Source organism: Flagellimonas sp. L-11 (assembly GCF_056857735.1).
Map to the genome: position 1 here is coordinate 1 of NZ_JBSXNR010000059.1, position 166,974 is coordinate 166,974.

The window sequence follows — 166,974 nt, forward strand, 5'->3', positions numbered from 1 at the left end:
GTAATAGTTCGCGTACTTCTCTCATACCTATCGGATTGTTGGCCATTATCCCTTCCTTTAAAAGTTAATGGCTCTAAGATGGGAAAAGTGTCCGTTTTGCCCCGGAACAGCTGTCCGCTTTGAAACGGAATCACTGTCCGCTTTGCCGCGGAACGGGTGTCCGTTTTATTCCGGAATCACTGTCCGCTTTCCAGCGGAATGGGTGTCCGTTTTCACCGGATTGTGCAGTGTGCTCCATAAATATTAATATTTAAGCCACCGGCCTTAAAACGGACCGATGGCAGTTAGTACTATTCTTTTGTTTTTTTATTTGACAGCAGTCTTTGGTAATCCTGGATATCGCTTTTATTGGGGATGATCCTGGCATTGTTGGGAGCCTCTCCACTGAGCGGGTTTAAGCGTACCACTTTCTCCTGTGGTGTTTCCTGCTGTGATGGCAGATCCAGGATGCTTCTGAAGTCCGTAGCCCGGGAGATGCTATGCTCCATGCAATAGTCCAGTGCCCTTTCTACTTGTTGGGGCTCCTTTTCCTTAATAGCATTTCTAATGATAAGCAATTGGTCCCGGATGTACCGGGGCTTATCCAACCGGATCATTTGAAGCCACTGTAAAGCTTTTTCCCGATCATGGAAGAGCGCTGCCACCTGCTCCAGCATTTGCTTTATAGCCTCCGATTTATCTCGCTTATGATTGTTATTAAGGACTTTATTTCCTTTGCCCGCCGGAATCTGGTGACGGCATATCTCCTTATCATCTTTCGGATCGGCAATGATCAAAAGAGTATCTTTAATGTGCACGCCCACTTGTGTGGATTTACCTTTAAAGGTGCCCAGGGGAAGGGAATAAAAATTTCCTTTATAGGAGATGGTATTATCCTTTCTCACTGCATAGGTCACTGGTGTGGGCCTTATCGTCTGGGGAACATAAGGATTTAGAAAAGCTTGTTCTATGGTCTTTTCCAGAAAGGGTTCTTTTTTAGTGATTCCGTGGGGCATCATATTGGCCGTTCTGCCCAGCCATCCAAGAACTTCATCGTTCAGGGTCTCTATGTTATGATAGGTCCTATTGTAAAGAAAATTCTGCTTTACATACTTTACTACATTCTCGACCTTGCCCTTGCTCTGGGGATCTGCTTTACGACAAAAGTGAAGTGTAAAGGACTGGTTCCTGGTGTAGCTACGGAAGCCATCGGTGAGTATAATATCCCCACCGTTCTCACTTACTATGAATACTTTGTCCTGATCATAAACAATTTCATCGGGAACTCCCCCTATATATTCAAAAGCCTTTTCATGGGCCGTGATGGCCAGTTCCGAGGTGAAATACCTGTCGGTAAACCATACATATTTAAACCGGGAACGTGAAAGGATCATGGTGAAAAAAAATACCTTCACCCGATAACCGGTACTACTGCGCATATTGTATTCCCCAAAATCCACCTGTGCCTGTTTCCCGTAAGGCAGCTCTTCGACCATCCCGTACTGCCGGTGTAGCTCAATGTGGGGCAGGTTATGTTTGGTCCTGACCCATTGCATAAAGTTGAATACCGTCTTCGGTGATACCTTGGGAAAGTCTGCATCATATTCTTTTAGCCAATCATGCATCTGCGCTGCAGGGGTATCCCGGTAAATCTCTAATTTAGATCTGACAAAATCTTCATAGGGAGAAAGGAGTTTCTTTTTCTGGGAGCCTGTAATGAGGAATTCCTCATACTCCTGCTCGCCCATCGAAAGATACTTCTTCACCGTCCTCCAATTAAGGGCTAAATGATTGCTGATCTGGGTGACCGAATGTCCCTCGAGGGACATTCGGTGAATCTCGTAATAAGTCATAAATTTGTTTAAATAATAGTTCATATTTTACTGGTTGTGATTAGCCAGTAATTTAGCTCATCGGGGCATGCCCCGATGAGCTTTAACTATGTACTATTGTTGCCAAATTCTATGTATTCTTATTTACCAAATTCTATGTATTTGTAATTACCGTTTACACCAGAGTACGAACTTCGTGTTATGGTCTTCTTTTAGGGATTTTTTGAACCAATGTTGATGGTCTCTACACAACGGAGCGTTATAATTCGATATACTATACTCTTCTACATCAAATTCTAAAGGAACATTACAAAAGGAACAGGTCATGGTGTTTGGTTAGGTCTGCTACTAACAACGGAAAAATCTTACACCTATTATATTTTCTAATGACAAGTATTTTTTTGGATTAAAACAGTGAACCTTGCTCATTGAGGTCAGGGTAATCAACCTTTGAAACAGCCAATTCATTGTTGGTATCCACTCCCCTTTTGTACAAATCCCTAGATATAGGGTAAGCCTCTATTTCTTTTGAGGTAAAACCTGTCTTCATCAAGTCCTTAACAGCTAATTCCGATAGGTCTTCTAACCAGTCATCCTCATAGTTTTCATCCAATACTATAGGCATTCTTTTCTTTTGGTTGTGGATGTACTCAAATTGTTCATTAGCCGCGGTGGTCAATATAGTACATGTATACAAATCTTCATCCTCATCAATTGAAGAATACAGACCTGCAAAACAAAAGATTGAATCATCTGGATAGTGACAGAAAAAGGGATAAGACACTTTGTTTTGATGATGAGGCTCATGGAAGCCATCTGCAATAATTAAACACCTCTGGTCATATATTGAATGCTTAAAGGTATTTGACTTAAATACAGTCTCTGATTTGGCATTTAAAGTATTATACTTTTTGTAAAAACCATCTATATCATTCATCCCGAAAGGTGGCACAAGCCCCCACCTTGCAGGTACAATTACATCAGGTTCTTCTTGTCTTATGATATAAAGGTTCGGATGGGCAAAACCATTTGCTCTAAAGTATGGCTGATATACCTCTGGAAGCTTTAAACGTTGCCTTATACGTCCTTCTATTCGATTGTCATGTTTGTCCTTGCGAAGACTGGTTGAGTAGCACATACCTGTTGATTTTACGAGTACTACAAAATAGTGAATTTACTGAAGATAAAATTAAGAAGAAAAGAGCAGGATTCTTGTGTAAATTTTGCGCAAATACCTTATAAACACCTGTATATCAACGTAAAAACAAAGCACCCCATGCGCGTACGCTACCAGACTGCGCCACATCCCGAAATCAGCAAAATGCTGATAAAATTCAAAAAAACAATACCCAAATTACAATTCCGCCTACCGCTAAGCAGTCTGGGCAACATACGGAGTCTATCCTGAGCGTAGCCATAGGGCCACATTCCGAAAACGGACTGCAAAAATATAAATTTTGGTGACATTTCAACCCTAAAATTACTTTTTTACAAAAACTACATAAAGGATACTCGGATTTGTCAATTCAATGTTCTAAATAATAGTTTCTGTTCTTACAAAAATTCTCTTTATCTTACATAAAACGGACTAATAAATGTGCTGTTTATCTATTATATCAAATTATGCAAAAACAACTCTTATTCCCATATTTTTTTATTTTACTGCTCAGTACATCCTGTGCCCAAAAATCCGATACGGGCATACATCTTCCAACGACCAATGATTTTACACCTAAACTTGTGGTAGGTGGAGTCCAAAACCCTTGGGGCATGGTATTTTTGCCCAACAATAGTATCTTGGCATCAGAGAAATCCGGAAAGCTACTTCTCCACAAATCCGGAAAAACCATTGAAGTGGACAATGCTCCTGAAGTATACAACCGTGGACAAGGTGGTTTAATGGATATTGAACTGCATCCCGATTACGACAATAATGGTTGGATTTATTTTTCCTACGCTTCTACCGAAGGCAATGAAAAAGGTGGCAATACGGCCATTATACGCGCCAAGTTATCCAACAACAAGCTCGTAAACATTGAAAAATTGTATAAAGCATCGCCAAACTCCACACGCGGACAACATTTTGGATCTAGAATTGAGTTTGACAATGATGGCTACCTGTTCTTCTCGATTGGTGAAAGAGGGAACAGGGATGTAAATCCACAGGATATTACACGCGATGGCGGTAAAATTTATCGTTTGCACGATGATGGCCGTATTCCTGAAGACAATCCATTTGTGGATAAAAGTGGGGCGAAAAAAGCAATCTACAGCTATGGGCATAGAAACCCTCAAGGCTTGTCCCTTCATCCTAAAACCGGAGTGCTTTGGGAACACGAGCACGGCCCAAGGGGCGGGGATGAAATCAATGTCATACAAAAAGGTAAAAACTATGGGTGGCCCGTAATCACCTACGGCATCAATTATAGTGGCACCGAAATTACCGATGAAACCTCAAGGCCTGGCATGGAACAGCCATTATACCAGTGGACACCATCCATTGCACCATCTGGTATGACGTTTGTTACTTCTGGGAAATACCCCAAATGGAAAGACAATTTATTGGTCGGCTCCCTGGCTTTTCAATATTTGGAGCGGTTGGAACTAAAAGAAAACAAAGTTGTATACCGCGAAAAATTACTGGATGGCATGGGCCGTGTTCGTAATGTCCGCCAAGCACCAGATGGTTTCATTTATGTAGCTATTGAAGGTAAAGGGATTTACAGATTGGAGCCAAAATAATCTGGGCTTACTTATTTCAAGGCATCAATGGCCAACTTGACCGAACCATATTTTTTGAGCGCTTTTTCGGCTTCCTCATAACTCAGGTCCAGTTCTTCCATAATATAACGCGTTCCCCTATCCACTAATTTGGTGTTGCTCAATTGCATGTTCACCATTTTGTTGCCTTTCACCCTACCTACGCGAATCATCAAAGCCGTGGAAATCATGTTCAGGACCATTTTTTGACTGGTTCCACTTTTCATTCGGGTACTCCCTGTTAAAAATTCCGGGCCAACGTTCACTTCAATCGGTATATCGGTTGATTGAGCCAGAGGAGACCCTGGATTATTGGTAATCCCCACTGTTAGAATACCATTGGACTTTGCATCTTCAATCCCTCCCAAAACGTAAGGAGTGGTGCCCGAAGCGGCAATGCCCACCAAAACATCATTATCATTAATATTATGTTCCTGAAGGTCTTTCCAAGCTTGCTTCGCGTCATCTTCAGCATTCTCGACCGCCTTGCGAATGGCCTGGTCTCCCCCTGCAATCAATCCAATTACCCGATTATGTGGCATCCCAAACGTAGGTGGAATTTCCGAAGCATCCAATATGCCCAATCTACCACTGGTTCCGGCCCCTATATAAAAAAGTCTACCCCCTTTTTCAAAACGTTTGGCCGTTTCATCGACTACTTTGACCACCTGGGGCAATACCTGCTTGACAGCTTCTGCCACTTTCTTGTCCTCATTGTTGATATTGGCTACAATCTCCAACGTATCCATTTCATCCAACCCATCATAGTTGGATGGCTCCTCGGTAATCTTTATGTGTTTTTTCACCACTACTTTATAGTATTTGTATGTTCAAATTTTTGAATGCGTCCAGTTTTGAATCCCAAGGTTCCAATTCCGTTATCATGGTATTGATTACGTTCAAATCACACGTTTTAAAGCGATGTTGGGAATTCAACTTCTCCGAAATACATAAAAGTACGGCTTTCTTGGAAGCATTGATTACGGCTTTTTTCGTCTGCACCACATCCCAATCAAACTCGGTCAATCCAAATTCCGTGTCAACATAGCCCGTACCTATAAAGCTATAATCCACTTTAATCTGTGACAGTGCATTGATTGTACTGGATCCCATTGCTATTTGCGACCCTTTTGAGAGTGTACCCCCAATAAATATGGTTTCCACATTAGGTTTGCGCAGCAACTCCTTGGCTACAGGCAGACTCAAGGTGAAACAAGTAAGTTTTAGGTTTACGGGCAACAATTTGGCCAACTCAAGGCAGGTTGTCCCCCCATCAATCAAAATGACACTATTGTTTTTAAGAAGGCCCAACGCCTTTTTTGCGATAGTTATTTTCTTGTCTTGGGCATAAACATTGCCCTGATGGGGACTGTGATTGGCAAACCCCAGAGAAACAGCACCTCCATGCACTTTGACCAAGAGGTTTTCATCATCAAGCTCTTTGACATCCCTTCTTACGGTATCTACGGAAACATTGAGCTTGTCCGCCAAATCTGTCAGCAATACCCTATTATGCAACTCCACCTCATTAAGTATGGAATGCTGTCTTTCTTCTTTAAGCATGTAATATCCTTTTCATATGAATTCAAAAGTAGAAAACAATTACAGAAAATATCTTTTATGAGAACAGAATGTTCACCTTGTCTAAAACTTGCAAACAATTGCAAATATAATGCAGTTTTTTGCCATTTAATGCTTTTTTGATTATATTTGCAGCATCAAAAGGTCAAAATCAATAAAACCATGCAAGAATTAGCCGATAACTTATTAAAAAAAGAACCTCTGGACACCGAATCCATGAAGTTCGAAAAAATCAACACCCATATTTATCAGGACGCCCAAAGCGCATCGTGGTACGTTGCCAACGAAATAGCAAGTCTGATAAAACAAAGACAAGACGAAGGCAAAAAGGCGGTTCTTGGATTGGCAACAGGTTCTACGCCTACCAAGGTATACGACTATTTGGTTCAGTTCTATAAAGAGGGGCGACTAAGCTTCAAAAATGTTGTCACGTTCAATTTGGATGAATACTTCCCAATGGATCCAGATTCCATCCATAGTTATGTCCGCTTTATGAACGAACATTTGTTTGACCATATTGATATTGAACCTCATAACGTCCATATTCCAGATGGGAGTTTGCCCAAGGATGCAATAAGAAAGTATTGCTTGGATTATGAAGAGAAAATAAAAAATGTCGGAGGTATAGACATACAGATTCTAGGAATCGGTAGAACCGGGCATATCGGGTTCAACGAACCTGGCTCGTCACTGAACAGTAAAACCCGTTTGGTTCGTTTGGACCGTGTTACACGCCTTGATGCCGCAAGTGATTTCTTCGGCGAGGAAAATGTACCGAGAAGAGCGGTTACAATGGGGGTCGGCACCATTATGGATGCCAAAAGAATCATAATCATGGCATGGGGCGAAGGAAAAGCGCCCATTGTCCAACAAGCGGTTGAGGGCGAAATAAAGGAATCCGTCCCAGCAACTTTCCTACAGCATCATAAAAACTGTGATTTTGTTCTTGACGGAGCGGCATCCTCCTATTTGTCAAGAATAAAAACACCTTGGTTGGTTACCGAATGCGATTGGGACGACAAACTCATCAAAACCGCATCAATTTGGCTTTCAGAAAAACTGGGCAAGGCCATATTAAAGTTGACCAACGAAGATTATAATGAATATGGTATGGGTAGCCTAATTGCCGATGTGGGTTCCGCAGAGCAAATCAACCTTTCAGTATTCAATCAATTACAACGCACAATTACCGGATGGCCCGGAGGCAAGCCCAATGCCGATGACAGTCAAAGACCGGAAAGAGCACAACCCCACCCAAAAACATCTTTGATTTTTAGTCCCCACCCCGATGATGACGTAATTTCGATGGGAGGCACTTTGCTGCGTTTGGTGGACCAAGGACATAATGTCCACGTAGCGTATCAAACCTCGGGCAATATTGCGGTTTTTGATGATGAAGTGATACGTTTCCTCGATTTTGCCACCGACGTGCAAAAAGACAACAAGGAACTTAAAAAGAAATTCAAACAGGTCCGTGAGTTTTTGGCCAACAAAAAACCGGGAGAATTGGATAGTCCCGAAGTACAGGATTATAAAGGGTTAATTAGAAAAGGGGAAGCCTTGGCCGCGTGCCGCTATTGTGGCGTGAAGGAAGAAAATGCGCATTTTCAGAACCTGCCATTTTACGAAACGGGTGCCGTGAGAAAGAAACCCCTTTCTGACGAAGATGTTCAAATAACCTATGATTTGCTGAACAAGCTAAAACCACATCAAATTTTTGCCGCAGGAGACCTTTCCGACCCACATGGAACACACAGGGTTTGTCTGGATGTAATCTTTAAAGCCATTCAGCGGTTGGTCGACGAAGGCTCGGACTGGATAAGAAACTGCTACGTTTGGTTGTATAGGGGAGCTTGGCAGGAATGGGACATTGCGGATATGGAAATGGCAGTCCCAATTGGGCCAAAAGATATGGATAGAAAAATCAATGCCATATTTAAACACCAGTCCCAAAAGGATAGTGCCATGTTTCCAGGGAACGACGAAAGGGAATTCTGGCAACGTGCAGAACAAAGAAACAAGGATACCGCAAATAGATATAATGCACTTGGAATGGCAGAGTACGAAGCCATGGAAGGTTTTGTACGATACCATTTCTAAAAAAAACAACATTTCATTTTAAGTTGTTAGTTGTTTAATTAATCCTGAAAAGGCCTACATTTAGTGCATAAGTAGGCCTTTTTCTTTTATGCATCATCGTTAAAACAACATAAAAACCAGACCGTTCACTAAAGTTATACTACCAAATTAGCCTGAACTTCCCGATATTCCAACAAATAAAAGCCAATACTATAAATTAAAACCACCACCAATGAATGTAGCTCCGAAAGATAAAAACGCATGGCTGTGGATTCCCTTTTTATATTTCACCCAAGGGATTCCCTACATTTTGGTGGTAACGGTTTCCGTGATCATGTACAAGCGTTTGGGCATTGGCAATGCGGAAATAGGCTTGTACACAAGTTGGCTATACCTCCCTTGGGTCATCAAACCCTTGTGGAGTCCCATTGTTGACCTGAATGGCACGAAAAGAAAATGGTTTTTGGGCATGCAATTGGCGGTTTCCCTGGCATTTTTGGGGATTGGTCTCTTTTTACCCTCAAATTCGTTCCTTATCATAACGCTAGCGTTCTTTTGGATGGCCGCCTTCGCCTCTGCCACCAACGATATTGCCTCGGATGGGTATTATATGATTGGCCTCACCCAGAAAAAACAATCCTTCTTTATTGGCCTTCGCAGTACATTCTACCGTTTGGCCATGGTTACGGGACAGGGACTTTTAGTGATTTTTGCAGGTTTTTTGGAAAATCAATACGGGGACAATACCAAAGCATGGTCCGTAACCATGATCAGTGCAGCTATTTTAATGCTTGCTTTAACGGTATCCAACTTTTTTACGGCCCCCAAGTTTGAAGGATCAACAACCGAACCCAAGGATAAACCAGCAGGATTCTTCGAGGTATTTACCACTTTTTTCAAAAAACATCAAATTGGAGTAGCCTTATTGTTCATATTAACGTACCGTCTGGGCGAATCACAATTGGTGAAAATGGCATCCCCTTTTTTACTGGATGAGTTACAAGTTGGCGGATTGGCCTACTCTACCGAAGCCGTGGGCACCATTTATGGTACTGTGGGCGTAATTATGTTGTCGCTCGGAGGAATTCTGGGTGGTATCTTGATTTCCCGGGACGGACTTAAAAAGTGGATGCTGCCCATGTTGCTTGCACTCAACCTGCCCAATGCGCTTTATGCGATATTGGCCATAACTCAAACTACCAGCATTTATGCTGTGGCCGGTACCGTAGTGCTTGAACAATTTGGCTACGGTTTCGGTTTTGCCGCTTTTATGATGTACCTTATTTATGTGGCCGAAGGAGCCTCCAAAACATCGCACTACGCCATTGCCACCGGGTTTATGGCCTTGGGCATGATGCTGCCCGGAATGCTGAGCGGATACATTCAAGAATGGTTGGGCTACGACGGCTTCTTTATCTGGGTGGTAATTGCAGCCTTGCCTGCTTTTCTGGTGCTTCGCTTTTTAAAATACCCCGCAGATTACGGTAAAAAAACAGTAGAATCCAATGACTAAAACCCAACAAGCCTACACACTTCCAAAAAACACACTGACTTTAAAACAAAAAGTGGGGCAATTGTTTATGCCCGCTGTTTTTATCAACGATACCGAAGATGGGGTACGAAAAATGGAGAAGCTCATCAAGGAACATCATATCGGTTCTATCTGTTTTTTCCACAGCAGGGCCAGTGCGGCCACCAATTTTGAAGGAAAGAAAAAGGTGGCTCATAACGCAAAAAGCTACGACCGTTTGTTGGAGCTTATTGCACGGTATCAAAAAGCTGCCAGCGTACCTTTGCTTGTTGCCATTGATGCCGAGTGGGGACTTGCGATGCGTATTGAAAACACACCACAATACCCTTATGCCATTACTTTGGGAGCTTTAACCAGTAATAATGACCTAATTCATAAAGTAGGCGAAGCTATTGGAAACGATTGCAGACGAGCGGGAATACAATGGAATTTGTCCCCCGTTTTGGATATCAACAACAATCCTGAAAATCCCGTAATCGGTTATCGTTCCTTTGGGGATGATAGAAAAGATGTGTCCCACAAAGCAGAAGCATTCCTAAAAGGAATGGCCAAGAGTGGAACCCTAAATTCCATCAAGCATTTTCCAGGGCATGGTGATACGGCAACAGATTCACATTTGGATCTACCTGTAATCGACAAATCCTTGGAGGAACTTATGGAAAATGAGCTTTATCCCTTCAAAAAAGGAATTGAATCCGGGGTGGACTCTGTGATGGTAGGTCATTTGCTCCTACCTCAGTTGGATGTTGAAAATCCATCTACTACTTCTTCCAAAATCATATCGGATCTGCTCAGAAAACAGTTGGGTTTTGATGGTGTTGTAATTTCTGATGCTTTGAACATGCATGCAGTGTCCAAAAAATTTCCTCAAAAAGGGGCCTTGGAAAAAGCTGCTTTTAATGCAGGTATGGACGTGCTTTGTTTTAGTGAAAATGTGGCTGAGGGTATTGATGGGATATTGGCAAGTGCTTCAGAAGAACAAATCCAAGAAAGTTTTGAAAGAGTCTGGAACTTAAAACACAAAGTGTTTTCTGTAAAAACGCAATCCAGTGATTCCGGTCTTGATGTAAACTTCAAATTAAACCGTAAAATTGCAGAACAGAGCATAACGGAATTGTATGGTAATGCATCAACCGTAGAAGAAATAAAATCCTCAAACTTCTTGAATGTTTCCGTGAATTCCGGCAAGGAAAATAGCTTTTCGGAACAAATTTCATACAATTTTGGATCAAAAGTGGTTGATTTGGATACGGCCCTGAATTCCAAAGAACAGAATGTATTGTTGAGCATTTTCCCTCCAGCTGTAAAACCCAAAAACCAATTTGGTTTTGATGAAAGTACGTTGACCACTATCCATAAATTGGTGGAGAAGAAAAATACCTTGATCTATCTTTTTGGAAATCCGTACGTCCTGGATATTTTAAAATTGAAGCCATCATCCAATACCGTATTGGTGTATCAGGATTTTCCGGAGTTTCAAGAAGTTGCTTTTGAGCACTTTTCCGATAAAATTGAAGCTAAAGGGAGACTCCCCATCCAACTAAAAACCTTTCAACCATGAATGTTTATAAAGTCTTGGGATTGATGTCCGGCACCTCTCTCGATGGATTGGACATTGCCTATTGCCATATTTGGAAAGAAGATGGAAAATGGAGCTTTTCCATAAAAGAAACTGCTGAAATCGATTATTCCGATGAAATGAGGGAGTACCTCAAAAAAGCGATTCATCTTTCCAAAGAAGAACACGAGCAACTGCACAAGGATTATGGTATTTGGCTGGGACAACAATCCAAGTTGTTTATGGATGAATTGGGCGAAGAGGTCGATTTTATTGCCAGTCATGGGCACACTTCGCACCACCGACCAGAAGATGGAGTTACGTTTCAATTGGGCGATGGACAGTTATTGGCTAATACATCTGGTAAACAAGTTGTCTGCGATTTCAGAACCAAGGATGTGTCCCTAAAGGGACAAGGTGCTCCCTTGGTGCCCATTGGCGATAAATTGCTGTTCCATGAATACGATTTTTGTTTGAACCTGGGCGGCATCAGCAATATTTCTTTTGATAAAGATGGCGAACGCATTGCCTACGACATTGGATTGGCCAACATGCCCCTGAATTACATTACCCATAAAATGGGACTGGCCTATGATGAAAATGGAAAACTGGCCCGTTCCGGTAAATTGGACCACTCCCTGCTACAAAAACTGAACAACCTTAAATATTATGACCTGCCCTACCCCAAATCCACAGGGTATGAGTGGTTCGTTTCCGAAATTGTACCATTGATCGAGGCTTCCGAGATTTCCAACGAGGATTTATTGCATACATTCATCCATCATAATTGCGAACAGATTGCATTTGCTGCCCTCAAGCACAAGAGCAATGGCAAATCCAACAGTAAACTGTTGGCTACGGGAGGAGGTGCGCTCAATCAATTCTTTATGGATACGCTCCAAATTAAACTGGGTGCCGGTATTGAGGTTGTAGTTCCCAACAAAACCTTGATTGCCTATAAAGAAGCCTTGGCTTTTGCGTTAATGGGCGTACTCCGCTTGGAAGGAAAAACCAACGTGCTGAAATCAGTTACAGGTGCCACTTCCGATTCGTGCAGTGGCGAGGTATTTTTTCCCAAAGAAAGCTAAGTCGTTGCCAAACGTTTTCTTTTGGGTTTGTTCACCAAAAGAAAAATAGTCAAAGCACACAGTCCACAAATGGCCAAACCTGCAAAAAGGGGCCAAACGGAATCTTTTACAAATTCTCCGATAAAGGTTGCAATGGGAATGGATAGCAATGTCGACACAAACCCATTAATGGCTGCTCCAATTCCGGCAATATGACCGATAGGCTCCATGGCGATGGAACGGAAATTTCCCCACATAAATCCTAAACAGAAAAACTGAACGGATAAAAATCCGACCAAGACATAAATGCTTGGATTAGGGGTGTCGAGAAAAGCAATCGCGTAGGTCAGCGCTACAACGCAAAATACAATGGTTGCCATTAAGGACAACCTTCGCATACCAAAACGCATTACCAAGGTTCCATTCAAAAATGTGGAAAGTCCAATAGAAACTGCAAGGCCTGCAAAAATGTACGGGAATATTTCTTTTAAGGCATATTGATCTTCGAATATATGCTGGGCAGAACTCAAATACACCAAAAATGCTCCCGTTACCAAACCAGATGTCAAGGTAAAGGCAACAGTCTCTTTGTATTTTATAAACTCCTTTACACCATCAATAAAAACGTGCCTCGTAAAGGGGATTTTATATTCTGGGTGCAGGGTCTCTTTTTGTCGTTTCCAAAACCATACGGCAATCACAAGTACAAAAAACATTTGCACATAAAAAATGGCTTGCCAACCCGCAGCGTCCAAAATCAGTTTACCCACTGCGGGGGCCACAACTGGCACCAAAATGAAAAAAGCGGTGACAAAGGACATTATTTTGGCCATATAATCGCCCTCGTATGTATCCCGAATAATGGAGATGGAGATGGTTCGGGGTGCGGACAATCCAATTCCCTGCAAAATCCTTCCTACGACCATTACTTCCAAGGATGGGGCATACAAACAGATGATACTAGCAATCAAAAAGATGGAAAAACCCATATAAACCACTGGCTTACGTCCAAAACTGTCGGATATAGGGCCAAAGAACAATTGCCCCACGCCTAGTCCCAAGAAAATCATGGTGACCAACAATTGATTATCCGTAGGGTCGGTGCTATTAATGGCAGTCCCAATGTTGGAAATTGCAGGCAGTATGGCGTCAATGGCCAAGGCTACAATAGACATCAAAGCGGCCATCATGGCCACAAACTCAAAGTTGGGTTTTTGATTTAACTTTTGCATCTGGCAAAATTAGGCATACCCAACGGACCAGTAAAGCTTTTAAGAAAGGTTTAATGATAAGAAAACATATCCAACGTTGTAGTTTGAGATTATTGATGGTCTAAGGGAATATCTCCTTACAAATCTGTTCAAAAAAAACAGATAACCTTATCTTTAAAGCTAAATTAACTAGGCAATGAAACAATTAAAAACCTTAGTGGTCGGATGCGGCAATATGGGAACTTCACATGCCCGTGCTTACCACCAGTTAGATGGATTTGAAATAGTGGGATTGGTAAGTCGTGGCGCCAAAAGTAGGGAACGCCTTTCCGAAGAATTGGATGGAGCACCTACTTTTTCGGATTATGCCGAAGCATTAAAAACGACCCGACCCGATGTGGTTTCCATTAACACATACCCGGACACGCATTACAATTATGTAAAAATGGCCCTTGAGGCCAATGCCCATGTTTTCGTAGAAAAACCGTTGGCTTTGACCGTGGAAGAAGCACAAACACTGGTTGATCTTTCCCAAAAGCAGGATCGCAAAATGGTTGTGGGCTATATTTTGCGAGTGCACCCTACGTGGGCCAAGTTTACAGAAATGGCACAGACCTTGGGCAAACCCTTGGTGATGCGAATGAACCTGAACCAACAAAGCTCGGGGGAACAATGGTACACCCACAAACAGTTGATGCAATCCATGTCCCCCATTGTGGACTGTGGCGTACATTATGTGGATGTCATGTGTTCCATGACGCGCTCCAAACCCATTAGCGTTTCTGCCATTGGTGCCCATTTGTCTGATGAAGTGGATTCCGATATGTACAATTATGGACAGCTACAGGTACGATTTGAAGATGGTTCCGTAGGCTGGTACGAAGCAGGCTGGGGGCCCATGATGAGCGAAACAGCATTTTTTATCAAGGATGTTATCGGCCCAAAAGGTTGTGTATCTATTAGTGATACGGACAAAGGGGCATCTGAAGATATTGAAGGACATACCAAAACAGGAAGTCTAAAATTACACCATAGTGAGCTCGATGCCAATGGTAATTTTACCAAAAAGGACGAAATCATTAGTACAGCGGATGAACCCGACCATGACGGACTATGTTTATTGGAACAAAAATACCTATTGGACGCCATTGTAAATAACCGCAACCTCACTGACCACTTATATGATGCCGTCAACAGTCTTAAGATTGTGCTGGCTGCGGATGAATCCGTTAAAACTGGGAAGACAGTAATGTTATAAGCTAAATTGTCAGGTCGAGCGCCCGCCTGCTAGACGGGCAGGCAGTCGAGACCCATTTTAAAATACTTTGCTATGTTTGGTGTCAGATCGAGCGCAGTCGAGACCCGCCAAATCATGAACCTATACTTTGTTTACATACTAAAGTGTGCCGACGGACTAACTTATACTGGAATCACGGATAATATAGACCGAAGGTTGTCAGAGCATCAAAACGGAACTGATAAAACAGCTTTCACTTACCGAAGAAGACCTGTTTAGCTTATCTTTCAACAAGAATTCAATGATGTTTTGCAAGCCATCTATTTTGAAAAGAAAATCAAGAAGTGGAGTGCTAAAAAGAAGTTTGCCCTTGCAGCCGGTGATTTAGACCTTTTACAAAGATTGTCAGAGTGAAGAAATGCTACGCACCACAAGTTTAATCCAAACCAAGATTGAGGTCTCGACTGCGCTCGACCTGACATTACAGAACTAGTTCAGATTTAGGTTTTTGTGAAAATTGGTGGAATTCGTGTCAAGCCTTTGACCTTTAACCCTTCACCTTTCCAACCTTACAACGGAATATTTCCATGCTTCTTCCAAGGGGTTTGCACGGCTTTCTTCTCCAACATGGCAAAAGTCTTCAATAATTTGCTTCGGGTATCTTTTGGCAGAATTACCTCATCAATAAATCCACGCTTAGCGGCTCGATAAGGATTGGCAAACTTATCGGCATACTCTGCTTCTTTCTCCTTTAATTTGGCCTCTGGGTCATCGGCGGCGGCAATTTCTCGCCTAAAAATAATCTCACTGGCACCCTTAGCCCCCATCACGGCAATTTCCGCACTCGGCCAAGCAAAGTTAAAATCGGCACCAATATGCTTGGAGTTCATTACATCGTAAGCACCGCCATAGGCTTTACGGGTAATTACGGTAACTCGTGGCACGGTCGATTCACTCAGGGCATAGAGTAATTTTGCCCCGTGCATAATAATGCCGCTCCACTCTTGGTCAGTTCCTGGCAAAAATCCAGGAACATCCACCAACACCAACAATGGAATATTGAAAGAATCACAAAAACGGGTAAAACGGGCTGCCTTTGTGGAGCTGTTCACATCCAAAACCCCTGCCAAAAACATAGGTTGATTGGCAATAATCCCAATACTCCGACCTCCTAATCTAGCAAAACCGGTAATAATGTTTTCCGCATAATCCTTGTGAATTTCATAAAACGAATCGGCATCAATGATTCCGCCTATAACATCATGCATATCGTAGGGCTTGTTGGGATTGTCGGGCACAATACCAGACAATTCATCCCTCGTTTCATCACCAAGTTCATAAGGCAACAATGGCGTAGTTTCCTTATTGTTTTGAGGTAGATAGTCCAACAAGTTTCGAATATCATCCAAGCAAGTAGCATCGTTATTGGAAGTTTTATGGGCTACTCCTGATTTTACCGCGTGGGTACTGGCTCCTCCCAGTTCTTCCGAGGTCACGGTTTCATTGGTAACGGTTTTTACCACGTTTGGACCGGTAACAAACATATAGCTAGTTTCCTCCACCATAATAATGAAATCCGTCATCGCAGGCGAATACACCGCTCCTCCGGCACAAGGGCCCATAATGGCAGAAATCTGTGGAATTACCCCTGATGCTTGCACGTTGCGGTAAAAAATATCGGCATACCCCCCTAATGACCTCACTCCTTCCTGAATTCGGGCACCCCCAGAATCGTTGAGACCGATTACGGGCGCTCCCACTTTCATGGCCAAATCCATCACCTTACATATTTTTTCGGCATGGGTTTCGGAAAGCGCTCCTCCGAAAACGGTGAAATCCTGGGCATATACATATACCAATCTTCCGTTTACGGTTCCATAGCCCGTTACTACCCCATCACCATAGTACATTTCCTTGTCCATACCAAAATCGGTGGTGCGGTGGGTCACCAAAATGCCCATTTCTTCAAAAGAGCCTTCATCCAAAAAGTAAAGTACCCTTTCGCGAGCCGTCAACTTTTTCTTTTGATGTTGTTTTTCGATACGTTTGTCGCCTCCACCCAAATGGGCTTGTGCTATTTTTTCTTGTAGTGCTTTTATTTTGGGGTCCATAGGATTCAATTTGAAGGTAATCGTACTATTTTCTTGTCTTCCAGAAATTGATAAAGGGCTATCATGGCGGCGACCTCTGCTCCGTTGGCCGTTTGCTGCTTGATTTTTTCCGGAGAATAATAATTCTTCACAAAATGGGTGTCAAAATTCCCTGACCGGAACGCTTCATGTGCAAACACAAAACTTCCGAAAGGCAGGGTGGTCTGCACCCCTTTCACTTTATACTTTTGAATGGCATCGAGCATCAACTCTATGGCCTCCTCACGGGTTTTACCGTAGGTAATGAGCTTGGACAGCATGGGGTCGTAGTAAATGGGGATATCCATTCCTTCCTTAAAACCATTGTCCACCCTAATCCCTTCACCAACGGGCAATTGATAGGCTTCGAGATTTCCCACACTGGGCAAGAAATCGTTCAATGGGTCTTCGGCATACACGCGAAGTTCCACCGCATGACCATTGATTTTTAAGTCTTCCTGTTTCATAGGCAGTTCCTCGCCACGAGCTACTTTTATTTGCAATTCCACCAAATCCACCCCCGTGATCAATTCGGTAACGGGGTGTTCCACTTGCAGGCGCGTATTCATCTCCAAAAAGTAGAAATTGAGGTCGGCATCCATCAAAAACTCGACGGTACCTGCTCCAACATAATCACAAGATTTGGCCACTTTGCACGCCGCAATGCCCATTTCTTCCCGCAATTCCGGGGTTAAAATGGCAGAAGGCGCCTCTTCCACCACTTTTTGGTGGCGACGTTGCACACTACATTCCCTTTCAAAAAAATGGAGGACATTACCGTGCGTATCGGCCATGACCTGTACTTCGATGTGCCTTGGTGATTTCACATATTTCTCCACAAAAACGGAACCATCGCCAAAGGCGGAAGTGGCCTCGCTAATGGCTCTTTTCATACCCGATTCAAGGTCTTCCTCCTTTTCCACGATCCGCATTCCTTTACCCCCACCACCGGCAGAGGCTTTTATCAATATCGGGTAACCTACTTCATTCGCAATCCCGTGGGCCTTGGCCACGTCGGAAATCGCTTCGTCAATACCGGGCACCATGGGAATATCATAAGCCTTAACAGCTTCTTTGGCCGCCAATTTGCTGCCCATGATCCGAATGGCCTTGGATTTTGGCCCAATAAAAGTGATGCCGCTTTTTTCCACCGCTTCGGCAAAATCAGCATTTTCACTTAAAAAGCCATAGCCTGGATGAATTCCATCAACATGAAGCTTTTTGGCCACCTCAATAATTTTGTCCCCTCGCAAATACGATTGGTTGGAGGGCGCTTCGCCAATACAAACGGCTTCGTCAGCAAATTGTACGTGGGGGGCATTCCTGTCCGCTTCAGAAAACACGGCAACAGTCTTTATGCCCATCTTTTTTACGGTTTTCATAACCCTTACCGCAATTTCGCCACGATTGGCAATCAATATTTTTTTCATGGTGTTCTATTGAAATTCAATCAACAATTGTTTCTTGTCAACGGCATCACCTTGTGATACTCTTATTTTTTTGATAACGCCGTTTCTCGGAGAGGTAATAATGTTTTCCATTTTCATGGCTTCCAGAATCAATAGTTGCTCTTCTTCTTCAACTTCCTGACCTTCCTCCACCAAAATATCCAAAATCAATCCTGGCATAGGTGCGGATATAGAATCTATGTTTTTACTGCCATTGGTAGCGAAGCCCATTTTTTGGATAAGTTCATCCAAAGGGGTTTGGATTAAGGTTTGGTATTCCCTTCCGTTAACACTTATGGTGTAGGTTCCATTATTAAAATCGGAACCTAAAATTTTTATATGGTACGATCCTCCATCCTTTAAAAGATGAAAGGCATCAGCACCAGTTTTGATCAAATCCAACGAAGAAATGGTGTCCTTGGAAAGTTTAAAGTCAAAGTCATCGCCAACCTTGACCGTATAAGTATCATTCATATATAAAATTTCCATTGGTTAGCTTGATAAATATAAGGGTAATGCATTAAAATCACACAAAGCTAAACGCTTAAACTGGCTAGAATCATGACATTGATCATTCATTTTTTGATTGTGGATCGCCAATTATGTTGTATCGTTATTAAGCGGTAGATATAATCATTTGTTTATTTTTGATGATAAATTTTGAACTATGCTGATTCTAGGGATTGCTGGTGGCACAGGGTGCGGAAAAACAACGGTAGTAAACCAAATTGTGGAGCAATTGCCCGAAAACGAGGTAGGTGTGATTTCGCAGGATTCCTACTACAACGACCTTTCCCATATGAGCCGGGAAGAGAGGGCCAAAATTAATTTTGACCACCCCAATTCCATTGATTTTGACCTATTGATTAAGCATATTGACCAATTAAGGGCAGGTAAGACCGTGGACACTCCTATTTATTCCTTTGTAGAGGAAACCCGAATGAAGGAAACCGTGCCTACGCCACCGCGAAAAGTGATGATTGTGGAAGGGATTTTGGTGTTGAGCAATCCCAAATTAAGGGATATGTTCGACATAAAAATATTTGTTCATGCAGATTCGGACGAGCGTTTGATTCGAAGGTTACAGCGGGACACGCAGGAACGGGGCCACGATTTGAACAAGGTACTCACTCGATACCAGACCGCGGTAAAACCCATGCACCTTCAATTTATTGAACCCTCGAAGGAGTTTGCGGACATCATTATACCAAACAACCGCTACAATACGGTTGCCGTGGATGTTGTAAGGACCATCATCAACAATAATCTTACGTAAGATGGCCCTAAAAGAGTTGAGGAAAAAGAAATGGTTCAAGATTATGACCAACACCTATATTTTGGTCCTGACCATTTTTGTGATTTGGATGGCCTTTTTTGACACCAATTCCCTAATGATTCATTTGGAACTGGAAAACGAAATAGATAAATTGGAAAAGGAGAAGGAGTTTCTGAAAAGTGAAATCGCCAAGGATAAGGAGATTTTGGAAAAGATGTCGGATAAGAAAGAGTTGGAAAAGCTTGCCCGTGAAAAATATTACATGAAAAAGGAGAATGAAGAAATATTCCTGATTGAATATGAAGATAGCCTAAAGAACAAACAAGATGAGTAACACTGGTCTATTTAACGAATTTCCTGAGGTTTCCGCCAAACAGTGGAAACAAAAAATCCAGATGGACCTCAAAGGTGACGATTACAACGAAACCTTGGTTTGGGAATCTTTGGAGGGCATCAATGTCAAACCTTTTTATCATCAAGAAGACATTGCGGACATTCCTTCCTTTTCACTCCCCAAAGACCATGATTGGTCGGTAGGCCAATCAATGTATGTGGGGGATGCCAAAAAAGCCAACACAAAGGCTCAAGAAATACTCGAAAAAGGGGTGGAGAGCATAGTTTTCACTATTCCCAATGAGAAAATTGACTTCGAAACCTTGTTCTCGGGCATCAATCTAGAGACGGTGCTGCTTTACTTCAATTTTGAGTTTTTGGCCCTGGAACCTGTCGAAAAATTAGTTTCACTTCTAAAAGGCAAAAAAGCAAAGGCCCATTTGAACATCGACATCATTGGACATTTGGCCAAAGATGGCAACTGGTACCATAAATTGGAAAAGGACCATAAGCTATTGACTGAATTGGTTTCACTAGGCACTTCGGACATATCAATTACTGGAGTTGACCTGTCCCTCTATCAAAATGCAGGTGCCAACATGGTGCAGCAATTGGCCTACGGTTTGGCTCACGCCAATGAATATCTGAACCAATTTGTTCCTTCGAGCGGAGTCGGGAAGTCACTCCCAATTACCTTTAAAGTTGCCGTTGGCAGCAACTATTTCTTTGAAATGGCCAAGGTTAAAGCGTTGCGATGGCTTTGGAACAGTTTGGCATCCGAATACGACATTCAAGGTAAGTGCAACATTTTGGCCATACCCTCTAAGCGCAACAAAACCTTATACGATTACAACGTGAATATGCTCCGTACTACATCAGAGTCCATGTCGGCGGTTTTGGGCGGAGCGGATACCGTTTGTAATTTGGCCTACGATGCCATTTACCATAAAGACAACGAGTTTGGAGAACGAATTGCACGTAACCAACTGTTACTTTTAAAAGAAGAATCCTATCTGGCCAGAGCTTCACAAATTTCTGAAGGCACCTATTACATTGAATCACTTACCAATCAACTGGCAGAAAAGGCCTTGGTCCTTTTTAAACAGATTGAAAAGGCCGGCGGTTTTTTGGATAGTTTGAAAAAAGGCATGGTGCAGCGTAAAATAAAGGAAAGTGCGGACAAGGAGCAACAGCTTTTTGATAAAGGAAAGATTATTTCTCTTGGCACCAACAAATACCAAAATCCGCAAGACCGCATGAAGGACGAATTGGAACTCTACCCCTTTGTGAAAACCATGGCAAGGAAAACCATTATTGAGCCCATTATTGAAAAAAGATTGGCCGAAGCATCCGAACAAAAAAGATTGAACGATGAGTAGAAAAGACCTTCAACATTTGGAATTAAGTTCAGAGTTCGGAGTTCAGGGTACAGAGTTGGAGAATACCCATAACCCAAAAACCATAACTCATAACTATGGCCATACCAACTTTGCTGCGGGCATATCTCCATTTTTACGGGGGCCCTACTCCACCATGTACGTTAGCAGGCCTTGGACCATACGTCAATACGCAGGGTTTTCAACTGCCGAGGAAAGCAATGCGTTTTACCGAAGAAATTTGGAGGCGGGCCAAAAAGGACTTTCCGTGGCCTTTGACCTCCCCACGCACCGTGGTTACGACTCGGACAACGACCGCGTAGTCGGGGATGTGGGCAAGGCAGGGGTAGCCATAGATTCCGTTGAGGACATGAAAATCTTGTTCAATGGTATTCCTTTGGACAAAATGTCCGTTTCCATGACGATGAACGGGGCGGTAATCCCCATTATGGCCTTTTACATTGTGGCAGGATTGGAGCAAGGTGTGTCCATGGAACAACTTTCCGGAACCATCCAAAACGATATTTTAAAGGAATTTATGGTTCGGAACACCTATATTTATCCTCCTACCCCTTCCATGCAGATCGTGGCGGATATTTTTGAGTTTACCAGTAAACATATGCCGCGGTTCAACAGCATCAGTATCTCTGGTTACCACATGCACGAGGCAGGGGCACCTGCATCCATGGAGTTAGCCTATACTTTGGCCGATGGAATCGAATACATCCGAACAGGAATTAAAGCAGGCCTTAAAATTGATGAGTTCGCTCCAAGACTTTCCTTTTTCTGGGGTATTGGGATGAATCACTTCGCTGAAATTGCAAAAATGAGAGCCGGACGCATGCTATGGGCCAAGTTGGTACAACAATTCAACCCTTCAAATCCAAAATCGTTGATGCTCCGTACCCATAGCCAAACCAGTGGATGGAGCTTAACGGAGCAAGATCCTTTCAACAATGTGGCCAGAACCACCATTGAGGCCATGGCGGCAGTTTTTGGCGGTACCCAGAGCTTACATACAAATGCATTGGACGAAGCGATTGCGCTACCTACGGATTTTTCAGCGAGAATCGCACGAAATACGCAAATCTATCTCCAACAGGAAACACACATCACAAAAACGGTAGACCCGTGGGCAGGAAGCCATAAAGTGGAACAATTGACCCACGAAATTGCCGAAATTGCCTGGGAATTGATTGAAGAGGTTGAAAAATTGGGCGGGATGACGAAGGCCATTGAAAAAGGCATCCCCAAAATGCGCATTGAAGAGGCCGCAGCCAAAAAGCAGGCCCGTATTGATAGTGGACAGGACATTATTGTTGGTGTGAACAAATACAGATTGGACAACGAGGACGACCTTCAAATTTTGGAAGTGGACAATGCCAAGGTACGCAAGCAACAAATGGTCCGCTTGGACCAAATACGAAGCAGCAGGGATTCCAAAGCCGTGGAAAAATCGCTCGAAGAAATACGTATCGCTTCCAAAAAGGCCATGGAAAATAACTCCGCCCGTGGAAATTTGTTAGCTTTAGCCATAGAAGCGGCCAAACAGCGTGCTACCCTTGGTGAGATCAGCGACGCCATGGAAAGTGCCTTTGGACGATATAGAGCAAAAATTCAATCTTTTACCGGAGTGTATTCCAAAGAAATCAAAAACGACGAAAGTTTTGAAAAGGCCCGTAAATTGGCCGATACCTTTGCCGAACAGGAAGGACGAAGACCACGTATTATGGTGGCCAAAATGGGGCAAGATGGTCACGACCGTGGCGCCAAAGTGGTTGCCACCGGGTATGCCGACCTTGGTTTTGATGTGGATATCGGCCCCTTGTTCCAAACCCCTGCTGAGGTCGCCAAGCAAGCTGTGGAAAACGACGTTCATGTGTTGGGCATTTCTTCACTTGCCGGAGGACACAAAACCCTGGTTCCCGAAGTGGTTCAAGAACTAAAAAAGTATGGTCGGGAAGATATTATGGTCATTGTTGGGGGCGTAATTCCAAAGCAAGATTATGACCATCTGCTAAAAAATGGTGCCATAGCGGTTTTTGGACCAGGCACAAAAATTGCGGATGCTGCCACGGAAATACTTAACATTTTGTTAGATTGACAATCATAACACACTATAGGGCAAAACTTTAACTTTCTTTAACGCAGAATGCAAGGGTTATTCACCCTCTGTTAACAAATTACATTTTATCGCATCCTAAATAATCGTATTTTTAGCACCTAACTTACTATGAAATGGGCAAGATTATTGCAATTGCAAACCAAAAGGGCGGTGTAGGTAAAACTACCACTACGGTAAACCTTGCAGCCTCCTTAGGTGTATTGGAAAAAAAGGTATTACTGATCGATGCCGACCCCCAAGCCAATGCAACATCAGGTTTAGGTGTTGATGTTGACTCTATCGAAAAAGGTACATATCAACTTTTGGAACATACCATGAGTGTGGATGAAGTAACCATTACAACAGATTCCCCAAATGTGGATTTGGTACCCGCACACATCGACCTTGTTGCCATCGAGATTGAATTGGTGGACAAGGACAATAGGGAGTACATGATGAAAGAAGCCCTCAAAAATTTGGGCGACAGGTATGATTTTGTACTGATAGATTGCGCTCCATCTTTGGGATTGTTGACCTTGAACGCACTTACCGCTGCCGATTCCGTGATGATACCAATACAATGTGAGTATTTTGCCTTGGAGGGCCTTGGCAAACTTTTGAACACCGTAAAGAGTGTTCAAAAAATACACAACAACGATTTGGATATCGAGGGAATGCTCTTGACGATGTACGATTCCAGATTACGCCTTTCCAACCAAGTTGTGGAAGAAGTGAAAAAACACTTCGCGGATATGGTCTTTGACACCATCATCCAAAGAAACGTCAGGTTAAGTGAAGCCCCAAGTTACGGGGAAAGTATCATAAAATATGATGCGAGCAGCAAAGGTGCTTCCAATTATCTTAACTTGGCCAACGAAATTTTGAAGAAAAACAAGGAGAAAGTTTAAATGGCGAAAGCAACAAAAAAACAGGCACTGGGAAGAGGCCTGTCCGCTCTTTTAAATGATCCGGAAAACGATATTAAATCAGTTTCGGATAAAAATGCGGATAAGGTAATAGGCAATGTAGTGGAACTGGATATCAATTCCATTGAGGTAAACCCATTTCAGCCACGTTCCAATTTTAACGACGAAAACCTTGAAGAATTGGCCAGTTCCATTCGTGAATTGGGCATCATACAACCGATAACGGTTAGGAAGCTGGATTTCAATAAATTCCAATTGGTTTCCGGTGAACGTAGGTTCCGGGCATCGAAATTGGTCGGATTGGAGACCATTCCGGCCTATATCCGAATTGCCAATGATCAAGAGTCCTTGGAGATGGCCTTGGTGGAGAACATCCAAAGGCAAGATCTCGACCCCATCGAAATTGCACTTTCGTACCAAAGACTTATCGACGAGATACAAATCACCCAAGAAAAATTGAGCGATCGTGTTGGAAAAAAACGTTCCACCATCACCAATTACCTTCGTTTGTTGAAATTGGACCCGATTATCCAAACCGGAATGCGGGATGGATTCATCAGTATGGGGCACGGTAGGGCACTCATCAACATCGATAAGAAAAAAGAACAGATAGCCATTTACGAAAAAGTAGTTTCCGAGGGTTTGTCCGTAAGAGCTACCGAACAATTGGTAAAAGACCACAAAGAGCCTAAAAGTTCAGGTTCTGAAAAGAAAAAGAGTACATCAAATGTGCCTGAATTTGTTTCCAACAGTTTGGATTCCATCAAAGAACGACTAGCTACTAAAGTGGACATTACCACATCAAAAAACGGAAAAGGAAAAATTGTGATACCCTTTCATTCGGAAGAAGATTTTAAGCGTATCAAAAAATTGTTGACAGGTGAATAAAAACCTCCTTTTATTGTTCTTTGCTTTTTTGTTGTCTCACACAGGGTTTTCTCAGGAAGAAAAGGAAAAAGAAAGCAAAAAACAGCCCCAACAAACCAAAGAGGTGGATTCTCTTTCACAAAATATGAAAGGGGAAGGCGTTACTTTTGAAGAGGTTACTAAAAAGGAGAACATCAACCCCCTTGCACCCAGTAAGGCTGCTTTTTATTCGGCAATTCTCCCAGGCCTTGGACAAATTTACAACAAACGCTATTGGAAGGCTCCCATAGTTTGGGGTGCCATTGGAACAGGCATCTATGTTTATTCCTATAACAACACTGAATATCGTAGGGCAAGAAACGCTTTCAAGCGCCGACTTGCAGGTTTTGAAGACGACGAATTCTGGGATTTGAACAGCGATGGAAGCGGACCGGATCTAACTTCGGAAGCGCTCCAGGAAGCACAGGAAAACACACAAAGGGACAGGGATTTGGCCTTGGTTATAACCATTGCGCTCTATGCCTTGAACATTATAGATGCCAATGTGGACTCGCACTTAAAGCAATATAATGTAAGTGATGATCTGGCAGTAGACTTCAACCCTTATTTAGATATAAACCCCTTTACCAATCGGCCAAACTACGGTATGGCCATGGTGATAAAATTTTAATGTATGAAGATTGGTCTGTTTGGATATGGCAAAATGGGAAAGATGATAGAGCAGATTGCTCAGGACAGAGGCCATTCCATTGTAGCAAAAATTGATGACCCTTCACAAGATGTAGAATATGCCTCTATGGATGTTGCCATTGATTTTAGTACACCCGAGGCTGCTTTTGGTAATATCACCAACTGTTTTAAAAACAAGGTTCCCGTAATCAGCGGTACAACGGGATGGTTGGATAAATTTTCCGAAGCCATCAAAATTTGTGAAGAACATAAAAGTGCTTTTATCTACGCCTCCAACTTTAGTTTGGGGGTCAATATTTTTTTTGAACTCAATAAACATCTTGCCAAAATGATGGATGGATCGGGGCAATACAAGGTTTCCATGGAAGAAATCCATCACACCCAAAAATTGGATGCGCCCAGTGGAACTGCCATTACCCTTGCCGAGGGAATAATTGAACACACCCCCTACGAAAACTGGAAATTGGAACAATCGGGAGATAAAATCATCCCTATAAAATCCATCAGGGAAGGTATGGTTCCTGGAACGCACAGTATTTCTTATAAAAGTTCGGTGGACACTATTGAGATAAAACACGAAGCACACAACAGGGAAGGTTTTGCTCTGGGAGCAGTTATTGCATCGGAATGGATACACGGAAAAACAGGTGTTTTTTCCATGAAAGATGTGTTAAACCTAAGCTAAAAAACGTAACAAGAATTTAGACCCAGGGTCTAACAAAGAAACTTTTTTATATGGACGGTACACAATGGATCATTTTTATCCTGATCATTCAGGTTATCCATTTCTTGGGAACATGGAAACTCTACGTTAAGGCAGGCAGAAAACCATGGGAAGCCGCCATACCTATTTACAATGGCATTGTTTTGATGAAAATCATCAACAGACCATGGTGGTGGGTGCTGTTGTTGTTCATTCCCATCATTAATTTATTGATGTTCCCCGTAGTTTGGGTGGAAACCATCCGCAGTTTCGGAAAGAACTCGCTTGTAGATACTTGGCTGGTCATCCTTACCCTTGGCTTTTACATTTATTACCTTAATTATGCGGAGGACGTACAGTACATTGAAGACCGCAGCCTAAAACCTAAAACGGGATTGGGCGAATGGGTAAGCTCCATTGTATTTGCCGTTGTAGCTGCAACCTTTGTCCACACCTATTTTATTCAACCCTACGTAATTCCAACGGGATCATTAGAGCGCACCTTGCGGGTCGGCGACTTCTTGTTTGTGAGCAAATTCCATTACGGTGCACGAGTGCCCATGACCACCTTGGCGGCGCCAATGGTCCATGACACCCTTCCCATACTCAAAACAAGATCTTACCTAGCTGACGTTGATCCGGAAACTCACAAAACTTCTTGGATAAACAAATTGCAACTTCCATATATGCGTTTGCCCGGTTTTGAAAAAGTGGAGAAGAACGACATCGTTGTCTTTAGCTTGCCCGCTGATACGCTGTATCAATTCTTTAAGGCACAAAAGGCAGTTATAAAACCTATCGACAAAAAATCAAACTACGTAAAACGATGTGTGGGAACCCCCGGGGATTCATTGGAAGTAATCAATGGATATGTGCACATCAACGGTGAGCAGCTTCAACTTTCGGACAGGGCAAAACCCATGTATATGTATGACATTTATGCTAAAAATGGGGTGTCCAGTAAATATTTGGAGGATGTTGATGCTTCCGACTACGTTCGTAAATATATTGCCACCAACATCAATGAATCCCAATATAATGGGTTGGCGCCATACATTTCCGGTGCAAGACCAACGGACGATGGCAAAATTGAGCTTTACACACAGGAAAATGGTATTCCAACCGATGTTATTCGTCAATTGCGGCTTTCGCTCACCGAGGAAAAACCCCGCTCCCGGATGGCCAACCTCACCAGTGAAATGGTTGATGCCCTTAGGAGCAATCCTGCAATAGACTCAGTGGTACAGACCATAGAACCCAAAGGGGAATATGGCGGTGCTTTCCCACAAAAACCCTCCCTCTACCCTTGGAACAACGATAACTTTGGACCGATTTATATTCCTAAGAAAGGAACCACGGTGGAAATCAATTCGAGAACTATTCCGTTGTACAAAAAAATCATCCGCGATTACGAGCACAACGAAGTAAAAGTAACAGGAAACAAAGTGCTCATCAACGGAAAGGAAGCCGATTCCTACACTTTTAAACAAGATTATTATTGGATGATGGGTGACAATCGTGACCACTCCGAAGATAGTAGGACATGGGGGTATGTTCCTGCCGACCACATTGTGGGCAAGCCTGTTTTCCTTTGGATGAGCTTTGACAACTTTAGACAAGGAATCGCCAATTGGAGAGTTCGTTGGGACCGTGTATTTACTACCGTTGGCGGAAGCGGCGAACCTGTATCCTATTTCTGGTATTTCATCGGGCTTTTGGCAGCTTGGTTCATTTTTGATTTCTTCCGTAAGAAAAAGAAGAGCAAAGCATAGATAACCGTTAATTACATTGTTCTTTGAAAATACTCGTACATCCCTCTTATTTTCCAAGTATTGCCACTTTTGCGGCCATTGTGCAGCATGAAGTGGTTTGGGAGGCCCATGATAATTTTCAGAAGCAGACGTACAGAAACCGCTGTTATATTTCCACAGATAAGGGCAAGCACATGCTCAACGTCCCCATTAAGCACGTTGGTGGCCAAGAAGGTCGACAAAAATATGTTGATGTAGGCACGGAGAACAGTTATAACTGGAAAAAAGAACATTGGCGTACTTTGGAAACTGCATACAGGACCTCACCATTTTTTGAATTTTATGAGGATGAGCTAAGACCCCTTTACGAAGACTCTGAAGACTCCCTTTACGACTTCAATTTAAAAACCATAGAAACAATTGCAGATTGTATTGGGCTGGCAATCCCAACAGAAAAATCCGAAAAATACGAAGTGTCACCAGCAACGCTTTTTGATGCTCGGTTTTTGGTAGAAGCAAAAAAGGAAAGGAATTGGAATATGGGATCTTATGCCCAAGTATTTGAGGAACGCCACGGATTCATCCCCAATTTAAGTGTGTTGGACCTCCTGTTCAACGAGGGCACCAACACGCTCAGTTACCTAAAAAGTCTATCTTTGGATTTAAAACATGCTTAGGCATCTACTCCATTACGGCATACACTTTTTAATCCCTATTTTGATAGCCATTTGGTTTTTCAAGGACCATAGAACCAAAGTGGCATTAATACTGTTGGCGGGAATTATCATCGATGTAGATCACCTTTGGGCCACTCCTCTGTTTGATACCAACCGTTGTAGCATTGGTTTTCATACACTACACAGTTATTGGGCAATAGCCATCTACTGCATTTTGCCATTTTTTAAACCCACACGAATAATTGGATTGGCCTTGATCATCCACATTTTTGCCGATACATTGGATTGCCTACTCATGTGAGCTGAAGCGCAAAGTGGCCATAATAGGATAGTGATCGGACAATCGGTCATCAAAATTTTGATGGGAAAGCACTTCAAACTCAGAATCGGCCAATATATAATCGATACGCAATGGAATCTTCCAAAAATCATAAGTACGGCCAAAGCCCTTGCCCTTTTCCAAAAAAGTATCTTGCAAATCTCCCTTTGCAATTTTGTAGATGTTGGAAAACTGTGTATTGTTAAAATCACCACAAGCTATATTGGTATAAGGGCTGTTTTCAAAATGTTCCCTAAATATTTCCGCCTGCTCCAACTGCTTCGAAAATGTATGGACCAATCTTTTATATGTTCTCTCCGATTTTTCCCCATCTGAAAAATTATCGGCACTGGGTCTTATTTTAAACGATTGCAAATGCAGATTATAAACCCTAATGGTATCTCTTCGAAATAAAATATCTGCATATATAATGTTGTTCTGTGTACCAGGAAGATCTAACGAACCACCACTTATTATTGGGAACTTGGAGAATATGGCTTGCGTTGCTCTTTTATTGGCATACGGGGTTTCACTACGGTATGGATACTGTTTCAACTCCCGATACCGTGCCCTACTGTGTTCCTGCACACAAAATATATCAGGGTCCTGTTTTTTAACAAGTTCAACAATGCTATCTCCAACACCAGGCTCTTTCATCCATCCATTTTTGTTGAACCCCCAAACATTGTAGGACATAATTTTCAAGTCGGATGATTTTTTTTGGGGAACAGGGTCATTGCCCAATCCATAAAAAGGTCCAAACATTAAATAACCAAGGACAATCGCAACCAAGGAAAGAACAAGCTGTCTTTTTAGTTTGATGCCCCAGTAAACAAGGAATAAGATATTAAGTGCAAAAAGAAAGGGAACAACTAAACTTAGAACAGATAAGGCCGAAACAATCTGGAACGGCATATAGGATAGTATGCCGGTGATTATCAATAAAACCGCAACTAACACATTGATTGCATACACAATCCTATCAATTATCGAGGTAGCTTTTTTCACGGTCTAATCTTCCTTACCGGCCTTAAACAAAAAGTCCTTTTCCTGCTTGGACAAACTCTCGTAGCCAGACTTGCTGATTTTATCCAAAATGGAATCTATCTTTTTTTGTTTGGCTTGTTTATCGTAATCTACTTTGCTTTTTGATGCCGCTTTTTTCTTATAGACCGTCTTCATGGGGGCCTTTCTTTCTCTAGGTTTAAAAAGGTCTACGATTGAATTTCTCAATTTGGTAAAACCAGCACCGATATCATTGCCTTTAAACAGTTGCCTAGCATACATATACCCCAAAAAAGCACCTCCCAAATGGGCCATTCCCCCACCAATGTTGTCGCCCATACCAATGAGTACCAAATCCTTTACCACCAAAGCAACCCCGATATACCATAGTTTGATGTTGAAGAAAATAACACGAACTTCTTGATTGGGAATATAGGCACAAACAAAAATGAGCACAGCGTTTACACCTGCAGATGCTCCGATTAAAGCTGTATTGGAATTGACCAAGGTTGGAAAAACATTATAGCTGAGCAGAAATACCAACCCACCCAATATCAATCCTAAAAAGTAGACGTTGATAAAGCGTTGGGCATCAAAAAGGTTCAAAAAGATTCGACTGGCAAAGTAAAGTACGATCATATTCCAAAAAATATGACCGAAGCCTGCATGGAAAAATGAATATGTGACCAAAGACCACGGTTGTGCCAAAAATTCAAAGAAATCCTTCGGCAAATGGAACCAATGCGAAAAGGATTGACCCAGTAACGCTCCGGATAGACCATCCAACAAAAACAACAGTACGTTTACCGCTATAAGTTTCTCTGCAATACTAAGCCTCGCAAATTGATATCGTAGCCCACCGTTCATCATAAGTTAATCCCACCGATTACTGTTGAACTGGTTCTTTTTCCAGTACCACATCATTATAAAACCAATTAAAGCACCGCCAATGTGTGCAAAATGTGCCACCCCTGTATTAACATTGCCTATTCCAAAAATAAGGTCAACGGCAATAAGAATCGGCACAAAGTACTTCGCCTTTATCGGTACGGGCAAAAAGATAAGCATCAGTTTGGCCTCCGAATACATAAATGCAAAAGCCACCAAAATACCGTAAATAGCCCCCGATGCCCCAACTGCTGGGGTGTTGAAAGCTGTCAACATACTATCCACCGTACTCTTCCCAACAATATCGTACCAACCGGGGCTATACTGCCCGTTGGCCAAAATATCCAAAATCTGTGTACGGGCAATACCTGCACCTTCCAAAGCACTCATTCCTTCGTTGAAAAGGAAATAATTCACCCCGGTATGCAATGCGGCAGAACCCAATCCTGCCGAAAAATAGAAGAAAATAAACTTGTTTTTGCCCCAAATACGCTCCAAAGGCGTACCAAAGGCCCAAAGCGCGTACATATTAAAAAGGATATGCATAAAGTTACCATGCATAAACATGTGGGTTACCACCTGCCACCATTCAAAATTGGAATTTTTGGGAAACCAAAGTGACATCCATTGGTACATTTGGTCTCCGTATAATTGTGTGGCAAGAAACATGATCACGTTAATGATCAAAATATGCTTTACTGCCTCGGTAAGTCTACCCATTTAATTAAATTTTTTATCTATATCCCCTTCCGAGATAATGGTATATGTTATTTTTTGAAAAGGGCTCAAATTGGGCTCCTTGCACGCAAAAAGGTTGTTCACCAAGGTCAATTGCGATTCTTGGTCCAACACATCGCCAGTTCTTACGGCCAAATTCCCACTTAATGCCTTGGCCAACATTTCGGCCTGCGAAATGGAGCCATCGGCATAACCCTCCATATAATCTGAAATTAAGCGATCCAATACCGTGCCAATCCCACTCTCGGGAACCATCATGGGTACGCCTGTCACTTTTACAGTTTCCTCCTCCAAACTCTGGAATGCAAAACCAATGTTTGTCAGACTTTCTTTGATTTCCTTGAGCACCGCCAATTCCTGTTTATTAAAGGTCAGTTCCAAAGGAAACAGCAATTGTTGGCTCACACCCTCTTTTACGGTAATCTCGCCCAAAAATTTCTCAAAAAGGATACGCTCGTGGGCCCTATTTTGATGAATGACCAACATCCCGGATTTTACCGTGCTTACCACATATTTTCGGCGCAATTGAAACGTACTGGCCAAATGTTCCTCGACACCTTCGCCAGGATATAAAGTGCCCTGCCCCTCGCCCTCGGACTCAATGACCAGACTACTAAATTCTTGGTGATCGCTTTGAGTGCCAAGACCTTCATATAAATCCTCCCAACCCTTGGTACTTGGTTTACGGAGACCACTTCCACCATTGCTTCTCTTGAGAGTTGATTCTTCAAAAGGGTTAAACGTGGCGTCCACCGTTACTTTGGGCAACACTGCACCCTTCTCTTTGTAGGAATAGGGCGTGTCCAAATTGGGATCGTGATCAAAATCCAATACAGGGGCCACGTTGAACTGTCCCAAGCTATGCTTAATGGTTGACCTTAAAATGGCATACAAGGTGTTCTCATCATCAAACTTTACCTCTGTTTTTGTGGGATGGATGTTGATATCGATGGAAGATGGATCCACATCCAAAAACAAAAAATAACCAGGGTAGGTGTCGGATTTTATCAACCCCTCAAAAGCAGCTACCACGGCGTGATGCAAATAAGGACTTTTGATATAACGGTCGTTGGCAAAAAAGAACTGCTCTCCCCTGCTCTTTTTGGCAAACTCCGGTTTACAGATGAAACCAGATACTTTCACCACTTCGGTTTCTTCGTTTACCGGTACCAAACGGTGCTCCATTTTACTGCCAAAGATGTGCACAATTCGTTGGCGGTGCTTTGTGCTGGGCAGGTTAAAAATCTCAGAGCCGTTATTGTAAAAATGGAACTCAATATTGGGATGTACCAAGGCTACCCTATGAAACTCGTCGGTAATATGGCGAAGCTCCACTTGGTTCGATTTCAAAAAGTTCCGTCTTGCTGGAATATTAAAAAACAGGTTTTTGACGGATATTGAAGTTCCCTTTGGAGTCGCTACAACTTCTTGGGAAACAATCTTGCTGCCTTCAATCTTAAGATGGGTTCCCACCTCATTGGACGAGGTTCTGGTTTGCATATCCACATGGGCAATTGCGGCAATGGAGGCCAAGGCCTCTCCCCGAAAACCTTTGGTTTCCAGATTGAACAGGTCCTGCGCCGATGATATTTTGGAAGTCGCATGCCGTTCAAAAGACAATCGGGCATCCGTTTCGCTCATACCAACACCATCGTCAACCACCTGGATAAGTGCTTTGCCACCATCTTTAACAATAAGTTTTATAGAAGTTGAACCTGCATCAATGGCATTTTCCAAAAGTTCCTTTACAACGGAAGCGGGTCGTTGGACCACCTCCCCTGCAGCTATTTGGTTAGCGACATGGTCCGGTAAAAGTTTGATGATGTCCGCCATTATGGATTCAGGAATATTGATAGATCAAAATCGATGATAAACAGGAACAGCAACACCAAAACGGCCACAATAATCCAAAAACGAAGCTTTAAATTTTTATCCCCTTCGGTCTGTAAATCATCAACCGCAGAAGTCAACTTATTCTTGAGCCCCCTTGTAGAATGTGCCGTACTTCGAAATTTATCGAGTTTGTGCTCAATTTTATAAGGATTTCCCTCTCCCTTGTAATATCTGGGGGAGTAATCGAAGCTCTTATTTTTTCTAAGTTTTAAAGGGTTTCGCATGGTATCCTTATCGCTGTAGCCTCAAAGGTACTCAAAATAGAAAAAAAGGGTTGGGCGTTTGTCCCAAAAAATGTTAACAGCTAACCAGATCTTTGGATTATTGGATAAATGGATTGTTGGAGTTATTGAACTTGAACTTATTTCCCCAGCACGGCCATTTGAATGGCGGCAATGGCAGCTTCGGTTCCTTTGTTTCCGTGTTTGCCCCCACTTCTGGCTTTGGATTGCTCAATGTTATCATCCGTCAACACACAAAAGATCACGGGAACATCATACGCCACATTTAAATCCTTGATACCTTGGGCCGTTGCACTGCAAACAAAATCAAAATGACTGGTTTCGCCACGGATAACACTGCCAATGGCTACAATGGCATCAACTTTTTCTGTTTGAATCATTTTTTTGCAACCGAAGGTCAATTCAAAACTTCCGGGCACATCCCAACGAAGCACATTTTCAGGGAGTGCTCCACAATCCATTAAAGCTTCTTCGGCACCTTGGTAAAGGGCCTCGGTAATTCCGCCGTTCCATTGAGAAACAACAATCCCAAACCGAAGGTTCTTCGCATTTGGGATTTTGCTTTTATCGTAAACGGATAAGTTTTTGTTCGCTGTGGCCATGGTTTAGTTTTGCGCCAGTCCGATCAGTGCATCAATGCTATTCGCTTCTTGTGAGTTGGGATATTCTTCTTTGATGCGTTCAAAGTACCCTAAGGCCTTGCTTTTTTCCCCGAGTTCCAAGGCAATCACACCTGCTTTGTGTAAAAATCTTGGTGCAGTAAACTCGTTATCGCTATGCGCAATGGCTTTTTCGTAGTAGTCCAATGCGTCTTCAGGCTGGTTCAATTGTGAGAAAGCATCTCCGATTCCACCTTTGGCCATGGCTCCCATAATATCATCATCAGAAGAAAAGCCCTCCAGATGCTCAATGGCCTGATCATACTGTTTCAAGTTCAAATACGTCATGCCTGCCGAATATTTGGCCAAGTTCGCTGCTTTGGTTCCGCTGTATTCCTCGATAATATCCAAGAACCCATATTTACCTTGGGCCCCGTTCAATGCCAAAGTGAACAAAGAATCTTTCTCTGTTTCACTTGCCAAGGCTTGATCAAAATATTGTTGTGGGTAAAAAAGTTCGTTTGCTGCGGCAGCTTCTTTCGGATTCTGGATGAATTGATGGTAACCCAAGTAGGCCAATACACCCACGGCAATTACACCAATAACGCCCAAAATGTAGTTTTGGTTTTTTTGAACCCATGCTTCGGTCTTGGAAGCACCCTCGTCCAAAGTATTGAAAACTTCAGCGGTTGTACTGTCGTGTTCCTCTAACTGAGCTTCCTCTTCCTTATTTTTTGGCTTAAAGCCTCTCTTCTTGTATGTTGCCATCCGTCATTTAATTGGTCGCGCAAAAATAAAGTTTTTATCCAAAACCAAAAGGTAATTTATTCGTTATTTTTGGAATCCCTTTTTGGAGGGCCACCTTTTAATTCCAAATTGTTTCTCTAACTTTTTATGTTTTTAAGACATTTATCTTTAGTCAATTACAAGAATTTCGATTCCAAGGCGCTGGATTTCGACCCCGTGATCAACTGTTTGGTGGGTGATAACGGGGTGGGAAAGACCAATGTTTTGGATGCTGTTTACCATTTATGTTTTGGTAAAAGCTACTTTAATCCCGTGTCCACACAAAACATAAAACACGGAACGGATTTTTTTGTGGTCGAAGGGGAATTTGAGAAGCACAACAGAACGGAAAAAATTCTTTGTTCCTTTAAAAAAGGAACCAAAAAAGTGATAAAACGCAATGGAAAACCCTATGAAAAGTTTTCCGAACATATAGGTTTTCTGCCTTTGGTGATTATTTCCCCCTCCGACCGTGACCTTATTTTGGAAGGAAGCGAGACCCGAAGGAAGTTTATGGACGGGGTTATTTCACAATCCGACAAGGTGTATCTGCAAAACCTAATCAAATACAACAAGGTGGTTTCGCAGCGGAACTCCCTGCTAAAATATTTTGCCGCCAACCGTACTTTTGACCGTGATACCCTGAGCATTTACAACGAACAGATGAATACCTTGGGAACGGAAATCCATCAAAAAAGGGTTGAATTTATCGACTCTTTTCTGCCCATTTTTAAAGAACAATATCAAAATATTTCCGAAAAAGATGAGCAAATAGACCTCTCCTACGAAAGTCAGTTGAGCGATGACACACTCCTGAATCTCTTGGAAAAGAATATTGAAAAAGACAGAGCGTTGCAATACACATCGGTCGGTGTTCATAAAGATGACCTCAGCTTCACGATAGCGGGGCATCCCATCAAAAAGTTTGGGAGCCAGGGGCAACAAAAATCCTTTTTGATCGCATTGAAACTGGCGCAATTCCATTTCATCAAGCAATTGGCGGACACCACCCCAATTCTATTATTGGATGATATTTTTGACAAACTGGACGAAAACAGGGTATCCCATATTGTTGGATTAGTGAAAGATGATAATTTTGGACAGATTTTTATCAGTGACACGCACGCCGACAGGACAGAAGAGATCATTAAAAACATTCACCAGAGCTATAAAATATTTAACTTGTAGCACCATGAGACAGATCCTTTCCCTATTATTGGTTTTGACGCTTTGGGGATGCAACGATTCATCCGTAAATAAAGATGATTTGCATTATTTGAATGGATACTGGGAAATTTCAGAGGTAGAATTTCCTGATGGGTCCATCAAGGAATATGGCTTAAACACAAGCATCGATTTCATCCACTTAAAAGAACAGAGAGGATATCGAAAAAAAATGAAGCCGAAGTTTGATGGTACCTACAACACTTCAAAGGATGTGGAGCGTTTCACCATAACCCAATCCAATGAAAGATTTACCTTATATTATGAAAGCGGGTTTAGCGAGTGGGAGGAAAAACTGCTGCAATTGGATTCAGTTTCTTTTTCGGTAACCAACCAAGAGGGTGTTGTCTACAAGTACAAACGTTTTGAACCTATCAAAATTCCACAGTAATGGCCAAACGGCATAGCTCACACATACCATTAAGCGAAGCTTTGAGCGAGTTTATCAAAGAGAACAAGCTCCAAAAGGGCATGGACAAAGTGGACGCCAGAGAGGCATGGGTTAAATTGATGGGCAATGGAGTGAACAACTATACTACCGCGGTTGAACTAAGGAACGAAACGCTATTTATCTCACTCTCCTCTTCCGTATTGCGAGAAGAATTGAGTTTGGGCAAAACCAAAATTATTAAGATGATCAATGAAGAATTAGGGAAAGAACTGGTGAAAAAATTGGTTTTAAGGTAATCGGAATGTCAGTTCGGGCGCTGTCGAAGGAGCAATCGAGAACAACCATCAATTATTGATTTGAGAGATTTTTCGCTATACTCAAAATGACAAAGTCCTCAAAAAGTGTCATTTCGACAGGGCAAAGCGACGGGAAACCTTATTTAGAACCCTTCATAATATTCTTTATGAGATTCCGCAACAAATGTGGAATAAAAAAAGCCACCCAAAAAGGTGGCTTCCACTAAAATATCTTTGTATCGCGATTAGTAAATTTCCCTTCCTGAGAAGTGAAAAGCACCCTCTATAGCAGCGTTTTCATCACTATCGGAACCGTGTACTGCATTTTCACCGATACTGGCCGCGTACAATTTTCTAATGGTTCCCTCAGCAGCTTCCTCCGGGTTGGTGGCACCGATCAAAGCGCGGAAATCATCCACTGCATTGTCTTTTTCCAAAATAGCGGCCACAATGGGCCCTCTTGTCATAAACTCTACCAACTCGCCAAAAAATGGACGCTCTTTATGGATGGCATAGAATATTTCGGCATCCCTCTTGCTCAATTGTGTAAACTTCATGGCCACAATCTTAAAACCAGCAGCCGTTATTTTATCCAAAATTGCACCAATGTAACCGTTTTCAACGGCATCAGGCTTAATCATGGTAAATGTTCTATTTCCAGTCATTTTTTAAATTTTGCGCAAACTTACGCTTTTTCAAACAAGGTACAAGGCTCAATAGCTTTGTTTTAACTCTTGGAGCACAGCTCCGTTATCTCCCATAATCTTGAATTCTGCCTTTTTTTCTTCAATATTTAGGTTGATGATACCGTAACTTTTATCCGAAACCACCTCCCCTACGCGATACTGATTGGGTTCACCGCTAAAGCTAGAGTAGGAATGGGTAAGTCCGCTGCTGGTAAAATCTACCAAGGGATAGGAAAGACCATCAATATCCGTTTTGGAGAATTCGGAAATATGTCTGTCCCCAGATAGGATGATCACCCCCTTGGCTCCTGATTCAGCAATCATGTTTTCCAACTTTTCCACTTCCAAAGGAAAATTGCCCCAAGTTTCAAAACCGTGCTCCCCCGAAAGTACCTGGATACTGGACATGATCAAATTGAAATCGGCATCCGAACCGTTAAGTTCGTTTTCCAACCATTTCCATTGCGTTTTTCCAAGTACGGTAGCCGTAGAATCCATAGTGGGTCTATACCGTTTTTTGGAATCCTCATCTTTGATGAGTTCGCTCCTGAAATATCGGGTGTCCAGCACAATGATCTTCACTTTTCCCTTTGGGACCTCGTACTGGTGGGAAGCATACACTCCCTTTTGGTCTCTTCTTTCACTATCCTCGGGCACACCCATAAAGTCCAAAAAAACCTGTTGGCTTTCGGCCTTTATGGAAAACTCGGAACCCCCATCGTTCACACCAAAATCATGGTCGTCCCAAGTACCTATTATGGGCACTTCATTTTTCAATTTGGCATAGCCTGCAACAGTGTCCTGCATTGCATAAATAGTACGTAATCTTTCCACATCATCCGTATCCGCGTAGACAATATCCCCGCCCCAAATCCACACATCGGGTTTTTCCGCCAAAATATCTTCCCAAAAAGGATTCGGTTCCTGCGACATGTTACAAGAGCCGAAGGCCACAACAAAATCCAGTGTTGGTCTATCCACAACCCCAACTGCTTTTTCCGCTTTCTTTTTACAAGCCGAAAAAAGAACCAGAACAGTCAGTAAAATATAAAAATGTTTCATGATGTGCTTTTACCGAACCAAAAATACGGATAAACCAAGTTTCCTCTACATTATAATATTGTATATTTGGTCGCATGAATTCAGCGGATATCACGACAGTAAAGTCGATTCTTTCCCAACCTCAGAAAATAGTGATCGTTCCCCACAGAAACCCCGATGGAGATGCCATGGGTTCCTGTTTGGCCCTCTATGCTTTTTTAAAAGAAAAGGGGCAAACGGTGCACGTTGTGACACCTAATGACTACCCTAAATTTCTGAAATGGTTGCCAGGAAACGATACGGTCATAAATTTTGAAAAGGAAAACTCGCAAGCCAAAGAACGTATTGATCAGGCCACTGTAATTTTTACCTTGGACTTTAACGACCTTTCCCGAGTTGGACAAATGGAAACGGTTTTGCAAGAGGCCAATGCAGGTTTTATTATGATAGACCATCACCAACAACCAAGTGATTATGCCAAGGTGACCTATTCCGATGTTTCCATGAGCTCCACCTGTGAGATGGTCTACAACTTTATCGACTTTTTGGGTGAAACCAGTCTTATTGATGCCGACATCGCCACGAATTTGTACACAGGCATCATGACGGATACAGGTTCATTTAAATACCGTTCCACATCGAGCAAAACGCACCGTGTAGTGGCCGAACTTATTGACAAGGGTGCGGACAATATGGAAATCCATCAAAAAGTTTTTGATACCAATTCCCCATCTCGCCTACATTTGCTGGGTGTAGCCTTGAGCAACATGGTGATCCTGCCCGAATATAGAACGGCATACATTACCCTTAGCCAAGATGAATTGGACCAATACGATTTTAAAAAGGGGGACACAGAGGGATTCGTAAATTATGGGCTAACTTTGGAAGGTATTATTTTTGCACTCATTTTTATTGAAAATCGCGAAGAAGGTATTATCAAGATCTCGTTACGTTCCGTTGGGGATTTTTCCGTTAACGAATTTGCGAGAACACATTTTAATGGGGGAGGACATACCAATGCTGCAGGGGGCAGAAGCGATGTGAGCATGGAAGAGACCATATCCAAATTCAATGAGATTTTGAAGACCTATAAAAGTAAATTGAACCCATGAGATTTTTGCCAGCTATACTTTTGACTATAATGCTTATAGGCTGTGGAGGTCCAGAACCAAGAAAACCGGTGGAAGTCAAATCGGGTAGTTTTTACAAGGAATCCATTGAACGCACCAAAAAACTTTTGGCCGCAGAGGAAGAAATTATCCAAGGAATCATCTCCAAAGATACGGTTCACGAATACCTGTCCAGTCCAGATGGATTTTGGTACTATTACGAGTCCAAGAACGATACGGCAACATATCAATTAAAAACGGGAGATCAAATTTTGTTTTCCTATAATTTGATGAGCTTGGGCAACGACACCATTTATACGGCGCAAGAAATTGGACCGATATCCCACGTAATAGACAAGCAACAACTGTTTCCTGGGCTTCAAAATGCCGTTAAACTTTTAAAAATAAACGAGAAGGCCACATTTTTGTTCCCGTCTCCCCTAGCCTATGGCTATCAAGGAGACAACAAGGCCATTGGACCAAAAACGCCGCTTAAATCATCCGTAGAATTACATACAATCATAATAGACAACGACAGTTTAAACTAAATTCTTAAACAATGAAGAAATTATTTTACATCATACCCTTATTTCTCCTAGTGATCATAGGATGCAAGTCGAGCAAGTATGCCGATTTGGGTGATGGTATTTTTGCAGATATCCAAACTACCAAGGGAGATATCATTATACAGCTGGAATATAAAAAGACCCCGGTTACCGTGGCCAACTTTGTCTCTTTGGCCGAAGGCAAGAACCCTTTCGTGAACGATGAGTACAAGGACAAAAAATTCTATGACGGCATTGTTTTCCACAGGGTCATCAAAGATTTTATGATCCAAGGAGGGGACCCTACAGGCACAGGCAGTGGAAATATTGGATACACTTTTAAGGATGAGTTCAACGATTCGTTGAGGCATTCCAAAAAAGGAATCCTTTCCATGGCCAACAGGGGCCCCAAGACAAACAGCAGCCAATTTTTTATCACACACAAAGCAACGCCATGGTTGGATGACAAACACACTGTTTTTGGTGAAGTGGTCGCAGGAATGGATGTGGTGGACTCCATTGCCAATGTAAAAACCGGAGCTGGTGACAAGCCAACTACCGATATTGTAATGGATCATGTGGAAATTGTTCGCAATGGCAAGGAAGCTCGACAGTTTGATGCCGTTCAAATTATGAGCGATTATTTTGAGGAAGCCAAAGAAGCCGAAGAGGCATTCAAAAAAATGAAAGAAGATTTGGCCGCTCAGTTTACGGAACAAATCAATGAGGCCGAAGAAACTTCCAGTGGCTTGCGTATTTTAACTTTAAAGGAAGGTGATGGGGAGCAGCCCAAAGTAGGTCAAAAAGTATTGGTCAACTATGCAGGATGGTTGTTCAACGGTGATTTATTTGATAGCAATATTCAAGAAATTGCCGAGCAATTCAACCAGTTGAACCCTGGAAGAAGGGATCAGGGCGGTTACCGACCTTTCCCAATGGATTATAGCCCCGATGCACAATTGGCGGCAGGTTTCCGCGAAGGGTTATTGACCATGAAGGTCGGTGACAAACTCCGCTTGTTCATCCCCCCGCATTTAGGATATGGGGACAATGATTATGGCCCTATTCCGGGTGGCTCCACCTTGGTCTTTGATATAGAAGTTGTTGGAATTCAATAATAACAACACAAACAGATTCAATATAAAAAAGCCGTACTTTTCTGTGCGGCTTTTTATTTTTCAGTTCTTATAACGCTTTGCTTTCGTTTTTGATGGGACAAAAAACCAAAACAATCATAGCTCTAGCCCTTCCAGTACAAATACTATTGGTAAAATGGCTCAGCAGCTACCCTACCTTTGTTGAGGATTATTACAGTAATGGGATTTACAGCTACATTTCCCGCTTGCTACGAACCTTGTTTGGTTGGATTCCCTTCTCTTTTGGAGATTTGTTGTACACTGCTCTGGTGATTTTAGCCATTGGATATCTTTACAGGCATTGGAAAAGTATCAAAAGGAAACCGCTATTGTTCTTAAAGGATATTGTTGTAGTACTTTCCATCGTTTATTTTGCCTTTCATCTACTTTGGGGCATGAACTATCACCGCCAACCCATCAACTGGAAATTGGGCATTGAACGCGAATACACGGTTGACGAATTGGTTGATTTAACCCGATACATTGTCGAAAAAACAAACCAATATCAATTTGAGTTGACAGGGGATACCGTTTCACCCGTGCATATACCCTACTCCAAAAAGGAAATCTTCTCAAAAACGGAAGAGGCCTACGGGAACTTCGCAAAACAATATCCCGATTTTGGATACGAACACCGCAGTCTAAAGTCTTCCATATACAGTATTCCACTCACTTTTATGGGATACGGCGGCTACCTAAACCCTTTTACCAACGAGGCACAGGTAAACGGGATCACCCCAAAATTTAGGTTGCCCACCGTTAGCGGGCACGAAGTGGGCCATCAATTAGGCTACTCGGCCGAGGGGGCCACTAATTTTATCGGTTTTTTGGTCACTTCACAAAGTGAAGACCCCTACTTTAAATATTCTGCTTACAATCATGCCTTGGGCTATTGTCTCATCGACCTTTATCATAAAGATGAGGAACAATACAATGAGATGGTTGCCACCATAAACAAGGGGGTAAAGGAGAACTTTAATGAATTACGCGATTTTTGGCAAAAATATGAGAACCCCATGGAACCCATATTTAAATCCGTATTCAACACTTTTTTAAAGGTAAACAACCAAAAGGACGGCATCAAAAGTTACAACTCTGTTGTTGGATTGATGATTAATTATCGAAATCAACAGTTAGACTCTCCTTGAAACTTGTAGAGTCCTTAGAGTTAGGTTATATTTAAACCGACTAATTCAATTCAAACCTTATGAAACTTAAACTTTTAGCACTGTTTCTCTTCATGGGCAGTGTTTCTTTGTTTGCGCAGGACTACTTTCCAAAAAATGATGGCGTAAAGGCAAAGAGGAACAACAATTACACGGCATTCACCAATGCCAAGATCTATGTAACCCCAACTCAGGTTATCAATAAGGGTACCTTGCTCATCCAAAACGGCAAAGTGGTACAAGTGGGGAAATCCGTAAGCATTCCCAAAAATACCATTGTAGAAAATCTTGATGGAAAATCCATCTACCCATCATTCATCGATGTATTCTCAGGATTTGGCGTAAAACTTCCCAAAAAAGCCAACGGCGGCGGAAGATCGGCACAATATGGGCCATCTAGGGAAGGATTCTACTGGAACGACCATATTATGCCAGAGAACGATGCCATCAATAGTTTCACTTATGATGAAAAAGAGGCCAAAGAACTTCGAAATGCAGGTTTTGGAACCATCAATGCGCACATTGAAGATGGTATTGCCAGAGGGACAGGACTTTTGGTTGCTTTGAACGATGAAGCATCCGAAGCACAACGTATCCTATCCGATAGATCTGCGCAATATTTTTCTTTTGAAAAAAGCATTGCTTCGAGACAATCCTATCCAGGCTCACTAATGGGAGCCATGGCATTGATGCGCCAAGTGTATTACGACATGGACTGGTACAGCAAGGGCAATGTGGAAACCAAGGACCGTTCCTTGGAAGCACTTATTGCCAACAAGGGATTGACCCAGATTTATGCTGCCGGTGATAATGGTAACGTTTTACGTGCTGATAAAATCGGAGACCTTTTTGGTATTCAATATACCATTTTGGGTGGGGGCGATGAATACGAGCGTATTGATCAAATTAAGGCAACCAATGCCAAATTGATCCTACCGCTGGACTTTCCGGATGCATTCGATGTTTCCAACCCATACGAGGCAAAATACATTGCCTTGAAAGATATGAGGCACTGGAACTTGGCTCCATCAAATCCAAAGGTTTTGGCCGATAACGGTGTGGATTTCTCCATTACTTTGCACGGACTTAAGTCCCCCAAAGATTTGAAGGAAAAAATTATGAAAGCTATTACCTATGGCCTATCCAAGACCAAGGCATTGGAAGCTTTGACCACTGTTCCCGCCCAGATCTTGGGAAAATCCAACGAAATAGGATCACTACAGGCCGGAAACCAAGCCAACTTCTTGATTACCTCTGGTGATATTTTTGACAAAGGGACCACGCTTTACGAAAACTGGGTCCAGGGAACCAAGAATGTTATCGAGAGCATGGACATCATCGATATTCGTGGCGATTATAATCTCGCTGTTAACGGAAGCACCTACAAGGTTTCCTTGACAGGAGATGCTGATAAACCAAAAGCGGAAATCAAAAAAGGTGACGAAACAGTAGATTCCAAGATAGATTATTCCGCCGATTGGTTGAATATCTCTTTTAGTGAAGACAATGCAGGTTCTTACCGTATGGTGGCCCATGTTCTGCCGGACACTGAAACCATTACGGGAAGTGTGGTGCTTCCCAATGGTGATGAAACTTCGGCCACGATGACAAAGACTTCATCCTTTGAAGAAAAATCCAAAGACAAGGAGACTGCCGAAAAGCCCCAGCTTATGGCTTTGACCTATCCCAATGTTGGATATGGCTTCAAGAAAAAACCTGAACAAGAGAATATATTGTTTAAAAATGCGACCGTTTGGACGGGAGAGAGCATTTTGGAGAACACTGATGTATTGATCAAAAATGGTAAAATTTCCAAAGTAGGTAAAGATTTGCGTGCTGGGGGAGCTACCCTGGTTGATGCCACCGGGAAGCACTTAACTGCTGGAATTATTGACGAGCACACCCATATTGCTGCGCTATCCATTAACGAAGGAGGACACAATTCTTCCGCGGAAGTACGTATGGAAGATGTAATCGACCCAAAAGACGTTGCCATTTACCGTGATTTGGCCGGTGGGGTTACTACCGCCCAATTATTGCACGGTTCTGCCAACCCAATCGGTGGACAGTCTGCCATTTTTAGATTGAAATGGGGAGAAAGTGCCGAGGATATGGTATTCGACAACTCACCCAAGTTCATCAAATTTGCTCTGGGAGAAAACGTAAAGCAGTCCAACTGGGGCAGTTATTCCCGTTTTCCTCAAACAAGAATGGGCGTTGAGCAGGTGTATACCGATTATTTCCAACGCGCCAAGGAATATGATGAAAAGAAAAAGAGCGGTGAACCTTACCGCCACGACGAGGAAATGGAAACCTTGGCCGAAATCCTAAACGGAGAGCGATTTATCTCTTGTCACTCTTATGTACAGAGCGAAATCAACATGATGATGAAAGTCGCCGAGAAATTTGGTTTCCGTGTGAACACTTTCACACACATTTTGGAAGGTTACAAAGTAGCTGATAAAATGGCCGAACACGGTGTTGGTGGAGGCACATTCAGTGATTGGTGGGCGTACAAATATGAAGTGAACGATGCTATTCCTTACAACGCCGCCATCATGTCCAGCCAAGGTGTTACCGTCGCCATTAACAGCGATGATGCGGAAATGTCCAGAAGATTGAACCAAGAAGCCGCCAAAACCGTAAAATACGGAGGCATGTCTGAAATTGAAGCCTGGAAAACGGTAACCTTGAATCCTGCCAAATTGCTTCATTTGGACGACCGCGTGGGAAGTATAGAGGAAGGCAAGGATGCCGATGTAGTGCTTTGGAGCGACCATCCCCTATCGGTTTATGCCAAAGCTGAAAAAACATTGATCGAGGGTAAAGTTTATTTTGACTTGGAAAAGGACAAAAAGCTACGAGAATCCATCAAAAAGGAAAAAAACCAACTTATTGGTATGATGTTGAACGAGAACAAGAAGGGTGAAAAGTCCCGTACTCCCGTTCAAAGCAAGAAAGAAGAGTTTAATTGTGACACCCTTTAAAAATAGATCATGAAAAAAATAGTTTTAATCATAGCAATTGTTTTTGGGGTTTCATTGAACGCACAACAAACCCCTGCCCCACCTCAATCCGAACAAGTTGCCATTATTGGGGCGACGGCCCACATTGGTAATGGCGAGGTGATAGAAAACTGTACCATTATTTTTAATGATGGAAAGATTACCGCTATCGGTGCGGATGTTACGACACCGACTACCGGGACAACGATCAATGCAGAGGGCAAACATGTTTACCCAGGCTTTATCGCTCCTTCCAAGCCCCTTGGTTTGGTAGAAGTCGATGCCGTTAGAGCAAGTGACGATCAAGATGAAATTGGCGAAATGATTCCCCATGTCCGTAGTTTGATAGCCTATAACGCAGAATCCAAGGTTGTGGAAAGTATGCGTCCCAACGGTGTGTTAATCGGACAGGTAACCCCACAGGGCGGGACCATTTCCGGAACTTCCAGTATTGTTCAGTTTGATGCATGGAACTGGGAAGACGCTGCCGTAAAAACAGACGATGGGATCCACATGAACTGGCCAAACTTTTTTAGAAGAGGCCGCTGGTGGATGGGCGAAGAAAGAGGATATATCCCCAACAAGGATTATGGGAAGGAAATGGAAGACATCAAAATGTTTTTCCAAAATTCCAAAGCCTACGGAAAAACAAGCGAGACGGAGATAAACCTTCCGTTTGCCGCCATGCAGGGTCTTTTTGATGGGACTCAACGTTTGTATATCCATGCCGATGGCGAAAAGGAGATGACCGATGGTGTGACCATGGCCAAAGCAATGGGCGTGAAGCACGTGGTAATCGTTGGAGGCTATAGAGCCAACAAAATAGCTGATTTTCTAAAGGAAAACGATGTTGCCGTTTTAGTGGAACGTACACACGCCTTGCCAAGTTTTGATGATGATGATTACGACATCACCTACAAATTACCAAAATTATTGTTGGATGCCGGTCTTTTGGTAGGCCTTCAAAATGAGGATGCCGCCAACTTCCAAGCCAGGAACCTTGCCTTTTACGCAGGCCAAACAGTAGCTCATGGACTAGATAAGGAAACTGCCCTACAATTACTAACTGGCAACACAGCCAAAATTTTGGGTATTGATGATATGTACGGAACTCTGGAAGAAGGTAAGAGTGCCACCCTCTTTATTTCTGAGGGAGACGCATTGGACATGCGCACCAATAAACTCACTAAAGCCTATATTGATGGTAGGGATATTTCGTTGGAAACCCACCAGACCGAACTTTGGAAACGGTACATGGGCAAATACGAAAGAGAAAAAGAAGGACAATAGATTCCAAAATAAAAAACGGCGCTCGGAAGGGCGCCGCTTTTGTTTTGTGTGATTAATTCATTTTAATGGGCACATATTCCCCATTTTCTGGTTTTTCATAAAACCCTTTAGCTTTGGAGGTCTCACTCAAGCCAACTTCTTCAAAAGTGACCGTACTTGCAGGCTCTAGAATTTTTCTTTCCTCAAATTTGTGCCATGTAATGGATTTAGGAACCATCAATCCATTTACCTCTTGCCAATTATCATAACGAATCCATTTAACATTGTCCGAATTTTCCCCAGATTGGTAGGTCACCGTATAGCCCAACCAAGCCATTTGATGGGTTTCGGGATCAAAATGGATAAAATACTCATCTTTGGATGAGGCTCCAACTCCGGACTCATAAACTATTTGGAGGCCGGGATATTTCTTCCCTCCGTATTCCAAATCTTCAGTTGCGGAATACATAATACCATCATCGGCCAACACAAAGGGCATGGCATAGAAATAAAACATCAAATTATGATAAAATCCTGCGTCACCTTTGTAGTTTTCATCTGTATCCAAAAGCCACGCTTTTTCACCATCAAATCCCATTGAAAATTGTTTGGTGACGATTCTATCTCTTCTGGACCACAAGTCAACTGTGTGTGTTTCGGACAACTCAGGTTTTGGAAGAACATAAGACAATGTTCGTTGCTTTTTCCATTGCTCCAAACCTCCATGTGCATCAAAAACTTTAACCATGGCATCTGGGTACTTCGTTTTGGATTCATCAATTTCCTGAGGAACAGGCTCTTTAACTGTTTCGGTTTTAGGCATTTGTTTGCAGGCTAAAACGACCAGAAAAAACACTAGAATGGTTGATTTGTTCATAATATGACTTTTATCAATTGGTCGAAAACCCCTTTTTATAATTACAGGAATAGCTATTTTTACCATGCGTATGGAAGCTAAACTGATCAGTAGTGCCCAAAACCCCTTGGTGAAAAAAGTTCTTCAACTAAAGGAAAAATCCCGTGAACGGAAAAAGACCGGGCTTTTTGTTGTAGAGGGACAACGGGAAATTGAACTGGCGCAAAAGGGAGGGTATACTTTGCAAACCCTTCTTTTTTGTCCTGAAATTATAGGCGATATTTCCATTGAGTCCATTACAAAGTCCTTAAATCCTGAAGTCATCCAAGTTTCTGAAAGTGTTTATGGCAAAATTGCCCACCGTGGCACCACAGAAGGTGTTCTCGGATTGATGCTGTCCAAAAATCATGCATTGGAGAACATCTGCTTTAAAAACAAAACACCTTTGGTGCTGGTGGCCGAAGCTCCCGAAAAACCTGGAAACATAGGCGCACTTTTGCGAACCGCCGATGCGGCCGCTGTGGACGCCGTTTTAATAGCAAACCCCAAGTCCGATCTATATAGTCCAAACATTATACGTTCCAGCGTAGGTTGCCTTTTCACCAACCAAATAGGCGTGGGGACCACGGACGAAATCATTGCTTTTTTACGAACCAACCAAATCAAAATTTACTGTGCTGCCCTAACCGCTTCCAAAAATTATGTGGAATGTGATTTTAAAGCCGCTTCGGCCCTGGTTATGGGTACCGAGGCTAGTGGATTGACCGAAAATTGGCTTAAAAATTCCGACCAAAACATAATTATACCGATGCAGGGAGAAATAGACTCCATGAATGTTTCGGTATCCGCTGCAATACTTATATTTGAGGCGAAGCGCCAGCGCGGATTTTAAGCTATGGAAAAAAATACTCTCTTTTATGTCATTCTAGTCATCCTTGTAGTCCAATATCTGGTTCACCAGTATTTGGAGTATCTGAATGCCAAGCGTTTCAAATCAACACTGCCCCCAGAGCTTGCCGATATTTATGATGAGAACGAGTATCGAAAATCGCAACAGTACAAACAGACCAACTATAGATTTGGGGTGATTTCCGATGGGTTCTCCCTTGTGCTGACAATATGTTTTCTGTTGTTTGGAGGTTTTGAATGGGTGGACCAACTCACTCGCTCCTTCACCGACGAACCCATTCCAATGGCTTTGATTTTCTTCGGAATCATTATGTTGGGTAGCTCTATTCTAGGATTGCCATTTTCATACTACCGAACTTTTGTCATCGAAGAACAATACGGGTTCAACAAAACCACTAAGTCCATTTTTGTATCGGACAAATTAAAAGGCGGTATCCTGACCATCGTTCTTGGAGGAGGTATTCTGACCTTGTTTATGCTGTTTTACCAGTCTACAGGGCCCAATTTTTGGATGTATGCATGGGCCATGGTCGCCGGGGTTATCCTTTTTATCAATTTGTTTTATAGTCGATTGATTGTTCCGCTTTTCAACAAACAAACACCTTTGCAAGATGGCAGTTTAAAAAGTTCGATTGAAAACTATGCACAAAAAGTGGGTTTTGAGCTCCAAAACATCTTTGTGATCGATGGCTCCAAGCGTTCCACAAAGGCAAATGCCTATTTTTCGGGTTTTGGAAAAGAAAAACGCATCACCCTGTTCGACACCTTGATCAATGATTTGAGCGAAGATGAAATTGTGGCAGTATTGGCCCACGAAGTAGGTCATTACAAGAAGAAGCATATTATTGTCAACCTTATTGTCTCACTCTTGACCACAGGTCTGACATTGTTCATACTTTCATTGTTCATCAACCACCCTGAAATATCGTTGGCCATTGGGGTATCCACACCAAGTTTCCATGCCGCTTTGGTAGGTTTTGCCCTGTTGTACAGCCCAATCTCCGAAATCACCGGTTTGATCATGAACTATTTATCGAGAAAATTCGAGTTCCAAGCCGACGATTTTGCCAAAACCACATTTGAGGCAACACCACTGGTATCTTCCTTAAAAAAGTTGTCCAAAAAAAGCTTGAGCAACTTAACGCCACACCCCGCCTATGTTTTTGTGCACTACTCCCACCCTCCATTGGTGGAACGTATCCGAAACCTTAAGGCATAGATTTTGTTGTTTAGATAATAAGATTGTGGTAAATTTAAAATACTATGACAGAGGCTGCTATTGAAAAAGAGAACAAGGAGATTGCGAAGCAGTACAAGGAATTACTTCGCATAAGCTACCAAACGCTGACTGATGAGGACAAGAAGTTGATTCGTTCTGCGTTTGACGTGGCCGTGGATGCCCATAAGGATCAGCGACGAAAATCAGGGGAAGCCTATATTTTCCACCCGATTGCCGTGGCCAAGATCGTAGCGTCCAAAATTGGCCTGGATGCCGTTTCCATTGCCTCTGCCCTACTCCATGATGTAGTTGAAGACACACCATATACTTTGGCCGATATTGAGCGGATGTTCGGCGAGACCGTTGCCCGAATTGTTGACGGACTCACCAAAATTGCCAATCTAAAGAAAGACAAAGACATCAGTCAGCAAGCTGAGAACTTTAGAAAAATGCTGCTGACCCTGCATGATGATGTTCGGGTAATCATTATTAAGATTGCAGACCGCTACCATAATATGCTCACCATGGACTCCATGCCGGAGCACAAACAGGTGAAAATTGCATCCGAAACGCTGTATATCTATGCCCCTTTGGCACACAGGATAGGTTTGTACAACATCAAGACCCACTTGGAAGACCTTTCTTTAAAATACACGGAGCCTGAAGTATATAACGACATTCAGGCCAAAATAGAAGGGACAGAGGAGGAAAGTTCCGCCTATATCGAAGATTTCGCCAACGTAATCCGGACATCCTTGGACAAGGAAGGCTTGAATTATTACATCAAAGGCCGAATGAAATCCATCTTTTCCATCCGCAGGAAGATGAAGGCCCAAAATGTTTCTTTTGACGAAGTATACGATAAATTCGCCATCCGGATCATATACAAATCCGATAGAAAGAACGAGAAATTCCTCGCCTGGAAAATCTATTCCATTGTTACCGACCACTTCACTCCTAACCCCATCCGATTACGTGACTGGATTACTTCACCAAAATCCACTGGTTACGAAGCGCTACACATTACAGTAATGGGCCCCAAGGGCAAATGGGTAGAGGTACAGATCAGAAGTGAGCGCATGCACGAAATCGCCGAAAAAGGCTATGCGGCACACTTTAAATACAAGCACGGGGCACAAAAAGAACAAGGTATAGAAGAATGGCTGAACAAATTACAGGAAGCACTGGAAAGTGCCAATGGCAATGCTGTTGATTTTGTTGAAGAGTTCAAACTGAACCTATACTCCAAAGAAATATTTGTCTTTACCCCCAAAGGAGATTTAAAATCCATGCCGAAGGGTGCAACGGCATTGGACTTTGCGTTCAACATTCACACTGAAATCGGTTTAAGGACCCGCGGTGCCAAAGTAAATGGGAAACTGGTTCCGCTTGGAACCAAGCTGCGCAGTGGCGACCAAGTGGAGATTATAACTTCGGAAAGCGCCAAACCCACCCAAAACTGGTTGGATTATGCCGAAACAGCAAGAGCTAGGTCCAAAATAAAATCATCGCTCAGCGAAGAGAAAAAAGAGGTTGCCGAAGAAGGAAAGGAGATATTGCGACGCAAACTGAAAGCGCAAAAAATAAACCTGAACGAGGATACCATCAACAAACTGGTGACTTTCTTCAAATTAAAGACCAGCTTGGACCTGTTCTACAGGGTGGGCATCGGGGTTATTGACAACGATAAGCTGAAGGATTTCTCTTCCTCCTATCACAATGCCTTCATCAATTTCTTTAAGAACCGGATGCGCAAAACGCCCCCCCCTAAAGATGTTGATAAAAACGAAATTACCACCAAGTACGATTTACTTGTGTTTGGCAAGGAGGAAGAACGGCTCAACTATAAATTGTCCCAGTGCTGTAATCCCATTCCCGGCGACGAAGTCTTTGGTTTTGTAAGCGTAAACGATGGCATCAAAGTGCACAAGAAAAATTGCCCCAATGCCATATCATTACAGTCCAACTATGCTTACCGGATCATCAGCGCCAAATGGATAGATTCCAGTCAGGAGGAATTCTCCGTTGACATTAAAATTACGGGAATAGACAATATGGGGTTGGTAAAGGACATTACAAAAATCATCTCCGAAAATATGCACGTGAACATGCGCAACCTCAACTTTAGTGCAGATGGCGGTACCTTTAAGGGAAAAATCACCTTGGTCGTAAAAAACAACAATATCCTTAAAAGATTGATGAACAGTTTAAAGCAGGTCGAAGGGATAGATAAAGTAAGTAGAATTTAATTTTTAACTGTACCTTTGTGCCTTAGTATAGGTAGAAAGCCATGGGAAACAATAAAAATCAGGAAATTGTAAAAAACGTGTTCACCTCGTTCCTTGAGGAAAAAGGACACCGCAAAACCCCTGAACGCTACGCCATTTTACAGGAAATTTACGAAAGTGATGATCATTTTGATGTGGAATCGCTCTACATTAAAATGAAAACCAAAAACTACAGGGTAAGCCGTGCCACCCTCTACAATACCATTGAACTATTATTGGAGAGCAAATTGGTACGCAAACATCAATTCGGCAAAAATCAGGCACAGTACGAAAAGTCATATTTCGACCGTCAGCACGATCATGTTATCTTGACCGATACAGGCGAAGTAGTGGAGTTTTGCGACCCACGCATTCAATCCATCAAAAAAACAATTGAAGAGGTTTTTGACATTAAGATCAACAATCACTCATTATATTTCTACGGAACTCGAAACAAAGAAAAAAACCTAACTGAATAACCCGAACTTTACATGGTAGATTTATTGCTTGGACTCCAATGGGGAGACGAAGGAAAAGGAAAAATTGTTGATGTACTGACCAAGGAATACGATATTATAGCCCGATTTCAAGGAGGGCCCAACGCCGGCCACACCTTGGAGTTTGATGGCATAAAACACGTTTTGCACACGATTCCCTCCGGGATTTTTCATAAGAACGCCATAAATGTTGTGGGGAACGGAGTTGTAATAGACCCCGTAATCTTCAAAAAGGAACTGGACAACTTGGAGCAGTTCAATATTGATATTGAAACCAAGCTTTTCATATCCCGTAAAGCACATCTGATATTACCAACGCACCGCTTATTGGATGCTGCCTCGGAAGCTTCCAAAGGCAAGGCCAAAATTGGTTCCACCCTTAAGGGCATCGGTCCAACTTACATGGACAAAACCGGCCGTAACGGTATGCGTGTCGGTGATCTTGAGTTTGACGATTGGAAAACAAAATACCGTGCCCTTGCCAATAAGCACGAAGCCATGATTGATTTTTACAATGTGGACATCCAATACAATTTGGCCGAACTTGAGGCAGAATTCTGTGAAGGTGTGGAAACACTTAAAAAATTGACCTTTATAGACAGCGAGGAGTACATTTTTAAAGCCCAAGCAGAAGGCAAAAAGATTTTGGCCGAAGGTGCCCAAGGCTCTTTATTGGATATTGATTTCGGCACATATCCTTTTGTAACCTCATCCAATACTACGGCAGCCGGTGCATGTACCGGATTAGGCGTGGCTCCCAATAAAATTGAAAGAGTTTTGGGAATATTCAAGGCCTATACCACCCGTGTGGGCAGCGGACCGTTCCCTACCGAGCTTTTTGACGAGGATGGGGCAAGAATGGCAAAAATAGGTAACGAATTCGGCGCCACCACTGGACGGCCAAGACGCTGTGGTTGGTTGGATTTGGTCGCCCTAAAATATGCCGTTCAAATTAATGGGGTAACCGAGCTTATGATGATGAAAGCCGATGTTTTAAGCGGTTTTGAAACCATCAAGGTTTGTACGGCCTACAAATATAAGGGAGAGGAAATCCAACATTTGCCCTACAATATTGAAGAGGAATACGTAACCCCTGTGTATACCGAAATGAAAGGATGGGCCAAAGACCTTACAAAACTGACCAACGCAGAGGAGTTACCCACTGCACTGAACGACTATATTACGTTCTTGGAAGGGCAGTTGAACGTACCAATTAAAATTGTATCCGTAGGTCCGGACAGGCTTCAAACTATTCATAGGTAAGCTAATTTATCAGTATCCAAGACATTGCCCTATGTGACTTATATCACTTTAAGCACGGGACATTTGCTCTATCTTTAATTCAATTTAAAAATAAAGCGATATGACTGATAAACTCAATAAAATAGGGCTCGATAAAAAAATATCCAGCGATTTATCCGACAAGCTAAACGAGCTTTTGGCCAACTATCAAATTTTCTATATGAACGCCCGTGGATTCCATTGGAACATTAAGGGCGAAAAGTTCTTTGAACTTCACGCAAAGTTTGAAGAGCTATACAACGACTCATTAGTGAAAATTGATGAAATTGCAGAAAGAATCCTGACCTTGGGCTTCACCCCTTTGCACAATTATGCCGATTATTCAGCGCTATCCAAGATTGAAGCAGCAAAGAATGTATCAAACGGCAAGGAAGCTGTTCAGGCAATCCTAAATGGCTATGAAGTGCTGTTACCTTTGGAAAGGGAGCTTCTGGAAATGTCCGGAGATTCCAACGATGAGGGTACCAACGCCTTGATGAGCGATTACATCCGTGAACAGGAAAAATCGGTTTGGATGTACTCTGCATTTTTGAACAGATAAACCATTATGGATTTGAAATCCATGGTTTTCAAAAAGATTGAGGTTCTTTTAAGTCCTCCCTTAATCTCTCCATAGGAGGGAAACTTCCCCCCTTGGTGAGAGGGGGTTTTCTATAAAATTCATAGAAACTAAAGCAACTACAATCAAACCTGACTGCCGTTAGGCAAGTTTGCGGGGTTTTAGATAACAAGGAGGTTCTTTATCACAATACCCAGCATTACGGACATATTACGCTTTCCTTAAAACACGGAAAGTAAAATACAAGGCTGCAATCATTTGGAACAGAAATGCCAAAGCTTTCTAAACGGTATATGCCACGTCCGTTAAAAATCCTACTTTTGGGCAAAATTCCATGAATTTGAAAAGCGTTTCATTTTTCATTCTATTTTTGGCCACTTTTAGCGTTTTTGCCCAAGAACAAGAACCCAAAGGAGAAAGGCAAATAAATATTGTTTACGGAGCCAACTTCACCAAGGACGAGGCTCGGTTTCCTGGCGCATCCATTTTCAGCAAAGACGACGAGCGCCAAGTCCAGTTTGAACACCAAGGTGCCGACCTTTGGTGCGATATTGCTATTTTCTATACTGAAGAAAACCGCTTAAAGGCCATTGGCAACATCCGTTTACAACAAGGGGATTCCATAGAAATGAACAGTGGCAAAATGGATTATGATGGAAACACCAAACTGGCCAAAGCCTGGGAAAAAGTGGATTTGACCAACGGCCAGATGACATTGACCACGGACACCCTTTATTTTGATCGAGAAAAGCAACAGGCCTACTACAACTCAGGCGGTAAAGTGGTGGATTCCGCCAATGTGCTTACCAGCAAAGTGGGCACCTATTTTATGACCCCGAAAAAGTATCAGTTCCAGCGAAATGTGCATATAGACAACCCCGATTACATTATCGATTCCGAGCAGTTGGACTACTACACTACCTCCAAAAACGCCTACATGTACGGCCCATCCACCATAACAGGCGAAGAATATAAGATTTACTGCGAACGTGGGTTCTACGACACCAAAATAGAACAAGGCTACGGCATTAAGAATACCCGCATTGATTACGACAATAAAATCATAGAGGGGGACAGCCTTTATTTTGACAAAGCAACCGAATTTGCCTCGGCCACCAACAACATCCAGATTACGGACACCATCAACAATGGAGTGATCAGAGCCCACTATGCCGAGGTACACAAGGCTAAAGATTCCGTTTTTGCGACCAAAAGGGCGGTTTCCATCAGTTTGGTGCAAAAAGATTCGCTTTATATGCACGGAGATACTTTGATGGTAACAGGAAAAGAAGAGGAACGCATCGTAAGAGCTTTCAGAAATGCCAAGTTCTATAAAACCGATTTGAGCGGTAAATCCGATTCCATTCATTTTGATGAGAGAACGGGGGTCACCGAGTTGATAACCGACCCTATTTTGTGGAACGTGGACAATCAAATCACAGGTGATAGCATTCATTTGATATCGGACATGGAGACCGATAAGCTCGATTCACTAAAAGTGATAGAAAATGCCTTTATTATTTCGTTGGATACCATTAGTGGAACTGGATACAATCAAGCCAAGGGCAAAAACCTCTTTGGCAAATTCGTGGAAAACGAGCTCAAAATCATTGATTTGGTCCAAAACACCGAGGTGATTTACTACGTCTACAACGATGATGAGGAACTCATTGGCATAGATAAAACCATCTGCAGCAAGATTCGATTGCTCATGGCCGATAACGACATTGAGGACATTACTTTCTATGTGAATCCTGATGGGGATATATTCCCCGAGACCGACTTGCCTGTTGAAAGCCGAAAATTAAAAGGATTTGTTTGGCGTGGTGATGAACGAATAATGTCCAAGGAGGAAATTTTTGATGAAGACGACAACAGCATAGAACTGGTTAAAATTAGGGGAATAGACAACCCCATTGATATTGATGCTGAGGAAAACGAACGGCAGAAAAACCAGAACGACCCTATAAACGCACCCAATTCCAAGGCTGTAAAACCCAAAAAACCGGTTCTTAAAAAGAAGGCACAGACCCCGTAATGTCCAAAAACGACTTTTTCACATACCAAGCCCAAACTTCCACACACCCATTGGCCTTGGAAGTCTCCCATGCCAAGGGCAGCTACATCTACGACCAAGATGGCAATGCCCATCTGGATTTTGTGGCCGGGGTATCTGCATGCAGTTTGGGACATTCCCATCCAAAAGTTGTGGATGCCGTTAAAGCACAAGTGGACAGGTACATGCACGTGATGGTCTATGGTGAGTATGTGCAAAAACCAGCGGTCGAATTTTCAAAGTTATTGGCGGCACACCTACCCGACAAGCTGAACACCACCTATTTGGTCAATTCGGGAACGGAAGCCATGGAAGGAGCCATTAAACTGGCCCGAAGGCACACAGGTCGCTCACAAATTATTGCTGCAAAAAATGCCTACCACGGTAACACCATGGGCAGTTTAAGTTTGATGGGGCTGGAGGAACGCAAAAGTGCCTTTCGTCCGCTGATTCCAGATGTGAGGTTCGTCCAATTTAATGCGAAGGAAGAACTGGACAACATTACCGAGAAAACCGCTGCCGTGGTCTTGGAAACCATTCAAGGGGGCGCTGGATTTATCTTACCAAAGAACCATTACTTGGAAAAAGTAAGAAAACGTTGCAACGAAGTCGGTGCTTTGTTGATTCTGGATGAAATACAGCCCGGTTTTGGCCGTACAGGTAGATTGTTCGCATTTGAACATTTTAATTGCATGCCGGACATCTTGGTGATTGGAAAAGGAATGGCATCAGGCTTGCCCGTGGGAGCCTTTGTGGCATCAAACGAGCTTATGGCAGATTTAAAAGAGCAGCCAAAGTTTGGCCATATCACTACTTTCGGAGGGAATCCCGTGATTGCAGCGGCAAGTTTGGCAACCCTCAAAGAAATCACCGAAACAGACCTTATTCCACAAACCTTGGAAAAAGAAAAACTGTTCCGAAAATTATTGGATCATCCCTTAATAAAAGAAATAAGGGGCAAGGGCCTAATGCTTGCCCCTATTATGGCAAGCAAGGAAGTGGCCGACTATTTAATCCTTGAGGCCGCTAAACAAGGACTGATTCTTTTTTGGCTTTTATTTGAACCCAAAGCCGTGAGGATATCGCCCCCATTGACCATTTCCATGAAAGAAATTGAGGAGGGCTGCGACCAAATCCTCAGTATTTTAAATAGCTACAAACCCAGTACTGTTAACTAATTTGTTGATAACATACCCCGAATTTGGACTTGAAGAGCTCCGCAAAGGGTTAATTTTAAGTCCATAGTTCAACCAAAAACGTTCCTATGGCGTTAGAATCTAACGAATATCCTGACAAATCCATAAACAAATTTGAGTCCATGCTCAAGACGGATGACGTCTACTTTTTTGATGCGGAGGACTTTGAGGAAATTATCCACCACTACCTGAACAACGGTAAAATCTCCTTGGGCAAAAAAGCCATTCAGATTGGCTTGGAGCAGCATCCAAATTCCATGGAATTGAAGCTTTTACAGGTAGAAGTATTGGCTTTTGAGGACAAATTTGATGCTGCAGAAACACTTCTGGATGAAATTCAGACCATTAATGCGGCCAACGAGGAAGTCTATATCCAACGGGCCAATATCCGCTCCAAACAGGACAAGCACCAAGAAGCCGTAAATCTTCTACTAGAGGCATTGGATATTACGGACCACTCGTTCGACATTCACTCCCTATTGGGAATGGAGTATCTATTTATGGACAACTACGAGCAGGCAAAACTTAGTTTTATGAGATGCGTTGAGATTGATGATGGAGACTACTCATCACTCTATAACGTAGTATACTGCTTTGAGTTTTTGGAGGATTATGATGGCAGTATCCTATACCTTAACGATTATCTCGACCGAAACCCTTACTGCGAGGTGGCTTGGCACCAATTGGGGAAAATGTACTTGGCCAAAAAGCGCTATATCGAGGCTTTGACCGCTTTTGATTTTGCAGTGATTTCGGACGATTCCTTTATCGGCGCCTATTTTGAAAAAGGCAAGGTGCTGGAAAAATTGGGCAGGTACAACGAGGCCATCGAGAACTACGAGTCCACCATATCCATTGAAGACCCTACATCGTATGCTTTCCTACGGCTTGGTAAATGCCACGAAAAATTGGGCAACTATGATCTGGCCAAATATTATTACTACCACACCGTTCACGAAGATCCTTTATTGGACAAGGGATGGTTGGCCATTACGGATTTCCATTTTAGGCAAAAAGACCATGAAAAAGCCATATACTACATCAACAAGGCCATAAATATTGATGGGGAAAACCCAAAATATTGGAAAAAAGCCGGAAAGTTATATGCTGCCCTAAACAATTGGGACGAGGCGGATTTTGCCTATAAACAAGCAGTGGACTTGGGCAATTACGAACTGGAAACATGGAGGAACTGGGCGGAAGTACTCAACAAAATCGGAGATTACAATTCGGCAATACAAGTGTTGACCCAAGGGTTGGAATTTTATCCCGACAATTCGAACCTTACCTATAAATTGGCGGGCATCCATTTAAAAAATCACGATTTGGATGAAGCAAAAAGCATCTTATCCAAGGCTATGAAATTGGATATTGGTAAATTGCAGCAGTTTGAAAAAGAATTCCCTGAATTCATTGAAGTTGATTGGGTAAAAGCGCTGGTTTCAAAAATCAGGAAAACAGCCAAGTAGCCCCGCCTTATTAACAAATTAATGCAAGCACGTCGTATACTGGACTACGTTTTTATTACCCTGAAAGGAATGGCCATGGGTGCCGCGGACGTTGTCCCAGGAGTATCGGGAGGGACCATTGCCTTTATTTCCGGCATTTATGAAGAACTCATAACCTCGATAAACAACATAAACCTTTCCCTGATTTCAATTTTAAAAAAAGAGGGCATCAAGGCCGTTTGGAACAAAATCAATGGAAACTTTTTATTGTCCCTTTTCCTCGGAATTTTTATCAGTGTGCTCTCCTTGGCAAAATTCCTGAGTTGGCTTTTGGAAAACGAACCCATTTTATTATGGTCCTTTTTCTTTGGCTTGGTGGTTGCCTCCATTTTTATGGTAGGCAAAGAAATAACCAGATGGAATTTGGGAACAGTGGTTGTATTGATTTTGGGAGCTGCCTTGGCTTTTTTTATAACCGAACTCCCTGCAAGCGATAACTCGGGTAGCCTGCCCTATTTGTTTCTTTCGGGCGCATTGGCCATTTGTGCCATGATCCTCCCGGGTATTTCGGGAGCGTTTATCCTTGTACTGCTAGGCTCCTACAAAACCATTTTGGATGCTGTCCACGAAAGGGATATCAAAATAATTTTGACTGTGGGCGTTGGAGCCATTTTTGGGCTTTTGAGCTTTGCCCGCCTGCTCAAATGGATGTTCAATCACTACAAAAACATCACTTTGGCACTACTAACAGGGTTTATCTTGGGTTCCTTAAATAAAATTTGGCCGTGGAAAAAAGTCTTGGAAACCAAAACATTTGGCGAAAAAACCATTGTTGTGGATGATATGAACGTACTTCCGGGCGCTTTTGAGGGCGATAGCAAATTAATACTGGCCATAGTCTTAGCCATCCTAGGTTTTTCACTTATTTTTATCCTGGAAAAAGTAGCTTCCAAAAAATAAGAAAAAACCATCAGGTCACATGCCGCAGCAACCTAGAACATTTCTGGATAATTTCTTCTTGGTCATAAAAGGCCTGTGCATGGGGACCGCCAATAAGGTTCCGGGGGTTTCGGGCGGTATAGTGGCCTTTGTTGCCGGATTTTACGAGGAGTTTATCTACTCCTTACAAAAATTGAATTCCAAAGCGGTGAAGTTGTTCTTTAACGGCAGGTTCAAAAGTTTTTTCCGATACACCAATGCCAAATTTCTGGGCCTGCTGATTTTTGGAATGCTGGTCAGCTATTTTAGTGTTTCCCGGATTCTAGATTATTTTTTGGACCATAACGAGGTCTTTGTCTGGGCCACTTTCTTCGGAATGGTCATAGGCTCCATTTACCATATAGGGAAAGATTTTGCCCCTTGGAACAAACGTACCGTTCCAGCAGGGATCATCGGGTTAGTCATTGGAATTTCCATTAGTTTTTTAAACCCTGCCAAAGAGAACGACAACTTGTTTTTTGTTTTTTTCTGTGGCATCGTTAGTGTTTCCGGGATGACACTTCCCGGGCTGTCCGGCTCCTTCATATTGATTTTATTGGGAAACTATGTCCTGCTACTGGTAGATTCGGTCAACGCACTTTATGATACTTTTTCTGAAGTTTTCTCTGGGGATTTTAGCTTTGTAAAAAATTCCGAACGCATACAAATCTTAAAGATACTAGGAGTTTTTACCTTGGGGTCCGTTACGGGATTGGTTACCTTTTCACATTTGCTCAGTTATGTCCTCAAACATTTTAAAGCTACAACGACTGCGGTATTGCTAGGTTTTATCACAGGGTCTTTGGGCGTACTTTGGCCTTGGAAAAGAACTATTTTTAAGGTGGACAAAGCCGGCAACCCTTTATTGGATTCCAACGGGGATAAAATAATTCTCAACTATAAACGTCACCTCCCCCAAATGGCAGAGGCAGAAACTTGGTGGGCCATACTTTTTATTTTAACGGGGATTTTGGTATTATTGATTTTGGATTGGTATGGCAACAACAGAAAAAAAAATGAACAGGTTCGGGCTACTAGGTAGAAACATTTCCTATTCTTTCTCGCAGGGATATTTCACCCAAAAATTTAAAGATTTGGGACTGGATGACCATAGCTACGAGAATTTTGATCTTCAAAAAATCGAAGAGCTGAAAAGCGTGCTCGCCCAAGATAATCTTAGAGGGCTTAACGTAACCATACCCTACAAACAAGAGGTTATCCCCTATTTGGACGAGCTGGACGCCAAGGCATCGAAAATAGGGGCCGTAAACACCGTTCAGTTTACAGAAAATGGCCTAAAAGGCTTCAATACTGATGCTTATGGATTTCAAAAATCATTGGAACCCTTCTTGAAACCGCACCATAAAAATGCATTGATTCTGGGCACGGGCGGTGCCTCCAAAGCCGTCCGTTTTGTTCTGGATGAACTGGGAATTGCCAACACCTATGTTTCGCGTAGTAAAAGGGACGGGCAATACACCTACGACGAACTGGACCAAACCATCATTAAGAAGAACACCCTGATTATTAACTGCACCCCACTTGGCACCCACCCCAATATTGAGGACAAACCTGCACTCCCTTATCAATATATTGGAGCTGATCATTTGCTGTACGACTTGATCTACAATCCCGAAAAAACCAGTTTTCTAACTTCTGGCGAGGCCAAAGGTGCCGCCATTTGCAATGGGCTACAAATGTTGGAGCAACAAGCAGAAAAGGCTTGGGAAATCTGGAACGATGCTTAAAAACAAGTAATCGGCATAGGGCTTTTACCAATCCGTACATCTATAAACTTCATCAAAAGAAGAATCAATACTTTTGCTATTAGACAATTAAGTTGTTAAATTGGCTATAATTTTCATCAATCAACAGGTAAACAAACAACGAATGCAGGAAAACGATCGTAAACTTCAGCAAACTGAAGGTGGAATAGAGGAAACATCAGAAAACACAAAAGGACAATTGGAAGAAGCCACACAAGCTGAATCTAAAGTGTCCGAAGAAACTGTATCTGAAACCGAAGAGTCTCAAAAGCCTGAGAAAGAAGGTATTTCCGAATCCAAAAGCGAGAAGAACGATTCCGAAGAACATATAGACGAGATTGACGAATCCAATGCTGAGGATGCTGAAGATGCTGAAAACGAAAAACGGCATACCATACCAATGCTGGATTACCACTCCATGACCATGGAAAACTTGGTCGGGGAATTACAGCGTTTGGTGAAAAATGAGAAAGTACAGGCCATCAACAAGCATGTGAGTGCCATTAAGTACGAGTTTGACCAAAAGTTCCAAGAGTTTCTTGACGAGAAAAAAGAAGAATTTATATCCAAGGGAGGAAATGAGATTGATTTTCGCTATAATTCCGTTGCCAAAAGGCAATTCAATGAGGTATATTCGGATTTCCGGGAAAAACGCGATCAATATTACAAACAACTCGATCAATCCCTAAAGGCCAACCTGCAAAAAAGGTTGGATATTATTGAAGAGCTAAAAGGCCTGATTGATATTGAGGAAGACATCAATACTACTTACAACAACTTTAAAGACCTTCAAAATAGGTGGAAAAATGCAGGCCCCATACCGCGCACCAATTACAACGATGTTTGGCGCACCTACCACCATCACATGGAAATCTTTTATGATTTTCTGCATCTAAACCGTGAGTTGCGCGACCTGGATTTTAAACACAATCTGGAAGAAAAGCAGAAGTTGGTGGAACGTGCAGAAGCTTTGGCGGAAGAACCGGATTTGAACAAAGCCTTCAGGGAATTGCAGACGCTCCATAAAATCTGGAAAGAGGACATTGGTCCCGTGGCCAAGGAACATCGGGAGGAAATCTGGGAGAAATTCAGCACCGCCACCAAGGCCATGCACCAGCGTAGGCAAGAACATTTTCAGGAATTGGAAAAGGTCTACGAGAAAAACTTGGAAAAAAAGCAAAAAATCATAGCTAACATCGCTAAAATAGCCGAAAACGTTGCGGATAACCACAGAGGCATCCAACAACAAATAAAAGAGGTAGAAGCGTTAAGGGATTCGTTTTTTAAGGCAGGCCGGGTGCCCCAAAAGGTGAACGAAGAAACTTGGAGCTATTTTAAGGAAACCGTACGTAAATTCAATAGGACAAAAAACGCCTTCTACAAAAATCAGAAAAAAGAGCAACAACAAAACCTTGAAAAGAAAAAGGAACTGTTGGAGTTGGCCGTTTCTTTGAAGGATAGTGATGATTGGACAGAGGTTACCCCGCAAATGAAACGTATTCAAAGGGATTGGAAAAAAATTGGCCATGTTCCCAGAAAATATTCCGACAAAATCTGGAAAGAATTCAAAGACGCTTGTAACCATTATTTTGACCGTTTGCACGCCGAAAAGAACGAGGCCCACAAGGAAGAATTCGAAAACTTTAAGAAGAAAAGCGAATGTCTGGACCGCCTCAAAGAATTTCAGCTTAGTGGCGACAAGACAAAGGATATTGAAGCAGTTAAAGCTTTTTTGGCCGAGTGGAAAAAGTATGGTCGCATTCCCTACAATAAAAAACACATCAATAGCAAGTTCAATAAAATTGTTGATGCCCTCTTTAAAAAATTAGGGGTAGGCAAACAACAATCGGAATTGCTCAAATACGGAAACAAAGTACAGGAACTTGCCAAAACAGAGGATAACTACGCCATTGGCAACGAACGTGTTTTTGTTAAGCGTAAGATTGACGAGGTAAAATCCGAAATTCATCAGTTGGAGAACAACCTTCAGTTTTTCTCGGATGATTCAGAGGACAATCCTTTGGTCAAAGAAGTCGTCAATAAATTGGACAAACAAAAAGAGGCACTTCAAACTTGGAAAGAGAAAATGAAGAAGCTGAATATTTTGGAGCATAAACTCAACAGGGAGAGCGAAGAGGAAGAAACGGACAGCAACGAAGAGGAATAAAAGACCTTTGTGCGGCCCATCGGGTCTGTATACACTTTGAAATAACCAAAAAAGTCATACACCCCATTTATTCAAGGAAAGATTCAAAATGATACCAATCAACCATTTTTGGTAGTTTTTGACTTCCGTCAAACCCACCCCAACCCTACCAATTCTATTTAAAATTTTCATCTCAAAAACTGCATCCAAACAACCAACGACCCTAATTCGAAGGTAGCCCGCTTTACCATCAATTTTAATACCAGTGCTTAGGCCGAATAGGAAGGTCGCTTGGTCTTGGTAGGGGAATGGCCAAACTCGTATTCTTTGCTGTGGAGCATTCGATGGTACACGGTCTCGTCCATGTTGACGGGAATATCAAGATTGGGGAACTGAAGCTGATAGGAATTTCCTTTTTTTCCGATGAGCCGTACATTGACTGGTTTTTTCTCCATAACCTAAATTTTTAAAAAGGTTAAACCATAGAAAAATACCGTTTCGACTTGGTCAAACCCATTCCAAAGTTGAAATCCTATTAATCTCTTCAACTTAATTCTCAGTAAAATGCTGTTTAAAATGTCAATATGACATATTTATTATAAATATTTTATTTAAATGACATTTTTAAACCCCGAGCATTCCGAAAAAATGACAGGGATTTTTAGAAGCTCTTAACAAAAAAATGACAGAAATCTATTTTGGCATTCCCTTTGCCCATTTAAAATCGGGGAATGGAAAGCCCCAAATTTTTAGACAATATGTTAAACTTAAATTTTTTAAATCATGAGCAATTTAGTTTCTGTACCAAAAAATGGAAGTTTGGCAAAATCGACCTTGGACTTCCCGACCTGGTCCAACTGGATCGACAGTTTTTTCAGTTCGGACCTGCCTCCAGTGTTCACCTCAAATTTTAACACCGGGATTACCGTACCCAAAGTAAACATCAAGGAAACAGCGGATGCCTATTGGGTAGAGATGGCCGTCCCCGGAATGAAAAAGTCCGATTTCCAGATCGATTTGGACAACCAACAGCTTTCCATCTCGACCGAGGTAAAACAAGAAGAGGAGGGCAAGGAGGACAACTACACCCGTAGGGAGTTCGCCTATGCATCCTTCAGGAGGTCTTTCACACTTCCCGATTCCGTTGACGATGGCAAGATTAAGGCCTCGTACATCGACGGTATTCTAAGCATTCATCTCCCGAAGAAGGAAGAGGCAAGGAAAAAGCCGGCAAGGACCATCAAGATTTCCTAACATTTAAGATTTTTTGAAAGTTAAATGGACTGGGGGCCAATAGACCGCCCCCCTTCCATTGAACCCTACAATTGTTGAACCTAAATTATTGAAAAATGAAAGTCTTTGGCAGAGAGATAGGTAAGGTAACCCAATTCCCACCTATCCTTATATGGTTAAAGAAATGGACAAAGCGCGTAACGGGCATTGGCAAGCTTAGACCAATGGCCATGCCATCGATGAGCAGCTCTATTGGGGAGACAGACTTTGGACTTTCCATCCCCAAGCCCGTGTTCGGTAAGGACAACGTAAAGATGGAACTTCAAGGCAACACTCTTATCATAAGTGGTGAGAAGAAACAATACCGTGAAGTAAGGAAAAGAAATGGGGCGCGAAGGGAGTTTGCGCGTGCCTCCTTCCACAAGACCTTGGACCTCCCTCAAGACATTGCCCCTGAGAGCATACATGCCACCCTAGAGAACGGGTTGTTGCAGGTGCGCTTTTCCAAAAGGAAAACAATCTACAGACGGCTCCTCAAGGTGGCCTGACTCTGACTGTTCAGTATTAAAAACAGTTTGTTCATGGTACGAAAGTTCAAGGCAGGTGACCGGGTCAAGGTAATAGGAGGTTCCGATGGCCCCAAGATGGAGGTCCTCAAATATATCGCCAAGAAGGAACCCCTATTTGGGTTTGTGGACAGGGACACCTATGTGGAATATGGTATCGCAATGGCGAGCGAAGATTCCGGATATCCCACCAAAACCGTCTTCCCAAGGTACTGGATCCAAAAGGAATGTTCAAGGCCTATCAAACTCGGCGATAGGAACAATGTTGAACCAAAAAAAAGAAAGATGAAAATTCAAATGCTATTTTTAACAGGTCTGTTACTGTCCCTGAACAGTTGCCAGGGCCAAAAAAAGAAGGAAAACAAATTGGTCGAGGAAGGTGGCCACAAAGAGGTCGAACAGCCCAAGGGCAGTTGGAAAGTCGATAGGGAATACGATGAGAAAGGAAACCTAATTCGCTACGACAGTATCTATTCCTGGTCCTCCGATTCGTTGAACGACCTCTCTGGTCTGGACAGGGACAGCCTTTTGAGCAACTTTGAATCCAAGTTCTACAGCCACTTTTCACAGTTCAGGGGCCAGGGGTTCGGGGACATTTTTGCACCGGACTCACTCTTTAGTAAAAGGTTCTTCAACGACGGTTTTTTTGAAAGCGATTTCGGGGAGGACTTTATGGAACTTGACAACATCAGAAAGCGAATGATGGAAAGACAAAAAAAGTTCCTGGAAAGATACCACTCCGACTTGGGGATCCAGGAAAGGGACAGTGTGTAGGGAACATAATATGGACTGGTCATTGACCAAACCCAGCTTCTTTTAAAATGAACATTTAAAGAAAGGGGGTGCTATATCTCCTCCAATGAAAACTTTTGAAGATGAAATCGGAAACATTGATCGATGCCACACTTGGATTGGTGCTCTCGGGTGGAGGGGTGAAAGGGATGGCACATATTGGGCTCTTGAAGGCTCTGGAACAACGTGGGATCTATCCAAGCCAGATATCCGGCGTAAGTGCCGGGGCGCTCGTTGGTGGGCTTTACGCGGACGGGGCTACCATTGAGGAAATGCAACTTTTCTTCAAGGAAACCCCCTTGCTCAAGTACAATTTTGTAACCTTGAACAAACCAGGACTTTTCGATACGGACAAGTACCTTCCCTTCTTTGATGACTTTTTCAAGGCACGTCGGTTCGAGGAACTCGGTAAGCGGCTTGTGGTAGTGGCCACGAACCTGTTGAAGGGTGAACCCGTGTATTTCGAAAAAGGTGAATTGTTTGGCCCCTTGTTGGCCTCGGCGGCCTTGCCTCCGGTGTTCAGCCCTGTTTCCATCGATGGGCAGCTCTATGCCGATGGTGGGATCATGAACAATTTTCCCGTAGAGCCCCTGACCGGAGCTTCCGACGTGATTATAGGATGTTATGCCACGTCCATGAGGGAAGTGGGCAAGGGACAAATCAAGAGCGCCCTTCAAATTTCACAAAGGGCCAACCTTTTGATGCTGCACGCCAATGCCATGGACAAACTCTACATACCCGATCTGTTGATCGTGCCCGAGGAACTTGGAAAAATTGGGGTTTTGGACAAAAAAGGAATCGACAAGGCATTTGTCCTTGGCTACGACCATGCCAACCGGAGGCTGGATGAATGGTTACAATAAACCGGAAGTGTTGAGCAGAACAAAACACACAAATGACCTAAAACTATTCGGATATGGGAAAATTGGCAATCGGAATCTCTTTGATAGTGGCTATCTACGCCCTTTTCCTGCACATCACTTACCTGTGTTTCTTTAGGGATGGAAGTTCCCGACACTTAAGCCTTAATGGCTTTATCAAAAAATTCAAAGGGTTTTTAAGGTCGATAGGGAAAGGTTTGCCTGATGGTACAAGGCTTTAAGAAATAGCCCCACAACCAACAATTTAGAAGGTCCATACCTGATCGGTGACCTGGCTTAACACGGTGTGTGGGAGATATCGGTATCGTACAGCTCCTTGATGTGACCGGAGGTATCCCGGTAGCTCATCCCAAGACCGTAGAGACCAATGATCTTGTCCGAAAGGCTGTCCGCTAAAATGGTCTGGCGCTTTTTGACCAGCTCCGGTTCAAAACTGCTCTGAAAATCCTGTGGGGTCTCAATATCAAAAGAACCAAAACCGCTCTTGAGTTTTTTCTTTCCCTTGCCATTGCGCTTATTGCCCTTGGCCAGCTCATCGCTGTCCAGATGGGAATCCATCTCGGCAGAAAGCGCTTTTTCGATTACGTTCTTTAACATAGGCGCAAAAGCACCGTCCTTACCAAATAAACTCTTGCCTGATATAAACTGGTCAAGTACTTTTTTCTCGAATTCCTGTTGTTCTTTTGTAGTCATAATTCTGTTTGAATGAAATAAATAAATAATCCTATTCAGACAGAGTTTACACCCTGATCAACAAAGACATGCTTGCATCAATCAACGGACTTTTTCCAACAAGGAATCTACGTTCTTCAACCAAACCATCATGTGTCAGCTTACTTGGCTACGTTCACCGATCGCGTTTCACGGATTACGGTAACCTTAACTTGACCGGGATAGGTCATATCGGTCTGTATTTTTTGTGATATTTCGAAAGAGAGTTCCGCTGCTTTGTCATCGTTCACTTTTTCGCTTTCCACAATTACACGCAGTTCCCTTCCTGCCTGAATGGCGTAGGCTTTCTGTACCCCATTGAAGCCGAAAGCAATATCTTCCAAATCCTTTAATCTTTGAATGTAGGAGTCCAAAACTTGTCTCCTAGCTCCAGGACGTGCACCGCTGATAGCATCACAAACTTGGACTATGGGAGAAATTAAAGTGGTCATCTCGATTTCGTCGTGGTGGGCTCCGATTGCATTGCAAACCTCTCCTTTTTCACCATATTTTTGTGCCCATTGCATACCTAAAATAGCGTGGGGCGTTTCCACTTCAACTTCGGCCATTGGAACTTTACCTATATCGTGAAGCAATCCAGCCCTTTTGGCCAATTTAGGGTTGAGTCCCAATTCCGCGGCCATAACGCCACAGAGTTTGGCTACCTCCCTTGAGTGCTGCAATAGGTTTTGTCCGTAAGAGGAACGATATTTCATCCGCCCAACCGCCTTTATCAGTTCTGGGTGCAGTCCGTGGATGCCCAGATCGATTACGGTACGCTTGCCTATTTCGGCAATTTCTTCATTGATTTGTTTTTCGGTCTTCTTCACTACCTCTTCAATGCGGGCTGGGTGAATTCTACCATCGGTCACCAATCGGTGCAACGACAAACGGGCCACTTCCCTCCTAACCGAATCAAAGCATGATAAAATAATGGCCTCTGGGGTATCATCTACAATGATCTCAACACCTGTGGCCGATTCCAAAGCACGGATGTTTCTACCCTCTCGGCCAATAATACGGCCTTTAACGTCATCCGACTCCAAATTGAACACCGACACACAGTTCTCCACAGCTTCCTCGGTTCCGATACGCTGAATGGTGTTGACCACGATTTTTCGGGCTTCTTGCTGTGCGGTGAGCTTAGCTTCTTCCAAGGTGTTTTGCAGATACGCCATAGCATCGCTTTTGGCAGTTTCCTTTAAAGATTCCAACAATTGGGCCTTGGCATCTTCTGCGGAAAGTCCCGAAATCACCTCCAACTGTTGTACTTGGCTCTTGTGGAGCTTTTCAACCTCAGATTGTTTTTTGTCGAGTATCTCACTTTTATACTCGATTTCTTTTATTTTTTGTTGAAATTGATCGTTAAGCTTTTTGTTCTTGGCCAATTCGCTGCTAACTTGTGACTCTTTGTCCCTTGTACGCTTTTCGGCCTCTGCAATTTTTTTATCCTTATTGATGATGACTTTCTCGTGCTCCGCCTTCAACTCCAAAAACTTCTCCTTTGCCTGAAAAATCTTATCCTTCTTTATGCTCTCGCCTTCTTTACTGGCTTCCTTTATAATATTGGCTGCTTCTTTTTTTGCATTGGCAATGGTCTTGGACGCTTTGCCTTTCTCCATCATCTTGGCAATTGCAAATCCTATTGCCAGCCCCACAACAGCTGCGCCAACAATAACTATGATATTATCCATGTTTGCTTGTGTTTAGTTAAAAAAAAAGCCCACATCGGAAGAAGTTTTGTACAAACTCCAAAATACAAGTTTAGGGCTAACAGACTGATCAAGGATCCCTATACAAGTAGGGCCTGCTTTTACAACCTAAACTCACCCTTTCTAATTATAATAGTGTTGAGTTTGTCAAAAATAAATTACCAATGTGGGCAGTAACAATATTTTATTTTAAAGAACTTATTCTCCCAATTTGGAGTGAACCAATTCATCCAAGGCCCTGAGGCGCTGCATGGCGGCCTCTGCATTTTCTGAACGTTCTATTCCACCTTGCTCAATTTTGGAAGCAAATTGCAGGGCACACATGGCCAAAACATCCTGCTTATCCCGAACGGCATAGTTTTGCTCAAACTTTTTTGCCAAATTTTCTATGTTCTTGGCCGCTTTTCGCAACCCTTCCTCTTGCTTGGGGTCAATCGTCAAAGGATATACCCTGTCGGCAATGGAAAGCTTTATTTTGAGCTTCTCGTCCATAATCTCGGTATCCGTTAATCCGCCAACTTGGCTATACAAACATCAAGTTCGCGGATCAATGTATTTATTTTGAGCTTAGCTTCTGTTTTACTACTAGTATTACCACCCAGCATTGTGTTCGCCATTTTTAGGGAGTCATATTTTTCCTCCCATTCTTTTAGAGCACTCTCTTTGAGTTCGTTTTTCTCCTTTTGAAGTTCCAATTCCTGTTTTAGTTTGGCATTCACTTGGTGCAACAGCTCCATTTTGTGCAGCAGTTTGCTCACCTTGTTCTCCAAAGAATCCACAATCTCAACAAGTTCGCTCATATATGCAAACAACAATACGTATTACACAAAGTTAACCAACCTAGCATAACCTCGCAATACTTTTTGGATTTATTCTTAGAGCCTGTTTGAAGTACTGATGGGTTGTCTTAAAATCTTTTTATCAAATAAAAACATTGGTTACTTTCGTAAGGAAATATTGATTTTTATATGCGCCACAACTTTTTTATAGCCTTTTTTTTTATCGTATTATACCTGCCTGCCCAAAAAAATTACCCCCAAGGTGAATTTCGTTCCCCTTTGGACATTCCCTTGGTGCTAGCGGGCACTTTCGGTGAACTGCGCTCCAACCACTTTCATTCGGGAATGGACATTAAGACCCAGCAACGGCAAGGACTGCCGGTTTATGCCATTGCAGATGGCACGGTAACGCGCATCAAAGTTTCGCACTGGGGCTATGGAAAGGCCCTGTACATAGCACACCCCAATGGATATACCTCGGTATATGCCCACCTTAAAAAATTTGGCCCTGAAATAGAGGAGTATGTAAAGAAAGTTCAGTACGAGAGGCAGTCCTACGAAGTGGAAATGTTCCCCGATTACGGCGAGTTAAAAGTCAGTAAAGGCAGTACAATCGCTTTCTCAGGAAACACGGGGGGGTCCGCGGGGCCCCACCTCCATTTTGAAATACGAAGCAGCGTAAGCGGCAAACCCACCAATCCCCTGCTCTATGGTTATGAAGTAAGGGATGCGACAGATCCAACCTTGTCTGGACTATATGGCTACCCGTTGTCCGAAGGTGCCCTGATCAACCAAAGTGCTGAGAAAATCCAGCTAAATTACACAAGGCAGTCCGATGGTTCTTTTTTGGCCGATAAGGTAACCGCCATTGGCACTATTGGTTTTGGCATCGATACTTTTGACCGTTTGGACATGGCGGCGAACAAAAACGGGGTATATGCCGTTAAACAATCGGTAAATGGCAGGGTGTTTTCCGAATTCGACTTTGAATCTTTCTCCTTTGGGGAAACACGTTACATCAACACACTTATTGATTACGCCCATTTTTATGATCATCGCCAGCGAATCCAAAAATGTTTTAAGGAACCCTACAACCATTTGAGCATCTACAAATCACTTTACAACGATGGTAAAATCAATGTGGAAGAAGGAATGTCCTACAAGGTGGAATTGCTCATTTCAGATTTGGCCGGAAACACCACCAAGCTCATTGTTCCGGTTGAAGGGAAACGGGAGGAAGAAAAAATCGGTGAAATTGATGGTACCACTGAAAATTTTGTGATTGCCGACAAACCCAACAACTTTGATCTGGGTGCGGCCAAAGTGTATTTTCCTGCCAGTACATTTTATGAGGATTTCTTCATCAACCTGGAAAAAGGGAACGATACCATCACCATACACGACAATAGTATTGCGGCGCACCGGAATTTTACCATTAGCTTCGATCCTTCAAAATATTCGGCTGAAGAAAGAAAGCAACTATTTATTGCGCATTTGGACAGTAGAATGAACCCTTCCTATTCCAAAACCTACAAAAGGGATGGTTCCTTTACCACCCGGACCCGTACTTTGGGCACCTACACATTGGTAAGGGATAGTATTGCGCCTGTAATACGGCCCAAGAATTTTAAGGAAAAGCAATGGTTGAGCAACTATAGTTATTTGAGCCTCACCATATCTGATGATCTTAGCGGTATTGACAGCTATTCGGCCACCTTGAACGGAAAATGGATCTTGATGGAGTACGAACCCAAGACCAATACCATAACATACAATTTTGACGACAATATCTCCAATGAAACGGAATGTGAGCTAAAAGTTACGGTTACAGACAATGTGGGCAACTCTACGACCTATACAGGCACGTTTTTCAGGAAATAGCGTTATTTTTGCAAACGAAAAATCGCCTAGACCGATTTCCTTAAAATTAATCCATTTTTGATGTAGAACGTCGGGGAATAAAACCTTCAATGCGAAATTCAAACTCAACTTTTTATAGGCTTCGGCCAATTAATTGCCGAATGCTTGGCTAAATAAAATTTGATGAAAAAAATTGTCTTTGTTTTTGTTCTTTTTGCTTCGACCCTAACTATGGCGCAAAAAAATATTTATGAGAGCATACGGTTTGATGAATTTACCAAAGACCATGAAATTTTGGCGATTGTTCCCTTTATAGCACATTTGGAGCTCAAAAAAGCCGTGGACAGGGAAGAACTGAGCATATTGGCCGAAAAAGAAGGGTACGCGGTACAGAACGCACTGGAAACCTATTTTTCCAAACGGAAAAAGCGGAAAAAGTTCAGTGTGGACTTCCAAAACATTAGGAACACCAATGCCATTTTGGCCCAAAATAATATCAACTACGACAATATCGACACCTACACCACCCAAGAATTGTGCAAAATTTTGGATGTCGATGGAGTTGTAAGTGGCAACCTAAACCTAAACATCTTACTTTCCGAGGGCGTGCCCACCGATTTCAGTATTTTGGATTACTTCAGCGGAGATGCCAATTATGGTCGCATTGGGGTGAAAATAAGTGATGGCGAAACCGGAAAATTGCTGTGGAAGTACGAAAACGAAATCTCCAAGAAAACCGGTAAAAACACCACGGAGCTCATCGACAAAATGATGAAAACCGCATCCAGAAAATTTCCTTACGACAGAGAAAAACGCAGGAACAGAAACTGATTAACTGTTCGCAAATTCCTTTAATACCTCAACAGCGTAGTCGAGTTCTTGCTTGGTGTTGTAGATGGAGAAAGAAAAGCGTAGACTTGGCTTTTCCAATTCCTCACCGGACAGAATCTCGTTAAGCACATGCGACCCTTGGTTGCTTCCAGATTGGCATGCACTGCCTTTGGAGCAGGCAATTCCCTTCATATCCAAATGAAACAAGAGCATTAGCCCTTTTTGTTTGTCAAACGGCAAGCGAATATTGGCCAAGGTATAGGTACTTTTCTCCAAATCACCTGAAAGTCCGTTGCATTCAGCTCCCGGTATCTCCTTTAAAACTTGGTCTACAAAATATTTTTTAAGCTCTTTTACGGTTTTGGCCTCTTCATCCAAGTGCTCGTAAGCCCTGACAAAGGCCTCTTCCAAGCCTACAATGTTGTGAAAAGGTTCTGTTCCCGCTCTAAAGCCCCTTTCTTGGGCCCCACCAACGATCAATGGTTTTAATCCAGAATTTTTTCTGATAAAGGCAAATCCGACGCCTTTGGGCCCATGGAATTTATGGGCTGCCGCAGTCATAAAGTCAATATGTATAGCCTGCGCGTCCCAAGGATAATGTCCAATGGACTGAACAGTATCCGAATGGAAAAGTGCATTGTTTTCTTTGCAAAGTTCACCAACGGCAGCGATATCCGTAATATTGCCAATCTCGTTGTTCACATGCATCAAACTTACCAACTTCCTGGAACCGTCCTTCTTGAGCAAATCCTCCAAATGTGCTATGCTGGGACTGCCAAATTCATCTAAATCCACATACCGAACATTGGTATTGTACTCTTTTTCGAGTTCTTCCACGGTATGCAGTACGGCATGGTGCTCTATTTTGGAGGTAATAATGGTCTCAACCCCTAAATCCCTAACAGCACATCGCAAAATCATGTTGTCGGCTTCGGTCCCCCCTGAGGTGAAAATGATTTCAGAGGGTTGGGCATTCAAGGTTTTGGCAATGGTCTTTCTTGCTTGTTCTACGGCGGTTTTTGCCGACCTTCCAAAACTGTGCGTGGAAGATGGGTTGCCATAATGCTGCGCAAGCGCTTGTTGCATGCGCTGAATAACCTCTTCCCTTACCTGCGTTGTAGCAGCATTGTCCAAATACACTTTTTGCATGGTTGAGTTCACTTTTAACAGGGGTAAAAATACGGGAAATAAAGTTAATTTCTTTTAAAGTAGATCTTAGTATTGGCGTATTATAATGGAATTGCTTTAAATTTGGCGCATGAGAAAATTTATCTTTTCAATTCTTACTTTGGGCTTGCTATTTTCTTGCAGTGATGGCGACCTTCAGATTGAAACCATTGATTTTGACAGTGTTGCCGTTCAATATTGCTCTGCCCCGGTCAGGAACGCAGGAAATCTGATGTTCAAAATAAATGAGAGCGAAGCCCTTATCTTACAACTGCAAAGTGGGGTCTTGAACAATGGTATTGTAGGAGACACCATAGTCACCGAAAGTACAGTGCCCGGTCAATCTCAAGTTACTTACAGGGTTTTCTCGGATGCTGTGGACAATGCTTATTTCTGTGATGATATTCCAGTGGTAGAACCCACAGTTATTGATGAAGTTATTGCGGAAGATGGATTGGTAATCGTGGAAACCATGCTGGCCGAAAACGATAGCACCCTTTTTGTACACAATATTAGCCTGAGCGGAATATCTTTTGTTACGGGCAACGGGGAACGCATTACCAATTTGGCCATAAACGAGTTTGGCGAGGTGACCACCACCGTTCCCAACTAGCTGCTCTGATAAATATAAACCTCGGTGGCACCTAATCCGTATTTTTGATACTCGGCATCGTAAAATTCCACATTGTCATATTTCTTGAACAAGTAGTGCAATTCCTCTTTTAGAACGCCTTCACCCACCCCATGGATAAACACTACTCGTTGGATGCGTTTTCGTATCGCAAAATCCAATTGCCGTTTGGCCGTATCCAATTGAATGTTCAGCATATCGTAATTGCTCATTCCCTTACTGGATTTAACCAATTGATGTATGTGTAGGTCCACCTCCATTTTGGGAGCGCTGCGCTCTTTGGGTTTTATGGTCGGTGCTTTTCTTCTTTTGGGCAATTCCTTTTCTTTTTTGATTCTGGCCACTTCATAATTGGTCACCGAAATATGGCCTTCGATTTTGACAAGGTCACTGATTGCATATTGCATGGGGAAACCATCATCGGTAATCAGGGTTACCCTGTCACCATCCACTTTTTGTACAATTCCCGCAATTGCTTCGTCCAACACCTCTGCCCTATCTCCAATAGAAAATTTGCCCATAATTGATCGCTGTGGTAAAAAATGATGTAAAAATTAAACCCGAATACAAAAATAATAGTATTTTTCGGGCACTACAGCCTATGATGAACCTAACACCAACCATAAACGCCTTTAGTTTAGAAAACTACATGCTGCCGTGCCTCAATAAAAAAATATTGGGGGTGGATTGCCCAGGTTGTGGGTTGCAACGCTCCGTTGATTTGTTGTTGCATGGTGAGTTTGTGGCCGCTTTTCAGATGTATCCGGCCATTTATACCATTATACCTCTGTTCGCCATGATCATTAGCAATAAAGTATTCAATTTAAAGGTAGATAACCGATTGATCACCGGTTTAGGCGTAGCAACCGTTGCTCTAATTTTAACAAATTATATATTCAAATTCATCCATTAAACATTATTAACCATGGAACAAAAAAATTTACCCAATGTAACTATCGCCCTAGTTTTGGCCATTTTATCATTTCTTTGCTGCTGTTTCGGGGGAGCACCCGGTCTTGTTCTAGCGGGAATAGCTTTCTTTTTGGTCAAAAAAGATGAAAAAACGTATGCTGAAAATCCAGAGGTATACAAAAATTACAGTACATTAAAAACAGTTAGGATACTTGCGATAATAGGCATGGTCATTGGACTACTTTATCTATTGTATACTTTATGGTCGATCAACCAAATGGGAGGCTGGGAAGGCTATATGGAAAAAGTACAGGAAATGACAGAACAATATCAATAAAAACAAATAAACCACTATTGGATTTGAAATCCATAGTTTTAAAGATAAGAATGAAATTCTTTGTCATTGGGAATCAAGTCCTCCCTCAATCCCTCCAAAGGAGAAAAGTTTCTCCCTTTGGGGAGACCGGATAGGGGACATTTATATAAACACAAAAGTAACTGTAATAAAACCTGACCGCCTTTAGGCAAGTTTGCAGGCCTGCCGGCAAAGGCAGGATTTTAACCTTTAACTAGAAAATAAAATGAACCAACAACCCTTACCCGGGGCAAGCACCGTGTTGACAATGGGGATTCTCTCCATTGTCGGCACCTTGTTTTGCTGTGGCCCATTTGGTGCTATATTTAGCATCATAGGATTGGTGAAAGCCAAGACTGCCAACCAATTGTATCAACAAAACCCAGAAAATTATACCGATTACAGCAATGTAAAAACGGGTAAAATCCTTTCCTATATTGGATTGGCTTTGTCAATTATCTCCTTGGTATTCGTAATTCTTTACTTTGGATTTATTGTAGCGGCAATTACTACAGGTGAGTTAAGTGGCGAATTTTAATTCGCCACCTCACTTATAAATTTTAGACGATACAAGCGGAGCTCCTCATCTTCGTAATCACCTTCAAACTCTTCAATGGCGGCAGAAATAGAGTCTGTTTCTGCTTCCAAGAAGTAATCGTGGATTTCTTCTTGTTGGTCCTCGTCCAAGATTTCATCTATCCAGTAGCCAATGTTCAACTTGGTGCCGCTGAACACGATTTGTTCCATTTCTTTAATAAGTTCCGGTAGTTCCAATCCCTTGGCAGAGGCGATATCGTCCAACGGCAGTTTTCTGTCCACACTTTGAATTACATAAAGTTTAAGTCCAGAATTCGCCCCGGTACTTTTTACTACAAGATCATCGGGCCTGGTAATATCATTTTCATCCACATATTTGGAAATCAGCTCCACAAAGGCTTTCCCATATTTTTTTGCTTTCCCCTCACCAACCCCTTGGATATTTATCAATTCTTCCATGGTTACGGGGTACTTTAGCGACATGTCCTCCAAAGATGGGTCTTGGAAAACTACAAACGGTGGCACATCCCGTTTTTGTGCCTCTTTTTTTCGGAGGTCACGGAGTAGTTTCAATAAATGGTCATCCGCAACAGCCCCATTGGATTTCTGGGCCGTAACAATATTTCCGGTATCTTCTTTGGAGTAGACATGATCCTTCGTCATCATAAATGATTCTGGATTTTCCAAGTACTTTTCACCCAATTTGGTTAAATGGAGAATCCCGTATCGTTCAATTTCCTTTTTCAGAAGCCCAGCAACCAAAACCTGCCTGGTCAAGGCCATCCAAAATTCCTTGTCATTGTCCTTACCTATTCCAAAAAAGCTTTTTTCATCGGTTTTATGCGAGGATATCATGGCATTGGTTTTGCCAATCAAAACCTTGACAATTTCTTTGGTCTTGAACTTTTCTTTGGTATCCCTAACCACACTTAAAAGTTTAATAACCTGCTCCTTGGCCTCCTCCTTCGGTTTGGGATTTCTGGCATTATCGTCCATATCGGCCCCGTCCCCGTTCTCCTCATCAAAATCTTCACCGAAATAATGCAGAATAAATTTTCTACGGGACATGGATGTCTCGGCATAGGCTACAATTTCTTGCAACAGCGCATTACCGATCTCTTGTTCGGCCACGGGTTTTCCTGACATAAATTTTTCCAGCTTTTCCACATCTTTATAGGCGTAATAGGCCAAACAATGTCCCTCGCCGCCATCTCTACCGGCACGTCCGGTTTCTTGGTAATAGCTTTCAATACTTTTGGGAATATCATGATGGATCACAAAACGCACATCCGGTTTGTCTATACCCATTCCGAATGCGATGGTGGCCACCACCACATCAACCTCTTCCATCAAGAACATGTCTTGATATTTGGAACGCGTCTTGGCATCGAAACCGGCATGATACGGAACTGCACTTACGCCGTTTACCTGAAGCACTTGGGCCAATTCCTCCACCCTTTTGCGGCTTAAACAATATATGATTCCGGATTTTCCTTGATTTTGCTTTACAAAACGAATAATATCGGCATCTACATCCTTGGTTTTTGGACGTACCTCATAAAACAAATTGGGCCGGTTAAACGATGCCTTGAAAACTTTGGCATCCGTCATACCCAAATTTTTGATGATATCCTCTTGCACTTTGGGTGTGGCCGTAGCGGTAAGACCTATAATAGGAATATTGTCCCCAAGTCTGTTTATAATGCCCCGTAGGTTTCGGTATTCCGGTCTAAAATCGTGCCCCCATTCCGATATACAATGGGCCTCGTCTACCGCAACAAAGGAAAGTTTCACATTTTTTAGGAAATCCACATTTTCCTCCTTGGTCAAGGATTCCGGGGCAACATAAAGCAATTTGGTAATACCGTTGGTAATATCTTCTTTAACCTGTTTTACCTCTGTTTTGGTCAGGGAAGAGTTCAACACATGTGCAATACCATGCTGTTCGGATATGCCGCGTATGGCATCGACTTGGTTTTTCATTAAGGCGATCAAAGGAGAAACAACAATTGCTGTTCCTTCTTTCATAATTGCCGGCAATTGATAGCATAGGGATTTTCCACCGCCTGTTGGCATGATCACAAAAGTGTCGTTGCCGCTAAGAATGTTCTGGATTACATCTTCCTGTAATCCTTTAAATTTTGAGAAACCAAAATATTTTTTGAGCGAGGAGTGCAAATCAGTGTTCATTAGGCTCATTTCCGCATTTTCAATTTGTTACAAGCAGCCTAAAAGGCAGTTGAAGCTTTTATTTTAAACCATTCAAATACAGATGAATCTATTCTCACTTCTAGAATAGTCTGTAAAAGATAGTTTGATTAGTTTTGTAATCTTAAATATAAGACATTCTTTTAGGAATACAATCAGTTAATCGGTTAATTACTTTGAACGACATTAAGTCAATTTTATCCATAGCCAAACGGACCCTTGAAATAGAGAGCAAGGCCGTAGCAAATTTGATCAGTCTGTTGGACGATCAATTTGCACATGCAGTAAAGTACATTTTGGAATCGGAAGGAAGGGTCATTGTTTCCGGAGTGGGCAAGAGCGCCATTGTAGCCAACAAAATTGTAGCGACATTGAACTCCACAGGAACCCCGGCCATATTTATGCATGCCGCGGATGCCATTCACGGCGATCTGGGCACCATTCAACAAAACGATGTGGTCATCTGTTTGTCACAAAGTGGGAACACTCCAGAGATCAAAGCTTTGCTTCCTTTAATCAAAGTAGGAAAGCACAAGCTTATCGGCATTACCGGGAACATGGATTCCGTATTGGCCAAACAGGCCGATTTTGTTCTGAACACCTATGTGGAAAAAGAGGCCTGCCCCAATAATTTGGCACCTACCACCAGTACTTCGGCCCAAATGTCCATGGGCGATGCACTTGCTATCAGTTTATTGGAGCTAAAGGGATTCAGCAGTTCCGATTTTGCCAAGTACCACCCTGGCGGTGCATTGGGAAAGAAGCTATATTTGCGCGTTGCAGACATTGTGGTGAACAACCAAAAACCACAAGTTGACATTAACTCGGACATTAAAGAGGTTATCGTAGAAATATCCGAAAAAATGTTGGGCGTTACCGCTGTAATGGACAAGGACAAAGTAGTCGGCATTGTAACCGATGGAGATATCCGAAGAATGTTGAGCAAATACGATAATATAAATGGACTTACCGCAAGGGACATTATGACCTCCAATCCCAAAGCAATAGACGTGGATACTTTGGCCGTAAAGGCCCTAAAGCTATTGCAGGAAAAGAGCATATCCCAATTATTGGCCTTTGATGGCGACACCTATGTCGGAGTGGTCCACATCCATAACCTTATAAACGAGGGAATCCTATAATGGCTAAAAGAGAAAGAAAAAACCCGGATGAAATGTCCTTTTTGGATCATTTGGAAGAATTGCGTTGGCATTTGGTGCGCTCCACTTTGGCAGTTGTGATCATTGCCTGTTTTGCCTTTGTATTCAGGGGCTTTATTTTTGACACCATATTGTTCGGTCCCAAAAACATGGACTTTCCCACCTATCAGTTCTTTTGTAACATCGGAAAGTTCTTTGGGGTAGATTCCGAATTCTGTGGCGATTCAATGCCGTTTACCATTCAGAGTAGATTAATGGCAGGACAGTTCTCCGCACATATTTGGACTTCCATTTGGGCAGGGGTAATTTTAGGCTTCCCCTATATTTTGTATGAATTGTGGAGGTTTATCAGCCCTGGACTTTACGAGAACGAAAGAAAACATTCCAGGGGATTCATTATTACCGCCTCGGGATTGTTCTTTCTTGGCGTACTGTTTGGATATTATATCGTAGCTCCACTGTCCATCAACTTTTTAGGGTCGTACCAAGTCAGTAAAGAAGTATTGAACGAAATCGATCTTGCCTCCTATATCGGAACGGTAAGAGCTTCGGTCATCGCCTGTGGAATCATGTTTGAATTGCCAATCGTTATTTTCTTTTTGACCAAAGTGGGATTGGTAACCCCCGAAATCCTAAAGAAATACAGAAAAATAGCCTTGGTAATCATTTTGATTCTATCCGCAATCATTACACCTCCGGACATAACCAGTCAAATTATTGTGTGTATCCCTGTACTTATTTTGTATCAGGTGAGCATATTCATTTCCAAAATGGTAGTTAAAAACGAAGCGAAAAAAGAGAAAGCCAGAAATAATGCCAAATAAAGTAGAAGAGTTCAATGCCTATCGTGCCAAAATGAACGATAAGCTGCTCGCCGAAAACAACAAGCTCATAAAGCGTATTTTTAATCTGGACACCAACGCCTTTATGGAAGGTGCCTTGGATGTCAAAACCAAAGAATTATTGGGGTTGGTCGCCTCTGCGGTACTCCGTTGTGATGACTGTGTAAAGTACCATCTGGAAAGCTCCAAGGAAGCCGGTGCCAACAAAGAAGAGGTAATGGAAACCTTGGGCATTGCCACTTTAGTGGGCGGGACCATTGTAATACCCCATTTACGGCGCGCCTACGAGTATTGGGAGGATTTGGAGGAAACCGAAGCTTAAAAAAAACCAAAAGACCATACGGCAGAAAAAGAATATGTTTAGTTTTGGCAAATTCCTATGAAGCTACGCGCAGAAAATATAATGAAGGCCTACCGTGGCCGAAAAGTTGTTAAGGGCATATCCCTAGAAGTAAACCAAGGTGAAATTGTTGGGCTTTTGGGGCCCAACGGAGCGGGTAAAACCACTTCGTTCTATATGATTGTGGGCTTGATAAAACCCAACGGCGGAAATATTTACCTCGACGGCACCAACATTACCAGTTTCCCTATGTACAAAAGGGCACAGCACGGTATCGGTTATTTGGCGCAAGAAGCCTCGGTTTTCCGAAAACTGAGCATAGAGAAAAACATCCTCAGCGTTTTGCAGCTCACCAACTTGAGCAAAAAAGAGCAACACATGAAAATGGAGTCCCTAATTGATGAATTTGGCTTGGGACACATCCGTAAAAACCGTGGAGACTTACTTTCTGGTGGTGAACGCCGACGTACCGAAATTGCTCGTGCATTGGCCACCGACCCTAAATTTATTTTGTTGGATGAGCCTTTTGCCGGGGTAGACCCCGTAGCTGTGGAGGATATTCAGCGCATTGTGGCCCAGTTGAAGAACAAAAATATCGGTATTTTGATCACCGACCACAATGTACAGGAAACCTTGGCCATTACCGAACGCTCTTATCTAATGTTCGAAGGTGGTATTCTAAAAGCTGGGATTCCCGAAGAACTTGCTATGGATGAAATGGTGAGGAAAGTATACTTGGGCCAGAACTTTGAGCTACGGAAAAAGAAATTGGATTTCTAAAGCTACTTTTCCGAAGGCATCAACAAAGAGGCCAAAACATAAAAGAGAATTATCACAGGAATCGCTAAAAAGCGTAGTGTTAACAAGAGCACCAAACTTCCAATGATAAACAAATAACGGATCCCGTTGTCCTTAAAACTCCTGTTCTTAAACTTTAAAGCAAATAGTTTGATGGGCGAGTTCAACAAGTAAGAGCTCAAAAGGGTCAAAACCACCAAAAACCAGGGGTTAAGGATAATGTTGTTCAGCACCTCGTTGTTATGGTACAAGAGAATCATAGGCAGCGAGAGAATCAAAAGTGCATTGGCGGGTGTGGGCAATCCAACAAAAGAAGACACCTGATCTTCGTCCACATTGAATTTGGCCAATCGGTATGCCGAAGCCAGGGTAATTGCAAACCCAACAAAGGGCAACAAAGTAATCTCTGCATCATGGCCTATAAACCCAAGGTTCCATCCACCGCGTTCTGCCATGCTCAACAATTGAAACATAACCACTCCAGGTACCAGGCCACTTGTAATCACATCTGCCAAGGAATCAAGTTGTATCCCAATCTCACTTTGCACATTCAAAGCACGAGCCGCCAATCCATCAAAAAAATCAAAGAAAATCCCGATAAACACAAAAAGTGCGGCCCACTCCAAATGATTGAGTACTGCAAACACTGTGGCAATGCAGCCACTCAATACATTGAGCAAGGTTAAAAAATTGGGAATATAGGACTTCATACAACTAAGATTTCCGTAAAAATAATGGAAAAATTAAACTGTGGGCAAGGTATGGTAGACCGAGTCATTTTTATTCTGATATTTGCTCTGATAAAAATCAGAATGAGACGAAAGCTCCATCTTTTATTTGTTTGCTTCATCATCGGGAAATTCCTCTTTTCCCAAGTTCCCCAACTTAGGGACAATTCAAAAATAAGCCTCCTTACCTGTGCGGCCGGCGACGAACTTTATTCTGCCTTTGGACATAGTGCATTTCGGGTGCAGGACCCCGCCCTGGGCATTGATGTGGTCTATAATTATGGTACTTTCGACTTTAACCAACCTAATTTCTACCTGAATTTCACCAAGGGGAAAATGATTTATTCCCTTTCCCGTAGAAGTTTTGAAGCATTTCTGTACGAATACGAATTGGAGAAAAGATGGGTAAAAGAGCAAATTTTGGACCTTGATCTACAACAACGCAACCAGCTCCTCGCTTTTTTTGAAGAAAACTATCTGCCCGAAAACCGGGATTACCTATACGACCCTTTGCTGAACAACTGTTCCAGCATAACAGGTGATATTTTAAAAAATCACTTTGGTGACGCCATTGTTTTTGATGACTCCCATTTAGGGAAAAGATATACTTTCCGACAATTGGTGCGTCAGTTTTTGGATGTGAATACCTGGTCCATGTTTGGTATTGATTTGGCCTTTGGGTCGCCCGTAGATAGAAAGGCCACCGTACAAGAGCACATGTTTTTGCCCTACTACGCCATGGAGCAGTTTCGAAACACCACTTTAAACGGAAAACCATTGGTAAAGCGAGAACGCACAGTTTTGGATTACAATGAACACATCCCAAAAGGCTTTTTCCCGCTCTCCCCGTTGTTTTGGTTTATTTTACTGATGGCGTTTACCGGTATCATCACCTATTTTGATTACAAGTACAAAGCAAGAAGCAGTTGGTTTGACTTTTCCCTATTGTTCATAACTGGATTTGCAGGAACGTTCTTATTCCTACTTTGGGTAGCGGCAGATCATACCTCTACCCCATACAATTTCAACATTTTATGGGCATTACCCGTAAATATGATAGTTGCCTTTGTTGTAGTGTTTCAAGATAAAGTACCAAAATGGGCACCAAAATATTTATGGTCCGCCCTAGGGCTAATGGTCATCATGCTTTTGCTGTGGATAATTAAAGTACAGATTTTTTCTCCTGTGCTTATTCCGTTACTTTTGACCCTGGCCATCCGATACCTGTACATGATCAAGTATTCCAAATTATAAAGTTGGCCCACAAACAATACCCATGAACTTATTAACGGTCGAAAACATATCAAAATCGTATGGTGAGCTGGTGCTCTTCTCCGATATTTCTTTTGGAATCAATAAGGACCAAAAGATTGCTCTTATTGCCAAAAATGGAAGCGGGAAAACCTCAATCCTTAATATAATGTCCGGAAAGGACAGCTCGGAGACTGGCCAAGTAACTACACGAAAGGGTATAAAAATTTCATTTTTGGAGCAGGAACCCAATTTGAATCCAAACCTGACCATTGAAGAGACCATTTTTGCTACCGATAATGAAATCTTAAGGGTTATTGCCACTTACGAAAAGGCCGTGGAGAACCCAGATGATACCGAACAATACCAAAAAGCCTTCGAGGCCATGGAGCGACATAATGCCTGGGATTTTGAAACGCAATACAAACAAATCCTTTTTCAGTTACAGCTTTCCAAACTCGATGCCAAGGTAAGTACGCTTTCTGGGGGGCAAAAAAAACGCTTGGCCTTGGCCAATGCCCTACTCAACAAACCCGATTTGTTGATTCTGGATGAGCCCACCAACCATTTGGACCTTGAAATGATCGAATGGCTGGAAGCCTATTTTGCCAAGGAAAGCATCACTTTGTTTATGGTGACGCACGACCGCTATTTTTTGGACAGGGTGTGCAACGAAATTTTGGAACTGGACAACAACCAACTCTACACCTACAAGGGCAATTACTCCTATTATTTAAGCGAAAAAGAAGCCCGAATGGAACGTGAGGCCGTTGAACAGCAAAAATCCAAAATGCTGTACAAAAAGGAACTGGATTGGATGCGGAGACAACCCAAGGCCCGTACCACAAAATCCAAATCCCGTATTGATGATTTTGCCGAAATAAAAGCACGTGCCCACCAACGTCGCCAAGAGCACGAGGTGCAATTGGAACTGAACATGGAACGCTTGGGAAGCAAGATTTTGGAATTGCACAATGTTTCAAAATCCTATGGGGATAAAACCATATTGGATAAGTTCGATTACAACTTCACCAAAGGTGAACGAATCGGAATCATCGGAAAAAACGGAACAGGGAAATCCACTTTTTTGAATATCCTCACACAACAGGAAGATATTGAAGGAGGAAAAGTGGTGATTGGCGATACCGTAAAATTCGGGTACTACACCCAAAAGGGAATTCCTGTCAAGGAGGGCCAAAAAGTAATTGATGTTATTCGAGAGTACGGAGATTACATTCCATTAAAAAAAGGACGTCAAATTTCTGCGCAACAATTATTGGAGCGTTTTCTTTTTGACCGTAAAAAACAGTATGATTTTGTTGAAAAACTAAGTGGCGGCGAACGGAAACGCTTGTATTTGTGCACCGTACTGATTCAAAATCCAAACTTTTTGATTTTGGATGAGCCCACCAACGATCTGGACATTGTTACCTTGAACGTACTGGAAAGTTTCTTGTTGGATTTTCCAGGATGTTTGATCGTGGTCTCTCACGACCGCTATTTTATGGACAAAATTGTGGACCATTTGTTCGTGTTCAGAGGAGAAGGGGTTGTGGAGGACTTTCCGGGCAACTACTCCGATTACAGGGTTTACGAGAATAGCAAAGTACTTGAGGAAAGGGAAAACAAGACCACTTCTTCAGAAAAAACCGAAAATAATTGGAGGGACACCAGTGGAGGCAAACTTTCCTATGCGGAGCAGAAGGAATACAAGCAACTGGAAAAGGACATCCAAAAACTGGAAGAGAAAAAAGGAGTGCTCCAAAATAAATTTACCGACCCCGAACTGGATGGGGATGAAATTGCCGGCCTGTCCATTGAACTAAAAGAAATTACGGACGCCATTGAGGAAAAAACAGAACGCTGGTTCGAGCTTTCTTCCATTATAGAAGGATAAATTGTCCCCCTTGAGGGGCTTCAGGGGTGTAATCGCAATGATTTTTAAAATACTATCATACCTAAAGTTTCTGGTTAAATCCACCAATCAACACGGGGTCCACTCCCCTTTTGTGTTCAGTTATGTGACCCAATGCCTCTATTCCAAAAAAAGGCTTCACAAGAACAAAAGCATCAATGTGTTACTCAAGACCATTGCTTATTTCAATTTTGATAGTATTTCGGTAAATAATAGATCCTTCAGGGAATTGGTAAAACAAAATTTTCCTGAGGTACAGTTTGATAAAAACACTGTTGACCTCCTTTTTATGAATGAATTGAGTACTTCCAGCTTTGAAAAATTACGTTCCGAAGGAAAATTGCACAACAACAGCCTAATTTTAGTGGATTCAATTTATGTTAGCCATCAAAATTTGGAACAATGGAACCAGTTGATTGCCTTACCAGGGATTACGGTAAGTATTGATATGTATTATTGCGGACTTATTTCCATCAGAAGGGAGCAGGTAAAGGAACATTTCACGATTCGGATTTAAAACGGTAATTTTAGGTTATGGAAAATATAGCATCAGATAACACCATTTGGTATGTATTGGCCGTTTTGGGGCTCATTTATTTAATTATCCTGTTCAGAAACAGAAAAGCAACGAAACGCAGGAAGTCCCGAAGGTTTATGGAAGGTAAAAGACAACACGATAAAAACAAAGAGCAATGAGCAATAATCATTATGCAATTAACAATAACATTCCAAAATCTTATAAACAGCTATTACGGATAATTGTCAATTGATTCTTGAACATTGATAACCAACACCATGAAGATATACACCAAAACAGGGGATAAGGGCACCACAGCACTATTTACAGGGACCCGCGTACCCAAACACCATGTTCGTATAGAAAGTTACGGCACCATAGATGAGCTGAACTCATACTTGGGTCTTTTACGCGGTCAAGAGATGGACGGGCATTCCCAAAAAACGCTGGCCCTGATACAAGAAAAGCTTTTTACGGTAGGTTCCATATTGGCCACCGAGCCCAAAAAGGATAAAAGACTCAAAATTCCGCGGATTAGTTCCGAGGATATCGAACTTTTGGAGCAGGAAATGGACAAAATGAACGAAGATCTTCCGGAAATGACGCATTTTATCCTTCCGGGAGGACACACCACCGTGTCATACTGTCATATCGCCAGAACGGTTTGTCGCCGTGGTGAACGTATGATATCCTATCTGCATGAAAATGAGCCTGTTCCAAACAATGTGCTTTCCTATATCAACCGCCTCTCCGATTATTTGTTTGTATTGGCACGCAAATTGTCAAAAGACTTAAAAGCTCAAGAAGTCAAGTGGATTCCTGAGAAGTTGGACTGACAAAATCGTTTTTTCAACCCAAATGTTTTGTGAACAACAAAATAATTTTTAAATAATCATGTTTTTACTTGGCAGATTGGGTTTTAAAATTATTTTTGCAAAAAATTATAAATCAAACCGTTACTATGTACTGGACGTTAGAACTAGCTTCATATTTAAGTGATGCGCCTTGGCCAGCAACCAAAGACGAACTGATAGATTATGCGATTCGAACAGGAGCGCCGTTGGAAGTTGTAGAAAATTTACAATCGATGGAAGAAGAAGGAGGCGAGATTTACGAATCCATCGAAGAAATTTGGCCGGATTATCCCACCGAAGAGGACTACCTCTGGAATGAGGACGAATATTAAATCCGAAAGAACAAACCCCGTTAAAAAGTCTCATTTGAGGCTTTTTTTTATGTAATTTTGACAGCCTAGCAAAAGTATTCCATCGCAATCCCATCAATGGAACAGCTTTTGACAATCAAAAGAAAAAACATTTCATGAGTTTTATTAATTCCGTACTTAAGGTATTTGTAGGAGATAAATCGGAGAAGGATGTAAAATCGTTACAACCTTTGGTTAACGAGATAAAATCCTTTGAGCAACAACTGGAAGGATTGTCACATGATGAACTAAGACAAAAAACAGCCGTCTTTAAAGCCAGAATAGCCGAAGATTGCAAGGAAATCAACGATAAAATTGCCGAGCTGAAAGAAGAAGTGGAAAATTCCAACGACATTGATCGCAACGAGGAAATCTACTCCGAAATCGATAAGCTCAATGAAGAGGCATACAGTATTTCCGAAAAAACACTCAACGATATCCTCCCCGAAGCATTTGCCGTAGTTAAGGAAACTGCGAAACGATTTGCGGCCAATGAAACGCTTACCGTTACAGCTAGTGAATTCGACAGAGTGCTGTCGGGCGACAAGGATTATGTTTCGTTGGAAGGCGACAAAGCGGTTTGGCAGAACTCATGGGATGCCGCTGGTAAGGAAGTGACCTGGGACATGGTCCACTACGATGTGCAGCTGATCGGTGGTATTGCCCTGCATCAAGGAAAAATTGCCGAAATGCAAACGGGTGAAGGAAAAACCTTGGTGGCCACGCTTCCTCTCTACCTTAATGCTTTGGTAGGAAAAGGTGCCCACTTGGTAACCGTTAACGATTACCTTGCCAAAAGGGATAGCGCTTGGATGGCACCCATATTTGAATTCCATGGCCTTTCCGTGGATTGTATTGACAAGCACAGGCCGAACTCCGATGGAAGAAGGGCTGCTTACAATGCTGATATTACCTACGGTACCAACAACGAGTTCGGTTTTGATTACCTGCGCGACAACATGGCGCATACGCCCGATGATTTGGTACAGCGTCCGCACCACTACGCCATTGTGGATGAGGTGGATTCCGTACTTATTGATGATGCACGTACGCCATTGATCATATCCGGTCCCGTACCCGAAGGTGACCGCCACGAGTTCAACGAGCTCAAACCGCAGGTATCCGACATTGTACAAAAGCAACGTCAGCATTTAACCGGCGTATTGGCAGAGGCCAAAAAGCTGATAAAAGAAGGAAACACCAAAGAAGGAGGTTTCCTATTGCTTCGCGTACACCGCGGGCTGCCAAAAAACAAAGCACTTATCAAGTTTTTGAGTGAAGAAGGCGTTAAGCAATTGCTTCAGAAAACGGAAAACTTCTACATGCAGGACAACAATAGGGAAATGCCCAAAGTGGACGAGGACCTATTGTTCGTGATCGATGAAAAGAACAATCAAATAGAACTTACCGATCGAGGTGTGGAGTATATCTCAACAGACCAGGACAAAGAGTTTTTTGTTATGCCCGATATCGGTAGCGAGATAGCCAAAATTGAGGACCAAGATCTCGAAATTGAAAAAGAAGCCGAGCTCAAGGAAGAACTCTTCAAGGATTTTGCCGTAAAAAGCGAGCGTATCCATACCATGACCCAATTGTTGAAAGCCTACACCCTTTTTGAAAAGGATGTGGAGTATGTGGTAATGGACAACAAAGTAATGATCGTGGATGAGCAGACCGGTCGTATTATGGATGGCCGTAGATACTCGGACGGACTGCACCAAGCCATTGAGGCCAAGGAGAACGTGAAAATCGAGGCGATGACCCAGACTTTTGCGACAGTTACGCTGCAAAATTACTTTAGGATGTACAACAAGCTGTCCGGTATGACAGGGACAGCAGTTACGGAAGCAGGGGAATTCTGGGAGATCTATAAGTTGGATGTAATGGAAATTCCAACCAACAGACCCATCGCCCGTGACGATAGGCATGATTTGATCTACAAGACCAAGCGGGAGAAATACAATGCCATCATTGATGAGGTGACCAAACTTTCACAAGCAGGAAGACCTGTTTTGATAGGTACCACATCCGTTGAAATTTCGGAATTGTTGTCCAAATTATTGAGTGTACGCAAGGTTCCACACAACGTACTGAATGCAAAACTCCATAAAAAAGAGGCGGACATTGTGGCCGAAGCGGGTAAAGGTGGAATTGTGACGATTGCCACCAACATGGCCGGTAGGGGTACCGATATTAAACTTTCCCCGGAAGTTAAGGAAGCTGGCGGTTTGGCCATTATTGGTACGGAACGCCACGATTCCAGACGTGTGGACAGGCAGTTGAGAGGTCGTTCCGGACGTCAGGGAGACCCAGGCAGTTCACAGTTCTATGTTTCTTTGGAAGATAACCTGATGCGTTTGTTCGGGTCGGACCGTGTAGCCAAGATGATGGACCGTATGGGCTTGGAAGATGGTGAGGTCATCCAGCATTCCATGATGACCAAATCCATAGAACGTGCCCAGAAAAAGGTTGAGGAAAACAACTTTGGTATCCGTAAGCGTTTGTTGGAGTATGATGATGTAATGAATGCACAGCGTGAGGTAATCTATAAAAGAAGAAGGCACGCTTTGGAGGGTGAACGCTTAAAGGTGGACATCGCCAACATGATCTACGACACTTGCGAAGCCATTGCGGAGACCAATAAAATGGCCGATGATTACAAGAACTTTGAGTTCGAGCTCATCAAGTACTTCTCGATCACCTCGCCTATTGGCGAAGCGGAGTTCAAGAAAATGAGCTTTCAGCAAATCGCGAACAAAATCAATGATGAAGCCTACGATTTCTATAAACAGAAAATGGAGCGTAGTGCCACCGTTGCCTTCCAGGTCATCAAAAAGGTTTATGAAGACGAGTCCAACAAGTTTGAACGCATTGTAGTTCCTTTTACGGACGGCATCAAATCCTTGAACGTTGTGACCAATCTGGAAAAGGCCTACAACACCAACGGAAAGCAGTTGATCACCGATTTTGAGAAAAACATAACGCTGGCCATTATTGATGATTCCTGGAAAACGCACTTACGCAAAATGGACGAATTGAAACAGTCCGTACAATTGGCCGTTCACGAGCAAAAAGATCCGTTATTGATCTATAAGTTTGAAGCTTTTGAACTTTTCAAGGAAATGATCGACAAAGTAAACCGAGAAGTAATATCCTTCCTTTTCAAAGGAGAATTGCCATCGGAGAACACATCTCAAATCCAAGAAGCCAGAAATGTTCGCAGACCAAAGGAAAAACTTCAGACCACAAAAGAGGAAATTCCGAACAGCGACGAATTGGCAGCGCAAAACAGAGCAGCTGGACAAACGCAAGGACAACGCCCCCAGATAACAGAAACCATTGTGCGGGAAAAACCGAAAATTGGCAGAAACGAAAGGGTTACCATTAAAAATGTAATGTCCGGGGAAAGCAAAACGTTAAAATACAAACAGGCCGAACCATTGATAGACAAAGGAGAATGGGTTCTGGTCAACGACTAGAAAAACTCAAATAAAGCTTTTAAAGGTGGTAGTTATTAAGCTGCCACTTTTTTTATATCAAAAACATGGTTAGATTTACAGCGTAAAACACCCCATTAAGCTACTCTACCACACCGTTTTCAGCTTTTTTGTGGCAGAGGAACATTCACACGCAGCATATGAAAATTCCTAGGAAGGATACATATAGGTTACAAGACAAGATTGATTTGATACTTAAGGTAAATTACAATTCATCCTTCTTTGCTGCCGTTTTCGGATTGTTGTGTTTTTTCTTTTTGGATATAAGAGGAATCATACCCTACACCTTTTTGGGTTATGCCTTCATCAATTTACTGAACACCCTTTTGTACAAACAGCATAAGAATTTGGTGCTTACCTATAACTCCACTTCTATTCTTTCTATGCTGGGGGCGCTCATTATCACAATTTACAGTGGAGGAATCGAAAGTCCCTTTATTTTTGTTTTGGCGATAATTGTTTTTGCGGGCTATGTCACTACCAAAGTTTTTGGTCAACTCTATCTAATCCTTAATTTAGCGGTACTCACCCTTTTGTTCCTCTACGATACAGGGGATTTTAAGATTTCGGAAAATACCGTTCCTGTGGAAGCGAGGGATTGGTTCGCTTATTTGAGTGCTATGTTTGCCGTATATCTATTGGGTGGAGTTTTTGGTAAAAACCTCTTGAGAGCACACCATAAACTGTACAAATCCCGAAACGAAATCCAAGAGCGCATCGAGGAAAAAGAAACATTGTTAAAGGAGGTCCACCATCGAGTAAAAAACAACCTGCAAACGGTTTCCAGTCTTCTGAGCCTGCAATCCAGGGCAATAGATGACAGTAAAATCAGCAGTATCATAAAAAGCAGCCAAAACCGTGTGGTATCCATGGCCATGGTCCATGAGATGCTTTATAAACGAGATGACTATCTTTCCAAAATAGAATTGGAACCCTATGTAAGGGAACTTTGTGATTATTTGGTAAGGTCGGTAAAAGGAAGCAACCGAAATGTAAAGGTTGCCTTGGACATATCGGATTACAAACTGAGCATTGATACGGTAATCCCTTTGGGATTAATCATTAACGAAACCATTACCAATGCCTTAAAATACGGCATCACAGAGGGAAATGATGGAGAAATCCATGTCTCCGTCCAAAAAATGGAGAATAACCGCTACAAAATGTATCTAGGTGATAATGGAGTTGGCTATTCGGAAGAAATCAATCCTAAAACATCCAATTCCTTAGGATTAAAACTTATTTACAATCTAGCACGCCAACTTAGGGGCTCCATCAGTAGGGATTACTCCAAAAAAGGAACGCACTACACTATTGAGTTTGAAGAGGTGATAGAACAGTTCAACTCTGTGGATTAAAGTTTTTACAAAAGAAAAGGCCGGTTTAAAACCGACCTTACCAATACTTATTTTGATATAAACTTAAACTTCTATAAATTTTCTTTCCCTGAAGGAAAAGGCTATGCTTGCCAAAACAAAGGCAACGCTCAAAAACACCGTAAAGGGTATTAAAATATCCAATATCATGATTATGCCAATTTAGCCCTGTTCATTTTGGTTTTGAATGAAAGCTCCTTTTTGATTCGAGAGTTCTTAAATTTGTACAATCTCACCATTTTTCTATCCTTTCTAATAGTGTTGTTGATTGTTACATCCAACTCAACTCCTACTGTAAGGGCATCCACTTTGGCCTCTTTGGAAATATCTTGGGCAGAAGCCATAGTTCCTAAAAAAGTTACTGCGATGATGGTGAAAATTGTCTTCATTGTTCTGTTTGTTTTGTGATGTAAAATTACTTTCAAGCACAAGCTCAACTCGATTTCCATCGCTCAACAACCCGTTTTTTTCGGTGAATATTTTTTTTTCGGATGAAGTGTTTTTTATCTTCGACGAACGTTTTTACCCCTAAAAACAGCACACCGAACGCATGTGCATTTTATCGATAAACCCGCAGCACCAAACCCTTACAGAACATTGTGGTATATTTTCTTTTCTTTGTAGGAAAATACAATCAATAAAAATGATTAACATTTTTTAACGGCCGGCCAAGTAATTGTTGGTACCTTATTGCAACTAAACAAGAAACTAAAATGAAAATCGTGAGAACTCCATTTTTAATGCTGCTATTATTGGCATCCATAAGTTGCCAGCCCAAAAACAAATCGGGCAAACAAGAAGTTGCCCAAAAAGAATCCGACCCTCATTTGGAGACCAAATTGATTTCAGGACAACTTCAGAAATACGAGACCGCCTATTTTGCCAGTGGATGTTTCTGGTGCGTGGAAGCCATTTTCGAAAGTGTTAAGGGAGTCAAGGAAGTGTATTCAGGGTATTCTGGCGGTTCTGAGAAAAACCCGACCTACGAGCAGGTTTCTTATGGTAGAACCCATCATGCGGAGGCGGTAGAAGTATATTATGACCCAGAAGTAATCTCTTTCACACAGTTGGTCCAAGTGTTTTTTGGTTCTCACGACCCAACCACCCTAAACAGGCAAGGACCTGACCGTGGCGCACAATACCGTTCCATCGCATTTTATAAAAACGATAGGGAAAAAAAGATTATTCAAGACTATATTGACAAGCTGGAAACCGAAAATATTTATGGCAATCGCCCTATTGTAACAGAAGTGGAACCTTTTGAAAAGTTTTACAAAGCGGAAGAATACCATCAGGATTATGAAAAACGAAATCCAAATAACAGTTATATCAGAAACGTATCAATCCCAAGATTGAATCGTTTTAAAAAGAATTTTGAGTCCTACCTAAAAGAAGATGCCCACTAAAATTGGAAGGTAGGTTGTGGCCGTGAAGAAACAATGGCCTGAAGTAAGTTCGAGGTGGTTCCTTGGGACATATCGAACAAGATCAGTTCTTAAGAACCACCTCGCTGTATTTGGAGTTGATCTTGATGGTTTTCCCATCGTTTTTATTGATATGATATCCTGTATGGACATTGGCGCCATTTTTTTGCGTAGATGTCAATTGTAAAGTTTTTGGATATTGGAATCCGGATGTTGTCTCGCTAACGGAGATTGTATAAGGCGTTTCGGGCAGTTTACAGTCCAATTCCCCATTTTCCATGGAAATATCAATGGTGCTGAAACCATCGGAAACTTCATCAATACTAAGTACACCAAAGTTATTGGTTACCGTTGCCCTGTTCGCAATTCTACCAATCACCACGTTGGACGATACCGAGTTCAATTTTAGTTCCTTTACCTCTTTTAAATTGACCTTATCGGAGTAATCCGTACTAAGGCTGCCGTAATTCCAGTTCTGTACCACTACAGGCGAGTACGACACCCGAATATCCGTTTTGGCACCATCAATGGTAGAGGCAAGCAAGCTTGCGTAGGACAAGCTTGCATTGATGTTTTTGGTGTTTTCGGCCAGTTTTACCTCACCATGCCTCACGTCCAAGTTCAATTTAATGTACTTGGGCATTTTAATAACGATTCGTTTTTTGACCTTGTACTCTTTATGTTTCCCATCGGAAGAGAAATAGAACACATTGGGACTGCCGTGGATGGTTCTTGCATCTTCGCGAAGTTGTTTTCTAAGCTCGGTCTGCCCCTCTCTTAATTCAGCTTGCTGGGCTCGGAGCTCTTCACGTTGCTGTCTGAGCTGTTCGTGCATCTCCTCACGCACCTTTTCACGCTCTTCTCTGAGCTTATCCCTTTCTTCCTTCATCTCCTCTCTTCTGGCTTCTCGCTCTTCTGCCATCTCCTCCATACGTTTGCCCCATTCTTCAAAACGGGCTATGTATTCCTTATCAAAAGTTTTGTCGAACTCTTTTTTCCACTCCTTCATGTATTTGTCCCCATCTTTTTTGTAGGCATCGTAATCAAACTCAATGGGTGGCATGGGAGGCATCGGTGGCATGGACGGCATTACGTTTATTTCCGGGATGGTGAACTCAGGAAGTTCCGGAATCTCCACATTCGCAATAATCTCGGCAACTGATGGCATCTCGGGGATGTCAATATTAAACCCTTCAAAATCGAACACATAATTGGGTCCGGCACCTTCGGTACTTACCTCAATTTCTTTGCTATTGCCCATAATTTTGACCAAATCCCGCTCAAAATAAGCATCGGCCTCCTCTTTGTCGACACCCTCTAGTTCGATTACCGCCGTAATTTCCACTTGATCTTTGTCCCATGTCTCAAATTGAATATCGGCATAACTAGTGTTGATGTTAAGTTCAGTGTCCTTATTGACATTGAAACTTTCCTTGTAAGTTTTGGATTTCTCCTGCGCTTGCCCGGTAAACCCGACCAAGGCAAGGAGCAATCCACTAAACAATATTTGATGATTCCTGTTCATTTTTTGATGATTTTAATTGATTCAACTTTGTTTTTAACTTTTGCAACAACTGCAGCCTTAACTGTAAGTTTTTGATGAGTGCGTTTATGGTTTGGTCATTGGGGCCCAATTCGTTCAGCTCTTGATTTAGCCTGTGGTATTCCTTGTTCAACTCGGCCAATCGCTCCATATAGCTGTCCATAAGTTCCTTGTTCTGGGGATCAACATCCAAATCCGATAGCTGTAAATTGATATTTGTAGTGTAATAGGTTTCAATCTTTTTTAAGTCCGGTGATAAATCGCCCAGTGACACACCCTGGTCACCATCATTTGAATTATTGCGATCAACAACCGTTACTTGCCCTTCTGGCACATCAATGGAGCCAATGTTGTTAAAATAATAAATGGATAAGCCAAGCACCACAACTACGGAAGCCGCTATCTGCATCCAAAGGGAGAACACCTTTTTCTTTGGAGGGTTATTGGGCAGTTCCTTTTCCAGTTTGGCAAAAAACCGGTCCTCATGCCCATCCTCCATGGTAAAGCGTTTCTGCTCCCTTTCTTTCTCAAACAATTTTCTAAGGTCACGTGCCATAGGCCAAATCTTTTAATTTTTCTTTCAATTGTGCTTTTCCTCTTAACAATCGGGTTCTGGATGCTGTTTCTGTAATGTTCAAAATTTCAGCGATTTCCGAATGATCGTATCCCTCTACCAAGAACAATTGCACTACATATTTATATTTTTGTGGCAGTTCCTCAATGACTTCTTTCACTTGTTCAATGGAAATTCCTTCTTCCACGGACCAATCATCCTCTTCTGCCATTTGCAAGTAATCTTCGTTCAACTCCACCGTACGTTGGTGTTTCGATTTTAAAAAGTCGATACTGCCGTTCACCACAATTCTTTTTAACCAAGCCCCGAACGTTACATCCCCCTTAAATTGCCCAATACGCTGAAAAGCCTTTATAAACGAGTCCTGTAATATATCCTCTGCATCTTCAGCATTTTTGACAAATCGCATGGCCACACAAAACATACCATCGCAATACTGACGGTACAGTTTCATTTGTGCCTGACGGTCGTTCGCCTTGCACTTATCTACAAGCTCAATATGCAGCGCACTCGGTTCTATGTTTGGTTTTTTAGTTGTTCCTTAATAAGGACGATGCAAAAAATGCAACGTTGCAAATTAGTTTGTTTTTGGCTCTCTTTTAACAAAAAAAGCCCCGCTGATGGTTTCAGCGGGGCTCATTATTGTTTAAGTTGGGTGTTTTATTCGTCCATCAATAAATTTAAGTGCACGGTAATATTATCGCGTGTAGCCTTGCTATAAGGGCACATTTCGTGAGCTTCCTTAATAATGGTTTCACCCATTTCCTTATCCACCGTGGGCAAATACGTATCCAAGGTTACTTCCAAGAAAAAGCCTTCCTCCTCTTTATTGAATGCCACTATCGCGGTTACATTGAAATCTCCAAGGTCGTCCACACCGTGGCTTTTGGCAACAGCTTCTACCGCACCAGCGTAGCAAGTGGAGTAAGCTGCAGCAAAGAGTTCCTCGGGATTGGTCGATTTTGGATCCGGTTTTCCTTTTGAATTTGGCATGCTTATGTCAAAATCCAAAACGCCATCTTCACTCTTTACATGTCCAGCTCTTCCTCCTGTATTGGTGGCCTTGGCCTCAAAAATAGTTTTCATCTTTTAAATGTTTATAGGTTTGTAAAAATCAGCACCTGCACGGTAACCGATAATTTAACGAATAAGGTACCAATTTGTATGCGGAAGTCCACCTTAACAGATATTAAATTTTTGTGAAATGGATAAGCTGTATTGGTATCATGATTGGCCTAAACCCGTAAAATCTTTATAAATTCGTGATGAATTGATCAATAGCACCTTTGGCAGACAAAAGCAAAACACCCTCGAACACGGTTTCCAAAATCAAGGCACTCAGAAAACAAGAACTCTCTGCCGATGTTTTGGCGCAAGGTATTTTTGACGGCAACAAAGCGATGCTTGCCAAGGCCATTACTTTATTGGAAAGCACAAAACCGGCACATTTTGAAAAAGCCAATGCGGTCATAGAAAAGTGTTTGACCCAGCCCAACAAAAGCATTCGGCTAGGAATAACAGGTGTACCGGGAGTGGGCAAAAGCTCCTTTATCGAAACCTTGGGGAAGATATTGACCGATCAAGGCGATAAAGTGGCCGTTTTGGCCGTAGACCCGACCAGTTCCTTGAGCAAGGGAAGTATTTTGGGCGATAAAACCCGTATGGAAACCCTGGCTAAAGACCCCAATGCCTTTATACGCCCCTCCCCTTCTGGAACATCATTGGGCGGTGTAGCTCGAAAAACCAGAGAGAGCATCATCCTCTGCGAAGCAGCAGGCTATAATGTTATTTTGGTGGAAACCGTGGGCGTAGGCCAAAGTGAGATTGCCGTACACAGTATGGTGGATTTTTTCCTTTTGCTAAAACTATCCGGCGCAGGTGACGAACTCCAAGGTATTAAAAGAGGCATTATGGAAATGGCAGATGCCATAGCCATAAACAAGGCGGATGGCAGTAATTTGGAGCACGCAAAACTTGCCGTTACTGAATTTTCAAGGGCCTTGCACCTATACCCGCCCAAGGCAAATGGTTGGATACCCAAAGTGATGAAATGTTCCGCGCTAGAAAATACCGGCATCGAAGATATCTGGAAAATAGTCCAGCAATTTGTGGAGCATACCAAGGAAAACGGTTTTTTTGAAAAAAATCGGAAGCAACAGAACAAAAACTGGTTCCTTCAGACCGTGGATGAGTACATCAAACAATTTTTCCATCAAAAAGAAACCTTTAAAAAGGAACAAGCAGCTTTATTGACAGCTATTGACGGGAATAAAATTTCACCGTTCTATGCTGCAAAAATCCTATTGGACAAGATTACCAAGGAACTTTAAATAAAAGCAATAAATTTGCACAGATTTTATACTGAATGAGCACCGTCACCGATTCCCTTTTATCCATAGTGGTTCCTTTGTACAACGAGGAGGACAATGTGGTTCTTTTGACCCAAAAAATCAACGAAAGTCTTGAGGGGTACAACTACCAAATTGTGTATGTGGATGACTTTTCCACGGACAAAACCCGAACCAAGGTCAAGGAAATGGACGATAAAAGAGTCCATCTGATTGAACTGAAAAAGAACTATGGTCAAAGTTTGGCCTTGGCCGCCGGGATTGATTATGCCGAAGGTGAATACATCATTACCATGGATGGGGACCTGCAAAACGACCCTTCGGACATTCCACAGATGTTGGAATATGCCATTACCGAAGAATATGATTTGGTAACGGGCATCCGTCAGAAAAGAAAAGACTCCCAAGTCAAAAAAATACCATCAAAAATTGCCAACTTTTTGGTGCGCAGGGTGACTAAACTCGATATTAAAGACAACGGTTGTGCCCTAAAAGTTTTCACCAAGGACATCGCGAAAAGCCTTAATCTGTATGGTGAAATGCACCGTTTTATTACACTTTTGGCACATTTGGAAGGTGCACAGATCAAACAGGTTCCCGTAAAGCACCACGCAAGACACGCTGGGGTTTCCAAATACGGTCTGGAGCGGGTTTTTAAAGTGGTCGCCGATATGATGCTGTTGCTCTTTATCCGAAAATATTTTCAGCGTCCCATCCACCTCTTCGGGATTTTTGGGGTATTGTTGGTTATTTTGGGAGTTTTGATCAATGTGTATTTGTTGATCGTAAAGCTTGGCTTCGGACAGGATATCGGCACCCGACCATTGCTCATATTCGGGATGATGTTCATTGTGGGTGGCATCCAATTGTTTACCATCGGGATTGTGATGGAACTCTTGATCCGTACCTACTACGAATCGCAACAGAAAAGACCGTATCGTATCAAAAAAATCAGCATAGGTGACGGAAAGGCTACGTAAAAAGGGCATCACTGCCCTAAAAATCATCATTAGCGCAGTATTGATCTACTTTATTTTCACCAAAATAGAGTTGAAGGATGTACTCCAGACCCTAAAAAAGAGCCACCCCTTATATTTATTTTTGGCATTGCTGTTTTTTGTGCTGTCCAAAGTTTTAGCTGCCTTTAGGACAAACTTATATTTCCATCAAATCGGAGCTAAGATTTCCCAGTTGAGCAATTTGAAACTTTACCTGTTGGGAATGTTCTACAACCTCTTTTTGCCCGGGGGCATTGGCGGTGATGCCTACAAAGGCTACGTCATCCAAAAAGAATATCAACCAGGTACCAAGAAAGTAGTCTCCAGCTTACTCTTGGACCGTTTAAGCGGTATGCTTTTGCTTTTTGTGTATGCTTGTGTGCTTGCCCTCTTGGCAAAAAATGTATTTTTTCAAAGCTTTTATTGGTTGGTAACTGCGGCCATTCCCTTAAGTGTAATCGCTTTCTGGTTCGTGAACAAAATATTCTTCATCACTACCCTGCCCGTATTTTGGAAATCCCTAGGGTTTTCGGCCTTGGTGCAACTGGCACAATTAATCAGCGTATTATGTATTTTGAAGTCCTTGTCCGTTAGCATGGACACTATTGAATACCTCTTTGTGTTCTTAGTTTCTTCGATTGTCTCCGTGATACCTTTGACCATTGGCGGAATAGGAAGTCGAGAAGTCACTTTTTTGTACGGTGCAGAGTGGTTGGGGCTGGATGCCAGCACTTCCATCGGTATCAGTTTTACCTTCTTTTTGATAACGGCACTCACCTCACTTTTCGGAGTAATCTATCACTTTAAAAAGCCAAGACTGGATTCAGTAGATTAGTTCAAATGCACCAAATGCATTTTGTTCAATTTTTCTTCTCGCGTATCGGGATTCAAGAATTTGATTTGAAGTCGGGTAATCCGGAATTGGTCCACCGTAATTTGATTGTCCCAAACAATTCCTTTTTTCTCTAATTGCTTCAATTCTTTGTCCGTGGCATACACCCAAACATCATTTTTCTCCGCTATTTCCGAGAGCGAACTTATTTGTACGGGTTTCCTGTTATAAAAATCAAACGACCACGAATATTTTTCCGAAATCTTATAAATGCTATCGACGGGAATGTTGTTCTGCTTTACCTGCTCCGCCATGGTGGACCCCCCCTGGTATTCGAGCAGTTTTGGGTAAAAATGGGCATTCATCAAGCCATTTAACAACACCGAACTAAAAATGGCAACACTTACAATTTTTGTGTACGGCGCTTCTTTTTTCAAAATGAAACAAGTCACCAATGCAAGGGCCGTCAGCAAGAACAAATAACTGTACCAACGCACGAATTTAAATACATAAAAACTCACCAAAACGGTAAAGACCGCCACTAGACCCAATATGAAGTATTGGATGCCCAAAATTACCTTGGCCATCCTCAATTTTTCCTTTTGATGCAACATATACAGGAATGCCGCCGATAGGATCGCATACAAAGGCATTAAAATGTTCATGTAGTGCGGCAATTTAAACTGCGCAAAACTGATGAGCAGGAACAAAATGGAAATCCCTCCAACGGTCAAAAACTCCAAGTTGGGCCTGTAGGCGAACTTGGTTTCCCAAAAGATTTTCAGTTTGGTCCAATAACCGATCAATGCGAGAACCGTCCACGGCAGGAACACCCATAAAAAGGTGTGGAAGAAAAAGAAGAAATCACTACTGTTCTTCCCAACCCCTTCACCACTCATGCGTTCAAAACTCTGTTCCCAAAAAATAAAGAAGATACCGCTACGGTTGTCTTTTCCCCTGATTACTTTCTCGGGATGCAAATCAAATTGATGGTAATAGGCGTACAACATCGGGGCAATGGTGGCACCAAACACCAAAATCGCCACCAAAACTTTCCAATTGAGCAATTGCTGCCATTTTCGGGTATAGGTCAAGTGGCACAGTATCGAAATCCCAATCACTACCAAAGCAATCTGACCTTTGGTGGAAAAGGCCATTCCCGCCCCAAAAGCACCCAGAGCGATACTTTTCAAGGTGTTTTGCTCAATATACTTGGCCAATTGCCAAATGGAAAAGATCGTGAATCCGGTCAAAACAGCATCGGTACGCACATCAATATTGGCCAGGACCATGGTTTGGGCCGTCATAAAAATCAATGAGGCAAACCTACCCACGTCCTTATTGTAAAGCAATTTTCCGAGACCGTAGCAACTGTAGGCGCCCAATAAAGTGGACAATATACCGGGAATGCGATATGCCCAATCGTGAATGCCAAATATTTTATAGGAAATGGCGGCCAGCCAATAATGCATATGCGGCTTATCGAGATACTCTTCGGGACCCTTGAACAGGCTTAGAAAATCGTTTTCCTGAACCATTCGCATGGCCATAACTGCAAATTGGGCCGAATCGTTCTCGAGCAGGGTGACGAACATTCCTATGATGTACACCATCACAATCAGCGCAATATAAAACCAGTATCTGGCGGTTGATATCATACCCCTGTTTTTTGGAAAGCAAATATAGCCAACTTGGCCCACAACCATCCGAAAAGCGAACCTACCAAGGCTCCCGAAACCACATCCAAGGGATAGTGTACACCAATGTAAATTCGACTGTAGGCTACAATGCATGCCCAAAGCATCAATACCCAAGCCATGTATTTTACCTTGTTCTTGAACATAACGGCAAAGAAAACAGCTGGGCCAAAGGAGTTGGCCGCGTGGGCTGAAAAATACCCGAATTGCCCGCCACAATAGCTTTTTACCAAGCGCATCAGGCTACTTACTTCGGGTTCGTGGCAAGGTCGCAATCTACCAACGCCGTATTTAAAGAAATTGGACAATTGGTCGGTACAGGTAATCAGCAAAGCGATGGACACCAAAATTATCCCGGTTCCCTTCCAACCAAAAGTTCGATAGGATAAGTAAAGTAGTAACAGATAAAGCGGAGCTGAATTTCTGGTGGTGGTCATAAACATCCAAAAGCCGTCCCAAGTTTCGGTCCCCAATCCGTTGAGGAACAAAAACAATTCTTTATCGTATTGCAGTAACTGTTCGATCATCAATCGTCGTATCTGGAGACTTCCCTATCGTAAAAGGCCGTAGCGGCTTCGATCAAGCTTTCGGCCTCTTCCATTAAATCCGCCTCATCCTCTTTGGAGAATTCTTCCATCCATTCCACTTCATCATTTTCCAGATTGATGATAAAACGTGGGTATTCGGTATGAACGATAAAAATGGCATCGGGATGGTCCGTATTGTCGGCCAATAAAAATTTAGGTAGTTCCATATCTATGAGTTGGGTTCCAAAAATAGAATGTTTTGTTTTCTGTTACTTGCTTAAATATATGATATGTGTTGTTTTTCTTGTCACCCTGAACGCAGTCGAAGGGACTATCGACAACTTCTCGACTGCGCTCGACGTGACAATTCCAGTTCAAATCATAAAAATTTGCGGTTTAGCCGAACCAATCATTTAGTTTTCAATCAATTTCTTGGTCAAAAAATTAAATCGAAGATACAACATTACGGCCGATGCCGTAAGCCCCGACAACAATCCTATCCAAATTCCCGTGCTCTGCAAACTGGTGTGCAGCCCCAAGTAGTAACTGATTGGAAAACCGATCAACCAATAGGCTACAAAAGTGATGAGCGTAGGTATCTTCACATCCTGTAAACCACGTAATGCCCCCAAAACCACCACCTGTAGTCCATCAGAGATCTGAAAAAAGGCGGCCACCAACAATAGTTTTGCCGCAATAACGATCACTGCTGAATTATCGGCTTGGTTGGCAATGTCGTCCACGTCCAAATAAATGGTCGGCAACCAATGTCTCCCCAATAAGAAAATCACAGCGAAAGCTATTTCCACCAAAAGCGTCAAGAAAAACACGGATTCCGCGATTCGCTTCAACTCTTTATGATTTCTGAGCCCTTTCTGATTTCCGACCCGTACTATGGCAGCCACACCGAGGCCCATGCCCACCATAAAGGTCATACTGCTCAAATTCAAGGCAATCTGGTTGGCCGCTTGGGCATTCTTTCCCAACACACCGCTCAACCAAATGGCCGCCGTAAAAATGGCCACTTCAAAAAACATTTGTAAAGCGGATGGAAAACCAAGACTGATGATTTTGTTCATTACCTTCTTTTCAATCTTTCTAAAATTGAAATGGGTCACGTAGGGTTTAAATTTCTCCTTGCGTTTTAGCAAATACCAGATAAAGGCCACCATAATCACGCGAGATGCCAAAGTACCTACCGCTGCCCCGACAATTCCCATTTTAGGAAAGCCCAAGGCACCAAAAATGAGTAAATAGTTCAGGGTGATGTTTACCACATTGGCCACAATGGTGGTGTACATAGGGTATTTGGTCTGCGATAGACCGTCCGAAAATTGTTTAAAGGCTTGAAATATGATCAAGGGCACCAACGAAAATGCCACCAAATCCAAATAGGGCAAAGCGAGTTCCACCACTTCTGGGGGCTGTTCCATATGGTGTATCAAGGGTTTGGAAACTTGGATGAGTCCAAACAGGGATAAACCCAGTACGGTACAAAGCACCAAACCGTGTTTTAAGGCACTTTTGCCCGCTGCTTGGTCCTTTGCCCCGTCCGCTTCGGCCACCAAAGGAGTGATGGCAGTGGAAAAACCAATACCGAGCGACATGGCAATGAACACAAAACTATTGCCCAAGGAGACCGCTGCCAGTTCAGCAGTTCCCAATTGCCCTACCATAATGTTGTCTGCAAAGGCCACAAAAGTGTGCCCCAACATTCCCAAAATAACGGGATAGGACAGTTTTAGGTTATAGGCGAATTCTTTGGTGTAGTTTTGAAACACAGCGGATATTTAAAAAAGGATGGCAAATATAGGTAGATTGATGACAATCTTGGTCGGTTGAAATGTTAGGGAATGAATAAATCTCACAACTGCTTCGCCTCTTCCCAGTAAACGTCCATTTCGGCCAAGGTCATGTCCTTTATGGACTTTCCTGCTTCCTTGGCTTTTCCCTCCAAATATTGAAAGCGTTTGATGAATTTTTTATTGGTCCGCTCCAATGCATTATCCGGATTGATTTTTAGGAAACGGGCATAATTCACCATCGAAAAAAGCACATCGCCAAATTCGGACTCCATTTTATCGGCATTGTTGGCCGCCACCTCTTCTTGAAGCTCCCCCAACTCCTCTTTCAGCTTTTCAAAAACCTGCTCGGGCTCTTCCCAATCAAATCCCACACCGGCTACCTTGTCTTGGATCCTATTGGCCTTCACCAAGGAGGGCAAACCATTGGGAACGCCTTCCAGCACGCTCTTTTTACCTTCTTTTAATTTGATATTTTCCCAATTCTGCTTCACATCCTCCTCATTCTCCACTTTTACATCGCCATAAATGTGCGGGTGTCGATTAATCAATTTATCACAGATGCCGTTGGCCACATCGGCAATATCAAAATCCTGTGTTTCGGAACCTATTTTGGCGTAAAAAACGATATGCAATAAAATATCGCCCAGTTCTTTCTTCACCTCTTCCAAATCATTGTCGAGAATGGCATCGCCCAATTCGTAGGTTTCCTCAATGGTTAAATGGCGAAGCGTCTGCATGGTCTGCTTTCTGTCCCACGGGCATTGCTCGCGCAGTTCATCCATTATGGTCAACAGACGGTCAAAAGCAGCCAACTGCTCCGATCTTGTGTTCATTGCTTTCTATTTTGACCAAAAATACGAAGTACCCACTTTAGAAAACCCAACTTCAAAAGTTACTTATGAAAAGTATTCGTGTATTTTTCAACAAAGCATTGTTACGGAAAAATATTACTATCTTCAACGTCGTTTTTAGGCAAAATCCTGTAGAATGAAACATTTTTTTATTGCATTGCTCTTGGTACCGTTAATGGCCATTGGGCAAAACGATGATCCTTTTAAAAATGAGGTTAGGTCAATTCAGCAAAAAAATGATTCCCTTTGGGATCCTTCCAAGCCGACCATTGTTTTTACGGGAAGTTCCAGTATCCGGTTTTGGACAGATATACAGAAAAGGTTTCCGGAACATCAAGTGCTGAACACAGGCTTTGGTGGTTCCCAATTTTCCGATCTTGGGCTTTATCTTGATGAATTGATTTTGGACTATAGGCCCGTAAAAGTATTTATTTATGAAGGTGACAACGATATTTTTGCCAAGAAGAGACCTCGAAAAATAGTAAAAACTGCCGAAGGCATCCTTGACAAGCTACAACTGGAAAATCCAAACATGGAGATTGTATTGATATCGGCCAAACCGAGTATCTCTCGATGGAAATACAGAGGTAGGTACCGTCGTCTAAACCGAAAATTGGACCGATTGGCATCAAAAACCGATGGGATAGATTTTGTTGACGTTTGGTATCCGATGCTAAATAAAAGAAAAGTAAAACAAGACATCTTTATTGAAGATGGACTTCACATGAACGATAAAGGATATGACATCTGGTACGATGTTATCAAAAATTACATAGACTAAAACCAAACAAACGTGATTTACAGATCAATTTTGCTGTTCGTTGCAGTTATCTGCATGACAGCTTGCCAAACCGAAAAAAAGGAAATCAATTTTCCAAAAATAGACCTTGCGAAAGCTCCGTTGATTCCAAAACCCATTAAAACCATTCCAACAGGTAGTGCCTTTGGACTGGATGCGGGAACTGCGATTTACACCTCGACCACAGACCCGGAATTTGAGAAAGTGGGCAGGTTTTTATCCGATAACATTAAATCCAAAACAGGGCTTGATGTTGCGGTAAATGCATCAAACGGGGAAAAATTAGAACGATTGATCTACATCAACCAATCGGATAGCGTTGATTTGGAAAGTCCGGAAGCCTATCAGCTCTACATCAAAAATGATTCCATTATTTTGAATGCCAAAACCGCTGCTGGGGCTTTTAGGGGTGTTCAGACGCTTCGCCAACTCATTCCGGAAAAAAGTAATGATACTTTGACGGACCGCCCCATGTGGGTAATTCCTTCGGGCAAGATAATGGATGCCCCAAAATTTGGTTACCGTAGCTCCATGCTGGATGTTGCCAGACATTTTTTCACGGTTGAGGAAGTCAAAAAATACATTGATGCCCTGGCTTACTACAAATTTAACACACTGCATTTGCACTTAACGGACGACCAAGGGTGGCGCATCGAGATAAAATCTTGGCCCAAACTGACCGAGGTAGGCGGTGCCAGCGAAGTGGGCGGTGGTGAAGGTGGTTTTTACACACAAGAACAATACAAAGACCTTGTGGCATACGCTGCGGACAGACATATTACGATTGTTCCCGAAATAGATATGCCAGGGCATACCAATGCAGCATCGTTGAGCTATCCTTTTTTACACTATGCCGGAGCAGAGACACCTCGGGTACGAACCGACATGAAAGTAGGCTACAGCTCTTTTGATGCCAAAAAAGATACCGTTTACAGCTTTTTGGATGATGTAATCGGCGAAATCGCATCCATGTCACCTGGTCCATACTTTCATATTGGGGGTGATGAAAGCCACGTGACCAAAAAGGATGATTACATTCTTTTTGTGGAAAAAGTGGAAAAAATTGTACAAAAGCACAACAAAAGAATGATCGGTTGGGACGAAATTGCACAGGCAGATATTGCCCCTAGTTCGGTAGTTCAATTATGGAACAATGCTGAAAATGCCTTGAACGCAGCTGAAAATGGTTCTAAAATTATTATTTCCCCTGCAAAAAAGGCTTATTTGGACATGAAATACGACTCCATCTCCGAATATGGCTTAAAATGGGCCGGGTATATACCTGTTGATGTGGGCTATAAATGGAATCCAGAAACCTATGCCGAAGGACTTGGTAAAGGGAACATTCTTGGAATCGAAGCCCCGCTATGGTCGGAAACCATAAGCAACGGTACCGAATTGGAATATTTGGCCTTCCCACGAATAATTGGTTATGCCGAATTGGGGTGGTCTCCCAAAGAACACTTAAATTGGGAAGATTACAAAGAGCGCCTTGCCGCACAAGTTCCCTATTTGGAAGCCATGCAAATCAATTACTACCCATCAAAATTGGTGGATTGGAAAAAGGAATAGTGTTTATTCTTCCTCTTCTGAGGCAGGAACAGTAGGTTCTTCAGCATCCTTTTCGTCTTCAACAAAATCAGTGATATTGTTGTCGAGAAGGATGTTGTACCACTGTACAATTTTTTTGATATCGCTAGCGTACACTCGATCCTCATCATAATTGGGAAGCACTTCAAAGAAATACTCTTCCAATTCTATTTTATCGGCCTTGTGACTAATGGAGGTTTTTTTGCCTTCTTCTTTCTCCTTGATTTTTTGAAAGACCTCTTTCAAAGGAATTTCCTCCTCCAAGGTATAAATGGCTATTTCGGACAACACGCTTACATTGCTTCTTAAACCAACGGTTACACGTTTGCCATCCAAAAGGGATTCGCCAACAAATCCGCCCCGGGTTTGTGTCAATAATTTGTAAAGTCCCGGTTTACCTCCAATAGATAAAATCTTGTCTAATGCCATTCAAATAGTAATTTATGGGCGCAAAAATATGTTTTTATTGCAAACAGCGATTTTTTTAACGTCCTTTTTTGATTTTGGGAAACCTCATTCTGTAATCCACATCTATTTTTCCTTTGGAAATTTTCTCCAATCGACTTTTTAAAAGACGTTTTCTAAGCGTTGAAAGCTTATCTGTGAACAAAATTCCTTCAATATGATCGTATTCGTGCTGAATCACCCGGGCCAATAGGCCGTCAAAAGTTTCGGTATGAGGTTTAAAGTCTTCATCCAAGTAACTTATGGTGATCTCGGGCTTGCGTTTTACATCTTCACGGATATCGGGAATACTTAAACAACCTTCGTTAAAGTCCCACTCCTTACCACTTTCCTCTTCAATTTTGGCGTTGATGAATACTTTCTTGAAACCATCCAGCTGTTCTTGCTCTTCCTTGGTCAACCCCTCATCATCCGCAAAAGGTGTGGTGTCAACCATGAACATTCTGATGGGAAGTCCCACCTGCGGGGCGGCCAAACCAACGCCATGGGCATTGTACATGGTCTCCCACATGTTTGTTATCAGTTCATCCAGTTTTGGATATTCCGATGTAATATCCTTTGCCTTTTTTCGCAACACGGGGTCTCCGTAGGCTACTATGGGTAAAATCATAAATCAAAATCTGTTTAAGTAGGCCTGCAATATGAGCGTGGCACTTATTTCATCGACTAGGGCCTTGTCCCTTCTTTTTTTCTTTTTCATTCCGCTGTCCAGCATGGACTGTACCGCCATTTTGGAGGTGAATCGCTCGTCTTGGCGTTCCACGGGAATGGATGGAAACTTGGTTTTTAGTTTGTTTAAAAATCCTTGGATAAGCTCTTCGGACTCGGATGCGGTATTGTCCATTTGTTTGGGCAAACCTACTACAAAACGTTCTACCGATTCCTTTTGCGTATACTCCGCCAAAAACGTCAACAAACCTTTGGTTTCAACGGTGGTCAAACCAGAAGCAATGAGCTGAAGTTCATCGGTAACCGCTATTCCCGTCCGCACCTTTCCAAAATCCAAAGCCAAAATTCTAGCCAAAATATTTTTTTGGCAAAAATAACCTTAAAAATGTTATGCGCTTAAAAATGGGAACCATAATTCTGCCATGGGGCTTATCTTTGTCAAAACTTTAAGAAAAATGACAGGATTAAGAACGCTGATTGAAAAAGCGTGGGACAATAGAGCCTTGTTGGAAGATGAAAAAACTCAAGTCGCCATACGTGAAGTAATAGACCTGATCGATGCGGGTGAGTTGCGATGCGCTGAACCAACGGAAAATGGTTGGCAGATCAACGAATGGGTGAAAAAAGCGGTGGTGCTTTATTTCCCCATCCAAAAAATGGAAGTTTTAGAAGCTGGCATTTTTGAATATCATGACAAAATTCCACTAAAAAAAGGATACAAAGAAAAGGGTGTCCGTGTAGTTCCACATGCCGTTGCCAGGCACGGGGCCTATATTTCCAAAGGAACCATTTTAATGCCCAGTTATGTAAACATTGGCGCTTATGTGGACGAAGGGTCCATGGTGGATACTTGGGCCACGGTGGGAAGTTGTGCCCAAATTGGTAAAAACGTCCATTTGAGTGGCGGTGTTGGTATCGGAGGTGTATTGGAACCTTTGCAAGCGGCTCCCGTAATTATTGAAGACAATGCCTTTATCGGATCTAGATGTATTGTTGTGGAAGGGGTGCGTGTTGAAAAAGAGGCCGTTTTGGGTGCCAATGTGGTTTTGACAGCTTCAACCAAAATAATCGACGTTACCGGAGACAAACCTGTCGAATTGAAAGGAAGGGTTCCGGCCAGATCGGTCGTCATTCCCGGCAGCTATACCAAAAATTTCCCTGCCGGTGACTATCAGGTACCCTGTGCCTTGATCATTGGTAAAAGAAAGGAAAGTACGGATAAGAAAACTTCGTTGAACAATGCCCTTCGTGAGCACAATGTAGCGGTTTAACTACTTGTTCAACTGTTCCAAAGCATTACCAACGGCCACTTTTTAACAGTGGCCGTTGGTGATTTTTCCCCTTATTGTCTTTACATTGGAAATCATTTTTGAATAGCTCTCCGCGTCAATACTGTTCAATTTTTTAGATAATTCATCCAAAGATGAAATAGTAAAGCCTATTTTTTCTTCTTCGATTAGCTCCGCCACCGCTGCCTTATCCCAAACAATAACAGGCAATCCCGCCAACAAATACAATGAGGTTTTATGTGGATTGTTGTATTGGATGTATTTACCAAAGGCTCCATCGCATTCTTTAATAGCATTTCCGTTCCACACCAAACCAAAATTTCCTTTTAATTTGTTCAATACCTCATCTGGAGCAAAAACTCCTTGATAATCCAATATGGAACTGGTTCTTACTTTTTCCTTTTGATAACCATTCCCATAAAGCCTCAGTATAAAATCTGTTCCTTCCAACTCATCCGCCTTGTAAAGAAATGCACTTTTTTCCATACCCAATCCACCTGCAAAAACTACATCCCTTCCAAAGCTACCTGGCATTTGGGGTAACTTCTGCCCCCTGGCCAATAAATAGTCAAACAGGTAGAGCGGCACCATTTTGCCCTTATAGCCATTTTCAACAAACCACTCCATCATGACCTCATTGTGCAATATCAGAACATCGGCTTTATTGAAGCGTTTCATTTCCTTTTTCACATACTTGCTCTTACCCATGAGGGTCTTTACATCATGGACGATCAAAATGATTTTACAGCCCTTGAGCTTGGCAATCCCGATCTTGTAATTGAAAAACTTGCTGAGCGGGTACTGCATGCACAGAATGGATGAAAAGGGCAATAAAATCAATCCTTTGGTAATTCCAAAAAAACTAATAAGGGCCCCAAGGGCCGAACTTGGATGATTGCTTTGCTTGAGCCCCAAGTTTTTGAACCCCATTTGGGACAAGACGCCTTCACAATCCATTTTGGGCTTGGATGCGGCATTTTTGGAAAACTTATAGTTTCGGGAAATATAGAACAGGCCAGTGTTTTGCATGGTACGCGTTTTTTTTCAAAAATATTCTTTTTAAGCAGCTAATCCATAAATTGCGGCCAACCATTTGTTAAAGCTATTAAAACACCGACCTGATGAAAAACAGTCACAAATATGATTATTTAATTGTTGGTGCAGGACTCTACGGCGCAGTTTTTGCCCACGAGGCAACCAAACACGGCAAAAAATGTCTGGTGATCGATAAAAGAAACCACCTTGGTGGAAATACCTACTGCGAGGAAATCGAAGGAGTCAACGTACATAAATACGGCGCCCATATTTTTCACACCAACGACAAGCCTATTTTGGGACTATGTGAACAGTTTTGTCCCTTTCAACCGGTATACCAACTCCCCATTGGCAAACTTTCAAGGAAAGTTATACAATCTACCCTTCAACATGAACACTTTTTACCAACTTTGGGGAACAAAAACACCTGATGAAGCCAAGACGGTTCTTGAGGAACAAACCAGCAAGTACAGGAAAATCAAACCTTCCAACCTTGAAGAGCAAGCATTATCATTGGTCGGGGAGGATATTTATACAAAATTGATAAAGGGATATACTGAAAAACAATGGGGACGAAAGGCGACAGAACTTCCTGCTTTCATCATTAAAAGATTACCCTTAAGGTTTACATTTGACAACAACTATTTTAACGATGCTTACCAAGGCATACCCTCTGGAGGGTACAATAAACTTACCGAAGGTCTATTGAAAAATGTAGAGTGCAGGACAAATGTGGACTTCTTTAAGGAAAAAGGATGTTTGACCGAATTGGCCCGGCAGGTAGTGTTTACAGGGAAAATAGACGAGTATTTTGATTACTGTCATGGCAAACTCGAGTATCGAGGCTTGGATTTTGAACATCAAGTACTGAATCAATCCAATTACCAAGGAAATGCAGTCGTAAACTATACCGAAGCAAAAATTCCATTTACAAGGATCATAGAGCACAAACATTTTGAATTTGGCAATCAAAAGGCTACGGTGATCACAAAAGAATACCCCTTGGAAGCCTCATCGGATAAAGAACCGTACTATCCCATTAACGACATCAAGAATACCAAAATTTTCAAAGCATATCAAGAAATGGCAAAGAAAGAGACCACCATTTTTGGGGGACGACTGGCTGAATATAAATATTACGATATGCATCAGGTAATAGGTGCGGCCCTTAGCAAAACAAGAAAACTATTTATCGAAAAATCTTAATTCAACACGCAACTCTTGGCCCTGAATCCCGTCTAAACAATGAATGAATTTGCCCAAATTATTGTTTTAGCGGAAAGTAAGCAGGGAAATTGAGGGGCCGATTCTTTGTAAGAAAAAGAAACGTTCAAACAATTTTTTCGCTGATTTTTTGTTATAGCTTTGTACAAATTAAACACCACACCAATAAATTATGGCTGAATTGAGCACCCCAAGGCAAAAAATATCAGCACTTGTGATCACCTACAATGAAATGGGATACATTGAAAAATGTATCGACTCCGTTTCCTTTGCCGATGAAATTTTAGTGGTTGATTCCTACAGTACCGATGGTACTTACGAGTATCTTTTGGACCATCCCAAAGTAAAGGTGATTCAAAACCCTTTTGAAAATTTTACGGCCCAAAAATCGTTCACACTTAAACAGGCGACAAATGATTGGGTCTTGTTTTTGGATGCGGACGAGGTGGTTACAGAGAGTCTTCAAAAAGAAATTATCGACACCATAAACAGCCCAAATGCCCAAGAAGCATATTGGTTTTATAGAAAGTTTATGTTCCAAAACGAGCCTCTAAATTTTAGCGGATGGCAGACCGACAAAAATTATAGACTGTTCCGAAGGAGCAAAGCTCATTTCACCGATAGAAAAATTGTGCACGAAACTTTGGTTGTCGATGGCAAGTCTGGCATTCTAAAGGAAAAATTGATTCATTTCTGCTACAAAGATTATGAAGACTATAAAGGTAAAATGCTCAAGTATGGCAGATTAAAGGCCAAAGAAGACTTTTACAGGGAAAAGCATTTCAATTACCTTTTGATGACAGTAAAACCTATCTGGAAATTCTTCAACCATTACATTCTACGCCTCGGATTTTTGGATGGCAAAAAAGGATGGACCATTTGTTACTTGAACGCCCTTGGTGTCCTTGAAAGGTTCAAAACGTTAAAACGATTGGAAAAAAAGAACGAGCTTGCCTATTATTTGGTAATGCCATAGTGGGTCCAAACCATTTTATTGGATTTGGTCTCCTTTCTAATGGCTTGGTTCTTGGCAATGGATTCAGGTGTTTTATATCCCCTTTTATGATCTAAGTGCACGCAGACCGCACTATAACGTAACTGTTTCGATTTTATCCCAAAATTGAACAAACGCTCCCCCAATTCACGATCCTGCCCACCGTACTGCATACGTTCGTCAAAACCGTTCACGTTTAAAATATCCTTTTTCCAACCCGATGAATTATGACCGTTCCAGCTGGCATTGGTCGGAGTGAAAGTATTCAACAACTTGGAAACAATTCCATTTGCCGTGAGTTTGTTGTTCTTAAAAGTCTTTGGAATACCTTTTTCCTTGAGCCAATGAATATTAAAACAATGCTGGTTTTCAATATCTTCAAGGGTAATCATTTTGGAAATGTTCATGGGCAGCATATAGTACCCGCCAGAAATAAAGTATCCAGGTTCTTTGTTAATGTAGTGGACCTCAACAAAATCTTCCCGTGGAATGCAGTCACCATCTGTCATAATAATATAATCGGCATTGCACGCCTCCACTGCCTTATTGAGAATTCTTGACTTTTGGAACCCATCGTCCTCTTGCCACACATGGATAATATTGTAAAAAACCCTTTTGGACATCTCTTCCACTAACTCCTTGGTTTTGGGACCGGAACCATCATCGGCAACAACCACTTCAAAATCCTTGAAAATTTGGCAGTTGAACCCCCACAGCACTTTTTTCAGCCACTCTTCGGCGTTATAAGTGCTTACAATTACTGATATTTTCGGTGATTCCATTTCCTTTTGGTTCATCTGGGCAAAAATAGAAATATTAAATGTTATCTCATATCCTTAATTTTGTGATTCTAAACTTCCAAAATGAAGGTCAAAGAAATCCCTGTTTCACTTTTTCATCAAGCTAAGTTGGCTTGGCAATCCAAGGAAAAGCTTACGTCCGATAAAAAGCAGGTTCCGGTAATAGTTTCATTGGCTTCAATCCCATCAAGATTAAACATTGTACACCTCACCATTCGGAGTTTGCTGGATCAAGATGTGTTACCGGAAAAAATCGTGCTTTGGTTGCACAATGATTTAAGGGGAAAAATCCCAAAAAAACTTAATGGGCTGATTGGAGACTTGTTCACTATTGAATTTACGGACTATTACAGTTCACATAGAAAACTTGTAGAACCTCTTAAGCATTATCCAAAAAAAGCCATCATCACTTGTGATGATGATATGATGTACCGGAAAAACTGGCTTTCAAAACTGTATGAAGCCCATCAAGGGCATCCAGATAAAATCATTGCCAATCAAACCCGGTGCATTGCTTATGATGAATCAGGGGAACCGCTCCCGTACAGGCAATGGAAACCGAGTGGATCGGGCTGTGAAAACCCTGAATTAACATTGCCCATTGGTGCTGGGGGTACTTTTTACCCACCCAACACCATGCATGAACAGGTTTTTGACAAAGACCTATTCTTAAAGCTTGTTCCACATGCCGATGATCTATGGTTTAAGGCCATGGGACTTTTAAGAAATACTGTTTCAATACAAGCCGGAAATACCGGAAAAGACCCCATCCCAATTTGGGGTTCACAAAAGGTTTCCTTGAAAAAAGGGAATATTGGAATGGACAAAAACAGGACACAATGGATGGCCTTAACCAACCATTTTAATCTAAAATTCGAGAACATTGATTGAAGAAATCAACAACTGCAATAAAATACTGCAAGAAGGCGGGCTCATCCTCTACCCTACCGATACGGTCTGGGGCATAGGCTGCGATGCCACCAACCCCGAAGCCGTTAAAAAAGTATACGCCCTCAAAAAAAGGGAAGATACCAAAGCCCTCATCTGTTTGGTGGCCAACCAGGCTATGCTGGAGCGCCATGTTAAGGAAGTGCCCGATGTGGCCTACGATATTATGGACTTGGCCACAAAACCCACCACCATTGTGTTTGACAATCCCATCGGCATTGCCGGCAATCTGATAGCTAAAGATAATACATTGGCTATCCGGGTGGCTTCCGATAAATTCTGCCAATATCTCATCAATAAATTCAGAAAACCGATAGTTTCCACATCCGCCAATATTTCGGGGAATCCTACCCCAAAACAATTCAAGGATATTGATGAAGAAATTTTAAAAGGAGTGGACTATGTGGTAAATTTGCCCGATGAAAATATAAACCCTTCCCCATCCTCCATCATTAAATTGAGTACAGACGGACAGGTGAAGGTTATTCGGGAATAATAATGGCGAAGGAATTCCATACAAAGGCAATACAACATCCTATTTTTAAACTTATTGGCGAAGCTTCGGACGAGCTGGGAGTGGATTCTTATGTAATCGGCGGGTTTGTGCGTGATTACTTTTTAAAACGAAACACCCCAAAGGACATAGACATTGTCGCCATTGGCAGTGGAATAGAACTTGCCAAAAAGGTGGCCTCCAAACTGAAGGGCAAACCAGAAATTTCCGTGTTCAAGAATTTTGGCACCGCCATGATCAAGCACAAGGATTTGGAGCTTGAATTTGTGGGTGCCCGAAAAGAAAGTTATAATCGCGATAGCCGAAAACCCATTGTGGAAGATGGCACCTTGGAAGATGACCAAAACCGTCGCGATTTCACCATAAATGCCATGGCCTTGGCTTTAAATGAATCCAATTTTGGGGAGCTTTTGGATCCTTTTGACGGTTTGGCCGATTTGGACCGAAAAATTATCCGGACACCTTTGGAGCCCGGCATTACTTATTCCGATGATCCCTTACGGATGATGCGGGCCGTTCGATTTGCCACACAACTGCATTTTACCATTGAACTGCAATCGCTCCGGGCCATTACGGAAAACAAAGACCGCATCAAAATAGTTTCCAAGGAACGTATCGTGGACGAACTCCACAAAATTTTGATGAGCTCCAAGCCCTCCGTGGGTTTCAAATTGATGCACCAAACAGAACTTCTTCCATTGATCCTACCTGAATTGACGGCTCTACAGGGAATAGAGGAAAAGGAAGGACAACGCCACAAGGACAACTTTTGGCATACCTTGGAGGTGGTGGACAATATTGCTGAAACCACCGACAACCTTTGGTTGCGCTGGGCCGCATTGTTGCACGACATCGGAAAGGCGCCCACAAAAAAATTCCATGAAAAAATTGGTTGGACCTTTCATGCACACGAATTCGTGGGGGCAAAAATGGTATACAAACTCTTTAAAAGGTTGCGAATGCCTTTGAACGAGAAAATGAAGTTCGTTCAAAAAATGGTGTTGATGAGTTCAAGGCCCATCATACTATCCGAGGACCATGTAACCGATTCCGCCGTAAGGCGATTGGTTTTTGATGCGGGCGATTCTGTGGAAGATCTGATGACTTTGTGCGAGGCCGACATTACAACCAAGAACCCGCGTAAACAGAAAAAGTACAAGAACAATTTTAAGATAGTCCGTCAAAAAATAGTCGAAGTAGAGGAAAGGGACCACATCCGAAACTTTCAACCGCCCGTTTCTGGTGAAGAGATTATGAAAACCTTCAACCTAAAGCCCTCAAAAGAAATTGGAATTATAAAAGACGCCATCAAAGAAGCCATTCTAGAGGGAGAAATTCCCAACGAGTATGAAGCCGCCTACCATTTTATGTTGGAAAAAGGCAAAAAAATGAATCTAAAAGTCCACTCCGAATGAAAAAGAACAAATATGTAGTGTATTGGTTGTTAACAGGATGCTTTCTGATTTTTGTGATGGTTTTGGTGGGGGGCATTACACGGCTCACCCATTCCGGACTTTCCATTTCCGATTATAAACTGATACAGGGCACCATACCGCCAATGAACGAGCAGGAATGGCAAGAGGCATTTGAACTGTACAAACAATACCCTGAGTACCAAAAACTCAACTATCACTTCGGAATCGAGGAGTTTAAGGACATCTACTTCTGGGAATGGCTGCACAGGGTTATAGGTAGATTTATCGGCGTGGTATTCATTTTGCCGTTCTTATACTTTTTGTTCACCAAAAAATTGGACAGACCCACGATAAAAAAATGTTTGATTTTGCTCTTTATGGGCGGATTCCAGGGCTTTTTGGGTTGGTACATGGTAAAAAGTGGTCTTGTGGACCGTCCCGATGTATCCCACTATAGGTTGGCGGCTCACTTGACCACCGCATTTCTCACCTTTGCCTATAGTTTGTGGGTAGCCTTGGATCTCATTTACCCAAATAAAAAAGAAATCAATATAAAAATCAGGAACCTGGTTCGAGTTGGACTTGTCCTCCTCTTGTTACAGATTATCTGGGGTGCCTTTGTGGCAGGTTTGGACGCAGGTTTTATACACAACCATTGGCCCTTGATGAACGAAGGCAAACTGATGCACGAAACCGTGTACATTGAGCAACAACCCCTGATCAAAAACTTTTATGAAGGGAAAAGCGGGGTACAGTTTGTACACCGATACCTAGCTTATGCTGTAGTTGGTTTTATTGCGTTGATTTGGTACAGAACACGAAAAATACAGACAACACCACTTCAAGAAAAAGGATTGAAATCCTTGCTGATATTGGTTTTTGTACAATTTGTATTGGGTGTGTTTACATTAATTTATGCCGTTCCCCTTTGGTTGGGAATTGCGCATCAAATCGGTGCATTTTTCCTTTTGGCAGCTATGACTTTTACTTTGCATAGGTTCGCCAAATAAGGTCTATTATTGTACCTTTGTGCCCACTCTAAAATTTTATGGATGATTTATAAAATCAGGATAATACTTGATGCTGAGGAAGATATCTTTCGCGATATCGAAATTGAAGACCAAAGTAATTTGGAGGATTTCCACAATGCCATAACCCAAGCTTTTGGTTTTGAAGGGAGTGAAATGGCCTCCTTTTACACCTGTGATGAAGAATGGAACCAAGATGAGGAAATTGCCCTCTTTGACATGAGCGAGAGCGGTTCCGATATCCGATTGATGAACGAAACATCCCTTGACGATGTTTTAACGGAGGACAATCCAAAAATGATCTATGTGTACGACTTTTTTAGCATGTGGACCTTTTTTGTGGAATTGGCCGATATTGTTGACAAAGAAGATGGCAAGGTATACCCGAACCTGCTGTTCACCTTTGGTGAACTGCCCGATGCCCCTCCAGAAAAGCAGTTTGAGGCAAAGCCCAGCGATGATGAAGGTGATTTTGACGATCTCCTAGATAGGTACGACGATATGGACTTTGACGAAAACTGGAATTAAAAGAACGCTTCACCTAAGTTTTAACCCTTAACACTTTACCTAAAAATGCTAAACCTATATTCCGCCCAGATCGAAAGCATTTCGCTTCACCGTGTAGGCAATAAAAGTAAAAACGAATCCGCTTTTTTGTCCGCAGAGCCTTTTTCGCTCAACGATGAAATGGCCGGTTTGCTAAAGGAATATTTCTTTAAGCCTTTCAGGGAAAAGGAGGAAAACTATTATAAGTTCAATCACGAAGTGGACTTGGAATTCAATGAGGTCTGTACAGCGGTCACGGAAATTTTCGAAACCCCGTCCGATACCCATAGGTTGTCCAAAAAAATAACCACACACCTATATGAACAATCCAACCATCCGCATATAAAAAGTGGGGAGGTTTATGTGGTCCATTTTTCCGATATGGTGATCGACAACCAAAAAACGGATGCCGTAGGTATTTTTAAAAGTGAATTGAAGCACGATTTCCTTCAATTTGAGGAAAAGGAACACAACTTGGAGATTTTGATTCGCCAAGGAATCAACATCAACAAACTGGACAAGGGCTGTATTGTGTTCAACGTGGGCAAGGAAGAAGGTTACAAAGTGCTATCGGTGGACAGCAATCGATATGACGCCAAATATTGGTTGGAGAACTTTTTGGGCGTTGCCCCATTAACGGATGAAAACTTTTATACCAAGAATTACCTTAAATTCTGTCAAAACTTTGCAAAAGATGTGGTTTTGCCTGCCGAGGACAAACAACAGGAGGTAATGTTCATGAACCGTGCTGTGAACCACTTTGCCAAAAACGACAATTTTGAGGAAACCTCATTTTTGAACGAGGTTATGGAAAATCCGGAGTTGATTCCCGAGTTTAAGCACTACAAGGTGGAAAAAGGGCCAAAATACAGCATTGAGGACGTTTCCAATTTTGATATTGCCAACAAGGCGGTGAGCGACGCCCGTAAGAAGATAAAGAACGTCATCAACTTAGATACCAACATTCAAATAAAGATGGATTTCATCAACCCGGAATCCGCGGAAAAATTTGTGGAAAAAGGTTGGGACGAGGAAAGGCAGATGTATTACTACCTTGTTTATTTCAACAAGGAACAGAAAAGTTAGAATTTCTTTTCTATAATCTGTTTCATACTTACATCCTCGTAGTTTCGCTTCACAAAATCCAGGGCGTGGATCAATACCTCTCCCATGGTGTTGCTATCCCTAAAGTTAATGTCCCCCGTTAGCTCCAACAATTGAGTTTTAAGCATTTCTATATTTTCTGGCGGGGCAATGGTGTCTTCTTTGCATACATCCAATAGTCGCTTAAGTCTTCTACCCCAGCTCAATATTCTTTTGGCAATGATGGAACGCTCCTCTACAATATACTGGTTTACGGAATCAATGGTCAATTTATCCTGGACCAAATCGACCATTGTTTTATTCTCCTTAAAAAATTGGGGGCGGTACACTTTTATTTTTCCTTCATAGCATTGTTGGTCAAAATCTATGGCCCTTATCTTATAGACCACACTATCAAAATCGTGGGTAGGAACTATAACATAATTATAGGAACGCATATCGCCCAGCAAACGGATCATGCATCGTTCATTGAATTTCACGAATTCCTTGGCAATCTGAGCTTTGTCGAATTCGGTGCACTTGGGCAGATTTTTCTTCATAAAAACATCCCCTGGTATACCAACAATGTGTTCTTCTATCAAGGTATTTTCGTAAATCACAAAATTGAGGTTGTACGGAGATAGCATGTGTTCAAGCTCCAAGCCATATACACGGGATGCATCTGTCTTTTTTACATAGAACAGGGTATAGTTATCGTTCAAAATGTTACGCACCTTTATCCTGAATGGCTTGGAGTTCCCAAAAGTGCAATAGTCCACATAATCCACATTTAAATAGGGGAAAATGGAATCGCTTCCATCCGAAACAAAACTGGAGTAGACACGCTTTAGGGCAAGGTCGATTTCATCGCGGTCAAACTCTGGATAGAACACCCTTACCCAAAGGGTATCTTCATCGTTGGCATCGTACACGGCAACACTTCCCGAAAAACGAAGCAGGTCATCGTAGTGGATGGGAATCTCTATTTTTCGATTGTAATATTTCAAATATTTATCCAAATCCTTGCTTATGGGATAGGCAGGTTTCTTTTTCGACATCAATTTTTCTTCCGACATTGTATTCGATTATTTTGTAACAAATTGCAATATACTTCGTCAAGTTAGTATAAACCATTCAAAAAACGATAGCATATCTTGGAAACAATACTGACCGTTAACCATCTTACCAAAAAATTTGGTTACCTCACAGCTGTCAAGGATCTTTCCTTTACCATAGAAAAAGGAAATGTGTATGGCATACTGGGACCCAATGGGAGTGGCAAGTCGACCACATTAGGAATTATTTTAAACGTGGTGAACCGCACTTCTGGAGATTTTGGCTGGTTCGATGGCACAATGTCCACACATGAAGCCCTTAAAAAAGTTGGTGCCATTATTGAGCGCCCCAACTTTTACCCGTACATGAACGCCATCCAAAATTTAAGGTTGGTCTGCAAAATCAAGGATGTACCAGAAACCAAGATTCAGGAAAAACTGGAGCTGGTAGGGTTATGGGACCGTCGCAACAGCAAGTTCAAAACCTATTCGCTGGGTATGAAACAGCGTATGGCCATCGCTTCTGCCCTGCTCAACGACCCAGAGATTCTTATTTTGGACGAGCCCACCAATGGTTTGGACCCGCAGGGGATTCACCAAATACGTGAGATCATCAAAAAAATTGCACGTCAAGGTACCACCATTTTATTGGCCTCCCACTTATTGGACGAGGTGGAAAAAGTGTGTTCCCACGTCATCATTCTCCGAAAAGGCGAAAGTTTGTACTCCGGCCCCGTAGATAGTATGCTGGCGAGCCACGGCTTTTTTGAACTAAGGTCCAACAATATTGACCAATTAAAGGAATTACTGGAAAAAAGTGCCAGTTTTGGAAAAATCGAAAACTTCAATGGAACCCTTACCGCTTATTTAAAGGAAGAAATGGATGCGGAAAGTTTAAACAAGATGCTATTCGATAAAGGGGTTGTACTGTCCCATCTTGTAAAACGGAAAGAGAGCCTCGAAGAACAATTTTTAACCTTGACCAAGAATCCATAATCAAAAAACGAATGTTACGTCTTTTACAAATAGAATTTATAAAACTTTGGAACAATAGGGCCAGTAAGGTGCTTATTATCTCCTATTTTGTGCTTTTGACATCCATTGCACTTATTGCCGCCATTAAGTTTGATATTGGCCCGGTCCAATTCCACTTGGCGGACCAAGGGATTTTCAACTTCCCGTATATTTGGCACTTCAATACCTTTGTCACGGCATTGTTCAAACTGTTTTTGGCCATTGTAATCGTCTCCATGATGTCCAATGAGTACAGCAACAAAACCATTAAACAAAACTTGATCGATGGCCTGTCGAAAAGGGAGTTTATCCTTTCCAAAGTACTCACGGTAATTTCCTTTGCCCTAATATCCACAATTTTTGTGTTCGTGGTCTCCATGATTCTTGGACTTGTATATTCAGACTACAACGAGGCCTCCATCATATTTTCGGATATGGAGTTTCTACCTGCATTCTTTTTTAAACTGGTGGGTTTTTTCTCATTCTGTCTTTTCTTGGGCATTTTGGTAAAGCGATCGGCCTTTGCCCTTGGCTTTCTCATTCTTTGGACCATTCTGGAACAAGTGGTATTTGGTTTGCTGGGCTGGAAAGTAATGAGTTGGGAAGCTGCAAAAGCGGTAAAACGGTTCTTCCCTTTGGAATCCATGTCCAACCTGATCAAAGAGCCTTTTACAAGGCTTTCAGCGGTACAGAACATAGGGCAACAGATCGGGGAGAACATGAAGTTCGACTACCATGTGTATTGGTACGAGTTCTTGATCGTTATGATCTGGACAGCTGTTTTCATCTATTTGTCCTACACACTGTTGAAGAAACGTGATTTGTAGTGCCATCGGATGATAATATTCAAGCATTGCTTCAATTTAGCATCTACCTTTAGTATTTTTATCGAATGAAATTTGAGGTAGTATCTGGCTTTAAGCCTACGGGCGATCAACCCGAAGCCATAAAACAGTTGGTTGAGGGCGTCGAGTCCAAAGCCCGGCACCAAACCTTGCTCGGGGTAACCGGATCGGGCAAAACGTTTACCGTGGCCAATGTGGTGGAATCCGTTCAGCGCCCAACCTTGGTTTTGGCGCACAACAAGACCTTGGCGGCACAATTGTACTCGGAATTCAAGCAATTTTTTCCCAACAATGCGGTGGAATACTTTGTTTCCTATTACGACTATTATCAGCCCGAAGCCTATATTCCAACGAGTGGACTTTACATTGAAAAAGACCTTTCCATAAACGAGGATATAGAAAAATTACGGTTGAGCACTACCTCTTCCCTCCTGTCAGGCAGACGGGATGTGCTCGTGGTAGCCTCTGTTTCCTGTCTGTACGGTATTGGTAACCCCGTAGAGTTCCAAAAGAACGTGATTACCATCCATCGGGACCAAGTAATATCGCGAACCAAGTTTTTAAAACAATTGGTTCAGAGCCTGTATGCCCGTACAACAGCAGATTTTAGAAACGGAAACTTTAGGGTGAAGGGAGATGTTGTTGATGTGTTTCCCGGCTATGCCGATCATGCTTTCCGGATTCACTTTTTTGGTGATGAAATTGAGGAGATTGAAGCATTGGATCCCCACAACAATAAAGTCATTGAAATTTACGAAACCTTGAACATCTATCCGGCAAACATGTTCGTCACCTCTCCCGATGTGCTTCAAAATGCGATAAAGGAAATTCAGGACGATCTTGTGAAGCAGATAGACTATTTTAAGGAAATTGGTCGTCCACTGGAAGCAAAACGCTTGGAGGAGCGCACCAATTTTGACTTGGAAATGATTCGTGAGCTGGGTTATTGCTCCGGAATCGAAAATTATTCAAGGTACTTGGATGGAAGAAAACCCGGCACCAGACCTTTCTGTTTGTTGGATTATTTCCCTGATGATTACCTTATGGTAATTGATGAAAGCCATGTAACCATACCCCAGGTACATGCCATGTACGGCGGGGACCGCTCCAGAAAAGAGAATTTGGTGGAATATGGTTTCCGTTTACCTGCGGCCATGGATAACCGTCCATTAAAGTTTGAAGAATTTGAAACGCTTCAGAACCAAGTGATTTACGTAAGTGCCACCCCGGCCGATTACGAACTGGAGCTGAGCGAAGGGGTCTATGTGGAACAGATTATCCGACCAACAGGTTTATTGGATCCCGTAATCGAGGTGCGCCCCAGTGAAAACCAAATTGATGACCTCGTGGAAGAAATTCAACAGCGGGTGGAACAGGACGAACGTACTTTGGTGACCACGCTTACCAAACGTATGGCGGAGGAACTTACCAAGTACCTGTCCAGAATTGATGTTAGGTGCCGTTACATCCATAGTGATGTGGATACCTTGGAACGGGTGGAAATTATGCAGGACTTGCGCAAAGGTTTGTTTGATGTTCTCATTGGGGTCAATCTTTTGCGCGAAGGTTTGGATTTGCCCGAAGTATCGCTTGTAGCCATACTGGATGCGGACAAAGAAGGTTTTTTGCGCAGCAACCGTTCATTGACGCAGACGGTGGGTCGTGCAGCTCGAAACCTCAACGGAAAGGCCATCATGTATGCAGACAAGATTACCGATAGCATGCAAAAAACCATTGATGAGACCAATTACCGTAGGGACAAACAGATTTCCTACAACAAGGAACACAACATAACCCCAACGGCATTGAAGAAAAATCTGGACAGTGCCCTGGCCAAAAATTCGGTTTCCACCTATCACTTCCAAAAGGAGGAGCTACGGGCAGCAGAACTAGACCTTGATTATATAACCGAAGACCAAAAAGAAAAATTGATCAGGGAGAAAAGAAAGGCTATGGAAAAAGCCGCCAAAGAACTCAACTTTATGGAAGCGGCCAAGCTTCGGGACGAAATCAAAATGCTTCAGGAGAAGGAATAAAAAACGCGCCCCCGCTAATGCAGGGGCGCGCCTCAAACTAACCAACTAATCCAACCATCATGAAACACCTATAGTTGGTGTTCTAATGTCTTATCCTATTTCAATCAATCGTTTTGGTTTTGGCAATGCCTCTTGTTTTTTGGGCAATGTCAATTTCAATATTCCATCTTCGTACTTGGCGTCGATTTTAGATCCATCTACAGTTTCAGGCAATGTAAAGGCTCTTTTAAAAGAAGTAAAGGAAAACTCTTTTCTTGTGTAGTTGTCTTTGTTTTCCTCGTTTTCAGTTTTCACTTCACTGGATATGGTCAACACATCATTGTCCACCTCAACGGTAAAATCATCTTTTTTCATGCCAGGAACGGCAAGTTCCAATTCAAAACCTTCGGTATTTTCCTTTATATTCACAGCGGGCACAGAAGTATTCCACTTTTCTGTTCCACCGAACCAATCAGGACCCATAAAATCGTTCATCAAGGATGGGAAAAACAGGTTGTTTCTTTTTACTATACTCATGGCGATTCAATTTTAGTTAAACATTTAAATCAGCTTGTATAAGTCAAAACCTATACCAATAGAAAAAACATGTCTATATGGCATGATTTAAATGAAATTGCATGTCATTTTGACATCAATTGTAATGTACCTTGAAGATATTGATAAGCACATCTGGCGGAACAATTTTGTTGGGATAGCGGTGCATCACCTCTAAAACCTGACTAATGGCTGTTGGAGGCAAACCCATTTTAAGCCCTACATTGTAAAGTGTATTGATTTCTTTTTTGTGCTGCTCCTGATCTATGTTCATGAGAAGAATAAGCCTATGGAATTGTACAATTCGCTCCGCTTGGGTTTTTAGGCGTACTTTTGGGGATTTTTCCTTTAACAGACCATCAAAAATATCTTTACTAACACCCAAACTTCGGGCTACTTGCAGCAAAAAACCATACTCCGACCGTTTCAAGGAATGATCTACCCTGGCAAAGGCAATCATCTCCGAAAGCATGCTCAATTTTTCCTTGTAGGTTCCCATATAGATGGTTTTGGTTTGCAATCTTTATTAGATAACTCCAAAACACCTCGTTTTAGTACATAAAAAAGCCCTGAAATTCAGGGCTTTTTCTAACTAACTCAAACAATTCCCGTTTTTAAGCGGTAATTCGTACTGGAAGTTCGTAAACCCTACCTGGGGCTACGTTGTCCAATTTCACCTTTTTGTAGTTCAAACGATTTTTCACGAAACCTTCTAAAATCTCATCTTTTGTTTCTACGGAAAGTACCACCAATTCACCCTTCTCGTTCACTATAAAGCGAACTTCGGCAGTCATTTCCCTATAATCTGCGTTGAATTGATTTTCTTTCAACATTTCGTAGATCTGGCTAGAAAGATTGTTTGCTTTCATTGGTTTTTTGTCTTCTGTTGCAAAAGCACTCATTGTGGCAAATAGTGCCAACGCTACCGATACAGTTTTTAATTTTCTCATGATCTTTGTTTTTTGATTAAAATTGATGATTATCGATTTGTCAATATTTGGACTTGATTAACGCCCCTTTTTAATGACACTTCAAAAATAAGACGATCAAAAAATAAAATCGTTACGGTTTAGTGGGATTTAACAAATGTTTAATGTCTCTCTACTTGGGCAAATACCGGCTTTTATCACGAGAAAAATTCCATCCCTTAAACCTTATTTTCGGAAACCGTTCAAAACGAAATAAGTACAAATATCAATGGTTGGGTCAGCGCTAAAAAGGACGGTTTTTCGGGTCAATAAAACAAAAAAGGGCAACGTTAAGATAACGTTGCCCTTTAACATTTTTTAGGATTCTGAGGGTCTAGCTCAAAACCTCTTCCACTTTATCCGCAGCTTCCTTAAACTGTACGGCAGAATGTACTGCCAAACCGGAGTTGTCAATGATTTCTTTGGCCAATTCGGCATTTGTTCCCTGAAGCCTAACAATAATCGGTACCTGTATGGCATCTCCCATGTTTTTATAAGCATCTACAACGCCCTGCGCCACACGGTCGCAACGAACTATACCTCCAAAAATATTGATAAGGATTGCTTTTACATTGGGATCCTTTAGGATAATACGGAATGCCTCCTCAACCCTTTTGGCGTCTGCAGTACCACCTACATCCAAGAAGTTTGCCGGTTCCCCTCCTGCCATTTTGATCAAGTCCATGGTAGCCATTGCCAATCCGGCGCCGTTTACCATACAACCTACGTTACCATCCAAATCAACATAGTTCAAGCCGACTTCACGCGCTTCAACCTCGATCGGGTTTTCTTCGCGAAGGTCACGCATTTCAGCATAAGCCTTTCTTCTGTAAAGCGCATTGTCATCAATGGATACTTTGGCGTCTACAGCCATGATTTTATCGTCCGAAGTCTTCAATACCGGATTTATCTCAAAAAGACTGGCATCGCTTTCCTCATAAGCCTTGTACAGGGACATTACAAATTTCACCATCTCCTTGAAAGCTGTACCGGACAATCCTAAATTAAAGGCTATCCTTCTAGCTTGGAAAGGCAAAAGCCCCATTCCGGGATCAATTTCTTCGGTAAAGATCAAATGAGGGGTCTTTTCTGCCACCTCTTCTATGTCCATACCTCCTTCGGTAGAATACATGATCATGTTTCTTCCGGTTCCCCTGTTCAACAGAACGGACATGTAAAACTCGCTGGTTTCACTGTCTCCCGGGTAGTACACATCTTCGGCCACCAATACCTGATGTACTTTTTTACCTTCGGCAGATGTTTGTGGGGTAACAAGGTTCATCCCAATAATGTTACCTGCCAGTTCTTCCACTTCTTTCAAGTTTTTGGCCAATTTTACGCCACCGCCCTTACCACGGCCACCGGCATGCACTTGTGCTTTTATTACGTGCCATCCGGTCCCGGTTTCCTCTGTAAGTTGTTTTGCAGCGTCTACCGCTTCTTTGGCGTTGTGGGCAACAATTCCTCGTTGGATTCTAACTCCAAAACTGGCTAAAATCTCTTTTCCTTGATATTCGTGAAGATTCATCTGTGAATTTACTTTTGTTTGCAGACAAAAATAGAAAACACCGCTGACAAATTGAAGATGTTAAATGATTAATTCGTAATTGACAGAATAAATAACCACTTTCTGCTTTGGAAAGCTTACAACTTGAAATCTTGAAAGTCCAAAGGGTCGAAATTTTTGAAATGTCCGTTCATTTCGATGACTTCCTTGGTTCGGTTTACCTCGTTTAAAATATTTGTGGTGGCTTCTAAATGCTTTTTTATAAAATTCAAACGATCAGTTTCCTTCCTCAAGAGCAACAATTCATATTCCTGTTCAAAGGAAAGCCCCATTTTGTGCGCCAATGAATAGCTGTTGAACTGTTTGGGGGTTGTTTTCGTGAACGGGACATCCATGATATCGTATAGGGCCTCCACTTTTTGAAGCACTTCTTCCCTTAAACTTTCATCGGCATCGTTTTCCATTTCCAAGAATTCAACTTCTCCTCCAGCATACAACTTGCCTTCCATCTGTTTTTCAAAGCTCAATACTTTAAATACTTGGCGTGCCACACAAACCACGTCCATTTCTCCAGATTCGTAGGTATTCACCACTTCCACCAATTGTACCTCGGTCCCGTATGAAATTGCATTGTTAATAAAAACCGGGACACCAAAGGTCAAAGCTTCCTTTCTGCAATCGGAGATCAACTGTTTGTAACGGTCTTCAAAAATATGCAGCGGTACGGTTTCGCCTGGATAAAATACGGATTGTAATGGAAAAAAGGGTAGCTTCATTTTCACAATTTATTTAAAAATACATATCAAAACCTAAAACCACAACTTCAAGAGACCCCACTGTTGTTTCAAATAAAACAACTTGTTATATTTTGATAAAAATGTTTTATTTCTTGCGTGTATAAGTAACAACATATAGTTTTGTTTAAAATTCCGTTTTACATGAATTCTAAGGACTTACTTCAGCTTACCGAGCAGTTTGGCGCACCTCTTTATGTTTATGATGCCGATAAGATCACCTCACAATATAAAAAGCTCACCAATGCCTTTAAAGGGGTACCCAATCTTAAATTGAACTATGCGGCCAAAGCTTTGTCCAATCTTAGTATCTTAAGATTGTTGAACAGCTTGGGGAGCGGTTTGGATACGGTATCCATCCAAGAAGTTAAACTAGGGCTTTTGGCGGGCTTCAAGCCGGAATCCATCATTTTTACCCCCAACGGCGTTTCCTTGGAAGAGATTGAGGAAGCTGCTGCCCTTGGCATTCAAGTTAACATAGACAATCTCTCCATTTTGGAACAATTTGGAAGCAAGCATCCCGATATCCCCGTTTGTATTCGGATTAACCCTCATGTAATGGCGGGAGGCAATTCCAAAATATCCGTTGGACATATCGATTCAAAATTCGGGATCAGCATTCACCAAATACCACATTTGTTGCGTATTGTGGAGTTGACCAATATGAACATCAACGGAATCCACATGCACACCGGTAGCGATATTTTGGATATTGATGTGTTTCTTTATGCGTCCGAAATTCTTTTTGAAACCGCAAAAAACTTCAAGGATCTAGAGTTTATAGATTTCGGTAGCGGGTTTAAGGTACCTTACAAAGAGGGCGATATCCAGACCAATGTAGATGAATTGGGCAAAAAACTCACCACAAGATTCAACGAATTCTGTAAGGAATACGGCAAAGAACTTACCCTCGCCTTTGAGCCCGGTAAATTTTTAGTGAGCGAAGCGGGTCACTTTTTGGCAAAGGTCAATGTAGTGAAACAAACCACTTCCACGGTTTTTGCAAGTGTGGACTCGGGCTTCAATCACCTTATCAGACCTATGTTGTATGGTTCCAACCATCAAATCATCAATATATCCAATCCAAAAGGCAAGGAACGCTATTACTCCGTTGTTGGGTACATCTGCGAAACGGACACATTTGGAAGCAACCGTAGAATCAACGAAATATCCGAAGGTGACATATTGTGCTTTCAAAATGCCGGTGCCTATTGCTTTACCATGGCCAGCAACTATAATTCCAGATACAGACCGGCCGAAGTGCTTTGGTACCAAGGAAAAGCCCATTTAATAAGAAAAAGGGAAACCTTTGATGACATCCTGCACAACCAGGTAGATGTAAAAGGGCTTTTCGAATCACCTAAGAAACAGACCGTAAAATAACGGCAAAGCCCTATCAGACTGTTAAAACGAATACTTTTTTGGCACAATTTTCGTTAGTTTTGTATTGATATGACGACAATTACGTCAAAAACCAAGACTATGCGCTCAATTTACACCCAAATCAGCTTACTTTTTATAGTGTTTATAGGCTTTAACGCCCAAGCTCAAGATATTCAATGGATTTCTTGGGAGGAAGCCGTACAACTTTCCAAAACAGATGCCCAACCCAAAAAAATCTTTGTGGACGTCTATACAGATTGGTGCGGATGGTGCAAAAAGATGGATAAAAACACGTTCCAGCATCCCGAGGTATCCAAATACATGCAGAAGAATTTCTACATGGTAAAGATGGATGCTGAGGGCAAGGATCCTATTGAGTACCAAGGCAAGACATTCAAGTTTGTTCCTTCCGGAAGAAGAGGTTACCATGAATTGGCCGCTGCACTATTGCAGGGCAAGATGAGCTACCCTACCGTAGTTTTCTTGGACGAAAAATTGAATATGCTTTCCCCTGTTCCTGGATATCAGCAGGTAGAGCCTTTTATGCAGATTGCCAAGTACTTCGGCGACAATATTTACAAGGATAAGGATTGGCAAACCTACGCAGGGAAGTAAATTCTCCCCTGCGGGCTTAACTTTATTTTATAATTTACCTACTATAATTCGGGCTTTCTTTGGTAATGGTCACATTGTGCGGGTGACTTTCGTGGATACCGCTTGATGTAATCTTTACAAAACGGGCATTGTTTTTTAAAGTTTCAATATCGCCTGCTCCACAATAGCCCATACCTGCTCTTAGACCTCCAATAAATTGGTGCATGCTTTCCTCCAGTTCACCTTTGTACGGCACTCGGCCAACGATGCCCTCGGGGACCAATTTCTTGATATCGTCCTCAACATCTTGGAAATAGCGGTCCTTACTACCTTTTTTCATAGCCTCCACAGAGCCCATTCCACGGTACGATTTAAATTTACGCCCTTCGTAAATAATGGTTTCTCCCGGAGATTCTTTGGTACCGGCCAACAAAGAGCCCAACATCACTGTATCGGCTCCGGCTGCCAATGCCTTGGGAATATCTCCTGTATAGCGGATACCACCATCGGCAATTACGGGAATTCCTGTTCCCTTTAATGCGGCAGAAACCTCCAAAACTGCGGAAAACTGTGGAAAACCAACACCTGCCACAACACGAGTGGTGCAAATGGAGCCTGGTCCAATTCCCACTTTAACGGCATCGGCACCTGCCTCAACCAAATATTTGGCAGCTTCGGCGGTTGCAATGTTGCCTACCACCACTTCCAATTCTGGAAAAGACTTCTTCACTTCTTTTAAAATACTCACCACACCTTTGGTGTGACCGTGGGCCGTATCAATAATTATGGCATCCACACCTGCCTTTACCAATGCCCCGGCTCTATCAACAGCGTCTGCCGTCACCCCTATGGCAGCAGCTACGCGCAAACGTCCGTATTGATCTTTATTGGCAATGGGTTTTTGGGAAAGTTTGGTGATATCCCTAAAAGTAATCAAACCGATAAGTTCCTCCTTATCGTTGATCACTGGTAGTTTTTCAATTTTATTTTCCTGTAGGATTACCTCAGCTTGTTGCAACGAAGTACCTTCCGCCACTGTAACCAAATTTTCGGAAGTCATTACATCGGCTATGGGCCTATCATCATTTTTCTCAAAACGGAGATCGCGGTTGGTTACAATACCAATAAGCCTTTTATTGTCATCCACAATCGGGATTCCACCAATACTATGCTCTTTCATGCTGGCCTTGGCATCACGTACCACAGATTCCAAAGGAAGGGTAACGGGATCCATGATCATTCCGCTTTCTGCACGCTTTACCTTTCTAACCTTGATCGCCTGTTGCTCAATCGTCATGTTCTTGTGAAGAACACCAATGCCACCCTCCCTTGCCATGGCAATTGCCATACGCGATTCGGTTACCGTATCCATGGCCGCGGAAACAATGGGCACATTTATGGTAATGTTCTTGGTAAATTTTGATTGAATGTTTACTTCTCTGGGAAGTACTTCGGAGTATGCCGGCACAAGAAGAACGTCGTCATAAGTAAGTCCTTCTCCAACAATTTTGTTTTGGTGAGCTTCCATTGCAATTACGGATTAATTGCGTGCAAATATACCACTAATTTATTTGATTACCTCGTTGTGCCGATATTACATTTTCCCACTTATTCGGAAATTCATTTCAATTATTTAGAATGATTCTATATAATTATTATCTTTATGACTCAATTCTTTTTTATGTGCAACTATTTAAATGTAATGAACCGATCCAAAAATGGGGTGCTTACTTTTTGCAACCGCAGCAAATTATTCCAATTGATATATAACAATCTCTGTTTTGAACTCTACGAGTGGGAACTGGAAGCTTTGAAGGAGTACATAGAGCAACTGGATATACCTTATTGGGAGAACCACCTGAAAAATTGGGGCCACCAACGTAAAATACCTATTTCAGTGGGGAAAAAGCACTTCATTATTTTGGTGAACAAAGAAGAAGTAAGTGAAATATTGAGCCTGCTTCGTTTCGAAAAACAAAAGGTGAAGCTTTTAACGCATGATGAAATTGACTATCAATTTATAGAGAACTAACTTATCGTACCTGCAGTAATCTGTTGGGAAAAATACATTGCCTCAGTACCTGGCCTGCCGGCCCCTCATAGGTAATCGTCATTAAATTCCGGAAAGCACCACTACATACCCAAACCGGACCTCCCAGCAAAAAAAATAGATGAAATGGAAAGTACATGGGTATGAATTACGGTAAGCATTTCACCTTCCCCTTTTTTAAACTTCATCACTTCTGCTCCTTCACTATCTTCCTTGCCCAAGTAATTTTCCCAGATTCCAGTGGGAGTGGCCGATGCTGCTCCTTGAACAAAAAGTCATCCTGTAAAATATCCTATCGGTAGGACAATTATAAAAACTGCGATAAAAAGCCCAAGCTCTTTGGGAAAGGTAGTCAGCAAACCATTCGCCATTGCTTCTCATATTTGGGCAGTTCTTATAGTTTAAATTGCAAGGTGGTATAAACGGTTCTGGGTTCAGCAGGAATGATTCCCGGCCCAGGATATCCTGTAGCCCTACGTGTAAAATATGAATTATCCAGTACATTGTTTATTCCTGCCTCCAATTTGAATCTTTTATAGGTATAGGACAGGGACAGGTCCAAGATGTCGTAAGCCGGTATTGTACCCTCGATCCCCCTTTGGTTATCGTTCACATCTTGGGGCGCATTGGTGGCATCTGTGTATTGTTCTGACAAATAGGTGTATTGCAAGCTCCCCAAAAGGTTGCCATAACCAAAACTCACCCCGGTCTTTAGATTGATCTTGGGTATGAATTCCACTTGGTTGCCCTCTACATTATTTTCATCGGAAGAAAGATATTCTGAATCTGTAAGGGCCAAATTAACAAAGTAGTTCAGTCTTAGTTTGTCGTTTCCCCTAAAGAAAAGTTCTTTTAGATTAACATCTGCAAAACTCTCGAGACCATACATAAAGGCAGTCCCTATATTTCCCCTAAACCGAACTATTCTGCCGGTCTCCACTAGTTCCCCTTGTGCATTTACCCTGGTTTCGTTCCGAAGGACCTCTCCCAACCGATCATCATACAACAAGCCAAAGACGCTTAGGTCATAATTTAAATACTCACCTATATGCCCCCTAGTTCCCAGATCAGCAGTGAACCCATCTTCATCAGAAATATTTTCATCTACCTGAAAGGAGGGGTTTACCACCCGAATATCATTGAAGGTCACTGATCTGTAGTTTTGTGAGAAGTTGGCGTAAAGTTCGGATTCCGTGCCCAGGTTGTATGTGGCGCCCAGGCCCAACAATACAAAATTCCGCTCAAAGGTCCTGTTATCGGGAACCTCTTCATTGAGAAGGGGGTTTCCTGCCAAGTCCAGAACAATATTTCTATAACTTCCCTTCCCTTCCGTTTTTATGTACTCAAAGCGAAAACCGGGGGTTATGGAGAACTTATCTGAAATTGTGAAAATATTCTCGCCAAATACCGCCAGATTTAGATTGGGAAACTCAAATTGGGACTGTCTCTCGTAATTGGGAAACTCATCATCGGCAAAAGCAAACTCCGGAGCATCGGATGTACTTCCCGGCCCCTGCCTTTGATCGTTGGATGATTGATAGTATTTGGCCCCGAGCAAAAGCACCTGGTTTCTTTCAGCTATTTGGTAACGGGTCAGCAACCGGCCTTCTCCCCCCCAGTTTTGAAAATTGTCCTGCAACAACTCCCTGGGCTCATTGGGGTCATCTGGTTGTGAAACACGATTGGTCCTAAATCCCAACGCGTTCCTGGTGGCATCCAGGGTGAAAAGATTTAGGCTAAAATCTGTTTTTGCTGAAAGCTGATGGTCCAACCGCAAAGAAAAAAGCTTCCAATCCACATTGAACCAGTTTCTATTTCTATTGCTGAATGATGGGTCTTCCAAGAATTGTGCATCGGTCAACCCGCCCGGTTGCTTGGCCAGATAGTTAAAAAATGTGGTCTCCAGGGTCAACTTGGTCCTCTCGGAAATTTGATACCCAAAGTGGCCGTGAAAATTTCTACTATTAAAGTTGGTGTTGGGGCGAAACCCATTTCCTTGCTTGTAATTAAAATACGTGTAGTAGCTAAAGTCACCTATAGTTCCACTTAGGCTGTTGAAACTAGTGAACAGGTCGTACGAGCCCACTGTTTGTCTTGATACCAGTTCTAACTTTTTAAATGGGTTGGGCTTCTTGAACTTAAAGTTGACCAACCCCCCAAACTGAGGACCATACTGCAATGAGGCCGCTCCCCTGACCACCTGGATTTCACTCAGGGCTTCGGCCGGAGGAGTATAATAGCTTTCGGGATATCCCAAAGCGTCTGCACTGATGTCATAACCATTCTGCCTAACATTGAAATTTGCGGTTCTGTTGGGATCCAATCCCCTACCTCCAATGTTCAACTGCAGGCCGGCATCCCCATTTTCATAAATATTCAGTCCAACTACCTGCCCGTAGATTTGGCGGGGATTGTTGGCGGCAAGGTTTCCAGTCAGGTTTTCAATCAGGACCACTTCACTCTTTTTGCCTGAATAAATGGCCGTTCCCTCAACTTTATCAAGTTTCTGAAGTCCAAAAACTTTCTCTCTTTGTTCGGTCAGCACTACCTCCGACAGTTGCTCCCCCAAAGGTTGTAATGTAAGAAGTAGGAAAGTGTCCTTTTTTATCTCCAAGGACTGCTCGTAGACATGCATGCCAAAGGCAAAGGCAACCAGTTTGTACGTTCCGGTAGGGACATTGTGAAATTGAAAATCACCATTTTCAGAGGTCGTGGCCAGCCTTTGCAATTGGATTATGTACACTTCTGCCCCTGCCACGGGGCGGTTTTCGGCATCTGTCACATTACCTGAAAGATCAACCTGTCCCCAGGCCAATATTGAAAATAGTAAAAGAAAAGCGGTGCTTCTAAATTCCTTTGATCTCATCCTTAAATGGTAATATCCACGTTTTGTGTTTAAATGAATCTTTTTCCTGTGCCAAATCCACTTTGGGGTCTATAAAGGGCTGGCTAAGCCGCCCGTTCAGTGCTACATAGCTTTCTACATAAACACCTATATTTTGATGTCCGTCCTTCTCAAAGTGCTGTTTAAGGTAATGGGCATATTCCAAAATAAAGTCTGGCTGAAAAGCCATTTGTTTTTCTTGAAAAGGGGTTAAAAAGTCCTTGTTGTCCACATAGAACCATTTTTTGGTCACCTTGTCCACAATTTTAAACTGGGCATAACCGGATTTTTCCATTAACATGACCCGCCAAGAAAACCGATAGCCTTCCTCGGTCCAAAACAATTCTCCGGGATACCATTGGTATCGCCATGGAAAAAGTAGCTGTATTGCAAAAAACAGGGCAACCAGGCCATATTTTAGTTTTCCAAAGGCCCCTTCTTTGTAGGGCGACACCTTTCCATTGTCAAATTGACTTTTTGCAACTCCCACTATTTTTGAAATGTAGGCCAGGATCCTGTGGTGCAGTTTGGCATCAAAAAAAATGAGAGCGGACAAGATCATGATGTAGGGAAACATGCCTATTGGAAACAAAACACGGGTCAGCACATGAAAAAATACCACTAAAAAGAAGCCCAAATAACGGGTCTTGTTCCATAGGAGCAGAAATGGTATGGTCAAATCGTATAGGGCACCTCCCCAGCTAAGGGTATAGTGCACCCATTCCTTTGTCATTAAATCTCCGATCAAGGGTATGTAGAACTTGGAGGGCAACCAAATTTTCAAGGGCATGGCCTTTATCAACCAATCCGAGTTGAGTTTTGCCAATCCTGCGTAGCAATACACAATCCCCAACAGAAGTTTTATACCATCAATGGTCCACTTTGGGACATATTGGAAAGCTTTGATATGGCCCCTTTTTGCATCTACCGAGAAATAAGCGTTGGCCGGGAGAAAAATCATTAAAAAGGACAGTATACTGATAAAGTAGTAATGGTTTAAGTAGGTGGTCTTGTCCATTAGCTCTATGTATGTAAAGGACAAAAAGAAAAGACCAATGGAAAGCCGGTATTTATATCCCAGGGCAATGCCAATTGCGGAAATGGCACATAGGATAAAAACAAGGTACGTTGGCGTTCCCAAGGGCTTTACCCATTCAAAACCGTAGTACGAAAAATGAAATTTGGGCTCTAAATACAATTTCTCTATCCAACCATTGGCCCAAAACCGAATAATGCTCCAGAGCATCATCAGTCCAAAAAAAATCCGAAAGACCGCCAAAGGGGCGGCCTCTACATTCCTATGCAGGTATTTATCCAGGTTCGGTGCCATCTAGTCACCATCGGCATCAACAAAATCAATACTAATGCTCATTGCCGATACCATATCCACTTTAAAAAAAGGTACTACCCGTTGCACTTCATCATAAGCAAGCAACATATTGGTAGGGGGAGAATTATTTTCAATTTCGTTCCTAAAGCTATCCAAGTCCATAACCATGCTACGGGCAAGATCCATTTGGTCATTGACCAGTTGTGACAAGTCCTCCCCATTTTTCAGTGTATTCAACTCATTTAAATAAGAGGCCAAGCTCTCTCCTGTGGTGTTGGACCCAAAATGTTTTCCGTTGAAAAAATCCTGAACGGCACCCAGTCCTGCCAAGAACATGGCTTTGCTCAGGTCTGGGCTGTAAAAAACCTCTAGGGTATTGGGCGCCGGGGTTCCGGAAAACACACCTAAGGGAATTCCCATTTTGCCGGCCCTAAGAAACTTCTCGTAATAAAAAATATAATCATTCACATAACGATCCACTGAAGCTGTGGCGGAAGAGCCATCGTTCTCCACAAAGGTATTGCGATAGCTACCTTCCCATTCCCCGACCACACTATCCGTGAGCGAGGTCATATCGGCCAACAATGCTGCTATGTAATCCATGGTGTTATCGGCTTCCGTACCGCTTGTCCATCTAATCACCAAACCTGCGTCCGTATCCTCCAGACCGTTCAATAGGTAATCCAAGGCCGCAAATCCCTTTGCATCCCTATTGGCAGGCAAGGATAGGTCGTAGCTGCCCGTAGAAATAAACGAGTTTATTAAATCGGTGTCCGTGGGATATGTGTTCATATTCAAACGGTATCCGATGGTTTCTGCAGGCCCTGTCTCAAACATGGATACGCTCTGCCAAGCCAGATAAGCCTCCACCCATGCTTCTCTAAATAAAACAAGGTTATCCATATTTTTATTGGAGGAAAATGTTTCGAAAGCGGTTTTTAAGTCTGAGAGCTCGGATTGGAAAGCTCTGTATGATGGAACAATGATATTATCCGCCCAATTGACCAACATGGCCCTTCTGTCAAAGGAAACGGGCAATTCTTCGTTGCTCCCCGCCCCTGGATCATCCGAACTATCTGAAGAACAGCCCCAAATGACCAACGCGACCACAAAAACAAAATACCATTTTCTTTTCATCTAAATGTATTATTATTTATTCCAATTAAACAATATCCAAAGGTAGTAAAAGAGGTGGGATCCAACCAGGCTCCACCTTATTTCACCCAAATCTCAAACTATATTCAGTTTGCCGCCTGTTCCACCGTAAAGCTGAATCTTTCGGCTATGCCTGTTGAAATGGCATCCAAGGTTTCCGGGGTCACATCCCACAATCCGTTGTCCCCATCATCCATTAAATCGGCCAGAAAAGCATCAACTTCCGCTTTGGTAAAGTAAGGGTCGGTTGAATTGGGCTTACGGGTAAACTGTAGGCTGTACACAAAACCATACCCTTCTGACAAATCATGGAACGCACCGCCATAATCTGGCGTTGTTTGATTTATTGCATTTTTTCCTTGCTGCATATAATAAACAGCCCTAATCCCGATTATCCGTGAAATTAGTTCGCGTAAGATTTCGGCCTGTTCATCCCTTACGGTGTAATCTTTGGCCACAATGGCAGCACGGCCCAATTTAAAGGCTTGATAGATATCGTCATTGATCCCCACAAAATCACTATCCCCTTCAACTCGACCAATATACTTGTTCAAAAAGCTGTCGTCTTCCCCGATCGTGGACCTTGGGTCTGCCAAGTCCTGCGCGGTTCCAAAGGCATATCCATAAGCTTCGTCCCAATCGTGCTCCATGGCCGTATAGTTCTTTCCTTCGGCCAAAACACCTTCATCATTGTCCGTTCTTTGGGTACCGCCATCTATAAAGTCTGAACTGATATAATTGTTCAAAATCTGATCGACCATCAATGCTCCAATCAATGATTTGCTAAAGACCTGGTTCATTTCCAATCCTTTGCCCGTAACATACCTGGTCGAAGAACCATCGGCAATTTGGCCGGCGGTTCCGGCTGCTGCGGCAGTATTCCAATTAGGGAACACTTCATCCACTTGAGTTTGTATCCAGTTTTCAAAATCGGCCCTGACGAGTGCTTGATCGGTGGCATTGGTGGAAAAGAAATCGAAAGACGCTGCGGTTTTGCCCCTAAGATTTTTGTCTGAAGCGTTCAAATCCGCATCAGCAAAGTCACTGGCACCTTCTTCATGGGCAAACATGGCCTTTAGGGCATCGGCAGTTGCGGTATCATCCTTTAGTTTACCTATAATTTCTTCGGCCATCAAAATTCGTGTCGTCTGACCTCCAAAACTCACTGAACTCTCTCCATTTCTTTCAAAAACATAGGTGGTTGGATTATCGATGGTAATTATTGAATCTACATCCTCGGAATCATCGTTGGAACATGAAGTGATCAAGGCAATAGGCAAACTCAATAAAAAAATTCTCCTTAGTAACATTTTGGCTGTTTATTTAGATTAAATTCAAATAATATACCCGGCAAATATATTGTCCAAAAAACATTGCTCCAAATTTAATTAGACTTAATTTAAATGGATTTTGTTTTAACATTTGGATTAAGCATTGTTCCATAAAAGCTAATGGTATACGGAAAAAAGCTCAGTTGCCTTATTGAATGCTGCTTCAAAAACCATCCCATTTACTCCGGTATCGGCTTTGTTCGTAGTAAAATAGGAAAGCATTTTTTCGGTCGGCATGTTGCCTGTAAGCTCGTCCTTGGCCATGGGACACCCGCCAAATCCCTGTACGGCACCATCAAAACGTCTGCAACCTGCTCTATAGGCAGCATCCACTTTTTCATACCATTTACTGGGGGTGGTATGCAAATGGGCGCCGAACTCAATCTCGGGATATTTTGGAATCAGGTTGGAGAACAGATAATCAATCACCTCTGGAGTAGAACTTCCGATGGTATCCGACAATGAGAGGATTTTGGTTCCCATCTCGGCCAGTTTCTCTGTCCACTCCCCTACAATCTCCACATTCCAAGGGTCTCCGTACGGATTACCGAATCCCATGGAAATATAGGTCACAACTTCTTTATCGTGAGCATTGGCCAATTCCAAGATTCCCTTCAGCGTTTCCACCGATTGGGCAATGGTCTTGTGCGTGTTCCGCATCTGAAAGTTTTCCGAAATGGAAAAAGGGAACCCCAAATAATCAATCGCATCGTGTTTGCAAGCGTCTTCCGCCCCACGAACATTGGCCACAATGGCCAAAAGCTTGCTTTGCGTTCGTGATAAATCCAACCGTGCCAACACCTCTGCGGTATCCTGCATTTGAGGGATGGCCTTTGGCGACACAAAACTTCCAAAGTCGATGGTGTCGAAACCACAGCCCAACAAGGATTGGATATACTTCACCTTCTCATCTGTAGGGATAAAGGTCTTTATACCCTGCATGGCGTCCCGTGGACATTCTATGAGTTTTACTTTTGGCATAGGCTTCCGTAAAAATAGCACTTATTTATCCGATAGAAATAGATAAATGGCAATCCCCACAAAAACAACGATCTGCACCCATTTTAAATATAGTCCAGCCTTGTTATGCCTTGTGAGGTATTTGGAAATTTTACCCGCAAGTACTGCAATTGCGCCAAAAACAATGAGGGCAGAAAGCATAAAAAGCAGCCCTAAAATGTAGAATTGAATTACGGTATTGAGTTCTTCACTAAACAATAACCCTGGGAAAAAGGCCAAAAAGAAGATGGTCACCTTGGGGTTGAGCACATTCATTGTAAAACCTGTCCAAAAGAGCTTTACGGGTGTTTTGGTCGGTTTATTTTCCTTATCCAGAAGTATGGATGCATCACTACGGTAAACTTGATAAGCCAAGTACAAAAGATACAAGGCACCAAAAAGCTTGATGGCAAAAAATAACGCATCGCTCCGTTTGATGATTTCCGAAACCCCAAAAGCAAGCAAGGTTGTATGCACCAAACAGCCAGAGACCAATCCAAAAACCGTGGCCAATCCCGATTTTGTTCCGTTGCTGATGCTTTGGGTAAGTACAAAAATATTATCCGGGCCCGGTGAAATGGCCAAAGCGAGCGATGACACCAAAAACCCGATCAGTATGGGGTAATTGACGGTTTCCAGAAATAAAAACAAACTGTGCATATAACCTTAGTCCATTTTTTCCAAAATGGCCTTGTTTATTTTCTTGATAAGTCCGGGGCCTTCGTAAATAAAACCGGTATAGAGTTGCACCAAATCGGCGCCCGCCTCCAATTTTTCCAATGCATCTTCTGGTGAATGTATACCACCCACTCCAATAATCGGGAATGCCTTTCTGCTGTTTTCAGATAAAAAACGAATCACCTCGGTACTCCGTTTGGTCAAGGGTTTTCCACTAAGGCCGCCCTTTTCTTCGGATAAGATCAAATGCGACTTCAATCCTTTTCTTTCTATGGTGGTATTCGTAGCGATTACACCATCAATTTGGGTATCCGCAACAATCGCTATGATGTCCAACAGTTGATCATCGGTCAAATCCGGTGCGATCTTTAGTAAAATTGGTTTCTCTTTCTGTTTTGAACCTTTCGCCAGTTTACTGTTATGGCTTTTGAGTTTTTTCAACAATTTGGTCAAAGGTTCCTTATCCTGAAGCTCCCGAAGCCCCGGGGTATTGGGAGAACTCACGTTTACCACAAAATAGTCCACATGCTCGAACAATGCTTCGAAGCAAATTAAGTAATCCTTAATGGCATCTTTGTTTGGCGTTACCTTGTTCTTCCCAATATTTCCCCCAACTATAACGCGGTGCGGCTTCCTTAACTGTTCCACAGCCTCAAAAACACCTTTGTTGTTAAATCCCATTCGATTGATGATCGCATTATCCTCGCGTAGGCGAAACAACCGCTTTTTTGGATTGCCGGGCTGGGGCTTTGGGGTTACCGTGCCTATTTCTACAAAACCAAAACCAAAATCGGAGAACTCGTTGTAAAGACTGGCATTTTTATCAAAACCAGCCGCAAGACCCACAGGGTTTTTAAACCTCACTCCAAAAACCTCGCGCTCCAGCTTTGGGTCATTCAAAGTGAAGGACCTCCTAAATAGACGGCTTAAACCCAGTTTTGAAAAAAACTTAATGGCCCAAAAGGAAAAGTGGTGCACGGTTTCTGCATCAAACAAAAAAAGTACCGGGCGAATAAGGATTTTATACATTCAAAATGGATTTTGGACAAAAATAAAAACTCTTAAAACAGTTCTTAACAATTCGGTCAATTTTCGTCAACGGACCTATTAATGTGGATAGGACGCAAGCTTAGTTGACCACATAATTTTAAATACCTTTCATATTGGGTATTATTGAAGCTCCTCAGTAATCTTTTATCAATCATTCCCACGTTTTGTTTCATGCTGTCCAGTATGGTAGCATATTGCTTGGAAACGGTAATCAATACCTCGGGAGGGCTTTCCTTGTTCTTTTTCATCAGATATGTTGCCTTATCCTTTAAAAAATCGTTCCGGATTTTTAATTCGGCACTCCAATTCCTCAAGTTCTCTTGTTGCTCTTCTGTCAACTCAAAAACCTTGGTTATGGTTTCGTTGTCCCGTCCGCCCACACCCAATATACAATCCATTTGGGCAAACCCGCAAAACCAAAAAATCAAAAAAAGAAATAATACTACCGCTTTCAATTGAGGTTGCTGTTAATGGTTATGGAAAGATACTTATTAATGCCTTTGATTTGCAAAATTACGTTTGAATAAGCATTATTTTTGAACAAATTAAACACTGACCATGGAAAAATTATTACCACGATTTTTGGAATATGTAACCACGGATACGCAAAGCGACCCCTATTCCAAAACCACACCCAGTACGGAAAAGCAATGGGACTTGGCCAAAAAATTGGTATTGGAACTGCATCAGATTGGTATGCAAGAAGTCTCCATTGATGAGAACGCCTACATTATGGCTACGTTGCCCAGCAATTTGGAAAAAAAAGTGCCCACCATTGGTTTTGTTTCCCATTTTGATACTTCCCCTGATTTTTCGGGCAGAAATGTAAAGCCCCAGATTATTGAGAATTATGATGGAAAGGATATTGTGCTTAACAAGTTGAAAAACATTGTATTGTCTCCCGATTATTTTGAAGACCTAAAAGCCTACGAGGGTCAAACGTTGATTACTACGGATGGCACCACTTTGTTGGGTGCAGATGACAAGGCGGGGATCGCGGAAATCATTACTGCTATGGAATACTTGATCAATCACCCCGAGATTAAACACGGTAAAATTCGGATTGCCTTTACTCCAGACGAGGAAATTGGTCGCGGTGCACACAAATTTGATGTAAAAAAATTCGGGGCGGAATGGGCCTACACCGTGGACGGTAGCCAAGTGGGCGAACTGGAATATGAAAACTTCAACGCGGCCAAGGCCAAAATCACCGTAACGGGAAAAAGTGTGCACCCGGGATATGCCAAAAACAAAATGGTCAACGCCATTGGAATTGCCAACGATTTTTTAAGCCACCTACCTCCTAGCGAGGCTCCCGAACACACCACGGGTAGGGAAGGTTTTTTTCATGTGCACAACATAAAGGGCGAAATTGAAAAAGCGGAGATAGAACTCATTATTCGAGACCACGATGCGGTCCATTTTGAGGCAAGGAAAGATTTATTGAACGACATCAAGGAAAAACTCAACAACAAATACGGGGAGTACGTCAACCTGACGATTGAAGACCAATACAAAAACATGCGGGAAAAGGTAGAACCCATGTTCCATATTGTGGAGATTGCCGAAGAAGCGATGAAATCCCTCCAAATCGAGCCCATAATAAAACCCATTCGAGGGGGAACTGATGGTTCCCAATTGAGCTTTATGGGCTTGCCCTGCCCCAATATTTTTGCCGGGGGACACAATTTTCATGGTAAATACGAGTATGTTCCTTTGGAAAGTATGGAGAAAGCGGTGAAGGTAATCGTGAAAATTTGCGAACTTACTGCTATTCAAATCAGATAGTTGTGGAAAAATCTGAAAAATTAGAGAGCTATTACGAAAAGGAGCATCCGTTCAGGGAGGGCATAGGTTTTCTACGTGAAATTGCCTTAAAAACAGAAGCCCAAGAAGATTTTAAATGGAGTATTCCCGTGTACACTTGGAACAACAAGAATGTTTTTGGTATTTGTAAGTTCAAGGGGCATTTTGGGATTTGGTTTTTTAATGGGGTGTTTTTAACGGATTCCAAAAAAGTACTGGAAAATGCGCAGGAAGGCAAAACCAAGGGCATGCGCCATTGGAAGTTCCATAGTTTGAACGAAGTTGACGAAAAAATGGTGTTGGCCTATATGGTTGAAGCCTTGGAGCACCAGAAAAAGGGACTGGAAGTGAAGGCTGAAAGAACTTCAAAAGCTGTTATTCCTGAGCTATTGCAATCCGAATTCTCCAAAAATGCTGCGTTAAAGGCCGCTTTTGAAAAGTTTACGTCCTATAAACAGAAAGAGTTCTGCGAATACATCGCCGAAGCCAAACAGGAAAAAACCAAACTCCGGCGGTTGGCCAAAATACTGCCTATGATCAAGGAGGGTGTTGGGTTGAATGATGGGTATAGGTAGTTTATAGTTGGACAAATGATTTTTTAAAGCAGTTCATTGATCGAATAGTTGACATGATGTTTCACTTTATTCTATTACCTCTAATCCTTTTTCAAATCTCAAGTCCGAAGTTTGATAATAACGTAAATGATCCTGAACTATGTAAAAAGCTTCACGAAATGGCAATTGCTGACCAAAAGTACAGAGGCAGCGACCAAAACATCAATGACGTATACCCATTGGTTTTAGACTCACTCATTAAGGCCAAAGGTTATACCCAACAGACTTTTGAACTTCTGCCTGAACATGAACAAGGTAAAATCAAGCATTTATCTTTCAAATTATTGTCCCATCACATTAAGCCCAAAATGGCAGAAAATAAATCATTGGCAAAGAAGCAAGAAAAAATTGACGCCGCTAATACCGAAGAGCTAATCAAAATTGTAAAAGAAAATGGTTGGGTCACCAGAAGAAGCTTGGGGTGTGATCAAAAGTTTCGGACAGCTATAATATTCCGTCATGCCCCAAAAAAGTATTGGAAACAAGTTCGAGAACTCATAGAAAAAGAAATAAAAGCGAAGCGAATATCGGAGTACGAATATTACGTGATTGACAATCATTTGAAAGGAAGGCCTTCACTGACCAGAAAACGTTCAGACTTTCCGAATTCAAATTGGTACATTAATGATTATAAATAAGTTTTAAATTTTGATATTTAAGTTTCTCAAAAATCATCAATCAATGAAATCAAATTTACTATTCCCTTTACTCTTTTTTATATTGCTTTCGTGTCAAAACAAAAAAGAGGAATTTGTTTGTACGCCTTGTGACTTATCTTGTGACGAATTGACTTTTTCCGAACCGGGAACTTGCCTGCACTGTAATATGGAACTCATCAAAAAGAGTGGATTGGTTCCAGATAAAAAGGCGAGGGTAAACGAATTAAATATTCAAAAAGGTACAGGTAATTTTATAATAGAGGGCGGATTTCAAAAAGAAAAAACAATAGCAGTCCATTACTATAAACCCACCAATTTCACGCCTAGATCAAATGTGATTATGGTAATTCCCGGAGCTGGCAGAAATGGAGATGATTATCGAGATGCTTGGATTGAGAAAGCCGAACAATACAATTTGCTCATACTCTCCCCAGAATATTCCGAGGAATATTATCCTGAATTCTGGAGTTACAATTTGGCAGGGATGATTACTGATGTAAAAATCAACCAAGAAAGAACCGCTATGATTGGATTTAGTATAAATCGCAACCATGACCAATGGATTTTCAATGATTTTGACCGAATTTTTGATTTGGTCAAAGGAAAACTCAATTTAGATTCCAACACTTATGACATGTTCGGGCATTCAGCAGGAGGACAAATATTACATAGGCTTGCAATTTTTAAACCCAAGAATAAGGCAAATAGGATTTTGGCATCAAATTCTGGTTGGTACTCGGTTCCAACAGATATGGTTGAGTTTCCATACGGACTTAAAAATGGCGTCACATCGGCCATTGATGTGGATTTCAGCTCCAATCTAATACTTTTTTTGGGAGAAAAAGATAATGCCAACGAAACTAGAGGAGACTTAAGACATACCCCCGAAATGGACCAACAAGGTTTGTTCAGATTTGAGCGTGGAAAATATTTTTATTCTACATCCAAAGAGATTGCCACACAACTGGGCAAGGAGTTTGGTTGGAAAATAGAAGTAGTCCCGAACATAGGACACGATTATAAAAAAATGAGTTCTGCTGCAGCTGATTTTCTATATAAAACTGAAAAATGAAATAACTTCATTTCTTGTGCTGTAATTGTTTCAGTAATCGTTAGATATATAAATCATATAAAAACAAATCATAGTTTTAAAGTGTTATCTGTAATAGCAAAACAATGAGATAACTAACAATAAATAAATAATGGAGAATCACTTTTTACAAGGAATAGACACCGTGATTTTAAGAGTATCGGACATTGAAAAAGCTAAATCTTGGTACACCGAAAAGCTTGGGTTTAAAAATGTTCATGAGGACAGAAAACTAAAGTTGGTCGTTCTGGATACTTTTAGCCCTACAAGCCTAACAATTTGGGAAACTGAGAAAAAGATTTTGTTAAATCCCAATACCGCCTCTTACCCTATTTTTCGTACTTCTGATGCACATTTAGCACATCAAAGGTTAAAACTAAATGGTATAGCTGTTGGTGAAATTATTAATGATCATGTTGCGACATACTTTACTATTCACGATACTGACGGAAATATTTTGGAGGTTTGTCAAGTCCATAATTAAATACCATTTATAGCGATGCACTTCTCATCCGAAGTCAATTGATCTTTGTTCGATTTCTTGATTGCTGGCGCAGGATTATTGGCCTTGGGCTTTTCCATTGATTTAGTTGGCAGAAAAATCAAATCCTTCAACAAAAAGCTTATTGCAATCGCAGCAATTGTGATTCGCTTCCCTCCTGTTTAGGCAAAATTGGCCATCGGCGTATTAGGTACTCCTTTTACAGGCAATTCATCTGTTTTGATTGACCAATCCATCAATCCTCCTTCATATTCCAAAATTTATGTTAAATACGGGCTTATTTTTTCAGTTCGGGTATTGGCAAGCATCATACTTTCATAAAATTTAATGATCTTTAGAGTTTTAACTGGCAGGAATGGGCAAAAGGAAGAAGCAAGCCAAAATATTACGCATTTTTAGAAAAGTACACCGAACCACAGGAGCATTATTATTTATATTTTTCTTTTTTATTTCCGTATCCGGTCTCATTTTGGGCTGGAAAAAGAACTCCAACGGATACATTCTCCCAAAAACACAACAAGGAACTACAGCAGAACTAAAAAAATGGCTGCCTGTTGATAGCCTGCATACCATAGCACTGAATACAATTAACAACGAAGTACCAAACGCCTCTTTTAAGGTAGACCGTATTGATATGCGAAAGGAAAAAGGATCGGTCAAGTTCCTTTTTGTGGACTCTTTTTACGAAGTACAACTAGATGGGGCCAATGGCAATGTTTTATCCATTGGAAAACGAAGGTCAGATTTTATGGAAAACATTCACGATGCTTCCATTGTGGATGATTACCTCGGAACAAACGGTTATATAAAACTTGTGTACACTTCGGTAATGGGTATTTCCCTTTTGATTTTCACCATTACTGGATTTTGGCTCTGGTACGGGCCCAAGCGAATGCGAAAAGTAAACAAAGCCTAAGAGCCTGTTTAGCAAAGCTACGGAGGGAGAAAAAGATAAAATAGGGGTGCAAAAGATGCTTTTGAAGCAAATTTTGTGCACCCGATATGAGTTCCTACACTTTGTTGCGAAAACGAACTCGAACTGACTAATTTTTCATTCTCAAAATATACGAAGTTTATCCCTTTATCTTTTTGGTAGGAATGGTTCCATATTTGTCGATCAAGTAAACCAAACTGGCCATCGTAGCTGCTCCCAACTCCAATTCGCGCTTGTTCACGTGCTCAAAAGTATCGTTCTCGGCATGGTGATGGTCAAAATAGCGTTGGGTATCGGGTCGCAATCCCGCCAATACTATTCCATCTTCTTTTAGCGGACCTATATCCGCACCACTTCCTCCTTCGTAAAACAGATGGACCAAGTACGGTTCGAACAGATCCTTCCAACCTTGAATTTGTTGAACGTTTTCTGGAGAAGCATCAATGGAGAACCCTCTAGGCGTAAACCCGCCAGAATCACTTTCCAATGCAAATATGTGTTGTTCGTTTTTGGTGCGGGCGACTTCCGCATACTTATTGCCACCTCGCATCCCATTTTCTTCGTTCATGAAAAGGACAACGCGCAAGGTTCGTTTGGGTCGATATCCCGTTTCTTTTAAAAGCCTCAACACATCCATGCTCTGTACACAGCCAGCTCCATCGTCGTGGGAACCATCTCCCAAGTCCCAAGAATCCAAGTGACCGCCCACTACCATAATTTCGTTGGGATAGGTACTGCCCGTAATTTCTCCGATTACGTTGTAGGATTGCACATCTTCCAGTTGCTTACAGTTTTGTTTGAAATAAAATTTGACATCAGGATTTAATTTAAGCGTAGTGCTCAACAATTCCGCTCCATTTGTACTAATGGCAGCCGCTGGTATCCGTTGGTTCACCGGAGTATCACCATAGCTCATGGAGCCTGTATGTGGATAGTCATCCAAGCGAAGGTTCATGGAGCGCACAATGACGCCCGATGCCCCATATTTTGCGGCTTCGGCCGCGCCAGAATAGCGTTGGTCCACGCAGCCTGAATATGCAGAGAAGGTATTGATCAGTGTTGGGTCCATAGGACGGTTGTAAAACACGATCTTGCCCTCTATTTTATCACGGCCCAACTTTTCCAAATCCTCAATCCCCTCAACTTCAACCATGTTGGCCTTTAAGCCGCCGGCGGGTGTTGCCACTGATCCTCCAAGTGCACAAATGGGCACGTTGGTAGTTAATCCGGGCTTGGTTTCAAAGTAGGCGAATTCAGGAACTCCCCTTACCCATTTAGGCACCATTACGGGTTGCAACCAAACCTTGTCCAAGCCCAGTGAGTCCAATTGTGCCTTGGTATAATCCACGGCTTGTTGTGCTTGTACGGAACCTGAAAGGCGCCCACCAATTTGATTGGAAAGGTAGTTCAACCAATCATAAGCCTTGCCATTGGTAAGGGCTTCATCGTAAATTGCTTTTATTTGTTTTTCGTCCTCGGTCTGCGAAAAAAATGGGGTACTGACCAACAAAAAGGCCAAAAGTAGGACTGTTCTCATGTGGTTTCTTTTTCCAGTTCTTGTTTAAAGGTTTCTAAATTAGCTTTTATTTCATCGTCCAGCTCGGGTTCTTCGATATCTTTGTACTTTTTTAACGCTTCCATCATAATGGAGGCCACAATTACCCTAGCTGCTTTTTTGTTATCGGCAGGAATTACGTACCATGGGGCATGTTCCTTGGAAGTCCTGTTCAAGGCCTCTTCATAACACTTTTGGTAATTGTCCCAAAGTTTTCTTTCCTCCAGATCGCCCGGGGAAAACTTCCAATTCTTTCGTTTTAAGCGGATTCTGCGCAATAAGCGCTGCCGCTGTTCCTCTTTGGAAAGATGCAGGAAAAACTTGAAGATTATGGTGCCATTATCGGCAACATGTTTTTCAAAATTATTGATTTGCCTGTAGCGTCTTTCCCAGAAATCATAATCAATATCATCCACAGCTTCCGCTTTTGGCAGGTTCTCGCCCAAAATATATTCTGGGTGGACCTTGGTCACCAATACATTTTCGTAGTGTGTACGGTTAAAGACAGAAAATTTTCCTCTTTCGGGAAGCGCAATGTAGTGTCGCCAGAGGTAATCGTGTTTTTTCTCTTTAGTAGACGGCACCTTAAAACTATGCACCACCACGCCCCTTACATTAAAATCCTTAAAAACTTCCCTGATCAAACTGTCCTTGCCCGCGGTGTCCATTCCTTGTAAACAGACCAGCACTCCATACTTTGCGTGGGCGTAGAGCGTATCTTGAAAATCGCCAAGGTCCTTTCGGATATCCTTCAATTCTTTTTTGAGTTCCTTTTTGGATGATCCAAAATCCTCGTAGGTATCTTTTTCAGATAGCTTTACCGAATCAACTACCTTGTAGTCTTCTGTTTTGATTTCTTTCATAGGAATGAATATAATTCTTTTTGGTTACTCCTTCAACCTACTTATTAAAAGTGTAGTTCATCGGTACTTTGACCACTTGTACCCAAAGTTGGTTCTTTAATCGATCTATTTTCTCCTCTGGACGATGAAATTCGTAACTTTATGATTATCAACGACGCAGCGTCCCAAATCTGTAAATCGTTATGAAAATCAGAAAGATTATCCTACTTATAGTCTTTGCTATTGGTCTTCTCGGCCTTTGGCTCATGGCTTCGTTCACTACTCCAGCAAATGCCTGCCAATATGCAAGCACCAATTTAGAGTATATCAAAAGTAAAATCCAAGAGGCTATGGTGGCCGATAATTTAAATATGACCAAGTACCACGCCTACAAAGCGTTGAACGGTATTGAAAAAACGAGGGGCAATTTTTTGGATTGTGGCTGCGAGGATGCCATTGAAAGTTTGGAAATTACACTTTCCCATTTAAAAACGGCTACAAAAGCCAGTGTTTTACCAAAATCCAAAGTGGCATTGCAGCAAGCTTTGGAGAGCGCTATAATCGGCATTAATGTATTACAGGAATTCGGGCAACAGACCTCCAGTGATTACGGGAGCAATGTGCTGGTACTGAACACCAAGGAAGTTCTGGGCTTTGAGAGCGGGATGGTGTTGACACATGGTTCTGCTGTAAAAAAACAGGTGCACGGCTCTTTATTGAGGTTTGAGTCTTCCTTGGATAAAGTGGTTTCTGATGTGGACTGTGAAGAAGCTGACAGATTTATTACCAATATTTATGAAGAATCCCGTTTGAACTTGCTGAAGACCAATCTATCGCAACATAAAAAGGAATATTACCAAAGGGTTGAAACCTTGGCCAAAGATGCCCTGGAGAAATTAGGTGATTGCAACTAGGCCTATTTACTGGCGAATAGTTTAACATCCTCTTCGGTTACCTCCTTACCTCCTAGAATAATCAGACGTTCCACGACATTGCGGAGTTCGCGTACATTTCCTGTCCAATCATAACTTTTAAGCAGCTCTATGGCCTTTTTGGAGAAGCTCTTTTGTCCTGTTCCTTGTTCGGATGCTATTTTTTTAGCGAAATGTTCTATCAACAAAGGTATATCGTCACGCCTTTCGTTGAGTGCCGGAACCTTGATCAGGATCACGGCCAAACGGTGGTAAAGATCCTCCCGGAATTTGCCTGCCTCTATTTCCTTTTTTAGATCCTTGTTGGTAGCTGCAAGTACCCGAACATCTACTTTAATGTCCTTATCGGAACCTACGCGACTGATTTTGTTCTCTTGCAGGGCCCGAAGTACTTTGGCTTGGGCTGAAAGGCTCATATCGCCTATCTCATCCAAAAATATGGTTCCCTTATTGGCCGCCTCAAACTTACCCGCCCTATCTTTAACAGCAGATGTAAAAGCACCCTTGACGTGTCCAAACAACTCACTTTCAATCAACTCAGAGGGAATCGCTGCACAATTCACCTCAACAAATGGGGACGATGAACGGGGGCTTTTTTGGTGTACCCAATGGGCCACCAGTTCTTTACCGGTACCGTTGGAACCCGTAATCAGAACCCGGGCATCGGTAGGCGCTACTTTTTCGATCATGTCCTTTATGGCATTTATCTCCTTGCTCTCCCCAATCATTTCATAGTTCTTGGAAATCTTTTTCTTGAGCACCTTGTTCTCCACGGCCAGCTCCTTTCGGTCCAAGGCATTGCGAACCGTGGTAAGCAATCGGTTCAAATCCGGTGGTTTGGAGATGTAATCGTATGCCCCCAACCGCATGGTATTTACTGCCGTGTCGAGATCGCCATGACCTGAAATCATTATAAATGGAATCTCTGGTTTTATTTTCTTGGCGGCTTCCAAAACCTCTACCCCATCCATCTTTGGCATTTTGATATCGCAGAGCACTAGGTCAAAATCTTCCTTTTTGATGACTTCAATTCCTGCTAGGCCGTCCTCTGCTTCAGCTACATTATAACCATCGTTTTCCTCGGCCAATATTTTCACCAACACCCTTCTAATTGCCGATTCGTCCTCTATTATCAGAATTTTTGACATATACTGCTTTTTAAAATATTCCTATTTTGAAACCTGTTCTAATATAAAAATTTGCATCGTTATTAAACAAATACACCTCACCACGATCTTTATCCCTTAATTTGCCCTCTTGATACACACTGCTTCCCACAATGGCAAAAAAGGACATGCTCTTGGAAATACGGTACTGATACCCCAAGCTACCCACCAAAGTGTTGAACGAAATCCGGGAAGCTGCCAATCCATTATCCAAAACAATATCGTTTTGAAGATTTAAAAAGTAACCATCCAAGAACAGTGCCAACTCCAAACTGTGTTTTTTATCAAAATGATATTTAAGATTGGATTTTGGCACTCCTACTATAAACGACCAGTCTGGGTGAAACTTTTTATAGTAATGGATCAGGGGCAGCGGTACGGGAATCCCGGTAGTGCTGTTGTAGGTCAGCCCCAAAACCACCCGAAAAGGTTTATCTGCTTTTGGTTTTTCTTTCCAAAAAGCCGCAGAGCCATTCATAAAAAAATCATCCTGCAGCACACCATCCAATAAATTGGACGCCAATCTAGGAGTCAATATGGCCACAAAATTCCAATTCTCGTTCCATTTTTTGATCAATCCCAAATTAAAATCGATGACATGGAAGCGGATCATTTCTTTTTTATCAAATGGAAGGTCTGCTGAATACCCCATATCAAAACGATTATATTCGGCACCTGTAACCAGATAATCCTTATTGTTGTTCAGCTGTATGGGGAAATTGAGCAACGCTTTGTAGCGCTGTGTCTTGACGCCGCTATCGTTCTCGGGAATATTAAGGTATTCCAGCCTAAAAATATCTGTGCTCTGTGCCCATAAATTATGGTTACAAAGTATTACAATGAAAGTGAACCACTTCCAAATTGCAATATGGTGGGTTGAGGTTTTTATGTGTGTCTATTGTTTTGGCTGAATTATATGTATATCGCGCTGCGGGAACGGGATGCTAACGTTGTTCTCCTTGAACTTGGCATTGATTTTATAGCGCATTTCACTTTTTATCCGTGGATCTCGGAAGGTATCGTTGGTAAAGAAGTATATGGAGAAAATCAATGCTGAATCTCCAAAATCCTCGAACAGTACAAATGGTTTTGGATTTTTGAGCACTTGTTTTTGGGTATGGGCCACTTCTTCCAAAATAGTGGTCACCAAATCCACATCGCTACCATAGGCAACACCTACACTTACTTTTTCTCGAGTGGTTCTATGGTTTTGGGTATAATTGTATACAATATCGCTTATAAATTTGTGGTTGGGCAGTATCAATACCTTATCATCACGGGTAATGGCCCTTGTGGTTCGGAGTTTTATTTCGAAGACTTTACCAACCTTACCATCAACCTCAACAACATCGCCTACCTGAAGTGATTTATCCACTATGATAAAAATACCCCCGAGAATATCCTTGAACAACTCTTGCAATGCAAGACCCAAACCTACAAAAAGTGCTGCTGAGGCCGTAATCACCAAAGTGATATCCACTCCTGCTGCACTTAAGGTGACCAATACAGCAATGAGGTAAACGACGTAATGGATAAATTTGAATACACTGGAAAACTTTTGTTTGTCTTCCTGTTGCATTTTTCGGGTAAAAATGCGGCGTAGCCATTTCAGCAAAAATTTGGTTACCACTATCGTAATCGTCAACAATAGCAAAAGTCCAATAGTAAGATTTATAGCCTTTTCACCCTCCCCAATATGGAATCCAAGGTCCAAAAATTCCTTTATGGTCCCCCAAACATCTTTCGTAATGATTCCCTTTATTTCTTCTGCGCCTTCTTGCATACTATTTTAATATCTCAACCATTTTACCAATTCTTTGTATGTTGGTTTTTTACCGTACATTAAGATGCCTGTTCTATAAATTTTGGCCGCCAATGATACAATTCCCCAAAAGGTAATTATCAAAAGAAAAACGGACAATAAAAATTGCCACAAAGGCACTCCGCCTTCCCCTATTCCTCCCGGCAAGCGCATCAGCATTACAATGGGCGATGTTAATGGAAACAACGAAAACCCAACTGCAATGGGTCCATGCGGGTTGCTGAAAACCGAAAAGAACCCAACATAAATAGCCAGCATTAAAGGTAATATAATAGGAAAAATAAATTGTTGTGTATCCGTCTCATTATCCACCGCGGCACCAATAGCCGCATAAATGGAACTATATATAAGGTAACCAAGTATAAAATAAATAAAGAATGATGCTATGAGCAAGCCCCATGGAATATCGTAGACTTCCTTGGCGTACAACATCATTTTATCATCCATAGTACCTAATTGTGACACTCCCATTGCCCCAGAAGTCACACCATTGTCGTTTGATAGTGCCGTCAAGTCTATTCCAAAAATCATCACTGCCACTAACATCAACAATGATGCGGAAATGATCCAAATGGTAAACTGGGTGATTCCTGCCAAAGAATTCCCTATAATCTTTCCGAGCATTAATTGAAATGGTTTTACAGAGGATATGATCACTTCGATGATCCTGCTGGTTTTTTCCTCGATAACACTGCGCATCACAAAGCCCCCATAAATAATGATGAACATCATGATTGCATAGCCAAAACCTCCTCCAATAATGGCTTTGATCTCGTTGATGCCCCTTATACTTTTTCCCCCATCGAATGTGGATAGGTTGATCTCAAAAGGTTTTTCCACACTGGAAAACTGTTTTGGGGTCACTCCTAGCTTTTGCAAACGATCTTGCCGCAGTTGGTTTTGAAAAACATCCTCCAATTCTTTGGTCACCGAGGTATTGGGGTTGTCCTTGGTAAAAAGATACGAAGCATTGGACACCTCATCGACCGTTGCCCCTTCGGGAATGTAGAGCAACCCATAATATTCCAAGGAATTGGTCGAGTCCTTGGCCTGCTCCAAGGTCAAGTCGCTCATGTGGACATAGGATATATTCTTGGATGGATTAAATTCACTTTGAAAGAAGGCACTTTCGTTCAAAACGGAGACTACCCTGGTCTCATCATCATTTATTTTGGCCAAATACGCAATAAGCACAACCATCCCCACCATTAGGAGTGGGCTCAAAATGGTCATAACAATAAAGGAACGGTTGCGCACCTTGGCCAAATATTCGCGTTTTATGATCAAACCAAGTTTACTTGCCATTGTCCTTGTTGTTTACAGTTTGAATAAAAATATCGTTGGCCGAAGGTATGGTTTCTTCGAACCTGTTTATGTTCGATACCTTGGAGAGTTCCGCTAAAATATCACCTGTATGCGATGATGGCAACTGCACCTTAAAATGTATTTGATTTTCCAAAGCATCTATTTCCGAAGAAAGAATGTTGAACTTTTGTCCCAAAGAACGCATAAAGGCCTCTGCATCTTTCTCCATTTGCACACCCACATTAAAAATGTTGTTCTTGTAAGCCTTTTTTATGTCCGACAGTTTTCCGTCCAATATTTTTTCGGATTTATGGATAAGGGCAATGTACTCACAAAGCTCTTCCACCGACTCCATACGGTGCGTGGAAAAAATGATAGATGTACCCTTTTCCTTTAACTGAAGGATTTCATCCTTGATCATATTCGCATTTATGGGGTCAAAACCACTAAAAGGCTCATCAAAAATCAACAATTTTGGTTCGTGCAATACGGTAACGATAAACTGTATCTTTTGGGCCATTCCCTTGGAAAGCTCTTGTATTTTTTTATCCCACCAGTCCCCTATATCCAAACGGTCAAACCAATATTTGAGCCTTGTTTTTGCCTCATTTTTGGACAATCCCTTCAATTGTGCCAAATAAAGTACCTGCTCCCCCACCTTCATACTCTTGTACAGTCCCCTTTCCTCGGGCAAATACCCAATGGAAGCTATATGCTTTGGGGCCAAGGGCTCACCATTGAGCCAAATGTCACCAGAGTCTTGGTGCGTAATCTGGTTAATAATTCTGATAAACGAAGTTTTACCTGCCCCATTAGGGCCCAAAAGTCCGTATATGCAATTCTCTGGAATTTGAAGTGAAATGTTGCTCAGCGCTGTGTAATCACCATAGGTTTTGGTCACATTTTTGGCAACAAGGATATGATCCATGTAAACTATTTTTTCAAAGATATGTATTTGCTAGCTACCCATTTTCCTATAAAAACAAAAACCCACCCTTAAAAAAATCAAGGATGGGAAAAAAATTGCTATGAAAAAGAAAATTAGATATCGGTCACCCAACATCAGTTTCAAATATACGTTTTTTATTTAAACAGAAGGTTTTTTCTCTTAAGAGAACATATCTTTTACCTTCTCAAAAAAAGATTTATCCGATTTTTCGGGCCTTGGAACAAAGTTTTCATCGTCCTGCATACGCTCAAAAAACTCCTTTTGCTCCTTATTTATATTTTTTGGTGTCCATACGTTTACATGCACCAATAAGTCTCCCGCGCCATACCCGTTAAGGCTGTTTATCCCCTTACCGCGAAGTCTTAAAATCTTTCCGGACTGTAGCCCTGGCTCCAATTTTATACGAACTTTTCCGCCTATGGCATCAATTTCTTTGGAACTTCCCAAAACGGCTTCGGGCATGCTTATGTACAAATCGTAATGCAGATTGTCCCCTTCACGTTTAAGCGTTTCGTGCTCAACAGTTTCAATGGCGACCAACAAATCTCCCGCAATACCGTTTCCGGGGGCATCATTACCTTTGCCGGATACTTTTAGCTGCATGCCATCCTCCACTCCTGGTGGAATTTTAATGGACACGGTCTCTTCTTCGACCTTGAGCCCTTGGGCATCGGCTCCAGCAGGTTTTTTATCTATGGACTGCCCAGCACCCCCACAAGTTGTACAGGTGGTAGCTGTTTGCATTCTGCCCAAAATGGTGTTGGTGATTTTGGTGATCTGTCCGGTACCGTTACAAGTAGGGCAAGTTCTATAGGTAACCCCATCGGCTTGGAGCTTTCGTCTTACCTTAACTTTCTTTTCTACACCATTGGCCACTTCTTCCAGCGTTAGCTTAACACGGATGCGAAGGTTGCTTCCCTTGGCCCTGCGCTGTCCGCCACCAAATCCGCCAAATCCACTGAATCCTCCGCCACCGCCAAAGGCGCCACCAAAAATATCACCGAATTGACTGAAGATATCGTCCATGTTCATACCTCCACCGCCAAATCCGCCACTACCATCGAAGGCAGCATGTCCAAATTGGTCGTATTTTGCCTTTTTGTCAGGATTGCCCAATACTTCATAAGCCTCGGCAGATTTTTTAAACATTTCCTCTGCCTTGGCATCACCTGGGTTTTTGTCTGGGTGAAACTCGATGGCCTTTTTCCTGTAGGCTTTTTTTATTTCCGCAGCTGAAGCTCCTTTGGAGACTCCCAATATTTCGTAATAATCCTCCTTCATACAGTTTTAGTTTCCAACAACGACTTTTGGATGTCTTATAATGCGGTCTCCAAGCTTGAAGCCTTTTTCCACGACATCTATGATTTTCCCTTTCATTTTCTTGTCCGGTGCAGGTATCTGGGTAATGGCATCGTGCACCTCGGCATCAAATGTATCCCCCGCTTTTACCTCAACCTGTTCCAGACCCTTGTTCTTCAAGGTTTCTTTGAATTTATTGCTGATAAGTTCCACGCCTTTGAACATTTCCCTGTCCTCGGATTTGGAAAGCTCTTTTAAAGCACGTTCAAAATCGTCCAAAATAGGAAGCAAAGCCACCATGACCTCTTGTCCGGCCGTCTTGAACAAATCCATACGCTCCTTGGAAGTTCTTCGCTTATAATTTTCAAACTCGGCAAAAAGCCTCAGGAACTTCTCTTTTTCTTTTGCCAAATCTTCACGCAGCTTCTCCTCCCCAGAAACTTCTTCTTCGATTTCTTCCGTGGTTTCGGTTTCTATATTTTCATCGTTCAGCTCAGTACTTTCTTCGGTTTGCCCTTTTTTAGGCTCATCTTCCATTTCCTCAACCTTACTTTTATTGCTCATGTTCTAATGTTTTATTCCGATTTGAAGTGGCAAAAGTACTGCCAATTGTCCAAAAATGTCAAAATGTCACCGCAAAACATAAAAAAAGCCGCCAAAAGCGGTCTTTTAATCTTTTAAAAAGTATGTAAGCCCTGATTTTTCTATGCTTCAACAGATGCAGGCATACCTTTTTCTTGTGGTGTATATAATTTTTTTAATGCTTGGCAAATATTCACATACTGAAAAGAAAATCCTTCTTCCTCTATTTTTTTACTGCTCACCCGTTGGCTTGCCAGTAAAAGAGTAGCCATTTTTCCCAAAACCAGCTTTAAGAAAAATGCGGGTACATTTGGCAACCACAGGGGTCTTTCCAAAATTTTAGCCAGTTCCTTGGTAAGTTTTGTGTTGGTGACTGGATTGGGGGCCACACCATTATATGTGCCCCGAAGGTTATTTTCTACCGCAAAAGCGAACATATGCGCCAAATCTTTGATATGGATCCAAGATTGCCATTGTTCACCACTACCAATCGGTGCGCCAACAAAGTTTTTTACAGGCCTTGCCATTTTGGGCAGGGCACCACCCTCTGTTGACAGTACGAGACCTATCCTGATTTTAGCGACATCTACACCAATTGTTTCAAAGGTTTCGGCCTCGGCTTCCCATTTTTGAACTACCTCGCCCAAAAAACCTTCATCAACTTTGGATGTGCCCTCATCATAATAATCTGAAATAGAATCGGGATATATGCCAATGGCTGATGCGGAAACCATGCATTCAACCTCCTTGTTATTGGACTGCTCAAGTCCTTTTTTCAATGTTCTTAAGCTATTGATTCGGCTAGAGAGTACTTTCTTTTTTTGCTTGGGTGTCCAGCGTTTGGCTATACTGGTCCCAGCCAAATTGATAATGGCCTGTACATTTTCAAAACATTCCAAATCTATTTCGCCCTTGGAAGGATTCCAGTAAAAACCTTGAAAATCCTCTGTGGAAGAAACCTTGTCCTTACTTGTGGTTAAATAATTTACAGGTATTCCTTTTTGGTGCAGTACTTTTGTTATGGCCTGCCCAACCAATCCTGTAGCTCCTGTTATCAACACCTTCATACTGTCATTTTATACAAAGTTATAGGTTTAATTGACTGTTTATTAGACCTTAATTCAGGTTTAACATATTTGTTTAAACTTTAAACCATTTCATGATACCAAAGGCTTTTTTCTTAACAGAACATTGGGAACTACCCGGGTTTTATGGCCCTAAGCATTTCTCTTTTGCCCGGTGGCCCAGGTAAGCGTTCCACGGTAAAACCAACTGCTTGCATGGCTCGGCGCACACTGCCTTTGGCTGCGTAAGTGACCAAAACTCCGTTGGTTTTTAGTGCTTGGTACATTTTCAGAAAAATATCTTCTGTCCAAAGTTCAGGTTGGACCCTAGCACCGAATGCATCAAAGTATATAAGGTCGAACTGGTTTTGCTGACTGATTTCCCTGAAATCCCTTTTTTGTTTTAGCAGGGAGAAATTTGGCGTTAATGTCACGGTTTGTTCCCAAGGGGAACTGTGCATTTTTTGAAAGTCATCTTGATGATCCCCGGCTTTTAACTGTTTGCAATAATCCAATGCTTCCACTTCTTCCATGGAAACCGGAAACGCCTCAACCGCCACATAGTCAACACCCAAATATTGTTTGGGAGCTTCCATTAGGGTAATAAGCGCATTGAGACCCGTACCAAAACCTATCTCCAAAAGATGGATGGGTCCATTTTGGAACAGCCTTAGACCGTGCTCTATAAAAACATGATAGGCCTCTTGGACGGCACCGTGCTTGGAATGGTACTGTTCGTCCCAATCCTCTATTTGGATGGTCTTGGAACCATCGCCAGTTGTGATTATCCTTCGTTTCAAGGTTGAGAGGCGATTAGCACACCTTCCGCCTCAAACCTTAGTGTTTTTTTTGGAGTGGTTATTTGGGCCAATTCGTCTTCGGAAGCACCTTCGTCCTTGGCATAGTGTTTTTGGTCCTCTACAGACATTTCCTCGAAAAATGCCGCTCCGTCCATTACCACTTTTTTACCCGCTGCATCTTTTGGGACAAAGAATCCATAATCCTTAAAACGGACAAAGACCTCGTCGTTGGATTCCAACTGCACCTTCATCCAGCAACCTTTGGCTTGACAAACTTCCTTGATCTCACCCACAATTTGTGTCTGCAAGGAATCCTTGCCAGAGATCTTATTAAAAGGGGCCGATGTTTTGGACGCTTTTTTTGAAATTTCAAATTGCTCCCCAAAATAATCGCCTTGCATAACCTCTTGTTTACAGGAGACCATCAAAACACCCAGTAAAAAAACAGTAGTAAAAGTGTTAAAAATCTTCATTTTTGATAACATTTAAATAATTGTGGGCCAAGTATAATATTTAGATTTGCGAAACGTCCAAAACTAACAATAAATAGCTAATTTTATCACGGTAAATGTAAGTGATATGGAAACAATGGCTAACAAAATTGCTATAGAGAAGACTAAATCCTCTAAAATCCATGACGTGGATTTTAACAACCTTTCCTTTGGAAGTGTTTATTCCGACCACATGTTGGTCTGCGATTATAAGAATGGTGAATGGTCCGCACCCAAAGTGGTTCCGTACCAACCCATTACCTTGGATCCTTCCGCAAAGATTTTCCATTACGGTCAATCTATCTTTGAAGGGATGAAGGCCTACAAGGACGAAGATGGAAAAGTCTGGCTTTTTAGACCAGAGGAAAATTGGAAACGATTGAACAAGTCGGCCCAAAGATTGGCCATTCCAGAAATACCCGAAGCTTATTTTATGGAGGGGCTCAATGCTCTTATCCAATTGGAGAGCGACTGGATTCCTCAAAACCCAGGAAGTTCCCTATATATTAGACCTTTTGTTTTTGCCTCTGGAAATGGGTTTCACGCTTCACCGGCCGATGAATACAAATTTATTATCGCCTGTGCCCCTTCTGGCGCCTATTTTTCGGGAAAAGTGAAAGTGTTGATAGAAGAGACCTATTCCCGAGCAGCAAACGGCGGGGTTGGTTATGCCAAAGCTGGCGGCAACTACGCAGGTCAGTTCTACCCGACAAAATTGGCTGCGGACAAAGGGTATCAACAAGTAATTTGGACGGATGACAACACCCACGAGTTTATTGAGGAAGCTGGCGCCATGAACGTTTTTGTTCGTATTAACGATACTTTGATGACCGCACCTACCAGCGACCGTATCCTGGACGGAATTACCAGAAAAAGCATTTTGGATATTGCCAAAGACGAAGGTATTAAAACCGAGGTCCGTAAAATATCCGTTCACGAATTGGTCGAGGCCGCAGAAAATGGCTCGTTAAAAGAAATGTTCGGGGCAGGTACGGCTGCGGTAGTGTCTCCGATTTCAGGCTTTGGCTACCACGGCAAGGATTACGAACTTCCGGATTTGGAGGGGAGCTATGCTTCTTTGCTCAAGAAAAGAATCACTGATATTCAATACAACCGAGCAGAGGATAAGTTTGGATGGCGACAAGAAGTCACCCAGTAAAAACAGAAGAGGTCTAAAAAGCTCATTACCTGATTGTGCGAGCGCAGTTGAGAACCTAGGTTAAGTTGATAATCAAGGGAGTTTCGACTTCAATTTATCCTGAGTGTATCCGAAGGGCTCAACCTGACAAGATCAAATTTTTGTTGCTTTTTAAACCTCTTTTATTTATCTATAATGTTTTGAATGTCGGGCTTAAAGTAATTTGGACCTTTCAGTACTTTTCCATCTTTACGGTAAATGGGTTTTCCATCGGCTCCAAGTTTACTCATGTTACTGCGTTGTATCTCTTCAAAAACTTCTTCTATCTTGTATTGCATGCCATGCTCTAGTATGGTTCCGCATAAAATGTAGAGCATATCGCCCAATGCATCGGCAACTTCAACCAGATCGTTATTATTGGCGGCTTCCAAATACTCACGGTTCTCCTCATCCATCAAATTGAACCTTAGATTGTTTTTGTCCTTTCCCAAATCTGCCTTTGGCTCTTGGGAAACCCCAAGACCAAAAGAATTGTGAAAGAGCTCCACGGCCTTAATTTTACTTTCCATTACACTTATTTGATTTAGCTTTGCATAAAAATATAAAATATGTTCAGTACGGGACAGCTAATTTTCGCAGCCTTATTCTTTATAGCCTTTGTGGCAATCATCTCATTTTCGTATCGAAAGGACAAGAAACTGCACAAAAAAAATTATAAAGGTGTTATCTGGATTCTAGCTGCTTTCTTAACATTTATAATTATCCTGTTTTTGATTAAACACTTCCTCAAAAATTAACATTTAATTTGTCTTTACCACAAAAATCAATTGTTTAACAACAATAGTTGTCCCTGTATTTCGTTCTTATAGGAAAAAACGTACTTTTGTTTTAACAATACTTTAGCACCTGACCTAGATGACTGTATTTTTGAGTATTCTTTTTATTTTGCTTACTGTTAATGCCATTCTGTTGATTTTCAGCGTCAACGGAGCCAAAGAAAGGTTTACAAAACCTATGCAACGGATTTCTGAGACCTCGACCACCAAACTTTTCCCCCGTGAGGCCGTAGAAACCGAGTACAAAGAAGCGGTTTAGTTTGTACCTTTAAGGCATGAAGCAGGCCTTACTTGTTTTTTTGGGCGGGGGAATTGGTAGCGTTCTACGTTATTTGATTTCCAAACCCCTCAATCCCCTTTTCCATAATTTCTTTTTTGGCACTTTTTTGGTCAATATTATAGGTTGTCTGTTAATTGGTTTTTTTTTAGGTCTCTCTGCCAAGGGCAATCTACTATCCCATAACAACACTCTTTTTCTAGCTACTGGATTTTGCGGTGGCTTCACTACTTTTTCCGCATTTGCTTTTGAAAAACATACCTATTTAAAGAATGGCGAACTTCTCAATTTAGCCATTTACATGATTTCGAGTATTGGCATTGGTGTATTGGCCGTTGTGTTGGGATTATGGATAGCCCGACACATCCATTAGTTATAAACTACATTTTTATCGTTAAAATTTGTTAAAAATTAAACATTTCACATGTTTTAAGGCAATTCTATTGACAAAAATAAAGCTGTAGACACATAATGTTAATATAAAATCAACAAATACATAACAAATAATATCCTAAAATTAAGTACCCCTAAAATTTAGGGGGTGTTTTTCTTATACCAATAAAATTTATCCAACCACCCTCCTATTTTAGGTAGTCTATATTGAATTACTATATATTTGAATCATCAATTAACTACTTAATTATGAAAAAAGTCGAGGCAATTATTAGAAAATCCAAATTTGATGAGGTGAAAAAAGCCCTGCATCAAATTGAGGTCAACTTCTTTAGTTACTGGGATGTAACAGGGGTTGGTAATGAAAAACAAGGACATGTCTATCGTGGCATATCGTACAGCACGAGCGATATACAAAGAAGGTATTTGGTTATCGTAGTTAGCGATGACTTTCTGGAAAAAACCGTGAATGTTTTATTGGACACTGCCAGTACCGGCAATGTTGGTGATGGAAAAATTTTCGTCTCCGATGTTATCGAGGCTTACAGAATCAGGACCAAGGAAAGCGGAAGCGCCGGAATCAACTAACATTTAATAGCCGAAAAACTTAAAAACTTAGATTATGATTGTACAAGAACAAGAAGCGATAGATAAAGCCGTTGAGGCCATAACTGGCGATATGGGCGCCTTGTGGATTACACTTGCCGCCGTTTTGGTATTTTTTATGCAAGCAGGATTCACCCTTGTGGAAATAGGTTTTACCAGAAGCAAAAACAGCGGTAATATAATAATGAAGAACGTTATGGACCTTGCCGTAGGCTCAATAATGTTTTGGGCAGTAGGTTACGCTATCATGTATGGCAGCGATTTAGTGGGTGGGGGATTTTTTAGGTCCAGTCCATCAGATCAGGGATACTTATTTTTTAGTGCCGATGATTGGCACAATCTGTTTTTCCAAACCGTATTCTGCGCTACGGCAGCAACAATTGTATCCGGAGCAATTGCTGGAAGAACCAAATTTTCCACTTATTTGATTTTCTCCGCAATCCTTACCACTTTAATTTACCCCATTTCAGGGAGCTGGTACTGGCCTTTTGACGACGATGCATGGTTGAACACAGCCGGATTCATTGATTTTGCAGGTTCTTCCGTAGTGCACGCCGTTGGCGGTGCCGCCGCATTGGTAGCTGCCATTTTGGTCGGCCCGAGAATTGGTAAATATGTGGATGGAAAGGCCAAGGCGATTCCAGGTCACAATATGGCCTTTGGAGCATTGGGTGTATTTATCCTTTGGTTGGGATGGTTTGGATTTAACGGCGGCTCCCAATTGGCTTGGGGCGGTGACGATACCATTGCGGCAACCAGCGTTATCATAAACACCAACCTTGCCGCTGCCATTGGAGCCATTGCAGCCCTGTTCTTTACCTGGGCCAGATATGGTAGAGCGGATATTTCCATGACATTGAACGGTGCCTTGGCCGGTTTGGTGGGTATTACCGCCGGATGCGGGTCCGTAAATGCTTGGGGAGCCCTTGCCATTGGTCTGCTATGTGGTATTGTAGTGGTTGCGTCCATTGAATTTATTGATAAGAAACTTAAGATTGACGACCCAGTAGGGGCCATTTCCGTTCACGGGGTTTGTGGATTCCTTGGAACCGTACTAATTGGCCTGTTTGCACTGGACGGTGGATTGTTTTACGGAGGTAGCGGAAAGCTACTTTGGGTACAGACATACGGATCATTGGCCTACATTGTCTGGGCGGCTGTTGCATCCTTTATAGTACTCTTTATTTTGAAGAAAACCATTGGACTACGGGTATCTGAGAAAGAGGAAGTTGAAGGTTTGGATTTGCACGAGCATGGAGTGGAAGCTTATCCAGAACACATTTCCCAAGACAAATAAAATAAGTCTTTCAAACTCACAACAATATTGAAAAAAAGGAACGGAGCGTTCTGCCAAACGCTCCGTTGAATAACCTTTTCAATCAAACTCACAATTAAACAACCGTCCTTCAATAAAAGGACAACTTAAAACGATTATGATATGAAAACGATTATAAATACAAACTTCGGAAAAATTTTGGCTATCGCCATCATTTCAATGGTAACATTTTCCGCCGCTGCACAGGAGGAAGAAACTACTCCAAAGTTTAGCTTTAGTGGTACAGTTGATGCTTATTACAGAGCAAATATTACCGCTCCAAATGACGAGGAAGCCATAGCCCCGGGATCCTCTTTTGCACAACTACCAGGGTTCTCTTTGGGCATGGCAAATGTTATTGCCGCTTATGAGGGTGAAAAAGTAGGTTTTGTGGCCGATCTGGTTTTTGGCCCACGTGGTACGGATGCTATATTTGCATCTCCCATGTACTCTGCTACTGGCGACATTGTCAACCAGTTATACGTATATTGGAATGTAAGTGATGCCGTGACTCTTACCTTTGGTAACTTCAACACATTTTTGGGTTATGAGGTAATTTCACCTGCGGCCAACTTTAACTACAGTACTTCCTACCTATTTTCTTACGGCCCTTTTAGCCACACAGGTCTTAAGGCCGATTTTGATTTGGGCAACGATTGGTCTGCCATGGTGGCTGTAATGAATCCAACAGATTTGACGGAGTTCAACCCGACAGGTGATTACGCCGTGGGCGCACAATTGGGATACTCAGGTCAGTTTTTGAATTTCTTGTACAGCCAAGGAGGCTTCGAGATTGACTACACTGGTGGTTTTGACCTTTCAGATGAGTTCTTCTTGGGCATCAACGCTGCTCACTTTAGCATGGAAGATGACGGAGGGTCCTTTACAGGTGCCGCGCTTTATCCACAATATGCTGTTTCAGAAACTTTCAGCCTTGGCCTAAGAGGTGAATACTTCATGACAGGTGACTTCTTCGGTGATACTGCAAGCATTGGTTCCGACCCTGATGGTGACGGAAGCGTATTAGCTTTGACCTTGACCGGTAGTGCTACCATTGGAAACTTAATCTTAAAGCCCGAAATTCGATTGGATAGCTCTGCAGAAGATGCGTTTATCGACCACGATCTTGTTCCAACCTCGAGCTTGGCCTCTGTATTGTTCGCTGCGATTTACTCCTTCTAAGCAATATAGATATGAATCGGATAGGAGGAACGGGATTACTTCCCGTTCCGACCTTCCACACCACCCAGCATACGGTTCCGTACTGGGCGGTTCCTTAATTTATGTGTTTTACTTTAGCATAGTACTCCAGTAGCGAGGGATATCCGGCCTTGGAT

The 166,974-nt window shown here is 42.2% G+C and carries 167 protein-coding genes, 1 other RNA gene and 1 pseudogene; 97 read left to right on the plus strand and 72 right to left on the minus strand.

Features of this window, described 5'->3' with window-relative positions:
* Positions 1 to 290: 290 nt before the first annotated feature.
* Positions 291 to 1,856: an IS21 family transposase gene (gene istA / locus AC13CC_RS09450; protein ID WP_482877515.1), complete on the minus strand. Its 1,566-nt coding sequence runs from the start codon at positions 1,854 to 1,856 to the stop codon at positions 291 to 293.
* A 361-nt stretch (positions 1,857 to 2,217) separates the two neighbouring features.
* Positions 2,218 to 2,949, minus strand: coding sequence for an SOS response-associated peptidase (locus AC13CC_RS09455; RefSeq protein ID WP_482877516.1), 732 nt, complete (start codon positions 2,947 to 2,949; stop codon positions 2,218 to 2,220).
* Positions 2,950 to 3,434: 485 nt separating this feature from the next.
* On the opposite strand from AC13CC_RS09455, the gene AC13CC_RS09460 reads away from it, so the two are divergent.
* Positions 3,435 to 4,553 carry a PQQ-dependent sugar dehydrogenase gene (locus AC13CC_RS09460; protein WP_482877517.1) on the plus strand — a complete coding sequence of 373 codons (1,119 nt, stop codon included), beginning with the start codon at positions 3,435 to 3,437 and terminating at the stop codon, positions 4,551 to 4,553.
* Between the two features lie 11 nt (positions 4,554 to 4,564).
* Here the strand turns inward: AC13CC_RS09460 and murQ are convergent, their stop codons facing one another.
* Positions 4,565 to 5,377, minus strand: coding sequence for an N-acetylmuramic acid 6-phosphate etherase (gene murQ / locus AC13CC_RS09465; RefSeq protein WP_482877519.1), 813 nt, complete (start codon positions 5,375 to 5,377; stop codon positions 4,565 to 4,567).
* Positions 5,378 to 5,384: 7 nt separating this feature from the next.
* Positions 5,385 to 6,134 (minus strand): DeoR/GlpR family DNA-binding transcription regulator, encoded by a 750-nt coding sequence (locus tag AC13CC_RS09470; RefSeq protein ID WP_482877520.1) that lies wholly within the window; start codon positions 6,132 to 6,134, stop codon positions 5,385 to 5,387.
* 180 nt (positions 6,135 to 6,314) lie between these two features.
* On the opposite strand from AC13CC_RS09470, the gene nagB reads away from it, so the two are divergent.
* From nagB to AC13CC_RS09490, 4 genes are all read left to right on the plus strand, one after another.
* Positions 6,315 to 8,252: a glucosamine-6-phosphate deaminase gene (nagB, locus tag AC13CC_RS09475; protein ID WP_482877521.1), complete on the plus strand. Its 1,938-nt coding sequence runs from the start codon at positions 6,315 to 6,317 to the stop codon at positions 8,250 to 8,252.
* 211 nt (positions 8,253 to 8,463) lie between these two features.
* Entirely contained in the window at positions 8,464 to 9,744 is a 1,281-nt protein-coding gene (locus tag AC13CC_RS09480) for an MFS transporter (RefSeq protein ID WP_482877522.1), read from the plus strand.
* Positions 9,737 to 11,323 (plus strand): glycoside hydrolase family 3 protein, encoded by a 1,587-nt coding sequence (locus AC13CC_RS09485; protein ID WP_482877523.1) that lies wholly within the window; start codon positions 9,737 to 9,739, stop codon positions 11,321 to 11,323. The genes AC13CC_RS09480 and AC13CC_RS09485 overlap by 8 nt, the downstream gene beginning before the upstream one ends.
* Positions 11,320 to 12,408, plus strand: a complete 1,089-nt coding sequence (locus tag AC13CC_RS09490; protein ID WP_482877524.1) for an anhydro-N-acetylmuramic acid kinase — start codon at positions 11,320 to 11,322, stop codon at positions 12,406 to 12,408. The genes AC13CC_RS09485 and AC13CC_RS09490 overlap by 4 nt, the downstream gene beginning before the upstream one ends.
* Here the strand turns inward: AC13CC_RS09490 and AC13CC_RS09495 are convergent.
* Complete coding sequence (locus AC13CC_RS09495) at positions 12,405 to 13,619, minus strand: multidrug effflux MFS transporter (protein ID WP_482877525.1); 1,215 nt, start codon at positions 13,617 to 13,619, stop codon at positions 12,405 to 12,407. The genes AC13CC_RS09490 and AC13CC_RS09495 overlap by 4 nt on opposite strands.
* A gap of 175 nt (positions 13,620 to 13,794) precedes the next feature.
* On the opposite strand from AC13CC_RS09495, the gene AC13CC_RS09500 reads away from it, so the two are divergent.
* Positions 13,795 to 14,856 carry a Gfo/Idh/MocA family protein gene (locus AC13CC_RS09500; RefSeq protein ID WP_482877526.1) on the plus strand — a complete coding sequence of 354 codons (1,062 nt, stop codon included), beginning with the start codon at positions 13,795 to 13,797 and terminating at the stop codon, positions 14,854 to 14,856.
* A gap of 114 nt (positions 14,857 to 14,970) precedes the next feature.
* A complete protein-coding gene (locus tag AC13CC_RS09505) occupies positions 14,971 to 15,114 on the plus strand; it encodes a GIY-YIG nuclease family protein (RefSeq protein ID WP_482878265.1) in 144 nt (47 codons plus the stop codon).
* Between the two features lie 290 nt (positions 15,115 to 15,404).
* Here the strand turns inward: AC13CC_RS09505 and AC13CC_RS09510 are convergent, their stop codons facing one another.
* From AC13CC_RS09510 to AC13CC_RS09520, 3 genes are read right to left on the minus strand one after another with little or no spacing between them, the layout of a single operon-like run.
* Entirely contained in the window at positions 15,405 to 16,946 is a 1,542-nt protein-coding gene (locus AC13CC_RS09510; RefSeq protein ID WP_482877527.1) for an acyl-CoA carboxylase subunit beta, read from the minus strand.
* Positions 16,947 to 16,951: 5 nt separating this feature from the next.
* Positions 16,952 to 18,394 carry an acetyl-CoA carboxylase biotin carboxylase subunit gene (gene accC / locus AC13CC_RS09515; RefSeq protein ID WP_482877528.1) on the minus strand — a complete coding sequence of 481 codons (1,443 nt, stop codon included), beginning with the start codon at positions 18,392 to 18,394 and terminating at the stop codon, positions 16,952 to 16,954.
* Positions 18,395 to 18,400: 6 nt separating this feature from the next.
* The gene (locus AC13CC_RS09520; RefSeq protein ID WP_482877529.1) at positions 18,401 to 18,886 is read right to left on the minus strand and encodes a biotin/lipoyl-containing protein; all 486 of its coding nucleotides are present in this window, start codon (positions 18,884 to 18,886) and stop codon (positions 18,401 to 18,403) included.
* A gap of 193 nt (positions 18,887 to 19,079) precedes the next feature.
* Here AC13CC_RS09520 and udk point away from each other — a divergent pair, with 193 nt between their 5' ends.
* The 11 genes from udk to AC13CC_RS09575 all read left to right on the plus strand — a co-directional run bounded on the left by udk (position 19,080) and on the right by AC13CC_RS09575 (position 29,416).
* Positions 19,080 to 19,688, plus strand: coding sequence for a uridine kinase (gene udk / locus AC13CC_RS09525; RefSeq protein WP_326278446.1), 609 nt, complete (start codon positions 19,080 to 19,082; stop codon positions 19,686 to 19,688).
* Between the two features lies 1 nt (position 19,689).
* Positions 19,690 to 20,022, plus strand: a complete 333-nt coding sequence (locus AC13CC_RS09530) for an FtsB family cell division protein (protein WP_326278445.1) — start codon at positions 19,690 to 19,692, stop codon at positions 20,020 to 20,022.
* Positions 20,015 to 21,400 carry a methylmalonyl-CoA mutase subunit beta gene (locus AC13CC_RS09535; RefSeq protein ID WP_326278444.1) on the plus strand — a complete coding sequence of 462 codons (1,386 nt, stop codon included), beginning with the start codon at positions 20,015 to 20,017 and terminating at the stop codon, positions 21,398 to 21,400. Before AC13CC_RS09530 ends, AC13CC_RS09535 begins: the two co-directional genes overlap by 8 nt.
* Positions 21,393 to 23,501 carry a methylmalonyl-CoA mutase gene (gene scpA / locus AC13CC_RS09540; protein WP_482877530.1) on the plus strand — a complete coding sequence of 703 codons (2,109 nt, stop codon included), beginning with the start codon at positions 21,393 to 21,395 and terminating at the stop codon, positions 23,499 to 23,501. The genes AC13CC_RS09535 and scpA overlap by 8 nt, the downstream gene beginning before the upstream one ends.
* A 134-nt stretch (positions 23,502 to 23,635) precedes the next feature.
* Positions 23,636 to 24,409, plus strand: a complete 774-nt coding sequence (locus AC13CC_RS09545; RefSeq protein WP_482877532.1) for a ParA family protein — start codon at positions 23,636 to 23,638, stop codon at positions 24,407 to 24,409.
* Positions 24,410 to 25,315 carry a ParB/RepB/Spo0J family partition protein gene (locus AC13CC_RS09550; protein ID WP_482877533.1) on the plus strand — a complete coding sequence of 302 codons (906 nt, stop codon included), beginning with the start codon at positions 24,410 to 24,412 and terminating at the stop codon, positions 25,313 to 25,315.
* The gene (locus AC13CC_RS09555; RefSeq protein WP_482877534.1) at positions 25,308 to 25,964 is read left to right on the plus strand and encodes a DUF5683 domain-containing protein; all 657 of its coding nucleotides are present in this window, start codon (positions 25,308 to 25,310) and stop codon (positions 25,962 to 25,964) included. Before AC13CC_RS09550 ends, AC13CC_RS09555 begins: the two co-directional genes overlap by 8 nt.
* A gap of 3 nt (positions 25,965 to 25,967) precedes the next feature.
* Positions 25,968 to 26,669: a 4-hydroxy-tetrahydrodipicolinate reductase gene (gene dapB / locus AC13CC_RS09560; protein ID WP_326278435.1), complete on the plus strand. Its 702-nt coding sequence runs from the start codon at positions 25,968 to 25,970 to the stop codon at positions 26,667 to 26,669.
* 50 nt (positions 26,670 to 26,719) lie between these two features.
* Positions 26,720 to 28,459, plus strand: coding sequence for a signal peptidase I (gene lepB, locus AC13CC_RS09565; RefSeq protein WP_482877535.1), 1,740 nt, complete (start codon positions 26,720 to 26,722; stop codon positions 28,457 to 28,459).
* 23 nt (positions 28,460 to 28,482) lie between these two features.
* A complete protein-coding gene (locus AC13CC_RS09570) occupies positions 28,483 to 29,115 on the plus strand; it encodes a WbqC family protein (RefSeq protein ID WP_482877536.1) in 633 nt (210 codons plus the stop codon).
* Positions 29,108 to 29,416 carry a DUF6122 family protein gene (locus AC13CC_RS09575; RefSeq protein WP_482877537.1) on the plus strand — a complete coding sequence of 103 codons (309 nt, stop codon included), beginning with the start codon at positions 29,108 to 29,110 and terminating at the stop codon, positions 29,414 to 29,416. Before AC13CC_RS09570 ends, AC13CC_RS09575 begins: the two co-directional genes overlap by 8 nt.
* Here AC13CC_RS09575 and AC13CC_RS09580 read toward each other — a convergent pair.
* From AC13CC_RS09580 to AC13CC_RS09610, 7 genes are all read right to left on the minus strand, one after another.
* On the minus strand, positions 29,405 to 30,442 hold the full coding sequence (locus AC13CC_RS09580) for an endonuclease/exonuclease/phosphatase family protein (RefSeq protein WP_482877538.1): 1,038 nt from the start codon (positions 30,440 to 30,442) through the stop codon (positions 29,405 to 29,407). The two genes, AC13CC_RS09575 and AC13CC_RS09580, sit on opposite strands and share 12 nt — an antisense overlap.
* 3 nt (positions 30,443 to 30,445) lie before the next feature.
* A complete protein-coding gene (locus tag AC13CC_RS09585) occupies positions 30,446 to 31,309 on the minus strand; it encodes a rhomboid family intramembrane serine protease (protein ID WP_326278428.1) in 864 nt (287 codons plus the stop codon).
* Between the two features lie 3 nt (positions 31,310 to 31,312).
* Complete coding sequence (locus AC13CC_RS09590; RefSeq protein ID WP_326278427.1) at positions 31,313 to 32,047, minus strand: rhomboid family intramembrane serine protease; 735 nt, start codon at positions 32,045 to 32,047, stop codon at positions 31,313 to 31,315.
* On the minus strand, positions 32,048 to 33,898 hold the full coding sequence (gene mutL, locus AC13CC_RS09595) for a DNA mismatch repair endonuclease MutL (protein WP_326278426.1): 1,851 nt from the start codon (positions 33,896 to 33,898) through the stop codon (positions 32,048 to 32,050).
* Positions 33,898 to 34,182: a hypothetical protein gene (locus AC13CC_RS09600; RefSeq protein WP_014031601.1), complete on the minus strand. Its 285-nt coding sequence runs from the start codon at positions 34,180 to 34,182 to the stop codon at positions 33,898 to 33,900. The genes mutL and AC13CC_RS09600 overlap by 1 nt, the downstream gene beginning before the upstream one ends.
* 137 nt (positions 34,183 to 34,319) lie before the next feature.
* Positions 34,320 to 34,802, minus strand: a complete 483-nt coding sequence (gene ribH, locus AC13CC_RS09605) for a 6,7-dimethyl-8-ribityllumazine synthase (protein WP_326278424.1) — start codon at positions 34,800 to 34,802, stop codon at positions 34,320 to 34,322.
* Between the two features lie 3 nt (positions 34,803 to 34,805).
* Positions 34,806 to 35,567, minus strand: a complete 762-nt coding sequence (locus AC13CC_RS09610; RefSeq protein ID WP_326278423.1) for a tetratricopeptide repeat protein — start codon at positions 35,565 to 35,567, stop codon at positions 34,806 to 34,808.
* Positions 35,568 to 35,693: 126 nt separating this feature from the next.
* Between AC13CC_RS09610 and recF the strand changes: the two genes are divergently transcribed.
* From recF to AC13CC_RS09625, 3 genes are read left to right on the plus strand one after another with little or no spacing between them, the layout of a single operon-like run.
* Positions 35,694 to 36,773 (plus strand): DNA replication/repair protein RecF, encoded by a 1,080-nt coding sequence (gene recF / locus AC13CC_RS09615; protein WP_482877540.1) that lies wholly within the window; start codon positions 35,694 to 35,696, stop codon positions 36,771 to 36,773.
* A 4-nt stretch (positions 36,774 to 36,777) separates the two neighbouring features.
* Positions 36,778 to 37,200: a hypothetical protein gene (locus AC13CC_RS09620; protein ID WP_293168192.1), complete on the plus strand. Its 423-nt coding sequence runs from the start codon at positions 36,778 to 36,780 to the stop codon at positions 37,198 to 37,200.
* Complete coding sequence (locus AC13CC_RS09625) at positions 37,200 to 37,496, plus strand: DciA family protein (protein ID WP_326278420.1); 297 nt, start codon at positions 37,200 to 37,202, stop codon at positions 37,494 to 37,496. Before AC13CC_RS09620 ends, AC13CC_RS09625 begins: the two co-directional genes overlap by 1 nt.
* 245 nt (positions 37,497 to 37,741) lie before the next feature.
* On the opposite strand, the gene AC13CC_RS09630 is transcribed toward AC13CC_RS09625, so the two are convergent.
* A complete protein-coding gene (locus AC13CC_RS09630; protein WP_100815890.1) occupies positions 37,742 to 38,161 on the minus strand; it encodes a nucleoside-diphosphate kinase in 420 nt (139 codons plus the stop codon).
* A 48-nt stretch (positions 38,162 to 38,209) separates the two neighbouring features.
* Positions 38,210 to 39,244 carry an alkaline phosphatase D family protein gene (locus AC13CC_RS09635; protein ID WP_482877541.1) on the minus strand — a complete coding sequence of 345 codons (1,035 nt, stop codon included), beginning with the start codon at positions 39,242 to 39,244 and terminating at the stop codon, positions 38,210 to 38,212.
* Between the two features lie 74 nt (positions 39,245 to 39,318).
* Here AC13CC_RS09635 and AC13CC_RS09640 point away from each other — a divergent pair, with 74 nt between their 5' ends.
* The 6 genes from AC13CC_RS09640 (at position 39,319) to AC13CC_RS09665 (ending at position 47,474) form a co-directional block, all read left to right on the plus strand.
* Positions 39,319 to 40,335 (plus strand): DHH family phosphoesterase, encoded by a 1,017-nt coding sequence (locus AC13CC_RS09640; RefSeq protein WP_482877542.1) that lies wholly within the window; start codon positions 39,319 to 39,321, stop codon positions 40,333 to 40,335.
* A complete protein-coding gene (gene gldI / locus AC13CC_RS09645; protein WP_482877543.1) occupies positions 40,332 to 40,880 on the plus strand; it encodes a gliding motility-associated peptidyl-prolyl isomerase GldI in 549 nt (182 codons plus the stop codon). Before AC13CC_RS09640 ends, gldI begins: the two co-directional genes overlap by 4 nt.
* Positions 40,881 to 40,891: 11 nt before the next feature.
* Positions 40,892 to 41,995 carry a peptidylprolyl isomerase gene (locus tag AC13CC_RS09650; protein ID WP_482877544.1) on the plus strand — a complete coding sequence of 368 codons (1,104 nt, stop codon included), beginning with the start codon at positions 40,892 to 40,894 and terminating at the stop codon, positions 41,993 to 41,995.
* A 92-nt stretch (positions 41,996 to 42,087) separates the two neighbouring features.
* Complete coding sequence (locus AC13CC_RS09655; protein ID WP_482877546.1) at positions 42,088 to 43,161, plus strand: DUF3810 domain-containing protein; 1,074 nt, start codon at positions 42,088 to 42,090, stop codon at positions 43,159 to 43,161.
* Between the two features lie 59 nt (positions 43,162 to 43,220).
* Complete coding sequence (locus AC13CC_RS09660; protein WP_482877547.1) at positions 43,221 to 46,166, plus strand: amidohydrolase family protein; 2,946 nt, start codon at positions 43,221 to 43,223, stop codon at positions 46,164 to 46,166.
* A 9-nt stretch (positions 46,167 to 46,175) separates the two neighbouring features.
* Positions 46,176 to 47,474: an amidohydrolase family protein gene (locus tag AC13CC_RS09665; protein WP_482877548.1), complete on the plus strand. Its 1,299-nt coding sequence runs from the start codon at positions 46,176 to 46,178 to the stop codon at positions 47,472 to 47,474.
* Positions 47,475 to 47,526: 52 nt separating this feature from the next.
* On the opposite strand, the gene AC13CC_RS09670 is transcribed toward AC13CC_RS09665, so the two are convergent.
* Positions 47,527 to 48,330 carry a DUF6503 family protein gene (locus tag AC13CC_RS09670; RefSeq protein WP_482877550.1) on the minus strand — a complete coding sequence of 268 codons (804 nt, stop codon included), beginning with the start codon at positions 48,328 to 48,330 and terminating at the stop codon, positions 47,527 to 47,529.
* A 70-nt stretch (positions 48,331 to 48,400) separates the two neighbouring features.
* Here AC13CC_RS09670 and AC13CC_RS09675 point away from each other — a divergent pair, with 70 nt between their 5' ends.
* The 13 genes from AC13CC_RS09675 to AC13CC_RS09735 all read left to right on the plus strand — a co-directional run bounded on the left by AC13CC_RS09675 (position 48,401) and on the right by AC13CC_RS09735 (position 64,673).
* Positions 48,401 to 49,201, plus strand: a complete 801-nt coding sequence (locus tag AC13CC_RS09675) for a TrmH family RNA methyltransferase (RefSeq protein ID WP_482877551.1) — start codon at positions 48,401 to 48,403, stop codon at positions 49,199 to 49,201.
* Positions 49,202 to 49,204: 3 nt separating this feature from the next.
* Complete coding sequence (locus AC13CC_RS09680) at positions 49,205 to 50,437, plus strand: M48 family metallopeptidase (RefSeq protein WP_326278406.1); 1,233 nt, start codon at positions 49,205 to 49,207, stop codon at positions 50,435 to 50,437.
* 44 nt (positions 50,438 to 50,481) lie between these two features.
* Entirely contained in the window at positions 50,482 to 52,686 is a 2,205-nt protein-coding gene (locus tag AC13CC_RS09685) for a RelA/SpoT family protein (protein ID WP_326278405.1), read from the plus strand.
* Positions 52,687 to 52,727: 41 nt separating this feature from the next.
* Positions 52,728 to 53,183: a Fur family transcriptional regulator gene (locus tag AC13CC_RS09690; RefSeq protein WP_293168220.1), complete on the plus strand. Its 456-nt coding sequence runs from the start codon at positions 52,728 to 52,730 to the stop codon at positions 53,181 to 53,183.
* A 12-nt stretch (positions 53,184 to 53,195) separates the two neighbouring features.
* Positions 53,196 to 54,464, plus strand: a complete 1,269-nt coding sequence (locus tag AC13CC_RS09695; protein WP_482877552.1) for an adenylosuccinate synthase — start codon at positions 53,196 to 53,198, stop codon at positions 54,462 to 54,464.
* A gap of 100 nt (positions 54,465 to 54,564) precedes the next feature.
* Positions 54,565 to 55,044, plus strand: coding sequence for a Dps family protein (locus tag AC13CC_RS09700; protein WP_326278403.1), 480 nt, complete (start codon positions 54,565 to 54,567; stop codon positions 55,042 to 55,044).
* A 352-nt stretch (positions 55,045 to 55,396) separates the two neighbouring features.
* Complete coding sequence (locus AC13CC_RS09705) at positions 55,397 to 57,100, plus strand: OstA-like protein (RefSeq protein ID WP_326278402.1); 1,704 nt, start codon at positions 55,397 to 55,399, stop codon at positions 57,098 to 57,100.
* Positions 57,100 to 58,296 carry an aspartate aminotransferase family protein gene (locus AC13CC_RS09710; protein ID WP_326278401.1) on the plus strand — a complete coding sequence of 399 codons (1,197 nt, stop codon included), beginning with the start codon at positions 57,100 to 57,102 and terminating at the stop codon, positions 58,294 to 58,296. The genes AC13CC_RS09705 and AC13CC_RS09710 overlap by 1 nt, the downstream gene beginning before the upstream one ends.
* A gap of 86 nt (positions 58,297 to 58,382) precedes the next feature.
* A complete protein-coding gene (locus tag AC13CC_RS09715; RefSeq protein WP_326278400.1) occupies positions 58,383 to 59,783 on the plus strand; it encodes a tetratricopeptide repeat protein in 1,401 nt (466 codons plus the stop codon).
* Positions 59,784 to 59,804: 21 nt separating this feature from the next.
* Positions 59,805 to 60,722: a polyprenyl-phosphate transporter gene (locus AC13CC_RS09720; RefSeq protein ID WP_482877553.1), complete on the plus strand. Its 918-nt coding sequence runs from the start codon at positions 59,805 to 59,807 to the stop codon at positions 60,720 to 60,722.
* Positions 60,723 to 60,741: 19 nt separating this feature from the next.
* Positions 60,742 to 61,782, plus strand: a complete 1,041-nt coding sequence (locus AC13CC_RS09725) for a DUF368 domain-containing protein (protein WP_326278398.1) — start codon at positions 60,742 to 60,744, stop codon at positions 61,780 to 61,782.
* On the plus strand, positions 61,736 to 62,488 hold the full coding sequence (locus tag AC13CC_RS09730) for a shikimate dehydrogenase family protein (protein ID WP_326278396.1): 753 nt from the start codon (positions 61,736 to 61,738) through the stop codon (positions 62,486 to 62,488). Before AC13CC_RS09725 ends, AC13CC_RS09730 begins: the two co-directional genes overlap by 47 nt.
* 142 nt (positions 62,489 to 62,630) lie before the next feature.
* On the plus strand, positions 62,631 to 64,673 hold the full coding sequence (locus AC13CC_RS09735; RefSeq protein WP_482877554.1) for a DUF349 domain-containing protein: 2,043 nt from the start codon (positions 62,631 to 62,633) through the stop codon (positions 64,671 to 64,673).
* A gap of 248 nt (positions 64,674 to 64,921) precedes the next feature.
* Here the strand turns inward: AC13CC_RS09735 and AC13CC_RS09740 are convergent, their stop codons facing one another.
* Positions 64,922 to 65,107 (minus strand): hypothetical protein, encoded by a 186-nt coding sequence (locus tag AC13CC_RS09740; RefSeq protein WP_326278394.1) that lies wholly within the window; start codon positions 65,105 to 65,107, stop codon positions 64,922 to 64,924.
* Positions 65,108 to 65,435: 328 nt separating this feature from the next.
* Here AC13CC_RS09740 and AC13CC_RS09745 point away from each other — a divergent pair, with 328 nt between their 5' ends.
* The 4 genes from AC13CC_RS09745 (at position 65,436) to AC13CC_RS09760 (ending at position 68,106) form a co-directional block, all read left to right on the plus strand.
* Complete coding sequence (locus AC13CC_RS09745) at positions 65,436 to 65,906, plus strand: Hsp20/alpha crystallin family protein (protein WP_326278393.1); 471 nt, start codon at positions 65,436 to 65,438, stop codon at positions 65,904 to 65,906.
* A gap of 95 nt (positions 65,907 to 66,001) precedes the next feature.
* A complete protein-coding gene (locus tag AC13CC_RS09750) occupies positions 66,002 to 66,433 on the plus strand; it encodes an Hsp20/alpha crystallin family protein (RefSeq protein WP_326278392.1) in 432 nt (143 codons plus the stop codon).
* A 33-nt stretch (positions 66,434 to 66,466) separates the two neighbouring features.
* Positions 66,467 to 67,225: a hypothetical protein gene (locus AC13CC_RS09755; protein WP_482877556.1), complete on the plus strand. Its 759-nt coding sequence runs from the start codon at positions 66,467 to 66,469 to the stop codon at positions 67,223 to 67,225.
* 101 nt (positions 67,226 to 67,326) lie between these two features.
* Positions 67,327 to 68,106 carry a patatin-like phospholipase family protein gene (locus AC13CC_RS09760; protein ID WP_482877557.1) on the plus strand — a complete coding sequence of 260 codons (780 nt, stop codon included), beginning with the start codon at positions 67,327 to 67,329 and terminating at the stop codon, positions 68,104 to 68,106.
* Positions 68,107 to 68,400: 294 nt separating this feature from the next.
* Here the strand turns inward: AC13CC_RS09760 and AC13CC_RS09765 are convergent, their stop codons facing one another.
* The 5 genes from AC13CC_RS09765 to AC13CC_RS09785 form a co-directional block, all read right to left on the minus strand.
* The gene (locus tag AC13CC_RS09765; protein ID WP_326278387.1) at positions 68,401 to 68,817 is read right to left on the minus strand and encodes a transposase; all 417 of its coding nucleotides are present in this window, start codon (positions 68,815 to 68,817) and stop codon (positions 68,401 to 68,403) included.
* Between the two features lie 140 nt (positions 68,818 to 68,957).
* Positions 68,958 to 70,529 carry a ribonuclease Y gene (rny, locus tag AC13CC_RS09770; protein WP_326278386.1) on the minus strand — a complete coding sequence of 524 codons (1,572 nt, stop codon included), beginning with the start codon at positions 70,527 to 70,529 and terminating at the stop codon, positions 68,958 to 68,960.
* A gap of 52 nt (positions 70,530 to 70,581) precedes the next feature.
* A non-coding RNA gene (ssrS, locus tag AC13CC_RS09775) (6S RNA) lies at positions 70,582 to 70,691 on the minus strand.
* Positions 70,692 to 70,745: 54 nt separating this feature from the next.
* A complete protein-coding gene (locus AC13CC_RS09780) occupies positions 70,746 to 71,039 on the minus strand; it encodes a cell division protein ZapA (protein WP_292961381.1) in 294 nt (97 codons plus the stop codon).
* A 14-nt stretch (positions 71,040 to 71,053) separates the two neighbouring features.
* Positions 71,054 to 71,347, minus strand: a complete 294-nt coding sequence (locus tag AC13CC_RS09785; RefSeq protein WP_014031632.1) for a hypothetical protein — start codon at positions 71,345 to 71,347, stop codon at positions 71,054 to 71,056.
* A gap of 168 nt (positions 71,348 to 71,515) precedes the next feature.
* On the opposite strand from AC13CC_RS09785, the gene AC13CC_RS09790 reads away from it, so the two are divergent.
* Positions 71,516 to 73,207, plus strand: a complete 1,692-nt coding sequence (locus AC13CC_RS09790) for a M23 family metallopeptidase (protein WP_326278385.1) — start codon at positions 71,516 to 71,518, stop codon at positions 73,205 to 73,207.
* A gap of 162 nt (positions 73,208 to 73,369) precedes the next feature.
* On the plus strand, positions 73,370 to 74,017 hold the full coding sequence (locus tag AC13CC_RS09795; protein ID WP_482877558.1) for a hypothetical protein: 648 nt from the start codon (positions 73,370 to 73,372) through the stop codon (positions 74,015 to 74,017).
* Here the strand turns inward: AC13CC_RS09795 and AC13CC_RS09800 are convergent, their stop codons facing one another.
* The gene (locus AC13CC_RS09800) at positions 74,018 to 75,166 is read right to left on the minus strand and encodes a cysteine desulfurase family protein (protein ID WP_326278383.1); all 1,149 of its coding nucleotides are present in this window, start codon (positions 75,164 to 75,166) and stop codon (positions 74,018 to 74,020) included. It lies immediately after the preceding gene.
* Positions 75,167 to 75,275: 109 nt separating this feature from the next.
* Between AC13CC_RS09800 and AC13CC_RS09805 the strand changes: the two genes are divergently transcribed.
* Entirely contained in the window at positions 75,276 to 75,797 is a 522-nt protein-coding gene (locus AC13CC_RS09805) for a hypothetical protein (protein WP_326278381.1), read from the plus strand.
* Here the strand turns inward: AC13CC_RS09805 and AC13CC_RS09810 are convergent.
* Complete coding sequence (locus tag AC13CC_RS09810; RefSeq protein ID WP_326278380.1) at positions 75,794 to 76,336, minus strand: Smr/MutS family protein; 543 nt, start codon at positions 76,334 to 76,336, stop codon at positions 75,794 to 75,796. The two genes, AC13CC_RS09805 and AC13CC_RS09810, sit on opposite strands and share 4 nt — an antisense overlap.
* Positions 76,337 to 76,416: 80 nt before the next feature.
* Between AC13CC_RS09810 and AC13CC_RS09815 the strand changes: the two genes are divergently transcribed.
* From AC13CC_RS09815 to AC13CC_RS09825, 3 genes are all read left to right on the plus strand, one after another.
* Entirely contained in the window at positions 76,417 to 76,728 is a 312-nt protein-coding gene (locus AC13CC_RS09815; protein ID WP_482877559.1) for a DUF2752 domain-containing protein, read from the plus strand.
* A gap of 12 nt (positions 76,729 to 76,740) precedes the next feature.
* Positions 76,741 to 77,064: a CCC motif membrane protein gene (locus AC13CC_RS09820; protein WP_293168251.1), complete on the plus strand. Its 324-nt coding sequence runs from the start codon at positions 76,741 to 76,743 to the stop codon at positions 77,062 to 77,064.
* 244 nt (positions 77,065 to 77,308) lie between these two features.
* Positions 77,309 to 77,620, plus strand: a complete 312-nt coding sequence (locus AC13CC_RS09825) for a CCC motif membrane protein (RefSeq protein ID WP_326277729.1) — start codon at positions 77,309 to 77,311, stop codon at positions 77,618 to 77,620.
* Here the strand turns inward: AC13CC_RS09825 and recQ are convergent.
* Positions 77,617 to 79,818, minus strand: coding sequence for a DNA helicase RecQ (gene recQ, locus AC13CC_RS09830; RefSeq protein ID WP_482877562.1), 2,202 nt, complete (start codon positions 79,816 to 79,818; stop codon positions 77,617 to 77,619). The two genes, AC13CC_RS09825 and recQ, sit on opposite strands and share 4 nt — an antisense overlap.
* A gap of 185 nt (positions 79,819 to 80,003) precedes the next feature.
* On the opposite strand from recQ, the gene AC13CC_RS09835 reads away from it, so the two are divergent.
* Genes AC13CC_RS09835 through lptB form a run of 4 tightly spaced genes read left to right on the plus strand, consistent with a single transcriptional unit; the run spans position 80,004 to position 82,949 of the window.
* Positions 80,004 to 80,969 carry a KpsF/GutQ family sugar-phosphate isomerase gene (locus tag AC13CC_RS09835; RefSeq protein ID WP_326277733.1) on the plus strand — a complete coding sequence of 322 codons (966 nt, stop codon included), beginning with the start codon at positions 80,004 to 80,006 and terminating at the stop codon, positions 80,967 to 80,969.
* Positions 80,969 to 81,811, plus strand: a complete 843-nt coding sequence (tatC, locus tag AC13CC_RS09840) for a twin-arginine translocase subunit TatC (protein WP_326277735.1) — start codon at positions 80,969 to 80,971, stop codon at positions 81,809 to 81,811. The genes AC13CC_RS09835 and tatC overlap by 1 nt, the downstream gene beginning before the upstream one ends.
* Complete coding sequence (locus tag AC13CC_RS09845; RefSeq protein WP_163625810.1) at positions 81,801 to 82,151, plus strand: carboxymuconolactone decarboxylase family protein; 351 nt, start codon at positions 81,801 to 81,803, stop codon at positions 82,149 to 82,151. The genes tatC and AC13CC_RS09845 overlap by 11 nt, the downstream gene beginning before the upstream one ends.
* A gap of 57 nt (positions 82,152 to 82,208) precedes the next feature.
* The gene (lptB, locus tag AC13CC_RS09850; protein ID WP_293168263.1) at positions 82,209 to 82,949 is read left to right on the plus strand and encodes an LPS export ABC transporter ATP-binding protein; all 741 of its coding nucleotides are present in this window, start codon (positions 82,209 to 82,211) and stop codon (positions 82,947 to 82,949) included.
* 2 nt (positions 82,950 to 82,951) lie between these two features.
* Here the strand turns inward: lptB and AC13CC_RS09855 are convergent, their stop codons facing one another.
* Positions 82,952 to 83,677: a CDP-alcohol phosphatidyltransferase family protein gene (locus tag AC13CC_RS09855; protein ID WP_326277738.1), complete on the minus strand. Its 726-nt coding sequence runs from the start codon at positions 83,675 to 83,677 to the stop codon at positions 82,952 to 82,954.
* A gap of 102 nt (positions 83,678 to 83,779) precedes the next feature.
* On the opposite strand from AC13CC_RS09855, the gene AC13CC_RS09860 reads away from it, so the two are divergent.
* The 8 genes from AC13CC_RS09860 to AC13CC_RS09895 all read left to right on the plus strand — a co-directional run bounded on the left by AC13CC_RS09860 (position 83,780) and on the right by AC13CC_RS09895 (position 93,437).
* Entirely contained in the window at positions 83,780 to 84,949 is a 1,170-nt protein-coding gene (locus AC13CC_RS09860; protein WP_482877564.1) for a lipoprotein N-acyltransferase Lnb domain-containing protein, read from the plus strand.
* Positions 84,950 to 84,971: 22 nt separating this feature from the next.
* Complete coding sequence (locus AC13CC_RS09865; RefSeq protein ID WP_326277742.1) at positions 84,972 to 86,843, plus strand: ABC-F family ATP-binding cassette domain-containing protein; 1,872 nt, start codon at positions 84,972 to 84,974, stop codon at positions 86,841 to 86,843.
* Between the two features lie 37 nt (positions 86,844 to 86,880).
* Entirely contained in the window at positions 86,881 to 87,378 is a 498-nt protein-coding gene (locus tag AC13CC_RS09870) for a hypothetical protein (RefSeq protein WP_326277744.1), read from the plus strand.
* Between the two features lie 17 nt (positions 87,379 to 87,395).
* Positions 87,396 to 87,557 (plus strand): hypothetical protein, encoded by a 162-nt coding sequence (locus AC13CC_RS09875; RefSeq protein WP_326277746.1) that lies wholly within the window; start codon positions 87,396 to 87,398, stop codon positions 87,555 to 87,557.
* A 99-nt stretch (positions 87,558 to 87,656) separates the two neighbouring features.
* The gene (locus AC13CC_RS09880) at positions 87,657 to 88,214 is read left to right on the plus strand and encodes a cob(I)yrinic acid a,c-diamide adenosyltransferase (protein ID WP_326277748.1); all 558 of its coding nucleotides are present in this window, start codon (positions 87,657 to 87,659) and stop codon (positions 88,212 to 88,214) included.
* Positions 88,215 to 88,339: 125 nt separating this feature from the next.
* Positions 88,340 to 88,564: a DUF2795 domain-containing protein gene (locus tag AC13CC_RS09885; RefSeq protein WP_013551418.1), complete on the plus strand. Its 225-nt coding sequence runs from the start codon at positions 88,340 to 88,342 to the stop codon at positions 88,562 to 88,564.
* Between the two features lie 134 nt (positions 88,565 to 88,698).
* On the plus strand, positions 88,699 to 92,061 hold the full coding sequence (gene secA / locus AC13CC_RS09890) for a preprotein translocase subunit SecA (RefSeq protein WP_326277791.1): 3,363 nt from the start codon (positions 88,699 to 88,701) through the stop codon (positions 92,059 to 92,061).
* 158 nt (positions 92,062 to 92,219) lie between these two features.
* Complete coding sequence (locus AC13CC_RS09895) at positions 92,220 to 93,437, plus strand: sensor histidine kinase (RefSeq protein ID WP_326277793.1); 1,218 nt, start codon at positions 92,220 to 92,222, stop codon at positions 93,435 to 93,437.
* A 170-nt stretch (positions 93,438 to 93,607) separates the two neighbouring features.
* On the opposite strand, the gene AC13CC_RS09900 is transcribed toward AC13CC_RS09895, so the two are convergent.
* Positions 93,608 to 93,844: a hypothetical protein gene (locus AC13CC_RS09900; protein WP_482877566.1), complete on the minus strand. Its 237-nt coding sequence runs from the start codon at positions 93,842 to 93,844 to the stop codon at positions 93,608 to 93,610.
* A 324-nt stretch (positions 93,845 to 94,168) separates the two neighbouring features.
* Here AC13CC_RS09900 and msrA point away from each other — a divergent pair, with 324 nt between their 5' ends.
* On the plus strand, positions 94,169 to 94,861 hold the full coding sequence (msrA, locus tag AC13CC_RS09905; RefSeq protein WP_326277797.1) for a peptide-methionine (S)-S-oxide reductase MsrA: 693 nt from the start codon (positions 94,169 to 94,171) through the stop codon (positions 94,859 to 94,861).
* Between the two features lie 82 nt (positions 94,862 to 94,943).
* Here msrA and AC13CC_RS09910 read toward each other — a convergent pair whose 3' ends face one another.
* The 4 genes from AC13CC_RS09910 to AC13CC_RS09925 all read right to left on the minus strand — a co-directional run bounded on the left by AC13CC_RS09910 (position 94,944) and on the right by AC13CC_RS09925 (position 98,082).
* Positions 94,944 to 96,404, minus strand: coding sequence for a hypothetical protein (locus AC13CC_RS09910; protein ID WP_482877567.1), 1,461 nt, complete (start codon positions 96,402 to 96,404; stop codon positions 94,944 to 94,946).
* Positions 96,376 to 96,978: a hypothetical protein gene (locus AC13CC_RS09915; RefSeq protein ID WP_482877568.1), complete on the minus strand. Its 603-nt coding sequence runs from the start codon at positions 96,976 to 96,978 to the stop codon at positions 96,376 to 96,378. The genes AC13CC_RS09910 and AC13CC_RS09915 overlap by 29 nt, the downstream gene beginning before the upstream one ends.
* A complete protein-coding gene (locus AC13CC_RS09920) occupies positions 96,968 to 97,450 on the minus strand; it encodes an RNA polymerase sigma factor (RefSeq protein WP_482877571.1) in 483 nt (160 codons plus the stop codon). Before AC13CC_RS09920 ends, AC13CC_RS09915 begins: the two co-directional genes overlap by 11 nt.
* A 206-nt stretch (positions 97,451 to 97,656) precedes the next feature.
* On the minus strand, positions 97,657 to 98,082 hold the full coding sequence (locus tag AC13CC_RS09925) for an Ohr family peroxiredoxin (RefSeq protein ID WP_326277805.1): 426 nt from the start codon (positions 98,080 to 98,082) through the stop codon (positions 97,657 to 97,659).
* Between the two features lie 200 nt (positions 98,083 to 98,282).
* On the opposite strand from AC13CC_RS09925, the gene meaB reads away from it, so the two are divergent.
* Genes meaB through AC13CC_RS09940 form a run of 3 tightly spaced genes read left to right on the plus strand, consistent with a single transcriptional unit; the run spans position 98,283 to position 101,177 of the window.
* Positions 98,283 to 99,326, plus strand: a complete 1,044-nt coding sequence (gene meaB / locus AC13CC_RS09930) for a methylmalonyl Co-A mutase-associated GTPase MeaB (RefSeq protein ID WP_326277807.1) — start codon at positions 98,283 to 98,285, stop codon at positions 99,324 to 99,326.
* 35 nt (positions 99,327 to 99,361) lie between these two features.
* Positions 99,362 to 100,324: a glycosyltransferase family 2 protein gene (locus AC13CC_RS09935; RefSeq protein WP_326277809.1), complete on the plus strand. Its 963-nt coding sequence runs from the start codon at positions 99,362 to 99,364 to the stop codon at positions 100,322 to 100,324.
* Positions 100,305 to 101,177, plus strand: coding sequence for a lysylphosphatidylglycerol synthase transmembrane domain-containing protein (locus AC13CC_RS09940; RefSeq protein ID WP_482877573.1), 873 nt, complete (start codon positions 100,305 to 100,307; stop codon positions 101,175 to 101,177). The genes AC13CC_RS09935 and AC13CC_RS09940 overlap by 20 nt, the downstream gene beginning before the upstream one ends.
* On the opposite strand, the gene AC13CC_RS09945 is transcribed toward AC13CC_RS09940, so the two are convergent.
* The 5 genes from AC13CC_RS09945 to mazG all read right to left on the minus strand — a co-directional run bounded on the left by AC13CC_RS09945 (position 101,174) and on the right by mazG (position 106,036).
* Positions 101,174 to 102,832 (minus strand): ArnT family glycosyltransferase, encoded by a 1,659-nt coding sequence (locus tag AC13CC_RS09945; RefSeq protein ID WP_482877575.1) that lies wholly within the window; start codon positions 102,830 to 102,832, stop codon positions 101,174 to 101,176. The two genes, AC13CC_RS09940 and AC13CC_RS09945, sit on opposite strands and share 4 nt — an antisense overlap.
* Positions 102,829 to 103,398, minus strand: a complete 570-nt coding sequence (locus AC13CC_RS09950; protein ID WP_326277815.1) for a phosphatase PAP2 family protein — start codon at positions 103,396 to 103,398, stop codon at positions 102,829 to 102,831. The genes AC13CC_RS09945 and AC13CC_RS09950 overlap by 4 nt, the downstream gene beginning before the upstream one ends.
* Positions 103,398 to 103,625, minus strand: a complete 228-nt coding sequence (locus AC13CC_RS09955) for a hypothetical protein (RefSeq protein WP_293168299.1) — start codon at positions 103,623 to 103,625, stop codon at positions 103,398 to 103,400. Before AC13CC_RS09955 ends, AC13CC_RS09950 begins: the two co-directional genes overlap by 1 nt.
* 186 nt (positions 103,626 to 103,811) lie before the next feature.
* Complete coding sequence (locus tag AC13CC_RS09960) at positions 103,812 to 105,179, minus strand: MATE family efflux transporter (protein ID WP_482877577.1); 1,368 nt, start codon at positions 105,177 to 105,179, stop codon at positions 103,812 to 103,814.
* 83 nt (positions 105,180 to 105,262) lie between these two features.
* Positions 105,263 to 106,036, minus strand: a complete 774-nt coding sequence (gene mazG / locus AC13CC_RS09965) for a nucleoside triphosphate pyrophosphohydrolase (protein ID WP_482877579.1) — start codon at positions 106,034 to 106,036, stop codon at positions 105,263 to 105,265.
* Between the two features lie 154 nt (positions 106,037 to 106,190).
* Here mazG and AC13CC_RS09970 point away from each other — a divergent pair, with 154 nt between their 5' ends.
* Positions 106,191 to 106,835, plus strand: coding sequence for a GDSL-type esterase/lipase family protein (locus AC13CC_RS09970; protein WP_326277822.1), 645 nt, complete (start codon positions 106,191 to 106,193; stop codon positions 106,833 to 106,835).
* Between the two features lie 54 nt (positions 106,836 to 106,889).
* Positions 106,890 to 108,425, plus strand: a complete 1,536-nt coding sequence (locus AC13CC_RS09975; protein ID WP_482877616.1) for a family 20 glycosylhydrolase — start codon at positions 106,890 to 106,892, stop codon at positions 108,423 to 108,425.
* 3 nt (positions 108,426 to 108,428) lie between these two features.
* Here AC13CC_RS09975 and AC13CC_RS09980 read toward each other — a convergent pair whose 3' ends face one another.
* From AC13CC_RS09980 to ruvX, 3 genes are read right to left on the minus strand one after another with little or no spacing between them, the layout of a single operon-like run.
* The gene (locus AC13CC_RS09980) at positions 108,429 to 108,872 is read right to left on the minus strand and encodes a DUF5606 family protein (RefSeq protein ID WP_293168307.1); all 444 of its coding nucleotides are present in this window, start codon (positions 108,870 to 108,872) and stop codon (positions 108,429 to 108,431) included.
* A gap of 55 nt (positions 108,873 to 108,927) precedes the next feature.
* Positions 108,928 to 109,518 carry a peptide deformylase gene (gene def, locus AC13CC_RS09985; protein WP_293168309.1) on the minus strand — a complete coding sequence of 197 codons (591 nt, stop codon included), beginning with the start codon at positions 109,516 to 109,518 and terminating at the stop codon, positions 108,928 to 108,930.
* 3 nt (positions 109,519 to 109,521) lie between these two features.
* The gene (ruvX, locus tag AC13CC_RS09990; protein WP_293168311.1) at positions 109,522 to 109,932 is read right to left on the minus strand and encodes a Holliday junction resolvase RuvX; all 411 of its coding nucleotides are present in this window, start codon (positions 109,930 to 109,932) and stop codon (positions 109,522 to 109,524) included.
* Between the two features lie 100 nt (positions 109,933 to 110,032).
* On the opposite strand from ruvX, the gene AC13CC_RS09995 reads away from it, so the two are divergent.
* Entirely contained in the window at positions 110,033 to 110,848 is an 816-nt protein-coding gene (locus AC13CC_RS09995; protein ID WP_326277825.1) for a 2,3,4,5-tetrahydropyridine-2,6-dicarboxylate N-succinyltransferase, read from the plus strand.
* Between the two features lie 42 nt (positions 110,849 to 110,890).
* Here AC13CC_RS09995 and AC13CC_RS10000 read toward each other — a convergent pair whose 3' ends face one another.
* Positions 110,891 to 111,895, minus strand: coding sequence for a glycosyltransferase (locus AC13CC_RS10000; protein WP_482877582.1), 1,005 nt, complete (start codon positions 111,893 to 111,895; stop codon positions 110,891 to 110,893).
* Positions 111,896 to 111,987: 92 nt separating this feature from the next.
* On the opposite strand from AC13CC_RS10000, the pseudogene glf reads away from it, so the two are divergent.
* A pseudogene (glf, locus tag AC13CC_RS10005) lies at positions 111,988 to 113,107 on the plus strand (UDP-galactopyranose mutase).
* Positions 113,108 to 113,297: 190 nt separating this feature from the next.
* Positions 113,298 to 114,101 (plus strand): glycosyltransferase family 2 protein, encoded by an 804-nt coding sequence (locus AC13CC_RS10010; protein WP_326277831.1) that lies wholly within the window; start codon positions 113,298 to 113,300, stop codon positions 114,099 to 114,101.
* On the opposite strand, the gene AC13CC_RS10015 is transcribed toward AC13CC_RS10010, so the two are convergent.
* Entirely contained in the window at positions 114,083 to 114,901 is an 819-nt protein-coding gene (locus AC13CC_RS10015; protein ID WP_326277833.1) for a glycosyltransferase family 2 protein, read from the minus strand. The two genes, AC13CC_RS10010 and AC13CC_RS10015, sit on opposite strands and share 19 nt — an antisense overlap.
* 81 nt (positions 114,902 to 114,982) lie before the next feature.
* On the opposite strand from AC13CC_RS10015, the gene AC13CC_RS10020 reads away from it, so the two are divergent.
* The 6 genes from AC13CC_RS10020 to AC13CC_RS10045 are packed head-to-tail and all read left to right on the plus strand — an operon-like array spanning position 114,983 to position 120,456.
* Complete coding sequence (locus tag AC13CC_RS10020) at positions 114,983 to 115,810, plus strand: zinc-binding alcohol dehydrogenase (RefSeq protein ID WP_326277835.1); 828 nt, start codon at positions 114,983 to 114,985, stop codon at positions 115,808 to 115,810.
* Positions 115,803 to 116,363, plus strand: a complete 561-nt coding sequence (locus tag AC13CC_RS10025; protein WP_326277837.1) for an L-threonylcarbamoyladenylate synthase — start codon at positions 115,803 to 115,805, stop codon at positions 116,361 to 116,363. Before AC13CC_RS10020 ends, AC13CC_RS10025 begins: the two co-directional genes overlap by 8 nt.
* Positions 116,364 to 116,365: 2 nt before the next feature.
* Complete coding sequence (locus tag AC13CC_RS10030) at positions 116,366 to 117,796, plus strand: CCA tRNA nucleotidyltransferase (RefSeq protein ID WP_326277839.1); 1,431 nt, start codon at positions 116,366 to 116,368, stop codon at positions 117,794 to 117,796.
* Complete coding sequence (locus tag AC13CC_RS10035; RefSeq protein ID WP_326277841.1) at positions 117,793 to 118,806, plus strand: COX15/CtaA family protein; 1,014 nt, start codon at positions 117,793 to 117,795, stop codon at positions 118,804 to 118,806. Before AC13CC_RS10030 ends, AC13CC_RS10035 begins: the two co-directional genes overlap by 4 nt.
* Before the next feature lie 42 nt (positions 118,807 to 118,848).
* Positions 118,849 to 119,352: an IS1096 element passenger TnpR family protein gene (locus AC13CC_RS10040; protein WP_482877586.1), complete on the plus strand. Its 504-nt coding sequence runs from the start codon at positions 118,849 to 118,851 to the stop codon at positions 119,350 to 119,352.
* 45 nt (positions 119,353 to 119,397) lie between these two features.
* Positions 119,398 to 120,456 (plus strand): nucleoid-associated protein, encoded by a 1,059-nt coding sequence (locus AC13CC_RS10045; protein WP_482877588.1) that lies wholly within the window; start codon positions 119,398 to 119,400, stop codon positions 120,454 to 120,456.
* Here AC13CC_RS10045 and AC13CC_RS10050 read toward each other — a convergent pair.
* Complete coding sequence (locus AC13CC_RS10050; RefSeq protein ID WP_326277847.1) at positions 120,453 to 121,529, minus strand: hypothetical protein; 1,077 nt, start codon at positions 121,527 to 121,529, stop codon at positions 120,453 to 120,455. The genes AC13CC_RS10045 and AC13CC_RS10050 overlap by 4 nt on opposite strands.
* Before the next feature lie 78 nt (positions 121,530 to 121,607).
* Between AC13CC_RS10050 and AC13CC_RS10055 the strand changes: the two genes are divergently transcribed.
* The 3 genes from AC13CC_RS10055 to uvrB all read left to right on the plus strand — a co-directional run bounded on the left by AC13CC_RS10055 (position 121,608) and on the right by uvrB (position 125,403).
* A complete protein-coding gene (locus AC13CC_RS10055; protein WP_482877590.1) occupies positions 121,608 to 122,504 on the plus strand; it encodes an ABC transporter ATP-binding protein in 897 nt (298 codons plus the stop codon).
* A gap of 11 nt (positions 122,505 to 122,515) precedes the next feature.
* The gene (locus tag AC13CC_RS10060) at positions 122,516 to 123,349 is read left to right on the plus strand and encodes an ABC transporter permease (protein WP_326277851.1); all 834 of its coding nucleotides are present in this window, start codon (positions 122,516 to 122,518) and stop codon (positions 123,347 to 123,349) included.
* 65 nt (positions 123,350 to 123,414) lie between these two features.
* A complete protein-coding gene (uvrB, locus tag AC13CC_RS10065) occupies positions 123,415 to 125,403 on the plus strand; it encodes an excinuclease ABC subunit UvrB (RefSeq protein ID WP_326277853.1) in 1,989 nt (662 codons plus the stop codon).
* A gap of 90 nt (positions 125,404 to 125,493) precedes the next feature.
* Here uvrB and AC13CC_RS10070 read toward each other — a convergent pair whose 3' ends face one another.
* The 5 genes from AC13CC_RS10070 to AC13CC_RS10090 form a co-directional block, all read right to left on the minus strand.
* Positions 125,494 to 125,919 (minus strand): Hsp20/alpha crystallin family protein, encoded by a 426-nt coding sequence (locus AC13CC_RS10070; protein WP_326277855.1) that lies wholly within the window; start codon positions 125,917 to 125,919, stop codon positions 125,494 to 125,496.
* Positions 125,920 to 126,034: 115 nt separating this feature from the next.
* Positions 126,035 to 126,436, minus strand: a complete 402-nt coding sequence (locus tag AC13CC_RS10075; protein ID WP_482877592.1) for a TerB family tellurite resistance protein — start codon at positions 126,434 to 126,436, stop codon at positions 126,035 to 126,037.
* Positions 126,437 to 126,551: 115 nt separating this feature from the next.
* Positions 126,552 to 126,887, minus strand: a complete 336-nt coding sequence (locus tag AC13CC_RS10080) for a hypothetical protein (RefSeq protein ID WP_326277859.1) — start codon at positions 126,885 to 126,887, stop codon at positions 126,552 to 126,554.
* A 352-nt stretch (positions 126,888 to 127,239) separates the two neighbouring features.
* Positions 127,240 to 128,433 carry an ADP-forming succinate--CoA ligase subunit beta gene (sucC, locus tag AC13CC_RS10085; RefSeq protein ID WP_326277861.1) on the minus strand — a complete coding sequence of 398 codons (1,194 nt, stop codon included), beginning with the start codon at positions 128,431 to 128,433 and terminating at the stop codon, positions 127,240 to 127,242.
* A 116-nt stretch (positions 128,434 to 128,549) separates the two neighbouring features.
* Positions 128,550 to 129,188 (minus strand): LON peptidase substrate-binding domain-containing protein, encoded by a 639-nt coding sequence (locus AC13CC_RS10090; protein ID WP_326277863.1) that lies wholly within the window; start codon positions 129,186 to 129,188, stop codon positions 128,550 to 128,552.
* 162 nt (positions 129,189 to 129,350) lie between these two features.
* On the opposite strand from AC13CC_RS10090, the gene lysA reads away from it, so the two are divergent.
* Both lysA and AC13CC_RS10100 read left to right on the plus strand, forming a co-directional pair.
* Positions 129,351 to 130,589 (plus strand): diaminopimelate decarboxylase, encoded by a 1,239-nt coding sequence (lysA, locus tag AC13CC_RS10095; protein WP_293168346.1) that lies wholly within the window; start codon positions 129,351 to 129,353, stop codon positions 130,587 to 130,589.
* A gap of 99 nt (positions 130,590 to 130,688) precedes the next feature.
* Positions 130,689 to 131,204: a thioredoxin family protein gene (locus tag AC13CC_RS10100; protein WP_482877593.1), complete on the plus strand. Its 516-nt coding sequence runs from the start codon at positions 130,689 to 130,691 to the stop codon at positions 131,202 to 131,204.
* A 34-nt stretch (positions 131,205 to 131,238) separates the two neighbouring features.
* Here the strand turns inward: AC13CC_RS10100 and guaB are convergent, their stop codons facing one another.
* Positions 131,239 to 132,711 carry an IMP dehydrogenase gene (gene guaB / locus AC13CC_RS10105; protein WP_014031696.1) on the minus strand — a complete coding sequence of 491 codons (1,473 nt, stop codon included), beginning with the start codon at positions 132,709 to 132,711 and terminating at the stop codon, positions 131,239 to 131,241.
* A gap of 153 nt (positions 132,712 to 132,864) precedes the next feature.
* Here guaB and AC13CC_RS10110 point away from each other — a divergent pair, with 153 nt between their 5' ends.
* On the plus strand, positions 132,865 to 133,215 hold the full coding sequence (locus tag AC13CC_RS10110; protein ID WP_326277869.1) for a DUF6686 family protein: 351 nt from the start codon (positions 132,865 to 132,867) through the stop codon (positions 133,213 to 133,215).
* A gap of 101 nt (positions 133,216 to 133,316) precedes the next feature.
* On the opposite strand, the gene AC13CC_RS10115 is transcribed toward AC13CC_RS10110, so the two are convergent.
* The 9 genes from AC13CC_RS10115 to AC13CC_RS10155 form a co-directional block, all read right to left on the minus strand.
* On the minus strand, positions 133,317 to 133,454 hold the full coding sequence (locus AC13CC_RS10115; RefSeq protein ID WP_482877595.1) for a hypothetical protein: 138 nt from the start codon (positions 133,452 to 133,454) through the stop codon (positions 133,317 to 133,319).
* A 173-nt stretch (positions 133,455 to 133,627) separates the two neighbouring features.
* Positions 133,628 to 136,099 (minus strand): TonB-dependent receptor domain-containing protein, encoded by a 2,472-nt coding sequence (locus AC13CC_RS10120; RefSeq protein ID WP_482877597.1) that lies wholly within the window; start codon positions 136,097 to 136,099, stop codon positions 133,628 to 133,630.
* Complete coding sequence (locus AC13CC_RS10125; protein ID WP_326277873.1) at positions 136,080 to 137,447, minus strand: HTTM domain-containing protein; 1,368 nt, start codon at positions 137,445 to 137,447, stop codon at positions 136,080 to 136,082. Before AC13CC_RS10125 ends, AC13CC_RS10120 begins: the two co-directional genes overlap by 20 nt.
* Positions 137,448 to 138,584 (minus strand): imelysin family protein, encoded by a 1,137-nt coding sequence (locus AC13CC_RS10130; RefSeq protein ID WP_326277875.1) that lies wholly within the window; start codon positions 138,582 to 138,584, stop codon positions 137,448 to 137,450.
* A gap of 104 nt (positions 138,585 to 138,688) precedes the next feature.
* Complete coding sequence (locus AC13CC_RS10135) at positions 138,689 to 139,912, minus strand: DUF4856 domain-containing protein (protein ID WP_326277877.1); 1,224 nt, start codon at positions 139,910 to 139,912, stop codon at positions 138,689 to 138,691.
* Positions 139,913 to 140,050: 138 nt separating this feature from the next.
* Positions 140,051 to 140,914 (minus strand): hydroxymethylglutaryl-CoA lyase, encoded by an 864-nt coding sequence (locus AC13CC_RS10140; RefSeq protein WP_326277879.1) that lies wholly within the window; start codon positions 140,912 to 140,914, stop codon positions 140,051 to 140,053.
* Positions 140,915 to 140,935: 21 nt separating this feature from the next.
* Positions 140,936 to 141,592 (minus strand): LysE family translocator, encoded by a 657-nt coding sequence (locus AC13CC_RS10145; protein WP_482877599.1) that lies wholly within the window; start codon positions 141,590 to 141,592, stop codon positions 140,936 to 140,938.
* 6 nt (positions 141,593 to 141,598) lie between these two features.
* Positions 141,599 to 142,639 (minus strand): quinone-dependent dihydroorotate dehydrogenase, encoded by a 1,041-nt coding sequence (locus tag AC13CC_RS10150; RefSeq protein WP_482877600.1) that lies wholly within the window; start codon positions 142,637 to 142,639, stop codon positions 141,599 to 141,601.
* A gap of 56 nt (positions 142,640 to 142,695) precedes the next feature.
* Complete coding sequence (locus tag AC13CC_RS10155; protein ID WP_326277885.1) at positions 142,696 to 143,115, minus strand: hypothetical protein; 420 nt, start codon at positions 143,113 to 143,115, stop codon at positions 142,696 to 142,698.
* 103 nt (positions 143,116 to 143,218) lie between these two features.
* Between AC13CC_RS10155 and pepT the strand changes: the two genes are divergently transcribed.
* From pepT to AC13CC_RS10185, 6 genes are all read left to right on the plus strand, one after another.
* The gene (gene pepT / locus AC13CC_RS10160) at positions 143,219 to 144,448 is read left to right on the plus strand and encodes a peptidase T (protein WP_482877603.1); all 1,230 of its coding nucleotides are present in this window, start codon (positions 143,219 to 143,221) and stop codon (positions 144,446 to 144,448) included.
* A gap of 2 nt (positions 144,449 to 144,450) precedes the next feature.
* Complete coding sequence (locus AC13CC_RS10165) at positions 144,451 to 145,041, plus strand: YdeI/OmpD-associated family protein (protein ID WP_482877604.1); 591 nt, start codon at positions 144,451 to 144,453, stop codon at positions 145,039 to 145,041.
* 53 nt (positions 145,042 to 145,094) lie between these two features.
* Positions 145,095 to 145,718 carry a hypothetical protein gene (locus tag AC13CC_RS10170; protein ID WP_482877605.1) on the plus strand — a complete coding sequence of 208 codons (624 nt, stop codon included), beginning with the start codon at positions 145,095 to 145,097 and terminating at the stop codon, positions 145,716 to 145,718.
* A 43-nt stretch (positions 145,719 to 145,761) separates the two neighbouring features.
* Positions 145,762 to 146,811: a hypothetical protein gene (locus AC13CC_RS10175; protein WP_482877606.1), complete on the plus strand. Its 1,050-nt coding sequence runs from the start codon at positions 145,762 to 145,764 to the stop codon at positions 146,809 to 146,811.
* A gap of 130 nt (positions 146,812 to 146,941) precedes the next feature.
* Positions 146,942 to 147,313 (plus strand): VOC family protein, encoded by a 372-nt coding sequence (locus AC13CC_RS10180; protein ID WP_482877607.1) that lies wholly within the window; start codon positions 146,942 to 146,944, stop codon positions 147,311 to 147,313.
* Between the two features lie 373 nt (positions 147,314 to 147,686).
* Entirely contained in the window at positions 147,687 to 148,247 is a 561-nt protein-coding gene (locus AC13CC_RS10185; protein WP_482877608.1) for a PepSY domain-containing protein, read from the plus strand.
* Positions 148,248 to 148,404: 157 nt separating this feature from the next.
* On the opposite strand, the gene AC13CC_RS10190 is transcribed toward AC13CC_RS10185, so the two are convergent.
* Positions 148,405 to 149,802 carry a M20/M25/M40 family metallo-hydrolase gene (locus AC13CC_RS10190; RefSeq protein WP_326277897.1) on the minus strand — a complete coding sequence of 466 codons (1,398 nt, stop codon included), beginning with the start codon at positions 149,800 to 149,802 and terminating at the stop codon, positions 148,405 to 148,407.
* Positions 149,799 to 150,683: a PPK2 family polyphosphate kinase gene (locus AC13CC_RS10195; RefSeq protein ID WP_482877609.1), complete on the minus strand. Its 885-nt coding sequence runs from the start codon at positions 150,681 to 150,683 to the stop codon at positions 149,799 to 149,801. Before AC13CC_RS10195 ends, AC13CC_RS10190 begins: the two co-directional genes overlap by 4 nt.
* 182 nt (positions 150,684 to 150,865) lie before the next feature.
* Here AC13CC_RS10195 and AC13CC_RS10200 point away from each other — a divergent pair, with 182 nt between their 5' ends.
* A complete protein-coding gene (locus tag AC13CC_RS10200; RefSeq protein WP_326277901.1) occupies positions 150,866 to 151,576 on the plus strand; it encodes a hypothetical protein in 711 nt (236 codons plus the stop codon).
* Between the two features lie 2 nt (positions 151,577 to 151,578).
* On the opposite strand, the gene AC13CC_RS10205 is transcribed toward AC13CC_RS10200, so the two are convergent.
* From AC13CC_RS10205 to AC13CC_RS10250, 10 genes are all read right to left on the minus strand, one after another.
* Positions 151,579 to 152,742, minus strand: coding sequence for a sigma-54-dependent transcriptional regulator (locus AC13CC_RS10205; RefSeq protein WP_482877610.1), 1,164 nt, complete (start codon positions 152,740 to 152,742; stop codon positions 151,579 to 151,581).
* A 10-nt stretch (positions 152,743 to 152,752) separates the two neighbouring features.
* Positions 152,753 to 153,649 (minus strand): DUF6268 family outer membrane beta-barrel protein, encoded by an 897-nt coding sequence (locus AC13CC_RS10210; protein WP_326278129.1) that lies wholly within the window; start codon positions 153,647 to 153,649, stop codon positions 152,753 to 152,755.
* Between the two features lie 6 nt (positions 153,650 to 153,655).
* Positions 153,656 to 154,543, minus strand: a complete 888-nt coding sequence (locus AC13CC_RS10215; RefSeq protein ID WP_482877611.1) for a mechanosensitive ion channel family protein — start codon at positions 154,541 to 154,543, stop codon at positions 153,656 to 153,658.
* 6 nt (positions 154,544 to 154,549) lie between these two features.
* Positions 154,550 to 155,887, minus strand: a complete 1,338-nt coding sequence (locus AC13CC_RS10220) for an ABC transporter permease (RefSeq protein ID WP_326277907.1) — start codon at positions 155,885 to 155,887, stop codon at positions 154,550 to 154,552.
* Positions 155,877 to 156,815: an ABC transporter ATP-binding protein gene (locus tag AC13CC_RS10225; protein ID WP_326277909.1), complete on the minus strand. Its 939-nt coding sequence runs from the start codon at positions 156,813 to 156,815 to the stop codon at positions 155,877 to 155,879. The genes AC13CC_RS10220 and AC13CC_RS10225 overlap by 11 nt, the downstream gene beginning before the upstream one ends.
* A gap of 180 nt (positions 156,816 to 156,995) precedes the next feature.
* Positions 156,996 to 158,117, minus strand: a complete 1,122-nt coding sequence (dnaJ, locus tag AC13CC_RS10230; RefSeq protein ID WP_326277911.1) for a molecular chaperone DnaJ — start codon at positions 158,115 to 158,117, stop codon at positions 156,996 to 156,998.
* Positions 158,118 to 158,123: 6 nt separating this feature from the next.
* Complete coding sequence (locus AC13CC_RS10235; protein WP_482877612.1) at positions 158,124 to 158,699, minus strand: nucleotide exchange factor GrpE; 576 nt, start codon at positions 158,697 to 158,699, stop codon at positions 158,124 to 158,126.
* A 140-nt stretch (positions 158,700 to 158,839) separates the two neighbouring features.
* The gene (locus tag AC13CC_RS10240) at positions 158,840 to 159,784 is read right to left on the minus strand and encodes a TIGR01777 family oxidoreductase (RefSeq protein ID WP_326277915.1); all 945 of its coding nucleotides are present in this window, start codon (positions 159,782 to 159,784) and stop codon (positions 158,840 to 158,842) included.
* Between the two features lie 131 nt (positions 159,785 to 159,915).
* On the minus strand, positions 159,916 to 160,581 hold the full coding sequence (gene mnmC2 / locus AC13CC_RS10245; RefSeq protein ID WP_482877613.1) for a tRNA (5-methylaminomethyl-2-thiouridine)(34)-methyltransferase MnmC2: 666 nt from the start codon (positions 160,579 to 160,581) through the stop codon (positions 159,916 to 159,918).
* On the minus strand, positions 160,578 to 161,054 hold the full coding sequence (locus AC13CC_RS10250; protein ID WP_482877614.1) for a DUF4920 domain-containing protein: 477 nt from the start codon (positions 161,052 to 161,054) through the stop codon (positions 160,578 to 160,580). Before AC13CC_RS10250 ends, mnmC2 begins: the two co-directional genes overlap by 4 nt.
* Before the next feature lie 106 nt (positions 161,055 to 161,160).
* Here AC13CC_RS10250 and AC13CC_RS10255 point away from each other — a divergent pair, with 106 nt between their 5' ends.
* Positions 161,161 to 162,231 (plus strand): branched-chain amino acid aminotransferase, encoded by a 1,071-nt coding sequence (locus tag AC13CC_RS10255; protein ID WP_326277921.1) that lies wholly within the window; start codon positions 161,161 to 161,163, stop codon positions 162,229 to 162,231.
* A gap of 161 nt (positions 162,232 to 162,392) precedes the next feature.
* On the opposite strand, the gene AC13CC_RS10260 is transcribed toward AC13CC_RS10255, so the two are convergent.
* Positions 162,393 to 162,779: a pyrophosphohydrolase domain-containing protein gene (locus AC13CC_RS10260; protein ID WP_293168400.1), complete on the minus strand. Its 387-nt coding sequence runs from the start codon at positions 162,777 to 162,779 to the stop codon at positions 162,393 to 162,395.
* A 39-nt stretch (positions 162,780 to 162,818) separates the two neighbouring features.
* Between AC13CC_RS10260 and AC13CC_RS10265 the strand changes: the two genes are divergently transcribed.
* The 6 genes from AC13CC_RS10265 to AC13CC_RS10290 all read left to right on the plus strand — a co-directional run bounded on the left by AC13CC_RS10265 (position 162,819) and on the right by AC13CC_RS10290 (position 166,819).
* Positions 162,819 to 163,007, plus strand: a complete 189-nt coding sequence (locus AC13CC_RS10265) for a hypothetical protein (protein WP_239057436.1) — start codon at positions 162,819 to 162,821, stop codon at positions 163,005 to 163,007.
* 118 nt (positions 163,008 to 163,125) lie between these two features.
* Positions 163,126 to 163,305, plus strand: coding sequence for a hypothetical protein (locus AC13CC_RS10270; RefSeq protein WP_326277926.1), 180 nt, complete (start codon positions 163,126 to 163,128; stop codon positions 163,303 to 163,305).
* Between the two features lie 16 nt (positions 163,306 to 163,321).
* Positions 163,322 to 163,696 (plus strand): fluoride efflux transporter CrcB, encoded by a 375-nt coding sequence (gene crcB, locus AC13CC_RS10275; RefSeq protein ID WP_326277928.1) that lies wholly within the window; start codon positions 163,322 to 163,324, stop codon positions 163,694 to 163,696.
* Positions 163,697 to 163,965: 269 nt separating this feature from the next.
* Positions 163,966 to 164,304, plus strand: a complete 339-nt coding sequence (locus tag AC13CC_RS10280; protein WP_108246498.1) for a P-II family nitrogen regulator — start codon at positions 163,966 to 163,968, stop codon at positions 164,302 to 164,304.
* Positions 164,305 to 164,338: 34 nt separating this feature from the next.
* Positions 164,339 to 165,619: an ammonium transporter gene (locus AC13CC_RS10285; protein ID WP_326277932.1), complete on the plus strand. Its 1,281-nt coding sequence runs from the start codon at positions 164,339 to 164,341 to the stop codon at positions 165,617 to 165,619.
* A gap of 141 nt (positions 165,620 to 165,760) precedes the next feature.
* Positions 165,761 to 166,819 (plus strand): outer membrane beta-barrel protein, encoded by a 1,059-nt coding sequence (locus AC13CC_RS10290; RefSeq protein ID WP_482877615.1) that lies wholly within the window; start codon positions 165,761 to 165,763, stop codon positions 166,817 to 166,819.
* Positions 166,820 to 166,974: the final 155 nt, after the last annotated feature.

Excerpts from the sequence above, each read along its gene's own strand:
- istA (WP_482877515.1), bottom strand. The coding sequence starts at position 1,856 with ATGAACTATTATTTAAACAAATTTATGACTTATTACGAGATTCACCGA.
- AC13CC_RS09455 (WP_482877516.1), bottom strand. The coding sequence starts at position 2,949 with ATGTGCTACTCAACCAGTCTTCGCAAGGACAAACATGACAATCGAATA.
- AC13CC_RS09460 (WP_482877517.1), top strand. The coding sequence starts at position 3,435 with ATGCAAAAACAACTCTTATTCCCATATTTTTTTATTTTACTGCTCAGT.
- AC13CC_RS09470 (WP_482877520.1), bottom strand. The coding sequence starts at position 6,134 with ATGCTTAAAGAAGAAAGACAGCATTCCATACTTAATGAGGTGGAGTTG.
- nagB (WP_482877521.1), top strand. The coding sequence starts at position 6,315 with ATGCAAGAATTAGCCGATAACTTATTAAAAAAAGAACCTCTGGACACC.
- AC13CC_RS09480 (WP_482877522.1), top strand. The coding sequence starts at position 8,464 with ATGAATGTAGCTCCGAAAGATAAAAACGCATGGCTGTGGATTCCCTTT.
- AC13CC_RS09485 (WP_482877523.1), top strand. The coding sequence starts at position 9,737 with ATGACTAAAACCCAACAAGCCTACACACTTCCAAAAAACACACTGACT.
- AC13CC_RS09490 (WP_482877524.1), top strand. The coding sequence starts at position 11,320 with ATGAATGTTTATAAAGTCTTGGGATTGATGTCCGGCACCTCTCTCGAT.
- AC13CC_RS09495 (WP_482877525.1), bottom strand. The coding sequence starts at position 13,619 with ATGCAAAAGTTAAATCAAAAACCCAACTTTGAGTTTGTGGCCATGATG.
- AC13CC_RS09500 (WP_482877526.1), top strand. The coding sequence starts at position 13,795 with ATGAAACAATTAAAAACCTTAGTGGTCGGATGCGGCAATATGGGAACT.
- AC13CC_RS09505 (WP_482878265.1), top strand. The coding sequence starts at position 14,971 with ATGAACCTATACTTTGTTTACATACTAAAGTGTGCCGACGGACTAACT.
- AC13CC_RS09510 (WP_482877527.1), bottom strand. The coding sequence starts at position 16,946 with ATGGACCCCAAAATAAAAGCACTACAAGAAAAAATAGCACAAGCCCAT.
- accC (WP_482877528.1), bottom strand. The coding sequence starts at position 18,394 with ATGAAAAAAATATTGATTGCCAATCGTGGCGAAATTGCGGTAAGGGTT.
- AC13CC_RS09520 (WP_482877529.1), bottom strand. The coding sequence starts at position 18,886 with ATGAATGATACTTATACGGTCAAGGTTGGCGATGACTTTGACTTTAAA.
- udk (WP_326278446.1), top strand. The coding sequence starts at position 19,080 with ATGCTGATTCTAGGGATTGCTGGTGGCACAGGGTGCGGAAAAACAACG.
- AC13CC_RS09530 (WP_326278445.1), top strand. The coding sequence starts at position 19,690 with ATGGCCCTAAAAGAGTTGAGGAAAAAGAAATGGTTCAAGATTATGACC.
- AC13CC_RS09535 (WP_326278444.1), top strand. The coding sequence starts at position 20,015 with ATGAGTAACACTGGTCTATTTAACGAATTTCCTGAGGTTTCCGCCAAA.
- scpA (WP_482877530.1), top strand. The coding sequence starts at position 21,393 with ATGAGTAGAAAAGACCTTCAACATTTGGAATTAAGTTCAGAGTTCGGA.
- AC13CC_RS09545 (WP_482877532.1), top strand. The coding sequence starts at position 23,636 with ATGGGCAAGATTATTGCAATTGCAAACCAAAAGGGCGGTGTAGGTAAA.
- AC13CC_RS09550 (WP_482877533.1), top strand. The coding sequence starts at position 24,410 with ATGGCGAAAGCAACAAAAAAACAGGCACTGGGAAGAGGCCTGTCCGCT.
- dapB (WP_326278435.1), top strand. The coding sequence starts at position 25,968 with ATGAAGATTGGTCTGTTTGGATATGGCAAAATGGGAAAGATGATAGAG.
- lepB (WP_482877535.1), top strand. The coding sequence starts at position 26,720 with ATGGACGGTACACAATGGATCATTTTTATCCTGATCATTCAGGTTATC.
- AC13CC_RS09575 (WP_482877537.1), top strand. The coding sequence starts at position 29,108 with ATGCTTAGGCATCTACTCCATTACGGCATACACTTTTTAATCCCTATT.
- AC13CC_RS09585 (WP_326278428.1), bottom strand. The coding sequence starts at position 31,309 with ATGATGAACGGTGGGCTACGATATCAATTTGCGAGGCTTAGTATTGCA.
- AC13CC_RS09590 (WP_326278427.1), bottom strand. The coding sequence starts at position 32,047 with ATGGGTAGACTTACCGAGGCAGTAAAGCATATTTTGATCATTAACGTG.
- mutL (WP_326278426.1), bottom strand. The coding sequence starts at position 33,898 with ATGGCGGACATCATCAAACTTTTACCGGACCATGTCGCTAACCAAATA.
- AC13CC_RS09600 (WP_014031601.1), bottom strand. The coding sequence starts at position 34,182 with ATGCGAAACCCTTTAAAACTTAGAAAAAATAAGAGCTTCGATTACTCC.
- ribH (WP_326278424.1), bottom strand. The coding sequence starts at position 34,802 with ATGGCCACAGCGAACAAAAACTTATCCGTTTACGATAAAAGCAAAATC.
- AC13CC_RS09610 (WP_326278423.1), bottom strand. The coding sequence starts at position 35,567 with ATGGCAACATACAAGAAGAGAGGCTTTAAGCCAAAAAATAAGGAAGAG.
- recF (WP_482877540.1), top strand. The coding sequence starts at position 35,694 with ATGTTTTTAAGACATTTATCTTTAGTCAATTACAAGAATTTCGATTCC.
- AC13CC_RS09620 (WP_293168192.1), top strand. The coding sequence starts at position 36,778 with ATGAGACAGATCCTTTCCCTATTATTGGTTTTGACGCTTTGGGGATGC.
- AC13CC_RS09625 (WP_326278420.1), top strand. The coding sequence starts at position 37,200 with ATGGCCAAACGGCATAGCTCACACATACCATTAAGCGAAGCTTTGAGC.
- AC13CC_RS09630 (WP_100815890.1), bottom strand. The coding sequence starts at position 38,161 with ATGACTGGAAATAGAACATTTACCATGATTAAGCCTGATGCCGTTGAA.
- AC13CC_RS09635 (WP_482877541.1), bottom strand. The coding sequence starts at position 39,244 with ATGAAACATTTTTATATTTTACTGACTGTTCTGGTTCTTTTTTCGGCT.
- AC13CC_RS09640 (WP_482877542.1), top strand. The coding sequence starts at position 39,319 with ATGAATTCAGCGGATATCACGACAGTAAAGTCGATTCTTTCCCAACCT.
- gldI (WP_482877543.1), top strand. The coding sequence starts at position 40,332 with ATGAGATTTTTGCCAGCTATACTTTTGACTATAATGCTTATAGGCTGT.
- AC13CC_RS09650 (WP_482877544.1), top strand. The coding sequence starts at position 40,892 with ATGAAGAAATTATTTTACATCATACCCTTATTTCTCCTAGTGATCATA.
- AC13CC_RS09655 (WP_482877546.1), top strand. The coding sequence starts at position 42,088 with ATGGGACAAAAAACCAAAACAATCATAGCTCTAGCCCTTCCAGTACAA.
- AC13CC_RS09660 (WP_482877547.1), top strand. The coding sequence starts at position 43,221 with ATGAAACTTAAACTTTTAGCACTGTTTCTCTTCATGGGCAGTGTTTCT.
- AC13CC_RS09665 (WP_482877548.1), top strand. The coding sequence starts at position 46,176 with ATGAAAAAAATAGTTTTAATCATAGCAATTGTTTTTGGGGTTTCATTG.
- AC13CC_RS09670 (WP_482877550.1), bottom strand. The coding sequence starts at position 48,330 with ATGAACAAATCAACCATTCTAGTGTTTTTTCTGGTCGTTTTAGCCTGC.
- AC13CC_RS09675 (WP_482877551.1), top strand. The coding sequence starts at position 48,401 with ATGGAAGCTAAACTGATCAGTAGTGCCCAAAACCCCTTGGTGAAAAAA.
- AC13CC_RS09680 (WP_326278406.1), top strand. The coding sequence starts at position 49,205 with ATGGAAAAAAATACTCTCTTTTATGTCATTCTAGTCATCCTTGTAGTC.
- AC13CC_RS09685 (WP_326278405.1), top strand. The coding sequence starts at position 50,482 with ATGACAGAGGCTGCTATTGAAAAAGAGAACAAGGAGATTGCGAAGCAG.
- AC13CC_RS09690 (WP_293168220.1), top strand. The coding sequence starts at position 52,728 with ATGGGAAACAATAAAAATCAGGAAATTGTAAAAAACGTGTTCACCTCG.
- AC13CC_RS09695 (WP_482877552.1), top strand. The coding sequence starts at position 53,196 with ATGGTAGATTTATTGCTTGGACTCCAATGGGGAGACGAAGGAAAAGGA.
- AC13CC_RS09700 (WP_326278403.1), top strand. The coding sequence starts at position 54,565 with ATGACTGATAAACTCAATAAAATAGGGCTCGATAAAAAAATATCCAGC.
- AC13CC_RS09705 (WP_326278402.1), top strand. The coding sequence starts at position 55,397 with ATGAATTTGAAAAGCGTTTCATTTTTCATTCTATTTTTGGCCACTTTT.
- AC13CC_RS09710 (WP_326278401.1), top strand. The coding sequence starts at position 57,100 with ATGTCCAAAAACGACTTTTTCACATACCAAGCCCAAACTTCCACACAC.
- AC13CC_RS09715 (WP_326278400.1), top strand. The coding sequence starts at position 58,383 with ATGGCGTTAGAATCTAACGAATATCCTGACAAATCCATAAACAAATTT.
- AC13CC_RS09720 (WP_482877553.1), top strand. The coding sequence starts at position 59,805 with ATGCAAGCACGTCGTATACTGGACTACGTTTTTATTACCCTGAAAGGA.
- AC13CC_RS09725 (WP_326278398.1), top strand. The coding sequence starts at position 60,742 with ATGCCGCAGCAACCTAGAACATTTCTGGATAATTTCTTCTTGGTCATA.
- AC13CC_RS09730 (WP_326278396.1), top strand. The coding sequence starts at position 61,736 with ATGGCAACAACAGAAAAAAAAATGAACAGGTTCGGGCTACTAGGTAGA.
- AC13CC_RS09735 (WP_482877554.1), top strand. The coding sequence starts at position 62,631 with ATGCAGGAAAACGATCGTAAACTTCAGCAAACTGAAGGTGGAATAGAG.
- AC13CC_RS09740 (WP_326278394.1), bottom strand. The coding sequence starts at position 65,107 with ATGGAGAAAAAACCAGTCAATGTACGGCTCATCGGAAAAAAAGGAAAT.
- AC13CC_RS09745 (WP_326278393.1), top strand. The coding sequence starts at position 65,436 with ATGAGCAATTTAGTTTCTGTACCAAAAAATGGAAGTTTGGCAAAATCG.
- AC13CC_RS09750 (WP_326278392.1), top strand. The coding sequence starts at position 66,002 with ATGAAAGTCTTTGGCAGAGAGATAGGTAAGGTAACCCAATTCCCACCT.
- AC13CC_RS09755 (WP_482877556.1), top strand. The coding sequence starts at position 66,467 with ATGGTACGAAAGTTCAAGGCAGGTGACCGGGTCAAGGTAATAGGAGGT.
- AC13CC_RS09760 (WP_482877557.1), top strand. The coding sequence starts at position 67,327 with ATGAAATCGGAAACATTGATCGATGCCACACTTGGATTGGTGCTCTCG.
- AC13CC_RS09765 (WP_326278387.1), bottom strand. The coding sequence starts at position 68,817 with ATGACTACAAAAGAACAACAGGAATTCGAGAAAAAAGTACTTGACCAG.
- rny (WP_326278386.1), bottom strand. The coding sequence starts at position 70,529 with ATGGATAATATCATAGTTATTGTTGGCGCAGCTGTTGTGGGGCTGGCA.
- AC13CC_RS09780 (WP_292961381.1), bottom strand. The coding sequence starts at position 71,039 with ATGGACGAGAAGCTCAAAATAAAGCTTTCCATTGCCGACAGGGTATAT.
- AC13CC_RS09785 (WP_014031632.1), bottom strand. The coding sequence starts at position 71,347 with ATGAGCGAACTTGTTGAGATTGTGGATTCTTTGGAGAACAAGGTGAGC.
- AC13CC_RS09790 (WP_326278385.1), top strand. The coding sequence starts at position 71,516 with ATGCGCCACAACTTTTTTATAGCCTTTTTTTTTATCGTATTATACCTG.
- AC13CC_RS09795 (WP_482877558.1), top strand. The coding sequence starts at position 73,370 with ATGAAAAAAATTGTCTTTGTTTTTGTTCTTTTTGCTTCGACCCTAACT.
- AC13CC_RS09800 (WP_326278383.1), bottom strand. The coding sequence starts at position 75,166 with ATGCAAAAAGTGTATTTGGACAATGCTGCTACAACGCAGGTAAGGGAA.
- AC13CC_RS09805 (WP_326278381.1), top strand. The coding sequence starts at position 75,276 with ATGAGAAAATTTATCTTTTCAATTCTTACTTTGGGCTTGCTATTTTCT.
- AC13CC_RS09810 (WP_326278380.1), bottom strand. The coding sequence starts at position 76,336 with ATGGGCAAATTTTCTATTGGAGATAGGGCAGAGGTGTTGGACGAAGCA.
- AC13CC_RS09815 (WP_482877559.1), top strand. The coding sequence starts at position 76,417 with ATGATGAACCTAACACCAACCATAAACGCCTTTAGTTTAGAAAACTAC.
- AC13CC_RS09820 (WP_293168251.1), top strand. The coding sequence starts at position 76,741 with ATGGAACAAAAAAATTTACCCAATGTAACTATCGCCCTAGTTTTGGCC.
- AC13CC_RS09825 (WP_326277729.1), top strand. The coding sequence starts at position 77,309 with ATGAACCAACAACCCTTACCCGGGGCAAGCACCGTGTTGACAATGGGG.
- recQ (WP_482877562.1), bottom strand. The coding sequence starts at position 79,818 with ATGAGCCTAATGAACACTGATTTGCACTCCTCGCTCAAAAAATATTTT.
- tatC (WP_326277735.1), top strand. The coding sequence starts at position 80,969 with ATGGCTAAAAGAGAAAGAAAAAACCCGGATGAAATGTCCTTTTTGGAT.
- AC13CC_RS09845 (WP_163625810.1), top strand. The coding sequence starts at position 81,801 with ATGCCAAATAAAGTAGAAGAGTTCAATGCCTATCGTGCCAAAATGAAC.
- lptB (WP_293168263.1), top strand. The coding sequence starts at position 82,209 with ATGAAGCTACGCGCAGAAAATATAATGAAGGCCTACCGTGGCCGAAAA.
- AC13CC_RS09855 (WP_326277738.1), bottom strand. The coding sequence starts at position 83,677 with ATGAAGTCCTATATTCCCAATTTTTTAACCTTGCTCAATGTATTGAGT.
- AC13CC_RS09860 (WP_482877564.1), top strand. The coding sequence starts at position 83,780 with ATGAGACGAAAGCTCCATCTTTTATTTGTTTGCTTCATCATCGGGAAA.
- AC13CC_RS09865 (WP_326277742.1), top strand. The coding sequence starts at position 84,972 with ATGAACTTATTAACGGTCGAAAACATATCAAAATCGTATGGTGAGCTG.
- AC13CC_RS09870 (WP_326277744.1), top strand. The coding sequence starts at position 86,881 with ATGATTTTTAAAATACTATCATACCTAAAGTTTCTGGTTAAATCCACC.
- AC13CC_RS09875 (WP_326277746.1), top strand. The coding sequence starts at position 87,396 with ATGGAAAATATAGCATCAGATAACACCATTTGGTATGTATTGGCCGTT.
- AC13CC_RS09880 (WP_326277748.1), top strand. The coding sequence starts at position 87,657 with ATGAAGATATACACCAAAACAGGGGATAAGGGCACCACAGCACTATTT.
- AC13CC_RS09885 (WP_013551418.1), top strand. The coding sequence starts at position 88,340 with ATGTACTGGACGTTAGAACTAGCTTCATATTTAAGTGATGCGCCTTGG.
- secA (WP_326277791.1), top strand. The coding sequence starts at position 88,699 with ATGAGTTTTATTAATTCCGTACTTAAGGTATTTGTAGGAGATAAATCG.
- AC13CC_RS09895 (WP_326277793.1), top strand. The coding sequence starts at position 92,220 with ATGAAAATTCCTAGGAAGGATACATATAGGTTACAAGACAAGATTGAT.
- AC13CC_RS09900 (WP_482877566.1), bottom strand. The coding sequence starts at position 93,844 with ATGAAGACAATTTTCACCATCATCGCAGTAACTTTTTTAGGAACTATG.
- msrA (WP_326277797.1), top strand. The coding sequence starts at position 94,169 with ATGAAAATCGTGAGAACTCCATTTTTAATGCTGCTATTATTGGCATCC.
- AC13CC_RS09910 (WP_482877567.1), bottom strand. The coding sequence starts at position 96,404 with ATGAACAGGAATCATCAAATATTGTTTAGTGGATTGCTCCTTGCCTTG.
- AC13CC_RS09915 (WP_482877568.1), bottom strand. The coding sequence starts at position 96,978 with ATGGCACGTGACCTTAGAAAATTGTTTGAGAAAGAAAGGGAGCAGAAA.
- AC13CC_RS09920 (WP_482877571.1), bottom strand. The coding sequence starts at position 97,450 with ATGAAACTGTACCGTCAGTATTGCGATGGTATGTTTTGTGTGGCCATG.
- AC13CC_RS09925 (WP_326277805.1), bottom strand. The coding sequence starts at position 98,082 with ATGAAAACTATTTTTGAGGCCAAGGCCACCAATACAGGAGGAAGAGCT.
- AC13CC_RS09935 (WP_326277809.1), top strand. The coding sequence starts at position 99,362 with ATGAGCACCGTCACCGATTCCCTTTTATCCATAGTGGTTCCTTTGTAC.
- AC13CC_RS09945 (WP_482877575.1), bottom strand. The coding sequence starts at position 102,832 with ATGATATCAACCGCCAGATACTGGTTTTATATTGCGCTGATTGTGATG.
- AC13CC_RS09950 (WP_326277815.1), bottom strand. The coding sequence starts at position 103,398 with ATGATCGAACAGTTACTGCAATACGATAAAGAATTGTTTTTGTTCCTC.
- AC13CC_RS09955 (WP_293168299.1), bottom strand. The coding sequence starts at position 103,625 with ATGGAACTACCTAAATTTTTATTGGCCGACAATACGGACCATCCCGAT.
- mazG (WP_482877579.1), bottom strand. The coding sequence starts at position 106,036 with ATGAACACAAGATCGGAGCAGTTGGCTGCTTTTGACCGTCTGTTGACC.
- AC13CC_RS09970 (WP_326277822.1), top strand. The coding sequence starts at position 106,191 with ATGAAACATTTTTTTATTGCATTGCTCTTGGTACCGTTAATGGCCATT.
- AC13CC_RS09975 (WP_482877616.1), top strand. The coding sequence starts at position 106,890 with ATGACAGCTTGCCAAACCGAAAAAAAGGAAATCAATTTTCCAAAAATA.
- AC13CC_RS09980 (WP_293168307.1), bottom strand. The coding sequence starts at position 108,872 with ATGGCATTAGACAAGATTTTATCTATTGGAGGTAAACCGGGACTTTAC.
- def (WP_293168309.1), bottom strand. The coding sequence starts at position 109,518 with ATGATTTTACCCATAGTAGCCTACGGAGACCCCGTGTTGCGAAAAAAG.
- AC13CC_RS09995 (WP_326277825.1), top strand. The coding sequence starts at position 110,033 with ATGACAGGATTAAGAACGCTGATTGAAAAAGCGTGGGACAATAGAGCC.
- AC13CC_RS10000 (WP_482877582.1), bottom strand. The coding sequence starts at position 111,895 with ATGCAAAACACTGGCCTGTTCTATATTTCCCGAAACTATAAGTTTTCC.
- AC13CC_RS10010 (WP_326277831.1), top strand. The coding sequence starts at position 113,298 with ATGGCTGAATTGAGCACCCCAAGGCAAAAAATATCAGCACTTGTGATC.
- AC13CC_RS10015 (WP_326277833.1), bottom strand. The coding sequence starts at position 114,901 with ATGGAATCACCGAAAATATCAGTAATTGTAAGCACTTATAACGCCGAA.
- AC13CC_RS10020 (WP_326277835.1), top strand. The coding sequence starts at position 114,983 with ATGAAGGTCAAAGAAATCCCTGTTTCACTTTTTCATCAAGCTAAGTTG.
- AC13CC_RS10030 (WP_326277839.1), top strand. The coding sequence starts at position 116,366 with ATGGCGAAGGAATTCCATACAAAGGCAATACAACATCCTATTTTTAAA.
- AC13CC_RS10035 (WP_326277841.1), top strand. The coding sequence starts at position 117,793 with ATGAAAAAGAACAAATATGTAGTGTATTGGTTGTTAACAGGATGCTTT.
- AC13CC_RS10040 (WP_482877586.1), top strand. The coding sequence starts at position 118,849 with ATGATTTATAAAATCAGGATAATACTTGATGCTGAGGAAGATATCTTT.
- AC13CC_RS10045 (WP_482877588.1), top strand. The coding sequence starts at position 119,398 with ATGCTAAACCTATATTCCGCCCAGATCGAAAGCATTTCGCTTCACCGT.
- AC13CC_RS10050 (WP_326277847.1), bottom strand. The coding sequence starts at position 121,529 with ATGTCGGAAGAAAAATTGATGTCGAAAAAGAAACCTGCCTATCCCATA.
- AC13CC_RS10060 (WP_326277851.1), top strand. The coding sequence starts at position 122,516 with ATGTTACGTCTTTTACAAATAGAATTTATAAAACTTTGGAACAATAGG.
- uvrB (WP_326277853.1), top strand. The coding sequence starts at position 123,415 with ATGAAATTTGAGGTAGTATCTGGCTTTAAGCCTACGGGCGATCAACCC.
- AC13CC_RS10070 (WP_326277855.1), bottom strand. The coding sequence starts at position 125,919 with ATGAGTATAGTAAAAAGAAACAACCTGTTTTTCCCATCCTTGATGAAC.
- AC13CC_RS10075 (WP_482877592.1), bottom strand. The coding sequence starts at position 126,436 with ATGGGAACCTACAAGGAAAAATTGAGCATGCTTTCGGAGATGATTGCC.
- AC13CC_RS10080 (WP_326277859.1), bottom strand. The coding sequence starts at position 126,887 with ATGAGAAAATTAAAAACTGTATCGGTAGCGTTGGCACTATTTGCCACA.
- sucC (WP_326277861.1), bottom strand. The coding sequence starts at position 128,433 with ATGAATCTTCACGAATATCAAGGAAAAGAGATTTTAGCCAGTTTTGGA.
- AC13CC_RS10090 (WP_326277863.1), bottom strand. The coding sequence starts at position 129,188 with ATGAAGCTACCCTTTTTTCCATTACAATCCGTATTTTATCCAGGCGAA.
- lysA (WP_293168346.1), top strand. The coding sequence starts at position 129,351 with ATGAATTCTAAGGACTTACTTCAGCTTACCGAGCAGTTTGGCGCACCT.
- AC13CC_RS10100 (WP_482877593.1), top strand. The coding sequence starts at position 130,689 with ATGCGCTCAATTTACACCCAAATCAGCTTACTTTTTATAGTGTTTATA.
- guaB (WP_014031696.1), bottom strand. The coding sequence starts at position 132,711 with ATGGAAGCTCACCAAAACAAAATTGTTGGAGAAGGACTTACTTATGAC.
- AC13CC_RS10110 (WP_326277869.1), top strand. The coding sequence starts at position 132,865 with ATGTGCAACTATTTAAATGTAATGAACCGATCCAAAAATGGGGTGCTT.
- AC13CC_RS10120 (WP_482877597.1), bottom strand. The coding sequence starts at position 136,099 with ATGAGATCAAAGGAATTTAGAAGCACCGCTTTTCTTTTACTATTTTCA.
- AC13CC_RS10125 (WP_326277873.1), bottom strand. The coding sequence starts at position 137,447 with ATGGCACCGAACCTGGATAAATACCTGCATAGGAATGTAGAGGCCGCC.
- AC13CC_RS10130 (WP_326277875.1), bottom strand. The coding sequence starts at position 138,584 with ATGAAAAGAAAATGGTATTTTGTTTTTGTGGTCGCGTTGGTCATTTGG.
- AC13CC_RS10135 (WP_326277877.1), bottom strand. The coding sequence starts at position 139,912 with ATGTTACTAAGGAGAATTTTTTTATTGAGTTTGCCTATTGCCTTGATC.
- AC13CC_RS10140 (WP_326277879.1), bottom strand. The coding sequence starts at position 140,914 with ATGCCAAAAGTAAAACTCATAGAATGTCCACGGGACGCCATGCAGGGT.
- AC13CC_RS10145 (WP_482877599.1), bottom strand. The coding sequence starts at position 141,592 with ATGCACAGTTTGTTTTTATTTCTGGAAACCGTCAATTACCCCATACTG.
- AC13CC_RS10150 (WP_482877600.1), bottom strand. The coding sequence starts at position 142,639 with ATGTATAAAATCCTTATTCGCCCGGTACTTTTTTTGTTTGATGCAGAA.
- pepT (WP_482877603.1), top strand. The coding sequence starts at position 143,219 with ATGGAAAAATTATTACCACGATTTTTGGAATATGTAACCACGGATACG.
- AC13CC_RS10170 (WP_482877605.1), top strand. The coding sequence starts at position 145,095 with ATGATGTTTCACTTTATTCTATTACCTCTAATCCTTTTTCAAATCTCA.
- AC13CC_RS10175 (WP_482877606.1), top strand. The coding sequence starts at position 145,762 with ATGAAATCAAATTTACTATTCCCTTTACTCTTTTTTATATTGCTTTCG.
- AC13CC_RS10180 (WP_482877607.1), top strand. The coding sequence starts at position 146,942 with ATGGAGAATCACTTTTTACAAGGAATAGACACCGTGATTTTAAGAGTA.
- AC13CC_RS10185 (WP_482877608.1), top strand. The coding sequence starts at position 147,687 with ATGGGCAAAAGGAAGAAGCAAGCCAAAATATTACGCATTTTTAGAAAA.
- AC13CC_RS10190 (WP_326277897.1), bottom strand. The coding sequence starts at position 149,802 with ATGAGAACAGTCCTACTTTTGGCCTTTTTGTTGGTCAGTACCCCATTT.
- AC13CC_RS10195 (WP_482877609.1), bottom strand. The coding sequence starts at position 150,683 with ATGAAAGAAATCAAAACAGAAGACTACAAGGTAGTTGATTCGGTAAAG.
- AC13CC_RS10200 (WP_326277901.1), top strand. The coding sequence starts at position 150,866 with ATGAAAATCAGAAAGATTATCCTACTTATAGTCTTTGCTATTGGTCTT.
- AC13CC_RS10205 (WP_482877610.1), bottom strand. The coding sequence starts at position 152,742 with ATGTCAAAAATTCTGATAATAGAGGACGAATCGGCAATTAGAAGGGTG.
- AC13CC_RS10215 (WP_482877611.1), bottom strand. The coding sequence starts at position 154,543 with ATGCAAGAAGGCGCAGAAGAAATAAAGGGAATCATTACGAAAGATGTT.
- AC13CC_RS10220 (WP_326277907.1), bottom strand. The coding sequence starts at position 155,887 with ATGGCAAGTAAACTTGGTTTGATCATAAAACGCGAATATTTGGCCAAG.
- AC13CC_RS10225 (WP_326277909.1), bottom strand. The coding sequence starts at position 156,815 with ATGGATCATATCCTTGTTGCCAAAAATGTGACCAAAACCTATGGTGAT.
- dnaJ (WP_326277911.1), bottom strand. The coding sequence starts at position 158,117 with ATGAAGGAGGATTATTACGAAATATTGGGAGTCTCCAAAGGAGCTTCA.
- AC13CC_RS10235 (WP_482877612.1), bottom strand. The coding sequence starts at position 158,699 with ATGAGCAATAAAAGTAAGGTTGAGGAAATGGAAGATGAGCCTAAAAAA.
- AC13CC_RS10240 (WP_326277915.1), bottom strand. The coding sequence starts at position 159,784 with ATGAAGGTGTTGATAACAGGAGCTACAGGATTGGTTGGGCAGGCCATA.
- AC13CC_RS10250 (WP_482877614.1), bottom strand. The coding sequence starts at position 161,054 with ATGAAGATTTTTAACACTTTTACTACTGTTTTTTTACTGGGTGTTTTG.
- AC13CC_RS10255 (WP_326277921.1), top strand. The coding sequence starts at position 161,161 with ATGGAAACAATGGCTAACAAAATTGCTATAGAGAAGACTAAATCCTCT.
- AC13CC_RS10260 (WP_293168400.1), bottom strand. The coding sequence starts at position 162,779 with ATGGAAAGTAAAATTAAGGCCGTGGAGCTCTTTCACAATTCTTTTGGT.
- AC13CC_RS10265 (WP_239057436.1), top strand. The coding sequence starts at position 162,819 with ATGTTCAGTACGGGACAGCTAATTTTCGCAGCCTTATTCTTTATAGCC.
- AC13CC_RS10270 (WP_326277926.1), top strand. The coding sequence starts at position 163,126 with ATGACTGTATTTTTGAGTATTCTTTTTATTTTGCTTACTGTTAATGCC.
- crcB (WP_326277928.1), top strand. The coding sequence starts at position 163,322 with ATGAAGCAGGCCTTACTTGTTTTTTTGGGCGGGGGAATTGGTAGCGTT.
- AC13CC_RS10280 (WP_108246498.1), top strand. The coding sequence starts at position 163,966 with ATGAAAAAAGTCGAGGCAATTATTAGAAAATCCAAATTTGATGAGGTG.
- AC13CC_RS10285 (WP_326277932.1), top strand. The coding sequence starts at position 164,339 with ATGATTGTACAAGAACAAGAAGCGATAGATAAAGCCGTTGAGGCCATA.
- AC13CC_RS10290 (WP_482877615.1), top strand. The coding sequence starts at position 165,761 with ATGAAAACGATTATAAATACAAACTTCGGAAAAATTTTGGCTATCGCC.